168 protein-coding genes and 1 other RNA gene (1 of these 169 running past the window's edge) are annotated in these 208,762 nt (G+C 29.8%); 82 read left to right on the forward strand and 87 right to left on the reverse strand.

All coding sequences use genetic code 11. From position 1 onward, the window contains the following. The 9 genes from rpmH to BLU40_RS09590 all read left to right on the forward strand — a co-directional run. Nucleotides 1-139, forward strand: partial view of a 50S ribosomal protein L34 gene (rpmH, locus tag BLU40_RS09550; RefSeq protein WP_070235330.1) — the 3' portion only. Its footprint begins 23 nt before the window's first position; 139 of the gene's 162 nt are visible here — the last part of the coding sequence; its start codon lies beyond the left edge, outside the window; its stop codon occupies nt 137-139. 142 nt (nt 140-281) lie between these two features. Then, nucleotides 282-3,134, forward strand: a complete 2,853-nt coding sequence (gene carB / locus BLU40_RS09555) for a carbamoyl-phosphate synthase large subunit (protein ID WP_090122805.1) — start codon at nt 282-284, stop codon at nt 3,132-3,134. A gap of 99 nt (nt 3,135-3,233) precedes the next feature. Further along, nucleotides 3,234-4,133 carry a MerR family transcriptional regulator gene (locus BLU40_RS09560; protein WP_090122807.1) on the forward strand — a complete coding sequence of 300 codons (900 nt, stop codon included), beginning with the start codon at nt 3,234-3,236 and terminating at the stop codon, nt 4,131-4,133. 54 nt (nt 4,134-4,187) lie between these two features. Continuing rightward, complete coding sequence (locus tag BLU40_RS09565) at nt 4,188-5,645, forward strand: phytoene desaturase family protein (protein ID WP_090122809.1); 1,458 nt, start codon at nt 4,188-4,190, stop codon at nt 5,643-5,645. Between the two features lie 31 nt (nt 5,646-5,676). Then, nucleotides 5,677-6,516, forward strand: a complete 840-nt coding sequence (locus BLU40_RS09570; protein WP_090122811.1) for a phytoene/squalene synthase family protein — start codon at nt 5,677-5,679, stop codon at nt 6,514-6,516. Beyond that, entirely contained in the window at nt 6,516-6,986 is a 471-nt protein-coding gene (locus tag BLU40_RS09575) for a hypothetical protein (protein WP_090122813.1), read from the forward strand. The genes BLU40_RS09570 and BLU40_RS09575 overlap by 1 nt, the downstream gene beginning before the upstream one ends. After that, a complete protein-coding gene (locus BLU40_RS09580) occupies nt 6,986-7,426 on the forward strand; it encodes a sterol desaturase family protein (protein WP_090123114.1) in 441 nt (146 codons plus the stop codon). The genes BLU40_RS09575 and BLU40_RS09580 overlap by 1 nt, the downstream gene beginning before the upstream one ends. Further along, nucleotides 7,423-8,118 carry a lycopene cyclase domain-containing protein gene (locus BLU40_RS09585; RefSeq protein WP_090122814.1) on the forward strand — a complete coding sequence of 232 codons (696 nt, stop codon included), beginning with the start codon at nt 7,423-7,425 and terminating at the stop codon, nt 8,116-8,118. The genes BLU40_RS09580 and BLU40_RS09585 overlap by 4 nt, the downstream gene beginning before the upstream one ends. Then, nucleotides 8,108-9,394: a cryptochrome/photolyase family protein gene (locus BLU40_RS09590; RefSeq protein WP_090123116.1), complete on the forward strand. Its 1,287-nt coding sequence runs from the start codon at nt 8,108-8,110 to the stop codon at nt 9,392-9,394. Before BLU40_RS09585 ends, BLU40_RS09590 begins: the two co-directional genes overlap by 11 nt. Nucleotides 9,395-9,396: 2 nt before the next feature. Here BLU40_RS09590 and BLU40_RS09595 read toward each other — a convergent pair whose 3' ends face one another. From BLU40_RS09595 to BLU40_RS09605, 3 genes are read right to left on the reverse strand one after another with little or no spacing between them, the layout of a single operon-like run. Next, nucleotides 9,397-10,812, reverse strand: a complete 1,416-nt coding sequence (locus tag BLU40_RS09595) for an SDR family oxidoreductase (RefSeq protein ID WP_090122816.1) — start codon at nt 10,810-10,812, stop codon at nt 9,397-9,399. A gap of 1 nt (nt 10,813) precedes the next feature. Then, nucleotides 10,814-12,127 carry an ABC1 kinase family protein gene (locus BLU40_RS09600; RefSeq protein WP_090122817.1) on the reverse strand — a complete coding sequence of 438 codons (1,314 nt, stop codon included), beginning with the start codon at nt 12,125-12,127 and terminating at the stop codon, nt 10,814-10,816. Nucleotides 12,128-12,135: 8 nt separating this feature from the next. Then, entirely contained in the window at nt 12,136-12,792 is a 657-nt protein-coding gene (locus tag BLU40_RS09605; protein ID WP_090122819.1) for a TetR family transcriptional regulator C-terminal domain-containing protein, read from the reverse strand. Nucleotides 12,793-12,962: 170 nt separating this feature from the next. On the opposite strand from BLU40_RS09605, the gene BLU40_RS09610 reads away from it, so the two are divergent. From BLU40_RS09610 to BLU40_RS09650, 9 genes are all read left to right on the forward strand, one after another. Continuing rightward, nucleotides 12,963-13,373, forward strand: a complete 411-nt coding sequence (locus BLU40_RS09610) for a 6-pyruvoyl trahydropterin synthase family protein (protein WP_090122821.1) — start codon at nt 12,963-12,965, stop codon at nt 13,371-13,373. Next, nucleotides 13,333-14,034: a GTP cyclohydrolase I FolE gene (gene folE / locus BLU40_RS09615; protein ID WP_090122822.1), complete on the forward strand. Its 702-nt coding sequence runs from the start codon at nt 13,333-13,335 to the stop codon at nt 14,032-14,034. Before BLU40_RS09610 ends, folE begins: the two co-directional genes overlap by 41 nt. A 117-nt stretch (nt 14,035-14,151) precedes the next feature. Next, nucleotides 14,152-14,664, forward strand: coding sequence for a glutathione peroxidase (locus tag BLU40_RS09620; RefSeq protein ID WP_394331707.1), 513 nt, complete (start codon nt 14,152-14,154; stop codon nt 14,662-14,664). Between the two features lies 1 nt (nt 14,665). Beyond that, nucleotides 14,666-15,130, forward strand: a complete 465-nt coding sequence (locus BLU40_RS09625) for a TspO/MBR family protein (RefSeq protein ID WP_245729925.1) — start codon at nt 14,666-14,668, stop codon at nt 15,128-15,130. A 3-nt stretch (nt 15,131-15,133) separates the two neighbouring features. Further along, on the forward strand, nt 15,134-15,616 hold the full coding sequence (locus BLU40_RS09630) for an SRPBCC family protein (protein WP_090122824.1): 483 nt from the start codon (nt 15,134-15,136) through the stop codon (nt 15,614-15,616). A 29-nt stretch (nt 15,617-15,645) separates the two neighbouring features. Further along, entirely contained in the window at nt 15,646-16,143 is a 498-nt protein-coding gene (locus BLU40_RS09635) for a CIA30 family protein (RefSeq protein ID WP_090122826.1), read from the forward strand. A 464-nt stretch (nt 16,144-16,607) separates the two neighbouring features. Continuing rightward, complete coding sequence (nifJ, locus tag BLU40_RS09640) at nt 16,608-20,138, forward strand: pyruvate:ferredoxin (flavodoxin) oxidoreductase (protein ID WP_090122828.1); 3,531 nt, start codon at nt 16,608-16,610, stop codon at nt 20,136-20,138. 69 nt (nt 20,139-20,207) lie between these two features. Then, nucleotides 20,208-20,582, forward strand: coding sequence for a HEPN domain-containing protein (locus BLU40_RS09645; RefSeq protein ID WP_090122830.1), 375 nt, complete (start codon nt 20,208-20,210; stop codon nt 20,580-20,582). 63 nt (nt 20,583-20,645) lie between these two features. After that, on the forward strand, nt 20,646-21,821 hold the full coding sequence (locus BLU40_RS09650; RefSeq protein WP_090122832.1) for a GlmU family protein: 1,176 nt from the start codon (nt 20,646-20,648) through the stop codon (nt 21,819-21,821). Between the two features lie 78 nt (nt 21,822-21,899). On the opposite strand, the gene BLU40_RS09655 is transcribed toward BLU40_RS09650, so the two are convergent. From BLU40_RS09655 to BLU40_RS09670, 4 genes are read right to left on the reverse strand one after another with little or no spacing between them, the layout of a single operon-like run. Beyond that, nucleotides 21,900-22,616, reverse strand: a complete 717-nt coding sequence (locus BLU40_RS09655; RefSeq protein WP_090122834.1) for a head GIN domain-containing protein — start codon at nt 22,614-22,616, stop codon at nt 21,900-21,902. Between the two features lie 10 nt (nt 22,617-22,626). Then, a complete protein-coding gene (locus tag BLU40_RS09660) occupies nt 22,627-23,697 on the reverse strand; it encodes a hypothetical protein (RefSeq protein ID WP_090122836.1) in 1,071 nt (356 codons plus the stop codon). Next, nucleotides 23,681-24,223, reverse strand: coding sequence for a hypothetical protein (locus tag BLU40_RS09665; protein ID WP_090122838.1), 543 nt, complete (start codon nt 24,221-24,223; stop codon nt 23,681-23,683). Before BLU40_RS09665 ends, BLU40_RS09660 begins: the two co-directional genes overlap by 17 nt. Before the next feature lies 1 nt (nt 24,224). Next, the gene (locus BLU40_RS09670) at nt 24,225-24,761 is read right to left on the reverse strand and encodes an RNA polymerase sigma factor (RefSeq protein ID WP_090122840.1); all 537 of its coding nucleotides are present in this window, start codon (nt 24,759-24,761) and stop codon (nt 24,225-24,227) included. Nucleotides 24,762-24,998: 237 nt separating this feature from the next. Here BLU40_RS09670 and lon point away from each other — a divergent pair, with 237 nt between their 5' ends. After that, a complete protein-coding gene (lon, locus tag BLU40_RS09675) occupies nt 24,999-27,452 on the forward strand; it encodes an endopeptidase La (RefSeq protein WP_090122842.1) in 2,454 nt (817 codons plus the stop codon). Between the two features lie 66 nt (nt 27,453-27,518). On the opposite strand, the gene BLU40_RS09680 is transcribed toward lon, so the two are convergent. From BLU40_RS09680 to ruvX, 7 genes are all read right to left on the reverse strand, one after another. After that, on the reverse strand, nt 27,519-28,250 hold the full coding sequence (locus BLU40_RS09680; protein WP_090122844.1) for an SDR family NAD(P)-dependent oxidoreductase: 732 nt from the start codon (nt 28,248-28,250) through the stop codon (nt 27,519-27,521). Continuing rightward, the gene (locus BLU40_RS09685; protein ID WP_090122846.1) at nt 28,251-28,706 is read right to left on the reverse strand and encodes a DUF1801 domain-containing protein; all 456 of its coding nucleotides are present in this window, start codon (nt 28,704-28,706) and stop codon (nt 28,251-28,253) included. A gap of 169 nt (nt 28,707-28,875) precedes the next feature. Then, nucleotides 28,876-29,655 (reverse strand): nucleoside triphosphate pyrophosphohydrolase, encoded by a 780-nt coding sequence (gene mazG / locus BLU40_RS09690; protein WP_090122848.1) that lies wholly within the window; start codon nt 29,653-29,655, stop codon nt 28,876-28,878. A gap of 3 nt (nt 29,656-29,658) precedes the next feature. After that, complete coding sequence (locus tag BLU40_RS09695; RefSeq protein ID WP_090122850.1) at nt 29,659-30,075, reverse strand: DUF5606 family protein; 417 nt, start codon at nt 30,073-30,075, stop codon at nt 29,659-29,661. A gap of 4 nt (nt 30,076-30,079) precedes the next feature. Beyond that, complete coding sequence (gene def, locus BLU40_RS09700) at nt 30,080-30,667, reverse strand: peptide deformylase (protein ID WP_090122852.1); 588 nt, start codon at nt 30,665-30,667, stop codon at nt 30,080-30,082. A 79-nt stretch (nt 30,668-30,746) separates the two neighbouring features. Then, nucleotides 30,747-31,424: a DUF1919 domain-containing protein gene (locus BLU40_RS09705; RefSeq protein ID WP_090122854.1), complete on the reverse strand. Its 678-nt coding sequence runs from the start codon at nt 31,422-31,424 to the stop codon at nt 30,747-30,749. After that, complete coding sequence (ruvX, locus tag BLU40_RS09710) at nt 31,421-31,831, reverse strand: Holliday junction resolvase RuvX (RefSeq protein WP_090122856.1); 411 nt, start codon at nt 31,829-31,831, stop codon at nt 31,421-31,423. Before ruvX ends, BLU40_RS09705 begins: the two co-directional genes overlap by 4 nt. A 96-nt stretch (nt 31,832-31,927) precedes the next feature. On the opposite strand from ruvX, the gene BLU40_RS09715 reads away from it, so the two are divergent. From BLU40_RS09715 to BLU40_RS09725, 3 genes are all read left to right on the forward strand, one after another. After that, nucleotides 31,928-32,743, forward strand: a complete 816-nt coding sequence (locus BLU40_RS09715) for a 2,3,4,5-tetrahydropyridine-2,6-dicarboxylate N-succinyltransferase (RefSeq protein WP_090122858.1) — start codon at nt 31,928-31,930, stop codon at nt 32,741-32,743. A gap of 116 nt (nt 32,744-32,859) precedes the next feature. Next, nucleotides 32,860-33,420, forward strand: a complete 561-nt coding sequence (locus BLU40_RS09720) for an L-threonylcarbamoyladenylate synthase (protein WP_090122860.1) — start codon at nt 32,860-32,862, stop codon at nt 33,418-33,420. A gap of 3 nt (nt 33,421-33,423) precedes the next feature. Further along, entirely contained in the window at nt 33,424-34,848 is a 1,425-nt protein-coding gene (locus BLU40_RS09725; RefSeq protein WP_090122861.1) for a CCA tRNA nucleotidyltransferase, read from the forward strand. A gap of 252 nt (nt 34,849-35,100) precedes the next feature. Here BLU40_RS09725 and BLU40_RS09730 read toward each other — a convergent pair whose 3' ends face one another. From BLU40_RS09730 to BLU40_RS09745, 4 genes are all read right to left on the reverse strand, one after another. Further along, nucleotides 35,101-36,927: an ABC transporter ATP-binding protein gene (locus tag BLU40_RS09730; protein ID WP_090122863.1), complete on the reverse strand. Its 1,827-nt coding sequence runs from the start codon at nt 36,925-36,927 to the stop codon at nt 35,101-35,103. Next, a complete protein-coding gene (locus BLU40_RS09735) occupies nt 36,927-38,645 on the reverse strand; it encodes a phospho-sugar mutase (protein ID WP_090122865.1) in 1,719 nt (572 codons plus the stop codon). The genes BLU40_RS09730 and BLU40_RS09735 overlap by 1 nt, the downstream gene beginning before the upstream one ends. A gap of 72 nt (nt 38,646-38,717) precedes the next feature. Then, nucleotides 38,718-39,665, reverse strand: coding sequence for a glycosyltransferase family 2 protein (locus BLU40_RS09740; RefSeq protein ID WP_090122867.1), 948 nt, complete (start codon nt 39,663-39,665; stop codon nt 38,718-38,720). Between the two features lie 13 nt (nt 39,666-39,678). After that, nucleotides 39,679-40,245: a DUF4199 domain-containing protein gene (locus BLU40_RS09745; RefSeq protein ID WP_090122869.1), complete on the reverse strand. Its 567-nt coding sequence runs from the start codon at nt 40,243-40,245 to the stop codon at nt 39,679-39,681. A gap of 175 nt (nt 40,246-40,420) precedes the next feature. On the opposite strand from BLU40_RS09745, the gene ffs reads away from it, so the two are divergent. From ffs to fsa, 3 genes are all read left to right on the forward strand, one after another. Further along, an RNA gene (ffs, locus tag BLU40_RS09750) (signal recognition particle sRNA small type) lies at nt 40,421-40,519 on the forward strand. 120 nt (nt 40,520-40,639) lie between these two features. Beyond that, nucleotides 40,640-41,443: an SDR family oxidoreductase gene (locus BLU40_RS09755; protein ID WP_090122871.1), complete on the forward strand. Its 804-nt coding sequence runs from the start codon at nt 40,640-40,642 to the stop codon at nt 41,441-41,443. 60 nt (nt 41,444-41,503) lie between these two features. Further along, nucleotides 41,504-42,157, forward strand: a complete 654-nt coding sequence (fsa, locus tag BLU40_RS09760) for a fructose-6-phosphate aldolase (protein ID WP_090122873.1) — start codon at nt 41,504-41,506, stop codon at nt 42,155-42,157. 243 nt (nt 42,158-42,400) lie between these two features. Here the strand turns inward: fsa and uvrB are convergent, their stop codons facing one another. Beyond that, nucleotides 42,401-44,392: an excinuclease ABC subunit UvrB gene (uvrB, locus tag BLU40_RS09765; protein WP_090122875.1), complete on the reverse strand. Its 1,992-nt coding sequence runs from the start codon at nt 44,390-44,392 to the stop codon at nt 42,401-42,403. A 157-nt stretch (nt 44,393-44,549) separates the two neighbouring features. Here uvrB and BLU40_RS09770 point away from each other — a divergent pair, with 157 nt between their 5' ends. Continuing rightward, entirely contained in the window at nt 44,550-47,297 is a 2,748-nt protein-coding gene (locus tag BLU40_RS09770; RefSeq protein ID WP_090122876.1) for a TonB-dependent receptor, read from the forward strand. A 66-nt stretch (nt 47,298-47,363) separates the two neighbouring features. Beyond that, entirely contained in the window at nt 47,364-48,434 is a 1,071-nt protein-coding gene (locus BLU40_RS09775) for a phytase (protein ID WP_090122878.1), read from the forward strand. 2 nt (nt 48,435-48,436) lie between these two features. Here the strand turns inward: BLU40_RS09775 and BLU40_RS09780 are convergent, their stop codons facing one another. The 7 genes from BLU40_RS09780 to BLU40_RS09810 form a co-directional block, all read right to left on the reverse strand. Next, nucleotides 48,437-51,979, reverse strand: coding sequence for a T9SS type B sorting domain-containing protein (locus tag BLU40_RS09780; protein ID WP_090122880.1), 3,543 nt, complete (start codon nt 51,977-51,979; stop codon nt 48,437-48,439). An 89-nt stretch (nt 51,980-52,068) separates the two neighbouring features. Beyond that, nucleotides 52,069-54,855 (reverse strand): T9SS type B sorting domain-containing protein, encoded by a 2,787-nt coding sequence (locus BLU40_RS09785; protein ID WP_090122882.1) that lies wholly within the window; start codon nt 54,853-54,855, stop codon nt 52,069-52,071. A 41-nt stretch (nt 54,856-54,896) separates the two neighbouring features. Beyond that, nucleotides 54,897-57,968, reverse strand: a complete 3,072-nt coding sequence (locus BLU40_RS09790) for a T9SS type B sorting domain-containing protein (protein WP_090122884.1) — start codon at nt 57,966-57,968, stop codon at nt 54,897-54,899. An 8-nt stretch (nt 57,969-57,976) separates the two neighbouring features. Further along, complete coding sequence (locus BLU40_RS09795) at nt 57,977-61,330, reverse strand: T9SS type B sorting domain-containing protein (protein WP_090122886.1); 3,354 nt, start codon at nt 61,328-61,330, stop codon at nt 57,977-57,979. A gap of 85 nt (nt 61,331-61,415) precedes the next feature. Next, entirely contained in the window at nt 61,416-67,418 is a 6,003-nt protein-coding gene (locus tag BLU40_RS09800) for a T9SS type B sorting domain-containing protein (protein ID WP_090122888.1), read from the reverse strand. A gap of 85 nt (nt 67,419-67,503) precedes the next feature. Beyond that, nucleotides 67,504-68,331 carry an ABC transporter permease gene (locus BLU40_RS09805; RefSeq protein WP_090122890.1) on the reverse strand — a complete coding sequence of 276 codons (828 nt, stop codon included), beginning with the start codon at nt 68,329-68,331 and terminating at the stop codon, nt 67,504-67,506. A 1-nt stretch (nt 68,332) separates the two neighbouring features. Continuing rightward, entirely contained in the window at nt 68,333-69,232 is a 900-nt protein-coding gene (locus tag BLU40_RS09810) for an ABC transporter ATP-binding protein (RefSeq protein ID WP_090122892.1), read from the reverse strand. A 91-nt stretch (nt 69,233-69,323) separates the two neighbouring features. Here BLU40_RS09810 and BLU40_RS09815 point away from each other — a divergent pair, with 91 nt between their 5' ends. Continuing rightward, complete coding sequence (locus BLU40_RS09815) at nt 69,324-70,388, forward strand: hypothetical protein (RefSeq protein ID WP_090122894.1); 1,065 nt, start codon at nt 69,324-69,326, stop codon at nt 70,386-70,388. Here the strand turns inward: BLU40_RS09815 and BLU40_RS09820 are convergent. Continuing rightward, nucleotides 70,385-70,885: an IS1096 element passenger TnpR family protein gene (locus BLU40_RS09820; protein WP_090122896.1), complete on the reverse strand. Its 501-nt coding sequence runs from the start codon at nt 70,883-70,885 to the stop codon at nt 70,385-70,387. The two genes, BLU40_RS09815 and BLU40_RS09820, sit on opposite strands and share 4 nt — an antisense overlap. A gap of 70 nt (nt 70,886-70,955) precedes the next feature. On the opposite strand from BLU40_RS09820, the gene BLU40_RS09825 reads away from it, so the two are divergent. From BLU40_RS09825 to BLU40_RS09835, 3 genes are all read left to right on the forward strand, one after another. Continuing rightward, nucleotides 70,956-71,375 (forward strand): PaaI family thioesterase, encoded by a 420-nt coding sequence (locus BLU40_RS09825; protein ID WP_090122898.1) that lies wholly within the window; start codon nt 70,956-70,958, stop codon nt 71,373-71,375. An 86-nt stretch (nt 71,376-71,461) separates the two neighbouring features. Continuing rightward, nucleotides 71,462-72,235 (forward strand): alpha/beta fold hydrolase, encoded by a 774-nt coding sequence (locus BLU40_RS09830; RefSeq protein ID WP_175454768.1) that lies wholly within the window; start codon nt 71,462-71,464, stop codon nt 72,233-72,235. Nucleotides 72,236-72,240: 5 nt separating this feature from the next. Further along, entirely contained in the window at nt 72,241-73,308 is a 1,068-nt protein-coding gene (locus BLU40_RS09835) for a chorismate-binding protein (RefSeq protein WP_175454769.1), read from the forward strand. A gap of 184 nt (nt 73,309-73,492) precedes the next feature. Here the strand turns inward: BLU40_RS09835 and BLU40_RS09840 are convergent, their stop codons facing one another. After that, on the reverse strand, nt 73,493-74,410 hold the full coding sequence (locus BLU40_RS09840) for a helix-turn-helix domain-containing protein (protein ID WP_139170940.1): 918 nt from the start codon (nt 74,408-74,410) through the stop codon (nt 73,493-73,495). Between the two features lie 362 nt (nt 74,411-74,772). Here BLU40_RS09840 and menD point away from each other — a divergent pair, with 362 nt between their 5' ends. Next, complete coding sequence (gene menD, locus BLU40_RS09845) at nt 74,773-76,440, forward strand: 2-succinyl-5-enolpyruvyl-6-hydroxy-3-cyclohexene-1-carboxylic-acid synthase (protein ID WP_090122905.1); 1,668 nt, start codon at nt 74,773-74,775, stop codon at nt 76,438-76,440. Nucleotides 76,441-76,443: 3 nt separating this feature from the next. Continuing rightward, nucleotides 76,444-76,866 (forward strand): S1 RNA-binding domain-containing protein, encoded by a 423-nt coding sequence (locus tag BLU40_RS09850; protein WP_090122907.1) that lies wholly within the window; start codon nt 76,444-76,446, stop codon nt 76,864-76,866. 33 nt (nt 76,867-76,899) lie between these two features. On the opposite strand, the gene hutH is transcribed toward BLU40_RS09850, so the two are convergent. Then, nucleotides 76,900-78,411 (reverse strand): histidine ammonia-lyase, encoded by a 1,512-nt coding sequence (gene hutH, locus BLU40_RS09855; RefSeq protein ID WP_090122909.1) that lies wholly within the window; start codon nt 78,409-78,411, stop codon nt 76,900-76,902. A 134-nt stretch (nt 78,412-78,545) separates the two neighbouring features. On the opposite strand from hutH, the gene BLU40_RS09860 reads away from it, so the two are divergent. Then, nucleotides 78,546-79,919, forward strand: a complete 1,374-nt coding sequence (locus BLU40_RS09860; RefSeq protein ID WP_090122911.1) for a redoxin family protein — start codon at nt 78,546-78,548, stop codon at nt 79,917-79,919. A 4-nt stretch (nt 79,920-79,923) separates the two neighbouring features. Beyond that, the gene (locus BLU40_RS09865; protein ID WP_245729926.1) at nt 79,924-80,946 is read left to right on the forward strand and encodes a TlpA family protein disulfide reductase; all 1,023 of its coding nucleotides are present in this window, start codon (nt 79,924-79,926) and stop codon (nt 80,944-80,946) included. Between the two features lie 55 nt (nt 80,947-81,001). Here the strand turns inward: BLU40_RS09865 and BLU40_RS09870 are convergent, their stop codons facing one another. From BLU40_RS09870 to tgt, 5 genes are read right to left on the reverse strand one after another with little or no spacing between them, the layout of a single operon-like run. Next, nucleotides 81,002-82,549, reverse strand: a complete 1,548-nt coding sequence (locus tag BLU40_RS09870) for an NAD(P)H-hydrate dehydratase (RefSeq protein ID WP_090122912.1) — start codon at nt 82,547-82,549, stop codon at nt 81,002-81,004. A gap of 52 nt (nt 82,550-82,601) precedes the next feature. Then, complete coding sequence (locus tag BLU40_RS09875; protein ID WP_090122914.1) at nt 82,602-83,555, reverse strand: acetyl-CoA carboxylase carboxyltransferase subunit alpha; 954 nt, start codon at nt 83,553-83,555, stop codon at nt 82,602-82,604. 55 nt (nt 83,556-83,610) lie between these two features. After that, nucleotides 83,611-84,495, reverse strand: coding sequence for a DMT family transporter (locus tag BLU40_RS09880; protein WP_090122916.1), 885 nt, complete (start codon nt 84,493-84,495; stop codon nt 83,611-83,613). Next, nucleotides 84,482-85,570 (reverse strand): LptF/LptG family permease, encoded by a 1,089-nt coding sequence (locus tag BLU40_RS09885; protein ID WP_090122918.1) that lies wholly within the window; start codon nt 85,568-85,570, stop codon nt 84,482-84,484. The genes BLU40_RS09880 and BLU40_RS09885 overlap by 14 nt, the downstream gene beginning before the upstream one ends. Before the next feature lie 2 nt (nt 85,571-85,572). Continuing rightward, nucleotides 85,573-86,703, reverse strand: a complete 1,131-nt coding sequence (gene tgt, locus BLU40_RS09890) for a tRNA guanosine(34) transglycosylase Tgt (protein WP_090123124.1) — start codon at nt 86,701-86,703, stop codon at nt 85,573-85,575. Between the two features lie 204 nt (nt 86,704-86,907). Between tgt and BLU40_RS09895 the strand changes: the two genes are divergently transcribed. The 7 genes from BLU40_RS09895 (at nt 86,908) to BLU40_RS09925 (ending at nt 93,717) form a co-directional block, all read left to right on the forward strand. Further along, nucleotides 86,908-87,321 (forward strand): response regulator, encoded by a 414-nt coding sequence (locus BLU40_RS09895; protein ID WP_090122920.1) that lies wholly within the window; start codon nt 86,908-86,910, stop codon nt 87,319-87,321. Between the two features lie 216 nt (nt 87,322-87,537). Continuing rightward, nucleotides 87,538-87,951, forward strand: a complete 414-nt coding sequence (locus tag BLU40_RS09900; protein ID WP_090122922.1) for a response regulator — start codon at nt 87,538-87,540, stop codon at nt 87,949-87,951. 184 nt (nt 87,952-88,135) lie between these two features. Continuing rightward, complete coding sequence (locus tag BLU40_RS09905) at nt 88,136-90,490, forward strand: PAS domain-containing sensor histidine kinase (protein ID WP_090122924.1); 2,355 nt, start codon at nt 88,136-88,138, stop codon at nt 90,488-90,490. Nucleotides 90,491-90,492: 2 nt separating this feature from the next. Beyond that, a complete protein-coding gene (locus tag BLU40_RS09910; RefSeq protein ID WP_090122926.1) occupies nt 90,493-91,629 on the forward strand; it encodes an FIST signal transduction protein in 1,137 nt (378 codons plus the stop codon). Further along, nucleotides 91,629-92,672: a sensor histidine kinase gene (locus tag BLU40_RS09915; protein ID WP_090122928.1), complete on the forward strand. Its 1,044-nt coding sequence runs from the start codon at nt 91,629-91,631 to the stop codon at nt 92,670-92,672. Before BLU40_RS09910 ends, BLU40_RS09915 begins: the two co-directional genes overlap by 1 nt. 2 nt (nt 92,673-92,674) lie before the next feature. Then, nucleotides 92,675-92,992, forward strand: coding sequence for an Hpt domain-containing protein (locus BLU40_RS09920; protein WP_090122930.1), 318 nt, complete (start codon nt 92,675-92,677; stop codon nt 92,990-92,992). A gap of 11 nt (nt 92,993-93,003) precedes the next feature. Further along, nucleotides 93,004-93,717 (forward strand): LytR/AlgR family response regulator transcription factor, encoded by a 714-nt coding sequence (locus BLU40_RS09925; protein WP_090122932.1) that lies wholly within the window; start codon nt 93,004-93,006, stop codon nt 93,715-93,717. 712 nt (nt 93,718-94,429) lie between these two features. Here the strand turns inward: BLU40_RS09925 and rluF are convergent. From rluF to BLU40_RS09975, 10 genes are all read right to left on the reverse strand, one after another. Further along, a complete protein-coding gene (gene rluF, locus BLU40_RS09930) occupies nt 94,430-95,251 on the reverse strand; it encodes a 23S rRNA pseudouridine(2604) synthase RluF (RefSeq protein ID WP_090122934.1) in 822 nt (273 codons plus the stop codon). A 110-nt stretch (nt 95,252-95,361) separates the two neighbouring features. Then, complete coding sequence (locus BLU40_RS09935; protein ID WP_090122936.1) at nt 95,362-95,703, reverse strand: L-rhamnose mutarotase; 342 nt, start codon at nt 95,701-95,703, stop codon at nt 95,362-95,364. Between the two features lie 3 nt (nt 95,704-95,706). Next, nucleotides 95,707-97,029: an L-fucose:H+ symporter permease gene (fucP, locus tag BLU40_RS09940; RefSeq protein WP_090122938.1), complete on the reverse strand. Its 1,323-nt coding sequence runs from the start codon at nt 97,027-97,029 to the stop codon at nt 95,707-95,709. Between the two features lie 102 nt (nt 97,030-97,131). After that, nucleotides 97,132-97,923 (reverse strand): SDR family oxidoreductase, encoded by a 792-nt coding sequence (locus tag BLU40_RS09945; RefSeq protein ID WP_090122940.1) that lies wholly within the window; start codon nt 97,921-97,923, stop codon nt 97,132-97,134. Between the two features lie 7 nt (nt 97,924-97,930). Next, a complete protein-coding gene (locus BLU40_RS09950; RefSeq protein ID WP_090122942.1) occupies nt 97,931-98,761 on the reverse strand; it encodes an amidohydrolase family protein in 831 nt (276 codons plus the stop codon). Between the two features lie 8 nt (nt 98,762-98,769). Continuing rightward, the gene (locus BLU40_RS09955) at nt 98,770-100,206 is read right to left on the reverse strand and encodes a tagaturonate reductase (protein WP_090122944.1); all 1,437 of its coding nucleotides are present in this window, start codon (nt 100,204-100,206) and stop codon (nt 98,770-98,772) included. A 96-nt stretch (nt 100,207-100,302) separates the two neighbouring features. Continuing rightward, nucleotides 100,303-101,949: a UxaA family hydrolase gene (locus tag BLU40_RS09960; protein ID WP_090122946.1), complete on the reverse strand. Its 1,647-nt coding sequence runs from the start codon at nt 101,947-101,949 to the stop codon at nt 100,303-100,305. Between the two features lie 36 nt (nt 101,950-101,985). Next, a complete protein-coding gene (locus BLU40_RS09965) occupies nt 101,986-102,654 on the reverse strand; it encodes a bifunctional 4-hydroxy-2-oxoglutarate aldolase/2-dehydro-3-deoxy-phosphogluconate aldolase (protein ID WP_090122948.1) in 669 nt (222 codons plus the stop codon). A gap of 89 nt (nt 102,655-102,743) precedes the next feature. Further along, nucleotides 102,744-103,790 (reverse strand): sugar kinase, encoded by a 1,047-nt coding sequence (locus BLU40_RS09970; RefSeq protein WP_090122951.1) that lies wholly within the window; start codon nt 103,788-103,790, stop codon nt 102,744-102,746. A 28-nt stretch (nt 103,791-103,818) separates the two neighbouring features. Further along, the gene (locus BLU40_RS09975; protein WP_090122953.1) at nt 103,819-104,832 is read right to left on the reverse strand and encodes a zinc-binding alcohol dehydrogenase family protein; all 1,014 of its coding nucleotides are present in this window, start codon (nt 104,830-104,832) and stop codon (nt 103,819-103,821) included. 200 nt (nt 104,833-105,032) lie between these two features. Between BLU40_RS09975 and BLU40_RS09980 the strand changes: the two genes are divergently transcribed. From BLU40_RS09980 to BLU40_RS10015, 8 genes are all read left to right on the forward strand, one after another. After that, nucleotides 105,033-106,061, forward strand: a complete 1,029-nt coding sequence (locus tag BLU40_RS09980; protein WP_090122955.1) for a LacI family DNA-binding transcriptional regulator — start codon at nt 105,033-105,035, stop codon at nt 106,059-106,061. 63 nt (nt 106,062-106,124) lie between these two features. Then, nucleotides 106,125-110,393 carry a hybrid sensor histidine kinase/response regulator transcription factor gene (locus tag BLU40_RS09985; protein WP_090122957.1) on the forward strand — a complete coding sequence of 1,423 codons (4,269 nt, stop codon included), beginning with the start codon at nt 106,125-106,127 and terminating at the stop codon, nt 110,391-110,393. A gap of 152 nt (nt 110,394-110,545) precedes the next feature. Beyond that, on the forward strand, nt 110,546-112,075 hold the full coding sequence (locus BLU40_RS09990) for a sulfatase family protein (RefSeq protein ID WP_090122959.1): 1,530 nt from the start codon (nt 110,546-110,548) through the stop codon (nt 112,073-112,075). 126 nt (nt 112,076-112,201) lie between these two features. Continuing rightward, nucleotides 112,202-115,462, forward strand: a complete 3,261-nt coding sequence (locus BLU40_RS09995) for a glycoside hydrolase family 2 TIM barrel-domain containing protein (RefSeq protein ID WP_090122961.1) — start codon at nt 112,202-112,204, stop codon at nt 115,460-115,462. Between the two features lie 9 nt (nt 115,463-115,471). After that, on the forward strand, nt 115,472-117,574 hold the full coding sequence (locus BLU40_RS10000) for a glycoside hydrolase family 97 protein (protein WP_090122963.1): 2,103 nt from the start codon (nt 115,472-115,474) through the stop codon (nt 117,572-117,574). A 213-nt stretch (nt 117,575-117,787) separates the two neighbouring features. Further along, on the forward strand, nt 117,788-119,215 hold the full coding sequence (locus BLU40_RS10005; RefSeq protein WP_090122965.1) for a sulfatase-like hydrolase/transferase: 1,428 nt from the start codon (nt 117,788-117,790) through the stop codon (nt 119,213-119,215). Nucleotides 119,216-119,367: 152 nt separating this feature from the next. Next, nucleotides 119,368-120,336, forward strand: coding sequence for a hypothetical protein (locus BLU40_RS10010; RefSeq protein ID WP_090122967.1), 969 nt, complete (start codon nt 119,368-119,370; stop codon nt 120,334-120,336). 3 nt (nt 120,337-120,339) lie between these two features. Then, nucleotides 120,340-122,148 carry a beta-agarase gene (locus tag BLU40_RS10015; RefSeq protein ID WP_090122969.1) on the forward strand — a complete coding sequence of 603 codons (1,809 nt, stop codon included), beginning with the start codon at nt 120,340-120,342 and terminating at the stop codon, nt 122,146-122,148. 134 nt (nt 122,149-122,282) lie between these two features. Here BLU40_RS10015 and BLU40_RS10020 read toward each other — a convergent pair whose 3' ends face one another. From BLU40_RS10020 to BLU40_RS10030, 3 genes are read right to left on the reverse strand one after another with little or no spacing between them, the layout of a single operon-like run. Further along, nucleotides 122,283-123,437 carry a C1 family peptidase gene (locus tag BLU40_RS10020; protein ID WP_090122971.1) on the reverse strand — a complete coding sequence of 385 codons (1,155 nt, stop codon included), beginning with the start codon at nt 123,435-123,437 and terminating at the stop codon, nt 122,283-122,285. A 15-nt stretch (nt 123,438-123,452) separates the two neighbouring features. Beyond that, on the reverse strand, nt 123,453-124,619 hold the full coding sequence (locus BLU40_RS10025; RefSeq protein WP_090122973.1) for an alpha/beta hydrolase: 1,167 nt from the start codon (nt 124,617-124,619) through the stop codon (nt 123,453-123,455). Between the two features lie 15 nt (nt 124,620-124,634). Then, nucleotides 124,635-128,315, reverse strand: a complete 3,681-nt coding sequence (locus BLU40_RS10030) for a metallophosphoesterase (RefSeq protein WP_090122976.1) — start codon at nt 128,313-128,315, stop codon at nt 124,635-124,637. Nucleotides 128,316-128,361: 46 nt separating this feature from the next. Here BLU40_RS10030 and BLU40_RS10035 point away from each other — a divergent pair, with 46 nt between their 5' ends. Further along, nucleotides 128,362-129,645, forward strand: coding sequence for a Pycsar system effector family protein (locus BLU40_RS10035; RefSeq protein WP_245729927.1), 1,284 nt, complete (start codon nt 128,362-128,364; stop codon nt 129,643-129,645). Nucleotides 129,646-129,720: 75 nt separating this feature from the next. Here the strand turns inward: BLU40_RS10035 and BLU40_RS10040 are convergent, their stop codons facing one another. Beyond that, complete coding sequence (locus BLU40_RS10040; protein WP_090122980.1) at nt 129,721-132,105, reverse strand: GAF domain-containing protein; 2,385 nt, start codon at nt 132,103-132,105, stop codon at nt 129,721-129,723. Nucleotides 132,106-132,338: 233 nt separating this feature from the next. Between BLU40_RS10040 and BLU40_RS10045 the strand changes: the two genes are divergently transcribed. The 4 genes from BLU40_RS10045 to BLU40_RS10060 all read left to right on the forward strand — a co-directional run bounded on the left by BLU40_RS10045 (nt 132,339) and on the right by BLU40_RS10060 (nt 137,392). Then, complete coding sequence (locus BLU40_RS10045; RefSeq protein ID WP_090122982.1) at nt 132,339-133,178, forward strand: 1,4-dihydroxy-2-naphthoyl-CoA synthase; 840 nt, start codon at nt 132,339-132,341, stop codon at nt 133,176-133,178. Nucleotides 133,179-133,244: 66 nt separating this feature from the next. Next, nucleotides 133,245-133,856, forward strand: coding sequence for a fumarylacetoacetate hydrolase family protein (locus BLU40_RS10050; RefSeq protein ID WP_090122985.1), 612 nt, complete (start codon nt 133,245-133,247; stop codon nt 133,854-133,856). 99 nt (nt 133,857-133,955) lie between these two features. Next, the gene (locus tag BLU40_RS10055; RefSeq protein ID WP_090122987.1) at nt 133,956-136,688 is read left to right on the forward strand and encodes a T9SS type A sorting domain-containing protein; all 2,733 of its coding nucleotides are present in this window, start codon (nt 133,956-133,958) and stop codon (nt 136,686-136,688) included. Continuing rightward, a complete protein-coding gene (locus BLU40_RS10060; RefSeq protein ID WP_090122989.1) occupies nt 136,685-137,392 on the forward strand; it encodes a hypothetical protein in 708 nt (235 codons plus the stop codon). The genes BLU40_RS10055 and BLU40_RS10060 overlap by 4 nt, the downstream gene beginning before the upstream one ends. A 52-nt stretch (nt 137,393-137,444) precedes the next feature. Here the strand turns inward: BLU40_RS10060 and BLU40_RS10065 are convergent, their stop codons facing one another. After that, a complete protein-coding gene (locus BLU40_RS10065) occupies nt 137,445-137,861 on the reverse strand; it encodes a hypothetical protein (RefSeq protein ID WP_090122992.1) in 417 nt (138 codons plus the stop codon). Nucleotides 137,862-137,969: 108 nt separating this feature from the next. Between BLU40_RS10065 and BLU40_RS10070 the strand changes: the two genes are divergently transcribed. The 5 genes from BLU40_RS10070 (at nt 137,970) to ftsY (ending at nt 140,926) form a co-directional block, all read left to right on the forward strand. Next, nucleotides 137,970-139,214 (forward strand): competence/damage-inducible protein A, encoded by a 1,245-nt coding sequence (locus tag BLU40_RS10070; RefSeq protein WP_090122994.1) that lies wholly within the window; start codon nt 137,970-137,972, stop codon nt 139,212-139,214. A gap of 78 nt (nt 139,215-139,292) precedes the next feature. Further along, a complete protein-coding gene (gene rpmB / locus BLU40_RS10075) occupies nt 139,293-139,532 on the forward strand; it encodes a 50S ribosomal protein L28 (protein ID WP_090122996.1) in 240 nt (79 codons plus the stop codon). Between the two features lie 7 nt (nt 139,533-139,539). Continuing rightward, complete coding sequence (gene rpmG / locus BLU40_RS10080) at nt 139,540-139,725, forward strand: 50S ribosomal protein L33 (RefSeq protein WP_090122997.1); 186 nt, start codon at nt 139,540-139,542, stop codon at nt 139,723-139,725. A gap of 9 nt (nt 139,726-139,734) precedes the next feature. Beyond that, nucleotides 139,735-139,887 (forward strand): DUF4295 domain-containing protein, encoded by a 153-nt coding sequence (locus BLU40_RS10085; RefSeq protein ID WP_090122999.1) that lies wholly within the window; start codon nt 139,735-139,737, stop codon nt 139,885-139,887. A gap of 85 nt (nt 139,888-139,972) precedes the next feature. After that, entirely contained in the window at nt 139,973-140,926 is a 954-nt protein-coding gene (ftsY, locus tag BLU40_RS10090; protein WP_090123001.1) for a signal recognition particle-docking protein FtsY, read from the forward strand. 59 nt (nt 140,927-140,985) lie between these two features. Here the strand turns inward: ftsY and BLU40_RS17765 are convergent, their stop codons facing one another. The 3 genes from BLU40_RS17765 to BLU40_RS10105 all read right to left on the reverse strand — a co-directional run bounded on the left by BLU40_RS17765 (nt 140,986) and on the right by BLU40_RS10105 (nt 143,742). Beyond that, nucleotides 140,986-142,017 carry a LuxR C-terminal-related transcriptional regulator gene (locus tag BLU40_RS17765; RefSeq protein ID WP_090123003.1) on the reverse strand — a complete coding sequence of 344 codons (1,032 nt, stop codon included), beginning with the start codon at nt 142,015-142,017 and terminating at the stop codon, nt 140,986-140,988. An 88-nt stretch (nt 142,018-142,105) separates the two neighbouring features. After that, on the reverse strand, nt 142,106-142,513 hold the full coding sequence (locus BLU40_RS10100) for a DUF1573 domain-containing protein (protein ID WP_090123005.1): 408 nt from the start codon (nt 142,511-142,513) through the stop codon (nt 142,106-142,108). A gap of 164 nt (nt 142,514-142,677) precedes the next feature. Further along, nucleotides 142,678-143,742: a serine hydrolase domain-containing protein gene (locus BLU40_RS10105; RefSeq protein ID WP_090123007.1), complete on the reverse strand. Its 1,065-nt coding sequence runs from the start codon at nt 143,740-143,742 to the stop codon at nt 142,678-142,680. Nucleotides 143,743-143,834: 92 nt separating this feature from the next. Here BLU40_RS10105 and rimO point away from each other — a divergent pair, with 92 nt between their 5' ends. Continuing rightward, entirely contained in the window at nt 143,835-145,145 is a 1,311-nt protein-coding gene (gene rimO / locus BLU40_RS10110) for a 30S ribosomal protein S12 methylthiotransferase RimO (RefSeq protein ID WP_090123008.1), read from the forward strand. 72 nt (nt 145,146-145,217) lie between these two features. On the opposite strand, the gene BLU40_RS10115 is transcribed toward rimO, so the two are convergent. From BLU40_RS10115 to BLU40_RS10140, 6 genes are all read right to left on the reverse strand, one after another. Then, the gene (locus BLU40_RS10115; RefSeq protein ID WP_090123010.1) at nt 145,218-145,988 is read right to left on the reverse strand and encodes an SDR family NAD(P)-dependent oxidoreductase; all 771 of its coding nucleotides are present in this window, start codon (nt 145,986-145,988) and stop codon (nt 145,218-145,220) included. Between the two features lie 62 nt (nt 145,989-146,050). Next, complete coding sequence (locus BLU40_RS10120; RefSeq protein ID WP_090123126.1) at nt 146,051-147,154, reverse strand: polysaccharide lyase family 7 protein; 1,104 nt, start codon at nt 147,152-147,154, stop codon at nt 146,051-146,053. Between the two features lie 28 nt (nt 147,155-147,182). Next, nucleotides 147,183-147,878 (reverse strand): FadR/GntR family transcriptional regulator, encoded by a 696-nt coding sequence (locus BLU40_RS10125; RefSeq protein ID WP_090123012.1) that lies wholly within the window; start codon nt 147,876-147,878, stop codon nt 147,183-147,185. Nucleotides 147,879-147,898: 20 nt separating this feature from the next. Beyond that, nucleotides 147,899-149,173 (reverse strand): Nramp family divalent metal transporter, encoded by a 1,275-nt coding sequence (locus BLU40_RS10130; RefSeq protein ID WP_090123014.1) that lies wholly within the window; start codon nt 149,171-149,173, stop codon nt 147,899-147,901. 3 nt (nt 149,174-149,176) lie between these two features. After that, nucleotides 149,177-151,078 (reverse strand): NADP-dependent phosphogluconate dehydrogenase, encoded by a 1,902-nt coding sequence (gene gndA / locus BLU40_RS10135; protein WP_245729928.1) that lies wholly within the window; start codon nt 151,076-151,078, stop codon nt 149,177-149,179. 227 nt (nt 151,079-151,305) lie between these two features. After that, nucleotides 151,306-153,756 carry a M14 family metallopeptidase gene (locus BLU40_RS10140; RefSeq protein ID WP_090123016.1) on the reverse strand — a complete coding sequence of 817 codons (2,451 nt, stop codon included), beginning with the start codon at nt 153,754-153,756 and terminating at the stop codon, nt 151,306-151,308. Nucleotides 153,757-153,855: 99 nt separating this feature from the next. Between BLU40_RS10140 and BLU40_RS10145 the strand changes: the two genes are divergently transcribed. The 3 genes from BLU40_RS10145 to bshC all read left to right on the forward strand — a co-directional run bounded on the left by BLU40_RS10145 (nt 153,856) and on the right by bshC (nt 156,904). Next, nucleotides 153,856-154,551 (forward strand): Dph6-related ATP pyrophosphatase, encoded by a 696-nt coding sequence (locus tag BLU40_RS10145; RefSeq protein ID WP_090123131.1) that lies wholly within the window; start codon nt 153,856-153,858, stop codon nt 154,549-154,551. An 89-nt stretch (nt 154,552-154,640) separates the two neighbouring features. Continuing rightward, on the forward strand, nt 154,641-155,309 hold the full coding sequence (locus BLU40_RS10150) for a methyltransferase domain-containing protein (protein WP_090123018.1): 669 nt from the start codon (nt 154,641-154,643) through the stop codon (nt 155,307-155,309). Then, complete coding sequence (bshC, locus tag BLU40_RS10155; RefSeq protein WP_090123020.1) at nt 155,309-156,904, forward strand: bacillithiol biosynthesis cysteine-adding enzyme BshC; 1,596 nt, start codon at nt 155,309-155,311, stop codon at nt 156,902-156,904. The genes BLU40_RS10150 and bshC overlap by 1 nt, the downstream gene beginning before the upstream one ends. Here bshC and BLU40_RS10160 read toward each other — a convergent pair. From BLU40_RS10160 to BLU40_RS10180, 5 genes are all read right to left on the reverse strand, one after another. Next, entirely contained in the window at nt 156,901-157,167 is a 267-nt protein-coding gene (locus BLU40_RS10160; RefSeq protein WP_090123022.1) for an EF-hand domain-containing protein, read from the reverse strand. The two genes, bshC and BLU40_RS10160, sit on opposite strands and share 4 nt — an antisense overlap. A gap of 30 nt (nt 157,168-157,197) precedes the next feature. Beyond that, complete coding sequence (locus tag BLU40_RS10165) at nt 157,198-157,614, reverse strand: hypothetical protein (RefSeq protein ID WP_090123024.1); 417 nt, start codon at nt 157,612-157,614, stop codon at nt 157,198-157,200. A gap of 104 nt (nt 157,615-157,718) precedes the next feature. Further along, on the reverse strand, nt 157,719-159,107 hold the full coding sequence (gene lpdA / locus BLU40_RS10170; protein ID WP_090123026.1) for a dihydrolipoyl dehydrogenase: 1,389 nt from the start codon (nt 159,105-159,107) through the stop codon (nt 157,719-157,721). Nucleotides 159,108-159,218: 111 nt separating this feature from the next. Further along, on the reverse strand, nt 159,219-160,988 hold the full coding sequence (gene argS / locus BLU40_RS10175) for an arginine--tRNA ligase (protein WP_090123028.1): 1,770 nt from the start codon (nt 160,986-160,988) through the stop codon (nt 159,219-159,221). A 53-nt stretch (nt 160,989-161,041) separates the two neighbouring features. Continuing rightward, nucleotides 161,042-162,565, reverse strand: coding sequence for a serine hydrolase (locus BLU40_RS10180; RefSeq protein ID WP_090123030.1), 1,524 nt, complete (start codon nt 162,563-162,565; stop codon nt 161,042-161,044). 76 nt (nt 162,566-162,641) lie between these two features. On the opposite strand from BLU40_RS10180, the gene BLU40_RS10185 reads away from it, so the two are divergent. The 3 genes from BLU40_RS10185 to BLU40_RS10195 are packed head-to-tail and all read left to right on the forward strand — an operon-like array spanning nt 162,642 to nt 165,229. After that, nucleotides 162,642-163,139 carry a YkgJ family cysteine cluster protein gene (locus BLU40_RS10185; protein ID WP_090123032.1) on the forward strand — a complete coding sequence of 166 codons (498 nt, stop codon included), beginning with the start codon at nt 162,642-162,644 and terminating at the stop codon, nt 163,137-163,139. Between the two features lie 25 nt (nt 163,140-163,164). Then, on the forward strand, nt 163,165-164,337 hold the full coding sequence (locus BLU40_RS10190) for a DUF4350 domain-containing protein (RefSeq protein ID WP_090123034.1): 1,173 nt from the start codon (nt 163,165-163,167) through the stop codon (nt 164,335-164,337). Between the two features lie 55 nt (nt 164,338-164,392). Continuing rightward, on the forward strand, nt 164,393-165,229 hold the full coding sequence (locus BLU40_RS10195) for a thioredoxin family protein (RefSeq protein ID WP_090123036.1): 837 nt from the start codon (nt 164,393-164,395) through the stop codon (nt 165,227-165,229). A 47-nt stretch (nt 165,230-165,276) separates the two neighbouring features. Here BLU40_RS10195 and BLU40_RS10200 read toward each other — a convergent pair whose 3' ends face one another. Next, nucleotides 165,277-166,074 carry a 3-keto-disaccharide hydrolase gene (locus BLU40_RS10200; RefSeq protein ID WP_090123038.1) on the reverse strand — a complete coding sequence of 266 codons (798 nt, stop codon included), beginning with the start codon at nt 166,072-166,074 and terminating at the stop codon, nt 165,277-165,279. Beyond that, the gene (locus BLU40_RS10205) at nt 166,067-167,287 is read right to left on the reverse strand and encodes an exo-beta-N-acetylmuramidase NamZ family protein (RefSeq protein ID WP_090123040.1); all 1,221 of its coding nucleotides are present in this window, start codon (nt 167,285-167,287) and stop codon (nt 166,067-166,069) included. Before BLU40_RS10205 ends, BLU40_RS10200 begins: the two co-directional genes overlap by 8 nt. A 5-nt stretch (nt 167,288-167,292) precedes the next feature. Between BLU40_RS10205 and BLU40_RS10210 the strand changes: the two genes are divergently transcribed. After that, nucleotides 167,293-168,528, forward strand: a complete 1,236-nt coding sequence (locus BLU40_RS10210; protein ID WP_090123042.1) for an ABC transporter permease — start codon at nt 167,293-167,295, stop codon at nt 168,526-168,528. 6 nt (nt 168,529-168,534) lie between these two features. On the opposite strand, the gene BLU40_RS10215 is transcribed toward BLU40_RS10210, so the two are convergent. From BLU40_RS10215 to BLU40_RS10235, 5 genes are all read right to left on the reverse strand, one after another. Next, nucleotides 168,535-170,781 carry a M1 family metallopeptidase gene (locus BLU40_RS10215; RefSeq protein WP_090123044.1) on the reverse strand — a complete coding sequence of 749 codons (2,247 nt, stop codon included), beginning with the start codon at nt 170,779-170,781 and terminating at the stop codon, nt 168,535-168,537. Nucleotides 170,782-170,855: 74 nt separating this feature from the next. Next, on the reverse strand, nt 170,856-173,117 hold the full coding sequence (locus tag BLU40_RS10220) for a M1 family metallopeptidase (protein ID WP_090123133.1): 2,262 nt from the start codon (nt 173,115-173,117) through the stop codon (nt 170,856-170,858). A gap of 64 nt (nt 173,118-173,181) precedes the next feature. Continuing rightward, complete coding sequence (locus tag BLU40_RS10225) at nt 173,182-173,679, reverse strand: DUF6702 family protein (RefSeq protein ID WP_139170941.1); 498 nt, start codon at nt 173,677-173,679, stop codon at nt 173,182-173,184. A 60-nt stretch (nt 173,680-173,739) separates the two neighbouring features. After that, nucleotides 173,740-174,525 (reverse strand): hypothetical protein, encoded by a 786-nt coding sequence (locus tag BLU40_RS10230; protein ID WP_090123048.1) that lies wholly within the window; start codon nt 174,523-174,525, stop codon nt 173,740-173,742. 35 nt (nt 174,526-174,560) lie between these two features. Next, nucleotides 174,561-175,349, reverse strand: a complete 789-nt coding sequence (locus BLU40_RS10235; RefSeq protein ID WP_090123050.1) for a carboxypeptidase-like regulatory domain-containing protein — start codon at nt 175,347-175,349, stop codon at nt 174,561-174,563. A 186-nt stretch (nt 175,350-175,535) separates the two neighbouring features. On the opposite strand from BLU40_RS10235, the gene pepE reads away from it, so the two are divergent. Continuing rightward, nucleotides 175,536-176,243, forward strand: a complete 708-nt coding sequence (gene pepE / locus BLU40_RS10240; protein ID WP_090123052.1) for a dipeptidase PepE — start codon at nt 175,536-175,538, stop codon at nt 176,241-176,243. On the opposite strand, the gene BLU40_RS10245 is transcribed toward pepE, so the two are convergent. The 8 genes from BLU40_RS10245 to BLU40_RS10280 form a co-directional block, all read right to left on the reverse strand. Continuing rightward, a complete protein-coding gene (locus BLU40_RS10245) occupies nt 176,235-176,948 on the reverse strand; it encodes a DUF4369 domain-containing protein (protein WP_090123054.1) in 714 nt (237 codons plus the stop codon). The genes pepE and BLU40_RS10245 overlap by 9 nt on opposite strands. 2 nt (nt 176,949-176,950) lie before the next feature. Continuing rightward, a complete protein-coding gene (gene ribB, locus BLU40_RS10250) occupies nt 176,951-178,093 on the reverse strand; it encodes a 3,4-dihydroxy-2-butanone-4-phosphate synthase (protein WP_090123056.1) in 1,143 nt (380 codons plus the stop codon). 3 nt (nt 178,094-178,096) lie between these two features. Then, a complete protein-coding gene (locus tag BLU40_RS10255; RefSeq protein WP_090123058.1) occupies nt 178,097-179,539 on the reverse strand; it encodes an LptF/LptG family permease in 1,443 nt (480 codons plus the stop codon). Nucleotides 179,540-179,541: 2 nt separating this feature from the next. Further along, nucleotides 179,542-180,195, reverse strand: coding sequence for an outer membrane lipoprotein periplasmic chaperone LolA1 (locus BLU40_RS10260; RefSeq protein WP_090123059.1), 654 nt, complete (start codon nt 180,193-180,195; stop codon nt 179,542-179,544). An 11-nt stretch (nt 180,196-180,206) separates the two neighbouring features. Continuing rightward, a complete protein-coding gene (locus tag BLU40_RS10265; protein ID WP_090123061.1) occupies nt 180,207-182,633 on the reverse strand; it encodes an FtsK/SpoIIIE family DNA translocase in 2,427 nt (808 codons plus the stop codon). 52 nt (nt 182,634-182,685) lie between these two features. After that, nucleotides 182,686-183,054, reverse strand: a complete 369-nt coding sequence (locus BLU40_RS10270; protein ID WP_090123063.1) for a diacylglycerol kinase — start codon at nt 183,052-183,054, stop codon at nt 182,686-182,688. Between the two features lie 5 nt (nt 183,055-183,059). After that, a complete protein-coding gene (gene tpx / locus BLU40_RS10275) occupies nt 183,060-183,557 on the reverse strand; it encodes a thiol peroxidase (protein WP_090123065.1) in 498 nt (165 codons plus the stop codon). A 100-nt stretch (nt 183,558-183,657) separates the two neighbouring features. After that, complete coding sequence (locus BLU40_RS10280; RefSeq protein ID WP_090123067.1) at nt 183,658-184,290, reverse strand: peroxiredoxin; 633 nt, start codon at nt 184,288-184,290, stop codon at nt 183,658-183,660. A gap of 230 nt (nt 184,291-184,520) precedes the next feature. On the opposite strand from BLU40_RS10280, the gene BLU40_RS10285 reads away from it, so the two are divergent. The 3 genes from BLU40_RS10285 (at nt 184,521) to BLU40_RS10295 (ending at nt 186,820) form a co-directional block, all read left to right on the forward strand. Next, complete coding sequence (locus BLU40_RS10285) at nt 184,521-185,135, forward strand: fumarylacetoacetate hydrolase family protein (protein WP_090123069.1); 615 nt, start codon at nt 184,521-184,523, stop codon at nt 185,133-185,135. A 109-nt stretch (nt 185,136-185,244) separates the two neighbouring features. Next, on the forward strand, nt 185,245-186,603 hold the full coding sequence (locus tag BLU40_RS10290; RefSeq protein ID WP_090123071.1) for an MATE family efflux transporter: 1,359 nt from the start codon (nt 185,245-185,247) through the stop codon (nt 186,601-186,603). Beyond that, nucleotides 186,590-186,820 (forward strand): hypothetical protein, encoded by a 231-nt coding sequence (locus tag BLU40_RS10295; RefSeq protein ID WP_090123073.1) that lies wholly within the window; start codon nt 186,590-186,592, stop codon nt 186,818-186,820. Before BLU40_RS10290 ends, BLU40_RS10295 begins: the two co-directional genes overlap by 14 nt. 4 nt (nt 186,821-186,824) lie before the next feature. Here the strand turns inward: BLU40_RS10295 and BLU40_RS10300 are convergent, their stop codons facing one another. The 3 genes from BLU40_RS10300 to BLU40_RS10310 form a co-directional block, all read right to left on the reverse strand. Next, nucleotides 186,825-187,355, reverse strand: coding sequence for a hypothetical protein (locus tag BLU40_RS10300; RefSeq protein WP_139170942.1), 531 nt, complete (start codon nt 187,353-187,355; stop codon nt 186,825-186,827). An 8-nt stretch (nt 187,356-187,363) separates the two neighbouring features. Next, a complete protein-coding gene (locus BLU40_RS10305; protein WP_175454770.1) occupies nt 187,364-188,161 on the reverse strand; it encodes an OmpA family protein in 798 nt (265 codons plus the stop codon). 175 nt (nt 188,162-188,336) lie between these two features. Further along, complete coding sequence (locus BLU40_RS10310) at nt 188,337-190,541, reverse strand: endonuclease MutS2 (RefSeq protein WP_090123079.1); 2,205 nt, start codon at nt 190,539-190,541, stop codon at nt 188,337-188,339. Between the two features lie 55 nt (nt 190,542-190,596). Between BLU40_RS10310 and ung the strand changes: the two genes are divergently transcribed. Together ung and BLU40_RS10320 are read left to right on the forward strand one after the other, a co-directional pair. Continuing rightward, nucleotides 190,597-191,265 carry a uracil-DNA glycosylase gene (gene ung, locus BLU40_RS10315; protein ID WP_090123135.1) on the forward strand — a complete coding sequence of 223 codons (669 nt, stop codon included), beginning with the start codon at nt 190,597-190,599 and terminating at the stop codon, nt 191,263-191,265. A gap of 49 nt (nt 191,266-191,314) precedes the next feature. Continuing rightward, entirely contained in the window at nt 191,315-192,040 is a 726-nt protein-coding gene (locus tag BLU40_RS10320; RefSeq protein WP_090123081.1) for a hypothetical protein, read from the forward strand. A gap of 247 nt (nt 192,041-192,287) precedes the next feature. Here BLU40_RS10320 and lipA read toward each other — a convergent pair whose 3' ends face one another. The 6 genes from lipA to BLU40_RS10350 all read right to left on the reverse strand — a co-directional run bounded on the left by lipA (nt 192,288) and on the right by BLU40_RS10350 (nt 198,709). Then, nucleotides 192,288-193,142: a lipoyl synthase gene (lipA, locus tag BLU40_RS10325; protein WP_090123083.1), complete on the reverse strand. Its 855-nt coding sequence runs from the start codon at nt 193,140-193,142 to the stop codon at nt 192,288-192,290. Nucleotides 193,143-193,179: 37 nt separating this feature from the next. Continuing rightward, on the reverse strand, nt 193,180-194,409 hold the full coding sequence (locus tag BLU40_RS10330) for an Nramp family divalent metal transporter (RefSeq protein ID WP_090123085.1): 1,230 nt from the start codon (nt 194,407-194,409) through the stop codon (nt 193,180-193,182). 4 nt (nt 194,410-194,413) lie between these two features. Then, on the reverse strand, nt 194,414-194,971 hold the full coding sequence (locus BLU40_RS10335; protein WP_175454771.1) for an RNA polymerase sigma factor: 558 nt from the start codon (nt 194,969-194,971) through the stop codon (nt 194,414-194,416). Next, on the reverse strand, nt 194,965-196,074 hold the full coding sequence (locus BLU40_RS10340; RefSeq protein ID WP_090123091.1) for a glycosyltransferase: 1,110 nt from the start codon (nt 196,072-196,074) through the stop codon (nt 194,965-194,967). The genes BLU40_RS10335 and BLU40_RS10340 overlap by 7 nt, the downstream gene beginning before the upstream one ends. A 2-nt stretch (nt 196,075-196,076) precedes the next feature. Continuing rightward, nucleotides 196,077-196,262 carry a membrane or secreted protein gene (locus BLU40_RS10345; protein ID WP_090123093.1) on the reverse strand — a complete coding sequence of 62 codons (186 nt, stop codon included), beginning with the start codon at nt 196,260-196,262 and terminating at the stop codon, nt 196,077-196,079. Between the two features lie 341 nt (nt 196,263-196,603). After that, complete coding sequence (locus tag BLU40_RS10350) at nt 196,604-198,709, reverse strand: elongation factor G (RefSeq protein WP_090123095.1); 2,106 nt, start codon at nt 198,707-198,709, stop codon at nt 196,604-196,606. Between the two features lie 324 nt (nt 198,710-199,033). Between BLU40_RS10350 and BLU40_RS10355 the strand changes: the two genes are divergently transcribed. From BLU40_RS10355 to BLU40_RS10390, 8 genes are all read left to right on the forward strand, one after another. After that, the gene (locus BLU40_RS10355; protein ID WP_090123097.1) at nt 199,034-199,468 is read left to right on the forward strand and encodes a DUF2141 domain-containing protein; all 435 of its coding nucleotides are present in this window, start codon (nt 199,034-199,036) and stop codon (nt 199,466-199,468) included. A gap of 38 nt (nt 199,469-199,506) precedes the next feature. After that, nucleotides 199,507-200,850 (forward strand): 2TM domain-containing protein, encoded by a 1,344-nt coding sequence (locus BLU40_RS10360; RefSeq protein ID WP_090123098.1) that lies wholly within the window; start codon nt 199,507-199,509, stop codon nt 200,848-200,850. A 74-nt stretch (nt 200,851-200,924) separates the two neighbouring features. Then, nucleotides 200,925-201,215 (forward strand): 2TM domain-containing protein, encoded by a 291-nt coding sequence (locus tag BLU40_RS10365; protein WP_090123100.1) that lies wholly within the window; start codon nt 200,925-200,927, stop codon nt 201,213-201,215. A 124-nt stretch (nt 201,216-201,339) separates the two neighbouring features. After that, nucleotides 201,340-201,654, forward strand: a complete 315-nt coding sequence (locus BLU40_RS10370; RefSeq protein WP_090123102.1) for a 2TM domain-containing protein — start codon at nt 201,340-201,342, stop codon at nt 201,652-201,654. Nucleotides 201,655-201,708: 54 nt separating this feature from the next. Further along, nucleotides 201,709-202,461: a LytR/AlgR family response regulator transcription factor gene (locus BLU40_RS10375; RefSeq protein ID WP_090123104.1), complete on the forward strand. Its 753-nt coding sequence runs from the start codon at nt 201,709-201,711 to the stop codon at nt 202,459-202,461. A gap of 413 nt (nt 202,462-202,874) precedes the next feature. Continuing rightward, nucleotides 202,875-204,704: a 30S ribosomal protein S1 gene (gene rpsA / locus BLU40_RS10380; protein ID WP_090123106.1), complete on the forward strand. Its 1,830-nt coding sequence runs from the start codon at nt 202,875-202,877 to the stop codon at nt 204,702-204,704. Nucleotides 204,705-204,815: 111 nt separating this feature from the next. After that, entirely contained in the window at nt 204,816-206,201 is a 1,386-nt protein-coding gene (gene glmM, locus BLU40_RS10385; protein ID WP_090123107.1) for a phosphoglucosamine mutase, read from the forward strand. A 6-nt stretch (nt 206,202-206,207) separates the two neighbouring features. After that, nucleotides 206,208-207,059, forward strand: a complete 852-nt coding sequence (locus BLU40_RS10390; protein WP_175454772.1) for a hypothetical protein — start codon at nt 206,208-206,210, stop codon at nt 207,057-207,059. Nucleotides 207,060-208,762 lie beyond the last annotated feature (1,703 nt).

The following is a 208,762-nucleotide window of genomic DNA, read 5'->3' on the forward strand; positions in this document are numbered from 1 at the left end:
ATCAAAAAGGAAAAAAAGAAACAAGCACGGTTTCAGAGAGCGCATGGCTTCTGCTAATGGTAGAAAAGTATTAGCTAGAAGAAGAGCTAAAGGAAGAAAGAGATTAAGTGTTTCTTCAGATCCAAGACCAAAGAAATAATGAAACAATAGTTTTATATATATTAGGTGTTACTTTTTTTAGTAACACCTTTTTTTTGACCTTTTAATAAGTATTGAAAACTATTTAAATAACGTATTCAATTTTTATTGATATTTGAAAATTAAAATCTTATTTTATAAAAATGCCAAAAAACACTAACATTAAATCAATCTTAATTATAGGTTCGGGACCTATAATTATTGGGCAAGCTTGTGAATTCGACTATTCTGGTTCACAGTCAATTAGATCATTAAAAGAGGAAGGAATTGAGGTTACTCTAATCAATTCTAATCCGGCAACTATTATGACGGATCCTTCATTAGCAGATAATGTGTATCTAAAGCCTTTAACTACAAAATCTATTATTGAAATTTTACAAATGCATCCAGAAATTGATGCCGTTTTACCAACTATGGGAGGTCAAACAGCATTAAATTTATGTATTGAAGCTGATGACAAAGGTATTTGGGAAGATTTTAATGTAGAATTAATAGGTGTAGATATTGACGCCATTAATATTACCGAAGATAGAGAGCAGTTTAGAAAGTTAATGATTGAAATTGGTGTAGGCCAAGCTCCATCAACAACTGCAACTTCATTTTTAAAAGGTAAAGAAATTGCTCAAGAATATGGTTTTCCATTAGTAATTCGACCTTCATTTACTTTAGGAGGTTACGGAGCATCAATTGTTTACGATAAAGAAGATTTTGATGATTTATTAAGTAGAGGTCTAGAAGCCTCACCAATTCACGAAGTTATTATAGATAAAGCTTTGTTGGGTTGGAAAGAGTACGAATTAGAACTATTGCGTGATAAAAACGACAATGTTGTAATTATTTGTACTATTGAAAATATGGATCCAATGGGAATTCATACAGGAGATTCTATAACTGTAGCTCCTGCAATGACTTTAAGTGATACTACTTTTCAAAGAATGCGTGATATGGCAATACATATGATGCGTTCTATAGGTGATTTTGCTGGCGGATGTAATGTTCAGTTTGCAGTAAGTCCTGATGAAAAAGAAGATATTATAGCAATTGAAATTAACCCACGTGTATCTCGTTCTTCTGCATTGGCATCAAAAGCAACAGGATATCCAATTGCTAAAATAGCTACTAAATTAGCTATTGGTTATAATTTAGATGAGTTAGATAACCAAATTACTAAAACAACATCAGCTTTATTTGAGCCAACATTAGATTATGTTATTGTAAAAATACCACGTTGGAATTTCGATAAATTTGAAGGTTCTGATAGAACGGTTGGTTTACAAATGAAATCTGTTGGTGAAGTAATGGGTATTGGACGATCGTTTCAAGAAGCATTGCATAAAGCAACACAATCTTTAGAAATTAAACGTAATGGTTTAGGAGCAGACGGAAAAGGAGAGAAAGATTACGATACTATTATTCAAAAATTAAAATACCCGAGTTGGGATCGTGTTTTTGTTATTTATGATGCTATTCAAATGGGAATTCCATTAAGTAGAATTCACGAAATAACTAAAATTGATTATTGGTATTTAAAGCAATATGAAGAGTTATTAGCATTAGAAAACGAAATTTCAACAAATAAATTAGATACACTTACTTATGAATTATTGTTAGAGGCTAAACAAAAAGGTTTTGCCGATAGACAAATTGCGCATATGTTAGGTTGTTGGGAGAGCGAAGTAAAAGCTAAAAGAACTGAGTTAGATATTAACAGAGTTTATAAATTAGTAGATACTTGTGCTGCTGAATTTGGAGCGCAAACACCTTATTATTATTCAACATTCGAAAACAAGATGATTACTTCAGAAGGTGTAAGTAAATCTGATAATGAAAGTGTTGTAACTGATAAAAAGAAAATTGTTGTATTAGGTTCTGGGCCAAATAGAATTGGACAAGGAATTGAGTTCGATTATTGTTGTGTGCACGGTGTGTTGGCTGCTAAAGAAGCAGGTTATGAAACTATTATGATTAACTGTAATCCAGAAACTGTTTCTACAGATTTTGATACAGCAGATAAATTATATTTCGAACCAGTATTCTGGGAGCATATTTACGATATTATTGAGCACGAAAAACCAGAAGGAGTTATTGTTCAACTTGGTGGTCAAACAGCACTTAAATTAGCTGAGAAACTATCTAAATGGGGAATTAAAATTATTGGAACAAGCTTTGAAGCACTTGATTTAGCTGAAGATAGAAAGCGTTTTTCTGAATTATTAGTAGATTTAGATATTCCATTCCCTAAGTATGGTACAGCAACAACTGCAGATGAGGCTTCTGAAATAGCAGATGATTTAGACTTTCCAATTTTAGTTCGTCCTTCATATGTATTAGGAGGTCAGGGAATGAAAATTGTTATTAATAAAGAGGAGTTGGAGAAACACGTGGTAGATTTATTACGTAAAATTCCAAATAATATGTTGCTTTTAGACCATTATTTAGATGGTGCAATAGAAGCAGAGGCAGATGCAATTTGTGATGGAGAAGATGTTTACATTATTGGTATTATGGAGCATATTGAACCTTGTGGTGTTCACTCTGGAGATTCGAATGCAACATTACCACCTTTTAATTTAGGAGAATTTGTAATGCAGCAAATAAAAGATCACACTAAGAAAATTGCGAAAGCTTTAAAAACAGTAGGATTAATAAATATTCAGTTTGCAGTAAAAGATGATACGGTTTATATTATTGAAGCAAACCCAAGAGCATCTCGTACGGTTCCGTTTATAGCAAAAGCTTACCAAGAGCCTTATGTAAATTACGCTACAAAAGTAATGCTAGGAGATAAAAAGGTTAAAGATTTTAAATTTAACCCTCAGTTAGAAGGCTATGCAATTAAGCAGCCTGTTTTCTCTTTCAATAAGTTTCCTAACGTTGATAAAAAATTAGGGCCTGAAATGAAATCAACAGGTGAGAGTATTTTATTTATCGATAGCTTAAAAGATGATCAATTCTACGAATTGTATTCTAGAAGAAAAATGTATTTAAGTAAATAATATTTACTTTATTTAATAAATAAAAAGCTCCTTATTTTAAGGAGCTTTTTGTTTATTAGTAAATTGTTTATATATTTGTTTAATTAAAATTAAATAAACTTGAACAGTATAAAGTCAGAGTTCACAATAAAAGATCTCGAAAATTTTTCAGGAATAAAAGCGCATACTATTAGAATTTGGGAGAAGAGGTATAATCTTTTGAAGCCAAATAGAACGGATTCTAATATTAGGTATTATGATATTTCGAACCTTCAAAAGTTATTGAATGTTTCGTTATTAAATAATAATGGCTTAAAAATTTCTAAAATAGCAGATTTAAGCGATTCTAGTATTGCTGTTAAAGTTAGAGAGTTGGTATCTAAAAGCGGTATAGATAGTCAGGCATCAAACTCGTTAAAGTTAGCAATGTTAAACTTTGACGAAAATATGTTCAATGCAACCTATAATAACTTAGTTGTTAATTCTTCGTTTAGAGATATTTTTAAAAATGTATTTCTTCCTTTTTTAAATGAAATTGGAATGTTGTGGCAGGTAAACTCAATTACACCAGCACACGAACACTTTATAACAAATCTTATTAAACAAAAAATACATATTAATATAGAAAGGTTACAACTATCTAAACCAATTAATTTTGAAAAAGTTTTTGTGTTGTATTTACCTATGAATGAAATTCATGAATTAGGTTTATTGTATTTGCATTTTGAATTGTTGTTGCATGGTTATCAATCTGTTTACTTAGGGCAGAGCGTTCCTGTGAGTAATTTGCTAGATGTTCAAAAAGTATATAATAATATTTGCTTTGTAAGTTATTTAACTGTTGAGCCTTCAAAGGTTTCTGTGTTAGATTACATAGAGCAAGTAAATAATGAAATACTTGAGAATTCTAATAGTGAATTATGGGTGCTTGGAAGAAAAGTTGTAGAAGAAGATAAAGCTATTGATTTTGAGAAAGTTAGTGTGTTCTATTCTGTAGTTGATTTATTAGCTAGGGTATAATTTTTTTTAAATAATTTGTTTTTGTTTAATAAAAAAGTATATTTGTTAAACAAAATGGAAAAACAAATTGTAATAATTGGTTCAGGATTCTCATCTTTATCAGCTGCAAGTTATTTGGCAAAGGCTGGTAATAAGGTTATTGTTCTTGAAAAAAATAGTACCGTAGGTGGTAGAGCAAGAAAATTTGAGAAAAATGGTTTTAAGTTTGACATGGGACCAACTTGGTATTGGATGCCAGATGTTTTTGAAAAGTTTTTTAAAGATTTTAATAAAAAACCATCTGATTTTTACCAATTAGATAGATTGAAGCCTGCTTATGAAGTTTATTTTGGAAAAAAAGATTCAGTTATTATTGATAATAATCTTGAAGCTATTTATAATGTTTTTGAAAATGAAGAAAAAGGAAGTTCGGTTCACTTAAAAAGATTTTTAAAGTCGGCTAAATTTAATTACAAAGTAGCTATAAATAGTTTGGTGTACAAACCAGGCAATTCAATATTAGAGTTAATAAACTTAACAACAATATCTAAAATTAATCAGTTTTTTACTTCCATAAGTTCTACTGTTAGAAAAAGAATAAAGAGTAAAAAACTTCAACAAATATTGGAGTTTCCTGTTTTATTTTTAGGTGCTAAACCTTCTAACACTCCAAGCTTTTATAATTTTATGAATTATGCAGATTTTGGTTTAGGAACATGGCATCCAAAAGGAGGTATGTACGAAGTAGTTTCGGCATTTGTAAATTTAGCTGTAGAGTTGGGAGTTGATTTTAAAACAAATGAAAATGTTAACGAAATAGTTGTTGAAAATGGTGTTGTTAAAGGTGTTAAAACTCAAAATGATTTTTATAAAGCTGATGTTGTTATTAGTGGAGCCGATTATCATCATTCTGAAACTCTGGTTCCTAAAAAATATAGAATGTATTCTGAGAAGTATTGGGATAAGAAAATATTTGCACCATCATCACTATTATTTTATGTTGGTTTTAATAAAAAATTAATAAACGTTTCGCATCATACTTTATTTTTTGATACAGATTTTGATGTACACGCAAAAGATATTTACGACACGCCAAATTGGCCAAAAGAGCCGCTTTTTTATGCAAGTTTTCCAAGTATAACAGATAACAGTTTTGCCCCTGTTTCTAAAGAAGCGGCTACTTTTTTAATCCCATTAGCTCCAGATTTAGACGATACACCTGAAATAAGAGAATATTATTTCAAAAAAATAATTGAGAGAATGGAAAAATTAACCAATCAATCTTTATTTGATAGTGTTATGTTTAAAGAATCTTATTGTGTAAAAGATTTTAAAAAGGACTATAACTCCTATAAAGGGAATGCGTATGGTTTGGCAAATACATTGTTTCAAACAGCATTTTTAAGACCAAAAATTAAAAGTAAAAAGGTGAAAAATTTGTTTTTTACCGGGCAATTAACTGTGCCAGGACCAGGTGTTCCGCCATCTATAATTTCAGGAAAAATTGTTGCAAATGAAATTCTAAAAATATAAAAACTACCAACTACTAACTAAAAAATATATTATGAAACAATTATTTGATACTACTGCATATAAATGCAGTAGGGAAGTGACAAAAGGTTACAGTACATCTTTTTCTTTGGCTGTAAAAATGCTTTCACCAAAAATTAGAATGGCAATTCATAGCATTTATGCATTTGTTCGTTTTGCTGATGAGATTGTAGATTCTTTTCATGACTTTAAAAAGGAAGAATTACTTGAAAAATTTAAAAATGAATATTATGTAGCTTATGAGCAGGGAATTAGTCTAAATCCAATATTGAATAGTTTTCAACAAACGGTTAAAAAATATGATATTGACGATTCTTTAATTCAATCTTTTTTATTGAGTATGAAAGCTGATTTGGGCAAATTAACGTATAACTCTCAAGAAGAGTATGAACAATACATTTATGGTTCTGCTGATGTTGTTGGTTTAATGTGTTTAAAAGTATTTGTAAATGGAGACTCTAAAAAGTATAATGAATTAAAGTACTCAGCGATGAAATTAGGCTCAGCTTTTCAAAAAGTGAATTTTTTAAGAGATTTAAAAGACGATATTGAAGTTTTAAATAGATCGTATTTTCCTAATGTAAATTTTAATCAATTAACTAAAAAAAATAAAGAAGATATTATTAGTGATATTGAGCAAGATTTTGATGAAGCTTTTAAAGGGATAAAAAGGCTGCCAATTGAAGCGAAATTTGGAGTTTATACAGCTTATGTTTATTACAAAAGATTATTAAATAAATTAAAAAGAACACCTTCAAAAGATATATTAAACGTGAGAGTTAGAGTTTCTAATCCTATGAAAATAGGGTTGTTAGCGAGATCTTTTGTAGCTTTTAAATTAAATTTGTTATAATGAGGTTTTTAATAATATGCTTTTTACTTATTGGTTCTCAATGTTTTTCTGCTCCAATTTTGGAAGAAATTCGTTCTAAATTTCCTTTTATTGAAAATAAAGAACAAGCAGAGAGTTATATTAAACAATTAGAGAATACAAAAGATTTGAGCTCACAAGCTTATTTAGCCGCTATGTATTTTTTTAAATCTAAGTATGTAAAGTTCCCAACAACAAAATTTAAGTATTTCAAAAAGGGTAAAGAATTATTAGAAAATTTAATTTTAAATAATCCGTTAAATGCAGAATTAAGGTATATTAGGTATATCTTTCAACATCAAATACCTAAGTTTTTAGGTTATTATTCGGCTAAATCTAATGATTTTGAAGTTATTATAAATTCTAATTTCTTGAAAAAAAAGCATTTAAATAACTTGTTAGAGTTACGGCAAATTTCTGAAGAGCATAAACAAAAACTTCTCCAATTATGATGTTATTTTTAGTAGTAACCATATTAACTTTTGTATTAATGGAATGCGTAACATGGTTAACGCATAAATATGTAATGCACGGATTTATGTGGTATTTTCATGAAGATCATCATCAACCAAGATATAATCATGTTTTTGAAAGGAATGATGTGTTTTTTATAATTTTTGCAATACCAAGTATTTTACTTTTTTATTTTGGGCTTGAAGGTGGTTTAAACTACAGGTTTTTTATAGGTTTAGGAATTTTGTTCTACGGAATAGCTTACTTTTTAATACATGATGTTTTAATTCATCAGCGTTTTAAATGGTTCAAAAAAACAAAAAATAAATACCTTGTTTCTTTAAGAAAAGCGCATAAAGTTCATCATAAACATTTGGGAAAAGAACACGGTGAGTGTTTTGGTATGTTGTGGGTTCCATTAAAATATTTTAAAGTTTGAAATCCTTATATTTAATTATAAATATTGCCTCTTTTATAATTCCGTTCTTGTATAGTTTTGAAAAAAAAATGAACTATATAAAGTACTGGAAAATTGTTTTTTTAGCAATTTTTATTACTGCAATACCTTTTTTAATTTGGGATATTTACTTTACCAAAATGAAAGTTTGGGGCTTTAATTTAGATTATTATTTAGGTATTGAAATATTTAAATTGCCATTAGAAGAAATCTTGTTTTTCTTTTGTATTCCTTACGCAAGTATATTTACGCATTATGCTTTATTTTATTTTTTTCCGAAGTTAAAATTGTCTAAAAAAATTACTTTGGTTATAACAATATTGTTGCTCTTAATTTCAATTTTTATACTAATTTTTGTTAATTTTAAGTGGTATACATTTATTGTTTTTAGCGTTTTTGCCAGTTTATTAATTTTATCATTCTTTAGAGAAGAAAACTATTTATCTCAATTCTACATTTCATTTATACTTATTTTAATTCCATTTTTTTTAGTAAACGGGTTGTTAACAGGTAGTTTTATAGCTAATGAGGTTGTGTGGTATAATAATGATGAAAATTTAGGCTTTCGGTTAGCAACTATTCCTATAGAAGATGTTTTTTATGCGTTTTCTATGTTATACCCAACACTATTTTTAATTGAAAAATTTAAAACAAAATTTGGTTATGAAAAGTAAATTTGAAATTGCTGTTTTTTGGTTTAGAAGAGATTTAAGACTGCACGATAACACAGCATTGTTTTATGCGTTAAACTCTGGTTGTAAAGTGCTACCAATTTTTATTTTTGATGAAGCTATTTTAAATGAATTGCCAAAAAATGATGCAAGAGCAAGCTTTATTCATCAAACATTAAACACGATACATATAGATTTAACTGAAAATAAATCTTCATTATATATAAAAAAAGGAAATGTAAAAAAAGTATGGCAAGAGCTTTTGAATGAATATAATATTAAAAAAGTTTTTTTTAATAAAGATTATGAGCCTTATGCTTTAAAAAGAGATACTGAAATTTCTAATTTTTTAATTGAAAATAATATTGAAGTAAGCTCTTATAAAGATCAAGTAATTTTTGAATCTGGTGAAATTTTAAAAGCTGATGGTAAACCATATACAGTTTATACGCCATATAAAAATAAATGGTGGAATTTGTATAATTCAAAAGAGCTTAAATTATTTCCTTCAGAAAACTTTAAAAATAACTTTGTAGAATTATCAATTAAGTTTCCTTCGTTAGGTGAAATTGATTTTATTGAAAGTTCTATAAAAGTTAAGAAAATTAATAGGAGTTCAATATTGGATTATGAGAAATTTAGAGATTTTCCTACGAGTGAAACATCAAATACATCTGTTTACTTAAGGTTTGGGTTAATAAGTGTACGAAAGCTTTTTAAGTATGCGCAAATTAAAAATGAAACTTATTGTAACGAGCTTATTTGGAGAGAATTTTTTATGCAAATCTTGCATCAGTTTCCAAAAGTTGTAAATGAAAATTTTAAACCAAAGTACAATTTTATTCCTTGGAGAAATAATGAAGAAGAATTTAAAAAGTGGTGCGAAGGAAATACAGGATACCCAATTGTTGATGCTGGTATGCGAGAGTTAAACCAAACAGGTTATATGCATAATAGAGTTAGAATGGTTGTTGCTAGTTTTTTAAATAAACATTTATTAATTGATTGGCGTTGGGGTGAAGCTTATTTTGCAGAAAAATTATTAGATTACGATCTAGCTGCAAATAACGGGAATTGGCAATGGGCAGCAGGAACTGGTTGTGATTCAGCTCCATATTTTAGAGTTTTTAATCCAACTACACAGCAGCACAAATTTGACCCAGATTTTAAATATATCAAAAAGTGGAATCCAAATTATAAAGATATTCCCGAAATTGTAGAGCATAAATTTGCGCGTTTAAGGTATTTAGAAGTTGTTAAAGCTTCATTTGTGCAGTAAGTTTATACCAACTTAGAAATCATTCCATTAAATACAAACCAATGAAATGGTGTTACAGCGTACCAATAAAATCTTCCGGCAACGCCTTGAGGTCTAAAAGTAGCTGTTTGGTGCAATGTATTATTTTCTATTTTAAATTCTAGCCAAGCTTCACCAGGAAGTTTCATTTCGGCATAAAGTAATAGTTTTTTAGCTTCTTTATTAGCATAAATAACGCGCCAAAAATCTAAAGAATCTCCATTATTTAATTGCGTTGGGTGTGTACGGCCTCTTCTTAAACCAGTTCCACCAAAAAACTTGTCTATATAGCCTCGTAATTTCCATAAAAACGTTCCGTAGTACCATCCGTTTTCTCCTCCAATTGACCATATTTTGTCTAAGCTAGTATTTACATCATTTAATTTTCGTTGTTTTTTATCTGTAAAACAGCCATAAGTTGGTACGTTAATGTGTTTATGTAAATCACTTTTTAGCGCGCTACTTATAAATGAATCTTTCCAGCTAGAAACAATACTATTTTGTTCAATTTTAACGAATGCATTTTTTACAGCATTTTTATAAGAAATTGGTTTTATATTAAGTAAGGTATTAATGTTACTCTTTTTTCCAATAATTTCAATACCCATACTGTTTACTAATGAGGCTGCTAATTTATAAGAGGTAGATGTTACAAAATATAACCAATATGACGAAAGTTTAGGTGTCATTATTGGTAATGTAATAATTCGTCTTTTTAAACCTCTTATTTGTGCAAATTCTAAAAGCATTTGTTTGTAAGTTAAAATTTCTGGTCCAAAAATATCAAATGATTTATTGTAAAGATTTTCGTTTCCTTTTGCTTTTTCTAAAAAAGACAATACATCTCTAATAGCAATTGGTTGCGTTTTAGTATTTAACCATTTTGGAGTTGCCATAATTGGAAGTTTTTCAACTAAGTCTCTTATTATTTCAAATGAAGAGCTACCCGAGCCAACAATAACACCTGCCTTAAATGTTGTTAATGCATATTTTTCTGAAATTAATGTAGTTTCAACATTTTTTCGAGAAAGCAGGTGTTTTGATAGCTTCGTGTCATTAGTAATGCCGCTTAAGTAAATAACTTGTTTTGCTGAAGTATTTTCTATATATGTTTTAAAATTTAAAGCACATTGTTGTTCAAGAATATGAAATTCTGAAGAAGAATTAGACATAGAATGTATTAGGTAGTATACAACATCTATATTTTCAGGAATATTAATTAATGTGTTTGGTTTTAAAAAATCGACTTCAGCAAAACTTACGTTTTTATCATTTTTAAAACCAATTGGAGCTCTATTTTTATCTCGTACAGCGCAAACAACGCTGTTACCTTCATTTAATAATAAAGGAATTAAGCGTTTGCCAATGTAACCTGTTGCGCCTGTAACTAAGATTTTCATTTTATAAATTTTTATAATTATTTATTTTAACCTGGTCAGCTTTTAAATCGAACATTAAATTGTAAAGTCCAAAAAAAGTTCTATTAATATATATAAAATGTTTAGAACCTCTATTACCATTCATTTTTTTTAGTTCAGTGCTTTTAGAATAGCGCTCTCCAAGTTCTGCAATTTTATTAAAGAACTTAGGGTCAGAAAAATCGAATGTTTCCTTATGAAAAGGCTGTGTAAATAAACTTAACATATCGTGAAACATAGCTGTGAAAAAAGCTAATTCTTCAGGAGAATCATCGTCTCTTAATATTTCTAATTCAATTAATTTATTCAGAAATATTTCAGGATTATTAATATTTTCCTTTTTGGCCAATTCAAAATAAGGAATGTGAAATTCATTTGGAATTACCTTCATACAACCAAAATCTAAAGCTATTAGATCTGCATTTTCTGAAATTAAAAAATTTCCAGGATGCGGATCTGCATGTACTTTTTTTAATGTGTGTATTTGGTACATGTAAAAATCCCACAAAGCTTGGCCTAATTTATTAGACTTTTTTGCGCTAGTATTATACGCTGTAAATTCCGATAGATGTTCGCCATTCATCCAATCCATAGTTATAATTCTTTCCGAAGAAAATTCTGAATAATATTTAGGGAAATATAAATTAGGAATGTGTTTACAAGCTGCTGAAATTTCTTTACTCTGTTTAATTTCAATTAAATAGTTGGTTTCTTCAATAAGTTTATCTTCAACCTCTTTAAAATATTTATCAGAATCTTTACCTTTAATATTAAACATACTAATGGCAATTGGCTTAACCAATGTTAAATCGCTTGATATACTGTTGGCAATACCGGGATATTGAATTTTAACGGCTAAATATTTGCCGTTCTTTTCTGCTTTATGTACTTGCCCAATACTTGCTGCATTTACCGAATTAGCATTAAATTTGTCAAATATTTCACTAGGAGCTTTGCCAAAATACTTTTTGAATGTTTTAACTACTAGGGGAGCAGACAAAGGAGGAACGGAAAATTGAGATAACGAAAATTTTTCTACATAAGCTTGTGGTAAAACACTTTTTTCCATACTTAACATTTGCGCCACTTTTAAGGCACTTCCTTTTAAGTTTTTTAAGCCGTCATAAATATCTTCAGCATTGTTTTTGTTTAATTTTTCTTTAGCTTCATCTTCAGGACTTATTAATTTGTCTCCGTAATATTTTAAATAGTTTATACCAACTTTAGCGCCAGTTTGCATAAGTTTAGATGCTCTATGTATTTTTGAAATAGGGATTGTATCTATAGTTTTTAGCATAATTATTTTTAGTTTATGTTCATTTTTTCTTTATATAAAAATTTACCCAAATCAATAATACTCTTTAATGGAGTTGAGTTAATTAAATCGAAACTAGTATTTACAGATTTTTCAATAAAAACATCGGTCTTTTCAAAAGAAGTAGAGGAGTCATTAATCCAAAATTTTAGAGTTACTAGTAATTGAATCCAAGCAGTTTCTTTAATGCTTTTTTGTTGAATTTGTTCAATGTTCTTTTGTTTAAAATCAATAGTTTCTATTTCAAGAGAGTCTATATAGGTAGCAAAGCTTGTTCTAAGTGTAGATAAAGAATTAAGTTTGCTAAAGTCTAAATTGTTAGTGTCTAAAGTTGAAATAATAAAACTTCTATTTGAAGTTAAAATTTCAAAAAAAGTATAATAAAAACTCAATAATTTATTGCGCGCATCAAAAGTTTGGTAATCTTTACTTTTTTCCAAAACACCTATTGCATTTTCAAAGAAAACATTAAAAATAGATTTTTCAATTGCTTCAAAAGAGGCGAAAAATTGATAAAATGTAGCTTCTTCAAATTTGTTGTTTTTTGCAAAGGAAAAAACGCTTGTAGGTTTTGAGTTGTGTTCTAAAATATAGCTCATATATAGAGATATAATTTTCATTGCATTTATTTCTTTATTTTTTGACATAATTAAATTGTTTAATATAAATATATATAAATTAAACAAAAAATAAAATTACAAACCCTGTTAAGTTATATTTAAAATCTATGAACTTATAAATTTAAACTATATGTTATTTCATTTTGGTTTAAATTTTATTGTTTAACTTTGCGTTTATAAAATTAAACACAATAAAATTGAAAGTTGCAATAACAAGAAAAGAACATTTTAACTCAGCACATAGATTACACAACCCAAAGTGGTCAAATGAAAAAAATAAAGAAATTTTTGGAAAGTGCAATAATGTTAATTATCACGGTCATAATTACGATTTAGAAGTTAAGGTTATTGGGTATGTAGATGAGGAAACAGGTTATGTTATTGATACAAAATACTTATCTGAAATAATTAAAAGTAAGGTGTTGGAAAAATTTGATCACAAAAATTTGAATTTAGATGTTGAAGAATTTAAATTTTTGAATCCAACAGTCGAAAATATTGCAATATTGGTTTTTAGATTGTTAAGACCACACATTGAAAAAAAGTACGAATTAAAAATTAAACTATATGAAACACCCAGAAACTTTGTCGAATATCCATACGAGTAATAATGTTTTAGAAGGATTTTCTCTAGAGGAAATTGGTGACGACCATTTATATACAGGTTTAGAAACACCTTTAAAAAAGGATGCTTTTGAATTGTCTGATAATTTCAAAAAAGAGCAAATAGCTGATTTATTTGCTCAAATTATGGAAGTAATGGGATTAGATTTGACTGATGATTCTTTAAAAGGAACTCCAAAAAGAGTCGCTAAAATGTATATAGATGAAATTTTTTCAGGGCTAAACCCTGCAAATAAACCAAAAATCGCATTGTTCGATAATAAGTATAAATACAATCAAATGTTGGTTGAAAAAAACATACAATTTTATTCTAATTGCGAGCACCATTTTGTTCCAATTTTTGGGAAAGTTCATGTTGCATATGTTTCGTCAGGAAAGGTAATTGGGCTTTCTAAAATTAATAGAATAGTTAAGTATTTTGCAAATAGACCACAAGTACAGGAAAGGTTAACAAATCAAATTGCAAAGGAATTAGAAAATATTTTAAATACTAAAGATATTGCCGTAATAGTTGACGCTAAACATTTGTGTGTAGCTTCAAGAGGTATTAAGGACGATTCTTCAGCAACAGTTACAAGTTATTATGGTGGTGTTTTTAAAAGCCAAGATAAAATTGTAGAGCTTCAAAACTATTTAAAGCTATAAGTTAAAGTTTAATTTTCTATGTTTGAATAATTATTTTAAATTAAGAACTTAACTAAAAAAATATTAAATATGAAAGTTATAGGAATTATATCAAGTTTAATTATTTCAATTGCGCTTATGGTGCAGCCAAATTCAAAAAAAAATACTATGGAAAAAACACCGTCTATGTATCAAATTTCAATAAAGAGTATTGCAGGAGAAAAAATAGATTTTGAAAGTTTTAAAGGGAAAAAAATATTGTTTGTAAATACAGCTTCAAAATGTGGTTTTACAAAACAGTATGAAGATTTAGAAAAATTACATAAAGCCTATAAAGATAAATTAGTGGTAATTGGTGTACCTTGTAATCAGTTTGGAGGTCAGGAGCCAGGAACTTTGTCGGAAATTCAATCGTTTTGTGAGGTTAACTATGGTGTAACATTTTTAATGACTGAAAAAATTGATGTAAAAGGTGAAAACCAACACCCGCTATATGCTTGGTTAACTAATAAAGAAAAAAATGGTGTAAAAAGTTCTAGTGTTAAATGGAATTTTCAAAAGTATTTAATAGATGAAAACGGAAGTTTTATTGATTACTATTATTCGATTACAAAACCTATGAGCTCTAAAATATTAAATCATTTAAAATAGAGTGAGTACACATATACAATACATAATATTGTTTTTAATTTTAAATTTTGGTGCATTAGCTATTGGAAGTTATTTAATGAATAACGGCCCGCAAGCTAATTGGTATCTAAATTTAAATAGAGCTCCTTGGACACCTCCTGGATGGTTTTTTGGAGTTGCTTGGAGTACTATTATGGTTTGTTTTTCATTTTATTTAGCTCATTTATTGGTTTTAAAACCAGGTGTTACATTTTGGATAGTATTTTTAATTCAATTTGTATTAAATATAGCATGGAATTACATTTTTTTTAATCAACGCCATTTGGGTTTTGGTTTGTTAGAAATTATTTTATTAACCGCTGTAATTGGGTATTATCTATTTCAATTTGGTAATGGTTTGGGAGTTAAATCTTGGTTAATAGTGCCTTATTTTATATGGTTGATAATTGCAACAAGTTTAAATGGTTATGTCTATTTTAAAAATTAAAAAATGAATTTTAGTACAAAAGGAACAGTATATAGATTATCATCAAAACAAAAATTACCTATAACATTAAATGAAGCTTGGGATTTTTTGTCTAGCCCAGGCAATTTAAAAGAGATAACTCCTGCTTATATGAGTTTTGATATTATTTCTGGTGATGAAAGATCTTTGTACGCAGGGCAAATAATACAATACATTGTAACTCCTATTTTAGGAATCAAAACTAATTGGGTAACAGAGATTACTCACGTAGTAAATAAACACTATTTTGTTGATGAGCAACGATTTGGGCCTTATTCTCTTTGGCATCATAAACATTTTATTAAAGAAATTGAAGGTGGTGTAGAAATGGAGGATATTATTGATTATAAAATTCCATTTGGTTTTATAGGAAGATTGGTTCACCCTTTTTTAGTGAAGCCAAAACTTGTTGAAATTTTTAATCACAGAACAAAAAAGTTAAACGAACTATTTGGCGAGTTTAACTAAAACACTTTAAACTTTAATTGTAGAGTATTATGAATACATCTTTATTATTTGATTTTAGTAAACATTCTAATATTGAAAATTGGACCACGGTAAATGATGTAGTTATGGGTGGTATGTCCCAAAGTAACTTTAGATATAATAGTAATGGTAAAGGAGTTTTTGCAGGAAAAGTATCTTTAGAGAATAACGGTGGGTTTTCTTTACTAAGAGGTAGAATTGATGTAGTAGAAATTAACACCTATAAATTTATTAAGCTTTATTTAAAAGGAGATAATAAAAAATATCAATTCAGGGTAAAATCAAGTATAACTGATAATTTTGCTTTTAAAACAACATTTCTAACTTCAAATAGAGATGAGATTATAAAAATTTCAATTAAGGATTTAGTTCCTTATTATAGAGGGCGAAAGGTTCTAGAGCCAGTTAGTCTTAATAATAGAATTGAAGAAATAGGTTTTTTAATTGCAAATAAAGAGAATGAAGAATTCGAATTACAAATTAGTAAAATAGAATTGTCAAAAATTTAGTTGCTATATCTATTTGCAATTTCAACTCTTGAGTTTTTAAAAAATGCATTGATATTGCTAAAGAAATCAGCTTTTTATTGGAATATAGTCAATTAAGAGTGTTCAATTTAATTTGTTAAAAATTGAATAAAATCTTCACTTGTGTGTTATTATAATAATTCATAAAATAATACTATTAAGTCTTTAATTGGAAGAAATTTAGGTGTTAATACATTGTTAATTTTGTTACTTACATTACTAAAATTGATTAACCAGTTTGGTAAACCAGATGAAAATCAAGTGTTTATCAATGCTGTTTAAAACTATTCTAAATAATTAAATCAATTTTTTTACTGATATATATCAGTATAAATCTTGGTTCAATCCTATAAATTAGCAGTACTTAAATAAATAATTGAATTAAATAATTTGTAACAATTCCATAAATACGTACAGCAAATTATTTTATGTAAATACAAAATATAATGAAATCAGAAACTAAAAAGTTAATTTGTGATGCTAATGAGGCTGTAGCTAGAGTAGCACATAAAACTAATGAAGTTTGTGCTATTTATCCAATTACACCAGCTTCTCCTATGGGAGAACATGTAGATGTTTATAGTGCAAAAGGAGAAAAAAACATTTGGAACGATGTTCCTAGAATTGTTGAAATGCAGAGTGAAGCTGGTGCAGCAGGTACTGTTCACGGATCTTTACAAGGTGGAGCTTTAACAACTACATTTACAGCATCTCAGGGGTTATTATTAATGATACCTAATATGTATAAAATGGCTGGTGAATTATTACCAACTGTAATACATGTAGCCGCAAGAACTATTGCAACTCACGCATTATCTATTTTTGGAGATCATTCAGATGTTATGGCGGCACGTCAAACAGGATTTTCTATGTTATTTGGTGGGTCGGTTCAAGAAGCACACGATTTTGCTTTAATTGCTCAAGTAGCTGCATTAAAAAGTAAGGTTCCGTTTATGAACATTTTTGACGGATTTAGAACTTCACATGAAATTTCTAAAATTGATGCAATTTCTGATGATGTAATAAAAGCAATGATGCCAGAAGAGGAAATAATGAAACTTAAAAAGAATTCATTAGATCCAGATAATCCTGTATTAAGAGGTACAGCACAAAACCCAGATGTATTTTTCCAAGCTCGTGAAGCAGCTAATAAATATTACGAAAAAGTTCCAGAAATAGTACAAGATACTATGGATGAATTTTATGAGCATACAGGAAGAAAATATAGTTTATTCTATTATGTTGGTCATCCTGAAGCTGAAAAAGTAGTTGTAGTTATGGGGTCTGGTCAAGGACCAGTAATGGAAACTATTGATACTTTAGTTGAAAAAGGAGAAAAAGTTGGAGCATTATTTGTAAGATTATACCGTCCGTTCTCTGTAAGCGACTTTATTGAGCAAATGCCAAAAACAGTTAAAAAAGTAGCTGTATTAGATAGAACTAAAGAGCCAGGAAGTGTTGGAGAACCTCTTTATCAAGATGTTGTTACTTCTTATGTTGAATTAGGTGATGATATGCCTTCAATTGTTGGTGGTCGTTATGGTCTTTCATCAAAAGAATTTACACCAACTATGGTTAAAGGTATTTTTGATGAATTAGAAAATAATTCACCTAAAAACCACTTTACAATTGGTATTAATGATGATGTAACACATACAAGTTTACCTTACGAGCCAGGTTTCCAAACTAAAAAATCTACATTTAACTGTATGTTCTACGGTTTAGGATCTGATGGTACTGTTGGTGCTAATAAAAACTCAATTAAAATTATTGGTGAAACAACTGATAATTATGTTCAAGGATATTTTGTATATGACTCTAAAAAAGCAGGTGCGCAAACAGTTTCTCACTTACGTTTTGGACCAGAACCAATTTATTCTTCATATTTAATTACAACGGCAAACTTTATTGCTTGTCACCAATTTAACTTTATTCAGAAGTATGATGTATTAGGTCATATTAAAGAAGGTGGTACATTCTTATTAAATTCACCTTACGATAAATATAAAGTTTGGACAGAGTTACCAAGTTCAATGCAACAAACTATTATAGATAAAAACATTGAGTTTTATGTAGTAGATGCAACTAAAGTAGCGCAAGATGCTAAATTAGGAAAACGTACAAATACAGTATTACAAACTTGTTTCTTTGCTATTTCGGGTGTTCTTCCAAAAGATGAAGCAATTAAGAAAATTAAAGAAGCAATTGTAAAATCATACTCTAAAAAAGGTGATGCTGTAGTTCAAATGAACTTTAACGCGGTAGATAAATCATTAGAAAACTTACAAAAAGTTGAGTATCCTCGTCATATAACTAACGAAGATGGTTTATTACCAATGATGAATGAGAAAGCTGATGATTTTGTAAAAGAAATTTTAGGTACAATTTTAGCTGGTAATGGAGATTCTCTTCCGGTAAGTGCTTTTGCACCAGATGGAACATTCCCTACTGGAACTACTCAATATGAAAAACGTGGTATTGCTGATGCGGTTCCAACTTGGGATGATGCAGATTTATGTACACAATGTAACAAATGTGTTAACATTTGTCCGCACGCAGCAATTAGAGCAAAAGTGGTATCTAACGATATTTTAGCGGATGCTCCAGAAGGATTAAAATCTGTACCAGCAAAAGGAAGACCTTTTAATAAAGAAACTGAAAGTTACGTTTTACAAGTTTCTCCTCAAGATTGTACAGGATGTGATTTATGTGTTCAAGTATGTCCTGCAGAAAGTAAAGAGGTTGAAGGTTTATTTGCAATTAACTTGCATAAAAAATTAGAGGTAGAAGAAGTAGAAGATAAAAACTGGGATTACTTTATTGATTTACCAGATTACGACAGAAAAGAACTTAAAACGAGTACAGTTAAAGGTTCTCAATTCTTAGAGCCATTATTCGAGTTCTCTGGAGCTTGTTCTGGTTGTGGTGAAACACCTTATATTAAGTTAATTACTCAATTATATGGAGATAGCATTATGATTGCTAATGCAACAGGATGTTCTTCAATTTATGGAGGTAACTTACCAACTACACCTTATACAACTAACAAAGATGGTCGTGGACCAGCTTGGGCAAACTCTTTATTTGAAGATAATGCAGAGTTTGGTTTAGGTATGCAGTTAGCATTAACTAAAAAGCAAGAAATTGCTGCAGGTTTATTAAAAGGTTTAGAAAGTAAAGTAGGTGAAACTTTAGTAAATGATATTCTTTCAAATACTGAAGAAACTGAAACTTTAAAAGAACTTAAATTAGATCATATTTCAGAATTAAATGAAAAATTAGATTTAATTTCTACTCCAGAATCTAAAAAACTAAGAAACTTATCTGAGTATCTACGTAAAAAAGCGGTTTGGATATTTGGTGGAGACGGTTGGGCTTATGACATCGGTTACGGTGGTGTAGATCACGTTTTAGCATCTGGCGAGAATATTAATATTTTAGTAATGGATACTGAAATTTATTCAAACACAGGTGGTCAAGCTTCTAAAGCAACACCACTTGGGGCAAGTGCTAAGTTTGCAATGAATGGTAAACCAAGCAACAAGAAAAGTTTAGCTTTACAAGCAGTATCTTATGGTAATGTTTATGTAGCTCAAATTGCAATTGGAGCAAAAGATATGCAAACATTAAAGGCTATTGAAGAAGCAGCAGCTTACCCAGGACCTTCAATAATTATTGCATACTCACATTGTGGTGATCACGGTTACGATTTAAAATATGGAGCAGCTCACCAAGAAAAAGCAATTGAAACTGGTTACTGGCCATTATTTAGATTCAATCCTTTAGCACCTAAAGGAAAGAAATTTAAATTAGATTCTAAAGCACCATCAGCACCATTAGAAGAGTTTATGTATCAAGAAACTCGTTTTACTAGAGTAGTAAAAGAAGATGCTGAAAGAGGTAAAATGTTATTAGAACAAGCTCAAGAACAAGTTGATGTTCAATGGGAAAGATTAGAATTATATAAGAATTTATAATTTTTAATAATAGTAAAAGTGCTGAACAGAAATGTTCGGCACTTTTTTTTTAACTTTTAATTAAATCATATGGAAACTAGAGCAAAAGCTTTTTTTAAAGAAGCAAATAAAAAATTAAATTTAGCAAAGGAAGAATTATTTAAACCATCTGAAAATTTATTAAGTTATTCGGTTTGTAAAAATTCGCAATTTGCCATAGAGAATTATTTAAAAGGTTTTTTAATTAAGAATGGTGTTAAGCTAGAAAAAGAAGAAACTATCGAAAATTTAATGCAGAAGTGCATTGAAGTAGATAAAGATTTTCAAAAAATAGATTTAACTGCAATTAGCTGTAAAGGCTCTAAAATTGATTCTAGATATTGTGCTGAAATTGAAACAGTAAGTGCTTGTTACGATGCCGCAGATCAAATAGATACCTATTTAAATAAAATAAAAGCGATATAATCTAGCTTTTTTTCATTTGACATCGTAAAAACTTACCTTACATTTGTTTAAAACAGTAATACTATGAATTATATTTTATTTGACGGTACCGCACGTAATGCATTATTGCCGTTAACGTATACAAAACCTGTTGCAGAATTGCGAGTAGGTATTTTAACTATTCGCCAAAAGTGGGAGAAATACTTAGGTTTTACAACTACTACTTTAACTGAAGAATATTTAGAAGAAAAATATCCTATGGTTGAAATGGAGCAGAATGTTATGGTGAATGCGTCATTTTTGCCTTCAGAAATATTAGTAGAAAAAATTACTGAGTTAAAGGAAAATCAAGCATTGTTTTATGGTGAAGAGGTAATTGCATTTTACACTACAGAAAACCAAGAAGAAGTTGATTTTGATGCCTACGAGCAACTAGAGTTTAAGGAAGAAGTTTTACAAATTAAGAATACGTGGGATATTTTCTCATTAAATGATAAAGCTATAAAAGCTGATTTCGATTTAATTACTGAAGGAAGAAAATCTCAGCCAATTCCAGAAGGAGTTCAAGTTATTAATAAAGAAAATATTTTTATTGAAGAAGGAGCGGAGGTGTTGTTTTCTACATTAAATGCAACCGATGGACCAATTTATATTGGCGAAGAAGCTTCTATAATGGAAGGATGTTCTGTTAGAGGACCTTTTGCCATTTGTGAGCATTCAGCTTTAAAAATGGGAGCAAAAATTTATGGAGGTACAACCGTTGGACCACATTGTAAAGTAGGTGGTGAGGTTAATAACTCTGTATTAATGGGCTACTCGAATAAAGGTCACGATGGATTTTTAGGTAATTCAGTTCTTGGAGAATGGTGTAACTTAGGTGCAGACACAAACAATTCCAATTTAAAAAACAATTATGCACCTGTTCGTTTATGGAGTTACGAAACTGAAGGTTTTGCAAAAACGGGTTTACAGTTTTGTGGCTTAATTATGGGCGATCATTCAAAATGTGGTATTAACACTATGTTTAATACTGGTACGGTTATAGGAGTTAGTTCAAATATATTTGGAACAGGTTTTCCACGCAACTTTGTACCATCATTTAGTTGGGGTGGAGCTTCTGGTTTTACAACGTATTTAACTAAAAAAGCAATTGAAACAGCAAAAATTGTAATGGCAAGAAGAGGTATTGAACTAGATGAAGTTGAAGAACGAATTTTTGAAAAAGTTTTTGAATTATCTGATTCTTATAGAAATTATTAAGTATTGTTTATTGAATACAAAAAAAGAGCAAAGATTTTAATAATAAATCTTTGCTCTTTTTTTATGTTATTATTAAAATTAGCTTTTGTTCTTAAAACTACCAGAGCCAATTTTAGATGCTTTTTCAATAGTTGGGTTTCCTGTATAACTTACATCTCCAGAACCTACAATACTTGCTTTAATTTCATTTTCAGCATGTACTTTTACATTTCCAGATCCTGCAATGCTTATATTTACAATATTCGATTTTAAATCGTAAGCATTTAAATTTCCAGATCCAGCTAAACTAGCTTTTAAATTATCTGTTTCACCTTTTAAATTTAAGTTTCCAGACCCAGCTATACTAAGTCCAGTTTTTTTACTGTTTAGTATTAAATCTATATTTCCAGAACCAGCCATAGAAATAGCAAATGTGTTGTTGTTTATTACATCATCAGAAAAAATATTTCCAGAACCAGCTAAAGATAATTTATCAAATTCTTCAAAAGTAACTGTAATTTTTATTGGTTTATTAGAACGCAAATTAAATCTGTCTTTTGGTTTAATTTTTAATTTACCATTCTCCGTTTCAGTTACAATATATTCTAATAGATTTTCGTAAGCAGTTACAGTAATTTTGCCTTCTTTACCTTTAATAAGTTCAATGTCAAAACTTCCTGAAACTGAAATTTTTTCAAAGTCTGAAACATTTCTTGTTTCGGTTTTTATGTTGCCGCTTCCTTTTATTTTTTTATTCCATTGTGCATTTGCAGATATGCAAATAAATAATGCTAGAATTGATATTGATAATTTCATAGTTAGTAGTTTAGTTTTTTAATGTAATATTTCCGTAACTGGTTTTTAAGTTTATGCTACTTCCAGAGTTTTCTGTTCCAAAATAACCTTCGTAATATTTAGAGCTATTTTCTTTTATTTGTTTGTTAAAAGTAAAGCCATCTCCATATTTAATGCTTCCATAACTAGAAGATGCTATTATATTAAAGTTTGCATTGTTATTAACACCAACTTTTACACCAGCATATTCAGCATCTATTTTAAGTTTTTTAAACTGAGGACCTAAATCATTAATACTAATACCTCCATAATCTACAGAGAAATCTCCAGATCCGCTTAGTTTACCAATGCTAACTTTTAAATAGTCTGTATTTCCATTAGCATTACCTGCGTTATCAATTGTTAAACTTCCATAGTCACAGTTAAAATCTAAATCTACTACCATTCCAAAAGAAATTTTCGAGTAATCAGCATTTAATTTGGTTCTACCAGAGCGCTCAAGATGTAGCGTAGAATAGTCCGCATTAATGGCTCCATCCTTCATAAAATCAATTTGAGAATTATTAGTATAGTCAATATTAATATTGTTTTCAGAGTTTAATAATTCACCAAGGTTAATTTTACCGTAGTCAACATTAAATTTAGTTTTACCTTCAATTTTATCTAGGTTTACATTACCATAGTCGTTATAAACTTCTAGGTTATTGGTAACAGGTAAAGAAATTTTATAATTAACTTCAATATTAATATTGTTGTTTTTACCAAACCAACTCCAAGAATTTGAATGCTTTTCAATTTCAGTTTTGGCTGAAACAAAACTGCTACTTGCATCAAAATCTACATCAATTTGCTCTAATCTTCGTTCAACTTTTTCTTCGTCGTTTCCGTTTGTAGTTATACTAACTGTAATAAATATTTTATTAGAATTAGAACTAACAATATCTATATTACCATACTTATTGTCTACTTTAAAAGTGGCATTTTTATTTACGGTATATTCCTTTTTAATTACTTTGTTTTTTGTGTATTTACCTCTTTCGGTAGCTAACAGTGTTAGCGGTACAAAAAGTAAAAAAAGTAATGTTTTATACATATATTTCATTGTTTTGTTGTTTTAACTGTTTAACATTTTCAATTTGTTGCAAAAGTGTTTGCAATAGTTCAATACGTTGCTGAAAATTGGAGATCATAGCGTAAATAATTCGCTTATCTTCAGTACTTTCTTTGAGCTCAAAAGTAAGTGCTTGGTATTGAGTTTCTAATTTATTTAATTGATGAAGTGCATCATTTATTAATTGTTCATTGTCTGTGTTTCGTTCTAATTCTATTGTTTCAAGTTCTTTTTCAATGGTTGAAACAAAATAACTTTGAGTTTCTTCCATTTCATTTGAAATTTGAGCTAATTCAACTCCTTTTGAGTTTGAAATATTACCACCAATCCAAATACCAACAAGTAAAATTATTGATGCTGCTACTGAAATAAGAGAGTATAATTTAACCTTACTTTTTGGAGCTTCTTTTTTAGCATTTAATTTAGATTCAAATCTGTTGAAATGCCCAATAGTTGGTTCTTCAATATCAAATTGATTTTCAAGTTGTTCGAATATGTTTTCTATATTGTCTTTCATTTTACTGAACTAATAATTGTCTTAATTTATTTTTTGCTCTAGAAACAGTGGTTCTACTGTTTTCATAACTTATTTCCATTATTTGAGCAATTTCTTCATAATCATACCCTTCAATTAAATTTAGCGTAAGTGCAACTTTGTAATTTGTTTTAAGTTGAGATACTTTATTTAATATTTGGGCTGCATTTACAGGTTCAAAACTTTCTGTTTTTTCATCACTTAATTTTACTTCAACCTTTTCTAATGGCACTACATCTAATCTACTGTTCTTTTTTATTGAAGTAATACTATTGTTTACCACAATTCTTTTTAACCAAGCACCAAACGAAACGTTTTCGCTAAACGAATCTAATTTTGTAAAAGCAGCTAAAAAAGAATCTTGCATAATATCTTCTGCTTCAAATTTGTCACCAACTATTCTATGTGCTGTGTTATACATAGCTTTATAGTATAGTTTGTAAATTTCAAACTGAGCCGCTTGATCTCCTTTTTTACAGCGTTTTATTAGTTGGTTGTTATGTTGGTTTTCTACCTTCAAAAATCTGATTTCTATTAAAAAGACTCGTTAAAATTTAAACTGTTACACTTTTAAATAAAAATACTAAAAAAATGTGTTGAAATTTAAATTGTTTTGGCACAACAATTGAAAAATAATAAAGAGAAGGCGTTGTTATGTATTTGTAATTCGCTGTTAATTAGATAAATAGAATAATTTTGAAATTGATTTTATTAGCTAGCTATAAAAATGAATGACAAAATGACCTTATAATAAACTATGAGTAAATCAAAATTTTTAAAATTAGACAATATGTCATTAGAGCATGTTTTAGATGAAGATGCAGATTTAATACCGTTAATGACTCCTGAAGATGAAGAGGAAATAAATAAAGAAGATGTTCCTGATGTTTTGCCAATATTACCTTTAAGAAATACGGTATTATTTCCGGGTGTTGTAATTCCAATTACAGCAGGTAGAGATAAGTCTATTCAGCTTATAAAAGAAGCAAACAAAGGAAACAAAACAATTGGTGTAGTTGCTCAAAAGAACGAAAGTATAGAAGACCCAACTATTAATGATATATACAAAGTAGGTACTGTAGCTCGTATTTTGCGTATGCTAAAAATGCCTGATGGTAACACTACAGTTATAATTCAAGGTAAAAAGCGTTTTGAAGTAGACCAATTTGTTCAAGAAGAACCATACATACAAGCAACAACAAAAGGGCGAGTTGAAGATAGATCTAATGAAAAGGAGCCAGAATTTGACGCTATTATAGAGTCGATAAAGGAGATGTCTGTTAAGATTATTAAAGAGAATCCTAATTTACCTTCTGAAGCTTCTTTTGCAATTAAAAACATTGAAAGCAAACCGTTTTTAATCAATTTTGTTTCTTCTAATATGAACTTAAAAGTAGAGGAGAAGCAAGAGTTACTTGAAACCACCAATTTAAAGGAAAGAGCTTTATTGACTTTAAAGAAAATGGATGCTGAACTTCAACGTTTAGAATTGCGTAATGATATTCAATCTAAAACGCGTACTGATATGGACCAGCAACAGCGTGAATATTATTTACACCAGCAGTTAAAAACAATTCAAGAAGAATTAGGTGGAGTTTCATACGATGAGGAATTGGATGAAATGCGTCAAAAAGCAAAATCTAAAAAATGGAACGATGAAGTAAAAGCAGCTTTTGAAAAAGAGTTAGGAAGACTTCAACGTATGAATCCGCAAGTAGCAGAATATTCTGTGCAACGCAATTATTTAGATTTATTACTTGAATTACCTTGGAATGAATTTTCAGAAGATTTATTTGATCTAAAAAGAGCTCAAAAAATATTAGATAGAGATCACTTTGGATTAGAAAAAGTAAAAGAGCGTATTATAGAACATTTAGCTGTGTTAAAGCTAAAGGGAGATATGAAATCGCCTATAATTTGTTTATATGGTCCTCCAGGTGTTGGTAAAACTTCATTAGGAAAATCTATTGCAGAATCTTTAGGTAGAAAGTATGTGCGTATGTCTTTAGGTGGTGTGCGTGATGAAGCTGAAATACGTGGACATAGAAAAACATATATTGGAGCAATGCCTGGTAGAATTATAAAAGATTTGAAAAAGGCAGGAACTTCAAACCCAGTTTTTGTTTTAGATGAAATTGATAAATTAGCTTCATCTAGCCATAATGGAGATCCTTCTTCAGCAATGTTAGAAGTACTGGATCCAGAACAAAACACAACTTTTTACGATAATTATTTAGAATTAGATTACGATTTATCAAAAGTATTATTTGTTGCTACAGCAAACAGTTTATCTACTATTCCTTGGGCATTAAGAGATAGAATGGAAATAATTAACGTAACAGGTTATACAATTGAAGAAAAGGTTGAAATAGCTAAAAGGCATTTATTACCAAAACAATTAAAAGAGCACGGCTTAACAAAAGAGCATATTGCAATAGGTAAAAAAGAATTAGAAAAAATAGTTGTTGCTTATACTCGTGAATCTGGGGTTAGAGGATTAGAAAAAATGATTGCTAAAATGGTGCGTTATGCAGCTAAATCTATAGCAATGGAAGAAGATTACGATGTAAAAGTATCTATAGAAACTATAGAAAAAGTTTTAGGAGCTTCACATTTAGAGCGCGATAAGTACGAGAGTAATGATGTTGCTGGGGTAGTTACAGGTTTAGCTTGGACAAGTGTAGGAGGAGATATTTTGTTTATTGAATCTATCATTTCCAAAGGAAAAGGGTTGTCTATTACAGGTAATTTAGGAAAGGTAATGAAAGAATCTGCAACAATTGCAATGGAATACATTAAAGCAAATGCTGAAGATTTTGGAATTAAACCTAAAGTTTTAGACGAATATAAGGTACATATTCACGTTCCTGAAGGTGCAACTCCAAAAGATGGACCAAGTGCTGGTATAACTATGTTAACCTCATTAGTATCTGTATTTACACAGCGTAAGGTGAAGAATAAATTAGCAATGACGGGTGAAATTACTTTAAGAGGTAAAGTTTTACCTGTTGGTGGAATTAAAGAAAAAATATTAGCTGCTAAAAGAGCAAATATTAAAGAGTTAATTTTATGTGCTAGTAACCAAAAAGATGTTGAAGAAATTAAAGCGTCTTATTTAAAAGGATTGAAGTTTCATTATGTTACTGAAATGAGTGAAGTAATTGATATTGCACTAACAAAACAAAAAGTTAAGAACGCAAAAAAAATATAAATACTAAGTAGTATTATAACAAAAAAAGCAGCCATTTGGGCTGCTTTTTTGTTTTTGTAGACTTTTTTAAATTTTTCTAATATCTAAAATACGCCCATTAGTTAATTCACCTTTAAAATCTAATTCAATAATTTTTTTAGCTACAAATGAAGGTGTGAATAGCTGATTATTTTCATAGAGTTCTTTAAATTTTATAACAGCTTTAAATTCTTTAGTGCTAGTGCTTCTAATTTTTGCTTGCATATCGGTATCTACAACACCAGGATAAATAGAAACAATGTTAGCGCCATTAATTTGGTTTTCTTGTTCTTTAGCAACAACTTTGGTCATCATATCAATACCTGCTTTTGAGGAGCAATACATAGCCCAACTTTCATAAGGTGTAATTGCAGCTCCAGAAGAAATATTGAAAATTTGTTTTTTACAATCCCAGTTTTTTGTGTTTTTAATAAATTGCGATGTTATAATTAAAGGCGCCGTTATGTTTAAAGACATAGTATAACTAATATCTGAAGCATCAATCTTGTCTAATCTATTTATTTCACCTAAATAACCAGCATTGTTTATAAGCGTAATGTTTTTAGTGTTTTCAGCATCTAATTGATTAAATATTTTATTTAAAATAGGTTCAATATTTTCTGAATTACTTAAATCGCATTTGTAATGTTCAATAGAATATAATTTTTCTATTTTACTTCTAGATATTGAAATAACTCTGTAACCTTGTTTGTGATATTCTTTGGCAAGTCCAAGCCCTAAACCTTTGCTTCCGCCAGTGATAATTAATATTTTTTCCATTTATTTTTTAATAGTTTGTTCGTAGATTTTAATCCAATTTTTAACAGTTAATTTTTGCATTAATTCAGCAATTAAATCAAAAGGAATTTCTTCAGCTTTTTTAAATCGAATACAACTTTTACCCATATCTAATTTACGTTTACAATGTTTTGGGTACTCTGCAACAAACCAATCTAATATTTCTGGACTAGCATAAATTCCAGAATGGTAAAGTGCAATAAAATTTTTTTGTGAAGCTATATTTGTAAAGGGTAGAGGTAAGTTTGTGTCGCAATGGTAACCATCCGGATATAAGCTTTTGGGTACAACATAACCAATCATTCCGTAGCTCATTTGTTCTTCAAAACCTTTTGGAATATTATCTAAAATAGTTTGTCGTAATTTTTTAAAATAAGGTATTCTATCTTCAGGAATTTGAGCAATATACTCATCTGGATTATTGGCTTTAATTTGCATAGTTGTAGTAATTAAAAATTGAGAATTTCAAATTACGAAATCTATTTTAATTTTTATGTAGTTGTTAAAATTAGTTGAAAATTGTAAATATTATGTTATTTCTGGGGAAGCAAAAATCTATTAAGCCACTAGTTGTAGATTCCTGCCTTCGCAGGAATGACAAAAAATACTATTGATAGAACTTTTTAGATTCGTTCCAAAAAACATCCATTTCAGCTAAAGACATATCGTGTAATTCTTTGCCTAATTTTTTAGCCTCAGTTTCTAAATATTGAAATCTGTTTATAAATTTTTTATTGGTGCGTTCTAAGGCATTTTCAGGATTTACATTGATAAATCGAGAGTAATTTATCATTGAAAATAATACATCTCCAAATTCAGATTCTATTTTATTGGTGTTGCCTTTTTTAATTTCTTCGTTAAGTTCAGCTAATTCTTCTTGAACTTTTTCCCAAACTTGTTCAGGTTTTTCCCAGTCAAAACCTACTCCAGCAACTTTGTCTTGAATTCTGTTTGCTTTTACCATAGCCGGTAAAGATTTTGGAACTCCTTCCAAAACAGATTTTTTGCCTTCTTTTAATTTAAGTTGTTCCCAATTTTTTTTAACATCTTCTTCGTCTTTCACTTTAACATTGCTGTAAATATGTGGGTGACGGTGAATTAATTTTTCTGAAATGCCATTGGCAACATCAGCAATGTCAAAATCGTTAGTTTCAGAACCTATTTTAGAGTAAAAAACAATATGTAAAAGTAAGTCTCCTAATTCTTTTTTTACTTCTTCTAGGTCATTTTCTAAAATTGCGTCACCTAACTCATAAGTTTCCTCAATAGTTAAATGACGCAATGTTTGTAATGTTTGTTTTTTATCCCAAGGACATTGAGTACGCAACTCATCCATTATGGTTAATAACCTGTCAAATGCTTTAAGTTGTTGTTCTCGGGTATTCATTTTTTATGCTTCTTCAGTTTCTTCTTCCTCTTGAATTGCTGTGAAATCAAAGTTTTTAGAAGCTAATAAGTTATACCATTGTATTACTTTTTTAATGTTTGAAGTGTAAACACGTTCTTCATCAAAGTTTGGTAAAATTTCTCTAAAGTATGAGGTTAATACTTTACCACTTTCTTTATGGCTTAAAGCTTCTTTTCCACCTTCTTTTTCTCCAATACTTTTTAAAATAATGCGTAGAGGTACTTCCTCTTCGTATGTATAAATAGCAATTTCGTTTAATGCACTAAGGTTATGTGTAATTGTTACTGGAATTTTTTTGTTATCAATTAATGATTGTACAATAATTCCACCCTTAGATTGTGCTTTAATTTCGTATAAACCTGGTTTACCGTTAATTGCTACTATGTCTTTTAACTCCATATAATTATCTTCTTTTTAATAAAGGAAACTTCATTCTATAATCAGCTTTTACTTTTCCTTTTGAAATATTTTCTAATTTCTTTTTGATTAATCGTTTTTTTAATGATGAAATTTTGTCTGTAAATAAAATCCCTTCAATGTGGTCATATTCGTGTTGAACAACTCTTGCTGCTAAACCAGTTAAGGTTTCTGTATGCATTTTAAAGTTTTCGTCTTGATATTCAATAGTTATAGTTTCTTCTCTAAAAACATCTTCTCTAACATCAGGTATGCTTAAGCAACCTTCACTAAAAGGCCATTCTTCACCTTCTTCACTTAATATGGTAGCGTTTATAAATACCTTATTAAAATCTTTTAAAAATAGTTGCTCTTCTTCACTTAAATCTGGATCTTCAGCAAAAGGAGATGTATCAACTAAAAATAAACGGATTGCTTTACCAATTTGTGGAGCAGCTAAACCAACACCTTGTGCATTGTACATGGTGTCTTTCATATTTGCAATAAGCTCTGTTAAATTAGGATAATCTTTATCGATGTCTGTTCCAACTTTTCTTAAAACTGGATCTCCATAAGCTATAATTGGTAAAATCATTTTCTTTGTTTTTGAGTTTGCAAAAGTACAAATTTATACTTGAAACTAAAAAGTTGTATAGTAAAAGTAATAATTGTATTTACGATAGTTGTTTAGCCATCCATTTATAAAAGTCCATATAAATAAACATTATTTTAAATAACTTAACTCCGTTAGGAACTCGATCTTTAAAATTTTTGTCAATTTCTAAAACTTCGTAGTGGTTTTCTAAATTTAAATGCTCGAACTTATGATTAGAAAAAGACAGCTTATTTTTATATGGAAGTTTTCCAAAATCGGCAAAGTTATGCTCTTTAGCGTACCAGGCATCAGACATCATAAAAATATAATCATCTTTATTGGTAGTTTCAGATAGCATTCTTGCAGTTCTTCTAGTCCATTTTGTTTGTGCTTCTTCTTCGGTTTTATAATGTGTAAAATGTAATTCAATATCGCCTAAAAGCGCTAAAGGATATGTAATATTTCGGTTTTTATACTTGCTTTCAGTAACAAAATTTAGAGGTAAACTCATATAATGGTCAAAGTTAGAAAGTAGTTTTATATAGCAATCACCATAAAAACCAATACTTATAAAAGGTGAATTATAAGGGCGCTCTAGCCATTGATAAATAGAACCTGCCCAGCAATTATCACAAACAATTACAAATTTCTTGTCTTTTAGTAATTCAATGTCACGTTTGCTATATTTTTTTTTATTGAAGACCCTATATTTTCTTCTAATAAAAACAACTAGTTTTCTAAATATATTATTTCTCATTTTTGTTCTAAATACGTTTGTAAAATTATTGTGGCACTAATTTCATCAATTAAGGCTTTGTTTTGTCGTTGTTTTTTCTTCAATCCACCATCAATCATACTCTGGAAAGCCATTTTAGACGTAAAACGTTCATCAACTCTTACAATAGGTATTTTAGGAAATGTAGATTTTAATTTTTGAATAAAAATTTTAATAAATTGTTCACTTTCACTAGCTGTATTATTCATTTGTTTAGGTTCCCCAACTACAAATAATTCAACATTTTCACTTTTTAAATACTTAGTTAAGTATGAAAATATTTCTTTAGTATTAACTGTTGCTAGGCCAGAAGCAATTATTTGCAATTCATCTGTAACAGCTAAGCCTGTTCGTTTTGTTCCGTAATCAAATGCTAGTATGCGTGCCAAAATTTTACATAAATTTTAAAATTGTGCAAATTTAATCATTTTAAAGAGTATAACGATATAAATAATATATTTGTGAAAAATTACAATTAAGAGTACATGAAAGATATTAGAGAACTTATTGAAAACGCTTGGGAAAATAGAGAATTACTAAAAGACGAAGCTGTTCAAAAAACTATAAGAGAAGTAGTTGGAATGCTTGACGCAGGAACTTTACGTGTTGCTGAACCAATTGAGGGTGGATGGCAAGTTAACGAATGGGTTAAAAAAGCTGTGGTTATGTATTTTCCAATTCAGAAAATGGAAACAATAGAAGTGGGTTGTTTTGAATATCACGATAAAATTCCATTAAAAACAGGATATAAAGAAAAAGGAATTAGAGTGGTACCTCACGCTGTTGCTCGTCACGGTTCTTATATTTCTGCAGGTACTATTTTAATGCCAAGTTATGTAAACATTGGAGCTTATGTAGATGAAGGTACAATGGTAGATACTTGGGCAACTGTAGGTAGTTGTGCTCAAATTGGTAAAAACGTTCATTTAAGTGGTGGTGTTGGTATAGGTGGTGTTTTAGAACCATTACAAGCTGCGCCGGTAATTATTGAAGATAATGTTTTTGTTGGTTCACGATGTATAGTTGTAGAAGGTGTACATGTTGAAACTGAAGCTGTTTTAGGAGCAGGTGTAGTTTTAACTATGAGCACAAAAATTATTGATGTAACTGGTCCAGAACCAATTGAAATGAAAGGTAGAGTTCCTGCTCGTTCAGTTGTTATTCCAGGAAGTTATAAAAAACAATTCCCAGCAGGAGAATTTAATGTTCCTTGCGCAATGATAATTGGTAAACGTAAAGAGAGTACTAATAAAAAGACTTCATTAAACGACGCTTTAAGAGATAACGAGGTTGCAGTTTAAAAGTATATAATTCAATTAACAACGTAAAAATCCTACTTTATTTATATGAAGTGGGATTTTTTATTGAAATAAATTACTGTAAAACAATATATTTGCATTCTTAAATTTTTTATTTAATGAATGTTGAAATTTTAAACAGTTTAAAATCGCTAAAAAATCAAGAGATTATATTGTATCCAACAGATACAGTTTGGGGGTTAGGTTGCGATGCAACTAGTGAAAAAGCAGTTGAAAAAATATTTACGTTAAAACAACGTTCAGAAAGTAAAAGCTTAATTATTTTAGTTTCAAGTATTAAAATGTTGCAAAACTATATTTCTAATATACCGGTTGCAGTATTACAATTGCTAAAATCTGTTGAAAAACCAACTTCAATAATATACGCTAACCCTACAGGGTTAGCTAAAAATGTAATAGCGGCAGACAACACAGTTGCTATTAGAATACCGAACAATAAGTTTTGTAAAGAGTTAATTCAACAATTTGGAAAACCTATTGTTTCAACTTCAGCAAATATTAGTGGATTTGAAACCCCAAAAAGTTTTTCTGAAATAAGTGAAACAGTTTTGGATAGCGTACACTATGTTGTAAATTTGCAACAAGAAGAAAAAAATGAAAAGTCTTCAACTATTTTAAAGATTGAAGAAAATGGAGAAATAACTGTTCTTCGCCCTTAATTTATGTCAAAAAATACTATATACACAGATGCGTTACAGCATCCAGTTTTTAATTATATTAAACAAGCCGCAAACGAATTACAAATAGATTCTTATGTAATTGGCGGTTTTGTGCGCGATTTTATTTTAAAAAGAGGAAAAGCAAAAGATGTTGATGTTGTTGCTATAGGAAGTGGTATTGAATTGGCTAAAAAAGTAGCCGAATTATTACCAAATAAACCAAAAGTTCAAGTTTTTAAAACTTACGGTACAGCAATGTTACGTTTTGACGATTTAGAAGTTGAATTTGTTGGTGCGAGAAAAGAATCTTATACTGAAGATAGTAGAAATCCTATTGTTGAAGATGGTACTTTAGAAGATGATCAAAATAGGAGAGATTTTACCATAAATGCGTTGGCTTTAAGTTTAAACGAGGCTAATTATGGCGAATTATTAGATCCTTTTGATGGAATAGGAGATATGGAACGAAAGCTAATTAAAACTCCTTTAGATCCTGATATTACGTACTCTGATGATCCTTTGCGTATGTTACGTGCCATTCGATTTGCTACACAACTAGATTTTAAAATTGATGATGAATCGTTAAATTCAATTACAAAAAATGCAGAAAGAATTGACATAATTACGCGTGAAAGAATTGTTGTTGAAATAAATAAAATATTAGAATCTCCAAAACCTTCAATCGGGTTTTTATTGTTGAATAAAACCAATTTATTAGAACGTTTTTTACCAGAACTTTCTGCTTTAAAGGGAGTTGATGAGGTGGAAGGGCAGAAACATAAAGATAATTTTTATCATTCTTTAGAAGTAGTAGATAATATTGTTCCAAATACAGATGACCTTTGGTTGCGTTGGGCCGCATTGTTACACGATATTGGTAAGGCTCCTACTAAAAAGTTTGATAAGGTTGTTGGGTGGACTTTTCATGCACACGAATTTGTAGGATCTAAAATGGTGTACAAATTATTTAAAAGGTTAAAAATGCCTTTGAATGAGAAAATGAAATTTGTGCAAAAAATTGTAATGTTAAGTTCAAGACCAATTGTATTAGCTTCAGATGTTACAGATTCTGCTGTAAGAAGATTAGTTTTTGATACTGGCGATGATATTGATAGTTTAATGACTTTATGCGAAGCCGATATAACAACTAAAAATCCTCATAAGTTTCAAAAATACCATAACAATTTTAAAATTGTTCGTGAAAAAATTAAAGAAGTAGAAGAGCGTGATCACGTTCGTAATTTTCAACCACCAATTTCTGGAGAGTTAATTATGGAAACTTTTAATTTAAAACCTTGTAGAGAAATTGGCCAAATTAAAGATGCTATTAAAGAAGCAATTTTAGATGGTAAAATTGCGAATGATTACGACGAAGCTTTTGCTTTTATGTTAGAAAGAGCCGAGAAATTAGGACTAAAAAAAGCTTAAAAAAATGTCATTCTGAATTGATGTGAAGAATCTTAAGATTTTTAGTTTCACTCAAAATGACATTTATATTATATAGATTCCTGCCTTCGCAGGGATGACAGTTACTTATGAAAATGATGATAAATAAGATGAGATTCTGAAAAAAAAATCAGAATGTAACTCACGAACTTAACTCTTTTAGGTTATTTAATATAAATAGCTATTTTTAAACGGTGTATCTTTAACTAACTACCAAAAACTAGTTACTAAAAACTAAAGAGACTGCATTGTAACCAGTTTGTAATATTCACCTTTGTTAGCTAAAAGTTCGTCGTGTTTACCTTGTTCAACAATTTCACCTTTGCGTAAAACCACAATTTTATCTGCATTTTGAATAGTAGATAAACGGTGTGCTATAACTAAAGAAGTTCTATTTTTAGTCATTTCTTCTAAAGCTTTTTGAACTAGTTGTTCACTTTCGGTATCTAAAGCAGATGTAGCTTCATCTAACACCATAATTGGTGGGTTTTTTAGAACAGCTCTCGCAATACTTAAACGTTGTTTTTGACCTCCAGATAAAGTGTTTCCGCTATCACCAATATTTGTTTCAAATTGCTCTGGTAAATTTTTAATAAACTCATAGGCATTTGCAACTTCGCTGGCTTTTAGAATATCTTCATCACTTGCGTGTTCTACACCTAAGCAAATATTATTTTTTACGCTATCGTTAAATAAAATAGAATCTTGAGTTACAATTCCCATTAAATTACGAAGCGATTTTTGTTTTAAATCTCTAATATCAGTTCCATCAATTTTAACAGCACCTTTATTTATATCGTAAAAGCGAGTAATTAAATTAGCTAAGGTAGATTTTCCACTACCAGATTGACCAACTAAAGCAACTGTTTCTCCTTTTTTAATGTCTAGAGAAAAGTTCTTTAAAACATATTCATCTCTATATTTAAATGAAATATCTTCAAAAGAAATAATATTTTCAAAAGTAGTTTTATCTAAAGCATTTTCTTTATCTACTATGGTATTTTTAGTATCAATAATAGAGAATATACGCTCAGCAGAAGCCGTTCCTTTTTGAATTTCATAAGAGGCAGTTGAAATAGCTTTCGCAGGGTTTAATACTAAATAAAATAAACCAATATAGCCGAAAAATTCTTCAGGTTTCATAGGGCTTGCATCAGTTAATACCAATCGACCACCAAAATATAGAATTGCAATTATTGTTGCTGATCCTAAAAACTCACTCATAGGAGAAGCCAATGTTTTACGGTGTAAAACACTATTCATTAAACTTTTAAATTTTGTTGTAGAATTAGTGAATTTACTACCAATTTTATCTTCAGCATTGAAACCTTTTATAACTCTTAAGCCAGTTAAGGTTTCTTCAATAAAAGAAACAAAATTACCAGTTTCTTGTTGCGCTAAAATAGAATTTGCTTTTAATTTTTTACCAACCATTGCAATTATTCCACCTGAAACAGGTAATAGTATAAATACAAATAAGGTTAATTTTACACTAATTGCAAACATAGAGATTAGCGTAAAAATTACAGTTAAAGGTTCACGTACAACAACTTCTAATTGTTTTAAGAATGAAAATTCAATTTCTTGAATATCAGAAGTCATACGAGCAATTATATCTCCTTTTTTCTTTTCAGAAAAGAAAGAAAGTGGTAAGATTAATATTTTATTATAAATACCATCTCGTAAATCTTTTGTTACTCCGTTTCTTAAAAAGTTTAAAAAGAAAGAGGCTAAATAACGAGATATATTTTTGAAGAAAAATAAACTAAATGATAAAATACAAATAAAAAGTAAGGCTTGTTCTATTCCTCCAGTATCAATTAACTCTGTTACCTTATAATTTAATGAACCACTTACATATTTATATATAGACGAAAAACCTGTATAAACAGGTTTTTCGTAAACTTTTTCTTCTTGACCAAACAAAATTCCTAAAACAGGAATAAATCCTAATACAGATAGTACATTAAATACAGCATATAAAATATTAAATATAATATTTAAAATGGCGAATTTTCTGTAGGGTTTGGTATATGATATAACTTTTTTAAAACTACTCATTAATTCAATTTCATTTCAGCAATAATACGCTGAATTTTAGTATCTAAACTAGCTTCAACTTCTTTTGCTTTTTCAATACAACATAATTCTTCTTTTACACTAAAGTAAAATTTAATTTTAGGTTCAGTTCCACTAGGTCTTGCAGCAACCTTAGTTCCATCTTCAGTATGGTAAATTAATACGTTAGATTTAGGAACATCTATACTTTCAACTTTTCCTGAAATTAAATTAGTTTTTGTTGAAGCATCATAATCGTATACATATGTTACGTTAGAACCATCAATTTGAGCAACTGGATTTTCACGTAAATCCACCATCATTTGAGCAATTTGTTCTGCTCCATCCATCCCTTTTTTAACAATGGCAATTAAATGCTCTTTGTACATATTGTTATCTACATAAATTTGTAATAACTCTTTATACATAGAACTACCTTTTGCTTTTGCTTGAGCTGCAATTTCACAAGCTAATAAAGTAGCAGTTACAGCATCTTTATCACGTACAAAATCGCCAACCATATAACCAAAACTTTCTTCACCACCACCAATAAAGTCTTGTTTTCCTTCAGCTTCACGAACCATTTTAGCAATCCATTTGAAACCTGTTAAACCAACTTTAGTTTCAACACCATAGCTATCAGCAATTTCGTTTACTAAGTTTGTAGAAACAATTGTAGAACCTACAAATTGTTTACCGTTTAATTTTCCTTCTTGCTTCCAGTTATTAATCAAGAAGTTTGTCATTAAACACATAGTTTGGTTACCGTTTAGTAACTTCATATTTCCTTCTAAATCTCTAACAGCGATACCTAATCTATCACAATCTGGATCAGTTCCAATAACTATATCTGCATTTATTTTTTCAGCTAAATCTGTAGCCATTTTTAATGCTGCTGGTTCTTCTGGATTCGGAGAAGCAACTGTTGGAAAATCTCCATTTGGTACACGTTGTTCTTCAACAATATTAACATCTGTATAACCAGCTTTTTCAAAAGCGTTAGGTATAGCTGTAATTGAAGTTCCGTGTAATGATGTGAATACTATTTTTAAATCATCTCTTCCTTTTGTTGCAGAAAAAGTTCCGTTTTTTACAGAAGCATCGATAAAAGCATTATCAACTTTTTCTCCAATAATTTCAATTAAATCTTCATTAGCATTAAATTTAATTTCAGAAAAGTCTAAGTTGTTAACTTCATTAATAATATCTCCATCTTGTGGAGGTACAATTTGTCCACCATCGGCCCAATAAACTTTGTAGCCATTATATTCTGGTGGATTGTGAGAAGCTGTTAATACAATACCAGCGTCGCACCCTAAGTGTTTTACTGAAAATGATAATTCTGGTGTAGCACGTAGGTCTTCAAATAAGAAAACTTTTATTCCGTTTGCAGAAAGTACATCTGCTACTAATTTACCAAAAGACTTACTGTTGTGGCGACAATCGAAAGCAATTGCAACTTTTAAGTCTTTATTAGGAAATGTTTTTATTAAATAATTAGATAATCCTTGTGTTGCTTTACCTAACGTATATTTATTAATTCGGTTGATTCCTGCACCCATAACTCCGCGCATTCCACCAGTACCAAATTCCATGTTTTTATAGAATCTATCTGCTAATTGATCTTGATCGTTATCAATTAAATTTTGAATTTCTTGCTGAGTTTCACTGTCAAAAGTGTCAGTTAACCAAAGTTGTGCTTTTTCTAAAATTGTGTTCATAGTTGTAAGGGTGTTTTTCTACGACAAAAATAAGATTTATAATAATAACATACATAAGTTTTTACTAAAACGTTATATGTTAATTTTATTTGAAATAGAATATCTTTTTTTGTCTTTATTAGTTCGTAAAACAATTTCGCCTAAAAAACCAGCTAAGAAAAATTGAGTTCCTATTACCATAGTTATCAGTGAAATATAAAATTCTGGACGTTGTGTTATTAATCTACCAGCTGTATCTATAAATAGTTTATCTATACCTAAATAGAAGGCAAATAGAAATCCAATTATAAACATAATTGTGCCTAATAAACCAAATAAATGCATAGGTCTTTTTCCAAATTTAGAAATAAACCAAATGGTAATTAAGTCTAAAAAACCATTTATAAACCTATCAATTCCAAATTTTGTAACGCCATACTTTCTTGCTTGGTGAATTACTACTTTTTCACCAATTTTATTAAAGCCAGCATTTTTTGCTAAAACAGGAATGTATCTGTGCATTTCGCCGTTAACATCAACGTTTTTTACAACTTCATTTTTATAGGCTTTTAGTCCACAATTAAAATCGTGTAGTTTTAAGCCAGAAGTTTTACGTGCTGCTGCGTTAAATAATTTTGAAGGTATATTTTTACGAATTTTAGAATCGTAACGTTTCTTTTTCCAACCAGAAATTAAATCAAATCCGTCTTTGGAAATAAGATTGTAAAGTTCTGGAATTTCATCTGGACTATCTTGTAAATCTGCATCCATAGTAATAACCACGTTACCTTTTACTTCTTTAAAACCAGCGTTTAAAGCTTGAGATTTTCCATAGTTTTTTTGAAACCGAATACCTTTTACATTTTTATCTTTTTCTGAAAGTTTTTCAATTACTTCCCAAGAAGTATCTGTACTACCATCATCTATAAAAAGTATTTCATAAGAATAGCAATTGGATTGCATAACTTTTGCAATCCAATTGTGTAATTCATTTAAAGATTCCTCTTCGTTAAGTAGTGGAATTACTACTGATATATCCATTTATGTTTTTTTTTTACTCTAAAGCCGGATCTTTTTTCTTTAAAATTAAAGCTAATAACAATCCAAATACTGCAAAAATGGCAATTGAAATTGTAAATCCTTTAAGTAAAGAAAGTGGGCTATAAGGTTTGTCTTCTTTTATTTTTTCTATTGCCTCATCAAATTTGTCATGGAACTCATCAACTTTATCTTGAGGAGCGTCACCCATTTGATTTGCAAAAAAATCTCTTTGTTTTTCAGTTAAGGCTATTTGCTCTTCTTTAACAACTTGTTCAAAGTCTTTATCAATTACATTAAATAATGCAAAGTTTAAAAGTGTTGATAAAAAGAAACTTACAATTATCATTATAAAGTAAGATGCGAAAGCTTGTTTAAACGAAATAAATCCACCCAATGCTTTTTTTGAAAAAGCAATAACAAGAATTCCTAATATAATAACTGCTAAAAACACATAAGCAAGTGTCCAATAACTAACTAGTAAAGATATGTCAAAGGCATAACCAAGCATTGTTGGTAAGATTAATAGGAAACCTAAGATTAATCCAAAATTAATTCCGTTTTTTTTGATAAATTCATTCATAAGGTTTGATTGTTTGATAAACAAATATACTAAATAAGGTGTAATAGTAACGTTGTTATAGTTTATTAATTGATTTATATTATTATAATTTATTAGTAAACAGAACCTTAAAAATGTTACAAAAAAATATAAAAAAAATGATTGTGTAAACTAAAAAATGATTGTAGATTTGCATCGGCAAGTCCTACACAACTAGCTCCCTTTGAATCCTCCAGGGCGGGAACGCAGCAAAGGTATTAGGTTGTAGCAGTGTGATGTAGGTAGCTTGCCATTTTTTGTGCGCTAAAGTTACGTTTCAAAATTTACTTTTCTACAAATAAAATCTTTATTAAATTGCTATCATTAGGTTTGAAAATGTATTTTTGAACTAAATTTTCAAAATTAAATTTCAATAATGTCAAAAGTTGTATTAATTACAGGAGGTTCGTCGGGAATTGGTAAGTCTGTTGGTGAGTTTTTAACTTCAAAAGGATTTATAGTTTACGGTACAAGTAGAAATCCTCAAAACATTAAAAACCATCCGTTTAAATTAGTAGCATTAGACGTTAGAAATGTTGAAACTATAGAAGCTGCTATTTCAGAAGTTATTAAAAATGAAGGGAAATTAGATGTATTGGTAAACAATGCAGGTATGGGAATTACTGGTCCTGTTGAAGAAACACCAACTGATGAAATGCGCAACGTTTTTGAAACAAATTTTTTTGGTGCTATCGAAGTAATGAAAGCTGTTTTACCAACTATGCGAGCTCAAAAAAGTGGGTTGATTATTAATGTTACATCAATTGCAGGTTATATGGGCTTACCTTTTAGAGGAATTTATTCCGCAACAAAAGGAGCTTTGGAATTAGTAACAGAAGCCTTAAGGATGGAAGTGAAAAATTTTGGAATTAAAGTTACCAATGTAGCTCCAGGAGATTTTGCTACAAATATTGCAAGTGGTAGATATCATACTCCAGTTTTTGAAACATCACCATATAAAAAAATTTACCAATCTAATTTAGATTTAATGGATAGCCATGTAGATAGTGGGAGCGATCCTATTCAAATGGCAGAAGCTATTTACAAGGTAATAAACAATTCAAATCCGAAGGTGCATTATAAAGTTGGAGATTTTATGCAAAAATTCTCAATTGTTTTAAAAAGAATACTGCCAGATAAAGTTTACGAAAAATTATTAATGAACCACTATAAATTATAATCAAATAAGTACTTTTGTGAAAAGTAAATTTTTGATAACGAATTATTTAAATAACATACAATGAAATTTTTTATTGACACAGCAAATTTAGATCAGATTAAAGAAGCGCAAGCTTTAGGAATTTTAGATGGAGTTACAACAAATCCATCATTAATGGCAAAAGAAGGAATTACTGGAGCTGAAAATATTTTACAACATTATCGTGATATTTGCGAGGCTGTTGATGGAGATGTTTCTGCTGAAGTTATTGCTACAGATTATGAAGGTATGATTAAGCAAGGTGAAGAATTAGCTGCTTTAAACCCTCAAATAGTTGTTAAATTACCTATGATTGCTGCAGGTGTTAAAGCTTGTAAATATTTTTCAGATAAAGGAATTAAAACAAACGTAACATTAGTATTTTCTGCAGGTCAAGCATTATTGGCTGCTAAAGCTGGAGCAACTTATGTTTCTCCATTTTTAGGTCGTTTAGATGATATTTCAACAGATGGATTAAACCTTATTTCTGAAATAAGAACTATTTATGATAATTATGCTTTTGAAACTCAAATTTTAGCAGCATCAGTTCGTCATACAATGCACGTAATTGATTGTGCAAAATTAGGAAGTGATGTTATGACTGGACCTTTAAGTTCTATTACAGGTTTACTAAGACACCCATTAACTGATAGCGGTTTAGCTCAGTTTTTAGCTGATTATGCTAAAGGAAACTAATTCAATTTTTGAATTTAGATATAAAAAAGCCTCGCATTGCGAGGCTTTTTTATTGTGTTAACTTTAAGTTTTATCGATTTACAATTCTGATTGAATGAAAGGAAAAGAAGAATCTCTTACTCAGAAGGTGGGATTCTTCACTGTGTTCAGAATGACAATTGATTATTTTGTCATTCTTGTGAAAACAAGAATCTATTCGTACGTTGTATGGATTCTAGCCTACGCAGGAATGACAACTTATTTTTACTGTAATTTCTCTTTTAAAAGCTTAATATCATCACGTAATTTAGCAGCAACAAGAAAATCTAATGCTTTTGCAGCTTCTTCCATTTGTTTACGTTTATCTTTTATTCTAGATTCAATTTCACCTTTAGTTAAGTAAGTTAAATCTTCTTCGGCAGCCATTGCAACCGAATCATCCTTTTGATATGTTGATCCGGTGTTGTTACCTAATGTATTTTCAATACTTTTATTAATTTGAGTTGGTATTATATTATTAGCGGTGTTGTATGCAATTTGTTTTCCTCTTCTATACTCAGTTTCGTCAATGGTTTGTTTCATACTACGAGTAATTTTATCGGCATACATTATTGCTTTACCTTCAACATTACGTGCGGCTCTACCAATAGTTTGGGTTAATGATCGATGCGAACGTAAAAAACCTTCTTTATCAGCATCTAAAATGGCAACTAAGCTAACTTCAGGTAAATCTAGTCCTTCACGCAGCAAGTTTACACCAATTAAAACATCGAATAATCCTTTACGTAAATCAGTCATAATTTCTACACGCTCTAATGTATCAACATCAGAATGAATATAACGACAACGAATTTGAATACGAGTTAAATATTTAGCCAATTCTTCAGCCATACGTTTGGTTAATGTTGTAACCAAAGTACGTTCATCTTTTTCAACTCTAACTTGAATTTCTTCAATTAAATCATCTATTTGATTTAAACTAGGTCTAACTTCAATTTCTGGATCTAATAAACCTGTAGGTCTAATTACTTGTTCTACTACAACTCCTTCGGTTTTTTCTAGCTCGTAGTCTGCTGGTGTGGCACTTACATAAATAACTTGATTTTGAATTACTTCAAACTCTTCAAACTTTAAAGGTCTGTTATCCATTGCAGCTTGCAATCTAAAGCCATATTCTACCAAGTTTTCTTTTCTACTTCTATCACCACCATACATTGCGTGAACTTGTGGTACTGTAACATGACTTTCATCAATAATCATTAAAAAGTCATCTGGAAAATAATCAATTAGGCAGAAAGGTCTAGTTCCTGGCTCTCTACCATCTAAATAACGAGAGTAGTTTTCAATACCGCTACAATAACCTAATTCGCGAATCATTTCAAGATCAAATTCAGTACGTTCTTTTAATCTTTTAGCTTCTAAGTGTTTACCGATTTCTTTAAAATAATCGAATTGTTTTACTAAATCTTCTTGTATAGCGTGTATGGCATTTTGTAAAACATCTGGTGATGTTACAAACAAGTTTGCCGGATAAATATTTAATTGTTCAAATTTTTCTACAATTTCATTGTTATTAACATCAAAACTTTCAATTTCTTCAATTTCATCACCAAAAAAGTGTACTCTGTATGCGTGTTCTCCATACGAAGGATAAATTGTAATAGTATCACCTTTTACTTTAAAGGTTCCGCTGCTAACTTCAGTTTCGGTTCTAGAATATAAACTTGTAACTAATTGATGTAAAAATTTTGTTCTAGAAATAACTTGATCTACTTCAATAGAAATAACATTCTTTTTAAATTCAACCGGGTTACCAATACCGTACAAGCAAGAAACGGATGCAATAATAATAACATCTCTTCTTCCAGAAAGTAATGCAGAAGAAGCACTAATTCTTAGTTTTTCAATATCTTCATTAATAGATAAATCTTTTTCTATATACGTTCCGGTAACTGGTAAAAAGGCTTCTGGTTGGTAATAATCATAATACGATACAAAGTATTCAACAGCATTGTTTGGAAAAAACTGTTTAAACTCGGAATACAATTGAGCTGCCAATGTTTTATTATGAGCTAATACTAGTGTGGGTTTTTCAACCTCTTTAATTAAGTTGGCAACGGTAAATGTTTTACCCGAACCGGTTACACCTAAAAGCGTTTGGTATTTTTCTTCTCTATTAATACCATCAACTAATTGTTTGATGGCTTGTGGCTGGTCGCCAGTAGGTTTAAATTTAGATTCTAATTTAAATTGCATATTGCAAAAATAAGCTATTTATATAGATTGATTTGTTAACATTCATTTAAATAGTTAACGCTTTTATAACTTAAACTTTGAGTTTTAATTAACTGTAATTAAGAGTTTGGTAACAGTGCAACGGTAAGTTTGATGCTTAATAAATTTACTAATTCAAATGAAAAAAATAACAGTATTACTATGTAGTTTAATAATTACAATAACTGCATTTTCACAATCAACAGGTATAATAAGCGGAGTGGTTACAGATTCGAAAGGACTACCATTACCAGGAGCATCTGTTATAATTGAAGAGTTAAAAACAGGTTCATACACTGGTTTTGATGGAAAATATAATGTATTAAACGTTACCAATGGAACACACGAGTTAATTGTTACGTATTTAGGTTACGAAACCATTAAAGAGAAAGTTACTATAAACAACGATTCAAAAGTTATTAACTTTAAATTAAAGGTATCTACAAACAGGTTAAATGAGGTTGTTTTAAAAGGAAGTATGGCTCAAGGGCAAGCAAAAGCTTTAAATCAACAAAAAGCAAATACTCATATTACAAATGTAGTAGCATCTGATCAAGTTGGAAAATTTCCAGACGCTAATATAGGAGAAGCTTTAAAACGTATACCTGGTATTTCTATGCAAAACGATCAAGGTGAAGCTCGTAACATTGTAATTCGTGGTATTGCACCGCAATTAAACTCTGTAATGTTGAATGGAGATAGAATTCCTTCTGCTGAAGGTGATAATAGAAATGTGCAAATGGATTTAATTCCTGCAGATATGATTCAGGTTATTGAAGTTAATAAAGCAATAACATCTGATATGGAAGCAGACGCCATTGGAGGTGCTGTAAATTTAATTACTCGTACAGCTCCTTCAAACTTTAGAGCTTCTTTAACAGCTTCGTATGGTCAAAATCCAGTTAGAGAAACTCCTCTATATAATATTTCTGGGTTAATTTCTGGAAGAACTTCAGATGATAAATTGGGAGCAGTAGTTAGTATTTCTCAATATTCAAATGAATATGGGTCTGATAATATTGAATTTGAATGGGATGGAGATTTTGACAAGCCAATTCTTTCTGATCAACAAATTAGAAAATATAATGTTAAAAGAAATAGGCAAAGTATATCTGCCAATTTAGATTATAAATTTAGTGCTAAAAATGCTATTTACTTTAAATCTATTTACAATGTTCGTAAAGACTGGGAAAACAGGTATAGATTTAGATATAAAGGTATTGAAGAAGTAGCGGATGGTTTATATGAAGCAGAAGTTAGAAGACAAACTAAGGGTGGAACTGAAAAAAACGCTAGGTTAGAAGAGCAAAAAGTTAAAAAGGTTTCGTTTAAAGGAGAGCATATTTTATTTAATTCTGTAGAACTTGAATGGAAGGCTAATTATTCTGAAGCTTCAGAAGAAAGACCAAACGAGCGTTATATAAGTTATAGAAATAAAGATGTTGCCTTAACTCAGAATTTAACAAGTTTAGAATTTCCAGAAGTTGTACCTGTAGGTTCAGATTTTAACGATCCAACAGAATTTGATTTGAAAGAAATTTCTGAAGAAAATAAACTAACAAAAGAAGTTAGTAAAGGTTATAAAATGGATTTAGACATTCCGTTAATTAAAACGGGAGATAACCAAAACAAACTAAAAATTGGTTATAAATACAAAGACAAAGAGAAATCTAGAGATAACAACTATATTGAGTACGAGCCAACAACTGGCCTTGATTTTTTAAGTAATATACCTTATTCAGACCAAACAGTTTCAGGTTATTTAGCTGGCGATAAATATGAACTTGGTAATTTTGCTGATGCAAACTTTTTAGGAGGTTTAGATTTAAACAATTCAATTTTATTTGAAAGTGAAGCAATTTTAGAAGAATTTGTTCCTCAAAATTATTTAGCTAGAGAAGAAGTACAAGCAGCATATGCTATGTTTACTCAAAAGTTAGGGTCAAAATTTAATGCTATAGCAGGTGTTAGGTTCGAAAAAACAAATTTAGATTATACAGGATATAGAATTGATATTGAAACAGCAGAAAGTTTGGATGATGTTGAGGTAGTAAGTGCTTCTAAAAATTATTCGAATTGGTTACCAAACTTGCAGTTAAAATATAGTATTAATACTAGTAATATAGTACGCTTGGCATATTCTAATTCAATTGCTAGACCAAATTATTACGATTTAGTTCCTTACCAAAACTTAAATTCTGACGATTTAGAGTTTGAAGAAGGTAATCCAAATTTAAAAGCAACAGAGTCTATGAATTTAGATTTAATGTATGAAAAGTATTTTTCTAACGTGGGTATATTTTCTGCAGGTGTTTTTTATAAAGATTTAGATAATTGGATTTATACCTACAGAGAAGATGATTATGTAGATGCTGCATTTCCAACCGAAACTTTTGAATATTCTCAACCAAGAAATGGTAAAACAGCAAGTATTCTAGGGTTTGAAGTTTCTTTACAACGTAAGCTTAACTTTTTACCTGGATTTTTACGTAACTTAAATCTTTACTTAAACTATACATACACAAATTCTGAAACTGATGGAATTGAAGGTAGGGAAGATGTTGCTTTAGCAGGAGCAGTAGAAAATATGTTTAATGGTTCTTTAGCTTACGAAACAGATAAGTTTTTAATGAGAGCTTCTGTAAATTTTGCTGATGATTATATTGATGAGTATGGAGATGAAGCTTTTGAAGATAGGTATTACGATTCTCAGTTATTTTTAGATGTAAATGCCTCTTATGAAGTACTAACAGGTTTGCGTTTGTTTACTGAATTTAAAAACTTAACAAACCAAGAATTACGTTATTATCAAGGTACACAAGCTCAAACTATGCAAGCAGAATGGTATGATTTTAACTGGAATGTTGGTTTAAAATATAATTTCTAAAAAATAGTTGATTTTAATAAAATATAGCCCATACATTTTTGTGTGAGGTTTATAAATTTTTAAAAAATGAAAAAAATAATATTAATATTAGTTTTTATTGTTACTGTGCTAAGTTGTAAAGTTGGTGTAGTAAATCAAAAAGAAATGCAATTAAAACCAGTAGTAAATTTAGTTGCAGATTTTGAAACTGACCCTGTAAGTAAATCAGATGATGCTGCAGATGATTCTTGTATTTGGATTCATAAAAAAGATGTTTCTAAATCCACTATTATTGGAACTAATAAGCAAGAGGGTTTAGTGGTTTATAATTTACAAGGAAAAGAAATTTACAACTACCCAATTGGTAGAGTAAATAATGTAGATTTAAGAGATAATTTTATGTTTAAAGGTAAAAAAGTTACAGTTGTATCTTCTTCAAACAGAACATATAATACAATTACATTGCATATTGTAAATGAAAATACAGGAGAGTTAATAGATGTTACTAAGCGCCCAATTGTATCTTCGGTAAATGAAGTATATGGTTTAGGAATGTATAAAAGCCCAAAAACAGGAAAGTTTTATGTTATTGTAAATAGTAAAGATGGTGGAGTAGAACAGTGGGAGATATTTGAGGATAAAGGTTATATAGACGCTAAAGTTGTTAGAAATATTGTTGTTGGCGGACAAACAGAGGGTGTTGTATGCGACGATTATTATGGTAATTTATATATTGGTGAAGAAGAAAATGCACTATGGAAATACAATGCAGAACCGAATAAAGGAAATAAAAGAACTAAAATTATTTCTACGGAAGATTTAAATATGAAAGCAGATTTTGAAGGTATTACTATTTACGATTCTGGAAAAGGAGAAGGGTATGTTATTTTGTCTTCACAAGGAAATAATTCTTATGCAGTTTTTGATAGAATTTCTAATCAGTACAAAGGGAGTTTTTTATTAAAAGATGGTAAAAGTATTGATGGTACTTATGATACAGATGGAATTGATGTTACAAATGTAAATTTTGGAGGTAATTATACAAAAGGTTTTTTTGTAGCTCAAGATGGTGCAAATACAAAGGGAAAAGATTCTTTAAATCAGAATTTTAAAATAATTAATTGGAAAAAAATTGAAGAAGGGTTAAAACTTCAATAAAATTATCGTCTAATTAAACTAAAATGACCTTTTAGAATGTTGCCATTTTCTAATTCTATTTTATACCAATAATCTGTAGATGGTAATGGATTTCCGTTGTAGTATCCATCCCAACCAGTATCATTAGGTTTTAATAGTTTAATTAATTTTCCAAATCTGTCAAAAATATAAATATTAGAATTTGGTTGAAATTCTATTCCTGGAATATGCCAAGTATCATTATAACCATCATTATTTGGTGTGAAAAAGTTTGGAATACTTATTAAAAATATAGTTAACTGTGCTTCGGTACAGTTTTCTATATCTTTAATAGTTATTATATGTTCACCTCCAATTACGTTATTAAAAGTATTAGTTGTTTGAAATATGCCATTGTCTAGAGAGAACTCGAATACACCATTTGGAAGAGTATTGGTTAGTATTGTAATTGAATTACTAGAAGTATTGTTTATAATTTCTAGATTGTCATCATTAAATTCTGTTAATAAATCTATTGGTTGAGAATTTACCTGAATAGTTTTTGTACTAATACAATTTGATCCAGATATTTTTCTTGCAGTAACAGAATAATTTCCTACACTAGAAACTTTAAGTTCAGCTTCGGTTCCTACCAATTCATTAGCCTCATTAAACCATTCGTATAAGTAATTGTGTGCAGGGTTTTTAATGTTTATTATAGAGTTTTCAGAAGTTAAGCATAACGTAATTTCCGAATCTAAATCAAAATCAGGAGCAGGTTCAACGTTTAAAGTTACGTGAAAACCTAGTCCAAAACAGTTATTTGCTACATCATCTACTCTAACCACAATTTGTTGTGTAAAAGGAGTTGTATTTCTATAATTTGAAGGATTAATAGCATTTGTTTCTGCAAGAGCATTTGTAATATCTTCATAATAAGTTACAGTATAGCTAGTGTTTGTTGGTAAGGTGTTTAGAACTTGATTGGTGGCACTACTAAAATCAAAGGTTTTAATACCATTGGTATCATCATTATCAATTTGCGTATCATCACATTCATTAAACGTAATTATTAAATCATCAGGAATATCAGTAGCAGCAACTTGCAAATCTACTTGAGCTACACTAAAGCAATTTGAAGTATTTTCTACTCTTGCCCAAACTGTTGAAATTGTACTATTCGAAAAAGCTGTTGAATTTGTAATAGAGTTTGTATTACTTGTAGCATTTGCTTCCGAAGTAAAAAAAGTTATGGTTGGTAAAGGAGTTTCAGAAGTAATATTTACAATAACTTCTTCTAAATTAAAATCTACAATTCCATCTAAATCATCATCGCATTGAATTAGCGTAATAGGGCTATTAATTATTGGGGCATTATTTATAGTAACATCTATTGTTTTTGTTGTTTCGCAATTTAACCCAAGTGGATCTGTAGCTATTACAGTGTAAGTTCCGCTTGTATTAATTGCGGCAGATTCTGTTGTACTAATTGTTGTATTAACATTATTAAGCCAAACATAATTATAAGTTGCTACTGGGTTTTCAATACCAATTATTTTATCAATATCATTGTCGCAAAATTCTATGGTTGAAGCTAAATCAAATTCAGGAATTTGAACAACATTTAATGTTACGTGAAAACCTAAGCCAAAGCAACCATTGTTTAAATCGTCTACTCGAACAACAATTTGCTGAGAGTTGGGTGTTGTGGTTGTGTAGTTTGTTTCGTCTATTGTATTTGTTTCAGCTAATGCATCAGCAACAGTTTCGTAATAACTTACCGTTAGGTTGGTTGCAGGTAGTAAATCGGTTAAAAGTTGAGCCGTTGTAGAGCTAAAATCAAAGGTAAGTACCCCATCTGTATCATCATCACATTCGTTAAAAGTATACATTAAACTTGTAGGTATTTGGGTTGAAGTTACTTGTAAATTAACTTCAGCAGTTGCAATACAATTGGTTTCGTTCACAACTCTTGCCCAGACAATTGAGTTTGGATTGTTAGAAAAATTAGTAGGATTGGTAATAATATTTGTATTTGCCAAAGCATCAGCTTCATTTAAAAAATAAGTAATAGTTGGAGTTGGTGAAGCTGTTGAAATTAGTGAGTTTGCTTCTTCTAAATTAAAATTGGTAAAACCATCTAAATCATCATCACATTGAATAAGTGTAACGGGCGAATTTACAATAGGTAAATCGTAAATTGTTATTTCTAAAGTAATTGTTTCAACCTCAAAACCAATTGTTATAACTGCAGTAACTGTAAAAGTTCCAGTTGAAGTAAATGTATGGTTAGGGTTTTCTATTGTTGAAGTATTGTCAACACCAGAAGTTGGGTCTCCAAAATCCCAAACAATACTATCTGGTGGAGTAGTAGAACTTAAGTTAAATTCTGTAGTGCTACCAAAACAAACATTATTTGCTGTTATATTGGTTAAAAAAAAGGATTGTATAAAAGGAGGTAGACCTTCAACTACATTTCTATTTGGGTCACCAGCGCTAATATCTAATGCGTTGTGTACATAATTACAAGCTAGTCCATCTGCTTCAGGATTGTTAATAATACCTAAAAAGGGTGTTCCAGTTTGTGAACTTTGTGTAATAGACAGTGCTCTGTATATTTTGCCATCAATTGCTAATTGTACAGCACCTCTTGTATTTACATTAGAAGTGTGAATTAATACTCTTGATGTTGAAACATTGGCTGCTAGTAAATTATATTGAAAAAGTTTACTTGGTGTGGTTTGCTGTATTCCATTTTGTTGATTGGTAGTTACGTATAATTTTCTACTTTGTGCTGAAAATTCTACTCCGTACGGAATGTCGTCAGGAGAATCTAGCGCCAATATATTTTCATTACTAACAATACCAGTAGTACTATTAAAGTCGTATAATTTAATACTGTGGTTTCCTCCAAAGTTAGCACAAGCAATTTTTGTTCCATCTGGTGAAACTTTTAAATATCCACGAGAATCAGAAGAGTTAGAAGCTGCTGATATTACAGGAGTTAAGTTTACTCCAGTAGCATCTACTCTCCAAGAATAAAATTGATCTTGAATAAAAGAAATTACCCAAAATGAATTATTATCTGCGTGTTTTACAGCTGTAATTTTTTCGTACGCTTGACCAATTACATTTATATTTTTTTCTGAAGAAATAATATCTCCAGTTCCTCCATTTAGAGTTAAATCTACAGTAGAATAATTTATTCCATTAAATGAAAAAGGCGAAAATCCACCTCTGTCATCAACAGTAAAAATATAGTATTGGTTTGCATTGTTAGGTTTAGGAACTATTATGGCCGATTGTGTACTCGAAGTATTACCTAAAAGTCCAGTTCCGTTAGGCATTATTGCGTGGTTGGTATCCCAAACAGTAACTCCATCTGTATAAAACAATAAATTTCCTTGATAATCAGATATAGTTGCACAGCCTTCAAAAGTGTTTAATTGACCGTCAGTTAAAACCACAGGAGCCCCGGAGTTAAAATCTAACCCAGCAAATTCTCCAAAATACCAAATAGCCGCTTCATTCTGCGAAAATGATATAAAGTGAATTAAAATTAGTAAATATAACGGTATTCTTTTCATGTTGAAAAGAGTTTATCTTTACTCTAAGATAATATAAATCTCTTATTATTAATAATTTATAATAAATTTAATTGAGATTTAATGTTGTTTTAGCTTCTGATTAAGCTAAAATGACCTTTTCTAATTTTAGTATTTCCATTTTTGTCAACTAATTCTACAAAAAACCAATAATCTGAAGAAGGAAGAATTTTACCATTGTAAACTCCATTCCAGCCAATTCCTTTGGGATCAATTTTAGTAATTAGTTTTCCAAAACGATCAAAAACTTGGATAGCAGTAATTCGATAAAAATCCTCGTTAACACCTTGTATTTTCCATGTATCATTAATTCCATCATTATTAGGCGTAAAAAATTTGGGGAAACCTAAAACATAAAATTGTTTACTACTTAAGTCACAAGCAAATTTGTTTTTTACATAAATAGTATGTACTCCTGGTGTTAGTTTACTAAAATGAGGCTCAGGTTGGTATATTCCATACTTATTATCTAAAGAAAATTTATTTTCATAATTATTATTAATAGTAATAAAAGCAGTGTTTTTATCTATGTCTACATCAATGCCGTTTATTATGGGAGCATCTACTTTAATAATATTAAACTGTTTTATTTTGGTGCAGTTAGAAATTTTATGGGTTATAGTTACCGAAATATCTTGCTCATTAATAATAGTAGTATTATGTGCCAAGTTACCATTACTCCAGGTATAGTTGTAATCATCTTGAAGAGCTGTAGGTATGGTTGCAGATATATTTACTGGAAAATCATTTTTGCAAACGTGTAATTCTTCATTCAGATTAATTAGTGGGAAATAATTAATCTCTAAATCAAAATTTCCAGCGCCATAACAAGTTCCATTGTTTAAAACTCTAAAATAAACCTTCTTTTCTTCTGAAATGTAGGTGCCGTTAATTCTAATATCGTTAAATACGTCATCTTCTGTGGCGTAAAAAAATACTTCTATAGTACTAGAAAGGTTTAAACTGTTTATAATTTCTAGCTCTTTTGCAGCTAAATTAAATTCTGCAGTGTTATCTCCTAAATCGCAACCAATTAAATTAGTAGTTGTTAATAATAGACTAGGATTTGCTATTAATTCAACTTTTCCTAAACTATAGCAGTCAGAATTTTTGTAAGTTATTTTTGCTGTTACTTGTTGATTTGGAATTGTATTTTGAAAAATAGTAGGTAAATAATTTTCATTGTTACTATCGGCCTCGGCATCTACATCATTTAAATAAAAGTAAACATTAAAATTTTCAGCATTGTTAAAGGTAAGTGCATCAATTGAAGCTTTAAGGTTGAATACTCCCAATTCATCATTTGGGTTACTATCGTAAGAATCGCATTGTATTAATTGATGTGTTGTGTTTAAAATAATAGGTTTGTTTTTAATAATTACATCTTTACTTATTGGTTCTTTAACCTCTCCGTCAATTGTTTTTGTTAGGGTAACAGTGTATGTGCCAGTATCTTTATAAGTGTGGTAGGTATCTATATCTGTAGAGGTTGTGCCATCTCCAAAATCCCAATGCACTTCATCTACATCTTCAAAATCATTTAAAAAGAAATGAGTTGCATCTCCAAGACAAGTAAATTCATATTTAAAACTAAATAAAAATAACGATTGAATAAAAGGCGGTAATCCCTTAACTGCAAACTTTCCTCCTAAATAAATTTCACTTTCTTTAAAATCACAAGCAGTACCAATTTTTTCAGGTGAATTTATAACAGATAAATATTCGCTAGAGGCATTTACAATTGCAGGGTAACCAGAGCGGTATATTTTTTTATCAATAGCTAATTGTAGTGCTCCTGCTACCCAATTATTTTTTTTAATTATTTTTTTTGAAGCTCCAATTGAACTTCTTTCTATATCGAATTGTAGTAAAGAACTTCCTTGAGTAATTCCATCGCTATCATAATTGTTTGAAGATATGTATAACCTTTTTGATCGTGCAGAAAATGCTAGTCCATATGGATTTATACCCGAAATTACATTTGTTGGGTTAGAAATGGTTCCTGTTGAATTATTAAAATCATATAAAAGTACTTTTCCTGTATTTCTAACTAAACCTCCTTTTGGGTTTGGCTCATTTGTATTTCTAGTACCCATATGAACAACTCCAATTTTTTTACCATTTGGAGAAGACTTTAAATAACCAATGGCATTTAATAAGTACCCACCAATTGGAGCAGTTGCAGTAGTTTGTGAAATTTGAGGAGTAGTAGTAACACCTTCTTCTTTTACTTGAAACGCATAGAATTTATTTATAAAATGTGTAATAACCCAAAAAGAATTACCATCTGCGTGTTGAATTGCAGTTATTTTTTCTGAACATTTGTAAGCCGTTTCTTGTGGGTTATTTTGATTATAAGTTACAAGGTGAATGTTTTTTTTTGAAGTATTTACAGCTCCTAAACCGCCATTTAAATTCATATTTACTTCACTATAGTTTAAACCATCATTTACACCATCGTCTGTATGTGTTTTTGGATCATCATCAGCATTTGATGGGCTAGGCTCATCTACAGTAAAAATATAGTAGATATTAGGTTTAATAGGGTTTGGGACAATAATTGCAGATTGTGAGCTAGAGTTATGACCTAATAAACCTGTACCGCCTTGCATAATTTGATGGTTAGCATTCCAAACAGTTCTTCCATCGGTATAAAAAAGAAGGTTTCCATTTTTATCAGACATAGAAGCAGAACCTTCACTTGTATTGGTTTTTCCGTTAGTTAAAGCTATGGGGCTTCCACTATTAAAATCTAAACCTGCTTCTACACCAAAGTACCAAATACTAGCTTCTCTTTGACTATAAGCGCAAGTTAGATTTAGAGAAACTAATAGTATGAACAAAAATTTAGTTTTCACAAGTAATCGATTTTATTTAAATGTAATAAATTAAAAATGAGCTACCTACGAATTAAGCTGAAATGTCCTTTTCTAATTTTACTTACTCCATTTTTGTCTATTAATTCAACAGAAAACCAATAATCTGATGAAGGAAGAATCTTGCCATTATAAACTCCATTCCAACCAATTCCTTTTGGATCAATTTTAGTAATTAGTTTTCCAAAACGATCAAAAATAAGAATGTTAGAAGTAGCATAAAAGTTTTCGTTAACACCTAGTATTTGCCAAGTATCATTAAACCCATCGTTATTTGGTGTAAAAAATTTAGGGTATCCAATTACAGATACATCAATTTGAGCAATACCACAGTTGTTTTTATCTCTAACAAATATTGTTCTAATACCTGGTGCAACGTTTTCAAAAACTGGTTCATCTTGATAAATTCCGTCAATATGGTCTAAAGCAAATTCATAATCTCCTATTCCAAGATTATCTGTTGAAATGGTTATTGAATTATTAGCAGTATCATCAACAATAGAAATGTCGTTTTCAGTTATAGTTGCAATAATTGATGGTTCAATAGTAACTGTTTGTGGAAAAGATTCACAACCTTCTGTAGAAGTTGCAATTGCTGTATATTCGCCTTCTTTAGAAATAAAAACATTGCTATTTGTACTTATAGATAAACCAGAACTATCAAACCATTGGTAGGTGTAAATTCCTTGAGGGTTTGTTACGTCAATTTCAACATAAGGTAAGTTTTGACAGTATATTTCTGTTTCAGGAATTTCAAAAACAGGTCTTGGTTGTACAACTAATTCTAAATGTGGTCCCATTCCAAAACACTCTCCATTATCATCACTTTCAACACGTACAAAAAGAGTTTGGTTGAATGGGGTTTCAGATAAATATGGTGTATTTGTTAAAATTTCGTTTTGTTCTAATTGAGCATCTACTAAGTTTCTATAGTAAGCTACAGAAAGATTTTGTCCAGAAGGAAATAAAGCAATAATTTCAGTTTCGTAACCAGATAGGTCAAATTCACGTAAACCATCGATATTTGCATCATCATCACATTCAATTACGGTTCTTAAATATCCAGTAGGAAATGAAGTTGCTGAAACTAACAAATCTACTTGGGCAACTCTATGGCAGCCGTTCGTGTTTTCAATTCTTGCAAAAACAGTTGATAGGGTATTGTTATTATGAGGAGCACTAACAATTGGAGCATTGTTTGTGTCTGCATCATTAAAACTAGCAAAATATGTTACTGTTAACGAGGTATCTCCGATAGTTAAAAAATCATTGGCTTCATCTAAATTAAAGTCGGTAAAACCATCAGTTGTTCCATCTTCATCACATTGTTTAAATACAAAATTCGAATTGATAACAGGCAGTGTAAAAACTTCAACATTAAAATTAGTTGTAGCGCTACATAGGTTATTGTTTACATTTTCGATATTTACATAAACTGTTTGTAAGCCACTAGTTGAATTAACAAAAGCTGTTGGTGTTGTTATTTGGTTTGTTAGAGAAACATCCGTAAAATAAGTTATGTTAAAATCTGTAGCATTTTGGCCGTTTAAAATTTCAGTTTCTTTAGTGCTTAAATCAAATTGCTCAATTCCATCAATATCTGTTCCTGTTAAATTAGAATCGCAAATAGCATAATTAACTATTGTTGTTGATGGAGTAGGAGTTTCAAAAACTTCAATGGTAAAGCTTTCGGTTAAATAACAATCTATATTTTCTTTATTATGAATTCTAACATATATAGTATCTGTACTAAAAGCACTACTATTTTGGTAAGCAGTTGTTATTTCATTTGTGTTAGCATCTGCATCTGCCTGAGTTGTATGGTATGAAACATTATAAATTAGCGATAATTGTCCGTTTAAAACTTCAGTGTCTTTAAGTACAGGTAAATCAAAATTAAATAGCCCATCATTATCATCATCACATTGTAAAATATTTGAAGGTTTTAATAATGAAGGAGATTCAAAAAGTTTTAATTCAAAAGAAGTTACAGAAAAACAACCGGAAGTATTGTCTTCAATTCTAACCCAAACAATTTCATCGGTATTTGCAACTGCATTGGTGTAATTGTTAGGTAAAATTCCAGAAGTGTTGTTTAATAACGCGTCATTTTCAGTATCGAAATAAGTTAAAGTATTATTAGCTGCATCTGCATTAATTCCATCGTTTACAGTTAAATCAAATGTTACAAAACCATCATTATCATAATCACAGCTAGGTATATCAATAGCAGGGTTAAAGGTAACACCAGAGTTTACTGTTAGTGTAAAATCTATTACGCTAAAACATTCAGTAACAGTATTTGTAAGTCTTTGATAAATAGTTTGTGTAGTACTTGTATTTTGATAATTACTTGGGTTAGTAATTGGGTTTACACCTAAAGTAGCATCATTATTAGATGTATAATAGGTTGCTACAACATTTGATTGTGTACCAATGGTGCTATTATTTACTAATAAGTTAAAGGTTGATATATTGTCTAGGGTTCCATCGGTATCACATTGTTCAATATCTAACGTGTTTCCTGTAGGCATATTAATTGTAGGTGCTTCAGAAAAAGTAGCAGTACCACTCCAAGTAATGTCAAAATTGCTTGTACCAATTGGTCTGTCAACTACTAAAAAGTACGAATCTCCATCATTTACAGTTAACCACTGTACAAAACTATTTCCTGCAGCACCAGGACCTTCAGCAGTATCTGTTTCAGTACCATTTAGCCCTGTAAAATTGTTACTTTGTCCGGCAGCTTGAGGATTTGTTGTTGAGCATCTAATTGCTTGTCCAATGTTTCCACAGTTTACATTTGGTCCAAATATAAAAAAGTCAAAATCTTCTGTAATTGCCGAGGAATTGGGTCTTAGTGTAAAACCTAAAGTACCTCCAGTATTAATATTCAATTTTAACCAAATACTATGGTTTTCTTGACTAGAACAAGTATTTGAACCACTTAACTCTTGTGTACCAAAGCCAGAAGCTTCTAAGTCTGTATAGCCACTATTTCCACAAACAACAATAGCATCAACACAATCGTTTTGAGCGTTTAATGTAAACGAAATAATAAAATTTAAAAATAGAAGTAATATTATCTTTTTCATAGCAATTGTTATCTAACAAGGCTAAAATGCCCTTTTTTAATACGAGTATTATTGTCTTTATCTGTTAATTCCACAGAAAACCAATAATCTGCTGCAGGTAAAGTTTGTCCATTGTAAACACCATTCCATCCATTTCCTTTAGGGTCAATTTTGGTTATTAATTTTCCAAAACGGTCAAATATTAGAATATTTGATGTTGCATAAAAGTTTTCATTAACACCTAAAACTTGCCAAGTATCATTATAACCATCATTATTTGGTGTGAAAAATTTTGGATATCCAATTACAGAAACGTCAATTTGTGCTGCGCCACAGTTGTTTTTATCTCTAATAAATATAGTTCTAATACCAGGAACTACATTTTCAAAAACGGGATCATCTTGGTATATTCCATCAATATCATCTAACGTAAATTCATAATCGCCAATACCAAGATTTAGTGCTTCTATTGTTACTGAATTGTTTTTAGTATCATCTACCACAGTAATATCATCTAGAGTTATTGTAGCAATTATAGATGGTACTATAGTAATAGTTTGTGGAAAAGATTCGCATCCTTCTAGAGATGTTGCTACAGCAGTATATTCTCCTTCACTAGAAATAAAAGCATTACTATCTGTACTTATTAAGGTTCCAGAACTATCAAACCATTGGTATGTGTATATACCATTGGCATTTGTTACATCAACTTCTACATATGGTAAATTTTGACAAAAAATTTCTGTTGAAGGAATTTCGAATTCTGGTCTAGGTTGTACAATTAATTGTAAATGTTGTCCCATTCCAAAACACTCACCATTGTCATCACTCTCTACACGAACAAATAATGTTTGATCAAAAGCTACTTCATTTGTGTATTCTACATCTGTAGGTATTTCGTTTTGTTCTAATTGTGCATCTAATAAATTTCTGTAATAAGCAACAGAAAGGTTTTGTCCTGATGGAAATAAAGCAATAATTTCTGCTTCATACCCAGAAAGATCAAACTCGTGTAAACCATCTATCACGGCATCATCATCACAAGCTGTAATAGTTTTTAAATAACCAGCAGGAAAAGAAGTGGCAGAAACTAATAAATCTACTTGCGCAACTCTATGGCATCCGTTTGTATTTTCAATTCTCGCAAAAACAGTAGATAATGTACTGTTATTATGTGGAGCACTTACAATTGGTGAATTGTTAGTGTCTGCATTATTAAAACTATCAAAATATGTTACAGTTAAAGCAGTGTCTCCATTTGTTAAATAGTCATTTGCTTCATCTAAATTAAAATCTGTAAAACCATCTGTTACACCATCTTCATCACATTGTTTAAATGTAAAGTTAGAATTGATAATTGGTAATGTAAAAACTTCAACATTAAAACTTGTTGTAGCACTGCACGTGTTATTTGAAGCATTTTCGACTAGCACATAAATGGTTTGTAAACCACTAATTGTATTTTGAAATGCAGTAGGTGTTGTTATTGTGTTTGTTAATGCTGCATTTGTAAAATATGTGATATTGAAATATGCTGGATTTTGCCCATTTAAAATCTCTGTTTCTTTAGTTGTTAAATCGAATTCTTCTATTCCATCGGTATCAGTTCCAACTATGTTTGAGTCGCAAATAGCATAGTTAACTATGGTTGTTGATGGAGTAGGGGTTTCAAAAATTTGAATAGTAAAACTTTCAGTTAAATAGCAATTGATATTTCCTTTATTATGAATTCTAGCATAAATAGTATCTGTACTATAAGCACTACTATTTTGGTAGGTAGTAGTAATTGCATTTGTATTAGCATCTGCATCAGTTTGAGATGTAAAATATGTAATTTCAAAAATTGCAGGATCTTGTCCGTTTAGAAATTCAGTATCTTTTAAGCTAGGTAAATCAAAATTATATAAACCGTCATTATCATCATCACATTGTTCAATGTTTGCTGGTTTTAATAATGTTGGGTTTGTATAAACTTCTAGCGTAATTTCACCTTCGTAAATAGTTTTGAACCCACATAAATCTGTTGTTTCACAATGAAAATTATAAACACCACTATCTGAAACTCCAAGTGATGGAATGTTTAACGTGGATGCCGAACTGATAACTGTGCTATTGTATGTCCAAGTATAAATAGGTGTACCAGGAATATTTTGTGGTTCTAAGTTAAAAGAATCTCCAACACATTTTTTTACGGTTGTATTGTTTATGTTTACTGTGGTAACACCATCTGTAATTTCAACAGGAATTAATATTGAAGCAATAAAAGGCGGTAAACCTTGCATTGCAAAGCTTCCATTTAAATCTAACGCATCATTTTCAAAATTACATGCAGTTCCTAAAGCATCAGGAACATTAATGGCGTCTAAAAAATTGGTACCGTTATAATAATCAACAGGTACGGTTGCATAAATTTTTCCGTTTGGAGCAAGTTGTAAAGCTCCTCTATATCCAACTTTAGAATTAATAACTGTTTTGCTTGCAGGAATATCTGTATTCGTTAAATCGAATTGATAAATAGTATTATTTGTACCTGTAAATACAGAAGTGTATAGTTTGGTTGAATTTGGAGAAAACTCTACACCATAAGGTTCTCCATCAGCTCTTGCATCCGTAATTAATCCAATGGCATCATTTGATACAACTCCAGTAGCATCATTAAAGCTGTATAAATGTAATCTACCTTCTCTTGCTTGATCAGAATTATTTGCATTGAATGTTGCACAAGCAATTTTTGTTCCATCTGGTGAAACTTTTAAATATCCTCTATTGTCTACTGTATTGTAATTTACATTAGAAATAACAGGAGTATTAATTAATCCTGTAGTATCTACTTTATAGCTATAAAAACTATTATCTACTAAAGAAATAATCCAGTAACTATTACAGTCTGCACCTTTTACTGAAGTTACTTTTTCTGTCCAATCATTGTCTCTTCCGTCAGACAAGTTAATGGCAGCACCAAAAACATCACCCAAACCTCCGTTTAAAGTCATATCTACAGTGTAAGCATTTAAGCCAGGGTTAGAGCCTGTAAAATTTGCTCCTACGGTAAAAATATAGAATACATCTGTATTTCCTGGGTGCGGAACAATTATAGCAGATTGTGTACTTGAAGAACTACCTAATAAGCCAGAACCATTTGGCATAACATTGTTTGTTCTATCCCAAACGGTTGTTCCATCAGAGTAAAATAAGAGATTACCATCTTTATCTGAAAATGAAGAACAACCTTCATTTGTAGATAGGGATCCATTGATAGGCGATGGCGTTCCTCCATTAAAATCGATACCAGCATTTAATCCGAAATACCAAAAATTTGCCTCACCTTGGCTATAGGATAAACTACTAAAAAGAATAAATAGAATTAATACTAACTTTTTCATTTGAAAATTTGATTGATAATCTTCAAATATATTAATAGTTTATGGAAAATATTAGGATAAGTCTATATAATATTTGGTTTTTTTGTTAATTTCTTATCAAACTAAAGTGTCCTTTTTTAATTTTAATATTTCCATTATCATCAATTAATTCTGCTGTAAACCAATAATCTGTAGATGGTAATAGTTTACCGTTAAAAGTTCCATTCCAGCCTTTATCTCTTGGATTTATTTTAGTAATTAATTTACCAAATCTATCGAAAATGTATATTATGGATTTACTGTAAAAGTTTTCATTAACTCCTTGAATTTGCCAATAATCATTAGTTCCATCATTATTTGGAGTTAAAAATTTAGGATAACCAATTACAGAAATATCAATAGGGGTAATACCACAATTATTAATATCTTGCACTAAAATAGTGTAAAAACCAGGTGCTACATAATCAAAAAATGGTTCTGTTTGAAATGGTTTAATAGTATTTCCGTCCATATCAATTAACGAAAATTCATACTCACCTAAACCTAAATTGTTCGAAGCATTATTTATTGTAATCGTATTGTTGTCGCTATCATCAACTATAGTAATATCTTCTGAAGTTATTGTTGCTATTTGTGAGTATTTGATTTCAATTTCTTTAATTCTAGTACAATTAGTTCCGTCAGTTTTTGTCAAAGCAACGGAGTATATACCATCAGCATTTACATCTAAAGTTGTATTTGTTGAAATTGAATTATTTAAAGGATCAAACCATTCATAATCTAGTGTTTCTAATGGATTATTTTGTGTTACACCTAATGTAATTGTAGATGCAGGAGTTGTTAAACATAATATTTGTGGTGTAACAACTTCAAAATCGGGTAATGGGTTTACTACAAAATCTATGGTTGTATTGGCAATACAAGTAGTGTTTGCAGGGTTTATTACCTGTACACTTATGGTTTGTGTTGAAGTTGTAAACGGATTAGGTAATGGACTTGGTAGCGCATTTCCTAATTCATCAAAATACAATACATCAAAAGCTTGTGTACCCAAAATAGTTGCTTGTATTGTTGAGGTATCAAAATCGTGAATTCCATCGTTACTTTCATCATCACAAACTGGAGCAATTGTAACAGCATTCGCTGCAGGAGCTTCATCAACAATAAACTCTAAAGTAGTTTCGTCAAAACAAGCGCCATTAGGATCTGCAGTTACATTGTTGGTAACTCTAATTGTAATAGTTTGGCTTGTTGTTAAAAATGGATTTGGTAACGGACTTGGTAATGGATTTCCTAATTCATCAACATAACTTACAGTTACATTTGTTTGCCCATTTAAAACTGTCGATTCTATTGCAGTAATATCAAAAGGATACATTCCATCAGTATCATCATCACATTGTCTAGTAATTGTAACTGAGTTTGCAGTTGGTAATGCTTCTACATTTAAGGTAATATAATCTCCAAAACCTAAACAGTCATTATCTAATTGGCTATCTACTCTAATGTAAATTTGTTGAGAATTAGGATAACCAATATTTCTATAATTTGAAATATCTACAATTTCATTTGTTTCTGCTAAAGCATCAGTTTCATTTCTATAATACTTTATAAAAAGTTGCTGTCCAGCAGGGAAAATGGCTCTTACTTCGGCATCAACACTACTAAAATCAAATGTTGAAATACCATCTCTATCATCATTTATAGTATCTAAATAATCATCACAAACATTAAATGTTCTTTGAAATGTAGAAGGAATTCCTGTTGTTGAAACTACCAATTGCACTTCAGAAGTTCTAAAACAACCAAATGTAGATTCAATTCTAGCCCAAACAACATCGTTATTAACTGTAGCATTCGTGTACATTGTTGGATTAGTAATTGCAGGTGTACCTGCTATAGCTTCAGCTTGTGTTTCGTAAAAAGAAATAGTTTCATTTAAATAATTTGTTGAAATTTCTGCATTCACTTCAGTTAAATTAAAATCGCTAAAACCATCAGTATCATTATCACATTGTTTTAATACAACTGGAGTTGTAATTATTGGTAAAGGGTGTACAATTAAATCGAAAGTTAATTCAGAGTTTACACAATTTGTAGTATTGTTTTCTACTCGAACATAAATAGTTTGAGAATTTGCAATTGTATTTGTAAACGGGCTTGCTTGTGGAGCAGTTCCAGTTTCAGCATCGGTAGTACTTAAATGGTAAGTTACGGCATAATCTGTTGAAGGTTGAGTTCCTAGAATTGTTGAAGTTTGACTTTCTAAATCAAAACTTTGAATAATACCATTTGTATCATCAGAATCGTTTAAATTATCGCAACTTTCTAAATTTACTACTGTATTTGCCATTGGTAAAGGATTTACAATTACATTAAAAGTTAATTTTGAATTTACGCAATTTGTAGTGTTATTTTCAACTCTAACATATATAGTTTGAGAGTTTGCAATTGTATTTGTAAACGGACTTGCTTGTGGCGCAGTTCCAGTTTCAGCATCGGTTAAACTTGTATGATAAGTAACTGTAAAATCTGTTGAAGGTTGAGTTCCTAGAATTGTTGAAGTTTGACTTTCTAAATCAAAACTTTGTACTAAACCATTTGTATTATTTCCGTCGTCTAAATTATCGCATAAGACTAAATTAGAAACTGTGTTTGCAAAAGGTAGTGGGTTTACAATAACATCAAAACTTATGTCAGCCTTTCTACAACCTGTAGTATTATTTTCAACACTAACGTAAATTGTTTGCGAGTTTGCTGTTGTATTTGTAAACGGACTCGCTTGTGGCGCAGTACCTGTTTGTGCATCAGCTAAACTTGTATGGTACGTTACTGTATAATCTGCAGTAGATTGTGTTCCAAGAACTGTTGCAGATTGACTTTCTAAATTAAAACCTTGTACTAAACCATTGGTATCATCTCCATCATTTAAATTATCGCAAAGTTCTAGGTTATTAACTGCATTTGCAATTGGTAAAGGGTTAACAGTTAGAATTACTTCATCAGAAATTAAACCACAACTATTACCATTTTTTTGTAATTGTACTCTGTATTGATAATTATTAAACGTTAAAGGTACGTTTGAAATGGTTAGTTGGTCTGTAAGGGAACCTGTGTACGTTGCATCATCAATAATATCTGTCCAATTAGTGCCGTTATCTGTACTAACTTGCCACTGAATACTATCTACTGCATTTATTTCAATTTCAAAAATAGAATTTAAGGTATTACAGCTAACAGTGTTTATTGGTTGTGTAATTATGGTAATAATTCCTGCTGTGTTGTATTCTGAATTTGGAGCAGTAAAACCATCACTAGCGTTGTTTACAACTCCATCATTATTAACAGTAAAAGGAGTATCACCTAAGAAATTATCATTATTTCCATCAGAAAATCCAGCTTCTATAACATCACTACAGTTATCTCCATCGCTATCAAAATCTATATAGCTAAACACTGTATCTGTATCTAAATCATTTAAAGTATAGCCAATTACTCCAATATCAGGTGTAGTTTCTGCATTATCGTCCCAACCATTAATACCAATTGTTGAAATTACACTATCAATAACTCCATCAAAATTAACATCTAAAAGACCACTACGAGATTCATAAACATCATAAATTCCATCATTATCACTATCTAAATCATAAAAATCCCAAACACCATCTGCATCAGTATCAATTGGTGCAGTTGTAATATCAAACATATCATCCAGTCCATTAGAATCTGCATCTACTCCAGAAAGAACATTGTTTAACCCATTTACTTCAATATAATCTGGAATTCCATCATTTTCACTATCATAATCAAATTCGTCAGTTATTCCATCTCCATCAGTATCAATAGGTAAACAAGTTGCTTTAATTTTAAAAGTAGCATTGTTACTAGTTGTATCTGAAGTGTTTTTATGTGTGTAACTAAAAGAGTCAACCATACTTGCCACAAAACTGAAAGTACCTGCGCTTGGAGCAAGAGAAGTACCGTTTATTTTAAATCTAATTTCAAAAGAAGAAAATTGAGTTATACCAGTTTCGTAAACACCATCGTAATTTGTATCAACTAATAACTGATCATCAGGATCAACAAGTGTAATTGTTTTTGTATTTGAAACTTTAATAATAAATTCTTGGTCGCTATTTAAATCGCCAGCACCTAAAGGCGTGCTTGTAGGAAGTTTAAATAATAGGTTTAAATCTTGATTAAAATTGATATTATAAGTTAAACTAGATTCAAGAAGTCCATTTTTATCAGAAACATCACTTTTAAATGAACCGTCTGCAGCGCCAACTAAACTATTTGCAGCATTTCCTGTTGGTGTAATTGTACCATTAAAAGTGTACGGAGTACTTGGTAAACTACCGCTTAATGGATTTGCTAATGAAATATCAACATCACCATAAGATTCGGTGCAATTTAAAATACCATCATTATCATTGTCAATATCAAGGTTGTCAATAATTCCATCGGTATCATAATCGTCTGGGCAAATACTTACAGGAACTTCTAAAGATTCTAACGTTAAACCAGAACAATTTAAAATACCGATAAGTTTATAAGTTCCAGAAACAGTAGGAACATATTGTAAAGTTTTAACACCAGTACCAACAAATCCAGTTCCGTCATCAAAAAACCATTCAATTTCATCAAAATTACCCATATTAGCAACTTCTAATGTAACGTTTGGTATACAAATACCAAGAGTTACAAAGGCTGTATTAAAATTAATTTCTGGTGCTGTTGGAAAACCAGAATAGAAACTTCCTGAAGTAGCAGATCCATTGTAATTAAAATAGGCGCAATATAATTCATCTGTACTTTGAACAGAAATATTACCAGATAAACCTGTTACTTTATAAGTAACATAATCGGTATTACCATCAACTGTACTAGGGCCAATTGTTGAGAAATTTGTTATTGGCTGATTGTTTATTGTTACCGTTGATCCTGATTTTGTTACTATTGAAATTCCACCCGTATAAGTTGTAGTACCAATAGATTCAATATTAGCAATATTATCTAAGTTTCCTCGCGTTTCGCAACTTAAAGGAGGTACAAAAAACATTCCTTGATTGGCTTCACTGCTTGTTACACCAACACCTTGATATGCAAAAACTGGTTCTGATGTTTCTACATACATATTTCCGTTTGCATTGTATTGGTTACCTTCAATTAAATAATATTCACCAGCATTTATTGTTGCAACTGGCGTGTTTCCATTAATACTTATTGTTGTTCCATCTGTATGTGCAACCAATAATACATTTTCCCAATCATTATCTCCATCACCTTTTACAAAAATATATTCAGTTCCAACTTTTGTTAGGTCAACAATTTGATCAATACCATAATCTCTTCCTCCTCCATTATCAAAGCTACCGTTTGCGGAACCGCAGTTTACAACAATATTTTTATCAGAGGTAACTAAACAACCTATTAAGCCATCTCTATTTATTACTGCATCAAAACTATTAGTTGCAATTGTATAACTTTCTCCTTCGTTTAAAGTAGTTGTAACGGGTGTTGTACCTGAATAATTTTTAATAACTAAACCTGCAGGTAAATCACTAAAAGTTACTTGAGTATTGTCTTCTGTAGCCATAACAGAAACAAAATTTAAGTAATTGTCTTGAGGGTTTTCATTGGTGTAGCTACCAACTCTAAATGTTTTTCCTAATGAAGCTAAACCTTTGCTAACCAATGCTCCAGCTTGGGCGCCACCACCAGCCTCCATTCTTACCGATACATAAATAACATCTTCAGCCTCTATAATATAACCTCTATTGTTTACAACTACACTTGTTGAGGTTGAAGGAATAAAAAGTTGTCCATTTCCGTTTCCAAGAAATATTTCTTGCGGCGTAGTATTAGAAACAGTTCCAGTAATATAGCTTGTTGTAGGTTGACCAATAGGAATTATTGTATAATTTATATCAACAGCATTAGGAGTTGATATGTAAATATATTGCTCTTCTGGGTTGGCATTTCCTAAAGATGCACTTGTTAAAGGTGGTATATAATGTGTTTTACTTAATTGAGCGTAACTTATTTGTGTAAAAAATAAAACTACAATTATTGAGCATATGTAGTTGAAATTGGCTTTTTTCAAAATTTGGTCTTTTTGGTTAGACCAAATTTAAGCGTAAAAGTTTAATTTCTAATACAATTAAAGTATAAAAATGAGCAATATATGATTAAAGATCTCGCTTTTTTAATAATGCGTACGATAAATAGATAAAAACAGCTGTCCAAATTAAAACAATAGCAACATCTAATATTTGTACAGAAAAGTCTTTAGAAATATTTTCACCAACCTGTTTTGCAACGGTTTTTACGGCACTTAATCTAGTAAATGGTTCTTTGATTAAATTTGTCATTGCTTCCAAAGGAAAAATTCGCATTATATCATCTGCATTGGCTTTAAATTTCCAAAAAACCATACCTTTAATAAAGCTTTCTGCTATAAACCAAATAAACATCGCACCAACTGCAAAGGCAGATCTTTTTACAAGAATTCCTAGAAATAATCCAAAAGAAAAGAAACCAACAAGTTTTATAAAAAAGGCAAATAAATATTCTAAATCTGTTGTAACTATAGAAATTTCATTAAAATCGGAATAAACAAATCCTAAGATTAATGAAACCATAAATACAAAAAATGTAGATAAAGCTGCTAGCAGAATAACTGTGTAAAACTTAGATAAAACAAATTCTTTTTTGCTTAAACCATCAATTAAATTTTGTTTTAAAGTTTTGTTACTGTATTCGTTAGCCATCATTGATACTATAACCAACAATAAGAAAAACTTAAAGTTTGAAGCCATATAAGTGTTGAAATGCCAGATGTATGGGAAATTAAAAATTCCTTGTTCTGCCAAATGAAATTTTATAGGACCAATATCAAATTTTATAGCGGCAACTAAAGCAATTGATGTAAGTAGTAAAAAATATATAGCAATTAAAACTTTACTTGCTTTGTTATGTTTTAATTTATGTATTTCGATATTTAAAAGTCGTAGCATTTTAGTTGTTGTTAGTTAGAGATAAAAATTGTTGTTCTAAACTTGGTTTACGTTTTACCAAATGGGTTAATACAACACCATTTTGAAATAAGTAACTATTTATTTCTGAAGATTTTATTGGTTTGTTAAGTTTGGCAATAATTAAATCTTCGTCTTTATTTGTTGAAGCTATGCCTTCAAAACCTTCAAGTAATGTAATTAGTTTATCTGTTTCTCCATCAACTTTTAATTCAAATAATCCGTGCGATGCTGTCATTTCGTCAACTCTACCAGCATAAAGTTTTATTCCTTGTCTAATAACAAGTACATGCGAGCAAACTTTTTCAACCTCATCTAATAAATGTGAAGCCAATAGAATAGTGGTTCCATTAGCAGCAATATCTTTTATTATTTGTCTTATTTCGTGAATTCCTTGCGGATCTAATCCATTTGTAGGTTCATCTAAAATTAAAATTTCAGGATCGTTTAAAAGAGCAGAAGCAATTGCTAAACGTTGTTTCATACCTAAAGAATAGGTTTTAAATTTGCTGTGTCGTCTTTCAAAAAGATTAACGGTTTTTAATTTTTCTTCAATTTTGGTAAACGGAATTTCTTTTATTTTACAAACTAATTCTAAATTTTGAATCGCTGTCATATAAGGATAAAAGTTTGGTCGCTCTATAATTGCTCCAACTCTTTTTAAAGCTTGGTGTGTAGAAATACTCCCATCGAACCAGCTAAAATTACCAGATGTTTTGTTTACAACATTTAAAATTATGCCTAAAGTAGTAGATTTACCACTTCCGTTTGGACCTAAAATACCGTAAACAGTTCCTTTTTTTATATCAAACGATAAATTATTTACCGCATGAATACTTCCAAATTTTTTGTTTAGGTTGCTAATTGATAGAATTGTTTCCAATATTTTTGTGTTTAGTATAAAATTAAGACGACGATTATTGACTTTTGTTACAGCAATATAGTAAATTTGATTTTTTAAAATAATACGATTGATGGAGGAACAGAAATTAATATCACAAAAAAAACCGGCATTTCCAGTTAATAAATTATTATATAAATATTTATCTGATTATAATAGAAGTATAAAAATTCCTGTTTTTTATGATGATTTATTACGTTTTGCAGGTGCAATAGAGGTGTATGATAAAAATGGAGATGATACTTTATGGATAAGAGTTTATTATCCTGAGCACGAACGTGATGAAATTGATATTAGTTTAAAACGAATGTATATGATTTTGCATGGTGATGGAGGAGAAGACTCATTATCATTTTTAAATATTGATGCCATAGATTATTGTACGTTTGGAAACTCTAAACCTTTTCGTATAAAAATTAGAAATGTTTTAAACGATAACCACACCTATTTATATGTAAAAAAGGCCGATGCATCTCGTGTGTACGGTTTAGAATGGGAACATATTTTATCGCCAAATAACATAAACTTTTTAATTTATAAAGATACACTTATTGAAGAGCACGTTTTGGGTATTCCAGGAGATCAATTTATGAGTGAAAACTTTGATCAAGTTTCTAAAAGCGGTTTAAAAAGGTTATCTAAAGAGTTTGTAAAATTTAACGAGCGTTGTATGATTCGTTTGCTAGGTGATATGCGTGCCTACAATTACGTTATTGTTGCTTCGTACGATTTTGATCAGGTAGAATACAGGATACGTGCAATGGATTTTGATCAACAAAGTTTTGAAGGAAATTTAAAAGTTTATTTTCCACAGTTTTTTAAAGAAAACTATCCGTTTGTAAAAATGGTACAAGATAATTTGCAAGATGCTTCTGTAGAGCAATACAGAAAAGAAGAACGTTCTGCAATTGCTCGTAGGCTTAAAGGCTCGAGAAAGCGAGTTAAACGATTGTTAGAATGTATGGTAAAAGATAATATTTCTACAGAAAAAAATATTGAAGAACTTAAAAAAGACCTTGTAAATTACACAAAAGATAAAAACTTTAAAAAGTGTAAAAATATGGGTGAAATTTTAAGTGTTGCTTTTGAATTTGTTACCAGAAATTACGAAAACGTGAATACGTATATTATTCACTAGTAATTATCAAAATCTATATCGTCTATATTTTCTAAACTTTCTGAATCGTTAAAAGCATCAAATTCATCGTCAATTTCATCTGCTTTAAACTCTTTTTCAGGAGCTTCATCTGGTACATTTCCAAAAGAAAGTGCAATGTATGGTAATTCGTTTTCCGTAGTATTAGCTGTTTCGGTTAATTCAATAAAAAACGTCCACATACTAAAAAAGTCGTACACATAAATTAATTTATCACCTTCAAATCTAAGCGTATCTTTAATTATACAATTTTGCATACAAGGTGCTGAACCATCTTCAGACATATCAAATAAAGGAATTTCTTCACCTTGTTCCCAATCATCATCAGTTCTATAAAAGGCAGCCATTTCTTGTCCTTTAAACCCAAAAGATTTAGCAATTGTAAAGTGCAATTCTTCTAAATTTAAAGTTTCATTAACTTCAATATCTCTAAATACATCTTCTGCAACATCTAAAATTGCTCTAATTTTGTAAGCCATAATTGTTTTTTAAACTTTTGCAAAGTTACTATTTTTAATTCTTATTTTTACCACCTAACTTTTAAATATTATGGATAAAAAAGCAACTTTAGATATGCTAAATAAAATGTGTGAAAACACATTAAACGAAACTTTAGATATAAAATATACTGATTTTGGAGAAGGTTTTTTAGTGGCTACAATGCCTGTAAATTCGAGAGTGCATCAGCCAGATGGTATTTTAAATGGAGGTGCAACTATGGCTTTGGCAGAAAGTGTAGGTAGTCCAGCTTCAATTATGGCAATAGACAGAGAAAAATTTTCTGTTAGAGGTATTGAGTTTTCTGCAAACCATTTACGAAGCGTAAAAAGCGGGTTGGTAACTGCAACAGCTACCATAATTCATAAAGGAAGAACAATCCACTTAGTTGAAATTAAAATAGTTGATGAAAGAGATAGAGTTATTTCGTTATGTAAAATAACAAACTATATTTTAGCAAATAATAAATAATAGTGGCTAAAATAAAAAAAATAGCCAAAATTATAGGTGTATTACTTTTGCTTGGTTTTATGGTTTTGATAGTTCTTTTTTATAGAATGTCTACTCCTAAAAGTTCAAAAGAAATTAGTAAAACTTTTTCTGAAGGTGAAGCCACTGTTTTAATAGAAAAAGCAACGTTTAATAATTTTAATTATAGAGTTTTAAAAACTAAAATTGAAGTTGATACAACTTTAACTACGTTAGTTTTTGTACATGGTTCAATTGGATCGGCAATGGATTTTAAATCTTATTTAATTGATGAAGAATTAAATAAGAAGGCTAATTTAATAGCGTACGATAGGGTAGGTTATGGTATTTATCAAACTGGTAACGTACAAGCATCGATTCAATTTGAAGTTGAATTGTTAGAAAATTTGATAAAAGATTTAAACCCTAAAAACACAATTCTAGTAGGGTATTCGTACGGAGGTCCAATAGCTTTGGCTTCAAAAAAAGATTATAAAAAAATAATGTTATTAGCGCCAGCAGTTTATTCTAAAGTAGAACCTATGCCGTGGGGTTTAAATTTTTATAAGTGGAAAGCTACGCGTTGGGTAATGCCAGAAGTTTGGAAAGCTGCTTCAAAAGAAAAATTAGGACATAAAGCAGATTTACTGAAGTTTGAAAATAATTGGGCAGACACCCCTTCAAATATTATTAGTATTCACGGAAATAAAGATTGGATTGTTCCTTTTGGAAACTCTATTTATTTAGAACAAAAATTTCCAAAACAACAGTTTGAATTAGTAACTTTGAACAATGCAGGCCACGGATTAGTTTGGTCTAATTTTAATGAAATAAAAAAACAGTTACTTCAACAATTAAATTAAATACATTGCAACAACAGTTAGTTAACTTTTTTAATGAAATAGAGCAAGCTTTAATAGCTAAAAAGCCTTTTGTAGTTTTTAACAAGCCTAATAAGAATGGTTTAACTTTATACAAACAAAACTCTTTAGAGTTGTTTGAGTTAGAAAATTATCATCAAAAGGGATTTGTATTTGCACCTTTTTCAAGTTCAGAAAAACAATTAATATTTCCAGAAAGTGAATGCGAAAAGTTAACAACAACTTTTAATTTTGAAGAAATTAACAACAATAAGCAAAAGGAGGTAATCGAAATTATTTCATCTTCAAAAAACGAAAAAGAGTATAATAATTTAGTTTCTGATGCCGTAAATTTTATAAATACTACAAGTGCTGAAAAAGTAGTGGTGTCTAGAAAAGAAATAGTTAGCAAATCTAATTTTGAAGTAATTGCTACTTTTAAAAAAATGCTTAATAATTATAAAAATGCATTTGTTTATTGTTGGCATCATCCAAAAGTTGGTTTGTGGATGGGAGCATCGCCAGAGCGCTTTTTAAATATAGAAAATGGAGAGTTTAAAACCATGTCTTTAGCAGGTACACAGGTTTATGTAGATACCGTAAAAGTTAATTGGAAAGAAAAGGAAAAAGAAGAGCAGCGATATGTAACAGATTTTATTATTGATTCTGTTAGCCCAATTTTTAAAGAAGTAAAAATAAAAGGGCCTTATACTGTAAAAGCAGGTAGTTTATTACATTTAAGAACCGATATTTTGGCTAAAGTAACATCTAATGATTTAATAGAGAAGCTAGCCTTAAAACTGCACCCAACACCCGCTGTTTGTGGACTTCCAAAGCAAAAAGCAAAAGATTTTATAATTAAAAACGAAGGTTATAATAGAACTTATTATACAGGATTTTTAGGTGAGTTGAATATAGAAAATTCTACCAATTTTTATGTGAATTTACGTTGCATGCAAATAGATAATTCTACAATTTCTATATATATAGGCGGTGGTATTACAAAAAGTAGTATTGCTAAATTAGAATGGAATGAAACGGTTTCTAAAGCCGAGATAATGAAAAAAGTTTTATAGGAAAAACTAAGCCCAATAGTTTTAAAATAATTATACGTCTTGTGGGTAACGTATGGTTTTTCTTTTTGCAATTAATTCCCAACTCAAAACAATGGACTTAGTTTTAGCTCTTGGTGTAAAAGTATAAATAGCCCTACTTTTTTAAGTTGTATATCGTAAAAACGATGTTTTAAATCGTAAAAAATTATGTTTTTGACTTTTTGTATTCTGTAGGAGTTGCGTTTTCAAAAGATTTAAAAATTCTAATAAATGAATTTACAGAACCGAAACCAACCTGTTCACTAATTTCAGAAATTGATAAGTTTGGCGATTTGTTAATTATTAATTTTGCTTCGTTAATTCTGTAGCTATTAACAAATTGATTAAAATTACAACCAATTTTTTCGTTAATAGTTTTTGAAATATAAGATCTATTGGTACCTATATTTTTAGCAACATCCCAAATGTTTAATTGTGGAATTAACCAAGGTTTTTCATTTTGAAAATAGTTAATAAGCTTTTGTTTTATAATTTCTAACTCTTTGTCGTGTAAATTACTGTCATCTAATATTTTTTCTGAAATATTAACTTTTGCAGGTATTTGGTTGATACCTATTGTTGCTAAAATTACATATAGTGTTGTAAATAACGTGCAGAAAAGAAGTATTAGATGATCGTTAGAACTAAAAGGAATTCTCCCAACATATGCCACGTAAATACTTGGAAGTGACATTAATGAAATAAACGAAATGTTTGTAATATAAAAATAACGAGTCTGATATTTATCTAAATTAGAAAACAAATTGCTCATATCTTTCTTAGCTTTTAAAATAAAGCGAATTGCTAAGAAATTGTATAAAAGTATTTGAATTATAAAAAATGCACGACTACCTTTATATAGTGAGGTTAGTATTTTGGTATTAGTAGTAGTTAATTTGGTTTCGTATAGGGAACTATTCATATATGTATGGTATTCTTCCCAACTAGAAATACTTGTAAAAATAAGCATAAGCACACCAGTAACAATGGCTGGAGTGAAGTGATAAATCCATTTGTATTTAAAAAATGTAAAGTTAAAAGCACTATAAAGGTATAGGTAATATAAAGGGTAAAAAGCGAGCATTGAAACCAGAAATAGAAAATCAAAGAATTTAAAAATTTCCCAATTTCTAGTGAAAGTTAAAAAATGACCAAAAAAAAGTACAAAGCTGTTAAAAAAAAACAAACTTAAATAGTACCTGTTTTTAAAATTTTTATTTGCAGTACCAAGTAGTATAATACTGGCATAAAAATTAATAAAAAGTGTAGACAATAAAGCAATTATTTTTATCAAGGCAATTTAGATTATAGTTAGTCAATATAAAATTACTTTAATCTGTTGAATTATTAAATGATAAAAATCAAGTTAAAGTTGTTTTTTGAAATAAAAAAAAGACATTAACATTTTTAATGTTTGTACATTTGCAGGTATTATAAAGTTATTAAATGCCACAGTACCCAAAAAACAAGTTAGCACAATTAATTATAGCTAGTTGTGCAGCTCATAAAATAGAACATGTAGTAGTATCTCCTGGGTCTAGAAATGCACCTTTAACAATTGGTTTTTCTAATCATCCAAGTATTAAGGCGTATAGTGTTGTGGACGAACGTTCGGCAGCTTTTTTTGCTTTAGGTATGGCGCAACAATTACAGCAACCTGTTGCAATTGTTTGTACATCAGGTTCTGCATTGTTAAATTATTATCCTGCAGTTGCAGAGGCATATTATAGTAATATTCCGTTGGTAGTAATTTCTGCAGATAGGCCACAGCATTTAATAGATATTGGAGATGGACAAACAATTAGACAAGAAAATGTTTTTGAAAATCATATTTTAAGTTCGTTAAGTTTAGTAGAAGAATTAAATGTAGATAATTCTATTGCTGAAATGTTACACGAAACTATTGAAACTTCAATAATAAATAAAGGTCCAGTACATATTAATGCTCCTTTTGATGAGCCTTTGTATGAAACTACTTCAGAATTGATGGTTTTAGAACCGGTAGATTCTAGTTTTGAAGAAATTCCGTTAGATGTAGATGAGTTGCAAGAGTATGCAACTATTTGGAATACTTCAAAAAAGAAAATTGTATTGGTTGGGGAACATTATCCAAGTGAGTTATTGCAAATACAATTAACGCATTTAACCAAAGATCCTTCGGTATTAGTATTAATAGAAAACACAGCAAATGTTTCGCATTCAAGGTTTATTAATAGCATAGATAAATTAATTTTTCCTTTAGAAGATAATGAATTAGAGCTTTTTAAACCTGATATTTTATTAAGTTTAGGAGGTTTAATTGTTTCAAAAAAAATAAAACAACATTTACGTAAGTTTCAACCAAAAATGCATTGGCATGTAGATGGTAAAAGAGCTTTTGATACCTTTTTTAGCTTAAATCATCATTTTAAAATTTCGGCAGAGTTATTTTTTAGTCAGTTTTTCTTTTTAACAAAACCAACTGAAAGTAATTTTCAAGAATTTTGGTTAACTAAAAAAGAAAGTAGATTAAAAAAACATAAGGAGTTTGTGGAGGAGTGTGAGTATTCAGATTTAAAAGTATTTGACACCTTATTAAAAGTAATTCCTAAAAATTCTAAACTACAATTAAGTAATAGTTCTGTAATTAGATATTCTCAACTGTTTGATATTAATAAAACAGTAAAAATATTTTGTAATAGAGGTACAAGCGGAATTGATGGTAGTACAAGTACTGCCATTGGAGCAGCAACTGTTGTGCAGGAAAACACGGTGTTTGTAACAGGTGATATTAGTTTTTTTTATGATAGTAACGCTTTGTGGAATAATTACATACCTGCAAACTTTAGAATTATTTTAATTAATAATAATGGAGGTGGTATTTTTAGATTTTTACCAGGACCGCAAAAAACAAATGCGTTAGATTATTTTGAAACACCACATAATTTAACTGCAGAACATTTGTGTAAAATGTACAAATTAGAATATAAGTGTGCTAATAGTTTAAGTGAAGTAGAACAAGTATTACAAAACTTTTTCGAAGAATCGGCTTCACCAAAACTTTTAGAAATATTTACCCCAAGAGAAGAGAATGATAAAATATTAAAAAAATATTTCAACAATTTAAAAGAATAAAAAATGGATTTAAAAGTAGGTGATAAAGTAGATTTAATTGTTGTTAGACAAACAGCATTAGGCTTTACAGTTTTAATAGATGAAGAGTTTGAAGGAATTTTATATCTAAATGAATTATATCAAAAAATAGAAGAAGGGCAAAAATTAGTTGGTTATATTAAAAAAATTCGTGATGACGAGAAAATTGATGTAAGTCTTCAAGCTATTGGTTTTAAACATACTATTGTAAAAAATGAAATTACAATTTTAAATGCTTTAAGAAATAATAATGGTGAATTAGCTTTGCATGATAAAAGTAATCCTGACGATATTAAATATCAATTAGGAATGAGTAAAAAAGCTTTTAAAAGTGCTATTGGAGGTTTGTATCGTCAAAAATTAATTACAATTACTAATGAAGGAATAACATTAGGAGGTCAACAATAAAGAAAAAAGGCAGGATTTAAATCCTGCCTTTTTTTATCTAAATAATTCTTCGTTTTCTATTTCTAGCGTTTTAATAAACTGTTTAGATTTTTCAATTTCAGTACTTAAAATTTTATCGTTTTCTATAAAAGGAATTTCTTTTCTGTACGATTCTAAAACCGACTCTAAAAAAGGTGAAGTTTTAGTAGGCACTCTAAAATGTAAAGCTTGCGAAGCATTTAAAAGTTCAATAGCTAAAATAGTTTCAATATTATCTACAATTCGTTTTGCTTTTGTAGCTCCATTTGCCCCCATACTAACGTGGTCTTCTTGTCCGTTGCTCGATACAATAGAATCTGTAGAAGTTGGGTTGGCTAACTGTTTGTTTTGATTTACAATACTTGCTGCTGTATATTGTGGTATCATAAAACCACTATTTAAACCAGGGTTTTTAACTAAAAATGGAGGTAAACCACGTAAACCAGAAACTAATTGAAATATTCGTCTTTCAGAAATATTACCAATCTCAGCCATTGCTATGCTTAAAAAATCTAGCGATAATGCAAGTGGTTGACCGTGAAAGTTTCCACCAGAAATAATTTCATTTTCATCAACAAAAATATTTGGATTATCAGTTACTGAATTAATTTCAGTCATAAAAACTTGCTTGCAATAAGTTAGAGCATCTTTACTAGCGCCGTGAACCTGCGGCATACATCTAAACGAATATGGATCTTGAACATGTTCTTTTGGTTGTGAAATTAGTTCGCTATCCTCTAAAAACTCTTGAATACGTTTGGCAGTTTTAATTTGGCCGTTATGCGGTCTAATTTTATGTATTAAATGATTAAATGGCGAAATTCTACCATCAAAAGCTTCTAATGATAAAGTTCCAATCATATCAGCAAGATAAGATAGTTGGTATGATTTTAATATTAAATGAACACCATAAGCGCTCATAAACTGAGTACCATTTAAAAGCGCTAAACCTTCTTTAGATTTAAGTTTAATTTTTTTCCATTCGAACCTTCTTAGTAAAGATCTTCCTGAAATTATTTTTCCTTTATAGCTAACTTTACCTTCACCAAAAAGTGGCAGAGATAAGTGTGCTAAAGGAGCTAAATCTCCAGATGCGCCTAAAGAACCTTGTGTGTATACAATTGGTAAAATATCGTTATTATAAAATTCAATAAGCCTTTCAACAGTTTCTACTTGCACACCAGAGTGTCCGTAGCTTAAAGATTGTATTTTTAAAAACAGCATTAGTTTAACAATATCTTTAGGAACTTCTTCTCCAGTACCACAAGCGTGGCTCATTACCAAATTTTCTTGAAGTTTACGTAAGTTTTTATTGTCTATTTTAACGTTACATAACGATCCAAAACCGGTATTAATACCGTACAAAGGTTTTGAGTTTGATTTTATTTTTTCATCTAAAAATAATCTACATTTAATTATATTATCAATAGCTTCATTAGATAATTTTAAAGGTATATTTAAGTGAATTATCGTTCTTAACGTTTCAAAATCTAAAGGATCCGAAGTTATGTAATGAAAATTTGTCATAGGTGTAAATTGGTATATCAAAGTTGGAAATTCAAAACCACATATGCAAATATTATATTAAAGTTACAGTATTAATATTCAATTGATTTTTTAATTATATCTTTGGAAACTTATTAAACAATTCAATTAAAAAAATGAAAAAAATAGCATTTCTTATTGCTTTAATCACAGTTGTTTCTTGTAAAAAAGAGGTTCCTGTAGATTATGCAATTGTATCTGGTAAAATTACAAACAAAACAGGTGATAATTTAACTGTTACTAGTAAGGATAGATCTTTTAAACAAGTAATAAATGTAAACAAAGACGGTACTTTTAAAGATACTTTAAGAGTTGAGCCAAATGTATATATTTTGTCTCAAGGTAGAAATGGTTTAGAGTTGTTTATTGAAAACAAAAATAATATTGAAGTAAGTTTTGATGTAAAAAATATGGATAGTACTCTTGTTGTTAGTGGAGTAGGATCAGAAACTTCGAACTATTTATTAGCTAAAAACAAAAAAATAAAAGAATTGGTTGGTAAAGGAACCGAAATTTACACTAAAGATGAGAATGCCTATAAAGCTACTCGTTTAGAAATTAAAAATTCTGTAGAAAGTGTTTTAAATAAAGCTACTGGAATTTCAGAAGCATTTAAAGCAAAAGAACTTAATAGTATTAATTATGATTATATATCTAAATTAAATATTTATGAACGTTACCACGAGCATTATGCAAAGAAAAAAGGATTTAAAGTTTCTAAAGATTTTTTAGCAGATGTTGAGCAGGTTACTGACTTTAATAATGAAGAAGATTTTAAATTTTCGCAAAGTTATAAGGATATTGTAAATAGACATTACAGAATAGAATCTGAAAAATTAGTAAAGGATGATTTAGGTGAAGATTTAGCTTTTTTAAAGGCGGTTAGCAAAGCTACAAACCCAGTAATAAAAAATCAGTTATTGTTTGATGATGCTAAGTATGGAATTACTTATACTGAAAATTTAGAAGACTATTATAAGTTTTTTATGGATAACTCTTCAAACAAAAAGCAAAAAGAAGAAATTACTAAAAGTTACAATAAGTTAAAAACAGTGGCTAAAGGTCAGCCTTCTCCAAATTTTGTGGGTTACGAGAATTATAACGGAGGAACAAGTTCTTTAGAAGATTTTAAAGGCAAATATGTATATGTAGATGTTTGGGCAACTTGGTGCGGACCTTGTAAACGTGAAATTCCTGCATTAAAAGAGTTAGAGAAAAAATATCACGGTAAAAATATTGAGTTTGTGAGTATTTCAGTTGATAAAGCTAAAGATCACGATGTTTGGAAAAAAATGATTAAAGAAAAAGAAATGAAAGGTGTTCAATTATTTGCCGACAAAGACTGGAGTTCAGAATTTGTAAAAGGATATTTAATAAAAGGAATTCCTCGTTTTATTTTAATTGATACAGAAGGAAATATTATAAATGCAAATGCAAAACGTCCGTCAGATCCAAAATTGGTTGACGATATTAACAGTTTAAATATATAAATTAATGAGAAAAATATCAATATTAGTAATAGCAGTAGCAACTTTATTTGTTGCTTGTGAAGAAAAATTAACTGATTACGCAAAAGTATCTGGAACTTTAAAAACAGACGCTAAAGAAGTAACTATAAAAGGAAGAGAATACACAAAAACTATTGCTGTAGACGAAAACGGAAACTTTTCTGATACGTTAAAAGTAAAGGCAGATTTTTATTTAATGTCTACTGCAAATGGTGAGCGTACTTCATTATTTTTAAAAAATGGTTACAATATTACATTAAACCAAAAAGAGGAAACTTTTGAAAAAGGTTTTACTTATAGTGGAGAAGGTAAGGAGTCTAACAGTTATTTTTCAAATTTAATAGCCTTTTTTGCAGGTGATAATGGGAACCCAAAAGAGTATTTTAAATTAGACGAAGCTGCTTATGCTGCAAAAGTTAAAGAATCTAAAGAGTTATTAAATGCTTATAGTAAAGTAGGTGTAGACTCTTTAGTTTTAACTATGGTTGAAAATAATAACAAGCAATTTTTTAATTTTGTTGAAAGTAGTTATAAAAGAGAACACGATAATTTAATTAAGTTTTCTCCAGGAAAAGTATCTCCAGAGTTTGTTAATTACGAAAACTTTAAAGGAGGTAAAACATCTTTAAAAGATCTTAGAGGTAAATTTGTTTATATAGATGTATGGGCAACTTGGTGTGGACCTTGTATTAGAGAAATTCCTTCATTAAAAAAGTTAGAAGAAGAATTACACGGTAAAAACATTGAATTTGTTAGTATTTCTGTAGATAACGTAGATGGAAAAAGAGGTAGCCACGATGCTTGGAAAAAAATGGTAGCTAAAGAACAATTAGGTGGTATTCAATTATATGCCGATAAAGATTTTAGTTCAGATTTTATTAGAGCCTACGGTGTTAACAGTATTCCAAGGTTTATTTTAATTGATGATAAAGGAAATATTGTAGATTCAAATGCAAACAGACCTTCAAATCCAAAATTAAAGGAACAACTTTTAGAGTTGGGTATTTAAAAAATATAGAGAGTAATAAAAAAGCCTGAAGTTATCTTCAGGCTTTTTTTTATGTTTAATTTTCAGGTTCTTCTTCGGTTTGTTGTGGTTGCTGTTGTTCTTGTTTAAACAAGTCTAAAATAGCATCAGGTAAATAATCTAAAATGGTAGACGCTGTGAAAGCTTCAAAGCCAATTTCTTGACTAGCAATATCAGCTGTTTTACCATGTAAATAAACTCCATAAATAGCAGCTATTAAATTTTCATAACCTTGCGCTATTAAACCAGTAATAATACCCGTTAAAACATCTCCGCTACCAGCAGTTGCTAAAGCTTGGTTTCCTGTAGAATTTACAAATAGTTCATTACCATTTACCACAATGGTATGTGCATCTTTAATAACAATTATTACATTGTTTTCTTTAGAGTATTTTTGAGCACGTTTTATTTTATCAGTATCATTTTTCCAAGTTCCAATTAAGCGCTCTAATTCTTTTGGATGCGGTGTTAATATAGAGTTTTTTGGTAAATGAGTAGCTAAATTAGGGTTTAGAGCTAATAAATTAATAGCGTCCGCATCTATAACAAGAGGTGTTTTGTTTTCTGAAATAAATTTTTCAAAACCTAATTTTGTTTTTTCTGAAGTTCCCATTCCTGGACCAATTCCAATAACTGTTGGTTTTGTTTTAAAGTTGAAATATTTTAAAGCGTTATCATCATCAACTTCTACCATAGCTTCCGGAATTGCTATTTGCAAAATGTTATATCCACATTTAGGCGTGTAAGCAGTAACTAAACCACTACCAATTTTTAAAGCTGCTTTTGAAGCTAAAGTAACCGCTCCAATTTTTCCAAAGCTACCACCAATAATTAATGAATGACCAAAAGTTCCTTTATGCGACCATTTATCACGTGGTTTATATAATGGTTTTATTTCGTTTTTCCCAATAAAATGAGACGCAGGTTTTAAGGTTTCTATAAAATTTTGATCTAAGCCAATATCAATTACTTCCCAAGTGTTAATGGCTTCTTTGTTTTCAGGTAAAAAGAAGGCAAGTTTAGGACATTGAAATGTAAGTGTATGCCCAGCATTTAAAATAGTAGAACTATCTGTATTAGATTTATCACTATACATACCAGAAGGTATATCTATAGCTAAGGTAAATACTTTAGTACTATTTATATATTGAATTAATTTTTTTGAAAAACCTGCAGGTTTACGAGAAAGGCCATTACCAAAAATAGCATCGATAACAATGTCTTCAAATTTAACTTCAGGAAATTCATTTTCGTGACTAATAACTTCTGGCCATTCGCCAATTTCTTTTAATCGGTTATAATTAGTTAAGAATTCGTTTGTACGTTTATCACTAAAGTTAACAACATAACAACTAACATTGTAGCCGTGTTGGTGTAAATGCCTTGCCATTACTAAGCCATCACCACCATTGTTACCTATACCGCAAAAAACATGTATTTTTATTTGTTGACCTTGTAAGCGAGAATGAAGCCACTGAAAGCATAGTGTTGCAGCGTTTTCCATTAAGTCTACAGATGAAATTCCGTTTGTATTTATAGTAGCCTTATCGGCTTTAGCAATTTGTTTTGAATTTAATATATACATATTTTAAAAATAAAAAAAACCACTCAAATTTGAGTGGTTTTTTTTTATTTTTTTATCCTTTAAATTCTCCCATCTGAGAATATTTTTCCATTCGTTTTAGAACAAGTTCATCTTTAGGTAAATCTTTCAATTCTTCGTAAGCACTTAGAATTGTTTTTTTAACTTCTTCAAAAGCCGTAACTCTATCGAAATGCGCACCACCAAGAGGTTCTTTAATAATACCGTCAATTAACTTTTGCTTTTTCATATCTTCAGCAGTTAATTTTAAGGCTTCAGCAGCTTCTTCTTTGTGTTCCCAGCTTCTCCATAAAATAGAAGAGCAAGATTCAGGAGAAATTACTGTGTACCAAGTGTTTTCCATCATAAAAACTTTGTCTCCAACACCAATTCCAACAGCTCCACCAGAAGCACCTTCACCAATAACAATTGTTATAACAGGTGTTTTTAAACGACTCATTTCAAGAATATTTCTAGCAATTGCTTCACCTTGTCCACGTTCTTCAGCTTCTAAACCTGGGTATGCTCCAGGAGTATCTAATAAAGTAACTACAGGAATTCCAAATTTTTCGGCCATTTTCATTAATCGAAGTGCTTTTCTGTATCCTTCTGGATTTGGCATTCCAAAGTTTCTGTATTGGCGAGTTTTAGTGTTGTAACCTTTTTGTTGACCAATAAACATAAATGATTGATCTCCAATTTTACCTAAACCTCCAACCATAGCTTTGTCATCTTTTACAGTTCTGTCTCCGTGCAGCTCCATAAAAGTTTCACCAGCTAAAAAGTTGATATGATCTAATGTGTAAGGTCTACTAGGGTGTCTTGATAATTGTACACGTTGCCAAGCAGTCAAGTTTTTATATATATCTTTCTTTGTTTTTTGCAATTTTTTTTCAATGTTTTTGCAGCTGTCGCTAACATCTACATCGCTTTCTTCACCTATTAGCACACATTTGTCCAATTGTTCTTCTAACTCTTTAATAGGTAATTCAAATTCTAAATACTCCATATTTTTTTAAGTTTGGGTGTAGCTACAAATATAATAACTTACATAGTTTTGATAGTTAATTTATTCGCTTTTTTTTATTTTTTATAATGCCATTGGCTATTACTGTTAATATAATAATTACTGCTCCTATATAAAATTCGAAACTCATTTGTTCCTTTTCTCCAAAAATTATTAATGCTAAAATAATGGCATAAATTGGTTCTAAGTTTATGGTAAGCATTACAGTATATGGTGTTAGATATTTCATAATTCTAACAGATACAATAAATGCGTATGCAGTACAAATACTACTTAGTATAAGTATATAGCTAAAGTCTGATAAGTTTAAAGTGTAATCTTCTGCATTAAAACCTGTGGTTGCAAAAACAAAAACAGTAATAAATAATACACCAAATAATAATTGGTATAATGAAATTGCTTCAGCATCATATTGTTTAACATATAAACCATTTAAAACAGAAAATAAAGCGGATAAAAATGCAGCGATTAATGCATATATAATTCCTAATGCATATTCTCCTTCAACATTAAAAATTAAATAAAGCCCAGAAATTACTATGAGACCAAATATAAATTCTAAAGGGTTTATTCTTCGTTTAAAAAATAAAGGTTCTAATAATGAGGTGAATAAGGCTCCTGTACTTAACGAAACTAGTGCAACAGAAACGTTGGAGACTTTAATAGCCGAGAAAAATGCAACCCAATGGGTGGCTATAATTACACCACCAATAACAAATTTTATAATTGCTTTGGGTGGTATTTTTAAGCTTTTCTTTTTTATTAAAAAATAACCAACAGTAAAAATTACTGCAAACAACATTCTATACCATACTAAAGGAATTGCATCGATACTTATTAGAGCACCAAGTATCGCGGTAAACCCCCAAATAAATACAATAAAGTGTAAATGAAGGTAATTATTTAGTTTAGCTGTTGACATTTTTTAGGTATAAATAAATGGCTAAAGAACCAAAAACTAAGTTAGGAAACCATACCATAAATAGGGCGTTTGTTTCTGCTCCTGCTCCTAAAACTTCAGCAATTTTTAAAAAGAAAACATATACAAACATTAGTGTAATACCTATTGCTAGGTTAACTCCCATACCACCACGTTTTTTTCGCGAAGCGAGTGCAACTGCAATAAGTGTTAAAATGTATGATGAAATTGGTAAACTTGTTCGTTTATATAGCTCTACTAAATAAGTATTTAGGTTGCTAATACCTCTAGCTCTAGATTTTGAAATAAATTGAGATAACTCTATTGAATTCATTTCTTTAGCCAGATAATCTACATTTACTAAATCTTTAGGGGTAAAATTAAATAATGTATCTAGCGATCTTATGGTTACAATACTATCTCTATTATTTAATAGAATTCTTTTTCTAATGTTTGTTAATTTAAAAACAGTGTCTTTTTCTATCCATCTAATGTTATTGGCCATTAGTTTATGTGTAAGTTTATTACCATCGAATTTTTCGTAAGAAAAATCGTAGCCAATATTATTTTTTACGCTATAACTTTTAAAAAAAATGTAATCATTTTCACCCAATTGAAGGTTTACATTTCGTAGGTTATCATCTTTAAATTTTTTCTTTTTTAAATAAGTTCTTTCAAACTCATCAAAAACTTTATTACTTCTAGGTACCACAAAATGGTTCATTACCAAAGCAAAAATAGTAACTATAGTAGCTCCAATAAAGTAAGGTTTTAAAAAACGTGTAAATGAAATTTTTGCTGAATGAATTGCAATTATCTCGGTATTACTAGCGAGTTTAGATGTAAAAAATATTACAGCAATAAATAGAGCTAATGGCATAAAAGTATTACCAAAAATAATTACAAAGTTTACATAGTAATCTTCTATAATTTCGCCAACACTAAGGTGGCTATGTCTAAGAAATTTATCAATTTTCTCAGATACATTAATTGCTATTGCAATAGGCAATAGTAAAACTAATATTAATAAAAATGTACTTAAGTACTTTTTTAATATGTATTTATCTAGTATTCTCAAGGTTATAACCTTTTATCCATTTGTTTTACCATTCTATTTTTCCACTCTGTAAAATCTCCTGCTAATATATGTTTTCTAGCTTCACGAACCAACCACATATAAAAACCTAAATTGTGTATAGATGCAATTTGTTTGCCTAATAACTCTTTTGCAGCAAATAAATGACGTAAATATGCTTTTGAATATAAAGTGTCTACATAAGTAATACCCATTTCATCAATAGGAGAGAAGTCATCTTCCCATTTTTTGTTTTTAATATTTATTGTTCCGTTTGCAGTAAAAAGCATTCCATTTCTAGCGTTACGTGTTGGCATTACACAATCAAACATATCTATACCTAACGCAATATTTTCTAAAATATTAATAGGTGTACCAACACCCATTAAATATCTAGGCTTGTCTTCAGGTAAAATAGCAGTAACAACTTCTGTCATTTCATACATTTCTTCGGCAGGTTCACCTACGGACAAACCACCAATGGCATTTCCTTCAGCACCAGCAGATGCAATATATTCAGCAGATTGTTTTCTTAAATCTTTATAAGTTGATCCTTGTACAATTGGAAAAAATGTTTGAGCATAATCATACTTAAAAGGTGTTTTATCTAAGTGTGTAATACAACGTTTTAACCAGCGGTGTGTCATATGCATAGATCTTTTTGCATAATTATAGTCGCAAGGGTAAGGTGTACACTCATCAAATGCCATAATAATATCAGCTCCAATACTACGTTGAATTTCCATAACGTTTTCTGGAGTAAATGTGTGATAAGAACCATCTATATGACTTTTAAACTTAACACCTTCCTCTTTTATTTTTCTTCTTCCAGAAAGAGAGTAAACTTGGTAACCTCCACTATCTGTTAGAATATTACGATCCCAATTCATAAATTTATGTAAACCTCCTGCTTTTTCTAAAATCTTAGTTTGGGGGCGTAAATATAAATGGTACGTATTTCCTAAAATAATATCAGGATTTATTTCGTTTTTAAGTTCAGTTTGGTGTACTCCTTTAACAGTACCTACTGTTCCAACAGGCATAAAAATTGGAGTTTCTATAGTACCGTGGTCGGTAGTAATAACTCCAGCTCTCGCTTTACTTGCTGTATCTTTGGTGTTTAATTTAAATTGCATAGTTGGCAAAGATACTGAATAGGTTTTGTTTAAAGAAAAATAAGTTATACTTGTAATATGTTGTAAACTAGTTGGGTAAAATTTATGGTAAACGTTCATCTATTTATTTTGTCCATTCATCTACATTAAGTGATGTATAAACGATTTAGAAATTTCTAAAACTAGGCAAGCTGTAAATTTGCTTTAAAATTAAGAGACTACAAGATGAACTTAAAAAAATTAAAAATATTACTAGTTGAAGATGACATTATAGAGGTAATGAGATTTAAAAGGACAGTTGCAAAACTAGGACAACCACATGAATTAAAAGAAGCCAATAATGGAGAAGAAGCACTTAAAGTTTTAAATGAAAAAACGTTTTTACCGAATATTATTTTATTGGATTTAAATATGCCTAAATTAAATGGTTTTGAAGTACTTGAAATAGTGAAAAGTGATGATAGGTTACGATATATTCCTGTTGTTATTTTAACAACATCAAGTAATAAAAATGACGAAATTGAATGCTATAATAAAGGAGCAGCAGGATATTTGGTTAAACCATTAAAATTGAACGATTACGCTAAACTTATAGAAAATGTTTTAGAATATTGGAAATCTAATGAGTTGATAAACTAATATTGGGTAAAAGTGTAAATTAAATATTCTATTTTATAAAATAAATTTCAATAATTATAAATACCACTCGTCGATAGTTGTTTGGTAAAAACTACCATTCATCGATAATAACATACCATTTGTCTAGTAATTGTATATTCGTTATCGAATAAAGGGCCATTTTTTGTTAAAAAAACAAACCTTTGTATAACAAATAGACGCTTATTACACAAAAACATGAATAAAAATTTAAACATACTTCTTATAGAAGACGACATGATCGAAGTTATGAAGTTCAATAGAACCGTTGCAAAGCTTGATCTACCTCATAAAATTGTCGAATCGAAGAATGGAAAAGAAGCGTTAGAATTTTTATTAAAAAAAGTTAGGTTACCAGATATTATTTTATTAGATTTAAATATGCCAAAATTAAATGGCATAGAATTTCTTAGTATTCTAAAAAAAGATGAGACGTTAAAGTATATTCCTACTATTGTTTTAACGACTTCCAATAATAGAAGAGATGTATTGGAATGTTACAAAATTGGAATAGCTGGGTACATTATTAAACCATTAAAGTTTAACGATTACGTTGATTTAATTAAAAAAACTTTAGACTACTGGAGCAATAATGAACTAATAAAAGGCTAAAGCGTATGTACACATAAAATTATAGTAAAGGTTTTAAATTATTTTGAAGCCTTTTTTGCGTTTTAAATTATTACGGAAACATTTTTTACCGCCCCGTAATTTTTTAAAACCTACAATATAAATGTAAATTAATGTATAACTATGTTAGTTTATAATTCCCTACAACCCCTAATTTCTATGCCCCATGGAAACATCTTACACAACCTCTAATTTCGAAAAAGAAAAATTAGAACATAAAAAAACAAAAGAATTACTAGAGCAAAAAACAAAAGAATTTATTAAGGTTACTTCAAAACTAAAAAGTTCTAATTTAAAACTTCAAGAACTCTTACATCAAAAAACTTCTGAACTAGAAGGTGTTTTTTCGAATATTGTAGATGCATATATCATGATGGATTTATCAGGAAACGTTATTAAAATGAATAACGCAGCTGTTGAAATGTTAGAGTATGATATTAATAAGGCTCCTTTTAATTTACTTAAAATAGTTAAAGAGGAATATGTTGAGTATACGAATAAAGCTTTTGATGAGTTGCGTACAATTGGATTTTATAAAAACTTTCAGGCATTTATAAAAACAAAAAATAATAAAGAAAAATTGGTTCATGTTAACTCTAGTTTAATTTATAATGATGAAGGCGTTCCATTTGCCGCTCAGGGTATAATTAGAGATATAACAAAAGAACATAATGACAAGGATCTAATTGAAGAGCAAAAAGAACAATTAGATATAATTGTAAATCATTCTTCAATTGGTATAGCACTATCTCGTATTGATGGAAAAGGACTATTATTAGCTAATAAATATTTATGTGAAGTTTCTGGATATACTCCAGAAGAATTCAAAAATGTCATTTTGCAAGATATTATGCATAAAGATGATGTTAAGGAATCAAATAGGTTAAAAGAAAAATTGTATAAAGGTATTATTGATAGTTATAATTTAGATAGAAGATTTATAAAGAAAAATGGAGAAATAGTCTGGACAAAAACTAGTGTAACTGCAGTTAAAAGTAATAATGGGTATGTAAAATATCATGTAACAACTATCGAAGATATTACAAAAGAAAAAGAAGCTAATCTAAAATTAATTGAGTATCAAAATAGATTGAAAACTCTTGTTAGAAATTTAAAATCAGGTATTCTGTTAGAAGATGAATTTGGAAAAATAAAAATTGTTAACAAGAAGTTTTGCGATATGTTTAATACAACAGTAAAGCCTTGTAACCTTATCGATAGAGATGTATCTGTTTTTAATGATAATGCAAAGTTAGCATTTGTAAATGTAGATCAATTTGAACGTAAAAATGCTTGGAAAATTGAAAGAGACGAGCAATTGTATAAGGAAGAATTAGAACTTGTTGATGGTAGAATGTTTGAAAGAAACGGAACACCAATAATTCAAGATGGAGAATATAGGGGATACCTATGGAGTTATTATGATACTACATTAAATAAAAGATTTAAAGATAGTTTAGAAGCTCAAAAAGAAAAATATAGTAGAATTATAGCAAATATGAACCTTGGTTTATTAGAGGTAGATAATAATGATGCAATATTATTCGCCAACCAAAGATTTAGCGAAATAAGTGGTTATAGTAGAAGTGAATTAATTGGTTTAAATGCATCAGATTTATTTTTACTAGAAGAAAATAAAGATTCATTTATAAAACGAAATAAATTGAGAAATCAAGGTATTTCAGATTCATATGAAGTAAGAGTAAAAACAAAAAGTGGAGAGATAAGACATTGGTTAATAAGTGGAGCTCCAAATTATAATGATGACAATGAATTAATTGGATCTATTGGTATTCATTCAGATATTACAGAGCAAAAAAAGCTTGAATCTCAAAAAGAGCAACTAGTTATTAATTTAGAAAATCAAAATCAAAAGTTAAATGATTATGCTCATGTTGTATCACACGATTTAAAATCTCCGTTAAGAGGAATATCGGCATTGTTAAGTTGGACAAAAGAAGATTTTGAAGATAAATTGGGTGAAGAAAGTTTATTTAATTTAAATCTTATGGAAGATAAGGTTGAAAAAATGGATAAATTAATAGGTGATATTTTAAATTACTCTAGTATTGAAAATGAAGTAATTAATGTAGAACCTGTAGATGTAAATCAAGTAATTGACCGAATAGTTAGCACAATTTTTATTCCAGATCATATTAAAGTTAAAGTAACCCCAAAACTACCAATAATTGATGCGGATTTTACGCGATTGCAACAATTATTTCAAAATATAATGAGCAACGCCATTAATTATATAGATAAAGATAAAGGTTTGGTAGAAGTTAATTATAAAAATGATAATGAGTATCACGTATTTTCAATAAAAGATAATGGTCCAGGTATACCAGAAGAATACCATACTAAAATATTTAAAATGTTTAAAACTGTTGGAGATCACGATCAATCTACAGGAATAGGTTTAAGTATTGTAAAAAAAATAATACAGTTATACAAAGGTAAAGTTTGGTTAGAAAGTGTAATTGGAGAGGGAACAACATTTTATTTTAGTTTAAAAAAATAATTATGAAAATTGTTCAAGCAAAAAAAATAGGAAGTAATAGTTGGGAGTACATTTCAACTAAGAAAAAATTAAACAAACCTTTAGTTCTGGTGTTTGCAAGTAGACTTTTACTTGAAAGTAAAGAAGTTCTAAAAGATATTAGAAATGAGTTTCCTTACGAGTATTTAGTTTTTGGTTCTACTGCTGGTGAAATATTAGGGGAATTTGTATATGATGATTCTATTGTAGTTACAGCAATAGAATTTAATAAAAGTAGCTTTATTATAAAAACAGGTAATATTTTTAATTTTAATAAAGATGCCAAAGCACTTGGAAAAAGTATTGTAAAAGAATTACCAAAAGAAAATTTAAAACATGTTTTTACACTTTCAGAAGGGAGTTTTGTTAATGGAAGTGCATTAATTGAAGGTTTAGAAACTACTTTCGAAGAAAATAAGATTTCAATGACAGGAGGTATGTGTGGAGATGGAGCAGCATTTGAAAAAACATTAACTTCATATAAGGAAGATCCTAAAGAAGGGGAAGTAGTACTTATTGGTTTTTATGGCGAAAGTTTAGAGATTTCATATGCAAGTGTTGGAGGTTGGAATACTTTTGGTCCTGAAAGAATAATTACAAAATCTAAAGGAAATGTATTGTATGAAATAGATAATAAGCCTGCTTTAGATTTATATTCAAAGTATTTAGGCGATAAAGCGGCAGAACTACCACAATCGTCACTTTATTACCCATTAAACTTAACCTTAACAGGAAAAACTAAACCAGTTGTTAGAACGGTATTGTCAATAAATAAAGATGATAGTTCTATGACTTTGGCAGGTAATATGCCTAAAGATTCAAAAGTACAATTAATGATGTCTACAGTAGATAATATAGCCAATGGAGCCTATGATGCTGCAAATTTAGCAATGGAAGGTAGGAATAAAAAACCGCAATTGGCACTGCTAGTAAGTTGTATAGGCCGAAAAATTGTTATGGATCAAAGAGTAGAAGAAGAAATAGAGGAGGTTATGGATATAGTAGGAAATAAAACAAGTATTGTAGGGTTTTATTCTTATGGTGAAATGGCTCCATTTCACGGAGAACGTCAGTGCGAACTTCATAACCAAACCATGACATTAACTTTAATTAGCGAATAGTGAATAAATTATTAACACGACAAATAAAAAAGTACCTGTCTGATGATGATTTAAAGTCAGCAGAAGTACAAAATTTTATAAATGCAATTGATAGATCATATATAAATTATGAAAATCAATTTAAAATGTCTCAAAGAGCAACAAAAATTAGCTCTGATGAGTTGTATGATGCAAATGTTAAATTAAGGAAAGATGCAGAAAATCAAAAGAAAATTATTAATAGTCTTAAATATGTAGTTAAAGTTTTAAAGTTAGAATCAGCAGACAATTTGAATGATGTAGAGGAATCAGTTGATTTAGTAAAATTTATAGAAAAACAATCTAATGAAATTCTTGCAGCAAATAAAATAAGAGAAAACTTACTTAGCAATTTAGAACTCAAAAACGAAGAACTTAATAATTATGCTCACATAGTTTCACATGATTTAAAAACTCCGTTAAGAAGTATAGATACATTATTAAATTGGGTTATTGAAGATGAAGATAATGATTTAACAGATGATAGTACGGAACACTTTTCTTTGATTTTGAAAAACTTAGAGAAAATGGATGCTTTAATTAATGGTATTTTGAATTACTCTACTATTGAAAATTCTGAATTATTTAGAGACGAAATAAAAACCTTAGATCTAATTAAAGAAATTAAACAAACACTATTATTTCCAGAGAATATAGAATTAATTATAGATCAAAAATTACCAATTGTTAAAGGCGATAAGTTTAGGCTTCATCAAGTGTTTCAAAACCTTATACAAAATGCAATGGGAAGTTTTGAAGGCAAAGCTGGTAAAGTTGAAGTAGGTGTAGAATGTAAAGGAAAAGAGTGGGAATTTTATGTTTCAGATACAGGAAAAGGAATTGATGAAATTTACCATGAAAGGATTTTTAGAATATTTGAAAGCCTTGAAAATAATATCAATAATTCAGGTATAGGTTTGTCAATAGTTAAAAAGATAGTTAATTTTTATGGTGGTAAAATTTGGTTAGATAGTGAAGTATCTAAAGGAACTACATTTTATTTTACCATTCCAAAAACAGAGTAAATATGGAAAAACCAAACTTATTATATATTAAAGAGTTGTCAGGTGGAGATAGCATATTTGAAAATAAAATGTTAGAAATTGTTAAACAAGAATTACCTGAAGAAATTAAAAATTATAAAAATTTTTTAAAGAAAGAAAATTTTGTTAATGCGGCTGATTTAGTCCATAAAATAAAACATAAAATTAGTGTTCTTGGATTAAAAGATGGGTATCAAGTAGCCATAGATTATGAAGAAGAACTGAGGCAAAAAAAAATGAACCTTCAATCTAAATTTGAAGAGATTTTATCTGCTATGATTATTTTTATTAAAAACGCTTAAAAAAGGAAATTATGAATTGTATTATTATTGATGATGAAAGTATGGCAAGGGCTATTATAGAACAAATGTGTTTCAATAATAAAAATGTAAACTTAATTGAAAGTTTTTCTAATGCCATGGAAGCTATTAAATATTTAAATCAAAATGAAATTGATTTGATTTTTTTAGATATACATATGCCTGGTTTTACGGGGTTTGATTTGCTTCAAACTATAAAAAATCCGCCAAAAGTAATTTTATCTACTTCAGATAGTAGTATGGCTATTGAAGCTTTTGAATATAGCTGTATTGTAGATTATTTGTTGAAACCTGTAACTCAGCAACGCTTTGATAAAGCTGTTCAAAAAGCTGTCTCTTTTACTAAAAAAGAAAAACAAACTACTCCAACTCAGGTAAAAGATGAGGGAGAATCTATTACGGAATTGTATGTGAATATTGATAGGAGGTTGGTTAAAATTAATTTCGAAACCATTAATATAGTTGAGGCTAGAGGTGATTATATTTTAATAAGAACCGAAGATAAAAATTACACAGTACATTCCACATTAAAGAAAATTTTTGACAAATTGCCTAATGACCTATTTTTAAAAGTACATAGATCGTATATAATTAACACTAAAAAAATTATTGATATAGAGGATAATAGTGTGCTAATTGATAGTAATGTTGTTCCAGTTAGTAGGTCTAATAGACCAGAATTAATGAGGAGGTTGAATTTACTTTAAACCATTTATCGACAGTAAATTGTATTTCAACTAAGGTTAAAATGTACTGAACGAAAATAAACAGAAAAAGGCATAAAAGAGTTTATATTTGATATAGTAAATAATTACTTAAAAAGGAATAATTAATAGTATTATTTAATGTCAATTTTACAATAGTAATTCAGAATTGATGAGTTTTATGAAGCTATAAAATTTGTAATTTTTTTACAAAAAAAAGAGATTGTTAAAAAGTGCTTTAAAGCACAATTGTTTTGAAAAAGTTAAATAAAAACTAGAGAGCAACCATTAAAAAAATGGATGTGTTTTTCAATTTAAATTTTCAGTTTAAAAGTAAAATATTAGGGAACTAGGTTAATTAACTAAGTTTTGAGGTAGTTAGCGGTAGCTATCTCGGTTAATGGTTTATTAAAAAAAGTAAGTAGGGTTGCTTTTTTTATAAACCGTTTTAAAAAGGTTTAATGGCCTTTATAAGTTATCTAAATTATTTTTAACTTAAATTTTTAGATTGAAAAAAGATTAGATTCGCTAAAGATATATTTGGTTTGTCTACTCTAGAAATCTAGGAAAATTATCTTACCATTTAATTTTACAAAATAAATATTTAAGCATTGTGATTGATTAGAGGAATACCCTCTTTTTCATGCAATTTTCCCTCGAGTAGAGCCGAATTTATTCGGCTCTACTTTTCGTAATAGATAGGTAATAATTAGCATTACCTTCTTCGTCTATTTTTTTTATAAGGTTTTTTTCTTTGGTGTTGGTTTTTTGGTGTTGGTTTTTTTTTGTGTTTGTCTTTAGAAGCTTCTTCAGTTTTAGAAGAACCAGATATCATTTTAGTAATATCACTCATTTCATCTGCACTAAGCTCTCGCCAATCACCTTCAGCCAGTTTACCTAAGTGAACATTCATAATTCTTGTTCGTTTTAACTTGGTAACTTCATAATCTAAATATTCACACATTCGTCTAATTTGGCGGTTTAAGCCTTGTGTTAATATTATTTTGAAGGTGTTTTTATTTAGTTGTTCTACAGAACATTTTTTAGTAACTGTACCTAGAATAGGAATTCCATTTCCCATTTTTTTAATGAAATCTGGAGTAATAGGTTGGTTTACTGTAACAATATATTCTTTTTGGTGGTTGTTTCCTGCTCGTAAAATTTTATTTACAATATCTCCGTCATTGGTTAAAAATATTAAGCCTTGAGAAGGTTTATCTAACCTTCCAACCGGAAATAAACGTTCATGATGATTAATAGCTCTAACTATATTGTTTCGTTCTTTAGAATCTGTGGTGCAAACAATACCAACAGGCTTATTATAAGCAATATATAACGTGTTAGATTTAGTTTGTAATTTTTCTCCATTTAATTTAACAACATCACCGTCAAAAACTCTATTTCCGAGTTGTGCCTTTTTACCATTAATTGTTACTGAACCGTTTACAATAAACTTTTCAGCTTCTCTTCTAGAGCAAATACCAGTACTACTAATGTATTTGTTTAAGTTTATTGAATTTGAGTTAGATTTTTCCACGTTAAATTATTTATATGGCGAAGATAATAATTATTGAAAGTTTAAAGTATATTAACTAAAAAAAGCTCAAAACATAGTTTTGAGCCTTTCTTAGTTGTGTTGGTCTATTATTAAAGTTTAAAAACTTGTTCTAATGCAATCCATTTTTCGCCATCTTTAGCCCAAGGTAATTCTTGTTGGTAATTCCACATAAGGTTTTCCCATTCTTGAACTTTAGGATTATTAGCATCCATTTCGGCTTTCTTAACAGGGTCAAAAGTTTTGTCAACTTCCATAATCATAAACATACGGTTACCTGTTAGGTAAATTTCCATATCTACAATACCAGCATCTTTAATGCTTTTTGTAATTTCTGGCCACGCATTACCAGCTGCGTGGTATTCTTTATATTCAGCAATTAATTTAGAATCATCTTTTAAATCACAAGAATAGCAATATCTTTTTGTACTCATTTTTTATTTTTTTGATAATTTATAAGTTGTAAATCCATATAAAGCAACAACAGCTAAACAGATAAGAGGTAAGATAAATGAGAAGTTAACTTCAGGAATAAAACCTAAAACTTTCACGTCAGAGAAACCTGATCCACCCCAATCTAAAATACTTCCTTGTAAAACAGGCATTAAAGCACCACCAACAATAGCCATAACTAAACCAGCAGAACCAATTTTAGCTTCATCACCCATATCTTTTAATGCAATACCATAAATTGTAGGGAACATAATAGACATAAATACTGAAATAGCTACTAATGAAATCAATCCAGGCATACCAGATAATAATACTGCACCTGCAGCACAAATAACACCACCAATACCAAATAACATAAGTAATTTAGAAGGGTTAATTGTTTTCATTAAAGCAGTACCAATCCATCTACCAATTAAGAAAGAAACCATAGCTACAACATTAAAATATGTTGCTGTTAATTCCATTCCAAATGTTTCGTTGATATTATCTACATATTGAAAAATGTATGTCCAACACATAATTTGTGCGCCAACATAAAATGCTTGAGCTATTACACCAAATACGTAATTTTTATTTGCAAAAAGTTTAGAGAAAGATTCTCCTAACCCCATTTTGTCTTCTTTGGCTGTTTTTGGCATTTTAGTGAATACAATTATTGCCATAATAGCTAATACTAATACTCCTAAACCAATATATGGTAAGCTAATTACACCTAAATCATTTTCTCTAATTACAGCAAGCTCTTCTGAAGATAAAGCGTTGTATGCTTCAGTAGTGTAATCATCAGAACGTAAAGCTCCAATTACAAATACTTGAGCTATTATCATACCAGATAATGATCCAATAGGGTTAAATGCTTGCGCTAAATTTAAACGTTGAGTAGCAGTTTCTTTATCTCCCATCATTAAAATTAATGGATTAGAAGTTGTTTCTAAGAAAGCTAAACCACACGTAATTACCCATAATGAAATTAAAAAGTAATTAAACTCTTCATTTGCAGCAGCAGGATAGAATAAAAATGCACCAGTTGCATATAAAATTAAACCAAGAATAATACCTGATTTATAACTATATTTTCTAATGAATAAAGCGGCAGGTAGTGCCATAAAAAAGTATCCGAAATAAAATGCGAATTGAACTAAAGAAGCTTGAACATTTGAAAGTTCTGGCATTACTTTTTTAAACGCAGATACCATTGGGTTTGTTAAATCATTTGCAATTCCCCAAAGAGCAAATAGTGATGTAATAATTATAAAAGGAAACAATAATTCCTTTCTAACAACTGGGATGTTTTTTAATTTATTCATGAAGTTTAATTTATAATTTGGTTGTCTTATTTTATAGGTGCAAAATAGAAAAGACAAAACATATTTATAGTATGTTTTGTCTTTTATAATAGAACAAATGATTTATTCTGATAATAATGATCTGTCTAAATGTACGTAACCACCGTCAACAGTAATAAATTGTCCTGTTGTATGTGATGATTTTTCTGAAATTGTAAATAAACAAGTATCGGCAATTTCATCAGGTGTTGTCATTCTATTTTCTAAAGGAATTTTCTTTACAATAGATTTTAATTTTTCTTCACCATTTTCTAAAGTTTTAATCCAAGCATCGTAAGCAGGTGTCCAACTTTCAGCAATAATAATTGCATTAGAACGAATTCCGTATTTAATTAAATCTACAGCCCATTCTCTAGTTAAACCTAAAACTCCACCTTTTGAAGCAGCGTAACCAGAAGTTCCTCCTTGACCAGTTAAGCCAACTTTTGAACCAATGTTTAAAATGTTTCCTTTTGATGCTTTTAAAAACGGTAAACAGTGTTTTACAACTAAAAAGTAGCTTACCATATTTAATTTTAATGAATTCATAAATTCATCATAAGAAGCATCTAATCCAACACCATCGTTTACACCAACATTGTTAATTACGGCATCAATTTTTCCGTACTTATCAGTAATAGTTTTAATTGCTTTTTCAATATCATTAGGATTTGTAACATCTGTTTGGCAGAATGTTGCATCAATTCCTTTATTTTGAAGTTCTTTTACATATTCAAAACCTCTTGCATTTCTGTCTATAATTGCAGGAACTGCACCTTCTTCAGCTAAATGTTGAAGAATTGTTTCTCCAATACTTCCTTTTATTCCAGCTGCACCACTAATTACAACTACTTTACCTTTTAAACCTAAGTCCATAGTATTATTATTTTATATTGTAGAATATTTTAGCATTTTCGCCCATAATTGAGGCTTGTTCTGTAGAACTAAATTGTGCTATAAATTCTGTTACTAATTCTTTTATTTTTTTATAATTTCCTGCAACCAAGCAAACTGGCCAATCTGAACCAAACATAATTCTCTTCCAGCCAAATGAAGCGTAAACCAATTTCATATATGGTAGAATTTGTTCTGGCGTCCAAGTTGTATAATCAGCTTCGGTAACCATACCTGAAAGTTTACAATATACATTATCACACTTACCAATTTCAAACATTAAAGCTGCCCAACCGTCATAAAAACCATCTTTTATATACGGTTTAGCAATATGATCTATCACAAATTTTTGATTTGGAAATCTTTTTACTAACTCCAAAACTGCACCTAATTGATGTGGAAATACTAAAATATCGTATGTGAAATTATATTTTTCTAAAGCGGCAATTCCTCTTAAAAAATCTGGACGCAATAAAAAGTTGTGATCAGGTTCACCTTGCACAACGTGTCTAAAACCTTTCAGTTTTGGATACTTGCTGTATGTTTCTAAAACTTCTTCAATATTTTTGGCTCTTAAATCTACCCAACCAACAATTCCTTTTATAAAATCGTTTTTATCGGCTAAATCTAGAAGGAAATCAGTTTCTTCTAATGTTTGATCTGCTTGTACAGCAACACAACCATCAATTCCGTTTTCAGCATATACCTTTTGTAAATCCGAAGGCATAAAATCTTTACGAATTACCGACATAGCATCGTCAATCCATTCGTGTTTTACAGGTTCGTATTTCCAAAAGTGCTGATGTGAATCAATAATCATAGTAGAAATTATTTTACAAAAGCGTCTAAAGTCGCTTTCATTCCATTATTTAAAATTGCTTCTAAATGTGTTGTAACTTCTTCTTGAAGACCATCAATTTCAGTTAAATCAGTTCCCCAGAAATCTGTATTTGATAACGTTTTTTCAGCAACTTCAACAAAATTATTACTAGCCCAAGCTTCTTTAAAGAAATCTAAAACAGCAGCATCATCTTTTAATGCAATTGCAGTTCCGTTTCTATCACCTTTATAAAAAGCAATTAAAGCAGCTAAAGAGAATAATAAGTTTTTAGGTAACTCATTTTTACGTTTTACAAATTCTAAAACTGAAGGTAAAACTCTTGTTTTATATTTTGAAACTGAATTTAATGAAATACTCATTAATTCGTGCGCTAAATAAGGGTTTCTGAAACGATCTAAAACATCTGCAGAAAACTGACTTAATTCTTCAGCAGGTAAATCTAGAGTAGGAGAGATATCATTAAATAAAGCATTCTTTAAGAATTTACCAACAACTTCATCTTCTAAAGATTCACGAACTCTATCAATTCCATATAAATAACCAACAGGAACTAGGGTAGTGTGAGCACCATTTAAAATACGTACTTTACGAGTTCTGTAAGGTTCCATATTGTCTGTAAATACAACATTTAACCCACAAGCTTCAGAAGGAAATTCATCTTTTACAGATTCTGGTCCTTCTATAACCCATAAATGGAATTGTTCACCTTCAACAACTAAATTATCTTTATAACCTAATTCTTCAGTAATAGCATCCATTTTATCACGTGGGTAACCTGGTACAATTCTATCAACTAAAGTGTTACAGAAAATATTGTCTTCATTAATCCATTCAACAAACTCATCACCTAAATTCCAGTCAGCAGCATATTGTAGGATTATTTTCTTTAAGTTATCTCCATTTCTATCAATTAATTCACAAGGAATTACAATTAAACCTTTATCTGAAGCACCTCCAAAAGTTTGAAATCTTTTATACATTAAAGCAGTTATTTTTCCTGGGAAACTACTTTGAGGAGCATCATCTAATTTATCATCAGCGTTGTAAGAAATTCCAGCTTCGGTTGTATTAGAAATAATAAAACGTAAATCAGGGTTTTCAGCATTTGCTATATAATCAGCATTGTTTTCGTAAGGATTAATTCCTCTTGTAATACAGTCAATTACATCCTTTTCACTTAAAACTTCACCGTTTTTAATTCCGTTTAAGTATAAAGTGTATAAACCATCTTGATCGTTTAGCATTTTAACCAAACCTTGATCAATAGGTTGAACAACAACAACTCCAGCATCGAAGTCTGCTTTTTTGTTCATTTCGTGAAACATCCAGTTTGCAAAGGCTCTTAAAAAGTTACCTTCTCCAAATTGTAAAATTCTTTCAGTATAAGTTTGTGCTTCTACTGTTGTTCTATTTAATGATTTCATTTATTATTGAGCTTTTTGCTATTAGCTTGTGGCTTTTAGCTATTTATTTTTAAGGGGCTTCGACTACGCTCAGCCACCGTTACTTTTTCAAATTTCTTATAACGAAATTCCTCTTTTCCAAGGAATAAAATCGTTATGCCCTTTAACTACTGCTTTTGATGGAGTTTCTCCACTTGCAACTCTAATTACGTGGTCTAATACTTTTTCACCCATTGTTTGAATGGTATCTTCACCAGTAATTACTGTACCTGCATTAATATCAATAATGTCATTCATTTTTTCATACAATTCTGTATTACTAGACATTTTTAAAACAGGTGTAATAGGGTTTCCTGTTGGTGTACCTAAACCAGTTGTAAACACAATAACGTTACAACCAGAACCAGCTAAACCGGTAGTACTCTCAACATCATTACCAGGTGTACATAATAAGTTTAACCCTGGTTTTGTAATTTTTTCAGCATAATCTAATACTTCAACAACTGGAGATGTTCCACCTTTTTTAGCGGCACCTGCAGATTTCATTGCATCTGTAATTAAACCATCTTTAATGTTTCCTGGAGAAGGATTCGCTTCAAATCCAGAACCTACAGCAACAGCTGCTGCAGAATAAGAACGCATAATTGAAGAGAATTTTTTAGCATCGTCTTCATTTACACATCTATTAATAATATTTTGTTCAACTCCATTTAATTCTGGGAATTCAGATAAAACTGGAGAACCACCAAGAGCAGCTAATAAATCTGCAGCATAACCTAATGAAGGATTTGCAGAAATTCCAGAGAATCCATCAGAACCACCACATTCTAATCCTAAAACTAATTTGCTTAGTGGAGCTGGTTTACGTTCAATTTTGTTAGCTTCCATTAAACCTACAAAAGTATGTTTAACAGCTTCTTCAATTAAAGCACGTTCGCTTGAACTTTTTTGTTGTTCTAAAAAATGAACAGGTTTTGTATTTGATTTTGCTTCTAATGCTTTTTCAAGCATTTCAATTTGTGCGTTTTGGCAACCTAAACTAAAAATGGTAGCACCAGCAACATTAGGGTTTGTAATGTAACCAGCTAATAAATTACATAATACTTCAGAATCTTGACGAATTCCTCCACAACCACCATCGTGTTTTAAAAACTTAATACCATCTACATTTTTGAAAAGTCTGTTTTTAGAAATTTCTTCTTTTGTAGCAATAATTGGTGTGTTGTAAATATCGTCATTTGAAGCTCCTGCTTTGTACTGTGCAATTAAAGCATCAGTATCTACAGCAAAATCTTTTTTAGTTTCGTAACCTAATTTTTCAGAAAGCGCACCTTCTAAAACATCAATATTTCTGTTTTCGCAAAAAGTTAAAGGAATAACTAACCAATAATTTCCAGTTCCTACGCTACCATCTTCACGGTGATAACCATTAAAAGTTCGTCCTTCAAAATTAGAAGTGTCTGGAGCTGTCCAAACAAATTTTTCATTTGAATCATTAAAATCGGCTGAAGCATGTTTAATGTTTTCAGTAGTAATAGCTTCTCCTTGTTGAATAGGAAGCACAGCCTTACCAACTAAAACACCATACATAAATATTTCATCACCTACAGCAAAATCTTTTACAGCAAACTTATGTTTACTTTTAATGTTTTCTTTTAAAATGATTTCTTCACCATTAACAACCGTTTTTAATCCTTGTGGAAGATTGTCAATAGCTACAATTAAATTGTCTATTGGATCTATTTGAGCGTAATTCGCAGACATATTAGTAGTTAGTTATTTCTTTAATTTAATTTTTAATTATCCTCTTACTTCTTTGATTAATGCCATAGCTTCTTCAACTTTGGCTTTTAATCCGTCGTAATCTTTGTTAGCAATAATTTCTTTTGAAATTAATTGAGAACCCATTCCAACGCAAGTAACACCTGCATTAAACCAACCTTCTAAGTTTTCTTTATTTGGAGCAACACCACCAGTTGGCATAACGCTAGTCCAAGGTTGAGGTCCTTTAATTCCTTTTACAAATTGAGGTCCGTAAATATCACCAGGGAATAATTTAACAATCTCACAGCCTAATTCTTCAGCTCTAGTAATTTCAGTTAAAGTTCCACATCCAGGAGACCATAAAACTTTACGTCTGTTACAGGCAATTGCAATATCTTCTCTTAATACAGGAGTTACAATAAAGTTAGCTCCTAAAGCCATATATAATGAAGCTGCAGCTCCATCAGTTACTGAACCAACACCCATAATCATTCCAGGTAATTCAGCAATTGCATATTTTGTTAATTCGCCAAAAACTTCGTGAGCGAAATCTCCACGAGCAGTAAATTCCATTAATCTTGCACCACCATCGTAACAAGCTTTTAATACTTTTTTACTTAATTCTATATCGTTATTAAAAAACAAAGGAATCATTCCTGTTTCTTTCATTGCGTTTGCAACTTCTATTCTTGTAAATTGTGCCATTTTTAATATTTATTTTATAAAATTAAAGGAAAACTGAGCATGGAACTCAGTTCTCCAATAAAGCCAAAATTAATTAATATTCTATTTTGTTATCTTGCTACTCTACCTGAAGCATCACCACCCATTAGTTTGTTAACTTCGTCAACAGTAACTAAATTAGCATCACCTTTAATAGTGTGTTTTAAACAAGATGCAGCAACTGCAAAGTCTAATGCATTTTGATCATCTTCTGGGTATTTAAGTAATCCGTAGATTAAACCTCCCATAAATGAATCTCCACCACCAACTCTATCTACTATATCAGTAATTTGATATTGACGAGTTTCTAACATTTGTTTACCATCATATAAAACTCCAGCCCAAGTGTTGTGAGATGCAGAAATTGAACCTCTTAAAGTAGTAATTACTTTTTTAGCTCTTGGGAATTTCTCCATCATTTGCTCACAAACAGACAAGAAAGCTTCAGCTTTAACATTGTGTCCAGCAGTTTGAACAGCAGCACCATCAGGCTTAATACCAAAATGCATTTCAGCATCTTCTTCATTTCCTAAAATAACATCACAGTAAGATGTAATTTCAGTCATAATAGCTTCTCTATGCGCATCGTCACAGAAATTCCAAAGTTTAGCACGGTAATTTAAATCTGTAGAAATAGTAATACCTAATTTGCTAGCAGCTTTAACAGCTTCTAAACAAACATCTGCAGCTCCTTGAGAAATTGCTGGAGTAATACCAGTCCAATGGAACCATTCAGCACCATCAAAAACTTCTTCCCAGTTAATCATTCCTGATTTTATTTCAGACATAGCAGAATGTGCTCTATCGTAAACAACTTTAGATCCACGAGATACAGCACCAGTTTCTAAAAAGTAGATTCCTAAACGATCTCCACCATAAACTATTTTGTCTACACCAACGCCTCTTTTACGCATTTCCATCATTGCACACTCACCAATATCATTTTTAGGTAAACGAGTTACAAAATCTACAGGTACTCCATAGTTTGCTAAAGATACTGCTACGTTAGATTCTCCACCACCATAGATAGCGTCAAAATTGTTTGCTTGAGAAAATCTCAAAAATCCTTGAGGAGCTAATCTTAACATGATTTCTCCAAATGTTACTACTTTTTTCATTGTTGTTATTATTTATTTTGATTGATTACTATATTTTAAAATCTACAGTTGCTTTCATAACACCTGTTTCTAAATCACACCAGCTATCAAAGTTGGCAATCATTTCTGTATAAGGAACATTATGAGTGATATATGAATCTGTAGGGAATTGATCTAATACACTTATTACGTGTTCAAAATCTTCTGTAGTTGCATTTCTACTACACATTAATGTCATTTCTTTTGCGTGTACTTTTGGATGTGTGTATGTTAGTTCTCCTTTAGATAACCCAACTAATACAAATCTTCCTCCGTGTGCCATATAATCTGGACAAGCTTCTAAAGCAAATTTATTTCCTGAAGCATCAAAAACTGCAGTAGCTAAATCTCCATTTGTAATTTCAGAAATAGCTTCAACAGGATTGTTACCAGCATTTACAATATAATCTACACCAATTTTATCTTTAGCATAAGCCAATCGTTGGTCATTCATGTCAAGTGCAATAACTTTTGCTCCTGCAATTTGAGCTAATTTCATTATTCCAATACCAATTGGTCCGCAACCAACAACAACTACAGTTTCTCCTGGTTTTATGTCGGCTCTTCTAACAGAATGTGCTCCAATTGCTAAAGGTTCAACAATAGCCATTTGATCATCAGATAAATTATTTGCAGGTAATAGAATATCAGCAGGAACAGTAATTTGCTCTTGCATTCCACCATCTCCATGAACACCTAATACTGAAATATTAGTACAGCAGTTAGTTTTACCATTTCTACAAGCAATACATTTACCACAGCTAACATATGGCATTACAACTACTTTATCTCCAGCTTTAATTCCTCTAGCATTTTCTCCAATTTCTAATACTTCTGAAGCTAATTCGTGACCTAAAATTCTCGGGTAGCTAAAGAAAGCTTGGTTTCCGCCATAAGCGTGAATATCTGTTCCGCAAATTCCAACTTTATTAATTTGTAATAAAGCTTCGTTTTCTTTTCTAATTGGTGCTTCTTTTTCTTTTAGAATAAATTCACCTGGTTTTTCGCAAACTATGTATTTCATTGTATAAAAATTTCTTAATTATTTCGAGGTTGTTCAAACGTTTGAGCAAATTAATTAAAAAAATATAAACGTTGTTATTTTTTTTGTGGTAAGCTACTTTGAAGTACCGTATTTATTGATTTTGTTTAAAAAATAAAGTTTTGATATTTCGTAAAAAGAGTTTACATTTGTTCAATCGTTTGAGCAAATGTATAAAAAAGTTGGGAAATAAAAAAAAAACTACGATAAAAGATATTGCTAATGTTTTAGGTATAACACCTTCTGCAGTGTCTAGGGCTTTAAATAATCATCCAAGGATTAGTGAGAAGACTAAAATTGCTGTTAAGCAAGTTGCTGAAAATTTAAATTATCAGCCAAATCATTTGGCAAGTGCACTTAGAAAAGGGAAAAGTAATTTGGTTGGTGTAATAATTCCAAGAAATAATAGTAACTTTTTTTCTTCAGTATTAGAAAATATTGAAGAAGTTTTAAACAAAAAAGGGTATAATATTATTATTACTCAATCTAATGAATCTTACAAAAAAGAATGTAGTAGTATTGAAGCTCTTTTATATACACAGGTTGATGGTGTTATAGCTTCTATGGCAAATGAAACTGTAGATTTAAGTTATTACGAGAAAATTAAATCAAAAGGAATTCCTTTAATTTTATTTGATAGAGGAGAAAATGATTTAAATGTAGATTATGTGGGTATTGATGATTATTTAACTAGTCATATGATTGTTGAGCACTTACTAGATCAGGGTTGTAAAAGAATTGCTCATATAGCCGGATATAGTAAAACTAGAATTTATAAAAATAGAATTAGAGGGTATAATGATGCTCTTGAAAAACATGGCTTACCTATTGAAAAAGATTTAATTATTGAAAGTAATTTAAGGTTAAATGATGGGCGTAGAGTTATGCAAGAGCTTTTAAATTTAAATGAACGACCAGATGCTGTTTATGCTGCTGGTGATTATGCTGCTTTAGGTGCTTTGCAAGTTTTAGAAGAACAGGGAATAAAAGTTCCAGAAGAAATTGCTTTAGTTGGTTTTAGTAACGAGCCTTTTACTTCTTTTGTAAAACCATCAATTTCAACTATAGATCAAAAAAGTGCATTAATTGGTAAGTTAGCCGCAGAAGCCTTTTTAGAAAGAGTAAATAACCCAAAAGTAAAAGCAAGCTTAAACAAAATAATTGTCGATGCAGAATTAATAATAAGAGATTCTTCAAACAAAAAAGAATAGAAATTTAATCGCTATTTTTGTATAAGTGATTCACCAAATATTACTAATAAATATCGTTTTTTAATGAGAAATAAGTTTACATATTGGCCACTAGTAATATTGTTAGTAGTAGGCTTTTTATTCACTAATTCAAGCTTTGCTCAAAGTTCAATAAGTTTTGACCATTTATCTACAAAAAATGGATTGTCTCAAAATGATGTAAATGCAATTTATCAAGATAATAAAGGTTTTATGTGGTTTGGTACTCATGATGGGTTAAACCGTTATGATGGATATAATTTTTCGATATATAAACCTAAAGCAAATGATAATTATAGTATAAATAGTACATTAATTTGGAACATAGTTGGTGATAACAATGGAAATTTGTGGATAGGTACTACAGGGAATGGACTAAATTATTTCGATAAAACTACTGAGAAATTTAAACATATTACTCATAATGATAAAGACGAAAATAGCTTAAATAATGATTATGTAAAGCATGTGTTTTTAGACAATGAAAAGCGTCTTTGGGTTTCAACTAGAACAGGTTTAGATGTTGTTGACGTTTCCAAATCTTTAGATTCATTAAAATTCGATCATTTTAAATTAAGCCGGGATAATTTTAAATCGGCAAAAGGATATTGTACAATTACATTTATATTTCAAGATAGTCAGAATCAAATTTTAATTGGTGGTCCCAAAGGGTTGTTTAAGGTGGTAAAAGATAAGCAAGGGAATTATAACTTTCAGAATTTGAATGTATCCTTAAACTGGGCACCTACGTCCATTAGAGGTATACGTGAAGATGAGTTTGGTAGATTGCTAATAACTTCTTTTAACGGGTTGCATATAGTTGATTTAAAAGAGCAAACTCACAAGTTATTAAAAGTTCCTTTACGAGGAGGAAACAATATTGCTGTTGGAAATGGACACATTTGGGTTGGAGGAACAGAAGGATTATACCATTTTGAAAATAGTGAAAAAAATCAGAAACCTAAATTTTTGAATCAATATACATACGATCCAAAAAGTACGATTAGTAGTTTAAGTAAAAATGAAGTTACATCATTATTTGTTGATAAAACTGGAATTGTTTGGATTGGAACAAATGGAGGTGGAGTTAATATTTTTGATCCGGAGAGCAAACAATTTAAACTTATTCAAAAAACATCAGATCTCAACAGTTTAAGTAATGATAATATACGCTCCATTTTTGAAGATAGTAATGGTACATTATGGGTAGGTACTGAAGGTGGAGGTTTAAATATATTGAAAAAAGAAGATAGTAAAAATTATAATAAATTTATTAATATTAAAAAAGTTGCTAACCCTTTTGTTATCAAAGAAATAAAACGAGGGGATAAGAAGTTTGTACTTGTTGGGGGGCAAAATTCCCCAGGTATTTTCAAAGTAGATATAACAAATTTTACTAATATTTCTGAAACTAGTTTAACTCCTTTGTTTAGTGGTATTTCAAGCGTTTTTTCTTTGTTAGAGGATAGTTCGCAAAACTTATGGGTTGGAACTTATTCTACTGGGGTAATTAGGTGTTTAAAAAGTGATTCTATAGGTGATTACAAAAGAGATATTTTATCAAATAATATTAATAATAATAAAAGTATTTCAAACGATATTATTAGAGATATTGTTGAAGATAGGAAAGGTAATATTTGGTTTGCAACAGGAAATGGGTTGTCGAGATTAACAAAAAAAGAAACTTCAAAAAAGAATCCAAAGTTTAGAATATATAAAAATATAAAAGATGATGAACATAGTATAAGTCATAATTATATTTTATCTATTTATGAAAGCGATAAAGGAGAAATGTGGTTTGGAACGTTTGGAGGAGGCTTAAATAAACTTATTAGATCGGTTGATGGAAAAAGTGATTCATTTAAGGTTTATTCTGAAAAAGACGGACTGCCAAATAATGTAATTAAAGGAATTTTAGAAGATAATGATGGTAATTTATGGCTGTCTACTAATAAAGGTTTATCAAAATTTAATCCAAATACAGAGGTTTTTAAGAATTATGACACAAATGATGGGTTGCAGAATGATGAATTTGGTGAGTTAGCGCATTTCAAAAAAAGTAACGGAGAAATGATGTTTGGTGGAGTTAGTGGTTTTAATAGTTTTTTTCCTGATGAAATTAAAGATAATTCGGTTAAAGCTGAAACTGTAATTACAAGTTTTTCAATTTTTAATAAACCTATTGGAATAAATGAAGAAGTTAACGGAAGAGTAATATTAAATAAATCTATAAATGAAATTGATCAAATAGATTTAGAATATAAAGAAAATAGCTTTTCTTTTGAATTTGCAGCTTTACATTATGCGGCTCCTCAAAAAAATAAATATGCGTATAAATTAGAAGGGTTTAATAACGATTGGATTTATACATCTTCAGAAAAAAGATTTGCTACTTATACAAATCTGGAACCAGGTTTGTATACTTTAAAAGTTAAAGCTTCTAATAACGATGGTTTATGGGATGAATCTCCATCAATTCTAAAAATTAATGTTATTCCTCCATTCTGGAGAACAAGTTTTGCAAAACTAATTTATGTATTGTTATTTGTTGGTAGTTTATTTTTGTTTAGAAGATTTACAATTATTAGATCAACTAAAAAACATCAGTTAGAGTTAGAGCATCTTGAAAAAGATAAATATGAAGAAATTCAACGATTAAAATTAGAGTTTTTTACAAATATTTCACACGAATTTAGAACACCTTTAACTTTAATAAAAGGCCCGTTAGAATATTTACAAAAAAAAGGAGATAACGTTGAGCCTCAAAAAGTACAAGAACAATATAGTTTAATGCATAAAAATATTGATTATTTGTTGAGGTTGGTAAATCAGCTGTTGGATTTTAGAAAAATGGATAAGGGAAAAATGAGTTTGACTGTTGGAAAAAGCGATTTAATCGATTTTATAAAAGTAGTTGGAGAACCTTTTCAGTTTTTAAGTAGTAAAAAAGATATAGATTTTAAAATAAATGCTAAAAGTAAAGAGTTACGAACATGGTTCGATCCAGATGCTGTTGAAAAAATAATGAACAACTTGCTTTCCAATGCATTTAAATTTACTCCTGAAAAAGGAACAGTGGAAATTGAAATAATTGAAGGTATTAATTATACTGCTCCAGAAGGGTTGAAAACCAAAACAGATAAATCTAATTATGTTGTAATTCAGGTTAAAGATTCTGGACCAGGAATACCAAAGCATAGAATTAACTTTATTTTTGAACGTTTTTATGTAGATAGAGATGTTCGAAAAATTAACTCAGAAGGTTCTGGTATTGGTTTAGCCTTCACCAAAAAATTAGTTGAACTACATAGAGGTAGTATAGATGTTGTAAGTGATGAAACACAGGGAACTAACTTTGTTGTTTGGTTACCAAAAGATAAGCAATCATACGAAAATATAAATGATATATCTTTTAGTGATGTATTAGAAAGTCAAACATTTATTAACGAAATGAATGCGGAAGTTCATGCAGTTGGAGTGTTTGATGATATTGTAGATCAAAACTTATCAAGGTCTAGATCTAAATTACCAATATTATTGGTAGTTGATGATAATGCTGATATTAGAGGAGTTATTAAACAAGGTTTAGGTGAATTTTACGATATTTATGAGGCGGAAAACGGTGAGCGTGGTTTTGAACTAGCAAAAAAATTAGTTCCAAATATTGTGTTAACGGATATTTTAATGCCAGTTATGGATGGAATTGAATTTTGTAATAAGCTTAAAACGGTTCAAGAAACAAGTCATATTCCAGTTGTAATGTTAACTGCAAAAACATCACAAGAATGGGAGATTGAAGGATTAAGAACTGGAGCAGATGCTTATATAAGAAAACCTTTTGATATGGAGTTATTAGAGCTTAAACTTCAAAATATATTAAAACATAGAGAAGAACTTAGAAAACGATTCAATAGAAAAACAACTTTACAACCTAACGAAGTTACAGTGACTTCTACAGACGAAAAGTTTTTACAAAAAGCAATTGACATTGTAGAAAAACATATGATGAACTCTGAATTTAGTGTGGAGCTTTTAGTTAAAGAAATGAGTTTAAGTAGAAGTAATCTATATTTAAAAATAAAAGAACTTACTGGTTTATCTTCTAGTGAATTTATTAGAAATATTCGTTTAAAAAGAGCAGTTCAATTACTAGAAAAAAGCGATTTATCTGTAAAAGAAATTATGTATATGACTGGTTTTAATACAGCTTCATATTTTTCTAAATGTTTTAAGAAACAATTTGGTGTAATACCTAGCAAGTATGTAAGACAAGGAGTTACCGAAGAAGAGGGAGAGGCAAAAAATGATAAATAAATCATTTGTTTTGTCATTTTGTACATATGTATACTTAAAATGAACATATAAAAATCATATTTGTACTAATATTGATTGATTAAATATTAAATACTTTAAAATAATGCTCGTTTAAATTTTTAAGCGAGCATTATTAATTTAAAAATTAAATTATGAAGCTAAAACTGTTAGTAGTACTAGTAGCAATTTCTTTAGTAAGTTGTAAAAAAACTAAAGTAGAAAAAGAGAAAAATAAAAAACCAAATATTGTTTTTATTTTTACAGATGATCAAACTTATACATCAATTAATGCATTAGGTAATAAAGAAATTATTACACCTCATATGGATAAATTGGTTAAAGAAGGAACAACTTTTACCCATGCTTATAATATGGGATCTTGGAGTGGGGCAGTTTGTGCAGCTTCTAGAGCTATGATTAATTCAGGGCGTTTTGTTTGGAGAGCGAATAAATTTAGAAAAAATTGGTATAAAAAAGACAGTGTTAGTTTAAGTAAATCTTGGGGGAAAATGATGGAAGGCGCCGGTTATGATACTTATATGACTGGTAAATGGCATGTTGATGCTCCTGCTAATATGGTTTTTCAAAACACTACTCATATTCGTCCAGGTATGCCTAAAGATGCTTGGGATCACGCAACAATGGTAAAGAAATTTGACTCATTATCAAAAATAGAAGGCGCTAATTCTGCTGACATTATGCCAAACGGATATAATCGTCCATTAAATGAAAATGATAAATCTTGGTTGCCAACAGATACTTCAAAAGGAGGTTTTTGGAAAGGAGGAAAACACTGGAGTGAAGTTTTAGCAGATGATGCAATTGGTTTTATTGATCAAGCAAAACAAAAAGACAACCCGTTTTTTATGTATTTGGCATTTAATGCTCCGCACGATCCACGTCAGGCTCCTCAAGAGTATGTAGATATGTATCCATTAGAAAATATTTCTGTGCCAAAAAGTTATATGCCAGAATATCCTTACAGACATAATATTGCAAATGGTGATGATTTACGTGATGAAGCCTTAGCACCATTTCCTAGAACGGAATATGCTATTAAAGTTCATACACAAGAGTATTACGCAAGTATAACTCATGTTGATGCTCAAATAGGAAAAATTATTGAGGCTTTAAAAAAGTCTGGTAAAATGGATAATACCTATATTATGTTTACAGCCGATCACGGTTTAGCAATGGGACGTCACGGTTTGTTAGGTAAACAAAGTTTGTTCGATCATAGTATGAGACCACCTTTAGTAATTATCGGGCCTGATATTCCAAAGGATCAACGTTCAAATGCAGATGTATATTTGCAAGATATTATGGCAACTTCATTAGATATTGCAGGAGGAGAAAAACCAACTTATGTAGAGTTTAGTAGTTTTTTAGATATTGCTAAAGGTGAAAGAAAAGAAAGTCATTATGACGCTATTTACGGAGCATATTTAAGCGTAAGCCGTATGATTAGAAAAGATGGATTCAAATTAATGGTTTATCCAGAATTGAATAAAATATTATTATTTGATATGAACAATGATCCTGAAGAAATGAATGATTTAGCTGTTGATAAAGCAAATAAGGCTAAAATAAAAACAATGTTTGATGAGTTGTTAGTATTACAAAAAGAAATGGATGATCCGCTCGATATATCAGGTATTTATAATGAGTTTTATAAAAACTAAAATAGAAAGCCGTAATTTAAATTGCGGCTTTTTTTTATGAATAAACCAATAGTATTCTTATTTAAATCAATATTGATAGTTTATTAAGAGTGCCCGAATTATTTTTGTTACCATAAAATTTACTCAATGAAAAATATTACAACACTAGTTCTAACATTATTTTTTACAACTGTTATTTTTTCTCAGCAAAAGAATGATTGGGAAAACCCTAATGTAAATCAAATAAATAGATTGCCTTCAACAGCAACTTTTTACAATTTTGAAAACGAATCTCAGGCATTAGCAGGAGAAAGAGAAGTTTCAAAATATTACAAATCATTAAATGGTGATTGGAAATTTAGTTGGGTTGCTAATCCTGCAGATGCTTCTAAAACATTTCAAGAAGTAAGTTTTGATGCATCAAGTTGGGATGTTATTGATGTTCCTTCAAATTGGGAAATGAAAGGATATGGAACTCCAATTTATACAAATTCAACATACCCATTTTTTAATGATTATCCTTTTATAAATCATCATGATAATCCGGTTGGTCATTATATTAAATCTTTTGAAGTAGATGCTTCTTGGAGAGATAAAGATGTTATTCTTCATTTTGGAGGGGTTTCATCGGCTTATTATGTTTGGGTAAACGGAAAATTTGTAGGTTATAGTGAAGATACTCGCTTATCTGCAGAGTTTGATATTACAAAGCATTTAGTTAATGGTAAAAACAAAGTTGCTGTTAAAGTATTTAGATGGAGTGATGGAAGTTATTTAGAAGCTCAGGATCATTGGAGAATGAGTGGAATTGAACGTGAAGTTTATTTAAAGGCAATACCAAAAGTTAGATTGAATGATTTTACAGTTAGAACTGATTTTGATACTAATTACGAAAATGCCTTATTACAAGTTAGACCAAAACTTATTGCCAATATAAAAAATAAGTATGTTGCAAAAATTGGTGAATTTGGAAACACAAACCTTAAAACAACTGTTGATAATTGGGAGTTAATTACCGAATTACGAGATGCTGAAGGAAACAAGGTTGGAGAATCTACAACTACTAAATTCAAAAAGATATTTGGGGAGTTTTATCCACAACGTGATAATGTATATTTTGGTTTAATTGAAACTGAAGTAAAGGCTCCAAAACAATGGTCTTCTGATAATCCTTATTTATATACACTTTTATTTGAGGTAAAAGATGATAAAGGAAATTCAATTCAACATACAAGTACAAAAGTTGGATTTAGAGAGGTTAAGATTGATGAGAGAGGACGCTTTTTAGTTAATGGAAATCCTGTAAAAATGATTGGTGTAAACCGTCACGATCACGATCATATAAATGGTAAAACCGTATCGAGAGTTGATATGGAAGAAGATGTTAAATTAATGAAACAATTTAATTTCAACGCAGTACGAACTTCTCACTATCCAAACGATCCTTATTTTTATGATTTATGTGATAAATACGGAATCTATGTAATGGACGAAGCTAACCTCGAAACACATGGTGTTCGTGGGTTATTATCAAATGTTCCAGAATGGAGTAATGCCTATTTAGAACGTGCTGTTCGTATGGTAGAGCGAGATAAAAATCATCCAAGTATTGTTATTTGGAGTTTAGGTAACGAGTCTGGTACAGGTCCAAATCATGCTGCAATGGCAAGTTGGATTAAAGAGTTCGATTCTACTCGTTATATACATTATGAAGGTGCTCAAGGTATTCCTTCTCACCCTGATTATAAAAAGAATTTCTTTCAACATGGTAAGGGAAATCCTTCAGATTCACCTTGGGTAGATATGATTAGTAGAATGTATCCACAACCAGCAGAATTACAAGCCTTAATAGATGATACGGCAGAATTTAAACATATTCCAGTACTTATGTGTGAATATGCACACGCAATGGGTAATTCTGTAGGAAATATGAAAACCTATTGGGATGTTATTTATAAAAATGATCGAGCACTAGGAGGTTATATTTGGGATTGGATTGATCAAGGTATATTAAGAAAAGATGAAAACGGCAAAGAGTATTATGCATATGGAGGTTCTTATGGAGATACGCCTAATGATGGAAGTTTCTGTATTAATGGTATAATTGCTTCTGATAGAACGCCTAAACCAGAAATTTACGAATGTAAAAAAGTAAATCAGCCAGTTGTAATTACTGCAGTTAATACTTTAAAAGGTGAATTTGAAATTCTAAATCGTCATCATGCAATTGATTTATCTAAATACGATTTGTATTGGAACATTACTGAAAACGGAAAAGTTATTCAACAAGGAAATGTACTATCATTAAATACAAAACCTTATAAAACTAGTAAACTAAGAATAGATTTTAAAAAGCCTAAATTAAAAACAGCTAGTGAATATTATATCAACATTCAAGGTAAATTAAAAGAAAATGAGTTGTGGGAGAACAAGGGCTATGTTGTTTTCGAGGAGCAATTCAAAATGGATTATAAAGTGGCTCAACCGTCAACTTTAAAAAGTAATAGAAATTTAATAGTTTCAGAAACAAAAAGCTTAATTAATGTAAGTAATACATATGTTTCTCTTGAAGTAAATAAAACAACTGGTTATATTTCAAAATATAAAATTAATGGAGCTAATATTTTAAAAACACCATTAAAATTGAATTTTTGGAGAGCAGAAACTGAAAATGACGAAGCTTATAGAAAATCAATGAAATTGGAATCAGAATTAGATTGGATGAAAGCTGGTGATAGACTAAAAATTAAGAATACAACTGTTAAATCTGATGAAAAAGGAAAAGCAGTAATTAGAGTTGAAGGAGTTATTGAAAACCCAAAAGCTGATGTTAATTTAACTTATACAGTTTTAGGAAGTGGAGAAGTAAAAGTAGATTACAATACTATAATTGATAATGGTGCGCCAAATGCACCTCGTATTGGAATGACTTTCGATATTTCTAAAAACTTTGGTAAACTGAAATATTTAGGTAAAGGTCCTCAGGCCAACTATTCTGATAGACAATATGGGTCACATATAGGTTTATACTCCGGAAAACCTGAAAATATAAACTACAAATATGTATATCCAGAAGAATATGGAAATCATACAGGAACGAGTTGGTTTAGTTTGTTAGATATAAGAAATAAAGGAATTGTTGTTAAAGGTGATCAACCAATTAATTTTAGTGTAATTTCATATGGCATAGATAATTTACAAGAAGCTAAATTTTTAAATGAGTTAAAAGAGCGTGATGTTTATACAGTAAATATTGATTTATCTCAACAAGGTGTTGGTGGAGATAATACTTGGTCTCATCGTGCACAAGCTCATGAAGCATATTTAAACAAGCCTGGAACTTATAATTATTCATTCTATTTGGTACCTTTTAATTCTAAGGTGAAGCCAGAAAGGATCAAATTCTAACAATTCGTTATGAAAAAAATAGTTTACTTATTTGTAGTTCTATTATTTGCAGCTTGTTTGCCTTCAGAAAAGGTAAGCACTAGAATAGAATCGCCTAACAGTAAAAATGTAATTACGTTTGAACTAAATGAAGAAGGGCAGTTATTTTATAGTGTAAGTACATCAGAATTAAAATTTATAAAGCCATCCGCTTTAGGGTTTAAATTAAAAAATCAATCGTTAAAAAATGATTTTGAAATTCTTTCTTCTGAAGAAAATTCTGAAAATACACAATGGAAAACCGTTTGGGGACAAAGAGAAACTGTTATAAATAATTTTAACGAATTAACACTTCATTTAAAGCAAAAGGAGTCTAATTTATTAGTAGATGTAATTGCGCGTTCTTATAATGATGGTGTTGCGTTTAGGTATGTTTTTCCAGAGCAAGAAAATTTGAAAGATTTTGTAATTACTGATGAATTAACGGAGTTTAATTTTAATGGAGATTATAAAGCTTGGTGGAATTTTGCTGATTACGATAATTACGAAAAAGTATATTACAAATCACCAATTAGTAAAATAGGTGATTCAATAAAGTTTGCTCGTAGACCTGATAAAGAGGAACGTGCAAACATGGCAAATACGCCAACAACTATTGAAGTGAATGATAATTTAGTTGTAAGTATTCACGAAGCTGATTTAACTGATTATGCTGGAATGAATTTATTAAATACGTTAGATGGGTCAAAATTAAAAGCGCACCTAACACCTTGGCTAAATGGAGATTTAGTGAGAGCTTCAACACCATTTAAATCGCCTTGGAGAACTATTCAAATTGGTAAAACGGCAGGAGAGTTAGTAGAGTCAGATTTAATTATGAATTTGAATCCGCCGTGTGCTTATGAAACAACAGATTGGATTGAAACTTATAAATACATTGGAATTTGGTGGGAATTACATATAGGAAAAACGGCTTGGGCTGAAAAAACTCAATTTGGTAGACCCATAACAAAACCACACGGAGCAAATACAAAAAATGCAAAATATCATATAGATTTTGCAGCTAAACACGGAATTCCTGATGTGCTAATTGAAGGTTGGGACAAAGGTTGGGACAATATGGAAGGCTCTTGGACTGGTTATGGTATTTTTGATTGGAAAACTTCAACAGACGATTTTGATCTTGAAGAAGTTTGTAAATATGGGGCTGAAAAAGGAGTAAGAATGATGATGTATCACGAAACTATTTCAGATATAGATCATTACGAGCCTGCAATGGATGAGCTTTATAAAATGTGTGCAGATTTAGGAATGAAAACGGTAAAAGTTGGCTATACTGGAGATGTAAATTACGATTACGATAAAAAAACATATCGTCAACATCATCACGGTCAATATATGGTACGTCATTATAAAAAAATGGCACAAGCAGCAGCTAAACATAAACTGCTAATTGTAAATCACGAACCAATTAAATTTACAGGAGAACAACGTACATACCCTAATTTAATGGCTAGAGAAGGTGCGCGAGGTCAAGAATACAATGCTTGGAGTGTTGGAAATTCTCCAGAGCACGGAGTTGTTTTACCATTTACAAGAATTTTAGGTGGACCAATAGATTATACACCAGGTATTTTCGATATGATTTTACCTGATAAAGATTGGGCAAAGGGAAAGAAATTTAGAGTTCGTTCAACAATTTGTAAGCAATTAGCATATTATTTAACAATGTACAGCCCAATTCAAATGGCAGCAGATTTGCCTGAGAATTATGAAGGTAATGCAGCGTTCCAGTTTATTAAAGATGTACCAACAAATTGGTCGGAAAGTGTAGTTTTAAATAGTAAAATTGGAGATTATTATACAGTTGCTAGAAAAGAAAGAGGAACTGAAAATTGGTATTTAGGAAGTATAAGCGATGAAAATTCAAGGGAGTTTGAAATTAATTTATCATTTCTTTCTGAAGGAAAAAAATATGAAGCTACAATTTATGCTGATGCCGCGGATACAGATTGGGATTCAAATCCTGAAGCTTTCGAGATTTTAACAAAAGAAGTTTTTTCAAAAGATAAATTAAAAATTAAGCTTGCTGCTGGTGGAGGACAAGCAATTCAGTTTAAAGTATTAGATTAGAACACGTCATTCTGAACTTGTTTCAGAATCTCATCTGACTGATAACAAATCATGTGAGTACCTGAAATAAATTCAAGTTGATGAAAATTACGCTTTTCTGAATTTATTTCTTATATGTGTAATTAATCATATGTAGTAGTTATAAAAACAAATGAATAATTTGTTTGCAAATATCTCAATTACTTTTATTTCGAAATATATTAATATAAAATTATGAAATCTAAACTAGCTATTTTATTACTAGCAATCATTTGTTTTTCTTGTACCGAAAAGAAAACAACTGAAAGTACTTCAACAATTGAAAAGAAAAATACAACTAAACCCAATATTATCGTAGTACTTACGGATGATCAAGGTTGGGCAGATGTTGGTTTTAACGGTGCAACAGATATTCCAACACCAAATTTAGATAAAATGGCTGGAGAAGGAGTTATTTTCTCAAATGGATATGTATCACACCCATATTGTAGTCCGTCTAGAGCAGGTTTGTTAACTGGTCGTTATCAGGCACGTTTTGGTCACGATTGTAATATGCCTTATGATATGGAAGGAGACGCAACAGTTGGTACTCCGTTATCTGAAAAAATGATGCCTGAGGCTTTTAAAGAATTAGGATATAGAACAAGTGCAATTGGAAAATGGCATTTAGGAGATCACGAAGATTTATGGCCACCAGCACAAGGATTTGACCATTGGTTTGGTTTTCCAGGTGGAGGAATGAACTTTTGGGGAATTTCAAAAAATAAAATCAATACAATTTATAGAGATAGAAAAGTTGTTCCAGAAGATGAATTAACTTATTTAACAGATGATTTTACTGATGAAGCAATAGATTTTATTACAAAAAAGGATGAAAAACCTTTCTTTATGTATTTGGCTTATAATGCACCTCACGCGCCAGATCACGCAACAAAACGTTATTTAGAAAAAACAAAACACATTGAGTATGCTGGTAGAAGTATTTACGGAGCAATGGTAAATGGGGTAGATCATTCTGTTGGTAGAATTGATTCAACTTTGGTTGCAAATGGAATGAAAAACAATACTGTTATTGTTTATTTAAGTGATAACGGAGGTAGAGCCGAGCACGCAGATAATAGACCTTATAGAGGACATAAAGGAATGTTGTTTGAAGGTGGAATTAAAGTTCCGTTTTATATTACATATCCAAACGGAATTAAACCAAACCAAGTGTATGACGAGCCAGTTATATCTTTAGATTTATTTCCAACGTTGTTAAATTTAGCTGGAGGAGATGCTTCTAAAGAAACACAATTGGAAGGAAAAGATTTACTGCCATATATAAATAAAGAAGTTACAAATAAGCCACACGAAATTATGTTTTGGCGTTCAGTTGGTGGATTTGAATATGCTGTAAGAAAAGGAAACTTTAAGTTGTATAAAAGTTCTTATAAGGATAAAACCTTGTTATTTGATTTAGAAAAAGATGCTTATGAAAGAATTGATATTTCAGGTAACCATCCAGAGGTTATGGCTGAATTAGAAGCCGCTTATAAGGAGTGGGATTCGAAAAATATTCCTCCACAATGGTTTGATCCTCACCCAGAGAATGTACTAAAAGAAGAAAAAAGATTTCAAGCAACAAGAAACAGATCTTTAAGACCTAAAGCAAAAAAATAATATATTGTAAAATAGATAATTAAAAAGAGAAGTATTTAATACTTCTCTTTTTTTGTTTTTATTAATCAATTGAAGTAGTAAATAGGACAATTGATATAGTTGATTTTTGTATGAAGTTATACTTTTATTTGAAGTTTTAAACAAAATCAATTATGAATATATTCAATTCTAAAAAACTATATTTTATAGTGTTATTTATTGTCACTTGTTCTATTAATTTAAAGGCTCAAGATGTAGATAAAGTGTTATTTATTAAATCTGTTCCAGTAATAATGAAAAGTCAAGGTTCTTACACTTTTAAAGTAGGTTATGTAGCAACAGGTAATAGAGATATTAGTGTTGAACTTAGCGGTGGTCCAAATAAATATTGGGCTGGTACAACAATAAGTGTTAATAAAGGGCAAGGTATTAAAGAAATTCAATTTGCACCTAATAAATCACCAGGTTTTGGAGCTGGTTATAGATTAGTTTTATCTATAAAACCTAAAGGAGGTGATTGGAGAACTACAATAGCTGCTAGAGTAATAAATAATTTAGAGTTTGTAAAAAAAGACATTCCTTTTGTAGATGATGCTTCGTTTTCATTAGCTACACCAACGGTAGTTGAAAGTGCAGATGTTCAAAAATTTAATATAGATTATAGTGTTAGTAAACCACAATTTATTCAAGTTTCTATCTGGGATGAAAGTAAATGGATTGCAACTTCTCAAAAAATTACGGTAGAGCCAGGTAAAGGAACCAAAAAAGTTGAAGTTCCTTTAGCACCTTTAAAAGAAGGTGACAAATATAAATTTTTGTTAACCTTTGGAGATCAAGAAGCTTTTGATAAAAAAACATATGCCCAAAAAGAAATTTCTGGAGTAAAAGTAATTAAGGCAGTAAAAAAGTTAACTATTAAAGAGGTGAATGAGAAGAGTATACAAATTTCTTTAAATAAAGCATCTAAAATTTTAACATTACCAGGCAATACAACTTATGATTTTATTAGAATAATTGCTATGAATGGACAAACGTTAATAGAGGTTGCAAAATCTAATTCTATTGATTTAACAGGCTTGCCACAAGGGGCGTATTTCGCAATTACAAGTACAGATGATTATTACAAATTTGTTAAGTTTTAAATTATGAAAAAGCATTTAGTTTATATAGTTTTATTTGTTTGTGTATTGTCTAATGCACAAAACAAAGTAAGTGTAGATTTTTCTACCCAAAAATTTATTGGAGATCAAAGTGAATTAAGTAGAGAAAAATACTTTTCAATGCATGGTTCATATACAGATTTTGCTCTTGAATCGGAATCAAATTATTTATTCAACAAACTAGGAATCGAATTTGGAAGAACATTTGGGGCTGCAAAACCTTTTAGAAATAAAAAAAGTATTGAACCAACTATAAATAACGCTAAAGCGTTTGCTAAAAAGAATGCAAGCCATTATGTAAATTCACCGTTATTTAAAGATTATAAAACTCGAGATTTAATTATTACAGATCATCCACGTGAAGCTTTTCAGTTAAACGTAGATTATGAAAAAGTAGCCGCATATAATGCTGAATATATTAAAAATGCGTATCCAGTTATGCCAAAATATTACGAGGTAATTAATGAACCTTTTGTACATACAATGGATTTTGTTAAATCTTGGGATAAATCGAATATGGTTATTACAGAGATGAGTAAACTTTACAATGAAGTAGGGAAAAAAATTCATGAAGAAGTTCCAGCCATTATGGTTGGTGGCTATTGCTCAGCTTGGCCAGAGGTTGATATGAAAGACTTTGATCATTGGAATACAAGGATGAAGAAATTTATGGATATTGCTGGAGCAAATATGGATTTCTTTTCAACTCATATTTACGATGGAAGAAACGTAACAGGAAACTTTACTTACCGTTCTGGTAGTAATTCTGAAGCAATTCTTGATTTAATAGAAGCGTATAGCTATAAAAAATGGGGAGTTGTAAAACCTCATCTTATTTCAGAATATGGCTATACAGCAAAAGGAATGCAAGGAAAACCGTATTCTGCAGCCTCAGACGGAATTTGTTTAGTGTCCTATAACAAAATTTTAATGTCATTACTTGATAAATCAGATAGATTGTTAAAAGCAGTTCCATTTATAACAGGGAAAGCTACTTGGTTTTACAATGATACAAGAAATGCTGATGGTAACCCTTACCCTTGGGTAATGCTTAGAAAAACGAAGAGTGGTTTATATAAATACACACACTTAAAGAAATTTTATGAATTATGGAAAGGTGTTGAAGGAAATAGAATTGACATTGCATCAAACAATCCAGACATTCAAGTACATGCTTTTGCAAAAACAAATAAGGTTTATGTTGCCTTAAATAATATAGATACAAAAGAGCAAAAAGTTGCTTTAGATTTTCTTAACAATAGTAAAAACCAAATCAAAAACATAACATTAAAAAGATTGTATTTAACAGAAACTAATATTCCAAAATTGGTGTTTTTTACAAATCAAATTAATATTAGTGAAATTATTTTAAAGGAAGGTGAAACAGTTATTTTAGAAATAGATGTTGATAAAGTTGAGTTTAAGAAAACGATAAAAGAACAAAATTTCTACACCAAATCTTATCTTCAAAAAATTGAAGCTAATAATGAATTGAGTTTTGAAATTGAAGATGTAAAATTAGCTTCAAGTGGACGTACTGCATTAAAAATGGGGTTAGGTAGAAAACACGAATTAAGTAAACAACCAATTATAACCATAAATGGTAATAAAATAAATGTTCCAAATAACTGGGCTGGTTATGATCAAAAACCTAGAGATGCCTTTTTTGGAGTTATCAATATTCCATTTGATTATAAATACTTAAAAGAAGGTAATAATTCTGTTAAAATTACTTTTCCAGATGGTGGAGGGCACGTTAGTTCAGTAATTTTAAATGTAGAAAATTATAACTAGAAAAAAGCTTGTCTAAAAAGTGAAATTAGCATCAACCTGTATTTCATTCAGGTTCTCAAAATGATTGATTGTTATATAATGAGATTTTGAAGTAAATTCAAAAGGATGTTTTCTAGCTTTTTAGATAAGCTTTTTTATAAACTTAGTTTTTTTCTAAGCTTTTTATTAAGTCCTTCCTTATGAACTAAAACCGAAATAGTTTTAAGCTTAAAAAACGGTTTGCTCATATAAACATAACCATCATTTCCAATTCTTTCGCTATTGCCTCCCCAAGAGTTTTTTACTTTATAATATTCATTGCCTTTTTGATCTTTAACCATACCAACAATGTGCATTAAATGATCATCAGTAGTATTAAAGTTTTCAAATTCTTGTTGTCTAAATTCTGGAGTAATATTTTTTTCTTCAACAATATATGTAAGTCCTTTTTTATTGTTTTCTGGATTGTTTGGTATAATTGCAACACCAAATTTAGATGAAAATGTTTTTTCAGAAACATCGCAATCTAACGCAAGAGTATAACCTTTTTTAAGTGCATTATCTACTTCAACAATTAAATCATCTAATTCAATATTATAAAATAAACCGTTCGAAAAATTATCTGGTATGTTTAATACAAATGAAGTATTGTATGGTTGATGTAAAAATGAAGTTAATGTAACATAATCTGAAGTTTTTAATTTTGTCATTTTTAAAAACGTATTAGGTGTGTAAAACTTATTGTTGAATAAAAAGTTATCTGGAGTTTTACCTAAATGTTTATCTAAAATTGAATCTACTGCCACCTTCCAATTAGGTGTTTTTGAATCTTTATCGTTTTTAATGTATGCATCTAAAACCACTTTTAATTCGGGAACAATTTTTTTGTGATCGTGTTTTGTAGCGCCATTTAAAAGCCCAGAATATGCAGATTCTGGTACTAAACCAAATTGATTAATTGAATTAAGAACATCGTGCGCTAAACCACCTTCGCTAAATTGTATTTTACCTTGACGCATTACATAATTCCAAGCTTTTTTTGGATACGTATAGCGTACATTATACATTTCAGAAATATCTATCATTTCACCTGAAGTTCTAAAAATTTCAGATTCAATAAAAGAAGAAGAAGCAAAACTCCAGCAAGTACCAGTAATTCCTTGGCTTTTTACTGCAGAAGCTTCTACATCTACAACGGTTGTAAAATTATAAGTTTCTTGGCTTGGTAAATTAACTTTTACTGTATTGCCTTCTTGAGCAAATAATAAGGCATTGGCAAAAATGCTAATTGTAAGTATGTATTTTTTCATAATTTAATTTCTTTTTTAATTAGCGTCTCTTAATTTTAAAACGCGTTCTATATTTTCATAATAAGCATCAGAATTTGCATCATCTTCAGGTAATTTCATGTATCCATTTTTATAATATTTTAATGCTTGCTTATATTTTTTTCCAGTTTCATAAAAGCGACCAATATAATAATCGCCTAGTGGAGATTCTTTATATAGGTTATTAATCATTTCACCAAAATCTTTTAAATAATCCCCGTTTTCTTTATCTAAAATTATAGACTCAACCGCATAAATATCTCGTTCGCGTATTTTTACATTACTTCCAAAAAGGTAGTCTATTTCTACATATTTATTTTCTAGATATGCAATAGCATCTGCAGGAGATAAATGTTTTATATTTTTTTCAAATTCTTGCTTTGAAATAGGAGAATATAATTCGAATATAAAAGCAAGCGCGTTTGGTATAGATTGGCCTATAGATGAAGTTTTAGTGCTATTTTTAAAATAATTGTATTTGTATTTAAATAGCTCGTTACTTGTACCTTTTATTACAGCGTTAGTAGTAGCAATATGTTTTTTCCTCTTTTCGGAGTTGTAATCGCCATTACTCATATAATAGTAAATGTTTTCATCTTGAATAACCGGTATTTTATTCTGAATCATAGCTGGCATATCCATTGCAAAATATGGGTTTATTGTTACAAATGCATTAAACCCAGGATAATCTTCTACTAAAAAATAATTGATAAAATTGGCCGTTAATGTACTACCAACAATAGTTTTAAAAGGAGAAACTCTATAGTTTTCTTCAAAATAATTAATTAATTCACTTCTAACAAATCTATAAAAAGCAGCACCTTTTTCGGTAGGTAAACTGTTTTCTTTTGAATAGGAACAATCTTCGTAGCGTGCGTCGTTATAATTTTGGTTTATACCTACAATAATTTGTTCTGGTGCTTCTTCTTTTTTAGCAAAAAGAATGGCATTTCCAACGTAAGTATCGAATAAAAATTCTGCATCTAAAACTATAGTTAATGGGTAAACCTTTGTGGAGTCTGAATAATAACTTGGCGGTATGTAGATTTTTAAAAAACGGTCAATACCTAATTCTTGCGAATCAAAATTTTTAGTTTTTACATGCTGAGCCTTCATAGCTGATACTGTAAAAATTACAATTAATAACGTAGTAAAATATTTCATAATTATTTTTTTAATTTAAAACCCAAAGCCTAAACCAAATTGAAAGTATGGGCCTTCTTTAGAATCGAACATTGCTAAATTTAAGTTAATCATATTTGCACCAACAAGCCAAAAACCACCTCCATAAGATGTTTTCCACTCGTTGGAACTTTCTTCAGTATACCAAACTCTACCGTAGTCAAAACCACCGTATAAGCCTAGTTGAAGAGGTACTAGCTCAGTTTTTACTTTTTTAAAGCTCCACCTTAAATCTGTATTTTGATAAAAAGCTTCCTTACCAATAAAACGCTGATTTCTGTAACCTCTTAATCCATCAGTTCCACCAACGCTTGCTGCATTATAAAACTCAAAATTGTCTCCAATTATTATGTTTCCTTTTAATTTAGTTGCCAAAACTAGTTTTCCATTAGGAACTAATTTATAATCAAACGATAATGCAGGTATTATATATGCATTGTTTTCAGAGCTATTATCAATATTTGTTTTCCAACCAGTATCTAAAGAAAAACTCATACCAAGCGTAGGATAAGCGTGGTTATCTGCATTTTTATATGAATAAGAAGCGTGTACACCAGCATAGTTTTTACGTTGTTCTATAAAGTTATAAACTGTATTTATGTATCTGTTTGAAGTGTCCTCAACTTCAAGACTTTCATACAATGCTCCTAAACTAATTTTAGCACCCATTCTTCCAATCCACTTTAATGAAGGTTTTAGAGCTATTGTACTTATTTTTACTCGGTGATAATTTTCACCTAAGGCATCTTCATTATTAATAGAATTATTTCCAAAGCCATAATAATTCATACTAAAGTTAGGACTAGTAAATTGTGTTTCTAGCAAAAAGTTCCAGTTATTAAATACATTAGCCAGCTCTGCGCTATAATTAATATCGAACCCGCTTGTTGCTTTATAATAAGAGGCATTTAAAATGTGCTGTTGTGTAAACGGATTTCTTTCAAAACCATAAACAGTAAAAACATCATTAATTCCAATTTTTAAACCATCGTCTGGGTTAGAGCCAATAGATGGTATTAATTGATTTTGACTGTATTTAATTTTTTTGTAATTGTAAACGTTTGTTTTGTAATTATTGGTTAGTTTTTGTTTTCCTTTTGAAGTTTTAAAAGTGTTTTTTTTAGATTTATAATCGTAAATAGTAACTCTTTTACCGTTTTCAATAATGTACTCATCGTTGTTTTGACCTCCAACAATACGTAATGGAATTACACCAGATTTTACGCCTGTAACTTTAAAAATATCTTCATCATCTAAACCATACACCCAAATTTCTTTTGTTTTAGATTTGGTATACGTTTTATCAAATATTTTACTTCCTTTTTTCTTGTGTTTTATGTTATAAACTTGAACCCTTGTTTGGTTGTTGTTTAAGCGTTCTATTTCAAACCAATTGTCCTTGTCATTTCCTTTAATTAAAGCATATTTACACAAGTATTTGTAATAAGTTTCGGCAATTTTAGGTAAGTTTTTTAAACGTCCTTTTAATTTTTGCTTTAAACCTTCAACAGTTTCATCTCTAACTTCAACAGGCATTTGTAAAAAAGCTTGTTCAATAACTTCGTCAGTTATATTTTTTTGAATAAATTCAACTTGCTGTTGCCAATCTTTGTAGGTTGCTTTATTTATTAATGAAATATCTAACGGGTAAGGTTCTAAATTAAACCATTTTGTGTTTCTCATTTCGCTATCGAACACTTGCATAAGTTTTAAAGCAGGAATTGTGCGAGTTAAAAAACCTAAGATAAGACCATCGTTTTTAGAAAAAGCCTGATCTCTATCTCTAGGTACAGGTTTATATATTGTTTTCTTTTTTTCTTTAAATTCAGCCCAGCGCCATTGGTCTTCGTGTCTATCCCAATCACCAATAAGCATATCAAACAAACGAGCTCTAATATAGGTTGGCTCGTCCAATATATTATCATCAGATTTTCGAAGTTTTTTTAATAAATCATCTGTACTAATTAAGTCTTTTGAAAAACCAAAACTAGCCAAGTCGCTATGCCCTTTAGTAGTTCGTTCTTCGATCATATACAACTCATTACCAAACTCTGCGTTAAATTGTTTCAGTGCATTTTGTTTTGGTATATAGTATAATTTAGGGTTTGTATGGTATAAACCTATAGCATCAGAAAGTTTTCCTGTGGTAAAAGGTGCATATGGATGAGCTGCTGTATAAATATCTAACAATAATTTTTCTGCATAGGTATCATCAAATTGTCCTTCAATATAATCGTTTTTAAATGCAACAGCTTGCATATATTGTGTGGCACTTTTTCGTAAAGCACGCATAACATATTCTTTTCCATTTTTATCTTTTAATCTAACCGATCTAGATTGATTTCCTCCACCTTTTCTAATTGGTGTTAAACCTCCCATTAAAGTATCTAGTAGTACCGTAGGCGCATTAACTTTGGTGCCATAATATTTTCTGTAATGTTCGCCCCATAAAGATTTAAAAAATTTACTTTTTTCTATTTCTTCCTGAGTATAAATAGATGCTGCTACAGTTTTAGCGAATTTTGAAGGGTATGTTGTTTTGTGTTTTTTTTCTGAAGAAGGAAATATTTCTGTACTATATAATAATTTTTGTTTATTATTTTTTTCAGTATAAAAAGAAACAGTAGAAGCACCGTTTTTGTAAACATTAACTTTGGCATAACCTAAACCTCCGTAAGAAAATTTACTTCCGTTTATAGTTCTAACTGGGTTTACTTTAGAGCCGCTACCACTAATAATTTGTACTTTGCTATCTTTTATAATGTATTGTAAATTGTGTTCGTGACCAGAAATAAATATTGTTTTTTCGGCCTTTTGAGATATAGTAACTAAGCGTTTTTTTAACTCTAGGTAAATAGGGTTATTCATATCTTGAGGCGAAACTCCACTTGTTTTTCTTAAAATGTTTTTAACAGTTCCAAGTACTGGTAATGGATGCATGTTTTGTTTAATAGAACTTTGTCCACCGTGGTTTCCGTTGCTAAACATGGGGTGGTGTAAAGCTATTAAAACAGTTTTTGTTGCATTTTTTTTAATTAAACCTTCATATTCTTGAAAAAACTTTTCGCGTGTTTTTATTTCGCAATCATCGTTTATAGTTGGGTTTTTATTCCAATCTTCTAAATACCACTGTGTATCTACAATTATTAAAACTAACTCATCAGAAATGTCTATTTTTTCTAATGGGCAACCATTTTCTGGTTGGAATGTGTTTTTACCTAATTTTTTTTCAATAAAATCTTGTTGACGTTTTAAACCTTTTACACCTTCAGAATAATAATCGTGGTTACCAGGTATAAAAATAGTTTTGCCTTTAAAGTTTGAAACTACATCAATTTGTGCGTTTAATCTATGTTCTGCAATAGCTCTATTAGGACTATTTTTTTTAACTAGCCCAACAGGGTAAAGGTTATCACCTAAAAATAACGCTGTAGAATTTTTGTTAGAATTGCTCAATTCTTCTTTTAATAATTGTAAATTACTAAGAGGTTGGTTTAATTCTGCGTTTCCGGCATCACCAATTAAATAAAAGGTATGTTCAATTTCTGAATTATATTCAGGAATATTTTGTTGCCAATTAAGCTCTGTAGCGGTATAGTTTTTTTTGTATGTTGCACAGCTATAGGTTGTTAGTAGTAAAATAGCAATCGCAAGTTTTGATATAAAATATCGACTCATTATAAACGTTTATTAAAAAAATAAAAGTACATAAAAATATGTACTTTTGAATAAACATATTTTAATTACCATGTTAGAAAATAATTTCTTCAAAGAATTACAAGCTTTTGTATTTAAAACATTTAAAAAGGAGCTTCCTGTAGAGGCAGTTTACCATAATTTTAATCACACTTTTGAAGTTGTAACTGCTGCAAATGAAATTGCGACTGCCCAAGAAATTTCAGAAGAAAATAAGGAAGTTTTATTAATTGCTTGTTGGTTTCATGATATTGGCGTAATAAAAGGAGCAAGAGACCACGAAGAGATTAGCAAAAAAATGGCTTCTAAATATTTAAAAGAAGCGGGTTTTTCAGAAGAGAAAATAACTAAAGTTTGTTCTGTTATTGACGCAACAAGAATGCCTCAACAACCAAAAAATGCTTTAGATGAAATTATTTGCGATGCAGATTTGTTTCATATTGGTAGCGATGATTTTAAAGAAAAAACAAGCTTGCTTAGAATTGAATGGGAAGAGTTTTGTAATAAAAGCTTTAATGAAATAGATTGGTTAAAAAAGAATCTTGAATTTTTAGAAGGTCATAAATATTTTACAGATTATGCTTTTAATAAATTAAATAAACAAAAAACACAGAATTGGCTAAAAATTAAAAAAGATTTAAAAAAGGCTGAAGAGAAAGCAGAGGAACAAAAACAAAAAAATAAGCTAAAGAAAAAAGATTTAAAAAGAAAAAAAGCAAAAGAAGAACGACCAGAAAAAGGAGTAGAAACAATGTATAGAGTTACATTGAGAAATCATATAAAGTTAAGTGATATTGCTGATACTAAGGCAAATATATTGCTTTCGGTTAGTGCAATTATTTTGTCTATTGCGCTTTCTAATTTATTTCCAAAGTTAGATAAGCCAGATAATGCGTACTTAATTTTTCCAACTATAATTTTCTTGTTAATTACTGTTGTAACTATGATATTTTCAATATTATCTACTAGACCAAAAGTTACTTCAGGAAAATTTACAAAGGAAGATATAAAGAATAAAAAAGTGAACCTTTTATTTTTCGGAAACTTTTATAAAATGCCATTACAGGATTTTCAAGATGGTATGAGTGAATTAATGAATGATAAAGAATATTTATATAAATCGTTAAATATGGACTTGTATTATTTAGGGTTGGTATTACAACGAAAATATAAATTACTTAGAATAGCTTATAACATTTTTATGGTTGGAATAGTTTTATCGGTCATAGCATTTATTCTTTCGTTTGAATTTTTTGGAGTGCCTGGAGCCGAAGATTTAATAAATGAAGTTACTACAGCTGTAGAAGGTTAAATAAATAAAGAAATAAACTAAAAATAGCCTTGTTGACTTAATCAACAAGGCTATTTTTAGTTAAAAATCTAACTATTATTTTTCTTCTTGAACAATATCAATAATATCATCTATAGAGGTGTCACTTTCGTTTGTTTTGCTATAGTTTACATTTACTCGTAAAGCTTTTAAACCAGTTATACCTTGCAGGTCTTGTAAATCTAAATATTCAACAGTATCAGATTTTAATAAACTATTAGCTTGTAAATAGTTTATGTATTTTAAATATTCTTGAATGTCTTTGTGTTGACTATAAACAATAGCTATTTTTCCCGGTTGGGTTAAACGTTCTTTAGTACCTTTAATTAAAGCTTTATCAATACGTTTTTTAATAATTTCATAACGAATATTATAAGCACCATCTACATCAAAACGTTTTTCATCCATTCTAAATTTAATAGAAAGAGGGTTGCTGTGTATTAAAATTAAACTAGCAACTTCTAAAGGATGTTGTAATTCTGATTTTAAATTATAAGCTATGTTTTCTAGTTCGCACATCATTTGTAACTGCCACAATCTTAAATTTTCTAAGTAAATTGGATTGTAGGTCTTATTTTTTACTAATGATTGGCCAATGTACATGTTGTAATCTACACCATCAGTTTTATAGCGTTCGAAATAATGAGGGAACATTTCTTGAGCTTCGTCTTGTTTTGTATCAATAAAATTAGCTAATACATCGTTTAATTTATTAACGCTTTTTTCATATTCTTTACGTTTTTCGTAAACAACATGAATTTCAGGGTCAATATGTGACATGTATTCATCTACAATTTCATTAAATTTAGGATCCAATTCTTTTAAATGATTAAAAGCTGGATAAATATCTTTTCTTAAAAAATCTGTTAAAGATACTTCATCACCAGAATTTAAACCTTTTCTAATGTTTTGTAGGCATTCTTTTATGCGGAATAACAAATCATTATATATAGGTAAATTATATGTAAGCTTTGCTTTTTCAATAACTTTTGAAGCAAGTTTTAATTGCTTCACTAAATCATGTTGAATAGCTTCGTTTCTGGCTGTAGATGACCCTTTAATATCACTTTGACCATATAATGGAACAACATTTTCAAAAATAATATCCTTTAAATTAATGTCTGCTTTAGGGTTCGCATCTAATGTATATAAATAGTCTTCAACATCTTCAAAAAACTTCCATTTAACCGTTGGGTGTAGAGAAGTGTAATTTTCTTGAATAACAGATTCTAATTTATTCTCGTATTCTTCCATATAGCGTTCAACAGCTATTTTAAATACAGGAACAACATCGTTTAACTTATAAGCATTTACAGAGTTTAGCTCATGTTTTTGTGTAGAAACTAATTCTAAAATACCCATAACACCTTCTTTAAGTTTAATAGGTACTAATATGATGCTTTCTATTAATTGATCTTTTAAACTTTTATAAAATCTATTGTAGTTAGATTTTTTTCCATATTTTTCTACATCAGAAATTGCAATTAAGTTTTGCTCTTTAAAAACGGTATCTATAACTCCTTCACAGAAAAAATCATCACAGGAGTCGCTGCAATCATTATGTTTTATATAACTTTTTTCTGTTTTATGATTGTCAAAAGTAATATCTGTTAGACCAGTATTGTAGGTAGAAAAACCTAATTTAATTGTTTGAGAGTGGTATAGTTTTGCTATACTTTTCTCTAATTCAATAAATGTATTTTCGTCTACACGTAATAAATCTTCTTTAATTTTTGAAATAGATTGATCTGCAGATACATCGAACAAATTAACAATTCCAAATCCTTCAAATAAATAACTTTCTGGAGGAAATTTTTCTAACCATAAATCTATATTGTCAAAATTATCCATTAAAAGTTCAATATCTTCTTTAGTAATTTCAGGAGCATTTTCTAATGGAGATACTTTTAAAAAGTCTGCATTATATAACGATCTGTAATATTTTTCCATTCCTTTATTGTCAGGAATTTCATAATAAAAAGGCCTTCTAAAATCTATAGGTGCATCATAACAATAAGCTAAAATAAAAGTACACGACATAATGTATACTTTAGATTCGTCGTAATTTTTTACTTTAAATTCATAATTGTCTCCAGCTTCACTAATAATATTCTCAAAACGTTTCGAAAGTTTAAACGTAGTAAAGTCAAAAGGAATAGTTATTCCTTTTATTTCATTTGTTTGCAATAAGTCTGGGAATAAAACATCAAGCAGTCTGTCAATTTGGCTATTATATTTTTCTAATAGAGATAAATCTTCAAAGCCATCTTTTAATTCAGGGTAGGCTTTCATTTCATTTAGAAGATTTTTTGCAGAAGCATTTAAGTAATGTTTCTCATCTTTAGAAACCAATTTTAAATAATTGAAAACAGCCTTAAAACTAACTTTCATTTTTAAGGGTAATTTCCAATCTCTTTTATATGCAGACTTTAATATTTTCATTCAATAGTATTGTAAATAAACGGTTAGTCGTACTTTATTTGTCAAAGTTACTGTTTTATTTTTTTTTCTTAGTTTCCATTAGTTACATTTCAAAATAAAATTAAAACAGCTAATAAAATATACTATTAGATAACCAATTATATAATTGGTTGCTTAACTGAAATTATTTTTTTTAAAATACACGTTCCTAAAAAATAAATTAGATTATTTTTACAGCTAAAATTATGCCAATTATGACCGAAATTAAATGGGAAACTGTTAGAGAGTTTGAAGATATAACCTACAAGAAAAGTAATGGAGTTGCTAGAATAGCATTTAACCGACCAAATGTTAGAAATGCTTTTAGACCAAAAACTACAAGCGAATTATTAGTTGCATTTCACGATGCTCAAGAAGATACAAGTATTGGTGTAGTTTTATTGTCTGCAGAAGGACCAAGTTCTAAGGATGGAGTTTATAGTTTTTGTAGTGGAGGAGACCAAAAAGCTAGAGGCCATCAAGGCTATGTTGGAGAAGATAATTACCATAGATTAAATATATTAGACGTACAAAGATTAATTAGATTTATGCCAAAAGTTGTTATAGCTGTTGTGCCTGGTTGGGCTGTTGGTGGAGGTCATAGTTTACATGTTGTTTGTGATATGACTTTAGCTAGTAAAGAACACGCAATATTTAAGCAAACAGATGCGGATGTAACAAGTTTTGATGGTGGTTATGGATCTGCTTATTTAGCAAAAATGGTTGGGCAAAAGAAAGCTCGAGAAATATTTTTCTTAGGAAGAAATTACTCTGCACAAGAAGCTTTTGAAATGGGAATGGTAAATGCTGTTGTTCCTCATAATGAGTTAGAAGCTACAGCTTACGAATGGGCGCAAGAAGTTTTAGGTAAATCTCCAACATCTATTAAAATGTTAAAATTTGCTATGAATTTAACTGATGATGGAATGGTTGGACAACAAGTTTTTGCTGGTGAAGCAACTCGTTTAGCATACATGACAGATGAAGCTAAAGAAGGAAGAGATGCCTTTTTAGAAAAGCGTAAACCAAACTTTGAAAAGAAATATTTACCATAATAAATAAATTTTTATAATTATTAACCTTTGTTATTCCTGCAAATGCAGGAATCTATTTTAATCTAAATGAAACTAATTTGTATAGGGCGTAATTACGCCAAACATATAGAAGAGCTACAAAATGAAAAGCCTGATAATCCAGTAGTTTTTCTAAAGCCAGATTCTGCAGTTTTGTCTAAAAATATGCCCTTTGTAATACCTTCATTTTCTAATGAAGTGCATTATGAAGTTGAAGTTTTAGTAAAAATATGTAAGGTTGGTAAGCATATTCAACCAAAATTTGCCGCTAATTATTATAATGAAATAGGTTTAGGAATCGATTTTACTGCTAGAGATTTACAAAACGAATTAAGAGCTAAAGGCCTATCTTGGGAAAAATCTAAAGCATTTGATGGAAGTGCCAAAATAGGTGAGTTTGTTGCTAAAGATAAATTAGGCGATTTAGAAAATTTATCATTTTCATTATTAAAAAATGATGAGCTCGTTCAAGATGGTAATTCAAGTGCAATGCTTTGGAAAATTGATGAAATTATTACTTATGTTTCTCAATTTTTTACATTAAAAATTGGTGATATTATTTTTACGGGCACACCAGCAGGAGTTGGTAAGGTAAGTGAAGGAGATACTTTGGTGGGAGTTTTAAATAAAAGTGAAAATTTTATGGTTAAAATTAGGTAGTATTTAGCCTATTAATAAACCAATTGTAACCATAAATAACATAATTGTTTTCCTATTTAAATTTAGACTTGAGTAGTTTTGAGTCAAAATTTAAATTAAATGAAAGTAAAAAATACATTGTTTTTACTGGCTGCATTTTTTGTGTTCAGTAATATTTTTTCAAAAGACATTTACGTTGCCAAAAACGGAAATGATTCTAATCCTGGCACAGAAGCTGAGCCGTACTTAACTATTAGCAAAGCAGCTAGTGTTGCAGTTGCAGGTGATATTGTTTTTATTAAAGAAGGAACTTATGAAGAAACAGTTGCACCTTCAAATTCAGGTTCAGCAGGTAATCCTATTGTTTTTCAATCTTATCCTGGAGATCAAGTAATAATTTCAGCAATGGAAGCCTTATCGGGTTGGACTCAAGAAGGAGGAGGTATTTATAAAACTACAATTCCATTTGCTAGTTTAGGAGATGATAATTTTGTTATGAATGGAGAAACAGCTTGTGTTTTAGCAAGGTGGCCAAACAAAACAAGTAGCAATCCTTTCGAGTTAAATTCAATTAGAAATACTGGTGGAAGTGATGGATCTGTATCCAATGGCGCATATTTAACCGAGAGTTCTATACCTGGGATAGACTGGACAGGTGGTGCAGTTTTCTTTTATGGAGATAAAGCTGGTTCTGGTTGGTTAGCTTGGAAAGAAACAGTTACAAGCAGTTCTTCAGGAAGAGTTAATTTTAATTTGAATAAAAGCCCAGATTGGATTCGAACTTTTCACGCTCCTGCAGATTTAGGAGATTTTTATTTAGAAGGTGTAAAAGAAGCTTTAGATTATGAAAATGAATGGTATTTCGATTCTTCAACAAAAGAATTATTTATTCAATTGCCAAATGGTGGTGCTCCGGTAGATGGTGTTGTTAAAATGAGACGTAGAAGTGAAACTATTAATATAAAGGATAAAAAATATATAGAAATTAAAAATTTAGCTGTTTTTGGTGGAAGTATTAATATGGAAGATTCTTCTACTTGGCAAAATGGAGGAAATAACAGGACAACTAATAATAAATTGTATGGTGTTTCTTCTTTTTATGGAAACCATACTTTAGGTGTTTTTACAGGTTCGCATTCTGGTAAAGCCAGTTTAAATATGCAAGGCTCTAATAATATTGTAGAAAGATGTGAAGTTGCGTTTGGAGCTGGATCTGGATTACAGGTTAGAGGTAATAATCATCAAATAATAGATTCTCGTATTCACGACTTTAATTATTTAGGCTCTTATGATGCTCCTTTAGTTATTAGAGGAATTTACAATACTAAAATTAAGAACAATGAAATTTTTAACGGAGGTAGAGATGGTATTGGCTATTATGGAGAAAATAATGAATTGTCTTATAACGATATTTCTAGAAGTAATTTAATTGCAGATGATTGCGCGTTATTTTATACTGTTGGTAGACAAGATAATACTGAAATTCATCATAACTGGTTCCACGATGCCGCTTCTAGTGGTACAAAAACAAAAGCTGCAGGTATTTATTTAGATAATGACGCTGCTGGTTTTTCAGTACACCATAATGTAGTTTGGAATACGGAGTGGTCTAGTATTCAAATAAATTGGAATGGTGAAGATATAGATATATTTAACAATACACTTTGGAATGGCTCGCAAGTTATGGGAGCTTGGCATAAAGATGGAACTTCATTTACAAATGTTAAAGTATGGAATAACTTAGGTAGTGATGATAATTGGGAACCACAATCTGATAAGCAAAATAATTTAATGGTTGAATCTACTGTTTTTAATAATGCAGATAGTGGAGATTTCAATTTAAAAGCAGGCTCTACTCCAGTAGATGCTGGTAGAGTTATTGATGGAATTACAGATGGTTATATTGGAGCAAATCCGGATGTTGGTGCTTATGAACATGGAGGAGATAATTGGGTAGCAGGTATAACTTGGGATGCTAATTATGGACCAACTGGATTAGGTTGTTACGGTCTTCCTGGTGAAGAGTGTATACTTTTACCTAAAGATGATCAGGATAATGATGGTGTTGCAGATGCAAATGATGATTGTCCAGATACACCTGCAGGTACAACTGTAAACACTAGTGGATGTCCTGTATTTGATTTAGCTGCAGAAAATTTTAAAGTTTTAGTTTCAGGAGAAAATTGTGCAAGTAGTAATAATGGTTCAATTTCAATAACTTCAGTAGAAAATTTATCCTTTACTGCTAAGTTAGAAGAAACTGGAGTTGAAAAGAATTTTACTACAAATGTAGAGTTTACAGATTTATCAGCTGGAGATTATAAGGTATGTATAACAACAACTGAAAATGCTGAATATATACAATGTTTTAATATTACAGTTAAAGAGCCTGAAGCTTTAAGTGTATCTTCAAAATTTAGTAAGTCTAGTGGAGAAGTTACTTTAACATTGGATGGAGCTGATAAGTACAAGGTTGAATTAAATGGCGTGACGACTATTACAGATAAAAGTGAGTTGAAATTAAATTTAAGTTTTGGACAAAATAATATAAAAGTTACTACAGATTTAGATTGTCAAGGTGAGTATTTAGAAAAAATAAGCCTTTTTGATACAGTATTAATTTATCCAAATTCAGTTCAAAATAATTTAACAATTGCTTTACCTAATTCTAGTCTAGAAGATGAGGTAACTTATAAAATAGTTTCATTTTCGGGGCAAATAATTTTAAGTAAAACAGAAAAACCAACTAGTAATAAAATAACTGTAAATGTTGAAAATTTAATAAATGGAATTTATTTCATTCATATAACATCTTCAACTTTAAACACTCAATCTAAAATTATAAAACAATGATACATATATTAAAAAAAATAGTACCAATTGTGGTATTTACTATAGTGTTAACTGCCTGTGGAGGTGGAGGCGGAGACGATGAGCCTGAAGTACCAGAAGTTAAAGCGCCTGAAGCGGCAATACTAAAATCTCCTTTAAAAAATGAAGAATGTAACCAAGGAAACATAATTTCAGATACAGAAAGCGATGTTGTTTTTAAGTGGAATGCTGCTAACAATACAACAGGTTATAAAGTGGTTTTAAAAAATTTAAATTCTAATAAAACTGTTGAAACTTCAACAACAGGAACTCAATTAACACTAACATTATTAAGAGGCGTTGCTTATTCTTGGAATGTGGTTTCAGTAGCAACAGGGACAACTAAAACGGCTACTAGCGAAACTTGGAAGTTATTTAATGCAGGTTTACCAGTAGAAAATTATGCGCCGTTTCCTGCAGAGGTTGTAAGCCCACCAATGGGAGGTTTAACAAATTCTACAGTAACATTAGAGTGGAATGGAAGTGATGCTGATAATGATATTGAATCTTATGATGTGTATTTATCAACAGATAATCCTCCAACAACTTTGTATCAAAATACAACAACTTCAAAAATCGAGAATATTACTTTAAATAGCGATGAAATTTATTTTTGGAAAGTTGTAACAAAAGATTCACACGGAAATAATTCTGAATCACAAATATTTGATTTTAGAACTCAATAAATGCTAAATATAAAACAAAAAAAAACAGCTGATAATTCAGCTGTTTTTTTGTTTAACAATTAAAAAGAATAGGTCTTTTTTCTTTAGGCTCTTCTTTTCTGTGTTCCTTTAATATATTGTATCCATAGTGTGTTTTTACCAAGTTTTGAAAGTTGAATTTCAATCTAGGAAACTCTCTTATAACTTTATCAAAATTATTTGGCGTAGCAGATAACTCCATAAAGTGATGCAAAATTTCAGTATAAGCTTTTGTTAGTGTTTTGTTGAATTTATCACTATTCATAGCTTTAATAAAAAACTGTTGTTTAAGTTCAATGTTTTTTACAATAGCTTGTTTTACTCCATATTTTCGAATTAAAATCCACGAAATTTTTAACATAACTTCGTGTGTTAATTCTTCTGGAGGTAAGCTGCAATTTTCAAATTGTACTAATAATTCTCGATCACTTAAGGAATCTGTGTATGGCATAGCTGGTAGTGGTTTGTAGAGTGTTACTTTTTCTTTTCAATAAATAGATACAAAAAACAGAAAAAGGTTGCGTGGATAATTGTACTTTTGAAAAATAATAGTTGAATAATGAAAGCTGAAATAATAACAATTGGTGATGAAATTTTAATTGGTCAAATTTTAGATTCAAATTCTAAGTGGATTGCTGAAGAATTAAATAAAATTGGAGTTTCGGTGTATCAAATAACATCAATTCAAGACAATAAAGAGCATATTTTAAAGGCTTTGTGTGAAGCGCAGGCAAATGCAGATATAGTTATTTTAACAGGTGGTTTAGGTCCTACAAAAGACGATATTACAAAACATACATTGGCAGAATATTTTAATGATACCCTACTATTAAATGAAGATGTTGTTGAGCAAATAAGAGGAATGTTTGCAAAAATAGATTACCCTTTTACTGAGTTAAATAAATTGCAAGGTATGGTACCTTCAAAATGTACAGTTTTAAAAAATAATTGGGGAACTGCTCCTGGAATGTGGTTTGAAAATGCGAATAAGGTAGTAGTTTCATTGCCCGGAGTTCCAAACGAAATGAAAGGTTTAATGGCTGATGAGGTGCTTCCAAAGATTAGAAATACTTTTAAGTTGCCATTTATATTGCATAAAACAATACTAACCTATGGAATGGGAGAAAGTATGGTTGCTGAAAGATTAGAAGGTTGGGAAAACGCATTGCCAAATCATATAGCATTGGCATATTTACCATCTTATGGAAGTGTTAAGTTAAGATTGTCAGCTAAGGGAAGTGACAAAAATTTTATTGAAAATACGGTAAATAATGAGGTAGAAAAACTAACAAAGTTAATACCTGATATTATTGTTGGTTTTGATGAAAGTGAAACAATTGAGGTTGAAATTGGAAAATTATTATCTAAAAAAGAGTACACAATTTCAACAGCCGAAAGTTGTACAGGAGGAAGTATTGCCGCTATGTTAACTAAAATTCCAGGTGCTTCGGCGTATTTTACAGGTTCTGTAATTGCATATAATGTACAAGTAAAGTTAAAAGAGTTAAATGTTTCTGAAAAAATTATAAAAGAGAATACTGTAGTAAGTACAAAAGTTGCTGAAGCAATGGCTTTAGGTGTACAAAAAAAGTTAAATACAGATTTTTCTGTTGCAACAACAGGTAATGCTGGACCAACAACAGATAAGACCGATAAATCAGTAGGAGTAGTATGTATAGCTATTGCTACACCTCAAGGTGTTGTTTCTGAAGAGTTTTACTTTGGGAAACCAAGAATTAAGGTAATTGAAAGAGCCTCAGTTAAGGCTTTGGAAATGTTAAAGAAAGAAATTTTAAAAAACTAATAAAATAAGTTTGTGTAATTAGAATGAATGTTATAATTTTGCATCTCGTTTCAGATTACACTAAATAAGGTATAGATTATGTCAAGAGTTTGCGAACTTACAGGTAAAAAAGCAATGGTAGGGAATAATGTTTCTCACGCATTGAATAGAACAAAAAGAAAATTTGGCGCTAACTTAGTTAAAAAGCGTTTTTATATTCCAGAAGAAGATAAATGGGTAACACTTAAAGTGTCTACTTCAGCTTTAAAAAATATTAATAAAAAAGGAATCTCTGCTGTTTTGAAAGAAGCAAGAGCAAATGGTTTCTTAAAAAAGTAATTAAGTAATGGCAAAGAGTAAAGGTAATAGAATTCAAGTAATTTTAGAGTGTACAGAGCACAAAGGAACTGGGTTACCAGGAACTTCTAGATATATTACTACAAAGAACAAAAAGAACACTCCGGATAGAATGGAAATTAAAAAATTCAACCCTATCTTGAAGAAAATGACTGTTCATAAAGAAATTAAATAATATTGAATTATGGCAAAGAAATCAGTAGCATCGTTACAGACAGGATCAAAAAGATTAAGTAAAGCTATCAAAATGGTAAAATCTCCAAAAACTGGAGCTTACACATTTGTTGAAGCTATTATGGATCCTTCAAAAGTTAAAGAGTTTTTAAGCAAAAAATAAATTTTTGTTCATAAAAATACTAAAGCTACTTTCAAATTATTGAGAGTAGCTTTTCTTTTATATATTTACATTATAAATTGAATATATGAGTTTATTTAAAAGAATATTTTCTAAAGAAAAAAAGGAAACTTTAGATAAAGGTTTAGAAAAAAGTAAAACAACTTTTTTTTCTAAATTATCTAAAGCCGTTGCAGGTAAAGCAAAGGTAGATGATGATGTGTTAGATAACTTAGAAGAAGTTTTAGTATCATCAGATGTTGGTGTTGAAACTACACTTAAAGTTATTGATAGAATTGAAGCTAGAGTAGCTAAAGATAAATATTTAGGTACAACAGAGCTAAATGCTATTTTAAGAGAAGAAATTGCTGGTTTATTAGCAGAAACAAATGTTGGTAACGAAACCGATTTTACCATTCCAGAAGGAAAAAAACCTTATGTAATAATGGTAGTTGGTGTTAATGGTGTAGGTAAAACTACAACCATTGGTAAATTGGCTTCACAATTTAAAAAAGCAGGTAAAAAGGTTGTTTTAGGTGCCGCCGATACATTTAGAGCTGCAGCAATTGATCAATTGCAAGTCTGGGCAGATAGAGTAGATGTGCCAATTGTACGTCAAGATATGGGAAGTGATCCTGCTTCGGTAGCTTTCGATACTCTTACTTCTGCTGTTTCTCAAAATGCTGATGTTGTTATTATAGATACTGCTGGTAGACTTCATAATAAAGTTAACTTAATGAATGAGTTGACGAAAATTAAGCGAGTAATGCAAAAAGTTGTTGCAGATGCTCCACACGAAGTATTATTGGTGTTAGATGGTTCTACAGGTCAAAATGCATTTGAGCAAGCTAAACAGTTTACGTTAGCTACAGAAGTTACTTCGTTAGCCGTTACTAAATTAGATGGTACAGCTAAAGGTGGTGTTGTTATTGGAATCTCAGACCAGTTTCAAATACCTGTTAAATATATTGGTGTTGGAGAAGGTATAGAAGACTTACAAGTATTTAATAAAATTGAATTTGTAGATTCTTTCTTCAAGTAAGCTTTAAAAATATAATTTAATAAATCACACTTTACTAGTTAGGGTGTGATTTTTTGTTTTTAGAAGAATTGATCTACCTCTTTTCTAGAATTAATATTTAGTTTTGAATAAATATTGTTAATATGAGTTTTTACTGTGCTTATACTTATAAATAATTCGCTTGCTATATTTTTATTTTGAAGTCCTTTTTGCATTAATTCAAATACTTTTTGCTCTTGAGTAGAAAGTACTTTTTTATAATTTAATTTAGATTTTTTCTTTTTGTTTTTTCTGAAAAGAAAAACGTTTAGCCCAATTGAAGCAAGAAGTAAACATAGCAGTACAAGAGTGTAATTTACAGATTTTTTTAGAGGAAGGTCATTTTTTAAATCACTTTTATACTGTTTTAAGTAGTCAGAATTTGGGTATTTCTCTTCAAGTCTACTTAATAAGCTATTATAGTAATCAGATTTTTTAATGTTTTTTAAATAGTAATCTCTTCCAAAAGAATTTCTCGAAGCATATAATTTATATGCATAAAGTTCAGCCAAGGGTTCATTTAAGCTTTTACTAAAGTTTTGAATATTTACTAGGTAGTTTTCGAAAATTATATTTCTTTGAGTATCACTTTTAGTGTCGTGTAGGTCCATCAATAAATAATCTTGAATGGAGTCAATTTTTTGAACAGCTGCTGTATGTTCTTTTACGTGTGTTATAGAACAAAACATTTGTCCTAAACTATTTAAAGGGAAATAAATGGAATCTTTATTATTTGCTATAAATACAACAGATTGGCTAGTGCTACACTCGTTTAGTAAGTGTTTATAATCTGTAATATCGTTATTGCATTGATCCAAATGTATTTTATAAAATTTATTTTTTTCAGATAAAAAATTTCCCGAAAAATTAAACTCTCCAATACTATCAACTTTAATTTCTTGAATAATATTACTTGCCAATACTAAATCACTCTTAGAATAATCTTCAACATTTAATAAATAAACTTTAGTGCCTTGAAAATTAGAATTAATTTTTCCTTTAAATTCAAATTGTGCATAAACTTGAGTTGAAAATAGAAAGCAGCAAAAAATTAAATGAGAAATATATTTCATTAAACAATTAAGTACAGATTGATTATAAACAAATATAAGTTTATTTATTAAAAAGTAAATAGCCCTTTTTAAAGGGCTATACCATTTGTTACTTTATAGTTGTTGAAGCAATATTTTTTTTCGAAGAATTAACAATTCCTTTAATTCTAACTACTTTTCTAGCTTCTGAAGCATTAGAATAAACAGTAATCATTTTCGAAAATCCGCCAATGCGATTCGTAGCGTAATTAACTTTTATTTTAGCTGTTTTATTAGGTAAAATAGGTTTGTCTGGTTTTGATACAACTGTACAGCCACAACTGCTTTTTATTTTTTCAATAATAATAGGTTGGTTTCCAGTATTTGTGAGCACAAAATATCTGTTACCATCTGCATTTTGTTCGATGTTACCATAATCTATAGTTTCAGATTCAAAAGATAAAATGCCTTGGTTATTTTGCGAATAAGATAAAGTGCAAAAAGCGATAGCCAATAAAAATAAAATGTTTTTTTTCATAATTAATAATTTTAATGTTATTGGGCAAACATAACGTAGTTTCTATGTTTTTATGGAATATAGAGGGTTGAATAAGGGTTTAGTCCTAGGTTGAATTAATAAAAAGTATAGTAATTCTTATAGATTAAAGGTAATTTTATTAAAATAGAAGAGTATAAAATTTTTTAATTTAAAATGTCATTTATTTTTTTCCAAAGTTCATTATCAAAACTTGAGAGTGCTAAATTACTTGAATTCGCATTTTCACCCATTCTAATAATTACCAATTTTTTACTAGGAACAACATAAATTTTTTGATCGTTTTTACCTAGCGCAGCATACATTTCATCTGGTGCATTTGGTATTAATTTTCCAGAATATACTTGTTGAGATTGTGGTAAATAAAAACTCTCCTTACCATTTAACCACCATAAATAACCATAGGCTTTGTTAATGGTTTGAGATGTGTTTGTTGAATTATTAAAATATGTAGTATTAACTATTTCGTTCGAATCCCAAACGCCATTATTCATTGCTAATAATCCAAAGCGAGCCATACTACGTGTATTACTTAAATAAAGATTGAAATTTCCTGTAGATACCCAAGTTCCAGTCATTCCAATTTTATTTTTTAATTGATTGTTAAAGTAGTTTTCAAATGTTGTATTAGTTGCGCTAGCAATTACATCTTGCAATTTTTTGTAAACATTGTGGTATGCCCATCTAGAACCTGCGTCAGTTTTGTAAATTAAATTTGTTGGTTCAACGCTATCACCTAAACTATCATCTAAACCACTAGTCATAGTAAGTAAGTGTTTACAAGTAATTAAATTTTCTTTTTCAAGTAATGTTTTTGTCCAACCTGTACCAATATGTTTAGAAACTTTATCATTTATATTAATATAGTTCTGTTCTTCAGCAATACCAACTAGTGTTGAAGTAATTGTTTTTCCTGCACTAGCCCAATACCAAGCTTTAGAAGCAGAATGGTTGTTAAAGTATTTTTCAATAACAATTTTTCCATTATAAAGTGTTATAAATCCTTTTGTGTTTGTAGTTTCTAAGTAATTGTATAGTTGGTTAATATTAGTAGTGTTCCAATTTAATTCTTCCGCAGAAATTGTTTCCCAAATATCACTATTTATAGGCGGAAAATAAATATTTTCTGGTGTGTTTTCTATTTCAATAATGTTAGACTCGCTAGTACAAGATGTAATTATAATTAAAAGAAGCAAAACAATATATTTCATAAAGTTAGATATGTTGAGTATTATTATTTAGACTACATTAAATTAAAAAGGTTTGATTACTTTTGCCAAAAGTAATTTCAAAATACAAATTTGTGCGTACAAAATCGAAAAAAGAGAATAAAATTAACGTAGTAACGCTTGGGTGTTCTAAAAATGTTTACGATAGTGAGGTTTTAATGGGGCAATTAAAGGCGAATGACAAAAATGTTGTACACGAAGATGAAAATGATGATGGTAATATTGTTGTTATAAATACTTGTGGTTTTATTGGAGATGCTAAGGAAGAGTCGGTTAATACAATTCTTCACTATGTAAATAAAAAAGAACAAGGTGAAGTAGATAGAGTATATGTTTCTGGATGTTTAAGTGAACGTTACAAGCCAGATTTAGAAGAAGAAATACCAAATGTAGATGAGTATTTTGGAACACACGATTTACCGAACTTATTGAAAGTTTTAGATGCAGATTACAAACACGAATTAGTTGGGGAACGCTTAACAACTACACCAACTCATTATGCGTATTTAAAAATTGCTGAAGGTTGCGATAGACCATGTTCTTTTTGCGCAATTCCGTTAATGCGAGGAAAACACGTGTCTACTCCAATTGAAAATTTGGTAATTGAATCGGAAAAGCTAGCTAAAAAAGGAATTAAAGAACTTATTTTAATAGCTCAAGATTTAACCTATTACGGTTTAGATATATATAAAAAACGTGCACTTGCCGATTTGTTAAAGGAATTGGTGAAAATTGATGGTATCGAATGGATTCGTTTACATTATGCATTTCCAACAGGTTTTCCGTTAGATGTTTTAGAGGTTATACATAACGAGCCAAAGGTTTGTAATTATTTAGATATTCCATTACAGCATATAAACGATGCCATTTTAAAATCTATGCGTAGAGGAACTTCACATGAAAAAACTACAAATTTAATTGCTGAATTTAGAAAGTCGGTACCAAATATGGCAATTAGAACAACTTTAATTGTTGGGTATCCTGGAGAAACCGAAGAAGCTTTTCAAGAATTAAAAGATTGGGTTACTGAAATGCGTTTTGAGCGTTTAGGTGCTTTTGCTTATTCTCACGAAGAAAATACGCACGCTGCAAGCTTAGAAGATAATATTCCAGACGAAATAAAACAACAACGTGTAAATGAAATTATGGAACTACAAAGCCAAATTTCATTTGATGTAAATCAAGAAAAAGTAGGTAAAGAACTTAAAGTTTTAATTGATAGAAAAGATGGAAATCATTTTATTGGTAGAACAGAATTTGATTCACCAGATGTGGATAATGAAGTTTTAATAGATGCTACTAAGCATTATGTACAAGTTGGTAAATTTGCTCAAATAAAAATTACTTCGGCCACAGAATTTGATTTATATGGAGAGCCAATATAATTATGAAGATTTATAAAATAAAAAAAGGGAACACATTGTTCCCTTTTTTTTATTGAATAAGTTAACTATTAATTACATATTATAAACACCGCCATTTATATCTAGTGTTGCTCCAGTAATAAAACCGTCATATTCAGATGCTAGAAATAATACAGCTCTAGCTACATCTGCAGCGTTTCCTGCTCTTTGAATTGGTATGCTTGCTGTAGTTTCTGCTGCAGATTCTTTAGTTGTATGTGTATTATGGAACGAAGTACCAAGAATAAGCCCAGGTGCAACAGCGTTAACTCTTGTTCCTTGTGCCCCTAATTCTGTAGAAAGCGCTCTTGTAAATGTTAGAATAGCACCTTTACTAGTTGAATAAACTAACGATCCAGGATGACCACCTTTACGGCCAGCAAGAGATGCTAAATTTACAATACTACTATTTTTATTTTTGGCTAAATAAGGAGCAGCAGCTCTTGATACAAACATCATAGAGGTTAAATTTATATCCATTACTTTATGCCAAAAACTAGCTTCCATTTCATTTAACATTCTACGAGCAACTAATGATCCTGCGTTGTTAATTAAAATGTCTAGTCCGCCTAATTCTATTATTGTGTTTTCTACCAAAGCTTTTGCATCTGCTTCTTTAGTAAGGTCACCATTTATTGCAATTGCTTTTAAACCTTTATCTCTAGCGTATTCTACCAATTGATTCGCAGTTTCAGCACTAGAAAAATAATGGATTGCAACATTAGCTCCGTTATCTATAAAGTGTTTGGTAATTGATTCTCCAATTCCTTGTGCACCAGCAGTTATTAATACATTTTTGCCAGCTATTTTATTTTTGTAGTCCATTTTTTGTAGTATTTATAAATTGAAATTTTATAGAAAGTCTAATTGTATTCTTTTTTTTAAATTTATTTTTTCTTATATAATTCATCATTTTTACTGAAATATCCATCATTTGAATATGCATCATCGCTTACAGTTATACGGGCTGTTTTAAACCATACTTCAGTATAATTACCATCTTTATATTGTTTTTGAATATCACCACCGTGAGTTTCAGCTCCTGAACACCAATTTTTATTTATTTCAGGAGATTTTCCATTTGTTTGATTATAATTTCCTAGTTTAAAAAAACAACCTTCACTACTGTATGCTTCTGCGCGCTCTACACCGTCTTGACCAATTGGTACAAATAATTTTTTAGTTTGTTCAGGAATGTCTTCTTTAGTTGTATATTCTGATGCTATTATGTTTTTTGTAAATATTTTGGTTTCGTGTCCTTCACTTGTAAATATCAGGGTCATAATACCATTTTTAACATCTATTTCATAAGTAAATTCTTCACCTAAAGCAATTCCATCTGTAGGTTCTTCAGGATAAGTACTTACATCTGTACCAACAACAGATAAGTCGTAGCCCCACACGGCTGTTGAAAAATCCCATCTTCCAGAATTATCGTCACCGTCTGTATTAATTTCATAATCCCAAAACACTGAGCCTTTGGTATGACCAGGAAATTTTTTGTAAAATATTTTAAGAGGTTCATTTTCGTGCCCATCAGCACTATGAATTTGACCTATAACTACGGAATAAGAAGCTGCTACACGTGCATCTCCAGTGACAGATACATTCATTACTTTTAATGTAGCTTTTAAATTTGCATTAGATGTTGGAGCCCACTTTTTTGATTGTGCTAATTCGGTTCTAGTGTTGTTAGAAGTTCCGTGTGTATGACCCGCATTTGGCGTTTTAAATACAACCCAGTTGTTTTTACCATCGTTATTGGTGTAAAAAAAATCTTTATTTTCAAAATTATTTGCAATACCTGCATTTGAACCATCACCTAAAATTAATTTCCAATGATCAAAAAATGGTATAACATCACTTGCGTAAACTGTTTTTACAGCTTCATTTTCTTTCGTTTTTTTTACTTCATCTTTACAGCTATTAAGTGTTAGGAAAACTCCAAGAATTAGTAGCGTAGTTACAGGTTTGAAAATTTTGTTTTTCATTGTATTATATTTTGGTTTCATTTATATCTTAGTTTTCAATGTGTTTTTTTAATTTAAAAAAGTGGTCACTCATCATTTTTGTTGCTAATTCAGGATTTTTAGCTTCTATTGCTAAATAAATGTCTTCGTGTTTTTTTATTTCAGAAATAGCAATATCACCTTCACAAACTGTATCTCTATCGTAAGTTGCAAGAATAGGAGGAGTTATTAACAGCATTAATGAAACCATTGTACTGTTTTTACTAGCTTTGGCAATTGCCAAATGAAATAATAAATCTTCCTCTAAATAATCATCTCCAATAGAAATTTTAGCTTTAAAAGCATTTAAAGCTTTCTTTATCTGTTTTAAATCAGCACTAGTTCTTCTTTGTGATGCCAAGCCAACTGTTTTTAATTCTAATGAAATTCGGGTTTCTACAAGTTCGTTAAACGAAGGAGCGTCTAAAGAAATTATTTCATCTATCATACCATTAAAACCAACTAAACCAATTGCTAGTATAGTGCCGCTTTGAGACATCGATTTTAACACACCATAAAATTCAAGCCTTCTTATAGCTTCTCTAATATGATTTCTTTTAACACCAAATTTTTCAGACATTATTCTTTCAGAAGGTAATTTATCACCACGCTCTAAATTTTTAGCGTTAATTAAATTACGAATCTTAATAATCACCTCATTTTGCAAAAGTCTATTTGCATTTTCATCTATTAGGCTTATTTTCATTTTTTACTAATTAGTTTGGTTTAAAAATATTCCGTAAGTGCTAAAATTCCATTGTAAGAAATTACTAAAGAAAAGAACAATGCAGCATACATACCAATATATACACCTATACTTGTTTTGTATTCTTTCATAACTTTTTTATTGCTTAGCATAAGTATAATTCCAAGTATTACAATTGGTAATACAAAAACATTAAATACTTGCGATAAAATTTGAATTTCAATTGGGTTTGCTCCAAATGCAGGGCCTATTAATGCAACTAAACAAGCTATGGCTGTAATAATTCTAAATTGTTTTGAATTGGTATCTAAAGTTCCAGATTGGTAATCAGCTATTAATAAAGGAGCTATTAATAAACAAGGAAATATAGAGGATAACCCAGCACTTAATGCACCAAAAAAGAAAATGGTAACGGCCCATTTACCTGCAACAGGTTCTAATGTGTTTGCCATATCTAAAACTTGAGTAACAGCTTTACCTTCATAAAACAATGCTCCAGCTGCAACAGCCATTATAACACCACTAATAACAAAAATTAAAATTGCAGCTGTAATGGAATCTTTTTTTTGTTGATCTAAATTTTTAATGGTCCAGCCTTTTCCTTTTACAAATAAAGGGCGAGATAAAAATGTAGCTGAAGCCATAGTTGTGCCAACAAATGCGGCAACCAACATTTTGCCTCCAGGAATGTCTGGTATAGTTGGTATTAACCCTTTAATAACATCTACAGGTAATGGTTGAACAAAGAATAATGAAAGTAAAAAAGATAGCCCCATTAACGTTACAAATATGACTAATATTTTTTCAAAAAAAGTGTATTTACCAACTAGCATTAATAAGTAAAAAGTAACAATTATAATTACAGCTGTTATTAATACTGTTTCATATTTATAGGTTGCTAGAGTTTCAAAATTTAGAGCTAGAATTTCAAATATTATGTTTGAGGATATACCTAAAATACCCATTAACGAATTCCATTGTCCAAATGTAATACCAACAATAATAAGTATGGCTAAAATTTTACCGAATTTTAAATGTTTTTTGAAACCATAAAGTGCAGTTTCACCTGTAATTAAGGCGTAATTTCCGTAGGCAAACATTAAAATACCAGAAAATGTACAACTTAATAATAGCACCCATAATAATTGCATATTAAACTTGCTTCCTGCAACAATCATAGACGTTACACTACCAGTACCTATGGTATAACCAATGGCAAAAATACCAGGGCCAAATGCTAAAACTATTGCAATTATTTTTTGAAGTAAAGATTTTTTGTTTTCAGTTGAAGCCATAGTTTAATTATTTTTCCAGTTAGTATGATAGAATTTTTTTGAAGGATCATTTACTTTTTGATAGGTATGAGCACCAAAATAGTCTCGCTGTGCTTGTATTAGATTAGCAGATGAATTTGCTATTGCAAAACTGTTTAAAAAATTAATAGATTCACTAAAATTTGGAATCGGTAATTCATTTAAAATACATTCAGCAACTACTTTTTTAGCAGTTGGTTTTAATGTTTTTATTTTTTGAATTATCTCATCATTAGTAAACAAGTTATTGGTTGTTTTAAACACCGTAACTAGCTCTACCATTAAATCCGATTTTATAATACAGCCATTAGTCCATATTCTAGATAGTTCGCTTAAATTTAATTCCCATTTGTAATTGTTAGAAGCTTCTTGAATTAATTTAAACCCTTGATAATGATTAATAATTCTAGCAAATTGATAAGTTTTTAAAATATCTTCAACAGTTATATTTAGGCTAAAATTATTATTTGATTCAAAATTTTGATGAGCAGTAATTCGTTCTTCTTTATAAAATGAAGTGTAACGAGCAAATAAGGCAGTAGCAATCATAGTGCTTGGTACACCTAACTGAGCAGTTGCTATGGTTGTCCAGTTTCCTGTTCCTTTATTACCAGCTTTATCCATTATGTTGTTAACTAACCAATCTTCACCTTCTTTAGTTCTTAAAATATCAATAGTTATTTCTAGTAAATAACTATTAGTCGTCTCTTTCCAAGATTCTAAAATATCGGCTATTTCATCAGGGTTATTACCTAAAGCTTTTAGCATTACAAAAGCTTCGGCCAATAATTGCATTTCTACATATTCAATACCATTATGAACCATTTTTACAAAATGCCCACTTCCTTCATTTCCAATGTGAGTACAACAAGGCAAATTATTAGCATCTTTAGCTGCAATAGCTTCTAAAAAAGGTTGAATATTTTTATATATTTTTTTGTTACAACCAGGCATAATAGATGGTCCTTTTAAGGCTCCTTCTTCACCACCAGAAACACCAGTTCCAACAAAATGAATGTTTTTAGATTCTAAATATTTGAATCGTTCTTTTGTTTTATTGTAATTAGAGTTTCCACCATCTATTAAAATATCTCCAGCGTCTAAAAAAGGTAAAATATCTTCAATAACAGAATCAACAATATTTCCAGCATTAACCATAAGCATAATTTTTCGTGGTTTTTGCAATGAATTAACAAAAGGTTCTATTGAATCAAATGGATTAGCAGATGATAATTCTTCAAATTCATTTTTAAAGTTTTTTGCAACATTTTCTTCTACACCTTCAACATGTCTATTAAAAAGGGAAATTTTAAACCCTTTGTTAGCTAGGTTTCTACTAAGGCTTTTACCCATAACTCCCAATCCAAACAAGCCAAATTCAGATTTATTTAATAGTTCTTTTTTTATCATTTTTACAATATTGTTAGGTGTTAAATTTATGTCTATATCTATGGCGTTTTTTGGTTCTTCTAAAATATCAAATTGAGATTTTAACAAATCAGAATTCATAAAATGCCCCTTGCGATTATTTATACGTTCAGTTATTTGTTTAAAAGAACCGTTTAGAAAAACCCATTTTGTGTAATGTTTTATGTCTTCATTTAAAATATCACGGTATTTTTCTTTTAATGCAGAACATACTATAACGCAACCTTCTTTATTTGTCAATTGTTTTATAGCTAGCTTGTTTAAGGTTTGTAACCAACCAAATCTGTCATTGTCATTTAAAGGTTTTCCTTTTGACATTTTTAAAATATTTTCTTCTGGATGAAAGTCATCTCCATCGAAAAAAGGAATATGTAACTCTTTAGATAATAAGTCTCCAATAGTGCTTTTACCAACACCTGAAACTCCCATAATAAATATAATATTGGTCTCTTTTTTCATTTATTCTATCTACTCTTAAATTGGTTAACCAGTTTGGGTACCCAAATATATGTTATTTAAATTTAAAAAGAGCTTAAAAATAGAATTATTATAAATGTTTTGTTTTGAGGTTGTTAAATGGTGTTTTTAATTAAATAAAAAGAGTATAACACAAAAAAAAGCTATTTACAGCTTTTTTTTGTGTTATATACGATAAGAAAAAGTTGCCTATTTATGGCGTTGAAGGGTTAATTTAGAAAGATAGCATTTGCAAAAAACATCTTTCCATTTTCCCAAAAGGATCTAAATAAAGGATTGTCTACCATGTAAATAACGTTACCATTGCCAATATATTCACTTCCAAAAAGTAAGGAGTTTGGTATGTTTTTTAAAGCTTCGCTACCTGCAAAACCAGAAATATTTCTTGTGTTTTCAGAAAAATAGCCAATATTAATTCCATTTTCAAGTAATTGATACGATTTAGAGCTTAATTTTAAGCTGTTGTAATTATTTGAGTAACCAAAACCAAGAGGATGAGTATTATCAATTGTACTATTAAATATACTACCGGTAATCATATGTTCTATTTGAGTTCGATATTGCTCATTGTATGTTGGAGTAACTTCTTTTTTTATCTCCTTCTTTTTTAGTTTTAACGAGAATTCTTTTTTATCTGCAAAATTGCTTAAAGAGCTGCCTATAGAAATTAATGTGCCACCATTTTTAGCGAATTCTGTAATTAGTTTAAATTGTTTTTCGTTAGCTCTAAATCCATTAGGAAGAATTAAAACATTATAACTAGAGAGGTTTGAGTATGCTAGATTATTCGAGTTTAAAACATTTAAAGGATATTTTAATTGCGTTTCAAAATAATGCCAAATTTCACCAAAACTTAGCGATGAAGTACTTTTACCACCAATAACTGCTACTTTTTTAGGTTTTATTAATTGATAATTAGACGAGCCAAAATCATTTCCTTTATCTACAAAACCTGTTAGAGCGGCTGTTAATTTTGCATTAGAATTATTAGCTATTTTTAGTAGTTCTTTATCAAAATTATCAATTCTAATGTTTTCACTTCTATTAATAATTAAAGTCCCTTGGTCGTAATTTTTACCATTAAGCGAAAATTTAGAATTCGAAAAACGAACATTGAATCCATTCTTTAATAAATTACCTAGAAACAACGCGTCTTTTGTAGTATTCCAAGTTTTTATATAAGCTGTAGCTTTTGAGTTTAAATTATTTTTAATGTTTTTGTTAATTGATAAAATAGATACTTTATTTAATTCAACTTCAGTAGAATAACAATCAATTCCGTAAGCATAAGGAAGACTCCAAGCAGTAATATCGTACGTGACAGAATCTACTAATTTAGCTTCTGGTTCAAATAAAACTTTTACCATTTTTCCTTTTGGCTGGTTGGTTGGTATAATAATATCATTAGAAAAAATTTCGATACTTCTATTTTTTTCTAATTGGTAATCATAAGCTTTTACCTTAGTGCTTTCTGTTGTAAAATATGTTATTTCATGTTTAGTTAACAGTTTAAATAATGGCTCTAATTTATTTAAATTAGCTTTTAGAATATAGTTTTTAGTTTTAATTGAGCTGTTATTAAAGTAGTTTTTAAATTCACTCGTTAGCTTTTTAGCATTTTTTGAAGCAACTTCAACCGTAGATAAACCTGCAGTAGTATGGTGTGCAATTCTATCGAATAAGGTTAATTCTTGCCCGTTTTCAGTAATAATTCCTAAGCCAGCTTTTCCGTGCCCGGCTTGTTCGTAGGTCATACCAATAGCTCCCATATACGTTGGGTACGTATCGCCATAGCTTGGATAAAATAAATCGAAAGATTCTTTGGTAAAATATCTCCAGCCTTCTTTATCAAAATATTTAGCGTGATTTTTACCTATTTCAATTTGAAAATCTCGTTGCCAATTGGTTATTATTTCATGAAAAGGCTCTGCAGCAGGAGGAAAGTAATAAGGGCTATTATAACCTTGCTCGTGAAAATCTACATGCACATGAGGCATCCAATTATTGTAAACCTTTAAGCGTTGTTGTGTTTCAACTTGTGTAGCCCAAGCCCAATCTCTATTTAAATCGAATAAATAATGGTTTGGTCTTCCAGAAGGCCAAGGTTCCTGGTGTTCAGTAACATTTGGGTTTGAGTTATAAGGTGTACTTTTGGTTTGGTTGTACCAATTTACATATCTATCTCTACCATCTGGATTTACACTTGGATCAATTATAACAACTGTATTATTTAACCAATTAGTACTTGTAGTAACTAATTTATATAAAGTAAGCATTGCAGCCTCTGTAGCCGAAGCTTCGTTACCGTGAACATTGTAGCTTAACCATACTATTCCAATATTTGTTGTTGGTTCACCATTTAAAATTCCAGTTCGTTTTAAGTTATCGGTTCTAATTTTATCTAAGTTTTTTATATTTTCTTCTGAAGAGATGTAAGAAATTATTAGTGGTCTATTTTCATTAGTAATACCATACTTTTTTACAATAACTTTAGAAGAGTTTGCACTTATATACTTAAAATAATCAACCACTTTATAGTTGCGTGTAAATGCCGTACCTAGTTCGTAACCTAAAAATTGCGACGGACTTTGAATTTTTTGTGCTTTAATTGAGAAGGTAATAAAAGCTAACACTATAATTAGAACTAGATTTTTTTTCATCTATTTATTTTTTTTGAGTTTCAAATGTAATTAAATAAACTTTAATTAATGTTGTGTGCACTTATTAGAATGTATAATTTTACCATAAAATATTTAAATTTGAAAAAAGCTTATTTTAACTGGAGTACAGGAAAGGATTCTGCCTTGGCATTTTATAAAATATTACAAAATAAAGATTATAACATTGGAAGTTTACTAACAACGGTGAACAAAAAATTTCAACGAGTTTCTATGCATGGTGTTCCAATTAGTTTATTAGACCAGCAAGCTAAAGAGCTAGGTTTACCATTGTATAAAATTGAGTTTCCAGAAGAGGTTTCTATGGAAAAATACAATGAAATAATGAAAGTTGGTATCGATAAACTTGTTCAAGAAGGATATAACTATTCGGTTTTTGGAGATATTTTTTTAGAAGATTTAAAAAAGTTTAGAGATGATAAATTAGCGGAACAAAATTTAGAAGGTGTTTATCCACTTTGGAAAATAGACACTTCTGAAATAATAAAAGAATTCCTTTCTCTAGGTTTTAAAGCTATTACGGTAAGTGTAAATGCAAATTTATTAGACAAGAGTTTTGTTGGTAGAGTTATAGACAAACAGTTTATTAAAGATTTACCTGAAGGCGTTGATGTTTGTGGTGAAAATGGAGAGTTTCACACTTTTGTTTTTGATGGGCCAATATTTAAAAAACCTATTAATTTTGAAGTAGGAGATAAGGTTTTAAAAACTTACCCCGCAGAAGAGTCAGACACGTGGGACAATAGTTTTTGGTACTGCGATTTACTTCCAAAGTAAAATTTAGTTAAAATACTGTTAGAAATTTTAGCGTGCTTCGACAAACAATGAAATTTGTTTACTTTTATAAAAATTAATCTCATTAACTAATGGACGAAAGTTTTTGTGAAAACAGTAATTCTGCCTATAATTTTGAAAAGCATTGGGAAAATGCTTATAGAAAAATACCAGTTAAAAGTTTAGGTTGGTACGAGTTCAAATCTAAGCCAACATTAGAGTTAATTGAACAATGTAATTTAGAGAAAGATGCATTAATATTTAATGCAGGAGTTGGAGCAAGTACTTTAATTAGAGATCTAATTGAGGCTAATTATTCTAATTTAGTTGTTAATGATATAGCTGTGAGCGCTTTAACTGAGTTGAAGCAACAAATTGGAAACAACAAAAACACTTCTATAAAATTTATTGTAAGTGATTTAACAAATCCTTCTAATGAATTGTTAAAGTTGAAAAATGTAGATTTGTGGAACGATAGAGCTGTTTTACATTTTTTTACAACCAAAAAGCAACAAACAGCATATTTTAATTTACTTAAAAAAGTGGTTAAAAAAAATGGCTTTGTTATTTTGGCAGAATTTAATTTAGAAGGAGCAAAAAAATGTTGTGGTTTAAATGTTGTAAATTACAATGAAGCGATGCTGCAAGAACAATTAGGTAACGAATTTAAGTTGCTACAATCATTTAATTATACATATACACAACCCAAAGGAGATACTAGAGAGTATGTGTATACACTATTTAAAAGAAGTACTATTTAATGAATATACATCAATTACCATTTAAAAAAACAGGTTATTTTTCAGCCTTAATTTGTGATTATCTAGATAAAAAAGAAAAATTAGATAATTTCTACGGAAATTTCCCTGATTTAGATGGATTTAAACAGCAATTAACACTTAGAAAAAAATCGAATTTAAATGTTGATTCTCGAAAAGTTCTGGTTTCATCATTAAATAAGCAATACAGTAATTTTAAAGTTACAGCTAATACACAAACCAATATTCAAAGTTTATTAGCTGAAAATACGTTTACAATTACAACAGGTCATCAGTTAAATATTTTTACTGGACCGTTATATTTTTTATATAAAATTGTTTCAGTTATTAATTTAACAAAGCAATTAAAAAGAGAGTTTCCAGAAAATAATTTTGTGCCAGTTTATTGGATGGCAACAGAAGATCACGATTTTGAAGAAATTAATTATTTTAATTTCAAAGGACAGAAAGTTCAATGGAATAGAGAGAGTAGTGGAGCTGTTGGTAGATTAGATTTACAAGGTTTTGATGAAATTTCTAAACAGTTTGGTTTTGAATTAGGAAATTCAGAAAATGCAAATTATTTAAAAACGCTATTTGAAAAAGCATACGTAAACCATACTAATTTAACTAATGCAACAAGGTATATTGTTAACGAACTTTTTGGAGATAATGGGTTGGTAATTATTGATGGAGATGCTATTGCTTTAAAACAGCAATTTGCACCAATTGTAAAAGATGAATTGTTGAACAATACTTCATTTAAAGAAGTTTCAAAAACAAATAAATTATTACAAGAAAAGTATAAAATTCAAGTAAATCCACGTGAAATAAATTTATTTTATTTGGCTGAAGGTTTACGAGAACGTATAATTTTTGAAGATTCATTATTTAAAATTAATAATACGGCCATTGTTTTTTCTGAAGAAGAAATATTGGAAGAGTTAAACAAGCATCCAGAAAAATTTAGTCCAAACGTAATAATGCGACCTTTGTATCAAGAAACTATTTTACCAAACTTAGCCTACATTGGTGGAGGAGGAGAAATAGCTTATTGGTTTCAGTTAAAACAATATTTTAAAGCTGTAAACACAACATTCCCAATTTTATTATTGAGAAATTCTGTGCTAATGGCTTCATCCAAACAATTAAAGAAGCTTGATAAATTAGATGTTAGTTTACAAGAAATATTTGCAAAACAACAAGATTTAATTAATAAAAAGGTTAAAGAATTATCATCCTTTCCTATAGATTTTTCTCAACAAAAAACCTTTTTAAATGAGCAGTTTAAAGGTTTAAAACAATTAGCTCAAGAAACGGATGCATCATTTATAGGAGCTGTAAATGCGCAAGAGAAAAAACAGTTGAATGGTTTAGATAAATTAGAGAAACGTTTGTTAAAAGCTCAAAAACGTAAATTTAATAACGAGTTAGAGAGAATAACATTAATTCAAAACGAATTATTTCCAAACAATAGCTTAGAGGAACGTTCTCGAAATTTTTCAACTTATTATTTAGAATTAGGAGAAGAATTAATTCCTATGTTATTGAAAGCATTAAATCCGCTTGAATTAAAATTTACCGTTATAGAATATTAACTAATTTCTTTTACAGCTTTTTTAAATTCTTTCCAGCTAATTTGTCCATCATCGTCGGTATCGTAACCTTCAATAAGTTTGCTAGAAACAATTCCGCGAATAAAACCACTAATTTCAGCTTCTTTTAAAAGTTGAACAATTTCTTTTTTAGATAAACTTCCAGAACCCTTTTTATCGAAAAAGTTGAAAGCTTCTTCTGGAGTTTCGAATTTATTGGTAATTAAAATTTGAATTTTCTTTAATATTGATTTTTTAGATGCCATAATTTTTTTAGACAATATAAAAAATAAATATTAAACAGTTTTAAAGGCGTATACCGTATTTTTTAGCGTGTATTTTACTTCAGTAACATTATTAGCTACAATTTTTTTAGCATCACTTTCATCTAATTCAAAATCTACGGGAGTATAAAACACACCAGATTTATTTATTTCGTTAGATTCTACAGTAGTATTGTCCGATGCTAATGTAATTTCTTCATTATTTAATACAAAACTAATAGTACAACCATTTTTTTTAATATTGGCTTTAGTATCTCCAATTAAAACAGTTTTTAAATATGGGAAACCTCCAAGTTCTTCAATATCTATATAAACTTTATTAGTATCGTTTTTAGCAAATAAAGTACCTTCTTTATAATCAATCTCCTTTATAATTTCTTCAGCGTTAGGCGCAGGTTTTGGTTTAAAAAATTTATCGAAAATTCCCATTTGTTGTTTGTTTTAGAAATGCAAAGTTAGTTATTTATATCCTATTTAAACTAAAAAGCCCAAACTAGTAAGTTTGAGCTTTTTAATATATGTTTAACTTAATTTTATAAGTGAATTACTTCATCATAAGCATCAGCAACAGCTTCCATTACAGCTTCACTCATTGTTGGATGTGGGTGAATTGCTTTTAATACTTCGTGTCCAGTTGTTTCTAATTTTCTACCTAAAACTGCTTCAGCAATCATATCAGTTACACCAGCACCAATCATATGGCAACCTAACCATTCGCCATACTTAGCATCAAAAATTACTTTTACAAAACCTTCTGGAGATCCAGCAGCTTTTGCTTTACCAGAAGCCGAGAATGGGAATTTACCAACCTTAATTTCGTAACCAGCTTCAATTGCTTTAGCTTCGGTTAAACCAACACTTGCAATTTCTGGAGTAGCATATGTACAACCAGGAACATTACCATAATCGATTTTTTCTGTATGTAAACCTGCAATTTTTTCAACACAAGTAATTCCTTCAGCAGAAGCAACGTGAGCTAAAGCTTGCCCAGGAACAACATCTCCAATTGCATAGTAACCAGGAATGTTAGTTTGGTAAAAATCATTAACTAAAATTTTATCTCTGTCTACAACAATTCCAACATCTTCTAAACCAATGTTTTCAATATTAGATTTAATTCCAACTGCAGAAAGTACAATGTCTGCTTCTAAAATTTCTTCTCCTTTTTTAGTTTTTACAACAGCTTTTACACCATCTCCAGAAGTATCAACAGATTCAACAGAAGAATTAACCATTACTTTAATTCCAGATTTTTTTAACGAACGTGCAAATTGTTTAGAAACATCTACATCTTCTACAGGAACAACGTTTGGCATAAACTCAACAATAGTTACATCAGTACCCATTGAGTTGTAAAAGTGTGCAAATTCAACACCAATAGCACCAGAACCAACCACAATCATTTTTTTAGGTTGTTTTGGTAAAGTCATAGCTTGGCGATAACCAATTACTTTTTTACCATCTTGTGGTAAGCTTGGCAACTCTCGAGAACGAGCTCCAGTAGCAATAATAATATGGTCTGCACTATATTCTGTTACGTTTCCTTCAGCATCGGTAACATCAACTTTTTTACCAGTTTTTATTTTACCAAAACCGTTAAGAACGTCAATTTTATTCTTTTTCATTAAGAATTGAACTCCTTTGCTCATTCCTTCAGCAACACCACGACTACGTTTAACTACAGCTTCAAAATCTTTATCAATAGCTTCAGCTTTTAAACCGTAATCATCAACATGCTTTAAATAATCGTAAACTTGAGCACTTTTTAATAATGCTTTTGTAGGTATACATCCCCAGTTTAAACAAATTCCACCTAAGTTTTCTCTTTCAACTACTGCAACTTTAAAACCAAGTTGAGAAGCTCTAATTGCTGTAACATATCCTCCAGGACCACTACCAATTATAATTACATCGTATTTCATGTTGTTCTAGTTTTTTTTAATTAATGCTGAATAAGTCAGCAAATTTACTCATTTTTTTAGTTACTTAAATTGAGTTTTTCCAATTGAAGTAAATTTTGATATTTTAATAATTTACATTCTGTTAGGAACTTGAATTCCTAATAAACCAAATGCAGTTTTAATAATTTCTGAAACTTTTACTGAAAGTTGAACTCTAAATATTTTTTCTTGTTCATTTTCGCAAGCTAAAATTGGCACACTTTGGTAAAAAGAGTTATAACTTTTAACCAAATCATACGTGTAATTAGCAATTAGTGCTGGGCTATGGTTAGTAGCTGCATTTTGTATTACTTCAGGAAATAATTCTAATTGTTTTATTAATTCTTTTTCTTTACTGTGTAAATCTATATTTGTTATTTCAGAAGAATAATCGAAAGTTGCTTTTCTAATTATTGACTGAATACGCGCATAGGTATATTGTATAAATGGCCCTGTATTACCTGCAAAATCTACAGACTCTTCTGGGTCGAACAAAATACGTTTTTTAGGGTCTACTTTTAATATGTAATATTTTAAAGCCCCTAAACCTATTGTTTTATATAAAGCTTCTTTTTCGTTGTTAGAATAACCATCTAGTTTTCCTAAATCTTGCGAAATATCTCTAGCGGTATTTGTCATTTCAGCCATTAAATCATCAGCATCTACTACGGTTCCTTCTCTAGATTTCATTTTACCACTTGGTAAATCTACCATTCCGTACGATAAATGATACAAGTTTTTAGCCCAATCAAATCCTAATTTAGAAAGAATTAGAAATAATACCTTAAAGTGATAATCTTGTTCATTACCAACTGTGTAAACTAATTCTTGAAGGTCAAAATCTTTACAACGTTCAATAGCAGTTCCAATGTCTTGCGTCATATAAACAGCAGTTCCATCGGCACGTAAAACTATTTTTTCATCTAAACCTTCATCACTTAAATCTATCCAAACGGAACCATCTTCTTTTTTGAAAAAAATTCCTTTTTCTAAACCTTCTGCAACTATATCTTTACCTAATAAGTAAGTATTACTTTCGTAATAGTTTTTATCGAAATCTACACCTAAATCTTTGTATGTTTTATCGAAACCAGTGTAAACCCATTGGTTCATTGTTTTCCAAAGTGTAACTATTTCTTCATCACCTGCTTCCCATTTACGTAACATTGCTTGTGCTTCTACTAAAATTGGAGCTTCTTTTTTAGCTTCATCTTCAGTTTTACCTTCAGCAATTAATTCAGCAATTTCTTTTTTATAAGCCTTATCAAAAGCAACATAATAATTACCAACTAATTTATCGCCTTTTAGACCTGTACTTTCTGGAGTTTCTCCATTTCCAAAACGTTGCCAAGCCAACATACTTTTACAAATATGTATTCCACGATCGTTAATAATTTGTGTTTTATAAACTTTTTTTCCTGAAGCTTTAATAATCTCTGCAACAGAATAACCTAATAAGTTGTTTCTAATATGACCTAAATGCAAAGGTTTGTTAGTGTTTGGAGAAGAATATTCTACCATTACAGCCTTATCATTTTTATTAGGTTCTACAACACCATAATTAGTTGTAGCATTTATAGTATTGAAGCTTGAAATAAACTGAGTATCAGAAATTACTAAGTTTAAAAAACCTTTAACTACGTTAAAATCAGAAACTTCGGTTACGTTTTCTTTTAAGTATTCTCCAATTTGAGTACCTATTTGTACAGGGTTTCCTTTTACGTGTTTTAAAAAGGCAAAAACTACAATAGTTATATCTCCTTCAAAATCTTTACGTGTTGCTTGAAATTCTACAGACTCAATGTCTTTTTCGAAAATTTCTTTGAACCCTTTTATTACAGCTTGTTCTAAACTATTTTGCATATTTTTCAGCTAAATTAATACGAAATGCAAAAGTACTAAATTCAATAGAATTTTCATTGCTTTATAAAATCAAATTCTGTAAAGTCGAAATCTGGGTTTGGTACATCTATATGAAGCTTAGCAATTTTACCATTTTTAGTTACATCGAACCAAAGTTTTCCTTCAGGTAAAGAAGCTAATTTAGTATTAAACCTAAACGTAAAAATATGATCGTTCCAATGTTTTAATTCACCATAAAAAATAGGTGTTTTATCCATTGTAAAATTAAGCTTGTTGTTTTTTAAAGTCACGGTAACAGTACCATACATTTTGTCTTTATAAACACCAGTATAGGTTTCTAAATTTAAATGATTTTTATTGATGTTTCCTCTTTTAGATTCGTTGTTTTTTGCTTTGGTATTGGAAGCTTTGTCTTGTTGTTTTTTATAGCCTAAATAGTTGGAAGACCAATCTTTACCATTCAGTTTGTTAGTTAAAAGAACATCGAGAATTTTGTTGCTTAAAGCACTAGCAACCCAATTTATATTGTTAGTTAAAATTACAACTCCTAGTTTTTTTTCAGGAATAAAAAGTGATTTAGAAATCATTCCGTCGTAACCACCTCCGTGAGAAACAATTTTAGAACCTTGATAATCGTTTAAACTCCAACCTAAACCATAAGATTTAAAGTTTGTTTTTTCGTTGTTTTTTCTAACAGAAAAATTAATATGTGGTGTTGTTATTTTCTGAAAGCTTTGTTCTGAAAACAACTTTTCATCATTTAAACTTCCTTCATTTATATTTAGTTGTAGCCACTTAGCAAAATCGTTTACCGAAGAAATTAGCGCACCTGCAGGAGCAATATTATCCCAATTAACCCATTTTAATTCGTTGTTTTTTCCATTCTCAAAAAAATAAGGCGTTGCAATATTTGTAGTGTTTTTTAATTGCGAAGTAGAAGTTAATGTTCTATTCATTTTAAGAGGTGTTAAAAAATGTTCACTTACATAAGTAGCCCAAGATTTTCCGCTCACTTTTTCTATAATTTGGCCAGCTGCTAAAAAAGAAATGTTTGAATAGCCATAGGTAGTTCTAAATTCGCTAGTAGGTTTTAAATATTCTTGTGCAGCTATAATTTCTTCTGGAGTTTTAGTTGTTCCGTACCATAATAAATCTCCGCTAAAAGTAGCTAAACCATTTCTGTGGCAAAGTAAATCTTCGATAGTAGTGTTTTGCGTAACATAATCGTTATACATTTTATAATAAGGTAGGTATTTTACTACTTTATCTGTCCATTTTAGTTTACCTTCTTCAACCAAATTAGCAATAGCTGTAGCTGTAAAAGCTTTAGAATTAGATGCAACAGCAAATAATGTGTTGCCATCTACTTTTTGTTTTTTAGCAATATTGGCAAATCCGTAGCCTTTACTAAAAACTATGGAATCTGCATTTACAATTGCAATTGCCATACCTGGTAGTTGCCATTCTTCTAGAGATTTTTCGAAATAAGCATCTAAATGATTAAGTTGTTCTTTGGTTTGTGAATTACTTGAAAAACTTATTAATAATAGGAGCAGAGTTAGTTTAAAAAATTTCATAATATAATTTTATAAAAACGAATTTAATAATAATTATAGTAGTTATGTACATAAATAAGAGTTATATATTTGCAGTATGAAAGAATTTTTGAAAGAATTGCCGGAATTAGCTGAAGAAAAGCGTTTAGAAAGTAAAAAGTACTTTGCGAGATTAAAAAAACGTGTACCTAAAAGGTTAGATTTAATAATGCAAGATTTACATGAAGAAGAGTTTAAAAAAACGGATTGTTTAACTTGTGGTAATTGTTGTAAAACTACGAGCCCAATTTTTACAGAAAAAGATATTGAACGTATTGCAAAGCATTTACGTATAAAAGTTGTAAAATTTATTGAGCAATATTTGGAACGTGATGAAGATGATTTTTACGTGTTAAAAAGTTCGCCTTGTACTTTTTTAGATTTGAATGATAACACGTGTTTTATTTATGATGTTCGTCCAAAAGCTTGTAGTGAATATCCGCATACTAACAGACGTAAATTTATTCAAATTGCAGAATTAACTATAAAAAACACAGAAATTTGCCCTGCAGCATATAATATTGTAGAGGCTTTAAAAGTTAAATTACCAAAATAATATTCATATTCTAAAGGTTGTTAAAATGACTAAATTTTTTAAATTTTTAATTGTTTCCGTATTGTTTTTTTCGGTATCAATATTAAGTGCTCAAAATGTAATGTATGTTTATGGAGATGTTTCGGCAGATGGAGATATACCGTCTGGTGATAAAAAACCATTTCATCAAATGCGTTTAACAGATACAGGTAATTTAGGTATGAGTCAGTTTTTAGAAGCTTTGGAAGAAGTAAAACTTACGGTAACTGAAGTTTACGATCAAGAAATTGAATTTACTTTAAAAAGCTTAAAAAATATTGATGTTTTAATTTTAGCATCTAACCAGCGCGTATTTTCTAAAAATGAAGCAAAAGCTGTTGGAAAATGGGTAAATAATGGTGGAGGTTTAGTTGTTTGGTCGGATAGCGCTTTTGGAGGTGAATATAAATTAGTTGGAGTAGATAACCCTACAGGAAGAATTTCGGACAATATAATTACCGAACAATTTGGAATGCACTTTTTAACAGATAATGGAGCCGGAAATTATCTAGTAAAAGAGTATACAAAAAATCACTTTTTAAATGCTAATAATAAAAATGGAGGTATTCGTTTTAGAGGAGAAGGGGTTAGTTTTGTTCGTATTTCTCCACCAGCAATTATGTTGGCAAAAGCTCAAGAAGGTGGATTAGGAGGTAAGCTGCGAGTTAATAAAAACGATGGTGTTTTTAATGCAGAAACCGATGCTGCTCTGGCTATAGCCAACATAGGTAAAGGTAGAGTAGTAGGTTTATTTGATAGAAACTTGTTTTGGAATGCTGGTGCAGGAACACGTATAAGTCATTCAGATAATAGAGAGTTTACACAGCGATTAATGTTGTATGCAGCAGGTATTGAAGATGAAAGTAGACTTCCTTCTGATAAAAAAAGTGTTTCAAAAGGAATAAATAATCCGCCAATAATTAACATTACCCACGTTTTAAAAGAAAATAAATTTGTATTTGTAACTTCTTCTATAGTTGATAATGATACAGATAACAAAGCTCCTGAAATTTTTTGGAAACAAGTTAAAGGGCCAGCTCAAGGTATTTTTGAAAACAACAATCCAAATACTTTAACACCAGTAATTGAATTGCCTAAGCAAGGTGTGTATCGTTTTCAGGCAATTATAAAAGATGGTGAATTTCATTTTAGAAAAAATATTGAGGTACAAAAGAAATAATTTTTTTAGACGAGTAATTTATTGAGATTTTTATTATTTTTATTAAAAAAATAATATGAAAAAAATTGTTATGCTTGTATCAATAGTTTTATTGATGCAGTCTTCCTTTGTTAAAGCAAATTCAAAATCTATTAACTGGATTCATTCTTATGAAGATGGACTTAAAATGTCAAAATTATTAAACAAACCTATTTTGTTGGATTTTACAGCATTGTGGTGCGGACCATGTAGGAAAATGGATAGAGATGTTTGGAGTAAAGAGGATGTAAAATTAATTATGAATAATTTTGTACCTGTTAAAGTTGATTTTGATACCGAAAAAGAATTGGTAAGAAAGTATAGTGTAAAAGGTATACCATATATTTTTATTATTGATGCTTGGGGTAGCGAGTTGTATTCATTTATAGGTTATCGAGATGAAATTCAAACACTTAAAATTCTTAAAAACTTCTCAATTAATATGAGTAGTATATATCAAGCTTTAACTATTTTAGAAAAAAGTAAAGATAATTTATACTCTAATTTAAGGGTGGCTCAAAAATTTCAAAATGTAGCATTTATGTTAACCGATGATTCGAAAAAGTCTTTTTTAAAGAGGAGTAATAAGTATTTAAGAGAATCTGAGAGTTTAGCAAAAAATAGTGAAAAGAAAGTTAAAGAAAAGATAGCTTTGTTACATTTGTTAAATAAAGCTTACAATAAAAGTTATAAAAGTGTACTAAAAAAATTACCAAAAGAATTTAAAGAAGTCGATAAATCTAACAAATGCTTGTATAATTATATTGAGTTTTATTGTAATCAACTTCAGGGAAATACTGTGGAAGCCGAAAAATATTATCAATTAATAACAGGTTCTTACAAACAAAAGGCAGATTTTATATTGAAAGTATAAAATTAAAAAGAGACTTCTAATTTAATTAGAAGTCTCTTTTTAAAATATTACAACTCCTTAATTTTAATTTCTTTAAATTCAACACCTTGTCCTTCAGATTGTAAACCAATATAACCTTCTGTTAATGCTTTACCATCAATTTTAATAGCTGGGTCGAAATTTTTAACAACTCTACCACCAATATGTGGTTTGCTGTACTGTAAAACTTCTTCTCCGTCTATAAAATGTTTAATTATAGAGTCTTTATAAACTATTAATTCAGCTTTTACCCATTGATTATAAGCATAAGTTTTAGATGAAGAACTAATACAATGTTTAGGCGAAACTTCACCTTCAAAATAAACTTCTGTAGCTGGCGAACACATATTTCCGGTTGGTCGTTCTCCTTTATTAGCATCTGCTAATAACTGAAATTCAATAGATATAGGCCAGTTTTGATCTTTTAAAATAGTTTTTGGATCTTGTGAGTGAAACATTACGCCGCTATTTCTATAAGTATGTATTGGTCCGTCTTCTAACCATTCGTTAGTAAACCTATACTCAAACTTTAAATGAAAAGAAGAGAATGATTTATTATAGAATAAATGCCCAAAACGCTCATTTAATTTACCTTCATAACCATCATAATTAACGTGAATGATATTATCGGAAACTCTAAAGGTGTTTTTGTAATTATCGCCAATATTATAGTGATTAATTTTCGCAGTCCAATTATCTAAGTTTTTACCATTGAATAAGTATTCCCAATCATTTTGAGGAATAATTTCTGTTTTTTTTATCTTGAAATTACAAGAGGAAATTAGTATTGTTAAACCTAAAACAATTAATACTTTAAGATTATTCATACAGTACATATTTTTTTCTAATTAATTTGAATTCTTCAATTTTTGGTTGCCAAGATTTTCTAATTTCTGTTGAAGAAACACCAGATTTTAATTGGTTTTCTAAAATTGTATTTCCAGCGTGAATAGTAAAAGTACTACCAAAGAATTTTTCTGTTTTAGGTGTTTTTTTATAAGCATTAACCAACCAATTTATGTTTATACTATCTAGTTTTTTAGTATTTTTTAAATCTACACCATAACATAATTTATTTTTATGTTTTGGGTATTTCGAACCAAAATTTGGTTGTGGAGTATAGGTAAACTCACTTTTAGGAAAAAAAGGAGCTCCATATTGTTGAAATTGTTGTTCGGTTCCTCTACCAGCGTTTATAGTAGTTCCTTCAAAAAAACCAAGACTTGGATACAAGTTAATGGAAACATTATTAGGTAAATTTGGAGATGGTCTAACAGGTAAACTATAGCTACTTTTATGTGTATAATTTTTAAGCGGTATAACGGTTAAATCACAAATAACTTCATTTTTTAACCATTTTTCTCCGTTTATCATTTTTGCATATTCACCAATTGTCATTCCATAAACTAACGGTACAGTATGCATACCAACAAAGCTTTTATGTTCAATTTCTAAAGTAGGTCCATCTATATAATGTCCGTTTGGATTGGGTCTATCAAACACAATTACAGGAATATTTTGTTCAGCACAAGCCTCCATAACATAATGCATTGTAGAAATGTATGTGTAAAACCGAACGCCAACATCTTGAATATCAAAAACAACCAAGTCAATATTTTGTAATTGCTCTTTGGTTGGTTTTTTGTTTTTTCCGTATAATGATGTTATAGGTAAACCAGTTTTGGTATCAATTCCATCTTCAACTTTTTCAGCAGCATCGGCTTTTCCTCTAAAACCATGTTCTGGAGAAAACACTTTTTTAATTGAAATATTTAACGCTAGTAAGCTGTCTATTAAGTGTATGTGTTTTTTGTTTTTGGTTGAAATTATTGTGGTTTGGTTGGCAACAACTGCAATATTTTTGTTTTTTAATAACTTTAAATAGCTTTTTGTTTGTTGTGCTGCCGTTATAATTTCTATAGAAACTTTAGGCGTTTTTTGTTCTAATTTTTGAGCTTTAGATTCTTTACAAGAATTCAAACTTAAAAATAAGCTTAAAACCAAATAGAAATATGTATTTTTGAATCGTTTATAAATCATATAAATTGAATTACGAATTATTTCTTGCTAAACGTATTATTGCTGCTAAAGAGTATAAAAGTAGCATTTCATCACCAATAATAAAAATTGCAATTATTGCTATTGCCCTGGGTATTATAATTATGATGATTTCTGTGGCTACAAGTTTTGGGCTTCAAGAAAAAATACGTGAAAAAATTTCAGGATTTAATGGCCACGTGCAAATAACAAATTTCGATAATAATAATTCTGAAATTACGCTTGAACCAGTTTCTGTTGAACAAGATTTTTATCCAGAATTTACTTCAGTAGATAATGTTAATAATGTACAGGTTTTTGCTACAAAGGCTGGAATTATTAGAACCGAAACAGATTTTGAAGGTATTATATTTAAAGGTGTTTCAAGCGATTATAATTGGTCTTTTTTTAAAGAGTATTTAGTTGAAGGTAATGTGCCAACTTATACCAATGAGGCATCGAATGAAGTATTAATATCAACAATTATTTCTAAGCGTTTAAATTTAAAATTAGGCGATACTTTTAATATTTTATTTGTGAAAAAAGACACTAATAAACCGCCTTGGTTACGTGTTGTAAAAATTGTAGGTATTTATAATTCAGGTTTTCAGGAGTTTGATGAAAATTTTGTAATTGCTGATATTAAGCATATTCAAAAAATGAATAGATGGAAAGCTACCGAAGTTGGTGGTTTTGAAGTTATTCTAAATAATTTCGATGAAATAGAATCTAAGAGTGATGAAATATATAAAGAAACTTCATCAACTCTAAACACTGCTAGTATTTTAGAAAAACATCCTGGTATTTTTGAATGGATTAGTTTATTTGACAATAATACGTACTTAATTATTGTTATAATGATTTTGGTTGCTGGTATTAATATGATTACTGCTTTATTAGTTTTAATATTAGAACGTACCCAAATGATTGGTATTTTAAAAGCCTTAGGTAGTAGTAATTTAAGTGTTAGAAAAGTGTTTTTATACAACGCTGCTTACTTAATTCTAAAAGGGTTGTTTTGGGGGAATTTAATAGGTTTTTCAATACTATTTATTCAAAAGCAATTTGAATTAATTTCGTTAAATCCTGAAACATACTATGTTAACACAGTACCAATTGCCATTAATTTTTGGACAATTTTACTTTTAAATGTTGGTACACTGCTATTATGTTTAATAATGCTAATTGTACCAACCATTATAATTTCAAAAATAAGCCCAGTAAAAGCTATAAAGTTTGATTAGAAAATTCTAGTTTTTTAGTTGTTTTTGTTTGAATATATTAAATGAATTATCTTTTTTTCTAGGCCAACTATTATTCATAACATCAACATCTGCAGTTTCTAAATCTGGGTCAATTGTAATATTTTTAATTGCTTTACTCGAAGGATATACTTTTGTTACTTCCTTATCATTTAACCTCCAAATTTGTGCAGGATATTGTTTACGATCCTTTGTGCCATCTTCAAATTCAAATTCAACAATAATAGGCATTACTAAATCTCCGGGTTTGTTAAATGTAAGTTCGTAAAAATACTTAGGCGCTTTTATTTGTTGTTTTTCTTCTGAAGAAAAATTAGCATTTAAATAATCGTTAAGTACTTTAAAATCTTCAGGCTTTTTGTTTTTCAACTCTTTAGAAAATTGTTCGCTTTTTTCAGAAATTAAATATAACGATGGTGGTAATTGCTCGGCAGTTATACCATATTTTTTTGCCATTTTTATAGCCTTTTCTGTAGGCTTATCCGTAACATAATATTTTTTAACTTCTTTAATACCAATATCATTATTACCAGTTGTATAAAACCAACCTCTCCAAAACCAATCTAAATCCATTGCCGATGCATCTTCCATAGTTCTAAAAAAATCTGCAGGAGTTGGGTGTTTAAATTTCCAACGTTTTGCATAGGTTTTAAAGGCAAAATCGAATAATTCAGGCCCCATAATTGTATGGCGTAAAATCCATAAGCCGGCAGCAGGTTTTGCGTAGGCATTATTTCCAAACTCGTATAAATCCTCCCCTTGAGACATAATTGGCGATAATTTACTTTGATCGCCTTTCATATAACTTACAATAGATTTTGGTAAACCTCTAGATAACGGATAATTTAACTCGTATTCTTGTTGTGCTAACATTTGAACAAAAGAATTTAATCCTTCATCCATCCAAGTCCATTGGCGCTCATCAGAATTAATAATCATTGGAAAAAAGTTATGCCCAACTTCGTGTATGGTAACTCCAATCATTCTATACTTAGTTCTATCGGTATAGCTTCCATCAGGATTTGGTCTACCTGGGTTGAAACAAATTTGAGGATACTCCATACCCATTTGCCCATCTACAGAAATTGCTTTGTGATACGGATAATCGAACGTATGCTTTGAATAAGTTATTAACGCTTGCGCCGTAGCTCTTGTAGAGTGATCTCCGTATAACGGATTAGCTTCTTTAGAATAGTAAGAATATGCCATTACTGTTTTATTGTTAATTGGTACAGCCATTGCATCCCAAATAAATTTTCTAGATGAAGCAAACGCATAATCTCTTACATTTTCAGCATAAAACTTCCAAGTTTTAGTTTCTTTAGATTTTTGTTTTTCGTTTTGAGTAGCTTCTTCTTGCGTAACAATTAATACTGGATGTGTAAAAGTTTTTTTAGCTTTATCTAATCTACTTTTTTGAGTTTTTGTTAGTACTTCTTCTTCGTTAAGTAAAACACCAGTTGCACCTAGCATATGATCTTTAGGTGTTGTAATATTTACGTGGTAATTACCAAATTCTAAAGCAAATTCACTACGTCCCCAAAATTGCATATTTTGCCAACCTTCTACATTATCATACACACAAAGTCTTGGAAAAAATTGAGCAATTACATAATTATTGTTATTGTCTTTTGGAAAATGTTCGAAACCAGATCTACCATTTTGAGTAACGTGGTTGTTTATATTGTACCACCATTTAATTTTGAAAGAATGTTTAGTGCCAGGAGCTAAAGGTTTATCTAAGTTTAAACGCATCATTGTGCGGCTAATCATATACGAAGCATCGCTATTGTCAATGTTTTTTACGTATTCAATTTTAAAACCACCATCAAATTTATCTTGCATAAACTTTTTAGCAAATATTTTTGGTGTGTACAATGGCGCAACAGTATTTTGTCTAATATCTGGACTTTTTGAATCTGCAGCTCGCACATTTTGATCTAATTGAATCCATAAATAATCTAAATAGTCTTTAGAGTTATTGTGATATGTAATGGTTTCTTCACCATAAATTCGTTGGTTTTCATCATCAAGTATAATGTCCATTTTATAATCTACTTGCTGTTGCGTATACTCGTAACCAGGAGCTCCAGACGCTGTGTGCTGTGAGTTTGGTGTTGGTAACTCTTGCTTTAACTGTCTAAATTTACTGGTGTTGTAATGACTGTTTTGTTGTGCAAATGCTGTAGTTGAAATAAAAAAACTAACTAATAAAAATTGGTAAAAACCTCTCATAAATTATTTTTTAATGCGGCAATATAATAAAATTGATTTGTTATAAAAAAGCCACTATTTAGTGACTTAGATTATTATCCTTTAATTTGATTTTTTTTGAATGAATCAAAATTGTTTTCTTTGTTTTTTGGCCAGCTATTGTTAGATGTATCAACATCAGCGGTTTGTTTGTCTGGATCAACTGTTATGTTTTTTATGGCTTTGTTAGAAGGATAAACTTTAGTAACCTCATTGTCGTTTAACCTCCAAATTTGAGCAGGATATTGTTTTCTATCTTTTGTTCCATCTTCAAACTCAAATTCAACAATAATTGGCATAACTAAGTCTCCAGGTTTTTCAAAAGTTAACTCGTAAAAATACTTAGGTGCTTTTAGTTGTTGTTTTTCTTCGGAAGTAAAATTAGCATCAATATAGTTACTTAATACTTTATAATCTTCAGGTTTGTTGTCTTTTACTTTTTTAGATAAATTTTTGCTGTTTTCAGAAACTAGGTATAGCGATGGAGGTAATTGACTAGCTGTAATACCGTAACGTTTAGCCATAGCTTTTGCTTTTTCTGTTGGTTTGTCAGTTACATAGTATTTTTTTACATCTTTTATACCTATGTCATTATTGCCAGTTGTGTAAAACCAACCTCTCCAAAACCAATCTAAATCCATTGCAGATGCATCTTCCATAGTTCTAAAAAAGTCTGCTGGTGTTGGGTGTTTAAATTTCCAACGTTTAGCGTATGTTTTAAAAGCAAAATCAAACAATTCTGGTCCCATAATAGTTTGGCGTAATATAAATAAACCAGCTGCAGGTTTGGCATATGCATTAGAACCAAATTGGTGAACATTATCGCCTTGTGACATAATTGGAGAAATATTACTTTGATCTCCTTTCATATATGGTACAATGTTTTTTGGGTATTTTGTCATTGGAAATAACTCTGGATTGTATTTGTACTCTGCTAAAATTTCAACAAAAGAATTTAAACCTTCATCCATCCAAGTCCATTGGCGTTCATCAGAATTAACAATCATAGGAAAAAAGTTATGACCAACCTCGTGTGTAATTACTCCAATCATTCCTTTTCTTACTCTTTCAGAAACTTTTCCATTTCTAGGTCTACCATAATTCCAGCAAATCATTGGGTATTCCATACCTTGTTGTTTTGCGTTTACAGATGTTGCTTGTGGATATGGATAATCAAAAGTTTGTTCAGAATATACTTTTAATGTATTTGCTACAACTCTAGTCGAATGCTCTTCCCATAATGGGTTTCCTTCGTTTGGATATAGCGAATAAGCCATCGTATTTTTTCCATTTAACTGAACTGCCATTGCATCCCAAATAAACTTACGTGAAGATGCAAAAGCAAAATCACGAACGTTTTCAGCCTTTAAAGTCCAAGTTTTAGTTTCTTTAGAAAATCCTTTTTCTGAAGCTAAAGCTTCTTCTGGAGTAACAATAAAAACAGGATTATTGTATTCGTTTTTAGCATTTAAATAACGTTTATGTTGTGTTTTAGTAAATACGTCTTTTGGGTTTTGAATAACTCCTGTACCATTTAAAATATGATCTTTAGGTGTTGTAATATTTACTTCGTAATTACCAAACTCTAAGGCAAACTCACTTCTTCCCCAAAATTGCATATTTTGCCAACCTTCAACATTATTATAAACTGCTAAACGAGGAAAAAATTGAGCAATAACATACAATCTATTTCCATCAGGAAATGGCTCGTAACCCGATCTTCCTTGGCTTGTAGTATAATCGTTTATGTTATACCACCATTTTATTTTAAATTGATAAGATTCTCCACTAGCCAATGGTTTAGGTAAGTTAATACGCATCATTGTCCAGTTAATCATATAGTCAATTGAGTTTCCTGCTAAATCTTTTATGTATTCAATTTTAAAACCTCCATCAAAAGGTTTTCCCATAAATTTACCTGCAAATTTTGAAGGTCTGTATAAAACGTCTGGTCCGCCACCTTTTATAAGTTCGTTTCTAGAATGTGCTTCTCGAACATTTTGATCTAGTTGAACCCATAAATAATCTAATACATCTTTAGAGTTGTTATGGTAAGTAATAATTTCTTCACCATATAATTTCTTATTAGCATCATCTAAAACAATATCCATTTTATAATCAACTTGTTGTTGCGTATACTCGTAACCCGGAGCTCCAGAAGCTGTGTGTTGTTTATTTGGTGTAGGTAATTCTTGTTTTAACTGCCTAAATTTACTTGTGTTTATATGTGATTTTTGTGTGTTTAGTTCTTTTTCTTGTGCAAATAGCGATGAAGAAATAACTGTAATTGAAAGTACAGTTAGTAGTATTTTTTTCATAAAATTTGTTAAATGTAATAAGTTTTCGAAATTACCTATTTTTAACAAAAATTGGCAATTTTTATTATAATTTTAACAAACCTTTATCATTGTTTTTAGTTAAATAGAAGGTTTTATGGTAATCCTTTACTTTTATTTTAATAATATTCTGTTGTTCTTCAAAATAATTAAATAAGCAAGTGTTTTTGATTTCTAATTGTTGAAGTTGCTCAATATTTTCTATTTCTAGGTAAAAACGTACAATATCATCGTCATATTCTTTACCAATATAGGTGAAGTTTTTAACAGTATTATTTATGGTTAAGTTAAAATGCTTTTTAAGGTAATTATAATAAAGCGTATCAACATTTTTTATTTCTGAAGTTGTTGCTAAATTGGTTACTGTGTTTAAGTCTTTATCTAATGTATCTTCAATATCGTCTATAAATAAACCAAGTGTAATTTGTACGGATTTTTGTTCTTGCACATATTCAATTTCACACATACTAACATAATATTTATGTAGTGTAAAAGAGAGTAGAGGTAGCGTTATTAAAAGAAAAAATACTTGTTTAAATTTCATTGCGGTTATTTACTGTGCTAATAAACAAAAATTATTCCAAATAGTATTTAGTTATTATAGTTAAGGTTTTATTTGGTTGAATTTTTTACTTTGAGTTATTAGAAAGTTTTTTACTACAAATTCATTAGCGTTATAGTGCTTTTTTAAGTTATTATCTTGGCAATAATCTATAAAAATGTAAATTTTATCAGGATGTATTTTTAGTTCTTTTGTGAAAAATTCTTCACTATAATTGGTAACAATATTATCTAGGAATTGAGTTTGTTTTTCAGTTTTTATTTTTAGTTTTTTTCTTTTTTCCTTCTTTTTTTCTCTTATTTTATTTAGAAAAAGTACATCAGCAAGTTTAAAAACAAGCCCAAGAATATTTCCGCCAGGAGCGTTAGCTGTTGGGTCTATACTTTTACGAATGTTAGGTGGTTCTCTGTAAAAATCGTCATCTCTATCTAGAGGCATACCTTTGTAAGTTAAAATTTTACTTGTATCAAACTTTATACGCTGATTTAAAGTTATTTCATCTAACTCATTATAGCCTTGCTCTAAATAAACTACCATTTTTTTATGTTTAATATGGTAGTTAGATATTTTAATAGTGCGCCTTACATAACTTAGGGAAGAAAATAGAATTGAATCACCCAAGGCAGCATGAATAATAAATTCACCTTTAGCATTACTAGAAGCACCAGTTTTTTTAGTTTTATTAATTATGTTAATGTCTTTTAGTAAAAGAGAATCGTTTTTTACTATTCCGTTTAGTCTAATTAGGTTTTCTTGAGCATTTAAATTTTGATGAATTATAAAGACTAAAATTAAGAGAATAGCATTGTAATAGTAACTCGTTTTCATAGCAAATTATATATAATGTTTTTTGGAAGAAAGGATCACTCTATTTTTTTGAAATTTTTGCTTTCTTCAACTAAAATTTCAATTACTGTTAGTTTTTTATTATTGTCGTATAGTGTTATTAAGTTTCTAGGTTCGCAGTATGTAAGAAATAGGTTGATACTGTCTTTTGAAATTTTTAAATCGTTGGTAAAAAAGTGTTCACCAAAAGCTCTTACCAAGGTGTGAGAAAATTTTTTCTTCTTTTTCAATAGTGCTTTTAATTTTTTAGCTTTTTCATATCTTTTATCCGTAATGCCAAATCCACCTCCCGCGCCTCCGCCACCCGCCATTGTTGGGTCGGTTAGTGCAATTGAACTTGGAGCAGAAGAGAAATCTTTGTTATAACTAGAAAAAGACCTTTTTTTAAGCATAGATGGATGGTAGAAAAAATTGGACTTAGGTTCAACTTCATCTGGAGTTCTCATAATATCTACAGTTAAATTACCCGATAACCCTTGTATAAAAACTTCATCTAACTGTGTTACAGTTGGTATAAGTTCAATAATTATTTTTTTTGAAGTATATTGTTTTTTAGAAATACCAATTTTTTTTCGTTCAAATTGTAATGAAGAGAAAAGCAGTGTGTCATTTAACTTTGCGAAAATTTTAAAATCTCCTTTTTCATTACTCACAGCTCCAAAACCAGAACTTAAATTAACAATATGTACATCGCTAATTGTTTTATTTCCACCAATAATTTTTCCTTCAATTTGTTCAGGAATGGTTTGCGAAAAACATTTTAGAGTAATAAAAATAAACACAAATAAGTTGGTAGTTGTTTTCATGTATCTATTTTATTATTTTAATAGTTAACACGTATTGTTCGCTATTTATGGTTTCTTTATGTGTAAAGAATTTACATGCTCGTTTCATAGTAGCAAATAAAGAGTTTGAAATCTTAAAAATGTATTAATACAGTTGTAAACTTTTGTTAAAGCAGGTAAATATGTAACTTTGATAAAACACTAAAAATGAAAAAATTATTAATTGCAAGTACTTCAACAGTACACGGTAAAAAATATTTAGAATATATACTGCCAGAATTATCGTTGTTTTTTAAAGGGGTGAAGGAAATTTTGTTTATTCCATATGCACGACCAAGTGGATTAACGCACAAGGCTTATACTGAAGTTGCTAAAACTGCTTTTGAAAAAATTAACATTGAAGTTAGAGGAATTCACGAATTCGAAAATGCAATTGATGCAGTAAACAATGCAAAAGGTATATTTACTGGGGGTGGAAATACATTTTTATTAGTAAAGGAATTATACGATCATAAATTAATTTCAGCATTAAAAAATGTTGTAGAAAATGGAACACCATATTTTGGAACTAGCGCAGGTAGTAATATTACGGGATTAACAATGCAAAACACCAATGATATGCCAATTATTTACCCGCCAAGTTTTAATACTTTAGGATTTATAAATTTTAATATTAATCCACATTATTTAGATCCAGATTTAAATTCTACGCATATGGGTGAAACGCGAGAAACAAGAATTAATGAATATCACACCATAAATTCAACACCAGTTTTAGGTTTAAGAGAAGGTAGTTGGTTAGCTGTTAATGGTAGTAAGGTAACTTTAAAAGGCGATTTAAATGCACGTTTATTTCAGCAAGGAAAAGCTGCTGTTGAATTACCAAGCGAAACCGATTTAAGTTTTTTAATGTAAGTTTAATGTTGTTGCAATAGCAATAGCATCTGGACATTTTTTAACTTCAGAACTAAGTAGTTTGTAAGTGCTTTTAATTTTTAAAGTATCTACTGTTGAAGTTTTAAGCTGGTCTTTTAAAAGCATAGCGGCTAAAAAAGAGTTTTTATTGGTTTTTATATAATTGTAAGTGAAATTGGTGAATTCTGTTTCTATAGTTTTCATTTCACTACCAATTTCTTTTAGTTTTTCTGAATCATTTTCTAATCGCGCCTTTTGAAATTGAGGAAAAAGCTCATTTATTTTACTAAAAATACGTTTAGATGATGTTTTGTAAGCATTTAATTCATCATTTAATGGAGAGTCTGCTATAAGAGGCTCACTTAAATGAAGACCATTAATTTGTAATTGAAAGTTTTTGTTTTCTACAATTATAATACTTGTAGTAGCATAATTTTCATAAGTTAAAGCAAATCGTTCTGGATATTGAACAACACCTTTAAATGTAAAGCTGTTGTCTTTTACAAAAGCAGAATCAATAGGGTATAAAGACGATTCAATAATTTTATTTAGGTAAATTTTACGAGTAGAAAAGTTTTTTAAACTACCAGATATTTCAAAACTAGACAGTAAGTTTTTTGCTGTACTATTGTTAATTTTATCGGTAGGTTTTTTACAAGAAACTATCGATAAAATTAACAAGCAGTAGATTACAGCATATTTCATTTTTAATAGGTGTTATAATCTATAATTTCAATACCATAACCTGTCATTCCAACACGTTTTCTAAAGCTTTTTGCGTTTGAAAGTACTTTTAGTTTTGTAATATTTAAATCGTGTAATATTTGTGCTCCAATACCAAAATCTTTGTCATCCATTTTTAAGCTTGGTACGTAAGGGGCATCATTTTTCTGACTTTCTTTTAAAATTTCAAGTCTAGATAATAAATTAAAAGATTGGTTTTCTTGATTGATAAAAACAACAGCACCTTTACCAGCATTGTTTATAGCTTCAAAAACTCGTTTTAACTTTCCGTCAGGGTTTTTAGTTAAGGTTCCTAAAATATCGTTATTTACCAACGTAGAGTTAACTTTTACAAGTACTTCTTCATCTTTATCCCAAGAACCTTTAGTTAATGCTAAGTGTACTTGATTGTTGGTAGTTTGCTTATATGCACGTAAATCAAAAGTTCCAAAGCGGGTGTCAATTTCAAATGAATCCGTTAGTTCAATTAACGAATCGTGTTGCATTCTATACTCAACAAGATCTTCAATAGAAATTAGTTTTAAATCTAGTTCTTTGGCAATAGTAACTAATTCAGGTAAACGAGCCATTGTACCGTCTTCATTCATAATTTCTACAATAACACCAGCCGGTTGTAAACCAGCCAATCTTGCTAAATCTATAGCTGCTTCGGTATGTCCAGTACGTCTTAATACACCACCTTCTCTAGCTTTTAAAGGAAAAATATGTCCTGGTCTACTTAAATCATGCGGTCTTGTGCTTTTATCTGTAATTGCTTTAACTGTTAAAGCTCTATCTCCTGCAGAAATTCCTGTTGTTGCACCTTTACCGTTATAATCTATACTAACTGTAAATGCAGTACCAAGCGGATCGGTATTTAAACCAACCATTAAATCCAACTCTAATTCTTTACATCTACTTTCAGTAATTGGTGCGCAAATTAATCCTCTACCATTGGTAGCCATAAAATTGATCATTTCAGGAGTAACCATTTCGGCAGCACCAATAAAATCTCCTTCATTCTCTCTGTTTTCATCATCTACAACAATAACAACTTTACCTTGCTTAATATCAGCAATAGCTTCTTCAATTGTATTTAATTTAATTGTATTATTTGAATTTCCCATTTTTTAAGATTCCTTATTTTTATTGAATTTACTGAAGATTTTTTTAAATTTATCAAGGATGTTATCTATATTAAAAACACCCATTCCTGTTGTAGCTCTTCTTGTTAAAAGAATTCCAAAAGGAAGCATTATTATTGTTGAAACCCAGCTGGCTAAAGTTGCAGAAATTGCACTTTCTTCAGCTAAATTTTTTCCTAATTGTGAAATAAAGAAATAGATAACAAAAATTACAATAGACATTATCATGGGTAAACCAAAACCACCCTTTCTAATAATAGAACCCAATGGTGCACCTACAAAAAACAATACTAAACAAGCTAATGAGAACGAAATTCTATTGCTAAATTCAAAATCGTAAAGGTTTAATAATTTTCGTCTGTTTTTAAATGAGGTTTTTTGATTATCGCTTCTTTCTTTTAATCTATTAAGTAAGCTTAAAGATTGATCTACAACCAATAATTTATTATCGATATTAAAATTATCTAAAATTTCAGGTTGTAAATTAGTATATGTAGAGTCGTGATATTTGTAAAGTTTACCAGCTCGCATAGTTTTATATACATTTTTGGCGTTGTTATTTACATACTTATCAAAATCTATTTTTTTCTCTTTTGAAATATCGCTAAGTTGTTTAATACTTAACATACCTTGGTGTGTTGTAACCAAAGTATCGTTTAATTTTTCTGAATCGTTAAAAGATGAGATATCTATATTTATAGAGTATTTGTTAAAAGTTGCTCTCGAAGCAGGCATTTTAGCTCTGTCTTTAGGTAGCATTCCGTTTTTTACATGTTCTTCATAATAATTTCCGTTTTCGAGTGTAAGTGTCATATATTTACTTCCTTCATCACTAGAAATTATTCCTTTTTCGGCAGTAATAACTTTATGTTTACCTTTTCCAAGACTTAAATCTGCAATTTGAACATTTTTAAGCAGGTTTTCTTCTTCACCATATTTTTCTTCAAATTTAATGGTGTAACCAGGAATTTCGGTATTAAAAACACCTGGAACTAAAGCTAGCGCAGGTTTTTTCTTTTTCATATTTAAATATAAATTCTTTTGTTTTAAAGTGGCCCAAGGAAAAACATTGTTCATAAAAACAAAGTTTAGAGAGCTTAATAAAAGTGTAAGAATTATAAGAGGTCTAATAACTCTTTTTAATGAAATACCAGCAGATTTAATGGCTGCTAACTCGTAGTTTTCAGATAAATTACCAAGTGCCATAATAGACGATAGTAAAATACCAATGGGTAGGGCAGTAGGTGTTAACGTTAATGCTAAATACCAAAGAAATTTTAGAATAAAAATAGTGTCAATTCCCTTACCTGCAATTTCATCAAAGGCAAGCCAAACAGCCTGCATTATTAAAACAAAAAGAACCACAAAAAATGTGGCCAAAAAAGGTTGTAAAAAACTTTTTATAATGTATTTATCAAATATTCTCAATGCTAGTTAGTTTCAGAAATTGTATACTTTTTTTGTGTAGCGTATTTTGCTTTGTCAAAAGTAAATATTTGATCACTAATATTCTCATTAACTCTAAAACTATTTACAGTTAATGTTGTAATTGTATTATTTGTACCTTTTTCTATAATATTATAAATGTGTTTAGTTTTTACATCAATACCAACTAGTACACTTGTAATTTCGCTGTTAGAATCTATTGGCATTAATTGAACGTATTGAATTTTAACTCCTTTTATGTTTTTTAAGTCACCCATTTTATAAGTGTATCCATTTTTGTAAAACGAAAACATTTTTGAAGGTGTTAAAGTTTCTTCTTCATTATCTCCTGGGTTTTGAATAATAACTTCTTCATCTTCGTGAATAATTAAGTACAATTTTTTTCCGTCAAAAATTTGTTCTGTACCCATATAATTAAGATGGTAAAAATCACCTTTTAACGTAACATTACCTTTTGTTTCTTGGTGCACATCAGCATCATTGTTATCTAATTTATGGTTAAATTCAATATACATATTGTTATAACCTTCAACTTTTTGAGCAACTTCATCTAAAAGAGCTTTTGCTTCTGTTCCATTTTGGCTATAACCTACAACCGTTACACTTATAATTGCTACTAATAAAAATAATTTTTTCATGTTTAAATATCTTATGATCCTTCGTTATCTAATAATTGATTTAAAGCCATTTCATCTGGAATTAAAACTTGTCTAGCTTTACTTCCTTCAAAAGGGCCTACAATACCTGCAGCTTCTAATTGGTCTATTAACCTACCTGCTCTATTGTATCCTAATTTTAATTTACGTTGTAATAAAGATGCTGAACCTTGTTGTGCGTGTACAATTAATAATGCTGCATCTCTAAACAATTTATCTCGTTCGCTTATGTTTATATCAAGACTTGTGCCAACTTCTTCACCTACATATTCAGGTAATAAGTGAGCTTCAGGATACGCGCGTTGCGAACCAATAAAATCGGTTATTTTTTCAACTTCAGGAGTGTCTACAAATGCACATTGTAAACGAATTACTTCGTTACCACCAGAGTATAACATATCTCCTTTACCAATTAGCTGATCTGCACCTGGAGCATCTAATATTGTTCTAGAGTCAATTTTTGAAGTAACTCTAAATGCTGCTCTTGCAGGAAAGTTAGCTTTAATAATACCAGTAATTACATTAACTGATGGACGTTGTGTTGCAACAATTAAATGAATACCAATGGCACGTGCTAATTGTGCTAAACGAGCAATTGGCGTTTCAACTTCTTTACCGGCAGTCATAATTAAATCGGCAAACTCATCAATTACTAAAACTATATAAGGTAAAAATTTATGTCCGTTTTCAGGATTTAGTTTTCGAGCTTTAAATTTAGCGTTGTATTCTTTAATGTTTCGAACCATAGCTAGTTTTAGCATATCGTAACGAGCGTCCATTTCTATACAAAGCGAATTTAAAGTGTTAATTACCTTTGTTGTATCTGTTATAATTGCTTCTTCAGAATCTGGTAATTTTGCTAAATAATGTCTTTCAATATGGTTGAATAATGTTAATTCAACCTTTTTAGGGTCTACAAGTACAAATTTTACTTCAGCAGGATGTTTTTTATACAATAATGAAGTTAGCACAGCATTTAACCCAACCGATTTACCTTGTCCAGTAGCACCAGCCATAAGCATATGTGGCATTTTAGCTAAATCAACTACAAATGTTTCGTTAGAAATAGATTTACCTAATGCAATTGGTAATTCCATTTCACTTTCTTGAAATTTAGCTGAAGAAATTACCGATTTCATAGAAACCATAGTTGGTTTTTTGTTTGGCACTTCAATACCAATAGTACCTTTACCTGGTATAGGTGCTATAATTCTAATACCTAAAGCAGAAAGTGATAAGGCAATATCGTCTTCTAAATTTTTAATTTTTGAAATTCGAATACCAGCATCTGGTATAATTTCATAAAGTGTAACGGTAGGACCAACAGTAGCTTTAATTTTGGCAATACCTATTTTGTAATTATTAAGTGTTTCAACAATTCTATTTTTGTTGGCTTCGAGTTCTTCTTGGTTTACAGAAATAGTTTCGTTGTAGTCTTTTAGTAGATTTAACGTTGGAAAAGCATAACTACCAAGCTCTAGAGTAGGGTCAAACTCACCAAAATCCTTAACAATTTTATCCGATAAATTTTCTTCTACATGTTTTTCTTCAACAACTTGCTCTATTGCAATTTCTACATCTTCTGTAGTTTCATCTTTTGTGGTTTGTTCAGAGGGTTTAGTTGTAAGTGTTAATTCCAATTCTTTATCCTCAACAGTTTCACTTTTTGTAGTTGTAAAAGGTTCCTCTTTAATAATAGGTTCTATATTATCGACCTTAAGATCTAAGTTGTTTTTTTCTTCTGTTTTAGTTGAAGTAATTGGTTCTGAGACTGTTGTAGTATCAGTATTTTTTGAAGTGGTTTTATCTATTTTGTTAGCAGCAATAGTTGCGGCTGTTGTTTTTTTAATTTTTTCAGGCGTAATTTTAAATCGTACTACTAAATAAGCAACAAGTAAAAATAAAAGTGCTAATACCAATCCTGTTTTTCCTAAAAACTGTTGAAGGTAATGGTTGGTTTCAAAACCAATAACTCCAGGTAGTAATGCACTTTTGTTGGCTAAAAATCCAAAAGCAATAGAAAACCAAATAATACCTAAAATTCCCCAACCCCAATTATTTTTAATTCGGGCTAAGCTTCCTTTTAAAAATATTAATAGTCCAGAAAAGAATAAAAGAAATGGAAGGTATAATGATGATATACCAAAACTTTTGTAAATGAAAAAGTGACTTAAACCTGCACCAATTTTACCTAATAAGTTTTTTACAGTTGTTTTTTTATCTGCAAAGTTTGCTAACTGACTTTGATCTTCTTTCCAGCTAAATAAGTATGAGATAAAAGATATTAATAAGAATACTGAGAAAAACACAATAAATGCACCAATAATGGTTTGTGTTTGTCTATTTCCAAAAAATGCTTTTATTTTTTGAAATCGAGGTTTACGCTCTTTTTTTACGGTTGTTTTTTTAGTTTTTGCCATTTACAGTAATATGTCACAAAAATATAAAATTAATGCGACTGTGGTTAATTTCCTAAATAAATTTAGGTATGTAAATTATTAAACCAATAATTACGGCAAATATTGCAGCAAAAAATGCAGCTCCAGCAGAAATATCTTTTATTCTACCAATTTCTTTATGGTGGTCTGGATGTACGAAATCTGCCAATTTTTCAATTCCAGTATTTAAAGATTCTGCTACCAAAATTAATGCAATTGCAAACAATTGAAACATCCATTCGGTAGCAGAAATATTCATTATAAACCCAACAATTACAACAATTATAGCAATAATTACTTGGGCAATAATACTTTTTTCAGAAGTAATTAAAATCCAAAAACCTTTAGCAGCATATTTAAATGCTTTTATTCTGTTTAAAATAAAATTACTTTCTGTGTTCATATGAATTAGATAGCTTTTAAAGCAGCTTCATAATTAGGTTCATCAACAATTTCAGGAACTTGTTCAGTATAAACAACTTTACCTTTTTCGTCAATAATAACAATAGCTCTTGAGTGTAAGTTAGCTAATGGTCCATTTTCTATAGTTAAACCATAAGCTTTACCAAATTTACCTCTAGCAAAATCAGATAGTGTAATTACATTTTCTAAACCTTCGGCACCACAAAAACGTGCTTGAGCAAAAGGTAGATCTCTAGAAATACATAAAACTTTTGTGTTTTCTAATTTACTAGCTTCTTCGTTAAATTTTCTAACTGAAGCTGCACAAGTACCTGTATCTATACTTGGAAATATATTTAAAATTACTTTAGAGCCTTTAAAGTCTTTTAGTTTTGCTTTAGATAAATCAGCTTTTATTAAGCTAAATTTAGGAGCTTCTTTTCCTACTTTTGGTAGTTTACCTACTGTTTTAAAAGGGTTACCTTTTAAAGTTATTTTTGCCATAATTTAATTTTTTTAATTTTTTGAATACTCAAAGTTAGTTTAAAAACTAAAAACTCTCGAATTAATTCGAGAGTTTTTTAAGTTAGTAGTAATATAATTCTTAGTTTTTAGAAAGGTAATCAGCAATACCTTCGTGTGTTGCTTTTAATCCTTCTTTTTCAGAATTCCAGTTTGCAGGACAAGCTTCACCGTTTTCTTCAGTAAATTGTAAAGCATCTACCATACGTAAAGCTTCATCAACGTTTCTACCTAAAGGTAAATCGTTTACTATTTGGTGACGTACAATTCCAGCTTTGTCAATTAAAAATAAACCACGGTAAGCAATTAATTCTCCGCTAGCTTGTAATTGATCTTCATCATCGTAAAAATAATCTCCAGCTAAAACATCGTAGTTTTTAGAAATAGTTTTGTTTGTATCTGCAACTAATGGATAAGTAACACCTTGTATACCTCCGTTAGCTTTTGGCATTTGTAACCAACCCCAGTGAGATTGCTCAGTATCAGTTGAAACTGCAACTATTTCTACATTTCTTTTTTTGAAATCTTCTAATTTTTCTTGAAATGCAAATAATTCGGTTGGACAAACAAATGTAAAATCTTTTGGGTAAAAGAATAAAACTACATACTTTTTACCTTCAAATTGTTCTAAAGAATAGTTTTCAACAAATTCCATTCCGTTTACTACTGCTTGCGCATTAAATTTTGGTGCTTTTTTTCCTACTAATACAGCCATTTTATAATTTTTATATGGTTATTTAATTTTTGTGTTACAAAAGTACATTTTTATATGTGTTTAAAAAGTTAACTTAATTTGATTGTTTTATAATGAAATAGATTTTTTTTATACTAGTTATTAAACAACTTGAAATTGTGATTTTTATGGTTTTTCCGTGTGGTGTTATTTGTTAATATTAATTAAATTTGTTCCTTTAAATAAGAAAACAACATATAAAAATTATAAAAATGAAAATTTTAGCAATAGGTAAAAACTATGTAAATAATATTGAAGAAGTAGAGGGTTCAAAAAATGGACAACAAATTATTTTTTCTAAACCAGAATCAAGTATTGTTACTAATAATAAAAATGTAGAATATCCTGCGTTTACTTCTAGCTTATTTTACGAAGTTGAGTTGGTAGTTAAAATAGGTAAAGAAGGTAAAAATATTGCTGAAGATACTGCTGCTTCATATATTTCTGAGATTGCAGTTGCAATAGATTATACAGCAAAAGATGTTTTAACTGCTTACAGAGATGTAAAAGGACCTTGGGATTTAGCAAAAGGTTTTGATGGTGCTGCACCAATGTCTCCATTTCAACCAATTTCAAATTTTAAAAATCTAGCTGATATAAAGTTCGATTTAAAAATTAATGGAGAACAAAAACAAGTAGGAACTACAGAGTTAATGATTTATAATTTTGCTGAAATTATTGCGTATGTTTCTAAGTTTATGACATTACAGCCAGGCGATTTAATTTTTACTGGAACACCTGCAAAAGGTGCTGGTGAAATTTTTAAAGGAGATCATTTACAAGCGTCTTTAGAAGGTGATTTATTACTAGATTTTAAAATGGTTTAATACTTAAGTTAAACCTTCAAAATAACCAAACAGGAAACTATTTTTTATAAAATGTTTCCTGTTTTTTTGTAATTAAATTCTTGTATCTTCGCACCCCAAATAAATAATTTTGAAATTAAGTAATTACACATCCGAATTTAAGAATAACTTAAAGTTAGCTACACCTGTTATGATGGGCTCTTTAGGGCATTTATTGGTGGGCTTAATTGATGATATTATGGTGGGTAGGTTAGGTCCAGTTGAGCTAGCAGCAACTTCATTAGGAAATAGTTTAGTTTTTATTGCGTTATCTATAGGTATTGGTTTTTCATTTGCTATAACTCCTTTAATTGCAGAGTCTGATGCCGAAGGTGATGATAAAAAGGGACGCTTAATTTTTCAGCACGGTTTATTGTTAACAACTATTATGGGAGTAGCTATGTTTATAATGCTACTTTTTATAAAACCTGTTTTGGGCTATTTAGATCAGCCAGAAGAAGTAGTTGTTTTGGCAATACCATATTACGAGATTGTTTCTTTCTCAATGATTCCTTTAATGATATTTCAAGGGTTTAAGCAATTTACAGATGGTTTAGCCGAAACAAAATATGCCATGTATGCCACTATTATGGCAAATGTTGTAAATGTACTTTTAAACTTTGCTTTAATTTATGGAATTTGGATTTTTCCTAGACTAGAATTGGTTGGTGCAGCTATTGGTACTTTAATTTCTAGAGTTGCAATGGTGTTTTTTATATACATAGTTTTAAGCAGAAAAAACAAATTTGCAGTGTATATGAAGCGTATAAAGTTGGCCGAAATCAAAGAGCGTATATTTAAGAAAATTGTAGCTTTAGGTTTTCCAACAGCATTGCAAATGTTGTTTGAAGTTGGTTTATTTGTAGCCTCGGTATTGTTGGCAGGTACATTAGGTGCTTTTTCTCAAGCAGCAAATCAAATAGCGTTAAAACTGGCTTCTACTACTTTTATGATTGCTGTAGGTATAGGTGTTGCTTCAACAGTAAGAATTGGAAATCAAAAAGGATTAAAAAATTATATTGAATTACGTAGAATAGCGTTTTCGAACTTTTTATTAATATTTATAATTATGTTTGGATTTTCTATCTGTTTTATGCTGTTTAAAGATATTTTACCGCACATATTTACAGACAACATGGAAGTAATTGGAATTGCTTCTAGTTTACTGATTATTGCTGGTTTTTTTCAACTATCAGACGGAATACAAGCCGTAGTTTTAGGTGCTTTAAGAGGTTTGCAAGATGTAAATGTACCTTCAGCTTTAACATTTGTTGCTTATTGGATTATTGGTTTTCCTGTTTGTTATTACTTAGGAAGAACTTTAGAAATGGGTACCTTTGGAATATGGATAGGATTATTAACAGCCCTAACATCATCGGCTGTTATGTTATTATTACGTTTTAATTATTTGTCTAATAAATTAATAAAAGAAAAAAATGAACTTACCTAAATTTTTAATGGGAGACAATACCGATTGTCCAAACGATATTTTTGTGCTTCATACAGAATTTCCACGCTTTCTAATTAATTTAGTGGATGATGAAATTGAATGGTTAGAAGATTTTGATAATGCCGATCAAGAAGAACTAGAAGTTCAAGTTGCAACTTTAATAGAAGAGGCTAGTGAGTTTTACGACCGTGAAATGAAACGTTACGAGCAGGAGTAATAAGTTATTGTTTTAATAATTCTTTAGCTTGACCAACCCAATTGTCACGATCAATTCTACCAGGAAAAAACTTGGTTAATTCGGTTACTTTTTCAATATCTTCAGCAGTAAATTTACTAATTTGTTGAAAGTTGTAAATACCTATGCTATTTAGTTTTTCTTCAATACCTGCGCCTATACCTTTTATAAGTTTTAGGTCGCTTTTATTGTTTTCATTTCCTTCTCCAAATCGACTAAAATTAAGACCATTTTCAATATTAGGGTCTTTTTGAGTAGGTGTAATATCTTCATCTAAAATAACTGTTTGAATTGAAGTTTTTCCACCGCGTTCAAACGTTTTTGTTGCTCTAATTTGTGATATATCATCTTTTATTTGAAGGTCTTCATATTCTTGATCAAAATCTATAGTTGGGTTTTCTTTTTGTGCATAGAATTTTTTTCCAAAATAGAGGCCAATTAGAAAAGCACCCAACATCCAAAAGAAAATCTCTAAGAGATGTGTAAAAGTTTGATTTGTAAAAACGGATAATGTCATGAGGTTGTTTAGTTGATTTTAATTTCAATTCTATTGTTTAAAGCTCTACCTTCAATTGTATATTTATTAGCAATTGGAACAGCTTCACCTTTAGAAAAACTTTGCATTGGCATTTGTATGCCTTGTTTTGCAAAATAATTTTTTAGCGCATCTGCTTTTAGTTGACCTTTAATTAGATTTTTTTGGAAATACCCTTTGTTATCGGTATGCCCAGTAATACTTATCGTTTTTGTAGGGTGATTTTTTTGATATTGTTTTAATATATGTATGTAATTTTTTAGTTCTGCATCTTCAATTAGAGTTTGGTTTTCTAACTGAGTGTGTAATATTTTTGTAGTAATTATAGTTTCTAAGCTATCAATTATTGAAGGAGCAAGGTCCTTTATATTTATTTGTATACCATTAAAAGCAATAGTTTTTTTATTAAACTTTATTGTAGTTTGCTTTGTTGCGGTGTTAATTAAGGAAGCTGTAAAACCTTTGGAGATTAATTCTTTTTTTAAATTGTTAGCTCTAGCTAAACCTATCGATTCTTTTTCGTTTTTTTCGTAATAACCTAAAATTTCCAACTGTTTTGTATAGTTGTTGTTAATTTTATTCTTTAAAAAATAGGTTAATTTATAAATGCTATCAATTGAAGAAATTGAGGTTTCATTATTTTTAATTTGAAAACCTTTGGTAGCTTTAAAAAGAGTGTCATTTTTATAAGCAATAATAAAATTATTAGCTGTTTTTATATTGTTTTGAGAGCCGCTAATTGTTGAATTTGTAATTGAAGTGCAATTATCAAAATTTCTATGCGTCAAAAAAAAATGTGAAGTTAGTGCAACTGCACTCCACAGTAAAAAAAATAGAAAAGCCTTAATAAAATTGAGCATTTTTTAATTTTAGCAGGCTAAATTTAAAAAATATTTTAAATATATCAAACCATTTGGTCTTAAAATAGTGAGATTCGCAATGCGTTATACTGAAATATACGTATTATTTTTTTGCAGATTTAACAAGTTCTAATTTATCTAAGCTTGTTTTGGTAGTAAAAAAACCATAATTAATAAATGCATTGTTTTTTTCAATTTTGTCAATTGTACCACAAGTCTTACTATCTATTATTCTAACTTGGTCATTTATTTTAAAAACATAATCTGCTTTTTTCTTGGCTATTTTTTTAGCTTCTGTTTTTTTCTGTTCCCTAACTTTTACAACTTCAACTAAAACTTCTTTTTCGGTAACTTGTAATTTTTCTTCAGTTTTTTTCTTTTCTACTTTAACTTTTTTCTTTTGAGCCTTAGTTTTTGGTTTTGGAGGATTCTTTTTTAAGTGTTTTGTTTTTTCAATTGCAATCCATTTATTGAATTCGGCATTCAATTCTTTTTTATTGTTGGTTTGAAAATATTTATTAGTAAGTTCGTTTAGCTTTCTACCATAAATTAGCATTTTTTGATTGCTGTCATACAATTCTTGAAAGCTTTCCAATTTTTGCTGAATCTTATCCTGTTTTTCACTTAAAGAGCCAGAATGCTCAATAGCTTTTGTTTTTTCTTTTTCTAAAGTTTCAGATGTTTTTTGAAGTTTATTACGTTCCTTTTGAAGTTTAGAAATGGTTTTATCCAATCTAATTTTTTCAGTTTCAACACGTTTTTTTGCTCTGTTTATGATGTTGTAAGGTATTCCATTTTTTTGAGCAACTTCAAAAGTAAAAGAGCTACCAGCTTGTCCAATAAAAAGTTTAAACAAAGGTTCTAAAGTGCGTTCGTTAAATTGCATATTTGCATTAACTACGTTCTCTAATTCATTAGCTAAAACTTTTAAATTGGCATAATGAGTTGTAATAATTCCAAAAGCTTTTTTGTGGTAAAATTCTTCTAAAAAAATCTCTGCCAAAGCACCACCTAATTCAGGATCACTACCAGTACCAAATTCATCAATTAAAAATAGTGTGCTATTATTACATCTGCGTAAAAAAGTACGCATATTTTTTAAACGATAACTATAGGTACTTAGTTGATTTTCAATTGACTGGTTATCTCCAATATCTGTAAGTATTTCATCAAAAATATAGGTCGAAGAGCGCTCGTGAACAGGAATTAAAAATCCGCTTTGTAGCATTAATTGTAATAAACCTATGGTTTTTAGCGTAATACTTTTACCACCTGCATTTGGTCCAGAAATAACTATAATTTGTTGCTGCTCGTTTAATTCTAGTGTTTGCGGAATTGTTTTAAGATTTTGCTCTTTGTTTTTTAACCAAAGAATTGGGTGGTAAGCATCTCTTAAAAATATTTTTTTCTCTTTTGTTATTTTAGGTAAACAAGCTTCTATTTTTTGAGCATATTTTGCTTTTGCTGCAACAACATCTAAATTAGTTAAATAGCTTTGATACTCAATAAGGTCAGGGATAAATTCGCGTAAATCATTAGTTAATTGTTTTAAAATTCTAACAATCTCTTCGTGCTCGTCGTATAGTAAATTTTGAAGTTCTCTACTTGCTTGTAGCGTAGCTTCTGGAGCAATATAAACAATGCTTCCAGTTTTAGAACTGCCCAATAAGCTACCTTTAACTTTTCGTCTGTGCATTGCTAAAACAGCTAATACACGTTGGTGATCAATTACAGATTCTTTAATATCATCTAAATAACCTGCATTATGATATTTGCTTAGAGCTCTAGTAAAACTACCTGCTATTTTTGCTCTTACATGGTTAATTTCTCGTCTAATTTCTTTTAATAAAGCAGAAGCATTTTCGTCAACTTCACCAAAAGGGGTTATTATTTTTTGAATTTGCTCGGTAATTGCTTTTTGAAGTTCTAATTCTTCTGAGCTAGCGAATAGGTGAGGGTAAATAGTTTTAAACTTGGTTAAAAATATTTTTAATTCAAAAATAGTGTTGGCATTGTTAAGTATTTTTAAAAATGCTGGCGGTTCTAGGTAGCTATTTTCAATATTTAAAAGATGTATTTCTTTTTGAATATCATCAAAATAATGATTTGGAATTCTATTATCGTTTACAAAAGAAGAATGGTACTCATTTACCTGTTTTAATTCTGTAATTAATAATTCTCTTTTCTTTATAGGTTTTATAGTTAGTGTGGCTTCTTTTCCAAGATCAGAAATACAGAATTCACTTACCGTATTTAAAATGGTATTAAATTCTAAATCAATGATTGTTTTTTCTGAAATTTTACTCATAAAAAGTGCTACTTTTGAACTGCGATACAAAAATATAAATTTAAGACGAATAGCAATGAACAATGTTGAATTAGCTGAAAGTTGGCAACCTTATTTAAATGACGAGTTTGTAAAACCTTATTTTAAAGAATTATCGGCGTTTGTAAAAAGAGAATATGATACTCAAGTGTGTTACCCTCCAAAAAATCAGTTACTTGAAGCTTTTAATTTGTGTGATTTTAACAATGTTAAGGTTGTAATTATTGGTCAAGATCCATATCATGGAGAAGGGCAGGCACATGGATTGTGTTTTTCTGTTAATGAAGAAATAAAACATCCACCTTCATTAATAAATATTTTTAAAGAAATTGAAACAGATTTACAAATACCATACCCTAAAAGTGGAAATTTGGTTCGTTGGGCAAAACAAGGAGTATTGTTGTTAAACGCTACACTTTCTGTTCGAGCGCATGAAGCTGGTTCGCATCAAAAAAAAGGGTGGGAAAAATTTACGGATGCTGTTATTGCAGAAATTTCAGAAAACAAGGAGAATGTTGTGTTTTTATTATGGGGTGGATATGCAAAAAAGAAAGGTGCTAAGGTAAATAAATCAAAGCATTGCGTGTTAGAAAGTGGACATCCATCTCCGTTAAGTGCAAATAGAGGGTATTGGTTTGGAAATAAGCATTTTAGTAAAGCAAATAACTATTTAAAAAGTAAAGGTTTAGCAGTAGTACGTTGGTAATTAATAATTGCAAAGAATAGGTTACATTTGTAGCTTAAAACAGAATAATATGACGGTAAAAAATAATGTAGTAGCACTTTTAGTAATGGTGTTAGTTTTTGTAGGGTGTAAGGATAAGCAAGGTTATTCGAAAGTAAAAAAGGAAGTTACAACAACAATTAGTTCTTCAGATTCTCATAAAATTGTTGTGAAAGAACTAATTCCTGCAGGAACTTATGCTTATTTAAATGTTGAAGAAAATAACAAAACGTATTGGATGGCAGTTCCTAATACTAAAATTGTAGTAGGTGATACTTATTATTATGATGGAGGTATGATGATGAAAAGTTTTGAAAGTAAACAGTTAAAAAGAACTTTTGATGAAATTATTTTTGCTGAAGGTATAAGAACTTCTCCAACTTCAGAAAAGGTTGTAAAACCAAAAGCACATTCGCATAAAGAAACAAAACAAGTTGAAGTTGCTAAATTATCTAAAGAAAACGGGCAGTTATATTTAAATCAAATTTTATCTAACACTAAAAAATATGCTAACAAAAAAGTTGAATTTACAGGTGTTGTGATTAAAGTGAACAAGCAAATAATGAAGAAAAATTGGATTCATATTGTAGATGGTTCTGAATTTGGAGGTGTAAAAAGTTTAACTGTTACAACAGACCAATTAGCTAAAGTTGGTGATACTGTTACGGTGGTTGGAAAACTAATATTAGATAAAGATTTTGGTTATGGCTATGTGTATGATGTATTATTAGAAAATGCAAAAATAAAAAAGAACTAAAACTTTAAAATTAGAGCAAAAAAAAGCACCTACTCAGGGTGCATTTTTTTTATCTAAACTTAACCAAACAAAATTCAATTCTGAATTCTGATGGGTTTATATCAATATTCGTGCCAAAAACCAAACTCAATGCTAATTAAAAGTTAACAAGCTTATTTATTGTACATTAAATTAGCTTTATTTCAAAAAAAAATCATTTTAAACGGATAGCTTAAAATGATTTTTAATAATTCTATTTGTAAAAAGTTTATTCTAAATGTTTTTGTGCTTTGTATGATGACCTAACTAAAGCACTACTTTCTACGTGTCTAAAACCTAGTTTTAAACCAATTTCTTCATATTTTTTAAATTGTTCTGGAGTAATAAATTCTTGAACTGGTAAGTGTTTTTTACTTGGTTGTAAATATTGCCCAATGGTTAATATATCTACTTTGGCATTAGCTAAATCTTGCATAGTTTCAATCACTTCTGCTTCAGTTTCTCCTAAACCAAGCATAATACCAGATTTTGTTCTACGTTGCCCTTGGTCTTTCATATATTTTAAAACCTCTAAACTTCTATCGTATTTAGCTTGTATACGAACCTCTCTGGTTAAACGTCTTACAGTTTCTAAATTATGCGAAATAACTTCGGGAGCAACAGCTAAAATTCGATCTATATTAGTTGTATTTCCTTGAAAATCTGGAATTAACGTTTCTAAAGTGGTATTCGGATTTGCTCTTCGAATAGCATTTATTGTTTCAGCCCAAATAATAGAACCACCATCTTTAATATCATCTCTATCTACCGATGTTATTACAGCGTGTTTAATATTCATTAATTTAATAGAGCGAGCAACTTTTTCTGGTTCTTCCCAATCTACACTTTCTGGCCTTCCTGTTTTAACACCGCAAAAACCACAAGAACGTGTGCAAATGTTACCTAAAATCATAAAGGTAGCAGTACCTTCAGTCCAGCATTCACCCATATTTGGGCAGCTTCCGCTTGTACAAATTGTATTTAATTTATATTTATCAACCACGTTACGCAATTCGGTGTATTTTTTACCAACAGGTAATTTTACACGAAGCCATTTTGGTTTTTTTATAGTTGTATCTGACATAAGTATCTAAAAAATTGATTGCAAAAATACAAAGTTTTTATAAACTAAGTAAAAACCAAATGTTAAACCCAATTAAAAATGCAATTCCAACGCCGCTTAAAATTTTTAAAGCTGTGTTTGGTTGGTGTTGCTTAGGTGTGTGCTTACCAGTAATTAGTAGGTAGTTGCATATACCATAAAACGGTGTTGTTATAAAAGAAAGTATGGTTGCAATTTTAATTAACGAGGCCATATTAGACATAAAAAACAATAAAATACAACACGTTCCAATAGCTAAGAACGAAATCCAAAACCAATACATGTTTTTATAAGGTTTATCGGTAAGCAACTCAAATGCTTTGGTCATTGCTCTTGGTGAAGCATCTAAAGTTGTTATGGTGGTGCTAAACATTGTTGTAAATGCTGCTGCACCAATAAAAATAAATAATTCTTCGCCTAAATTTTTAGTGTATAATAAAATTAATTGTTGCGAAAACTTACCAGCACTATCACTAAAGGTTTCTCCAGAACCAAACATTACAAATGCACCTAAACCTATAAAGCAAGTACCTAGTATAAGTGTTGTGGCGTAGCCAATATTAAAATCGAATATTGCTTGTTTTGTGTTGAAGTTGGTTTTGTTGTTTTTATGCTTTTCAATACACCATAAAGATTGCCAAATGGAAACATCTAGCGGGGCAGGCATCCAGCCTAAAAAAGCAATTAAAAAGCTAATTTCTAGAGTGCCGCTTGGTAAAATTTGCTTAAAATTAGTTATTGAATGCGAGCTGTTTGCGGCTATTATTACTGAAATTATAGTACTTATAGTTAATAAAACAATAATTACTTTTATTAAGTTATCTAATAATTTATATTTTCCAATAATTAATAAGGCAACGCATATAATTGTAATAGCAATTCCCCAAATTATTGGGTTTGTTGAAATTCCAAAAAGATTAGCAGCTAAGCCAGCTGTTACAATAGTTACTGCAGCCTGAATGGTAAACATAGTTGCAATATTTAATATAAAATAAATAGCGAGTACGCCTTTTCCTAATTTTTTGTAGCCATCGAGTAGGCTTTCTCCTGTTGCTGTAGCGTAACGAGGTCCAAACTGAAAAAATGGATATTTTATAATATGAATAAGAACAAGCGCCCAAATTAATCCAAAACCAAAGTCTGCACCTGCTCTAGTGGATTGTACTAAGTGAGAAACCCCAATTGCTGCACCTGCGAATAATAAACCAGGACCAAGCTTTTTTATGAAGTTTAACTTTTGCGAAAACAATTTTTTAAGATTTAGTAATAATTTCTGCGAGTAATTTTTTTGCTCTTAATAATTTTACTTTAATATTACTCATTGGTTCGTTTAAATGGCTAGCCATTTCTTTATAGCTCATTTCGTTAAAATATCTAAGGTTGATAATTTCTTGATAATGAGGTTTTAATTGCTTTATATAGTTAAGTAGTTGCACTAAATTTTGCTCAATAATTAATTGATCTTCTGCAGAAGGAGATTCATCAAAAATTTTATAAGCTTCCGATTCTTTTTTATTTATTGAAATTACTTCGGTACGTTGTTTTCTAATATGATCTAAAAAAATATTTTTAGAAATTGAAATAAGCCAGGTTTTAAAATTGTATTTGTCGTTGTAGAGATGAATTTTATCAAAAGCCTTTGAGAACGTTTTAATAGTAATATCTTCAGCTTCATCTTCATCGTCGGTTTTAGAAAATTGAAACCTAAAAACATCGCTCCAATACGTATTAAGTAAGGCGTTAAAAGCTTTTTGGTCTTTGCTACGAGCTTTTTTAATAAGCTCATCAATATCTACATTTTTATTTACCAATGTGTGGGTTTTGAAATACGATTTTTGATAAAGATAAACATTTGAATGAGAATCAAAAATAATTCGAAAATAGGAGTAAAAACAATTAGATCTTTTTCGTTCAATTTTTTTGCTGAAAAACCTATTATTAAATACTGGGCAATAAATCTAATTGTTATTAATAGCGCTACAAGTTGCCAATTGTATAATAAGCTAACTAGTAAAATTGCCAATAGCCAAAATAAAAATTGTGAGCTGTAAAATAAGCCTAATAAAAATTGATGCTTTTTTTTGTAATGTTCAGCCGTTGAAACGTGTCTTCTTTTTTGTTGAATCCAACTAGTAATTTTTTTTTTAGGAGTAGAAGAGGTGAAGCTATTTTCAGAAAAACAAATAGCTGTATTTTTTTTGGTAGCAGCTTCATTAACAAATAAATCGTCATCGCCAGATTTTATTTTCATGTGGTTTACAAATCCGTTGGTGCTAAAAAACAGAGATTTTGTATACGCAATATTTCTGCCAACTCCCATATAAGGTATTCCAATTTTAGCATAGCTAAAATATTGAATTGCTGTAAGTAAAGTTTCAAAACGGATTAACTTATTAAGAATTGAATTGGAAATTTTTTGGTAAGATCCATACCCTAAAACTAATTGTTTTTCATCTGAAAAATTAGCAGTCATTTCGCTAATCCAATTTACGTTAATTGGTTTGCAATCGGCATCGGTAAATAATAAATGTTCGTTTGATGTAGCTTTAATTCCTAAAGTAAGCGCATACTTTTTGCTACCCCAAAATTGTTCGTTAGGTTGTACGTTTACTATTTTGGTTGAAATATTGGTGCGTTTTTTAAAGACTTCAAAAATAGCTAAAGTAGCATCAGTAGAGCAGTCATTAACTAAAACTAATTCAAAATTAGAGTATACTTGCTCCTCGAGAAGAATTAGTAGGTTCTCTAAATTTTTTTCTTCGTTTTTAGCGCAAACAATAACAGATATAGGTAATGTGCTCTCTTTTTGTGAGTTTACTTTTTTTCGAAAAGCAAATTGAGAGAATATAAATAAGTAATAAAGTATTTGAATACTACAAATACATATAAATGCACCAAGTAAATAGGGGAGCATGCTTATCTATTTTCGCACTGGTCTGCAGTTTTACCGCAGTAACCACAAGGTTCTCCTTCTTTATTTAAGTGTGGGTTTTGGCTAGCGCAAGTTCCAGCAAACTTACCATCTTTTTTAGCCCAAATTTTAATTGCAATTCCTGCAACACCTAATCCTAGTAGTGCAAGAGTAATAAGTACTAACTTCATTTTAAATATAATTAGACTGCAAATATACTTAATTCTCTTAATAGAAGTGTTAAGTATAATATTTTTGTTAAAAATGAGGATAATTTAAAATATTTGTTAAATATTTAGATAAAAGCTATGCGCACATAGGTTTTATGGTAAAATAACATAGTATTTTGATAAATTATTATTATATTTGTTAAAGTTGATGTTTCATAAATATATAGCATAGTAAAACCATCTATAACTTTTAAAGAATAATTGATTGAATTGAATTCGAAACGTCAACAACACTACTAACAAAGAAAGACTCGCTATAAGCGAGTCTTTCGGGTTTTGAGCATATAATTAAGGTTAACTAATTATCCCTTTTTAATCAATTCTTCTTGTACATTGTTAGGTACTAAATCGAAATTAGCGAATTTAGTACTAAAACTACCTCTACCTTGAGTTATAGATCGCAATGTAGTTGAGTATTTATACATTTCAGCTAAAGGAGTTTTAGCTTTGATGGTTTGATATTTTCCATCGCTATCCATTCCTAAAATTATTGAGCGTCTAGATTGTAAATCAGTCATTACATTCCCCATTAATTCTTCAGGAACTTTAATGTTTAATTCGTTAATTGGTTCTAGTAGTTTAGGTTTAGCTTGTAAAAAGGCATCTTTAAATGCGTGAGCTGCAGCAATTTTAAACGATATATCGTTAGAATCTACAGAGTGCATTTTACCATCAAACACCATAACTCTAATGTCTCTAGCATAAGAACCAGTTAAAGGTCCTTCTTCCATTACTTCTAAACATCCTTTTAGTACAGAAGGTAAATAACGTGTATCTATAACACCACCAACAATGCAGTTGTAGAAAACAAGTTTTCCACCCCAATCTAATTCAACTTCTTCTTTTCCTCTAATATTAAATCCTTCTGGTTCTGGCATTCCTTCAAACCAAGGTTCAATTTTTAAATGTACTTCACCAAATTGTCCAGATCCACCAGATTGTTTTTTGTGTTTATAACTGGTTGTAGCAGAACGTTGAATTGTTTCTCTGTAAGCTATTCTTGGTTGAGTAAAAGTAGCTTTAATGCCATATTGGTTTTTTAGAGTCCAATCTATAGTTGCTAAATGCAATTCACCTTGGCAAGAAAGTATTTGTTGTTTAAGCTCTTTAGAGTATTTTATTATTATTGTAGGGTCTTGACTATGAAGTTTTTTTAATGCTTCATTTAATTTTTCTTCATCGTTTTTATCTTCGGCATTTATACATTTACTAATTCTAGGTTCTGGATAAAGAATTGGTTTTATAGTAATATTCGAGTCTTTTTCTCTTAATGTATCGTTAGTTTCGGTATATTTTAATTTTAAGGTAGCACCAATATCACCGGCTGTTAATTTTTCTACAGGCTCACGGTTTTTACCATCCATGATATAAAGTTGATTTAAAATTTCAACTTCTTGGTTTCTAGAGTTCTCTAATTTATCGTTTTGTTTTATTTCTCCAGACTTTACTTTAAAAAAGCTAATTTGACCCAAATTTGGCTCGTACAATGTTTTAAAAATAAATAGAGAAGTTGGTGCATCTGCTTTACATTCAATAGAGGCTCCTTCAACACTTTGTTCGGGTTTTAAATCTGCAGCACTTGGGGCAACATTATCAATAAAGCCCATTAAACGTCCACTACCCATATCATTTAATGCTGAAATACAAAAAACAGGGAACATTTCATGATTTAACATTCCTTTTTTAATTCCTTCACGCATTTCGTCTTCATTTAAAAAACCTTTATCAAAATAAAGCTCCATTAAATCTTCATCATTTTCAGCCGCTTTTTCAACTAATTCATTGTGCAATTTATTTGCTAAGTCAATTTGATCCGAAGGAATTTCGTGTTTTTCAGGTCTACCACCTTCAGGGCCAAACTTGTACATTTTCATTTTAAGTACATCAATAATACATTGTGCACCTCTATCTATAATTGGGTATTGAATTTTAACTGCATTTCTACCAACTAAATCAATAATACTTTTAAAGCTTTCGTCAAAATCTGCATTTGGACTATCTATTTGATTGATAACAAACAATGTTGGTTTAGAAAAGCGATCTACGTAATTCCAAATAATCTCAGTACCAACTTCTACACCGTGTTGTGCGTTAATAACGGTAACAATCGAATCTGCAACGCGCATTGTTGAAGCAATTTCGCCTATAAAATCATCTAATCCTGGTGTGTCGAGTATATTTATTTTGTAATTGCGCCATTCGGTATGAAGGGGAGTGGCAAATATGGAAGTTTCTCTTTCGTGTTCAATCTCGTGGTAATCTGCAACAGTGTTTTTGTTTTCTACGCTACCACGGCGTTTGACTAATCCAGCTTCAAAGAGCATTGTTTCTGCAAGGGTGGTTTTACCACTTTTATGTGCACCTACAAAAGCAACATTTTTAATGTGTTTGTCATCGTATATTTTCATATTTCAATAATTTTAGGTGAATTCTACTATAAAGTTACAAAGATTAATAGATAAAAATATGACGAATGTTAGCTTTTTAATTTGGCTAGTTTATTTTTTTAAAACAACCATAGAAAACGTTTGAAATAAGGTGTTTTTGTATTTTGTTGAGCGATTGATTTTACAAGTGTTTACAGTGTTTTAAGGTCGTTTTTAAAAAGCACAAATAAAAAATTACAATTCATCCTTAAAAAATTACAGTTCAGTTATTTTTAATTTTTAGGCTGCTTTTTTTGAAAGACTTTTGAATCATCAAAAAACAAGTATTAATTAAAAATTTAAATTATGCAAAAAATTATTTTAACTATCACGCTTTTCTTTACACTACTAGTTATGGGGCAAGTACCTTCAAATTCTAAATTAGTAGAAGGACAAACTATTAAAGTAACTGTAACAAATGCTTTAAGTGATAAAGGAACCATTAACTTTGGATTGCATTCTAACAAAACTTTTATGAAGGCAGAAGCAATTAAAGCAAAATCTTCGAAGGTTGTAAACGGAATATCTACAGTGATTTTTGAAAATGTACCTGCTGGTGAATATGCTATTATATGTTTTCACGATGAAAATGAAAATGGAAGAATGGATTTTGAAGTAAACGGAATGCCAAAAGAAAATTATGGAACTTCTAATAACCCTATGAGTTTTGGTCCTCCACAATTTGAACCTTCAAAATTTGAAGTGAAAAATGAAGAGCTTTTTTTAGAAATTAAATTTTAAATTGCAGTCATAAATTTATAAACACATTAAATAAATACATGAAAACAGATATTAAATATATAGTTAAAGTATCATTAATTGTTGGGCTTGGTATTTTTTTAATTGAGCGTTTGTTATCTCCTAGTGGATTTACAATTGGAATAATGGAGTTGTTAAAAGTGCTTGGTGTTCATTTAATGTATGCTTTTGTATTAACAATAATCAACGCTTATTTTTATGAGTTTATAGGTAGAAAGTATACTTGGGAAGGAGCTTCAAAAAAACGTTTAATTTATGGGGCTTTAGGTTCAATAGCATTAACAATGGTTGGTTTAGCAGTGTTACGATTTATAACAATTGTTATAATTAATAACCAGCCAATTGATATGTTTTTAAACGATAAGTATGCGAGTAATTATTATGTATTTGGTTTAGTAATTACACTAATAGTAAGTTTAATTTTTCATACAATTTTCTTTTATAAAGCTTTAACAGAAAAGAAAGTTAAAGAGCAGCAAATAGTTGCTAAAACAGAAACAGCTAAATACGAGAGTTTAAAAAGTCAAATAGATCCACATTTTTTATTTAATAGCTTAAATGTACTAACATCTTTAATTGGAGAAAATCCAAAGCAGGCAGAAAAGTTTACTACAAAATTGTCTAAAGTTTACCGCTATGTTTTAGAACAAAAAAGTAAAGATTTAATTCAGTTAGATGAAGAATTACAATTTGCAAAATTGTATATGGAATTACTAAAAATGCGTTTTGAGAATGCTGTTATATTCGAAATACCAGATAATGCTAGTAGTCCAGATTTAAAAGTGGTTCCGTTATCTCTTCAATTACTATTGGAAAACGCAATAAAACACAATGCAGTTTCAGAAGAAAATCCATTAAAAGTGGTCATAACGGAAAGAGATGGTTATTTAATTATAACCAATAACTTTAATCCTAAAACAACGCTGGAAAAAGGAACTAAAGTAGGATTAAAAAATATAATTGATCGTTACGGATTAATTACATTAAAAAAAGTATTTATCGATAAAACAACGCAAGATTTTACGGTTAAAATACCATTATTAACACAACAAACAAAAACAATGAGAACATCAGAAAATATAGAAAATAATAGATATTTAAGAGCTGTAGAGCAGGTAGAGGAAATAAAAGGATTTTATAGTAGCTTAATTGCATACTTTATAGTTATTCCAATTTTTATGTATATAAATTTAAATTATGTACCACAATTTCACTGGTTTTGGTTTCCAATGCTAGGTTGGGGAATAGGAATGATTTTTCAAGGATTTAAAGCCTTTAGTTACAATCCCATTCTAGGAAAAGGTTGGGAAGAACGTAAAATTAAAGAATTTATGGATACTGATAATAAACAGTATTGGGAGTAAGGGCACATATTTAAGCTAAAATATTATAAAAAAACAAGCTAAAGGCTAATTACCAAAGGCGCAAAACATAAAAAATGAAAACAGATTTTACAGAAGAACAAAAATATATAAGAGCAAAAAAGAAAGTTGATGAAATTAAAGGGTTTTATTGGAATCTATTATCGTATTGCTTAGTAATTCCATTCTTAATTTTTATAAACTTAAAAACCTCTCCAGGATATCAATGGTTTTGGTGGCCAATGTTAGGTTGGGGTATTGGAATGGTGTTCCACGCCTATGGTGTTTTTGGAAAAAATATTCTTTTTGGAAGCGACTGGGAGGAAAGAAAAATAAAAGAGTTAATGGATAAAGATAGGTTTAATTAAAAGTGAAAAATAAATAAAATGATGCTGTTGAAATTACTGCAAAGGCAGGAATCTATAAATAAAAAACATAAATTTTTAAATACAACAATTTCTTTCATTTTAACTAACAACTAAAAATAAAAAAATGGAAAATAATAATTTAGACAATCAAAAATATATTAGAGCACAAAAAAGAGTAAAAGCAATCAAAGGATTTTACGTTCATTTATTTGTTTACTTAGGCGTAAATGCATTTATAATTTTAGCAAGAATAATTTCTGGAGAAGGTGTAGGGGTATTGTTGGATTGGAGTTCATACGGAACTATGTTTTTCTGGGGAATTGGAATTGCATTTCACGCATTTGGAGTATTTGGAATGGATTTTATTCTAGGTAAAAACTGGGAAGATAAAAAGATTAAGGAGTTAATGGATAAAGATAAAAAAAAGTATTGGGAATAATAAGGTTTAAAACTTTAGTTATAATTTTACCAACAACCAACAACCAACAACTAAATGAAAGTAATAATTATTGAAGACGAAAAGCCTGCAGCGCGAAGATTAGGAAGAATGCTTAATGAACTAAGTATAGAGCCAATAGCAACTTTGCATTCGGTTGAAGAATCTGTAAATTGGTTTCATAACAATGAACATCCAGATTTACTATTTCTAGATATTCAATTATCCGATGGCTTATCGTTTGAAATTTTTGATGAAATAGAAGTAGATAGTGCCATTATTTTTACAACAGCCTATGATGAATATGCTTTAAAAGCCTTTAAATTAAATAGTGTAGATTATTTATTAAAACCAATAGATGCTGATGAGTTAGAAGTGGCTATTGATAAGTTTAAAAAAATACAATTTGCTGAAACAACAAAAGTGTTTGATCTTCAACAATTAAAAAATATAATGCGGCCTACGCAGCATAGTTTCAAAAAAAGATTTACAGTAAAAATTGGGCAGCATTTAAAAATGATTTCAATAGAAAATATAGAGTGTTTTTATAGCGAAAATAAAGCAACAAATATATATACTACCGAAAATAGAAATTATTTAATAGACAATACTTTAGATGAGTTGGAGCAATTACTAGATCCAGAAGTATTTTATAGAGTAAGCCGCAAATACTATGTAAATATAAACGCAATTAAAGATATTGTTTCGTATACAAATAGTCGCTTAAAATTAATTCTTAATTCTTATAAAGAAGATGAAATTATTGTTAGCAGAGAGCGTGTAAAAGATTTTAAAGCTTGGATTGATTGAGTTTAGTTGTAAAGTTTCTGAATTTTATGGGTAGTAATCAACTTTTCTTACATTATTACTAGGTTCTTTTAAAACTGAAGCAATCTTAATTGTTTCATATAGAGGTTGCTTCACTACATTCGCAATAACGTTCTTTTTTGTTATAACAAGGTTTTCCTTTAAATGGAATCGAAAAGCAGATTAGATACCTTTTAACTATTAAACAAATCGCCGAATTAACCATTTCACCATAAATCCACAAAATCAGCCAATTAACATTGTTATTTCAAATTGTTTTTACTAAATTTGCACTCCTTTTTACGAGAACAGATTTAAAAAGGAATTAGAAATCATTTTTTATAAATAATCTCTTTGCATTATTATCGTTTAAAAATCTGAATAATAATAAGATACAAATTTTAATCATCAGCAATATGTCTGAAGAAACAAAAAAAACTGAAGAGCAAGTAGAAGCTACTGAAGTACAACAAACTGAAGCAACTCCGCAAGAAGTTGTTGAAAAAGTAAATCCTGAAGAATTTTTAGCAAACTTTGACTGGCACAAATACGAAGAAGGTATTGAAGCAGTTGACGAAGAAAACTTAAAAGCTTTTGAAGCAGCCTTAGAAGGTACATTAGGTTTAGTAAACGAGCGTGAAGTTATCGAAGGTACTGTGGTTAGAAAAACTGACCGTGAAGCAATTATCGATATCAATTCAAAATCTGAAGGTGTTATCTCATTAAACGAATTTCGTTACAATCCTAACTTAGCTGTTGGAGATACTGTAGAAGTTTTAGTAGATAAAAGAGAAGATAGTACAGGTCAATTAGTATTATCTCACAAAAAAGCAAGAGTTATTAAAGCTTGGGATCGTGTTAATAATGCACACGAAACAGGTGAAGTAGTTAACGGTTTTGTTAAGTGTAGAACTCGTGGAGGTATGATTGTAGATGTTTTCGGAATTGAAGCATTCTTACCAGGTTCTCAAATTGATGTAAAACCAATTAGAGACTACGATCAATACGTAGAGAAAACAATGGAATTCAAAGTTGTTAAAATCAACCAAGAATTTAAAAACGTTGTGGTATCTCATAAAGCTCTTATTGAAGCTGATATTGAAATCCAGAAAAAAGAAATTATTGGTAAATTAGAAAAAGGACAAGTATTAGAAGGTGTTGTTAAAAACATTACTTCTTACGGTGTATTTGTTGATTTAGGTGGTGTAGACGGATTAGTTCACATTACAGATTTATCATGGTCTAGAATTAACCACCCAAGTGAGGTAGTTGAATTAGATCAAGTATTAAACGTTGTAATCCTTGATTTTGATGATGAGAAAACAAGAATTCAATTAGGATTAAAACAATTAAACGCTCACCCATGGGAAGCTTTAGACGATACTATTAAAGTTGGAGATAAAGTAAAAGGTAAGGTAGTTGTAATCGCTGATTACGGTGCATTTATCGAAGTAGCTCAAGGAGTTGAAGGTTTAATCCACGTTTCTGAAATGTCTTGGTCAACACACTTAAGATCTGCACAAGATTTTGTAAAAGTTGGTGACGAGGTTGAAGCACAAGTTTTAACTTTAGATAGAGAAGAGCGTAAAATGTCATTAGGTATTAAACAATTACACCCAGATCCTTGGACTGATATTGTTGCTAAATACCCAGTTGGTTCTACACATACAGGAACTGTACGTAACTACACTAACTTTGGTGTGTTTGTAGAGTTAGAAGAAGGAATTGACGGATTAGTTTATATCTCAGACTTATCTTGGACTAAGAAAATTAAGCACCCATCAGACTTTGTTGCTGTAGGTGATAAATTAGCTGTTCAAGTGTTAGAATTAGATGTAGATGGTCGTAAATTAAACTTAGGACACAAACAAACTACTGAAAACCCTTGGGATAAGCACGAAGAAACTTATGCTATCGACTCTATACACGAAGGTGTTGTTAAAGAGAAAAGCGATAAAGGTTTAGTAGTAACTTTAGCTGAAGGTATCGAAGCATTCGTACCAAGCCGTTTCACAACTAAAGAAGATGGAACTAAAATAGCTAAAGGTGAAACTGAAAAATTCAAAGTTATAGAATTTAACAAAGAATTTAGACGTATCGTTGCTTCTCACACTTCAATATTCAAAGCTCAAGAAGAAAAGAATATTAGAACTGCACAGAAGAAAGCGGATAGCGCTGAAAAAACTACTTTAGGAGACTTAGGTGGAGATTTAGCTGCTTTAAAGAAAAAAATGGAAGGGAAATAAGATTTTATTTTCATAAACATATTTTAAAAGCTGTATCATTTGATACAGCTTTTTTTTTCGTCATTATAGTAAATACATATATATTTGTAACGCTTAAAAAAAACTAAAACAATGTCATTAATAAAATCAATATCAGGAATAAGAGGAACTATTGGAGGTAAAGTAAACGACAATTTAACTCCTATTGATGCTGTAAAATTTGCAGCAGCTTACGGAACTTGGTTAAAAGAGAATTCAACAAAAGCTAATTTAACTGTTGTAGTAGGTAGAGATGCTCGTATTTCGGGTAAAATGGTAAGTAGTTTAGTATGTAATACCTTAGTAGGTTTAGGAATCAATGTTATTGATTTAGGTTTATCAACTACGCCAACTGTTGAGGTAGCTGTACCTTTAAAAAATGCAGATGGTGGTATTATTTTAACAGCAAGTCACAATCCAAAACAATGGAATGCTTTAAAGTTGTTAAATGAAAAAGGAGAGTTTTTAAATGGAGAAAATGGAAGTGATGTATTAAAAATTGCTGAAGATGAAAGTTATGTTTTTTCTGAAGTTGATGATTTGGGTACTTATAGTAAGTTACCGGGTTATATGGATACTCATATAGAAGAGGTTTTAAAACTAAAATTGGTAGATGCGGAAGCTATTAAAAAAGCAAATTTTAAAGTTGTTGTAGATGCAGTTAATTCAACAGGAGGTATTGTAATACCAGCTTTGCTAGATAAATTAGGTGTTGAATGTGTAAAATTATATTGCGAACCGAACGGACAGTTTCCACATAACCCAGAACCTTTAAAAGAGCATTTAACCGATATTTCTGAATTAGTGGTTAAAGAAAACGCAGATTTAGGAATTGTAGTAGATCCAGATGTAGATAGATTAGCATTAGTTTGTGAAGATGGGTCTATGTTTGGTGAAGAATACACATTAGTAGCTTGTGCAGATTATGTGTTGAGTAAAACACCTGGTAATACGGTTTCAAACTTATCTTCTTCAAGAGCGTTAAGAGATGTTACTGAAAAACACGGAGGTACTTACCAAGCAAGTGCAGTTGGAGAAGTAAATGTGGTAAATTTAATGAAAGATAACCAAGCAGTTATTGGAGGTGAAGGTAATGGTGGTATTATTTATCCAGACTCACATTACGGTAGAGATTCGTTGGTTGGTGTTGCTTTATTTTTAACGCATTTAGCAAACTTAAAAGTAAGTTGTAAAACGCTAAGAGAAAGCTATCCAAGCTATTTTATGAGTAAAAATAAAATTACATTAACAGAAGAAATTAATGTAGATGAAATTCTTGAAAAAATGGCTGTTAAATATGCTGCTGAAGATGTAACAACTATAGATGGTGTAAAAGTAGATTTCGAAACGGAATGGGTGCATTTACGTAAATCAAATACAGAGCCTATTATTAGAATTTATAGCGAAAGTACTTCACAAGAAAATGCAGATGCTTTGGCAGAAAGAATTATAGAAGAAATAAAAGAAATTACAAAGTAGAATATAATGAGAATTAAAGTATTAGTATGTGTAACGCTATTAGCATCTATTTCTATGTTTTCACAAGATAAAACAGTAGACGCGAATAAGGTTAATTATAATGATGCCGGAAGTAATAAAGGTAAAATGTTTGCGCATTGGGGTTGGAATAGAGGTCATTTTTCAAACTCAGATATTACGTTTAAAGGAGAAGATTATAACTTCACTATAAAAGATGTAGTGAGTGATGATAAACCAAAACCATTTGGAATTTATTATTTTAAACCAGATGAAATTACCATACCTCAAACAAATTTTAGAATAGGATATTTTTTTAAAGAAAACTATACCGTTGCTTTAGGAGTTGACCATATGAAATATGTAATGCGTAACAATCAAAATGTTACTTATAGTGGAAATTTACCTGCAGGAAGTGAAATATTTACATCAACAGGAAATACCGTTCTTTTACATAAAGATTTTTTAACCTTTGAGCATACCGATGGGTTAAATTATGTAAATGTTGAAGTAAGTCGTTTTGATAATTTAGATAACTGGCTAAAATTCCCAATTAAAAACATAGATATAAACTTAACAGAAGGAGTAGGAGTTGGACTGCTATATCCAAAAACCAATACAAAGTTATTAGGTAAAGAGCGTTACGATGATTTTCATGTATCTGGATACGGAATTTCAGCTCACGTAGGCTTGAATGTTACCTTTTTTAAACACTTTTTTATTCAATCTAATATGAAGGTGGGCTATATTAATATGAATGATATTAGAACAACAGAATCTACTAAAGATTCAGCCTCGCAACATTTTACATTTTTCGAAAATATGTATGTGTTTGGAGCAAGATTTAGGTTGTTTAAATAAACAACATTTTATATAAAACTAAAAAGCGTTCAATAATTATTGAACGCTTTTTTTTATGTGTAATATGGGTGTTTGGTGTTTGGTGTTTGGTGTTTGGTTGCTGGTTGTTGGTCATTTCGACTCCGCTCAATGGAAAAGAACAAAAACAAACTAATTAGTAAAACTTATAGTGGATTCCTGCCTGCGTAGGAATGACAGTAGCACTGTTGAAGCGTGAGATTCTTCAGTTCCGCTGCGCTGCATTCAGAATGACATTAAAAAAGAGAAGAGCGTCCTATGAAATTTTCAGTAGAAAATACATCCGAAGAAAAAGAAACAGGCGGTGGTGTTTGAGCGCAGCGAGTTCAGCGCATGTCTTTTTTAAGGAGCTGTATTTTAATGAAAATATCATCAGACTAGATTTTTGGTTCTTTTCATCAATGGAAAAGAATAAAAGCAAACTAATTAGTAAAACTTAAAATGGATTCCTGCCTACGCAGGAATGACATACTAGTATTGTTGAAACGTGAGATTCTTCGCTTCCGCTACGCTGCTCTCAGAATGACAAGTAGAGGTTATCATTTCGACTCCGCTCAATGACCTAAAAAAGAGAAGAGCGTCCTATGAAATTTTTAGTAGAAAATACATCCGAAGAAAAAGAAACAGGCGGTGGTGTTTGGTTATTGGTTGCTGGTCATTTCGATTCCGCTCAATGACCACGTTTATCTACTCAACTGGAACAGAGCTTTTTTTTACAATTGAAGCGTGAGATTCTTCGCTTCCGCTGCGCTGCTCTCAGAATGACAAGTAGAGGTTATCATTTCGACTCCGCTCAATGACCACGTTTGTCTACTCAACTGGAACAGAGCATTTTTTTACAATTGAAGCGTGAGATTCTTCAGTTCCACTGCGTTGCATTCAGAATGACAATAAAAAAAGAAAACCGTCCTATGAAATTTTCAGTAGAAAATACATCCGAAGAAAAAGAAACAGGCGGTGGTGTTTGAGCGCAGCGAGTTCAGCGCATGTCTTTTTTAAGGAGCTGTATTTTAATGAAAATATCATCAGACTAGATTTTTGGTTCTTTTCATCAATGGAAAAGAACAAAAGTATACTTCTTAGTAAAACTTAAAATAGATTCCTACCTGTGCAGGAATGACATACTAGTATTGTTGAAACGTGAGATTCTTCAATTCCGCTTCGCTGCTCTAAGAATGACAAGTAGAGGTTATCATTTCGACTCCGCTCAATGACCTAAAAAAGAGAAGAGCGTCCTATGAAATTTTCAGTAGAAAATACATTTGAAGAAAAAGAAACAGGCGGTGGTGTTTGAGCGCAGCGAGTTCAGCGCATGTCTTTTTTAAGGAGCTGTATTTTAATGAAAATATCATCAGACTAGATTTTTGGTTCTTTTCATCAATGGAAAAGAATAAAAGCAAACTAATTAGTAAAACTCATAATGGATTCCTGCCTGCGCAGGAATGACATACTAGTATTGTTGAAACGTGAGATTCTTCGCTTCCGCTGCGCTACTCTCAGAATGATAAGTAGAGACTATCATTTCGACTCCGCTCAATGACCTAAAAAAGAGAAGAGCGTCCTATGAAATTTTCAGTAGAAAATACATTTGAAGAAAAAGAAACAGGCGGTGGTGTTTGGTGTTTGGTTGTTGGTTGTTGGTGTTTGGTTGCTGGTCATTTCGACTCCGCTCAATGACCTAAAAA

It is taken from the genome of Lutibacter oricola, assembly GCF_900106565.1.
In the GTDB taxonomy this organism is placed as follows: Bacteria; Bacteroidota; Bacteroidia; order Flavobacteriales; family Flavobacteriaceae; genus Lutibacter; species Lutibacter oricola.

What these genes read in the sequence shown, in the direction of transcription:
- carB (WP_090122805.1), top strand. Translation starts at nt 282, where the DNA reads ATGCCAAAAAACACTAACATTAAATCAATCTTAATTATAGGTTCGGGA.
- BLU40_RS09565 (WP_090122809.1), top strand. Translation starts at nt 4,188, where the DNA reads ATGGAAAAACAAATTGTAATAATTGGTTCAGGATTCTCATCTTTATCA.
- BLU40_RS09570 (WP_090122811.1), top strand. Translation starts at nt 5,677, where the DNA reads ATGAAACAATTATTTGATACTACTGCATATAAATGCAGTAGGGAAGTG.
- BLU40_RS09575 (WP_090122813.1), top strand. Translation starts at nt 6,516, where the DNA reads ATGAGGTTTTTAATAATATGCTTTTTACTTATTGGTTCTCAATGTTTT.
- BLU40_RS09580 (WP_090123114.1), top strand. Translation starts at nt 6,986, where the DNA reads ATGTTATTTTTAGTAGTAACCATATTAACTTTTGTATTAATGGAATGC.
- BLU40_RS09590 (WP_090123116.1), top strand. Translation starts at nt 8,108, where the DNA reads ATGAAAAGTAAATTTGAAATTGCTGTTTTTTGGTTTAGAAGAGATTTA.
- BLU40_RS09595 (WP_090122816.1), bottom strand. Translation starts at nt 10,812, where the DNA reads ATGAAAATCTTAGTTACAGGCGCAACAGGTTACATTGGCAAACGCTTA.
- BLU40_RS09600 (WP_090122817.1), bottom strand. Translation starts at nt 12,127, where the DNA reads ATGCTAAAAACTATAGATACAATCCCTATTTCAAAAATACATAGAGCA.
- BLU40_RS09605 (WP_090122819.1), bottom strand. Translation starts at nt 12,792, where the DNA reads ATGTCAAAAAATAAAGAAATAAATGCAATGAAAATTATATCTCTATAT.
- folE (WP_090122822.1), top strand. Translation starts at nt 13,333, where the DNA reads ATGAAACACCCAGAAACTTTGTCGAATATCCATACGAGTAATAATGTT.
- BLU40_RS09620 (WP_394331707.1), top strand. Translation starts at nt 14,152, where the DNA reads ATGGTGCAGCCAAATTCAAAAAAAAATACTATGGAAAAAACACCGTCT.
- BLU40_RS09630 (WP_090122824.1), top strand. Translation starts at nt 15,134, where the DNA reads ATGAATTTTAGTACAAAAGGAACAGTATATAGATTATCATCAAAACAA.
- BLU40_RS09635 (WP_090122826.1), top strand. Translation starts at nt 15,646, where the DNA reads ATGAATACATCTTTATTATTTGATTTTAGTAAACATTCTAATATTGAA.
- nifJ (WP_090122828.1), top strand. Translation starts at nt 16,608, where the DNA reads ATGAAATCAGAAACTAAAAAGTTAATTTGTGATGCTAATGAGGCTGTA.
- BLU40_RS09645 (WP_090122830.1), top strand. Translation starts at nt 20,208, where the DNA reads ATGGAAACTAGAGCAAAAGCTTTTTTTAAAGAAGCAAATAAAAAATTA.
- BLU40_RS09650 (WP_090122832.1), top strand. Translation starts at nt 20,646, where the DNA reads ATGAATTATATTTTATTTGACGGTACCGCACGTAATGCATTATTGCCG.
- BLU40_RS09655 (WP_090122834.1), bottom strand. Translation starts at nt 22,616, where the DNA reads ATGAAATTATCAATATCAATTCTAGCATTATTTATTTGCATATCTGCA.
- BLU40_RS09660 (WP_090122836.1), bottom strand. Translation starts at nt 23,697, where the DNA reads ATGAAATATATGTATAAAACATTACTTTTTTTACTTTTTGTACCGCTA.
- BLU40_RS09665 (WP_090122838.1), bottom strand. Translation starts at nt 24,223, where the DNA reads ATGAAAGACAATATAGAAAACATATTCGAACAACTTGAAAATCAATTT.
- lon (WP_090122842.1), top strand. Translation starts at nt 24,999, where the DNA reads ATGAGTAAATCAAAATTTTTAAAATTAGACAATATGTCATTAGAGCAT.
- BLU40_RS09680 (WP_090122844.1), bottom strand. Translation starts at nt 28,250, where the DNA reads ATGGAAAAAATATTAATTATCACTGGCGGAAGCAAAGGTTTAGGGCTT.
- BLU40_RS09685 (WP_090122846.1), bottom strand. Translation starts at nt 28,706, where the DNA reads ATGCAAATTAAAGCCAATAATCCAGATGAGTATATTGCTCAAATTCCT.
- mazG (WP_090122848.1), bottom strand. Translation starts at nt 29,655, where the DNA reads ATGAATACCCGAGAACAACAACTTAAAGCATTTGACAGGTTATTAACC.
- BLU40_RS09695 (WP_090122850.1), bottom strand. Translation starts at nt 30,075, where the DNA reads ATGGAGTTAAAAGACATAGTAGCAATTAACGGTAAACCAGGTTTATAC.
- def (WP_090122852.1), bottom strand. Translation starts at nt 30,667, where the DNA reads ATGATTTTACCAATTATAGCTTATGGAGATCCAGTTTTAAGAAAAGTT.
- BLU40_RS09705 (WP_090122854.1), bottom strand. Translation starts at nt 31,424, where the DNA reads ATGAGAAATAATATATTTAGAAAACTAGTTGTTTTTATTAGAAGAAAA.
- BLU40_RS09715 (WP_090122858.1), top strand. Translation starts at nt 31,928, where the DNA reads ATGAAAGATATTAGAGAACTTATTGAAAACGCTTGGGAAAATAGAGAA.
- BLU40_RS09720 (WP_090122860.1), top strand. Translation starts at nt 32,860, where the DNA reads ATGAATGTTGAAATTTTAAACAGTTTAAAATCGCTAAAAAATCAAGAG.
- BLU40_RS09725 (WP_090122861.1), top strand. Translation starts at nt 33,424, where the DNA reads ATGTCAAAAAATACTATATACACAGATGCGTTACAGCATCCAGTTTTT.
- BLU40_RS09730 (WP_090122863.1), bottom strand. Translation starts at nt 36,927, where the DNA reads ATGAGTAGTTTTAAAAAAGTTATATCATATACCAAACCCTACAGAAAA.
- BLU40_RS09735 (WP_090122865.1), bottom strand. Translation starts at nt 38,645, where the DNA reads ATGAACACAATTTTAGAAAAAGCACAACTTTGGTTAACTGACACTTTT.
- BLU40_RS09740 (WP_090122867.1), bottom strand. Translation starts at nt 39,665, where the DNA reads ATGGATATATCAGTAGTAATTCCACTACTTAACGAAGAGGAATCTTTA.
- BLU40_RS09745 (WP_090122869.1), bottom strand. Translation starts at nt 40,245, where the DNA reads ATGAATGAATTTATCAAAAAAAACGGAATTAATTTTGGATTAATCTTA.
- BLU40_RS09755 (WP_090122871.1), top strand. Translation starts at nt 40,640, where the DNA reads ATGTCAAAAGTTGTATTAATTACAGGAGGTTCGTCGGGAATTGGTAAG.
- fsa (WP_090122873.1), top strand. Translation starts at nt 41,504, where the DNA reads ATGAAATTTTTTATTGACACAGCAAATTTAGATCAGATTAAAGAAGCG.
- uvrB (WP_090122875.1), bottom strand. Translation starts at nt 44,392, where the DNA reads ATGCAATTTAAATTAGAATCTAAATTTAAACCTACTGGCGACCAGCCA.
- BLU40_RS09770 (WP_090122876.1), top strand. Translation starts at nt 44,550, where the DNA reads ATGAAAAAAATAACAGTATTACTATGTAGTTTAATAATTACAATAACT.
- BLU40_RS09775 (WP_090122878.1), top strand. Translation starts at nt 47,364, where the DNA reads ATGAAAAAAATAATATTAATATTAGTTTTTATTGTTACTGTGCTAAGT.
- BLU40_RS09780 (WP_090122880.1), bottom strand. Translation starts at nt 51,979, where the DNA reads ATGAAAAGAATACCGTTATATTTACTAATTTTAATTCACTTTATATCA.
- BLU40_RS09790 (WP_090122884.1), bottom strand. Translation starts at nt 57,968, where the DNA reads ATGAAAAAGATAATATTACTTCTATTTTTAAATTTTATTATTTCGTTT.
- BLU40_RS09795 (WP_090122886.1), bottom strand. Translation starts at nt 61,330, where the DNA reads ATGAAAAAGTTAGTATTAATTCTATTTATTCTTTTTAGTAGTTTATCC.
- BLU40_RS09805 (WP_090122890.1), bottom strand. Translation starts at nt 68,331, where the DNA reads ATGCTACGACTTTTAAATATCGAAATACATAAATTAAAACATAACAAA.
- BLU40_RS09815 (WP_090122894.1), top strand. Translation starts at nt 69,324, where the DNA reads ATGGAGGAACAGAAATTAATATCACAAAAAAAACCGGCATTTCCAGTT.
- BLU40_RS09820 (WP_090122896.1), bottom strand. Translation starts at nt 70,885, where the DNA reads ATGGCTTACAAAATTAGAGCAATTTTAGATGTTGCAGAAGATGTATTT.
- BLU40_RS09825 (WP_090122898.1), top strand. Translation starts at nt 70,956, where the DNA reads ATGGATAAAAAAGCAACTTTAGATATGCTAAATAAAATGTGTGAAAAC.
- BLU40_RS09830 (WP_175454768.1), top strand. Translation starts at nt 71,462, where the DNA reads ATGTCTACTCCTAAAAGTTCAAAAGAAATTAGTAAAACTTTTTCTGAA.
- BLU40_RS09840 (WP_139170940.1), bottom strand. Translation starts at nt 74,410, where the DNA reads ATGCTCGCTTTTTACCCTTTATATTACCTATACCTTTATAGTGCTTTT.
- menD (WP_090122905.1), top strand. Translation starts at nt 74,773, where the DNA reads ATGCCACAGTACCCAAAAAACAAGTTAGCACAATTAATTATAGCTAGT.
- BLU40_RS09850 (WP_090122907.1), top strand. Translation starts at nt 76,444, where the DNA reads ATGGATTTAAAAGTAGGTGATAAAGTAGATTTAATTGTTGTTAGACAA.
- hutH (WP_090122909.1), bottom strand. Translation starts at nt 78,411, where the DNA reads ATGACAAATTTTCATTACATAACTTCGGATCCTTTAGATTTTGAAACG.
- BLU40_RS09860 (WP_090122911.1), top strand. Translation starts at nt 78,546, where the DNA reads ATGAAAAAAATAGCATTTCTTATTGCTTTAATCACAGTTGTTTCTTGT.
- BLU40_RS09865 (WP_245729926.1), top strand. Translation starts at nt 79,924, where the DNA reads ATGAGAAAAATATCAATATTAGTAATAGCAGTAGCAACTTTATTTGTT.
- BLU40_RS09870 (WP_090122912.1), bottom strand. Translation starts at nt 82,549, where the DNA reads ATGTATATATTAAATTCAAAACAAATTGCTAAAGCCGATAAGGCTACT.
- BLU40_RS09875 (WP_090122914.1), bottom strand. Translation starts at nt 83,555, where the DNA reads ATGGAGTATTTAGAATTTGAATTACCTATTAAAGAGTTAGAAGAACAA.
- BLU40_RS09880 (WP_090122916.1), bottom strand. Translation starts at nt 84,495, where the DNA reads ATGTCAACAGCTAAACTAAATAATTACCTTCATTTACACTTTATTGTA.
- tgt (WP_090123124.1), bottom strand. Translation starts at nt 86,703, where the DNA reads ATGCAATTTAAATTAAACACCAAAGATACAGCAAGTAAAGCGAGAGCT.
- BLU40_RS09895 (WP_090122920.1), top strand. Translation starts at nt 86,908, where the DNA reads ATGAACTTAAAAAAATTAAAAATATTACTAGTTGAAGATGACATTATA.
- BLU40_RS09900 (WP_090122922.1), top strand. Translation starts at nt 87,538, where the DNA reads ATGAATAAAAATTTAAACATACTTCTTATAGAAGACGACATGATCGAA.
- BLU40_RS09905 (WP_090122924.1), top strand. Translation starts at nt 88,136, where the DNA reads ATGGAAACATCTTACACAACCTCTAATTTCGAAAAAGAAAAATTAGAA.
- BLU40_RS09910 (WP_090122926.1), top strand. Translation starts at nt 90,493, where the DNA reads ATGAAAATTGTTCAAGCAAAAAAAATAGGAAGTAATAGTTGGGAGTAC.
- BLU40_RS09920 (WP_090122930.1), top strand. Translation starts at nt 92,675, where the DNA reads ATGGAAAAACCAAACTTATTATATATTAAAGAGTTGTCAGGTGGAGAT.
- BLU40_RS09925 (WP_090122932.1), top strand. Translation starts at nt 93,004, where the DNA reads ATGAATTGTATTATTATTGATGATGAAAGTATGGCAAGGGCTATTATA.
- BLU40_RS09935 (WP_090122936.1), bottom strand. Translation starts at nt 95,703, where the DNA reads ATGAGTACAAAAAGATATTGCTATTCTTGTGATTTAAAAGATGATTCT.
- fucP (WP_090122938.1), bottom strand. Translation starts at nt 97,029, where the DNA reads ATGAATAAATTAAAAAACATCCCAGTTGTTAGAAAGGAATTATTGTTT.
- BLU40_RS09945 (WP_090122940.1), bottom strand. Translation starts at nt 97,923, where the DNA reads ATGGACTTAGGTTTAAAAGGTAAAGTAGTTGTAATTAGTGGTGCAGCT.
- BLU40_RS09950 (WP_090122942.1), bottom strand. Translation starts at nt 98,761, where the DNA reads ATGATTATTGATTCACATCAGCACTTTTGGAAATACGAACCTGTAAAA.
- BLU40_RS09955 (WP_090122944.1), bottom strand. Translation starts at nt 100,206, where the DNA reads ATGAAATCATTAAATAGAACAACAGTAGAAGCACAAACTTATACTGAA.
- BLU40_RS09960 (WP_090122946.1), bottom strand. Translation starts at nt 101,949, where the DNA reads ATGTCTGCGAATTACGCTCAAATAGATCCAATAGACAATTTAATTGTA.
- BLU40_RS09965 (WP_090122948.1), bottom strand. Translation starts at nt 102,654, where the DNA reads ATGGCACAATTTACAAGAATAGAAGTTGCAAACGCAATGAAAGAAACA.
- BLU40_RS09970 (WP_090122951.1), bottom strand. Translation starts at nt 103,790, where the DNA reads ATGAAAAAAGTAGTAACATTTGGAGAAATCATGTTAAGATTAGCTCCT.
- BLU40_RS09975 (WP_090122953.1), bottom strand. Translation starts at nt 104,832, where the DNA reads ATGAAATACATAGTTTGCGAAAAACCAGGTGAATTTATTCTAAAAGAA.
- BLU40_RS09985 (WP_090122957.1), top strand. Translation starts at nt 106,125, where the DNA reads ATGAGAAATAAGTTTACATATTGGCCACTAGTAATATTGTTAGTAGTA.
- BLU40_RS09990 (WP_090122959.1), top strand. Translation starts at nt 110,546, where the DNA reads ATGAAGCTAAAACTGTTAGTAGTACTAGTAGCAATTTCTTTAGTAAGT.
- BLU40_RS09995 (WP_090122961.1), top strand. Translation starts at nt 112,202, where the DNA reads ATGAAAAATATTACAACACTAGTTCTAACATTATTTTTTACAACTGTT.
- BLU40_RS10000 (WP_090122963.1), top strand. Translation starts at nt 115,472, where the DNA reads ATGAAAAAAATAGTTTACTTATTTGTAGTTCTATTATTTGCAGCTTGT.
- BLU40_RS10005 (WP_090122965.1), top strand. Translation starts at nt 117,788, where the DNA reads ATGAAATCTAAACTAGCTATTTTATTACTAGCAATCATTTGTTTTTCT.
- BLU40_RS10010 (WP_090122967.1), top strand. Translation starts at nt 119,368, where the DNA reads ATGAATATATTCAATTCTAAAAAACTATATTTTATAGTGTTATTTATT.
- BLU40_RS10015 (WP_090122969.1), top strand. Translation starts at nt 120,340, where the DNA reads ATGAAAAAGCATTTAGTTTATATAGTTTTATTTGTTTGTGTATTGTCT.
- BLU40_RS10020 (WP_090122971.1), bottom strand. Translation starts at nt 123,437, where the DNA reads ATGAAAAAATACATACTTACAATTAGCATTTTTGCCAATGCCTTATTA.
- BLU40_RS10025 (WP_090122973.1), bottom strand. Translation starts at nt 124,619, where the DNA reads ATGAAATATTTTACTACGTTATTAATTGTAATTTTTACAGTATCAGCT.
- BLU40_RS10030 (WP_090122976.1), bottom strand. Translation starts at nt 128,315, where the DNA reads ATGAGTCGATATTTTATATCAAAACTTGCGATTGCTATTTTACTACTA.
- BLU40_RS10040 (WP_090122980.1), bottom strand. Translation starts at nt 132,105, where the DNA reads ATGAAAATATTAAAGTCTGCATATAAAAGAGATTGGAAATTACCCTTA.
- BLU40_RS10045 (WP_090122982.1), top strand. Translation starts at nt 132,339, where the DNA reads ATGACCGAAATTAAATGGGAAACTGTTAGAGAGTTTGAAGATATAACC.
- BLU40_RS10050 (WP_090122985.1), top strand. Translation starts at nt 133,245, where the DNA reads ATGAAACTAATTTGTATAGGGCGTAATTACGCCAAACATATAGAAGAG.
- BLU40_RS10055 (WP_090122987.1), top strand. Translation starts at nt 133,956, where the DNA reads ATGAAAGTAAAAAATACATTGTTTTTACTGGCTGCATTTTTTGTGTTC.
- BLU40_RS10060 (WP_090122989.1), top strand. Translation starts at nt 136,685, where the DNA reads ATGATACATATATTAAAAAAAATAGTACCAATTGTGGTATTTACTATA.
- BLU40_RS10065 (WP_090122992.1), bottom strand. Translation starts at nt 137,861, where the DNA reads ATGCCATACACAGATTCCTTAAGTGATCGAGAATTATTAGTACAATTT.
- BLU40_RS10070 (WP_090122994.1), top strand. Translation starts at nt 137,970, where the DNA reads ATGAAAGCTGAAATAATAACAATTGGTGATGAAATTTTAATTGGTCAA.
- rpmB (WP_090122996.1), top strand. Translation starts at nt 139,293, where the DNA reads ATGTCAAGAGTTTGCGAACTTACAGGTAAAAAAGCAATGGTAGGGAAT.
- rpmG (WP_090122997.1), top strand. Translation starts at nt 139,540, where the DNA reads ATGGCAAAGAGTAAAGGTAATAGAATTCAAGTAATTTTAGAGTGTACA.
- BLU40_RS10085 (WP_090122999.1), top strand. Translation starts at nt 139,735, where the DNA reads ATGGCAAAGAAATCAGTAGCATCGTTACAGACAGGATCAAAAAGATTA.
- ftsY (WP_090123001.1), top strand. Translation starts at nt 139,973, where the DNA reads ATGAGTTTATTTAAAAGAATATTTTCTAAAGAAAAAAAGGAAACTTTA.
- BLU40_RS17765 (WP_090123003.1), bottom strand. Translation starts at nt 142,017, where the DNA reads ATGAAATATATTTCTCATTTAATTTTTTGCTGCTTTCTATTTTCAACT.
- BLU40_RS10100 (WP_090123005.1), bottom strand. Translation starts at nt 142,513, where the DNA reads ATGAAAAAAAACATTTTATTTTTATTGGCTATCGCTTTTTGCACTTTA.
- BLU40_RS10105 (WP_090123007.1), bottom strand. Translation starts at nt 143,742, where the DNA reads ATGAAATATATTGTTTTGCTTCTTTTAATTATAATTACATCTTGTACT.
- BLU40_RS10115 (WP_090123010.1), bottom strand. Translation starts at nt 145,988, where the DNA reads ATGGACTACAAAAATAAAATAGCTGGCAAAAATGTATTAATAACTGCT.
- BLU40_RS10120 (WP_090123126.1), bottom strand. Translation starts at nt 147,154, where the DNA reads ATGAAAAACAAAATTTTCAAACCTGTAACTACGCTACTAATTCTTGGA.
- BLU40_RS10125 (WP_090123012.1), bottom strand. Translation starts at nt 147,878, where the DNA reads ATGAAAATAAGCCTAATAGATGAAAATGCAAATAGACTTTTGCAAAAT.
- BLU40_RS10130 (WP_090123014.1), bottom strand. Translation starts at nt 149,173, where the DNA reads ATGGCTTCAACTGAAAACAAAAAATCTTTACTTCAAAAAATAATTGCA.
- gndA (WP_245729928.1), bottom strand. Translation starts at nt 151,078, where the DNA reads ATGAAAAAAGAGACCAATATTATATTTATTATGGGAGTTTCAGGTGTT.
- BLU40_RS10140 (WP_090123016.1), bottom strand. Translation starts at nt 153,756, where the DNA reads ATGAAAAAAAATCTAGTTCTAATTATAGTGTTAGCTTTTATTACCTTC.
- BLU40_RS10150 (WP_090123018.1), top strand. Translation starts at nt 154,641, where the DNA reads ATGGACGAAAGTTTTTGTGAAAACAGTAATTCTGCCTATAATTTTGAA.
- bshC (WP_090123020.1), top strand. Translation starts at nt 155,309, where the DNA reads ATGAATATACATCAATTACCATTTAAAAAAACAGGTTATTTTTCAGCC.
- BLU40_RS10160 (WP_090123022.1), bottom strand. Translation starts at nt 157,167, where the DNA reads ATGGCATCTAAAAAATCAATATTAAAGAAAATTCAAATTTTAATTACC.
- BLU40_RS10165 (WP_090123024.1), bottom strand. Translation starts at nt 157,614, where the DNA reads ATGGGAATTTTCGATAAATTTTTTAAACCAAAACCTGCGCCTAACGCT.
- lpdA (WP_090123026.1), bottom strand. Translation starts at nt 159,107, where the DNA reads ATGAAATACGATGTAATTATAATTGGTAGTGGTCCTGGAGGATATGTT.
- argS (WP_090123028.1), bottom strand. Translation starts at nt 160,988, where the DNA reads ATGCAAAATAGTTTAGAACAAGCTGTAATAAAAGGGTTCAAAGAAATT.
- BLU40_RS10180 (WP_090123030.1), bottom strand. Translation starts at nt 162,565, where the DNA reads ATGAAATTTTTTAAACTAACTCTGCTCCTATTATTAATAAGTTTTTCA.
- BLU40_RS10185 (WP_090123032.1), top strand. Translation starts at nt 162,642, where the DNA reads ATGAAAGAATTTTTGAAAGAATTGCCGGAATTAGCTGAAGAAAAGCGT.
- BLU40_RS10190 (WP_090123034.1), top strand. Translation starts at nt 163,165, where the DNA reads ATGACTAAATTTTTTAAATTTTTAATTGTTTCCGTATTGTTTTTTTCG.
- BLU40_RS10195 (WP_090123036.1), top strand. Translation starts at nt 164,393, where the DNA reads ATGAAAAAAATTGTTATGCTTGTATCAATAGTTTTATTGATGCAGTCT.
- BLU40_RS10200 (WP_090123038.1), bottom strand. Translation starts at nt 166,074, where the DNA reads ATGAATAATCTTAAAGTATTAATTGTTTTAGGTTTAACAATACTAATT.
- BLU40_RS10205 (WP_090123040.1), bottom strand. Translation starts at nt 167,287, where the DNA reads ATGATTTATAAACGATTCAAAAATACATATTTCTATTTGGTTTTAAGC.
- BLU40_RS10215 (WP_090123044.1), bottom strand. Translation starts at nt 170,781, where the DNA reads ATGAGAGGTTTTTACCAATTTTTATTAGTTAGTTTTTTTATTTCAACT.
- BLU40_RS10220 (WP_090123133.1), bottom strand. Translation starts at nt 173,117, where the DNA reads ATGAAAAAAATACTACTAACTGTACTTTCAATTACAGTTATTTCTTCA.
- BLU40_RS10225 (WP_139170941.1), bottom strand. Translation starts at nt 173,679, where the DNA reads ATGAAATTTAAACAAGTATTTTTTCTTTTAATAACGCTACCTCTACTC.
- BLU40_RS10230 (WP_090123048.1), bottom strand. Translation starts at nt 174,525, where the DNA reads ATGAAAACGAGTTACTATTACAATGCTATTCTCTTAATTTTAGTCTTT.
- BLU40_RS10235 (WP_090123050.1), bottom strand. Translation starts at nt 175,349, where the DNA reads ATGAAAACAACTACCAACTTATTTGTGTTTATTTTTATTACTCTAAAA.
- pepE (WP_090123052.1), top strand. Translation starts at nt 175,536, where the DNA reads ATGAAAAAATTATTAATTGCAAGTACTTCAACAGTACACGGTAAAAAA.
- BLU40_RS10245 (WP_090123054.1), bottom strand. Translation starts at nt 176,948, where the DNA reads ATGAAATATGCTGTAATCTACTGCTTGTTAATTTTATCGATAGTTTCT.
- ribB (WP_090123056.1), bottom strand. Translation starts at nt 178,093, where the DNA reads ATGGGAAATTCAAATAATACAATTAAATTAAATACAATTGAAGAAGCT.
- BLU40_RS10260 (WP_090123059.1), bottom strand. Translation starts at nt 180,195, where the DNA reads ATGAAAAAATTATTTTTATTAGTAGCAATTATAAGTGTAACGGTTGTA.
- BLU40_RS10265 (WP_090123061.1), bottom strand. Translation starts at nt 182,633, where the DNA reads ATGGCAAAAACTAAAAAAACAACCGTAAAAAAAGAGCGTAAACCTCGA.
- BLU40_RS10270 (WP_090123063.1), bottom strand. Translation starts at nt 183,054, where the DNA reads ATGAACACAGAAAGTAATTTTATTTTAAACAGAATAAAAGCATTTAAA.
- tpx (WP_090123065.1), bottom strand. Translation starts at nt 183,557, where the DNA reads ATGGCAAAAATAACTTTAAAAGGTAACCCTTTTAAAACAGTAGGTAAA.
- BLU40_RS10280 (WP_090123067.1), bottom strand. Translation starts at nt 184,290, where the DNA reads ATGGCTGTATTAGTAGGAAAAAAAGCACCAAAATTTAATGCGCAAGCA.
- BLU40_RS10285 (WP_090123069.1), top strand. Translation starts at nt 184,521, where the DNA reads ATGAAAATTTTAGCAATAGGTAAAAACTATGTAAATAATATTGAAGAA.
- BLU40_RS10295 (WP_090123073.1), top strand. Translation starts at nt 186,590, where the DNA reads ATGAACTTACCTAAATTTTTAATGGGAGACAATACCGATTGTCCAAAC.
- BLU40_RS10300 (WP_139170942.1), bottom strand. Translation starts at nt 187,355, where the DNA reads ATGACATTATCCGTTTTTACAAATCAAACTTTTACACATCTCTTAGAG.
- BLU40_RS10310 (WP_090123079.1), bottom strand. Translation starts at nt 190,541, where the DNA reads ATGAGTAAAATTTCAGAAAAAACAATCATTGATTTAGAATTTAATACC.
- ung (WP_090123135.1), top strand. Translation starts at nt 190,597, where the DNA reads ATGAACAATGTTGAATTAGCTGAAAGTTGGCAACCTTATTTAAATGAC.
- BLU40_RS10320 (WP_090123081.1), top strand. Translation starts at nt 191,315, where the DNA reads ATGACGGTAAAAAATAATGTAGTAGCACTTTTAGTAATGGTGTTAGTT.
- lipA (WP_090123083.1), bottom strand. Translation starts at nt 193,142, where the DNA reads ATGTCAGATACAACTATAAAAAAACCAAAATGGCTTCGTGTAAAATTA.
- BLU40_RS10340 (WP_090123091.1), bottom strand. Translation starts at nt 196,074, where the DNA reads ATGCTCCCCTATTTACTTGGTGCATTTATATGTATTTGTAGTATTCAA.
- BLU40_RS10345 (WP_090123093.1), bottom strand. Translation starts at nt 196,262, where the DNA reads ATGAAGTTAGTACTTATTACTCTTGCACTACTAGGATTAGGTGTTGCA.
- BLU40_RS10350 (WP_090123095.1), bottom strand. Translation starts at nt 198,709, where the DNA reads ATGAAAATATACGATGACAAACACATTAAAAATGTTGCTTTTGTAGGT.
- BLU40_RS10355 (WP_090123097.1), top strand. Translation starts at nt 199,034, where the DNA reads ATGCAAAAAATTATTTTAACTATCACGCTTTTCTTTACACTACTAGTT.
- BLU40_RS10360 (WP_090123098.1), top strand. Translation starts at nt 199,507, where the DNA reads ATGAAAACAGATATTAAATATATAGTTAAAGTATCATTAATTGTTGGG.
- BLU40_RS10365 (WP_090123100.1), top strand. Translation starts at nt 200,925, where the DNA reads ATGAAAACAGATTTTACAGAAGAACAAAAATATATAAGAGCAAAAAAG.
- BLU40_RS10370 (WP_090123102.1), top strand. Translation starts at nt 201,340, where the DNA reads ATGGAAAATAATAATTTAGACAATCAAAAATATATTAGAGCACAAAAA.
- BLU40_RS10375 (WP_090123104.1), top strand. Translation starts at nt 201,709, where the DNA reads ATGAAAGTAATAATTATTGAAGACGAAAAGCCTGCAGCGCGAAGATTA.
- rpsA (WP_090123106.1), top strand. Translation starts at nt 202,875, where the DNA reads ATGTCTGAAGAAACAAAAAAAACTGAAGAGCAAGTAGAAGCTACTGAA.
- glmM (WP_090123107.1), top strand. Translation starts at nt 204,816, where the DNA reads ATGTCATTAATAAAATCAATATCAGGAATAAGAGGAACTATTGGAGGT.
- BLU40_RS10390 (WP_175454772.1), top strand. Translation starts at nt 206,208, where the DNA reads ATGAGAATTAAAGTATTAGTATGTGTAACGCTATTAGCATCTATTTCT.